Origin of the sequence: Vibrio sp. 2304, assembly GCF_033339475.1 — a bacterium.
Lineage (GTDB): Bacteria > Pseudomonadota > Gammaproteobacteria > Enterobacterales > Vibrionaceae > Vibrio > Vibrio alginolyticus.
This window is the reverse complement of sequence record NZ_JAWOUQ010000003.1, coordinates 57,672-288,357: the sequence shown is the minus strand read 5'-3', so window position 1 is coordinate 288,357 and position 230,686 is coordinate 57,672. Positions and strand designations below refer to the sequence as shown.

General features: G+C 44.1%; 184 protein-coding genes, 2 pseudogenes and 1 riboswitch (1 of these 187 running past the window's edge). Of the genes and pseudogenes, 106 read left to right on the top strand and 80 right to left on the bottom strand.

Annotated features, from left to right (window positions below):
• Positions 1-533 precede the first annotated feature (533 nt).
• From R7P64_RS08470 to R7P64_RS08435, 8 genes are all read right to left on the bottom strand, one after another.
• Complete coding sequence (locus R7P64_RS08470; RefSeq protein ID WP_005373685.1) at positions 534-965, bottom strand: YccF domain-containing protein; 432 nt, start codon at positions 963-965, stop codon at positions 534-536.
• Between the two features lie 218 nt (positions 966-1,183).
• Positions 1,184-2,116: a Gfo/Idh/MocA family protein gene (locus R7P64_RS08465; RefSeq protein ID WP_115386524.1), complete on the bottom strand. Its 933-nt coding sequence runs from the start codon at positions 2,114-2,116 to the stop codon at positions 1,184-1,186.
• A 123-nt stretch (positions 2,117-2,239) separates the two neighbouring features.
• Positions 2,240-3,895 carry a phosphoethanolamine--lipid A transferase gene (locus R7P64_RS08460; RefSeq protein ID WP_318123376.1) on the bottom strand — a complete coding sequence of 552 codons (1,656 nt, stop codon included), beginning with the start codon at positions 3,893-3,895 and terminating at the stop codon, positions 2,240-2,242.
• Positions 3,896-3,916: 21 nt separating this feature from the next.
• On the bottom strand, positions 3,917-4,273 hold the full coding sequence (locus tag R7P64_RS08455; RefSeq protein WP_017635149.1) for a diacylglycerol kinase: 357 nt from the start codon (positions 4,271-4,273) through the stop codon (positions 3,917-3,919).
• A 127-nt stretch (positions 4,274-4,400) separates the two neighbouring features.
• Positions 4,401-4,793: a hypothetical protein gene (locus tag R7P64_RS08450; protein ID WP_005385575.1), complete on the bottom strand. Its 393-nt coding sequence runs from the start codon at positions 4,791-4,793 to the stop codon at positions 4,401-4,403.
• Between the two features lie 119 nt (positions 4,794-4,912).
• A complete protein-coding gene (locus tag R7P64_RS08445) occupies positions 4,913-6,211 on the bottom strand; it encodes an ATP-binding protein (RefSeq protein WP_005373675.1) in 1,299 nt (432 codons plus the stop codon).
• Positions 6,211-6,924: a response regulator gene (locus R7P64_RS08440; protein ID WP_318072332.1), complete on the bottom strand. Its 714-nt coding sequence runs from the start codon at positions 6,922-6,924 to the stop codon at positions 6,211-6,213. Before R7P64_RS08440 ends, R7P64_RS08445 begins: the two co-directional genes overlap by 1 nt.
• 213 nt (positions 6,925-7,137) lie before the next feature.
• The gene (locus R7P64_RS08435; RefSeq protein WP_005373671.1) at positions 7,138-7,434 is read right to left on the bottom strand and encodes an isoamylase early set domain-containing protein; all 297 of its coding nucleotides are present in this window, start codon (positions 7,432-7,434) and stop codon (positions 7,138-7,140) included.
• Between the two features lie 278 nt (positions 7,435-7,712).
• Here R7P64_RS08435 and R7P64_RS08430 point away from each other — a divergent pair, with 278 nt between their 5' ends.
• Both R7P64_RS08430 and R7P64_RS08425 read left to right on the top strand, forming a co-directional pair.
• Positions 7,713-8,093 (top strand): hypothetical protein, encoded by a 381-nt coding sequence (locus tag R7P64_RS08430; protein ID WP_318072331.1) that lies wholly within the window; start codon positions 7,713-7,715, stop codon positions 8,091-8,093.
• 83 nt (positions 8,094-8,176) lie between these two features.
• Positions 8,177-8,776 (top strand): thiol:disulfide interchange protein DsbA/DsbL, encoded by a 600-nt coding sequence (locus R7P64_RS08425; RefSeq protein ID WP_005373667.1) that lies wholly within the window; start codon positions 8,177-8,179, stop codon positions 8,774-8,776.
• 70 nt (positions 8,777-8,846) lie between these two features.
• Here R7P64_RS08425 and R7P64_RS08420 read toward each other — a convergent pair whose 3' ends face one another.
• The 14 genes from R7P64_RS08420 to R7P64_RS08355 all read right to left on the bottom strand — a co-directional run bounded on the left by R7P64_RS08420 (position 8,847) and on the right by R7P64_RS08355 (position 23,508).
• Positions 8,847-9,092 carry a hypothetical protein gene (locus R7P64_RS08420; RefSeq protein ID WP_005373664.1) on the bottom strand — a complete coding sequence of 82 codons (246 nt, stop codon included), beginning with the start codon at positions 9,090-9,092 and terminating at the stop codon, positions 8,847-8,849.
• Positions 9,093-9,244: 152 nt separating this feature from the next.
• Positions 9,245-9,691, bottom strand: a complete 447-nt coding sequence (locus R7P64_RS08415; protein WP_237305918.1) for a DUF3429 domain-containing protein — start codon at positions 9,689-9,691, stop codon at positions 9,245-9,247.
• A gap of 7 nt (positions 9,692-9,698) precedes the next feature.
• Positions 9,699-10,244 carry a glutathione peroxidase gene (locus R7P64_RS08410; protein ID WP_005373657.1) on the bottom strand — a complete coding sequence of 182 codons (546 nt, stop codon included), beginning with the start codon at positions 10,242-10,244 and terminating at the stop codon, positions 9,699-9,701.
• Between the two features lie 105 nt (positions 10,245-10,349).
• Entirely contained in the window at positions 10,350-11,006 is a 657-nt protein-coding gene (gene ribB / locus R7P64_RS08405) for a 3,4-dihydroxy-2-butanone-4-phosphate synthase (RefSeq protein WP_005373655.1), read from the bottom strand.
• Positions 11,007-11,119: 113 nt separating this feature from the next.
• Positions 11,120-11,259: riboswitch (FMN riboswitch) on the bottom strand.
• A gap of 104 nt (positions 11,260-11,363) precedes the next feature.
• A complete protein-coding gene (locus R7P64_RS08400) occupies positions 11,364-11,981 on the bottom strand; it encodes a triacylglycerol lipase (protein WP_318072330.1) in 618 nt (205 codons plus the stop codon).
• Between the two features lie 117 nt (positions 11,982-12,098).
• Positions 12,099-13,952 (bottom strand): MFS transporter, encoded by a 1,854-nt coding sequence (locus tag R7P64_RS08395; RefSeq protein WP_318123374.1) that lies wholly within the window; start codon positions 13,950-13,952, stop codon positions 12,099-12,101.
• A gap of 146 nt (positions 13,953-14,098) precedes the next feature.
• Positions 14,099-14,857 (bottom strand): helix-turn-helix transcriptional regulator, encoded by a 759-nt coding sequence (locus tag R7P64_RS08390; RefSeq protein WP_318123372.1) that lies wholly within the window; start codon positions 14,855-14,857, stop codon positions 14,099-14,101.
• Positions 14,858-15,496 carry an HD domain-containing protein gene (locus R7P64_RS08385; protein ID WP_318123371.1) on the bottom strand — a complete coding sequence of 213 codons (639 nt, stop codon included), beginning with the start codon at positions 15,494-15,496 and terminating at the stop codon, positions 14,858-14,860.
• Between the two features lie 248 nt (positions 15,497-15,744).
• Entirely contained in the window at positions 15,745-17,022 is a 1,278-nt protein-coding gene (locus R7P64_RS08380) for a cytosine deaminase (protein WP_025767946.1), read from the bottom strand.
• A 9-nt stretch (positions 17,023-17,031) separates the two neighbouring features.
• Positions 17,032-18,270, bottom strand: a complete 1,239-nt coding sequence (codB, locus tag R7P64_RS08375) for a cytosine permease (RefSeq protein WP_318123369.1) — start codon at positions 18,268-18,270, stop codon at positions 17,032-17,034.
• Between the two features lie 805 nt (positions 18,271-19,075).
• Positions 19,076-20,422: a magnesium transporter gene (locus R7P64_RS08370; protein ID WP_005385592.1), complete on the bottom strand. Its 1,347-nt coding sequence runs from the start codon at positions 20,420-20,422 to the stop codon at positions 19,076-19,078.
• 112 nt (positions 20,423-20,534) lie between these two features.
• Positions 20,535-21,857, bottom strand: a complete 1,323-nt coding sequence (locus R7P64_RS08365) for an AarF/ABC1/UbiB kinase family protein (protein WP_318123367.1) — start codon at positions 21,855-21,857, stop codon at positions 20,535-20,537.
• A 101-nt stretch (positions 21,858-21,958) separates the two neighbouring features.
• Entirely contained in the window at positions 21,959-23,182 is a 1,224-nt protein-coding gene (locus R7P64_RS08360) for an HlyD family secretion protein (RefSeq protein WP_086047511.1), read from the bottom strand.
• Complete coding sequence (locus tag R7P64_RS08355; RefSeq protein ID WP_017635162.1) at positions 23,182-23,508, bottom strand: MFS transporter; 327 nt, start codon at positions 23,506-23,508, stop codon at positions 23,182-23,184. Before R7P64_RS08355 ends, R7P64_RS08360 begins: the two co-directional genes overlap by 1 nt.
• A gap of 107 nt (positions 23,509-23,615) precedes the next feature.
• Here R7P64_RS08355 and R7P64_RS08350 point away from each other — a divergent pair, with 107 nt between their 5' ends.
• The gene (locus R7P64_RS08350; RefSeq protein WP_005373633.1) at positions 23,616-24,617 is read left to right on the top strand and encodes an AraC family transcriptional regulator; all 1,002 of its coding nucleotides are present in this window, start codon (positions 23,616-23,618) and stop codon (positions 24,615-24,617) included.
• A gap of 86 nt (positions 24,618-24,703) precedes the next feature.
• Here the strand turns inward: R7P64_RS08350 and R7P64_RS08345 are convergent, their stop codons facing one another.
• Both R7P64_RS08345 and R7P64_RS08340 read right to left on the bottom strand, forming a co-directional pair.
• Positions 24,704-25,393, bottom strand: a complete 690-nt coding sequence (locus R7P64_RS08345; protein ID WP_031778833.1) for a hypothetical protein — start codon at positions 25,391-25,393, stop codon at positions 24,704-24,706.
• Positions 25,394-25,405: 12 nt separating this feature from the next.
• Positions 25,406-26,944 (bottom strand): hypothetical protein, encoded by a 1,539-nt coding sequence (locus R7P64_RS08340; protein ID WP_318123365.1) that lies wholly within the window; start codon positions 26,942-26,944, stop codon positions 25,406-25,408.
• 366 nt (positions 26,945-27,310) lie between these two features.
• Here R7P64_RS08340 and R7P64_RS08335 point away from each other — a divergent pair, with 366 nt between their 5' ends.
• Entirely contained in the window at positions 27,311-28,003 is a 693-nt protein-coding gene (locus R7P64_RS08335) for a response regulator transcription factor (protein ID WP_005373624.1), read from the top strand.
• 3 nt (positions 28,004-28,006) lie between these two features.
• The gene (locus R7P64_RS08330) at positions 28,007-29,329 is read left to right on the top strand and encodes an ATP-binding protein (RefSeq protein ID WP_262592086.1); all 1,323 of its coding nucleotides are present in this window, start codon (positions 28,007-28,009) and stop codon (positions 29,327-29,329) included.
• On the opposite strand, the gene R7P64_RS08325 is transcribed toward R7P64_RS08330, so the two are convergent.
• The gene (locus R7P64_RS08325) at positions 29,310-29,966 is read right to left on the bottom strand and encodes a pyridoxamine 5'-phosphate oxidase family protein (protein ID WP_170896917.1); all 657 of its coding nucleotides are present in this window, start codon (positions 29,964-29,966) and stop codon (positions 29,310-29,312) included. The two genes, R7P64_RS08330 and R7P64_RS08325, sit on opposite strands and share 20 nt — an antisense overlap.
• A 100-nt stretch (positions 29,967-30,066) precedes the next feature.
• Here R7P64_RS08325 and R7P64_RS08320 point away from each other — a divergent pair, with 100 nt between their 5' ends.
• On the top strand, positions 30,067-31,512 hold the full coding sequence (locus R7P64_RS08320) for a PLP-dependent aminotransferase family protein (protein ID WP_318123362.1): 1,446 nt from the start codon (positions 30,067-30,069) through the stop codon (positions 31,510-31,512).
• Here R7P64_RS08320 and yjeH read toward each other — a convergent pair whose 3' ends face one another.
• Complete coding sequence (gene yjeH, locus R7P64_RS08315; protein WP_005373616.1) at positions 31,513-32,775, bottom strand: L-methionine/branched-chain amino acid transporter; 1,263 nt, start codon at positions 32,773-32,775, stop codon at positions 31,513-31,515.
• 327 nt (positions 32,776-33,102) lie between these two features.
• Between yjeH and R7P64_RS08310 the strand changes: the two genes are divergently transcribed.
• The 4 genes from R7P64_RS08310 (at position 33,103) to R7P64_RS08295 (ending at position 35,896) form a co-directional block, all read left to right on the top strand.
• Positions 33,103-33,558 carry an Lrp/AsnC family transcriptional regulator gene (locus tag R7P64_RS08310; protein ID WP_005373615.1) on the top strand — a complete coding sequence of 152 codons (456 nt, stop codon included), beginning with the start codon at positions 33,103-33,105 and terminating at the stop codon, positions 33,556-33,558.
• 40 nt (positions 33,559-33,598) lie between these two features.
• Entirely contained in the window at positions 33,599-34,513 is a 915-nt protein-coding gene (locus R7P64_RS08305) for a LysR family transcriptional regulator (RefSeq protein WP_017819875.1), read from the top strand.
• A 109-nt stretch (positions 34,514-34,622) separates the two neighbouring features.
• Positions 34,623-35,237, top strand: coding sequence for a LysE family translocator (locus R7P64_RS08300; RefSeq protein ID WP_005373611.1), 615 nt, complete (start codon positions 34,623-34,625; stop codon positions 35,235-35,237).
• Between the two features lie 329 nt (positions 35,238-35,566).
• Positions 35,567-35,896: a hypothetical protein gene (locus R7P64_RS08295; protein WP_005373609.1), complete on the top strand. Its 330-nt coding sequence runs from the start codon at positions 35,567-35,569 to the stop codon at positions 35,894-35,896.
• Positions 35,897-36,021: 125 nt separating this feature from the next.
• On the opposite strand, the gene R7P64_RS08290 is transcribed toward R7P64_RS08295, so the two are convergent.
• On the bottom strand, positions 36,022-36,243 hold the full coding sequence (locus R7P64_RS08290; RefSeq protein WP_005373607.1) for a hypothetical protein: 222 nt from the start codon (positions 36,241-36,243) through the stop codon (positions 36,022-36,024).
• A 240-nt stretch (positions 36,244-36,483) separates the two neighbouring features.
• Complete coding sequence (locus R7P64_RS08285; RefSeq protein ID WP_025767937.1) at positions 36,484-37,917, bottom strand: glyceraldehyde-3-phosphate dehydrogenase; 1,434 nt, start codon at positions 37,915-37,917, stop codon at positions 36,484-36,486.
• Between the two features lie 615 nt (positions 37,918-38,532).
• Between R7P64_RS08285 and R7P64_RS08280 the strand changes: the two genes are divergently transcribed.
• Positions 38,533-41,169 (top strand): ATP-binding protein, encoded by a 2,637-nt coding sequence (locus R7P64_RS08280; protein ID WP_167416150.1) that lies wholly within the window; start codon positions 38,533-38,535, stop codon positions 41,167-41,169.
• 68 nt (positions 41,170-41,237) lie between these two features.
• Here the strand turns inward: R7P64_RS08280 and R7P64_RS08275 are convergent, their stop codons facing one another.
• On the bottom strand, positions 41,238-42,581 hold the full coding sequence (locus tag R7P64_RS08275) for an MATE family efflux transporter (RefSeq protein WP_017635172.1): 1,344 nt from the start codon (positions 42,579-42,581) through the stop codon (positions 41,238-41,240).
• A gap of 121 nt (positions 42,582-42,702) precedes the next feature.
• On the bottom strand, positions 42,703-43,017 hold the full coding sequence (locus R7P64_RS08270; protein WP_005373603.1) for a DUF496 family protein: 315 nt from the start codon (positions 43,015-43,017) through the stop codon (positions 42,703-42,705).
• A 220-nt stretch (positions 43,018-43,237) separates the two neighbouring features.
• Between R7P64_RS08270 and R7P64_RS08265 the strand changes: the two genes are divergently transcribed.
• From R7P64_RS08265 to R7P64_RS08230, 8 genes are all read left to right on the top strand, one after another.
• On the top strand, positions 43,238-43,462 hold the full coding sequence (locus R7P64_RS08265; RefSeq protein ID WP_005385630.1) for a hypothetical protein: 225 nt from the start codon (positions 43,238-43,240) through the stop codon (positions 43,460-43,462).
• Between the two features lie 165 nt (positions 43,463-43,627).
• Positions 43,628-44,278, top strand: a complete 651-nt coding sequence (locus R7P64_RS08260; protein WP_005373594.1) for a YceH family protein — start codon at positions 43,628-43,630, stop codon at positions 44,276-44,278.
• Positions 44,275-44,592, top strand: a complete 318-nt coding sequence (locus tag R7P64_RS08255; RefSeq protein ID WP_053304534.1) for a GIY-YIG nuclease family protein — start codon at positions 44,275-44,277, stop codon at positions 44,590-44,592. The genes R7P64_RS08260 and R7P64_RS08255 overlap by 4 nt, the downstream gene beginning before the upstream one ends.
• Positions 44,593-44,922: 330 nt before the next feature.
• Positions 44,923-46,020: an autoinducer 2-binding periplasmic protein LuxP gene (locus tag R7P64_RS08250; protein ID WP_005385634.1), complete on the top strand. Its 1,098-nt coding sequence runs from the start codon at positions 44,923-44,925 to the stop codon at positions 46,018-46,020.
• On the top strand, positions 46,020-48,596 hold the full coding sequence (gene luxQ, locus R7P64_RS08245) for a quorum-sensing autoinducer 2 sensor kinase/phosphatase LuxQ (RefSeq protein WP_005385636.1): 2,577 nt from the start codon (positions 46,020-46,022) through the stop codon (positions 48,594-48,596). Before R7P64_RS08250 ends, luxQ begins: the two co-directional genes overlap by 1 nt.
• 295 nt (positions 48,597-48,891) lie before the next feature.
• On the top strand, positions 48,892-49,347 hold the full coding sequence (slyA, locus tag R7P64_RS08240; RefSeq protein ID WP_017635177.1) for a transcriptional regulator SlyA: 456 nt from the start codon (positions 48,892-48,894) through the stop codon (positions 49,345-49,347).
• 35 nt (positions 49,348-49,382) lie between these two features.
• Complete coding sequence (locus tag R7P64_RS08235) at positions 49,383-50,441, top strand: HlyD family secretion protein (RefSeq protein ID WP_005373588.1); 1,059 nt, start codon at positions 49,383-49,385, stop codon at positions 50,439-50,441.
• Between the two features lie 12 nt (positions 50,442-50,453).
• Positions 50,454-51,491: a DUF2955 domain-containing protein gene (locus R7P64_RS08230; RefSeq protein WP_017635179.1), complete on the top strand. Its 1,038-nt coding sequence runs from the start codon at positions 50,454-50,456 to the stop codon at positions 51,489-51,491.
• Positions 51,492-51,493: 2 nt separating this feature from the next.
• Here the strand turns inward: R7P64_RS08230 and R7P64_RS08225 are convergent, their stop codons facing one another.
• Both R7P64_RS08225 and R7P64_RS08220 read right to left on the bottom strand, forming a co-directional pair.
• Positions 51,494-52,156, bottom strand: a complete 663-nt coding sequence (locus R7P64_RS08225) for a flagellar brake protein (protein ID WP_017635180.1) — start codon at positions 52,154-52,156, stop codon at positions 51,494-51,496.
• A 95-nt stretch (positions 52,157-52,251) separates the two neighbouring features.
• The gene (locus R7P64_RS08220; protein ID WP_025767932.1) at positions 52,252-53,178 is read right to left on the bottom strand and encodes a DMT family transporter; all 927 of its coding nucleotides are present in this window, start codon (positions 53,176-53,178) and stop codon (positions 52,252-52,254) included.
• 148 nt (positions 53,179-53,326) lie between these two features.
• On the opposite strand from R7P64_RS08220, the gene R7P64_RS08215 reads away from it, so the two are divergent.
• Both R7P64_RS08215 and R7P64_RS08210 read left to right on the top strand, forming a co-directional pair.
• The gene (locus R7P64_RS08215) at positions 53,327-53,782 is read left to right on the top strand and encodes an Lrp/AsnC family transcriptional regulator (protein WP_005373581.1); all 456 of its coding nucleotides are present in this window, start codon (positions 53,327-53,329) and stop codon (positions 53,780-53,782) included.
• 5 nt (positions 53,783-53,787) lie between these two features.
• A pseudogene (locus tag R7P64_RS08210) lies at positions 53,788-54,410 on the top strand (class I SAM-dependent methyltransferase).
• A gap of 526 nt (positions 54,411-54,936) precedes the next feature.
• On the opposite strand, the gene R7P64_RS08200 reads toward R7P64_RS08210, so the two are convergent.
• Positions 54,937-55,485 (bottom strand): ATPase, encoded by a 549-nt coding sequence (locus tag R7P64_RS08200; RefSeq protein WP_213972677.1) that lies wholly within the window; start codon positions 55,483-55,485, stop codon positions 54,937-54,939.
• A gap of 103 nt (positions 55,486-55,588) precedes the next feature.
• Here R7P64_RS08200 and R7P64_RS08195 point away from each other — a divergent pair, with 103 nt between their 5' ends.
• The 4 genes from R7P64_RS08195 to secF all read left to right on the top strand — a co-directional run bounded on the left by R7P64_RS08195 (position 55,589) and on the right by secF (position 59,813).
• The gene (locus R7P64_RS08195; RefSeq protein WP_005385650.1) at positions 55,589-56,257 is read left to right on the top strand and encodes an SH3 domain-containing protein; all 669 of its coding nucleotides are present in this window, start codon (positions 55,589-55,591) and stop codon (positions 56,255-56,257) included.
• Between the two features lie 168 nt (positions 56,258-56,425).
• The gene (locus R7P64_RS08190) at positions 56,426-56,905 is read left to right on the top strand and encodes a hypothetical protein (protein WP_005373572.1); all 480 of its coding nucleotides are present in this window, start codon (positions 56,426-56,428) and stop codon (positions 56,903-56,905) included.
• Positions 56,906-57,069: 164 nt separating this feature from the next.
• Positions 57,070-58,908, top strand: coding sequence for a protein translocase subunit SecD (gene secD, locus R7P64_RS08185; protein WP_213972678.1), 1,839 nt, complete (start codon positions 57,070-57,072; stop codon positions 58,906-58,908).
• 2 nt (positions 58,909-58,910) lie between these two features.
• Positions 58,911-59,813: a protein translocase subunit SecF gene (secF, locus tag R7P64_RS08180; RefSeq protein WP_005373567.1), complete on the top strand. Its 903-nt coding sequence runs from the start codon at positions 58,911-58,913 to the stop codon at positions 59,811-59,813.
• A 58-nt stretch (positions 59,814-59,871) separates the two neighbouring features.
• Here secF and R7P64_RS08175 read toward each other — a convergent pair whose 3' ends face one another.
• Entirely contained in the window at positions 59,872-60,138 is a 267-nt protein-coding gene (locus R7P64_RS08175; protein WP_167416147.1) for a hypothetical protein, read from the bottom strand.
• 15 nt (positions 60,139-60,153) lie between these two features.
• On the bottom strand, positions 60,154-60,774 hold the full coding sequence (locus tag R7P64_RS08170; protein ID WP_021035942.1) for a LysE family translocator: 621 nt from the start codon (positions 60,772-60,774) through the stop codon (positions 60,154-60,156).
• 739 nt (positions 60,775-61,513) lie between these two features.
• Between R7P64_RS08170 and R7P64_RS08165 the strand changes: the two genes are divergently transcribed.
• From R7P64_RS08165 to phaC, 4 genes are all read left to right on the top strand, one after another.
• Positions 61,514-62,254 (top strand): SDR family oxidoreductase, encoded by a 741-nt coding sequence (locus tag R7P64_RS08165; protein WP_005373555.1) that lies wholly within the window; start codon positions 61,514-61,516, stop codon positions 62,252-62,254.
• Positions 62,255-62,266: 12 nt separating this feature from the next.
• On the top strand, positions 62,267-63,475 hold the full coding sequence (locus R7P64_RS08160) for an acetyl-CoA C-acetyltransferase (RefSeq protein WP_031777157.1): 1,209 nt from the start codon (positions 62,267-62,269) through the stop codon (positions 63,473-63,475).
• Positions 63,476-63,520: 45 nt separating this feature from the next.
• A complete protein-coding gene (locus R7P64_RS08155) occupies positions 63,521-63,868 on the top strand; it encodes a phasin family protein (RefSeq protein WP_005373550.1) in 348 nt (115 codons plus the stop codon).
• Positions 63,869-63,933: 65 nt separating this feature from the next.
• Complete coding sequence (gene phaC / locus R7P64_RS08150; RefSeq protein WP_064354855.1) at positions 63,934-65,709, top strand: class I poly(R)-hydroxyalkanoic acid synthase; 1,776 nt, start codon at positions 63,934-63,936, stop codon at positions 65,707-65,709.
• Between the two features lie 173 nt (positions 65,710-65,882).
• Here the strand turns inward: phaC and R7P64_RS08145 are convergent, their stop codons facing one another.
• From R7P64_RS08145 to napF, 6 genes are all read right to left on the bottom strand, one after another.
• Positions 65,883-66,017 (bottom strand): TIGR02808 family protein, encoded by a 135-nt coding sequence (locus tag R7P64_RS08145; RefSeq protein ID WP_005373546.1) that lies wholly within the window; start codon positions 66,015-66,017, stop codon positions 65,883-65,885.
• 11 nt (positions 66,018-66,028) lie between these two features.
• Positions 66,029-66,607: a NapC/NirT family cytochrome c gene (locus tag R7P64_RS08140; RefSeq protein ID WP_005373542.1), complete on the bottom strand. Its 579-nt coding sequence runs from the start codon at positions 66,605-66,607 to the stop codon at positions 66,029-66,031.
• A gap of 28 nt (positions 66,608-66,635) precedes the next feature.
• Positions 66,636-67,091 carry a nitrate reductase cytochrome c-type subunit gene (locus tag R7P64_RS08135; protein ID WP_005389061.1) on the bottom strand — a complete coding sequence of 152 codons (456 nt, stop codon included), beginning with the start codon at positions 67,089-67,091 and terminating at the stop codon, positions 66,636-66,638.
• 78 nt (positions 67,092-67,169) lie between these two features.
• Positions 67,170-69,659 (bottom strand): periplasmic nitrate reductase subunit alpha, encoded by a 2,490-nt coding sequence (gene napA / locus R7P64_RS08130; protein ID WP_005389060.1) that lies wholly within the window; start codon positions 69,657-69,659, stop codon positions 67,170-67,172.
• Entirely contained in the window at positions 69,656-69,964 is a 309-nt protein-coding gene (locus tag R7P64_RS08125; RefSeq protein ID WP_005373535.1) for a chaperone NapD, read from the bottom strand. Before R7P64_RS08125 ends, napA begins: the two co-directional genes overlap by 4 nt.
• A gap of 47 nt (positions 69,965-70,011) precedes the next feature.
• Positions 70,012-70,497: a ferredoxin-type protein NapF gene (gene napF, locus R7P64_RS08120; RefSeq protein WP_213972679.1), complete on the bottom strand. Its 486-nt coding sequence runs from the start codon at positions 70,495-70,497 to the stop codon at positions 70,012-70,014.
• Positions 70,498-70,744: 247 nt separating this feature from the next.
• Here napF and narQ point away from each other — a divergent pair, with 247 nt between their 5' ends.
• On the top strand, positions 70,745-72,481 hold the full coding sequence (narQ, locus tag R7P64_RS08115) for a nitrate/nitrite two-component system sensor histidine kinase NarQ (protein WP_025767926.1): 1,737 nt from the start codon (positions 70,745-70,747) through the stop codon (positions 72,479-72,481).
• A 4-nt stretch (positions 72,482-72,485) separates the two neighbouring features.
• Positions 72,486-73,100, top strand: coding sequence for a response regulator (locus R7P64_RS08110; RefSeq protein WP_031777156.1), 615 nt, complete (start codon positions 72,486-72,488; stop codon positions 73,098-73,100).
• A 90-nt stretch (positions 73,101-73,190) separates the two neighbouring features.
• Here R7P64_RS08110 and R7P64_RS08105 read toward each other — a convergent pair whose 3' ends face one another.
• Entirely contained in the window at positions 73,191-73,364 is a 174-nt protein-coding gene (locus tag R7P64_RS08105) for a hypothetical protein (protein WP_005373524.1), read from the bottom strand.
• Positions 73,365-73,625: 261 nt separating this feature from the next.
• Here R7P64_RS08105 and R7P64_RS08100 point away from each other — a divergent pair, with 261 nt between their 5' ends.
• Both R7P64_RS08100 and pepT read left to right on the top strand, forming a co-directional pair.
• Positions 73,626-74,489, top strand: a complete 864-nt coding sequence (locus tag R7P64_RS08100) for a DUF6279 family lipoprotein (protein ID WP_171342612.1) — start codon at positions 73,626-73,628, stop codon at positions 74,487-74,489.
• Positions 74,490-74,658: 169 nt separating this feature from the next.
• Positions 74,659-75,888, top strand: coding sequence for a peptidase T (gene pepT, locus R7P64_RS08095; RefSeq protein ID WP_213903245.1), 1,230 nt, complete (start codon positions 74,659-74,661; stop codon positions 75,886-75,888).
• 82 nt (positions 75,889-75,970) lie between these two features.
• On the opposite strand, the gene R7P64_RS08090 is transcribed toward pepT, so the two are convergent.
• Positions 75,971-76,435 carry a dCMP deaminase family protein gene (locus tag R7P64_RS08090; RefSeq protein WP_005373515.1) on the bottom strand — a complete coding sequence of 155 codons (465 nt, stop codon included), beginning with the start codon at positions 76,433-76,435 and terminating at the stop codon, positions 75,971-75,973.
• A 419-nt stretch (positions 76,436-76,854) separates the two neighbouring features.
• On the opposite strand from R7P64_RS08090, the gene vmeY reads away from it, so the two are divergent.
• Both vmeY and vmeZ read left to right on the top strand, forming a co-directional pair.
• Positions 76,855-77,982, top strand: a complete 1,128-nt coding sequence (gene vmeY, locus R7P64_RS08085) for a multidrug efflux RND transporter periplasmic adaptor subunit VmeY (RefSeq protein WP_017635193.1) — start codon at positions 76,855-76,857, stop codon at positions 77,980-77,982.
• A gap of 8 nt (positions 77,983-77,990) precedes the next feature.
• Entirely contained in the window at positions 77,991-81,143 is a 3,153-nt protein-coding gene (gene vmeZ, locus R7P64_RS08080) for a multidrug efflux RND transporter permease subunit VmeZ (RefSeq protein WP_017635194.1), read from the top strand.
• A gap of 89 nt (positions 81,144-81,232) precedes the next feature.
• On the opposite strand, the gene R7P64_RS08075 is transcribed toward vmeZ, so the two are convergent.
• Positions 81,233-83,002, bottom strand: coding sequence for a methyl-accepting chemotaxis protein (locus R7P64_RS08075; RefSeq protein ID WP_025767924.1), 1,770 nt, complete (start codon positions 83,000-83,002; stop codon positions 81,233-81,235).
• Between the two features lie 100 nt (positions 83,003-83,102).
• Positions 83,103-83,516, bottom strand: a complete 414-nt coding sequence (arfB, locus tag R7P64_RS08070) for an alternative ribosome rescue aminoacyl-tRNA hydrolase ArfB (protein WP_017635196.1) — start codon at positions 83,514-83,516, stop codon at positions 83,103-83,105.
• A 76-nt stretch (positions 83,517-83,592) separates the two neighbouring features.
• On the opposite strand from arfB, the gene R7P64_RS08065 reads away from it, so the two are divergent.
• Complete coding sequence (locus R7P64_RS08065; RefSeq protein ID WP_017819896.1) at positions 83,593-84,195, top strand: beta-phosphoglucomutase family hydrolase; 603 nt, start codon at positions 83,593-83,595, stop codon at positions 84,193-84,195.
• An 89-nt stretch (positions 84,196-84,284) separates the two neighbouring features.
• On the opposite strand, the gene R7P64_RS08060 is transcribed toward R7P64_RS08065, so the two are convergent.
• Entirely contained in the window at positions 84,285-85,277 is a 993-nt protein-coding gene (locus R7P64_RS08060; protein WP_318119111.1) for an OmpA family protein, read from the bottom strand.
• Between the two features lie 202 nt (positions 85,278-85,479).
• On the opposite strand from R7P64_RS08060, the gene R7P64_RS08055 reads away from it, so the two are divergent.
• The 4 genes from R7P64_RS08055 to R7P64_RS08040 all read left to right on the top strand — a co-directional run bounded on the left by R7P64_RS08055 (position 85,480) and on the right by R7P64_RS08040 (position 89,893).
• Complete coding sequence (locus tag R7P64_RS08055; RefSeq protein WP_151515721.1) at positions 85,480-85,731, top strand: hypothetical protein; 252 nt, start codon at positions 85,480-85,482, stop codon at positions 85,729-85,731.
• 5 nt (positions 85,732-85,736) lie between these two features.
• Positions 85,737-86,789, top strand: coding sequence for a 3-deoxy-7-phosphoheptulonate synthase AroG (gene aroG, locus R7P64_RS08050; RefSeq protein ID WP_017635200.1), 1,053 nt, complete (start codon positions 85,737-85,739; stop codon positions 86,787-86,789).
• Between the two features lie 159 nt (positions 86,790-86,948).
• Positions 86,949-88,121 (top strand): MFS transporter, encoded by a 1,173-nt coding sequence (locus tag R7P64_RS08045; protein ID WP_318119110.1) that lies wholly within the window; start codon positions 86,949-86,951, stop codon positions 88,119-88,121.
• Positions 88,122-88,330: 209 nt separating this feature from the next.
• Entirely contained in the window at positions 88,331-89,893 is a 1,563-nt protein-coding gene (locus tag R7P64_RS08040; protein WP_017819900.1) for a methyl-accepting chemotaxis protein, read from the top strand.
• Between the two features lie 141 nt (positions 89,894-90,034).
• On the opposite strand, the gene tkt is transcribed toward R7P64_RS08040, so the two are convergent.
• Together tkt and tal are read right to left on the bottom strand one after the other, a co-directional pair.
• A complete protein-coding gene (gene tkt, locus R7P64_RS08035; protein WP_318119109.1) occupies positions 90,035-92,026 on the bottom strand; it encodes a transketolase in 1,992 nt (663 codons plus the stop codon).
• A gap of 125 nt (positions 92,027-92,151) precedes the next feature.
• Positions 92,152-93,102, bottom strand: coding sequence for a transaldolase (gene tal, locus R7P64_RS08030; RefSeq protein WP_005373488.1), 951 nt, complete (start codon positions 93,100-93,102; stop codon positions 92,152-92,154).
• Positions 93,103-93,568: 466 nt separating this feature from the next.
• Between tal and R7P64_RS08025 the strand changes: the two genes are divergently transcribed.
• Positions 93,569-94,570 carry a sugar-binding transcriptional regulator gene (locus tag R7P64_RS08025; protein ID WP_005387670.1) on the top strand — a complete coding sequence of 334 codons (1,002 nt, stop codon included), beginning with the start codon at positions 93,569-93,571 and terminating at the stop codon, positions 94,568-94,570.
• Positions 94,571-94,735: 165 nt separating this feature from the next.
• Here the strand turns inward: R7P64_RS08025 and R7P64_RS08020 are convergent, their stop codons facing one another.
• The 5 genes from R7P64_RS08020 to moeA all read right to left on the bottom strand — a co-directional run bounded on the left by R7P64_RS08020 (position 94,736) and on the right by moeA (position 100,484).
• Positions 94,736-95,566: a sulfurtransferase gene (locus R7P64_RS08020; protein WP_042522665.1), complete on the bottom strand. Its 831-nt coding sequence runs from the start codon at positions 95,564-95,566 to the stop codon at positions 94,736-94,738.
• Between the two features lie 129 nt (positions 95,567-95,695).
• Complete coding sequence (locus R7P64_RS08015) at positions 95,696-96,196, bottom strand: hypothetical protein (protein ID WP_318119108.1); 501 nt, start codon at positions 96,194-96,196, stop codon at positions 95,696-95,698.
• A gap of 12 nt (positions 96,197-96,208) precedes the next feature.
• A complete protein-coding gene (locus R7P64_RS08010; RefSeq protein WP_318119107.1) occupies positions 96,209-98,314 on the bottom strand; it encodes an LruC domain-containing protein in 2,106 nt (701 codons plus the stop codon).
• 175 nt (positions 98,315-98,489) lie between these two features.
• Positions 98,490-99,239, bottom strand: a complete 750-nt coding sequence (gene moeB / locus R7P64_RS08005; RefSeq protein WP_318119106.1) for a molybdopterin-synthase adenylyltransferase MoeB — start codon at positions 99,237-99,239, stop codon at positions 98,490-98,492.
• Positions 99,240-99,248: 9 nt separating this feature from the next.
• The gene (moeA, locus tag R7P64_RS08000) at positions 99,249-100,484 is read right to left on the bottom strand and encodes a molybdopterin molybdotransferase MoeA (protein WP_033906385.1); all 1,236 of its coding nucleotides are present in this window, start codon (positions 100,482-100,484) and stop codon (positions 99,249-99,251) included.
• 287 nt (positions 100,485-100,771) lie between these two features.
• Here moeA and folE point away from each other — a divergent pair, with 287 nt between their 5' ends.
• Complete coding sequence (folE, locus tag R7P64_RS07995; RefSeq protein WP_005373478.1) at positions 100,772-101,425, top strand: GTP cyclohydrolase I FolE; 654 nt, start codon at positions 100,772-100,774, stop codon at positions 101,423-101,425.
• A 45-nt stretch (positions 101,426-101,470) separates the two neighbouring features.
• Here the strand turns inward: folE and R7P64_RS07990 are convergent, their stop codons facing one another.
• A complete protein-coding gene (locus tag R7P64_RS07990; RefSeq protein ID WP_005373475.1) occupies positions 101,471-102,418 on the bottom strand; it encodes a TDT family transporter in 948 nt (315 codons plus the stop codon).
• A gap of 261 nt (positions 102,419-102,679) precedes the next feature.
• Positions 102,680-104,083 (bottom strand): H(+)/Cl(-) exchange transporter ClcA, encoded by a 1,404-nt coding sequence (gene clcA / locus R7P64_RS07985; protein WP_005373473.1) that lies wholly within the window; start codon positions 104,081-104,083, stop codon positions 102,680-102,682.
• Positions 104,084-104,538: 455 nt separating this feature from the next.
• On the opposite strand from clcA, the gene R7P64_RS07980 reads away from it, so the two are divergent.
• The gene (locus tag R7P64_RS07980) at positions 104,539-105,153 is read left to right on the top strand and encodes a hypothetical protein (protein ID WP_246542898.1); all 615 of its coding nucleotides are present in this window, start codon (positions 104,539-104,541) and stop codon (positions 105,151-105,153) included.
• Here the strand turns inward: R7P64_RS07980 and R7P64_RS07975 are convergent.
• Positions 105,134-105,547, bottom strand: a complete 414-nt coding sequence (locus R7P64_RS07975; RefSeq protein WP_005387686.1) for a helix-turn-helix domain-containing protein — start codon at positions 105,545-105,547, stop codon at positions 105,134-105,136. The genes R7P64_RS07980 and R7P64_RS07975 overlap by 20 nt on opposite strands.
• Positions 105,548-105,642: 95 nt before the next feature.
• Here R7P64_RS07975 and R7P64_RS07970 point away from each other — a divergent pair, with 95 nt between their 5' ends.
• From R7P64_RS07970 to R7P64_RS07950, 5 genes are all read left to right on the top strand, one after another.
• A complete protein-coding gene (locus R7P64_RS07970; RefSeq protein ID WP_213886149.1) occupies positions 105,643-106,551 on the top strand; it encodes an aldo/keto reductase family oxidoreductase in 909 nt (302 codons plus the stop codon).
• Between the two features lie 367 nt (positions 106,552-106,918).
• Entirely contained in the window at positions 106,919-107,923 is a 1,005-nt protein-coding gene (locus R7P64_RS07965; RefSeq protein WP_213886148.1) for a response regulator, read from the top strand.
• Entirely contained in the window at positions 107,923-108,360 is a 438-nt protein-coding gene (locus R7P64_RS07960; RefSeq protein ID WP_005373463.1) for a PAS domain-containing protein, read from the top strand. The genes R7P64_RS07965 and R7P64_RS07960 overlap by 1 nt, the downstream gene beginning before the upstream one ends.
• Before the next feature lie 86 nt (positions 108,361-108,446).
• Complete coding sequence (locus R7P64_RS07955) at positions 108,447-109,988, top strand: NAD(P)H-hydrate dehydratase (RefSeq protein WP_318123354.1); 1,542 nt, start codon at positions 108,447-108,449, stop codon at positions 109,986-109,988.
• Positions 109,989-110,424: 436 nt separating this feature from the next.
• Positions 110,425-111,468: a GMP reductase gene (locus R7P64_RS07950; RefSeq protein ID WP_005373458.1), complete on the top strand. Its 1,044-nt coding sequence runs from the start codon at positions 110,425-110,427 to the stop codon at positions 111,466-111,468.
• A 146-nt stretch (positions 111,469-111,614) separates the two neighbouring features.
• Here R7P64_RS07950 and R7P64_RS07945 read toward each other — a convergent pair whose 3' ends face one another.
• The 4 genes from R7P64_RS07945 to R7P64_RS07930 form a co-directional block, all read right to left on the bottom strand.
• The gene (locus tag R7P64_RS07945) at positions 111,615-112,028 is read right to left on the bottom strand and encodes a hypothetical protein (RefSeq protein WP_233059819.1); all 414 of its coding nucleotides are present in this window, start codon (positions 112,026-112,028) and stop codon (positions 111,615-111,617) included.
• Entirely contained in the window at positions 111,970-112,908 is a 939-nt protein-coding gene (locus R7P64_RS07940; protein ID WP_318119105.1) for a linear amide C-N hydrolase, read from the bottom strand. The genes R7P64_RS07945 and R7P64_RS07940 overlap by 59 nt, the downstream gene beginning before the upstream one ends.
• Positions 112,909-113,347: 439 nt before the next feature.
• A complete protein-coding gene (locus R7P64_RS07935; RefSeq protein ID WP_005373454.1) occupies positions 113,348-113,674 on the bottom strand; it encodes a hypothetical protein in 327 nt (108 codons plus the stop codon).
• An 87-nt stretch (positions 113,675-113,761) separates the two neighbouring features.
• On the bottom strand, positions 113,762-115,453 hold the full coding sequence (locus tag R7P64_RS07930; RefSeq protein WP_262579005.1) for an FAD-binding oxidoreductase: 1,692 nt from the start codon (positions 115,451-115,453) through the stop codon (positions 113,762-113,764).
• 282 nt (positions 115,454-115,735) lie between these two features.
• Between R7P64_RS07930 and R7P64_RS07925 the strand changes: the two genes are divergently transcribed.
• Entirely contained in the window at positions 115,736-116,209 is a 474-nt protein-coding gene (locus R7P64_RS07925) for a DUF1842 domain-containing protein (RefSeq protein WP_005373450.1), read from the top strand.
• 134 nt (positions 116,210-116,343) lie between these two features.
• On the opposite strand, the gene R7P64_RS07920 is transcribed toward R7P64_RS07925, so the two are convergent.
• Complete coding sequence (locus R7P64_RS07920) at positions 116,344-119,517, bottom strand: AAA family ATPase (RefSeq protein WP_017819913.1); 3,174 nt, start codon at positions 119,515-119,517, stop codon at positions 116,344-116,346.
• 868 nt (positions 119,518-120,385) lie between these two features.
• Between R7P64_RS07920 and R7P64_RS07915 the strand changes: the two genes are divergently transcribed.
• From R7P64_RS07915 to R7P64_RS07895, 5 genes are all read left to right on the top strand, one after another.
• Positions 120,386-121,684: a hypothetical protein gene (locus tag R7P64_RS07915; protein ID WP_053307255.1), complete on the top strand. Its 1,299-nt coding sequence runs from the start codon at positions 120,386-120,388 to the stop codon at positions 121,682-121,684.
• A gap of 7 nt (positions 121,685-121,691) precedes the next feature.
• The gene (locus R7P64_RS07910; protein WP_318119104.1) at positions 121,692-122,639 is read left to right on the top strand and encodes a formyltransferase family protein; all 948 of its coding nucleotides are present in this window, start codon (positions 121,692-121,694) and stop codon (positions 122,637-122,639) included.
• A gap of 146 nt (positions 122,640-122,785) precedes the next feature.
• Entirely contained in the window at positions 122,786-123,400 is a 615-nt protein-coding gene (locus tag R7P64_RS07905) for a phage tail protein (protein ID WP_005373442.1), read from the top strand.
• Positions 123,401-123,520: 120 nt separating this feature from the next.
• Positions 123,521-133,153, top strand: coding sequence for an Ig-like domain-containing protein (locus tag R7P64_RS07900; protein ID WP_318119103.1), 9,633 nt, complete (start codon positions 123,521-123,523; stop codon positions 133,151-133,153).
• A gap of 233 nt (positions 133,154-133,386) precedes the next feature.
• Positions 133,387-133,560, top strand: coding sequence for a hypothetical protein (locus R7P64_RS07895; RefSeq protein WP_262635580.1), 174 nt, complete (start codon positions 133,387-133,389; stop codon positions 133,558-133,560).
• Positions 133,561-133,662: 102 nt separating this feature from the next.
• Here the strand turns inward: R7P64_RS07895 and R7P64_RS07890 are convergent, their stop codons facing one another.
• Positions 133,663-135,066 (bottom strand): PLP-dependent aminotransferase family protein, encoded by a 1,404-nt coding sequence (locus R7P64_RS07890; RefSeq protein ID WP_167416134.1) that lies wholly within the window; start codon positions 135,064-135,066, stop codon positions 133,663-133,665.
• Positions 135,067-135,425: 359 nt separating this feature from the next.
• Here R7P64_RS07890 and ampC point away from each other — a divergent pair, with 359 nt between their 5' ends.
• Both ampC and R7P64_RS07880 read left to right on the top strand, forming a co-directional pair.
• Positions 135,426-136,577 carry a class C beta-lactamase gene (ampC, locus tag R7P64_RS07885; RefSeq protein ID WP_318119102.1) on the top strand — a complete coding sequence of 384 codons (1,152 nt, stop codon included), beginning with the start codon at positions 135,426-135,428 and terminating at the stop codon, positions 136,575-136,577.
• A 94-nt stretch (positions 136,578-136,671) separates the two neighbouring features.
• Positions 136,672-137,310 (top strand): annotated as a pseudogene (locus R7P64_RS07880) (CatB-related O-acetyltransferase).
• 339 nt (positions 137,311-137,649) lie between these two features.
• Here the strand turns inward: R7P64_RS07880 and R7P64_RS07875 are convergent.
• Positions 137,650-138,624, bottom strand: coding sequence for a peptidoglycan DD-metalloendopeptidase family protein (locus R7P64_RS07875; protein WP_025998710.1), 975 nt, complete (start codon positions 138,622-138,624; stop codon positions 137,650-137,652).
• Between the two features lie 253 nt (positions 138,625-138,877).
• On the opposite strand from R7P64_RS07875, the gene R7P64_RS07870 reads away from it, so the two are divergent.
• From R7P64_RS07870 to R7P64_RS07855, 4 genes are all read left to right on the top strand, one after another.
• Positions 138,878-149,419, top strand: coding sequence for a tandem large repeat (locus R7P64_RS07870; RefSeq protein WP_318123351.1), 10,542 nt, complete (start codon positions 138,878-138,880; stop codon positions 149,417-149,419).
• 767 nt (positions 149,420-150,186) lie between these two features.
• Complete coding sequence (locus R7P64_RS07865; RefSeq protein WP_318119100.1) at positions 150,187-151,938, top strand: hypothetical protein; 1,752 nt, start codon at positions 150,187-150,189, stop codon at positions 151,936-151,938.
• 72 nt (positions 151,939-152,010) lie between these two features.
• Positions 152,011-153,135 carry a hypothetical protein gene (locus R7P64_RS07860; RefSeq protein WP_005383355.1) on the top strand — a complete coding sequence of 375 codons (1,125 nt, stop codon included), beginning with the start codon at positions 152,011-152,013 and terminating at the stop codon, positions 153,133-153,135.
• Entirely contained in the window at positions 153,132-157,874 is a 4,743-nt protein-coding gene (locus R7P64_RS07855; protein ID WP_318123349.1) for an OmpA family protein, read from the top strand. The genes R7P64_RS07860 and R7P64_RS07855 overlap by 4 nt, the downstream gene beginning before the upstream one ends.
• Positions 157,875-157,954: 80 nt before the next feature.
• On the opposite strand, the gene R7P64_RS07850 is transcribed toward R7P64_RS07855, so the two are convergent.
• Both R7P64_RS07850 and tssH read right to left on the bottom strand, forming a co-directional pair.
• Entirely contained in the window at positions 157,955-159,586 is a 1,632-nt protein-coding gene (locus tag R7P64_RS07850; protein WP_318123347.1) for a sigma-54-dependent Fis family transcriptional regulator, read from the bottom strand.
• A complete protein-coding gene (gene tssH / locus R7P64_RS07845; protein WP_064369684.1) occupies positions 159,573-162,251 on the bottom strand; it encodes a type VI secretion system ATPase TssH in 2,679 nt (892 codons plus the stop codon). Before tssH ends, R7P64_RS07850 begins: the two co-directional genes overlap by 14 nt.
• A gap of 456 nt (positions 162,252-162,707) precedes the next feature.
• Here tssH and R7P64_RS07840 point away from each other — a divergent pair, with 456 nt between their 5' ends.
• The 13 genes from R7P64_RS07840 (at position 162,708) to tssG (ending at position 178,234) form a co-directional block, all read left to right on the top strand.
• Positions 162,708-163,226 (top strand): Hcp family type VI secretion system effector, encoded by a 519-nt coding sequence (locus R7P64_RS07840; protein WP_005373415.1) that lies wholly within the window; start codon positions 162,708-162,710, stop codon positions 163,224-163,226.
• A gap of 72 nt (positions 163,227-163,298) precedes the next feature.
• The gene (gene tssI, locus R7P64_RS07835) at positions 163,299-165,377 is read left to right on the top strand and encodes a type VI secretion system tip protein VgrG (protein ID WP_042523523.1); all 2,079 of its coding nucleotides are present in this window, start codon (positions 163,299-163,301) and stop codon (positions 165,375-165,377) included.
• A gap of 2 nt (positions 165,378-165,379) precedes the next feature.
• Complete coding sequence (locus tag R7P64_RS07830; RefSeq protein ID WP_064354671.1) at positions 165,380-165,862, top strand: hypothetical protein; 483 nt, start codon at positions 165,380-165,382, stop codon at positions 165,860-165,862.
• 94 nt (positions 165,863-165,956) lie between these two features.
• Complete coding sequence (locus R7P64_RS07825) at positions 165,957-167,282, top strand: hypothetical protein (protein WP_318123345.1); 1,326 nt, start codon at positions 165,957-165,959, stop codon at positions 167,280-167,282.
• A complete protein-coding gene (locus R7P64_RS07820; RefSeq protein WP_005386096.1) occupies positions 167,263-168,255 on the top strand; it encodes a DUF2169 domain-containing protein in 993 nt (330 codons plus the stop codon). Before R7P64_RS07825 ends, R7P64_RS07820 begins: the two co-directional genes overlap by 20 nt.
• Positions 168,248-169,192 (top strand): hypothetical protein, encoded by a 945-nt coding sequence (locus R7P64_RS07815; protein ID WP_318119095.1) that lies wholly within the window; start codon positions 168,248-168,250, stop codon positions 169,190-169,192. The genes R7P64_RS07820 and R7P64_RS07815 overlap by 8 nt, the downstream gene beginning before the upstream one ends.
• A 237-nt stretch (positions 169,193-169,429) precedes the next feature.
• A complete protein-coding gene (locus R7P64_RS07810) occupies positions 169,430-171,430 on the top strand; it encodes a serine/threonine protein kinase (RefSeq protein WP_318119094.1) in 2,001 nt (666 codons plus the stop codon).
• On the top strand, positions 171,417-172,991 hold the full coding sequence (gene tssA, locus R7P64_RS07805; RefSeq protein WP_318119093.1) for a type VI secretion system protein TssA: 1,575 nt from the start codon (positions 171,417-171,419) through the stop codon (positions 172,989-172,991). Before R7P64_RS07810 ends, tssA begins: the two co-directional genes overlap by 14 nt.
• A 26-nt stretch (positions 172,992-173,017) precedes the next feature.
• On the top strand, positions 173,018-173,524 hold the full coding sequence (gene tssB / locus R7P64_RS07800; protein ID WP_318119092.1) for a type VI secretion system contractile sheath small subunit: 507 nt from the start codon (positions 173,018-173,020) through the stop codon (positions 173,522-173,524).
• An 8-nt stretch (positions 173,525-173,532) separates the two neighbouring features.
• Positions 173,533-175,008, top strand: coding sequence for a type VI secretion system contractile sheath large subunit (gene tssC, locus R7P64_RS07795; RefSeq protein WP_005373378.1), 1,476 nt, complete (start codon positions 173,533-173,535; stop codon positions 175,006-175,008).
• Between the two features lie 61 nt (positions 175,009-175,069).
• A complete protein-coding gene (tssE, locus tag R7P64_RS07790) occupies positions 175,070-175,480 on the top strand; it encodes a type VI secretion system baseplate subunit TssE (RefSeq protein ID WP_318119091.1) in 411 nt (136 codons plus the stop codon).
• A gap of 10 nt (positions 175,481-175,490) precedes the next feature.
• Positions 175,491-177,239, top strand: coding sequence for a type VI secretion system baseplate subunit TssF (gene tssF / locus R7P64_RS07785; RefSeq protein ID WP_042523535.1), 1,749 nt, complete (start codon positions 175,491-175,493; stop codon positions 177,237-177,239).
• Positions 177,236-178,234 carry a type VI secretion system baseplate subunit TssG gene (gene tssG, locus R7P64_RS07780; RefSeq protein WP_318119090.1) on the top strand — a complete coding sequence of 333 codons (999 nt, stop codon included), beginning with the start codon at positions 177,236-177,238 and terminating at the stop codon, positions 178,232-178,234. Before tssF ends, tssG begins: the two co-directional genes overlap by 4 nt.
• 54 nt (positions 178,235-178,288) lie before the next feature.
• On the opposite strand, the gene R7P64_RS07775 is transcribed toward tssG, so the two are convergent.
• Genes R7P64_RS07775 through R7P64_RS07765 form a run of 3 tightly spaced genes read right to left on the bottom strand, consistent with a single transcriptional unit; the run spans position 178,289 to position 183,503 of the window.
• Entirely contained in the window at positions 178,289-178,741 is a 453-nt protein-coding gene (locus tag R7P64_RS07775) for an Lrp/AsnC family transcriptional regulator (protein ID WP_005373369.1), read from the bottom strand.
• A 31-nt stretch (positions 178,742-178,772) separates the two neighbouring features.
• The gene (gene tssM, locus R7P64_RS07770) at positions 178,773-182,162 is read right to left on the bottom strand and encodes a type VI secretion system membrane subunit TssM (RefSeq protein WP_318123342.1); all 3,390 of its coding nucleotides are present in this window, start codon (positions 182,160-182,162) and stop codon (positions 178,773-178,775) included.
• A gap of 27 nt (positions 182,163-182,189) precedes the next feature.
• Positions 182,190-183,503 carry a type VI secretion system ImpA family N-terminal domain-containing protein gene (locus R7P64_RS07765; protein ID WP_213897868.1) on the bottom strand — a complete coding sequence of 438 codons (1,314 nt, stop codon included), beginning with the start codon at positions 183,501-183,503 and terminating at the stop codon, positions 182,190-182,192.
• Between the two features lie 503 nt (positions 183,504-184,006).
• On the opposite strand from R7P64_RS07765, the gene R7P64_RS07760 reads away from it, so the two are divergent.
• The 10 genes from R7P64_RS07760 to R7P64_RS07715 all read left to right on the top strand — a co-directional run bounded on the left by R7P64_RS07760 (position 184,007) and on the right by R7P64_RS07715 (position 192,738).
• Positions 184,007-184,606, top strand: a complete 600-nt coding sequence (locus R7P64_RS07760; protein ID WP_017633753.1) for a hypothetical protein — start codon at positions 184,007-184,009, stop codon at positions 184,604-184,606.
• 9 nt (positions 184,607-184,615) lie between these two features.
• Complete coding sequence (locus R7P64_RS07755; RefSeq protein ID WP_262658262.1) at positions 184,616-186,109, top strand: type VI secretion system-associated FHA domain protein; 1,494 nt, start codon at positions 184,616-184,618, stop codon at positions 186,107-186,109.
• Positions 186,102-186,602, top strand: coding sequence for a type VI secretion system lipoprotein TssJ (gene tssJ, locus R7P64_RS07750; protein ID WP_005386118.1), 501 nt, complete (start codon positions 186,102-186,104; stop codon positions 186,600-186,602). Before R7P64_RS07755 ends, tssJ begins: the two co-directional genes overlap by 8 nt.
• Before the next feature lie 11 nt (positions 186,603-186,613).
• Positions 186,614-187,939 (top strand): type VI secretion system baseplate subunit TssK, encoded by a 1,326-nt coding sequence (gene tssK / locus R7P64_RS07745; RefSeq protein ID WP_005373357.1) that lies wholly within the window; start codon positions 186,614-186,616, stop codon positions 187,937-187,939.
• Positions 187,936-188,727 carry a type IVB secretion system protein IcmH/DotU gene (gene icmH / locus R7P64_RS07740; RefSeq protein WP_025767903.1) on the top strand — a complete coding sequence of 264 codons (792 nt, stop codon included), beginning with the start codon at positions 187,936-187,938 and terminating at the stop codon, positions 188,725-188,727. The genes tssK and icmH overlap by 4 nt, the downstream gene beginning before the upstream one ends.
• 148 nt (positions 188,728-188,875) lie before the next feature.
• Positions 188,876-190,393, top strand: coding sequence for a PAAR-like domain-containing protein (locus R7P64_RS07735; protein ID WP_318123340.1), 1,518 nt, complete (start codon positions 188,876-188,878; stop codon positions 190,391-190,393).
• Positions 190,394-190,395: 2 nt separating this feature from the next.
• The gene (locus tag R7P64_RS07730; RefSeq protein ID WP_226083226.1) at positions 190,396-191,142 is read left to right on the top strand and encodes an AHH domain-containing protein; all 747 of its coding nucleotides are present in this window, start codon (positions 190,396-190,398) and stop codon (positions 191,140-191,142) included.
• Positions 191,143-191,149: 7 nt separating this feature from the next.
• The gene (locus R7P64_RS07725; RefSeq protein WP_047008198.1) at positions 191,150-191,716 is read left to right on the top strand and encodes an imm11 family protein; all 567 of its coding nucleotides are present in this window, start codon (positions 191,150-191,152) and stop codon (positions 191,714-191,716) included.
• Positions 191,717-191,737: 21 nt separating this feature from the next.
• Positions 191,738-192,226, top strand: coding sequence for a hypothetical protein (locus R7P64_RS07720; protein ID WP_033906419.1), 489 nt, complete (start codon positions 191,738-191,740; stop codon positions 192,224-192,226).
• Positions 192,227-192,327: 101 nt separating this feature from the next.
• A complete protein-coding gene (locus R7P64_RS07715; protein WP_033906420.1) occupies positions 192,328-192,738 on the top strand; it encodes a hypothetical protein in 411 nt (136 codons plus the stop codon).
• Positions 192,739-192,852: 114 nt separating this feature from the next.
• On the opposite strand, the gene R7P64_RS07710 is transcribed toward R7P64_RS07715, so the two are convergent.
• Entirely contained in the window at positions 192,853-193,989 is a 1,137-nt protein-coding gene (locus R7P64_RS07710; protein WP_176311478.1) for a multidrug effflux MFS transporter, read from the bottom strand.
• A 99-nt stretch (positions 193,990-194,088) separates the two neighbouring features.
• Here R7P64_RS07710 and R7P64_RS07705 point away from each other — a divergent pair, with 99 nt between their 5' ends.
• The gene (locus tag R7P64_RS07705; protein ID WP_176311479.1) at positions 194,089-194,862 is read left to right on the top strand and encodes an AraC family transcriptional regulator; all 774 of its coding nucleotides are present in this window, start codon (positions 194,089-194,091) and stop codon (positions 194,860-194,862) included.
• A 90-nt stretch (positions 194,863-194,952) separates the two neighbouring features.
• Here the strand turns inward: R7P64_RS07705 and R7P64_RS07700 are convergent, their stop codons facing one another.
• The gene (locus R7P64_RS07700) at positions 194,953-195,861 is read right to left on the bottom strand and encodes a LysR family transcriptional regulator (RefSeq protein ID WP_005373334.1); all 909 of its coding nucleotides are present in this window, start codon (positions 195,859-195,861) and stop codon (positions 194,953-194,955) included.
• A gap of 135 nt (positions 195,862-195,996) precedes the next feature.
• Between R7P64_RS07700 and R7P64_RS07695 the strand changes: the two genes are divergently transcribed.
• From R7P64_RS07695 to mnhG, 9 genes are all read left to right on the top strand, one after another.
• On the top strand, positions 195,997-196,716 hold the full coding sequence (locus R7P64_RS07695) for an SDR family oxidoreductase (RefSeq protein ID WP_318119086.1): 720 nt from the start codon (positions 195,997-195,999) through the stop codon (positions 196,714-196,716).
• A 394-nt stretch (positions 196,717-197,110) separates the two neighbouring features.
• Entirely contained in the window at positions 197,111-198,046 is a 936-nt protein-coding gene (locus tag R7P64_RS07690; RefSeq protein ID WP_213972702.1) for a universal stress protein, read from the top strand.
• 109 nt (positions 198,047-198,155) lie between these two features.
• Positions 198,156-198,347 carry a hypothetical protein gene (locus R7P64_RS07685; protein WP_005373328.1) on the top strand — a complete coding sequence of 64 codons (192 nt, stop codon included), beginning with the start codon at positions 198,156-198,158 and terminating at the stop codon, positions 198,345-198,347.
• A gap of 164 nt (positions 198,348-198,511) precedes the next feature.
• The gene (mbhE, locus tag R7P64_RS07680; RefSeq protein WP_104980549.1) at positions 198,512-201,181 is read left to right on the top strand and encodes a hydrogen gas-evolving membrane-bound hydrogenase subunit E; all 2,670 of its coding nucleotides are present in this window, start codon (positions 198,512-198,514) and stop codon (positions 201,179-201,181) included.
• Positions 201,181-201,534, top strand: a complete 354-nt coding sequence (locus R7P64_RS07675) for a Na+/H+ antiporter subunit C (protein WP_017633704.1) — start codon at positions 201,181-201,183, stop codon at positions 201,532-201,534. The genes mbhE and R7P64_RS07675 overlap by 1 nt, the downstream gene beginning before the upstream one ends.
• Positions 201,531-203,027 carry a Na+/H+ antiporter subunit D gene (locus R7P64_RS07670; RefSeq protein WP_213972703.1) on the top strand — a complete coding sequence of 499 codons (1,497 nt, stop codon included), beginning with the start codon at positions 201,531-201,533 and terminating at the stop codon, positions 203,025-203,027. Before R7P64_RS07675 ends, R7P64_RS07670 begins: the two co-directional genes overlap by 4 nt.
• A complete protein-coding gene (locus R7P64_RS07665) occupies positions 203,024-203,500 on the top strand; it encodes a Na+/H+ antiporter subunit E (protein WP_005373320.1) in 477 nt (158 codons plus the stop codon). Before R7P64_RS07670 ends, R7P64_RS07665 begins: the two co-directional genes overlap by 4 nt.
• Positions 203,493-203,771, top strand: a complete 279-nt coding sequence (locus tag R7P64_RS07660) for a cation:proton antiporter (protein WP_005373317.1) — start codon at positions 203,493-203,495, stop codon at positions 203,769-203,771. Before R7P64_RS07665 ends, R7P64_RS07660 begins: the two co-directional genes overlap by 8 nt.
• On the top strand, positions 203,771-204,064 hold the full coding sequence (mnhG, locus tag R7P64_RS07655) for a monovalent cation/H(+) antiporter subunit G (protein ID WP_005373314.1): 294 nt from the start codon (positions 203,771-203,773) through the stop codon (positions 204,062-204,064). Before R7P64_RS07660 ends, mnhG begins: the two co-directional genes overlap by 1 nt.
• A 19-nt stretch (positions 204,065-204,083) precedes the next feature.
• On the opposite strand, the gene R7P64_RS07650 is transcribed toward mnhG, so the two are convergent.
• On the bottom strand, positions 204,084-204,791 hold the full coding sequence (locus R7P64_RS07650; protein ID WP_053307578.1) for a GntR family transcriptional regulator: 708 nt from the start codon (positions 204,789-204,791) through the stop codon (positions 204,084-204,086).
• A 180-nt stretch (positions 204,792-204,971) separates the two neighbouring features.
• Here R7P64_RS07650 and R7P64_RS07645 point away from each other — a divergent pair, with 180 nt between their 5' ends.
• Complete coding sequence (locus R7P64_RS07645) at positions 204,972-206,300, top strand: 6-phospho-alpha-glucosidase (protein ID WP_005373308.1); 1,329 nt, start codon at positions 204,972-204,974, stop codon at positions 206,298-206,300.
• 55 nt (positions 206,301-206,355) lie between these two features.
• On the top strand, positions 206,356-207,906 hold the full coding sequence (locus tag R7P64_RS07640; protein ID WP_053308067.1) for an alpha-glucoside-specific PTS transporter subunit IIBC: 1,551 nt from the start codon (positions 206,356-206,358) through the stop codon (positions 207,904-207,906).
• Between the two features lie 178 nt (positions 207,907-208,084).
• On the opposite strand, the gene R7P64_RS07635 is transcribed toward R7P64_RS07640, so the two are convergent.
• The 3 genes from R7P64_RS07635 to R7P64_RS07625 form a co-directional block, all read right to left on the bottom strand.
• A complete protein-coding gene (locus R7P64_RS07635) occupies positions 208,085-210,115 on the bottom strand; it encodes an acetoacetate--CoA ligase (protein ID WP_213874279.1) in 2,031 nt (676 codons plus the stop codon).
• Between the two features lie 87 nt (positions 210,116-210,202).
• Positions 210,203-211,129: an electron transfer flavoprotein subunit alpha/FixB family protein gene (locus R7P64_RS07630; RefSeq protein WP_213972704.1), complete on the bottom strand. Its 927-nt coding sequence runs from the start codon at positions 211,127-211,129 to the stop codon at positions 210,203-210,205.
• On the bottom strand, positions 211,126-211,878 hold the full coding sequence (locus R7P64_RS07625) for an electron transfer flavoprotein subunit beta/FixA family protein (RefSeq protein ID WP_042523555.1): 753 nt from the start codon (positions 211,876-211,878) through the stop codon (positions 211,126-211,128). The genes R7P64_RS07630 and R7P64_RS07625 overlap by 4 nt, the downstream gene beginning before the upstream one ends.
• A 155-nt stretch (positions 211,879-212,033) precedes the next feature.
• On the opposite strand from R7P64_RS07625, the gene R7P64_RS07620 reads away from it, so the two are divergent.
• The 9 genes from R7P64_RS07620 (at position 212,034) to R7P64_RS07580 (ending at position 222,775) form a co-directional block, all read left to right on the top strand.
• Positions 212,034-213,671, top strand: coding sequence for an electron transfer flavoprotein-ubiquinone oxidoreductase (locus tag R7P64_RS07620; protein ID WP_318119085.1), 1,638 nt, complete (start codon positions 212,034-212,036; stop codon positions 213,669-213,671).
• Positions 213,672-213,913: 242 nt separating this feature from the next.
• Positions 213,914-214,714 (top strand): ABC transporter ATP-binding protein, encoded by an 801-nt coding sequence (locus R7P64_RS07615; protein WP_005373297.1) that lies wholly within the window; start codon positions 213,914-213,916, stop codon positions 214,712-214,714.
• The gene (locus R7P64_RS07610; RefSeq protein WP_213972705.1) at positions 214,714-216,666 is read left to right on the top strand and encodes a long-chain fatty acid--CoA ligase; all 1,953 of its coding nucleotides are present in this window, start codon (positions 214,714-214,716) and stop codon (positions 216,664-216,666) included. The genes R7P64_RS07615 and R7P64_RS07610 overlap by 1 nt, the downstream gene beginning before the upstream one ends.
• Complete coding sequence (locus R7P64_RS07605) at positions 216,666-217,559, top strand: branched-chain amino acid ABC transporter permease (protein WP_005373295.1); 894 nt, start codon at positions 216,666-216,668, stop codon at positions 217,557-217,559. The genes R7P64_RS07610 and R7P64_RS07605 overlap by 1 nt, the downstream gene beginning before the upstream one ends.
• 11 nt (positions 217,560-217,570) lie before the next feature.
• The gene (locus R7P64_RS07600) at positions 217,571-218,638 is read left to right on the top strand and encodes a branched-chain amino acid ABC transporter permease (RefSeq protein ID WP_005382737.1); all 1,068 of its coding nucleotides are present in this window, start codon (positions 217,571-217,573) and stop codon (positions 218,636-218,638) included.
• Between the two features lie 45 nt (positions 218,639-218,683).
• Positions 218,684-219,928 carry an ABC transporter substrate-binding protein gene (locus R7P64_RS07595; RefSeq protein ID WP_005373285.1) on the top strand — a complete coding sequence of 415 codons (1,245 nt, stop codon included), beginning with the start codon at positions 218,684-218,686 and terminating at the stop codon, positions 219,926-219,928.
• A gap of 80 nt (positions 219,929-220,008) precedes the next feature.
• The gene (locus R7P64_RS07590; protein WP_005373283.1) at positions 220,009-220,830 is read left to right on the top strand and encodes an ABC transporter ATP-binding protein; all 822 of its coding nucleotides are present in this window, start codon (positions 220,009-220,011) and stop codon (positions 220,828-220,830) included.
• Between the two features lie 9 nt (positions 220,831-220,839).
• Positions 220,840-222,042 carry a phenylacetate--CoA ligase family protein gene (locus tag R7P64_RS07585; protein ID WP_137282724.1) on the top strand — a complete coding sequence of 401 codons (1,203 nt, stop codon included), beginning with the start codon at positions 220,840-220,842 and terminating at the stop codon, positions 222,040-222,042.
• A 136-nt stretch (positions 222,043-222,178) separates the two neighbouring features.
• Positions 222,179-222,775, top strand: a complete 597-nt coding sequence (locus R7P64_RS07580) for a methyltransferase domain-containing protein (RefSeq protein WP_213972706.1) — start codon at positions 222,179-222,181, stop codon at positions 222,773-222,775.
• Positions 222,776-223,072: 297 nt separating this feature from the next.
• On the opposite strand, the gene R7P64_RS07575 is transcribed toward R7P64_RS07580, so the two are convergent.
• From R7P64_RS07575 to budA, 3 genes are read right to left on the bottom strand one after another with little or no spacing between them, the layout of a single operon-like run.
• Positions 223,073-223,831 (bottom strand): SDR family oxidoreductase, encoded by a 759-nt coding sequence (locus R7P64_RS07575; RefSeq protein ID WP_318119084.1) that lies wholly within the window; start codon positions 223,829-223,831, stop codon positions 223,073-223,075.
• Positions 223,828-225,531: an acetolactate synthase AlsS gene (gene alsS, locus R7P64_RS07570; RefSeq protein WP_053349211.1), complete on the bottom strand. Its 1,704-nt coding sequence runs from the start codon at positions 225,529-225,531 to the stop codon at positions 223,828-223,830. The genes R7P64_RS07575 and alsS overlap by 4 nt, the downstream gene beginning before the upstream one ends.
• 29 nt (positions 225,532-225,560) lie before the next feature.
• Positions 225,561-226,346 (bottom strand): acetolactate decarboxylase, encoded by a 786-nt coding sequence (gene budA, locus R7P64_RS07565; RefSeq protein WP_137282721.1) that lies wholly within the window; start codon positions 226,344-226,346, stop codon positions 225,561-225,563.
• Between the two features lie 97 nt (positions 226,347-226,443).
• Between budA and R7P64_RS07560 the strand changes: the two genes are divergently transcribed.
• Entirely contained in the window at positions 226,444-227,325 is an 882-nt protein-coding gene (locus R7P64_RS07560) for a LysR family transcriptional regulator (RefSeq protein WP_213901161.1), read from the top strand.
• A 178-nt stretch (positions 227,326-227,503) separates the two neighbouring features.
• The gene (locus R7P64_RS07555) at positions 227,504-228,259 is read left to right on the top strand and encodes a PhzF family phenazine biosynthesis protein (RefSeq protein WP_222712091.1); all 756 of its coding nucleotides are present in this window, start codon (positions 227,504-227,506) and stop codon (positions 228,257-228,259) included.
• Between the two features lie 69 nt (positions 228,260-228,328).
• Here R7P64_RS07555 and R7P64_RS07550 read toward each other — a convergent pair whose 3' ends face one another.
• The 3 genes in view from R7P64_RS07550 to R7P64_RS07540 are tightly spaced (at most 28 nt apart) and all read right to left on the bottom strand, a layout consistent with a single transcriptional unit that may run on beyond the window.
• A complete protein-coding gene (locus R7P64_RS07550) occupies positions 228,329-228,457 on the bottom strand; it encodes a DUF2474 domain-containing protein (RefSeq protein ID WP_074190543.1) in 129 nt (42 codons plus the stop codon).
• Positions 228,458-228,477: 20 nt separating this feature from the next.
• Entirely contained in the window at positions 228,478-229,485 is a 1,008-nt protein-coding gene (gene cydB, locus R7P64_RS07545) for a cytochrome d ubiquinol oxidase subunit II (protein WP_318123335.1), read from the bottom strand.
• 28 nt (positions 229,486-229,513) lie between these two features.
• A protein-coding gene (locus tag R7P64_RS07540) for a cytochrome ubiquinol oxidase subunit I (protein WP_318123333.1) crosses the window boundary here: on the bottom strand, positions 229,514-230,686 show its 3' portion. It continues 192 nt past the right edge of the window; the window shows 1,173 of its 1,365 coding nt (coding positions 193-1,365); its start codon lies off the right edge, out of view — the gene reads right to left on this strand; the stop codon is at positions 229,514-229,516.

The following is a 230,686-nucleotide window of genomic DNA, read 5'->3' as shown; positions in this document are numbered from 1 at the left end:
GACAAATAAAATAATTACTCTAGATAACAACGAATTTTTGTTGTTTTTTAAAAAAACTGATCATGAGATTGAGTGGGGAGTTTTACCGAGAAGAATTTCGCTACTGTAACTCTCTATATTTACTCAAAAAGAGAAAATCTTAGAAGCTTTCTTTGATTGATGTGAGATATTTTAGGTCGAAAAGCATTAATTTTGGCTATGATTATAGTTCGTCTTTTTGTTGTTGAACTCTACTTCGAGGGGGAAAGAATCCATATTTCGAGCATAGGATAGCTCGCTTTTTCGTTACGTCGTTCTTGGAGTTTGAGTCAGTGACGACGCTATGAGTCTAGCATCTTGAACTCGATTGGGCGTATTAATTAATTATAAAAGTAAAGCAGTGCTGAGCTAGGATAAACTTCAACGTAAAGGTGACGGTATGAATATACAATCAGCCATTATTGAATATGCGATAGCGATTATAGGCTTACTTTTGACGGGCGTTACCCTCTGAGCATGACTGCCCAGAGGATAGAAAGCGCATTAGCTTTTTGCTAACGATTGATGTTGTATCGAGCCATTGCAGCTTCTTCTGACGATACAACCGTTTTACCAATTGGTGCGAGTGAAATAACCGCTAGCTTGAGGTGTTGGAGCGCAAACGGAATGCCGATTATGGTGACAAAGCATGCTGCGGCAGAAAGTACGTGACCGATAGCTAACCAAAGGCCTGCAAATACAAACCAAAGGACGTTACCAATAACGCCGAGCGGACTCGTGCCAATGTCCATTTCATTGGTCAATTCATCGCGTGAGATGGCCTCTTTACCGAATGGGAAAAAGGAAAAATTACCCATAACGATACACGCACGCCCCCAAGGTATTCCGATGATGCTAATAAAGGCCAAAATACCAAAAAACCACCATAGCAACCCCATAAATACGCCACCAAATACAAACCAAATGATGTTACCAAGTGTTCTCATTCTATTTCCTTTATTCTTGAATGTGATGATTCAGATACCTGAGAGCACCGTAAAACAAATCTAAACCGTCTGTTTTGTCGATGTGTGCTTTTGTGCCCTCATTCACCTGATTGATAGAATAATCGCCGTAGTCTTAACAGAGAATGAATGCCTTCCTTAAGGCAAGTCTTTTTAGTATAGAGCGTAATACTCAATCAAGCATATAGCCAAGAATCGCATTATCTAGAGACAACTTTCTCGAGATATTGACAAATTTGCTCTGCCAATCGATGGCTAGCAATGTTGCGTGTTACTACTTCATCAGCAATATTTCCAGACTCAACGACGCCAAACCAATCGAGCAACATCGAATGGAAACCTTTACTCGTTAGCATTGGCGTCCAGTCTTTCAAATTGATTTTTTGCTCTTGGTTAGCTTGCCATAGTTTGCCTTCAACGAAGGAGTCGAACTCAACTGCCTTGTTTGCATAACAAGCTTGAACGCGCTCTGTAGTGATACCGAAGTGGCGATTCATCGAGGCGTGGAGCAAAGTATCTCCATGTTGCCACTGAATATCTAAACGCGCCAACTGACCACCTTCAAGTTGATGAGTTACATAAGCATCTTTTAGATCGGCTTTGGCTGTGACGTTAACGCTGTCTAATGGGTGAATAAAATCATCAAATATAAAGGTACGAACATCCCCCGGTAGTTGGTGACGGTTCTTTTCCCAGCGTAGCGACTTTAAGTCAGATATGTTGCCTTGCTGCACTTGTGGCATATGTTGGTTGTAAAGTGGAATGTGACGACGGTTAAAGCCCACATAGAGTGGCTGTCTCTCTTTTTCGGCAATGTCGTACAGCTTTTCCACGTCATCAGCACTATTCGCTAATGGTTTGTCGACAAAGGTTGGAATTCCATGCTGCAGAAAAAATGCCGCTATTTGAGGGTGTACGCTTGTTGCCGCATGAATCATGACGGCATCGACGCCAAAGTGCAGAAGTTGCTGGTAGTCTTGGCAGATCTCTGAGATTCGATACTGCTTAGCCAGGCTCTCAAGTGTGTTTGGGTTGCGGGTACAAAATACAAGTTCGATATTTGGAAGCTGAGTGATAACAGGAAGGTATGCTTTCTGAGCGATATCCCCTAGACCAATAATACCAATTTTCATCCTAGTCCTTATCTCGATGTATGGATCGCGGACTGCCAGTATAACGCTTGGCGCGGCGATGAGTTTAAATACCTTGTTAGAAAAAGCCTGATTCACACTTTGAGCCAGGCTTTATTGAATGATTTAGGAAACGGCTCGGCAGGCTTTGAATATATCTAACTTGCTATCGTAGGCTTGAGTTTGTACATCCATAATGCCTAATAAAGAGTGGAACACGTTATCATGTGAGTATTGGCCTGCATTCTGTGCTTGTTTATACAAACAGTCGGTATTGATCTGCTTCGCTTGTTTAAAGCCCGAAGACAGCCACATAATCAAAGGAACGCGTTTTTGGAAATCTGGTGCAAGGCCATAAGGCATACCATGTAAGAACAATCCGTTTTCGCCTAGTGACTCACCGTGATCCGATATGTAAATTAGCGCGGTATTATACTCAGACTCTAACGCTTTAAGTTTTTTGATGGTTTCTGCTAATACAAGATCGGTGTAGCGTATTGTATTGTCATATGTGTTCACTATTTGTTCGATGCTACAGTTTTCGATATCTGCACGTGGACAGTCTGGTTTAAAGAAGGCGTTGTCTCTTGGGTAACGCTGAAAGTAGGTCGGACCGTGGCTTCCTATAAGGTGCATGGCGACCACTCGGTTACCGTGCATATCCGCGACTTCCTGATCAAAATGATCTAATAGCGCCATGTCGTAACAAGTTTGGCCATTACACATAGGGCTTACTTGCTTTCGATCCACTTCAATTTTCTTGATCTTGTGGGCTACTTCTTTATCCCCACCGTCATTTTCTTTCCAAATGAGGTCAACCCCGGCGCGCTGCATTATATCGAGAGCATTGTCCTGGTTATCCGCTGTGGCGCGTTCAAACTCGTTTCGCGTGAGCTGTGAAAACATACAAGGCACAGATACAGCAGTCGCGGTGCCACAAGATGCGACGTCTTGAAATGAGATAACATCCAATTTACTAGTATAAGGGTTTGTCTCTCGTGTATAGCCATTGAGTTGGTAGTTCTGCGTTCGAGCGGTTTCTCCTACGACAAAAACCAGTAGTGTTGGTTTGCGCTGTGCTTGCTGTACGGCGCTATCTGACTGCTTTGCATCTGTGCCGATTTCTCGATATGGCTCTGGCGTGGTGAAATATTTCTCCTTCACATACCCGGTCGCGCTGTAAACGAACTGGGTGGGTATGATGATTTTTTTTAGGTGGCTATTGTTGCGCCCTACAGATGCGTAGTCTTGATAGTACACGCTGGCAATGACGGCGATGACAGCTAGCGACGACAGCATCGATACTAATTTGGTAACAGAGAAGTACAGTAATTGGTGGCGTTGAGATTGCAGCTTTACCTTAAAGACAATAATAGCAGGGATAACTCCCATAATCAGCGTCCAAACTACAGAGTGAGCACTCAGGTAAGAACTCGCCTCGCTCGAATCGGTTTCAACAATATTGGCAATCATTCCAGAATCGAAAAGTGTGCCATAGTTATAGCTTGCGTAGCTCACCATACTTGAAACAATGATTAAAATTATAAAGAACGGCTTGCCGATCCAAGGCCAACTAAATAAATTAAAAAGGAAATTGAGCGCGGCAAGAAAGAAAATTGGTATTGTGATAATAAATCCAATCTTGACATTATCTAAGTGTGTAAAGATGCCGATCAGTTCTTTATAAATAGGGATATTTACGACGAGAGCGAAATACAGCGCCAACAGGAAAGTAAAGGTAACGTAAGAGATACCTCTCTGTTGTAAATCATGTGTCTTCATAATGAGTGTCTTGAATAAAAATTAGAGCAAGAACGAAGCCCAAATAAAAAGGGCAAGAGTTAACGCAACAAATACTGCTGCTGAACCAATATCTTTGGCTCTACCACTGAGCTCGTGCCAGTCATCGCTAACACGGTCGACAACCGCTTCTACGGCGGAATTAATGAGTTCGACGATCAATACCAAGAACAGGCTACTGATCATCAGCACTCTTTCGTATGTGGTGACAGGAAGGAAAAAAGCACAGACGGAAAGCACCAAGGCGAGAATCAATTCTTGTCTAAAAGCGGCTTCGTGTGTCCATGCGGCTTTCAATCCTTGAAATGAATAGCCGGTCGCATCCATGACACGGCGTATACCTGTTTTACCTGGCTTCAAAATATGACCTTACTATTTAAGTATTGGGATGGAACACATATCCCAGAGAGGTAACGAGATTAATCGTTACAGCGTGAAACATTTGTGAATAGAATCCATCGCGTGATAATTTAAGAAAAGTGCTTATTTAATCAAGATCGTAGACGGTATAGCCTTTGTGCTGGAGGCATTTACGCAATACGAGAGATTGAGTTTTGGTTGAATCATTTGTTCCACTCAAAGCACCAGCTCCAGCTCCTACAGCACCGCCGGCAGCAGCACCGACAGCCGCTCCACCTAATCCGTCTTCTAGCGCACCAGCAGCTGCGCCGATCAATGCGCCTGTAACTGCCCCATTAGTGGCTTCAGATTTCGCTGCCTCTGATTTGTCGACATTTTCTGCATAGCCTTGGCAGTAAAGAAAGTCTTGTTCATATGTACTAGGGTCGACATTGGTCATGTCGACGACAGGTTTTTGGTTGTAGGCGCAAGCTGTAAGCGTAGAAGTAAGCGCCATAATCAGGATAAAAGATTTATACATGAGTACTATCCATTTAGTGTGTGAATCTTATGGATTAAATGTACACTGTTTTATTGTTGGGCTCTGTCTCTTGAGTGTATTGAAGTGTCGTCTTCTGTAAACGGGGTAGGAAGGTTAAGTTAACTGTCTGATTTTTTGAGGCTAAGTGTGAAGCAAGCTCCTCCAAGTGGGCTATGGCAAATCGAAACTTCTCCACGTTGAAGCTCCATTATCTGTCTGACAATCGCCAAACCGAGCCCAAACCCGCTCGTCTTTTTGTTGCGAGATTCATCCGCGCTGTAAAATGGTTCGAATAGATGAGGCCAATGCTTTTCTTCAATACCTATGCCATCATCATGAACATTGATGAAGCAGCGGTGCTGATCGTGTTTTATCTCTACTAAAATCTGCTTATCTGCGTACCGCATTGCATTGCGCAGCAAGTTATCTAAGGCTCGCTTTAACAATTTTGGGTCAGCAAACGCAAGAACGTTTTCTGAGTTTACTTCTTGAAGCGAGATAGCGAGCGTAGTCTCTTTTTGCCATCTCTGTCGTAACTCTTTGACTAAGTTGAATAGGACGACTTCTTCTTGAGTTTGTAATGCTGTGTCAGGACGCTCCATCTTTGCGTAGTAAAGCAATTCTTCAACCATTTCTTCCATCTCGTCAATGTCTTCGACGATACTGTAAACATACTTTTTCTGTTGTTCAGTTAAGGTTGAATCCGATAACAAATCTGCTTGCCATTGTAAGCGGAAGATTGGGGTACGCAATTCATGTGCAACGGCGTTAGTTAGCATTTTATTGCTAGTGATCAAGCGAGATACTTTATCGGCCATCGTGTTAAAGCTTTTGTTTAACGTCCCAACAGACTTAGCGCTTGAGGTACTAGCTCGAGCCTTGAAGTTACCTGAGGCAAACTCAACGGTCACTCTCTCTAGCTCTCGAATCCGACGGCTTAAGAACCAGATCAACAATATGCAATACAGAGCAAATCCAGCTAAAAAGAACAACCAAACGATATTGTCATCAAAGTTGGCAGCTTTAACCACAGGACTATTCGGATTATCGCTCATTTTAAAGATAGGCGTGCTCGCATCTAGGCGGAACCAGATATCCCTTTCTTCATCGTAAGCGACGTTAACGGAGGTATCACTTTCAAACGCCTTTTTGATGTCTGTTGGAAGCTCTTCAAGCGTATGAGGCACCAACAAACGATGGCTTGATGTGGCAAATTGTTCCAACTGTTGTTGAGTATATTCTAATCCGTGTTCTTTATAGATAGGGTAGATCAGATCGTGAAAAGCTTGACCCTCATGCTCTTGTAATAGGTAGTCATAATCTGTGTTGATCTCATAAACTAAGAACTCGTATCCCCACAAGCTAGCCATAAACAGAATGATAAGGCCAACAAAGCTTTCCAGATAAATCCGTCTCATTATTCATTCCATGCATCAGGCATAAATAGGTAGCCTTTGCCGCGAACGGTAATGATTTTTTGTGGTGAGCAAGAAGCATCGCCTAGCTTCTTTCTCAGTGTCACTATGCGATTATCAATGGTGCGGTCTGTTCCATCGTATTCAATACCACGTAGTGTTTTGGTCAGCCACTCACGTGATAGTGTTTTTTCAGCATGCGTAGCAAGAACCCACAACAAATCGAACTCGCCGTCTGTCAGCGCAATTTCTTCTTGGTTCATTACGCACGATTTACGCAACCGGTTTAAACACAGAACACCAATTTGTAGGTCGTTTTCGGACTCGGTAGGCGCCGCCTCTTTTCTTCTTAATAGCATGCGAATACGAGCTAGCAATACGCGAGGTTTGATGGGTTTAGTAACAAAGTCATCTGCGCCTATTTCTAATGCGGCGACATGATCGAAGTCATCATCACTTGCTGTCAGCATCAACACTTTGCCTTTGTAGCATTCTCGGATTTGACGACATACACTCAGACCATCTTGCCCGGGTAGCATCAAATCTAACAGCACCACGTCTGGTTGTGTGTCAATAATCGCATTAGGTGCGTCCGTCCCATTGTCGATACATTTGACCTGAAAACCTTGTTCAACAAAATACTCACCCAACATAGTTTGTAATTTGGGATCGTCTTCCACAATGATTAGAGATGGTTTGATTTGTTGTGCGTTCATTTAAGTGATGTATACAATATTTAATATCAATGGAACTTAAACAAATTTACGAATTATTTCAAATAAAGCTTTCTCAGAATAAGGTTATCGGATGAGTTAATTGGATAAAATTGCCAATTAATGATTTAAATCTAATCACCTATCACATTTAGAGAGATGCAAAAAGGCGCAACGTTTGCGCCTAGGTATGGAATCTTAAAGCGAAATTACCGCTTATTCGGTGGTACACACGACGCTGTTGTCGCTGCCAAATGCATTTGGAACGTAAGCATCAGCTTGTGGGTCATTTTCCCACTTCGCGTCATCGAGCAAGTAACGGAACTGAACGTTCTGCGCTTTAGGTAAGCGGGTTTTAAATTTAAACTGACGACTTTTCTTCACTAATTTCATCGGTTCTGGCTGCCAGTTGTTGAAGTCTCCAGCAATTTGGACAGAGTCCCACTGATCTTTATCTAGCTCGAACGTGACTTCGACTTCATCTTTTGTCTTAAAGAATCTCTTTTTAAGCATTGATCTTTCCTTGTTCGTACAAAAACTGTTCTAACTATTACTCGTGTTTCATAATGATTTCAAGTTTTATCGAATTGTTGCTGGTATCTGATGAGGGGAGTATCCGAACGGTGAATAGCTCGTTGTGCTGGTTTCGTGTACTGAGGGAGCGTTAGAGAGAAAATTCACTAGCCTAAAATAGTCAAAGAACAGAGTTTGTTAGCGAGCCGAGAGTCCGTATCTTGAAGTCAAACCGTTATCATGTATTATCTTAAATCACCATTTTCCTTGATGTAGCTATGTTGAAGTTTAACCGTACATTGTTCACTGCGATAGTTTGCTTAGTTGCTATGCTTTTGAGTAGTGTCGCTCCTGTGGCGCAGGCTTCCGCTCCGATGAAAACAATTGAAGTACGCGATCTTATTGTTCAACAGGCTGCTCTGCACAAACAACTTGGCGTCAATGACGACTGCGTAGAATCACATCACGATGAGTCAGCCATCAATAAGGCACAACAATCTCACACGAGTTGTAGCTCTTCCTGCATGGTCAAAATTCCCGCCAACTTATCTCAAAACGACTTACTGCTTCTTCCTTATAGCCTTGCATTGATTGATAGGCCTCTAGTCGAAAAAGTAGTGACTGTGAGCACCAAGCTTTATCGTCCTCCGATTGTTTAATTCCTCATCTCAAATTACTTGGGGTTTACCCCTTTTTACCAAATGAAATGATTTGGCATTTGAATGCCACAAGGAAATAAACAATGAAAAAACTACTTGCCTTATGTAGTGCACTTTTACTGACTTTTACCGCTCATGCAGCGCAATTTGAAGAAGGGAAGCACTACAAAGTTCTGGATGTTAAGAAAGCATCGAAACCTGTTGTGACGGAATTCTTTTCTTTTTATTGCCCACATTGCTACAAGTTTGAGTCGCTTATTGAGCGTTTAAAACCTGCTCTGCCAAAAGAGGCAAAGTTTGAAAAGGTGCATGTGGGGTTCATGGGCGGAGATATGGCGATTCCGATGGCCAAGTCCTACGCGACGATGGTGTCGCTAGGAGTTGAAGATACAATGATTCCTGCCATGTTTGCCCAAATTCATCAAAAGCGACAAGCGCCAAAAGACGAAGCTGAGCTGAAACAACTCTTCGTTGATAATGGCGTAGAAGGTAAGAAGTTTGATGCGGCTTACAACAGTTTCGCCGTAAACTCAATGCAGAAAGGTTTTGATAAGCAATTCTCTGCCAGCACGTTAAGAGGGGTTCCGGGTGTGGTTGTGAACAATAAATACATTGTTTTGGCCAACGAAATTCGTACTTACGACGAGTACAATCAATTAGTTAATTACTTATTGACGCTGTAACTATAAATAGCATTGAAGCTTAAAAATGGCGACAGTAGAGTCGCCATTTTTTATGCTTATCACACTCGTATTATCTAAGAACGCTTGTACATGCTTGAGTCGGAACACTAGTCATAAATATGGCATGCGGATAAAACAAGCTAGCAGCAGTGATTGCAACATTACATGGCTGAGCAATCGTAGTTTTAATCACATTGGTAAGCACAGCACCTGTATTATTTACTGTTTGAGCGGCGGCTTGTTGTGCCTGGTAAGACACGCAACCTGTCGTTGCATTGATCATCGCAGTGCTAAACAAAAGTTTGCGAAAAAACATATTCATATCCTTTGTGAATGCTTTGAATTACTTATATGTGGATTGATTCATAAATGAAACAAAACAGTGTTCAAAATATGTGTGCATTCACGAAATGAACATTGTTTTATAAAAAGACGTTTTTTTGTGATCTTAGTACTGGACAGACCAGGTTATGAAACTAAAGCCAATCCGTGCATTACGATTACGCCGAAGGTCAGTTTGCTCCTCATTCCTTGATATCCCTTGGGCTCGGCGTCTTGTTCGACTTTCCTCACGAGCTTTTCTGCATACCAAACAGCAAGGTACCCAATTGCTAAGAGTAGGGTTGCGACTGCGTAATGTTTGTGGCCCTGCAGTAATGCGCCCCAAGCCAGTAAGACAAAAAGGTTGCTGAGAATTAATATATTTCGGCTAAGGCGATGGTAGTAATGCTCAATGCCATTACCCCAAAGGATGCCGGATAAAAAACTTAATATAACGGCGCTATATGCGATGAAAAATTGCTGACCACTTAAATTGAAGAGTGAGATGTCAGTGAAAATCAGCCCTAAACTAAACACAAATGGAACCAGGCCTAAGTAACCGAGTTGTAGCATGGTTGAGCGTGTTGTCATGATCGTCACCTTATAATTGTTGCTCTATCATATTGGTAAGCGTAGTACTTGTCGGTGATGTGGAGCTTGGAAAAGTCGCAATAACTTTACCTTCAGAGCTAATTAGAAACTTGTAGAAGTTCCATTTTGGTTTTATGCCTGCTTGGTTGGTAATTTGGTTGAAGACTGGGTTCGCATCTACACCTAATACTGAAGAGCGAGCCATCATTGGAAAGGTGACCCCGTAATCGAGATAACAGACTTTCGCTGTGTTTGTTTCGCTTCCTCTATCTTGTCGAAAGTCATTGCTCGGGAAACCGATAACGGTGAAGTTTTGGTCTTTGTAAGTTTGATAGAGGGTTTCTAACTGTTCGAACTGAGGAGTGAAGCCGCACTGGCTTGCTGTATTGACGATTAGTAGTGTCTTTCCCTTAAAGCTTTCGCATAGATCGACTTCTTCCGTTGAGTTTAACAACCTTTGCTTACCTTGAAGAATATCAGGGCACTCAGATGCAAGAGCAAGCGAATTCATGGAGAGAAAGCTAACGAGAGCGGCGAAGTTCAGTAATCCTTTCATGGTGTTGTTCCCCTTGTTTTCAATAAGTATAACTACTTAAGTGCAAAGAGGATCGATCAAAAAAGCCGCACAAATGCGCGGCTTTTTTCAAGAGCTGAGATCTGACTATGCCAGTTTCAACTCGAACTGGTTCAGGTACATTACCATGTCTTCAATCGTCAGTACCGGCATGTTGTGCAGGCGACCGAATGCTACGATCTCCGGTGCCTTTGCCATCGTGCCATCTGGATTGGTCACTTCACACAGTACGCCAGCGGGTTGAAGCCCTGCCATTTGCATCAGATCAATCGTACCTTCTGTGTGACCACGGCGAGTCATTACACCACCTGGACGTGCGCGCAGAGGGAATACGTGACCCGGGCGAGCAAGATCTTCCGGTTTTGCGTGCGGGTTTGCCGCCGTTTTAATGGTCGTTACGCGGTCTGCTGCTGAAACACCCGTTGTTACACCAACTTTCGCTTCAATAGAAACCGTAAATGCGGTTTGGTTTGCGCTGTTGTTGTTTACCACCATTGGAGGCAGTTCCAGTTTGTCTGCTTGAGCATCTGTTAAGCACAAACAAACGATGCCGCTACATTCGCGGATCATCAATGCCATTTGCTCGTTAGTGAGGTGCTCGACTGAATAAATGATATCGCCTTCGTTTTCGCGATCTTCATCATCAAGAAGCAGTACGCCACGGCCTTCTTTTAAAGCGATAAGTGCGTTTTCAACGCGAGTAATTGGGTCGCCGAATTCGGCAAGTAGTGATGACTGATTCATGGTTAACTCCTAAATTTCACCAGAATCAGGGCGGTATGAGAGATCGCCGTAAAATACGATCAAAAAGAAGTGCACCAGCATTCTTAGCGATCTGACTCGCTATGCTGGTGTATTCTTATTCTCTTTCATCCGGACTATAACCGTCGGCTCTGGCATCTCACCAGATCTGCTGACCTCGACGAATCGAGCGCTCGCGGGCTCACTTGAAAAGTATACCGCCGGTGGGGAATTTCGCCCCGCCCTGAGAACAATTAAAAATGTACCACTTCATCCAAGTTGTGAAGAAGTGGAGCTAGGATAGTACTGCGAACTGAATAGCTTGGAAAGTCGATTCCATCTGTATGATGGAAAAGTGTGCTATCGACGGAAATAATCTGTGCGAATAAAGTGATCAATTTGCTGCGGCACGAAGGTGTTGTAAATCAGGCTCGTATGCGTTTGCTTCACTTCGATATGATCTTGCATACCGTCCAGTCTTGTCTCTTCTACGGTAACGGTACCGTCCGACATGGTGTTGTCATTACGGATCAACAATGGGCGAGCGCCAATCGGCATCGTTCCTGCGATACTACCGAGTTTTTGAGGGAAATCCCAAGCGTCATCATGTTTGTTTAATCCGTGGTGTGGCGAATTGCCTAAAATTGCACCCAATCCGAGATCTTGAATTCGACCTACAATGGACGCGCCTTTAAGAGGCGAACCGATAGCGACAATATGAGAGATTAAGTTAGTGCTCGGTTTTCTGTTGGCGAGATAGCGCTTAATCATCAAGCCTCCCAAGCTGTGTCCCACGAGGACGTTTGTGGTCAGTGGATTCAGCGAATGATCAATAGAATCAAACAGTGAAGACTCATCGATAGCAACAGTGTTATAGCTGAGTACTTGCGTTTCGTATCCGAGTTTTCTCAGCTTTTGGCTAAGAGGCTGCATGACCAGCCCATGCATATAAAGACCATGTAAGATGATGATTTTCATAATACCTCCTAGATTTATGACGTCGTAGATATCCTACTCTAATTAACAAAGAACTACTTGTGCTTTGTGGTGCATATTTACGTTTTGCTGCAAAGTTTGACTGCTGTAGCAAGCGACTCAGCCCAGTAAATCCTGTACTTGTTGTTGCAATTGATGACGATTTAAAGACGCAGGACTTAACACTTCACCGATAACAACATCCACTTTTGACCAAAAACGAGTCGGTCGTTTTGTGAGAGCATGTCCGCCTTTGTGGCTGAAAAAAGAACCCCAAAGCCCTTTTAACGCCATAGGGATCACAGGAACAGGGTTACGTTCAAGGATTTTCTCTACACCAGGGCGAAACTCACCCAATTGACCGTTAGACGTTAAACGACCCTCAGGGAAGATACAGACAACCTCACCGTCGTTAAGTGCTTGTTCAATCTGCTCAAATGCTCGTCGGTAAGTGTCGGCACACTTACGTGGAGAACAGATCGGGATAACATCGGCATGACGGAATACATATTTAAGAACAGGTATCTCGCTGATGGACTTGTCCATCACAAAACGAACCGGGCGAGTAGAGGTTCCCATCAAAATCAATGCATCGACATAGCTAACATGGTTAGCCACGATTAACGCAGCACCTTGTTCAGGAATATGTTGGCGCCCCTTTACTGACACACGATACATACAATGGCTGAGTAAATAACTGATAAAGCGTTGTGTAAATTCCGGTACTTGGCGATAGACATAGATCGCCACGAAAAAGTTACCTATTGCCATCATGGTAAACAGTTCCACAATAGAAAGCTCTAGTACGCTGAGTACAACGATCGAAACCAAAGCAGACACCACCATAAACAACGCATTCATGATGTTGTTAGCAGCAATGGCACGTGCACATTCCCCTTTGTTTGAACGCGATTGGATGAACGCATAAAGAGGAACAATAAAGACACCGCCGCTTACACCAACAAGGAACAGGTCAATCATGACGCGTAGATGTTTTGATTCAGCAACGAAGCTTTGCACATCATAAAAGTGCACCGGAAGTGATGGATAACTTGGGACTGCCCATAGCAAGTCGACGCCAAAGACTGTCAGACCAAGGATACCGAATGGCAAAATACCAAGCTCAACGTGGTTGAAAGAAAGTTTTTCACACAACCAAGAGCCTGTCGCGATACCAATGGAAAACAATGCCAACAGTAAAGAAACGACAGTGCTATCTGCGAACAAATGTTCGCGTGCGAAGTTAGGGAATTGAGTTAGGTAAGTCGCACCCATGAACCAGAACCAACTAATGGCAAGAATAGACATCCAGATGCCTCTCTGTTTTTTTGCCACTTTTAACGTGTCCTTTAAACCAGAAATCGGTTCAAATTTCGCTTTGTCATTCGATTGGCTAGGCATCGCTGGAATATTCACGCTGCTCATGAACCCAAGCAAAGACAAGGCAATCACAACACAAGAAGCAATCAAGGTACCATTAGGAGTGGCTAGCAGCAGACCTGCGCTAAGTGTACCTATAAGAATCGAAAGAAACGTGCCCATTTCAACCCAAGCATTTCCTTTAACAAGCTCATTTGGTTTGAGCGCTTGTGGTAGTAAGGCGTATTTCACGGGGCCAAAATAGGCCGATTGAGTGCCTGTCATAAACAGCAGAACCAGCATCAGCATGGCACTTTGGGTGGCAATAGCGGTTGCTGCGCAAGACATGATAGCTAGCTCGATGAGCTTTAGACGTCGGATTAATTTGGCTTTGTCCATGCTGTCAGCGACGGCACCAGCATGCGCTGAGAATAGAAAGAAAGGTAGGATGAATAAGCCTGCCGCCAAATTAACGAATAGATTGACGGATATTGGTAGGTTATCAATTTGGCTGTATGTCACCATCAATAACAGAACGTTTTTGTAGATGTTGTCATTGAGTGCGCCAAGGCATTGCGTCACAAAGTAAGGAAAAAAGCGTTTTGAGAAAAACATACGGGCCCCGATTAAACAAAGTCGAATGAGATGGGAGCACTTTATGCTCAATGAACGATTAAACCAGCTTTCTCTTTCAAGTGACGTTGCATGCCACCAAAAGTAACGAAATTCGTTACTTTTATTTCCATTTGTTTATTGAGTTACTAATTGCGAGACTTATTGGTGAGTTTTCTTTCCCATGGTTCAAATAAAGGGAACGTCCAGCGACGCATCGCAATAATCAGAGAGGTGCCGTGTTTTTCGTCCATATCGAGAGAGCTATCACTTTGGCAAGCCTGATAAAACTCATCGATGACCTTTTGCAGTTTCAGTTGTAGCTTCTTGTTGGTTGGTACACTCATCAATCCTGTTGCCATGGAGAACTTTTCATCTTCACCAGAAAAGTAGCTTTGGAAAAAGGCGTCTTGAACTTGCTGTTGGAAGAACCGTTGAATAGGGCCGCCCATCTGCCACTTAAATGTCGGAGATATAAGCAAACGAATTTTGTTATTTGGCTGCAAGTCGATGATGTTCAGCCGATCCAAATGAGCAAGCTTTTGCACCAGTTCCAACTCATTGAAGGTATATTGCTGAACGATTTGTTCAAACTGATAGCCATTTACAACACAGATCGCCACGAGCAGCAGGGCTTTATCGTCAACCAGCTGCTTTTCTTGCTCTAACGTTAGCGACTCTAGACCTTTATTGTGCGCAGCCGCGAGCTTAAATAGTTCCGCCATTTCTAAACCAATCAATTGGCAAATTCGTTCTAAGCGCTCAAGGCTAATGTGCTGACCTTCAGCGAGTAAACGTTTGACGCTTCCTTCACTTAAATCAAGGTGTTGTGCAACATCGGCATAATGCAGCCCAGTTAACTTTAGTTGGCGTTTAAGCTCTTTAATTAACGTATAGCTTTCTGACATTTACGCTGTTACCTCGTCGTGTAACTGCTCTAGGTACGTTTGCATAAAGGTTTTGCGTTTTTGCGCTTCGCGTCTTGCTGACTCTGTGTTCATGGTTTCAGCGATTTTGAATAACTTGGTCTGAAAGTGATCCAGAGTGAATTGTTTATCGTCAAGTTCACGTTCTTCGGCAAATATATCGCTGTCGTTGTAAAGTTGCGCGTTAAATTGAGTGCTGACTTGAATGCATCGCGTCACGCCAATTGCGCCTAAAGCGTCCAGACGGTCGGCATCTTGGACGATTTTGGCTTCCAACGTATTTGGCCTGATGTTTGCGCTAAAGCTGTGTGCCTCTATCGCATGAGCAATGGCATCATGATATTGCTGCGGATAATCGATACTCTCTAAAAATGCGACCGCTTTTTTGGCTGCGATGATTGAGCTCTCTTTGCGATTTGGGTGATCTTTCGGGTAAGTAAAGCAATCATGCAAATAGGCAGCCGGTAATACAATCGCGATGTCTGCATTTTCTTCTTTGCAGAGCTGTTTCGCTGTTTTGACCACGCGTTTTACGTGTTTAAGATCATGAGCTGCATCTACTTGCATCTCTTTCTGCATAAATTCCAAAAATTGCGGTTCTATCTGGCTTAATGACGTCATGGTTCATATCTACAACTAAAATGAAGTCAGAAGTATGCCCAACGCTTAGAATAATTTCCAAGTGCGATGGTGTAATTGAGATTCAGCCACCAGAACCTTGTGCAACGTTTGGTACTGAGCCGTTTTATATGGCCTTTCAATGTGTTCAGTGGTTTATGAGACAAGAATAGACAGAGCGAGCAGTGATGTTTACCAGTAGAAAAAAGGCCTGACGATGTCGTCAGGCCTTTTTCGTTTCGCCGATCTTTTTAGCGTTTGAACGTTACTTGCTCTGCTTGTTCAAGATGAATATGAGTTGTCGCAGGCTGTGTTTCTGCAATCACTTTACCGTGACGAACAGAGTAGCGAACCGGCACTTGGCGACGTACTGCGTCAAAACCATTTTCTGCGGGAAGAATCAGTAAACTACCTGGTTTGCCTTCTTCAATACCGTGCTTGTCTTGAATGTTCAGTGTACGTGCTGAATTGGTGCTGATCAGATCCAGTGAGTTGTTGATTTGGTCGTAACCCATCACCTGACACACGTGCAGACCCATATGCAGCACTTGCAGCATGTTTGCAGTGCCTAGTGGGTACCAAGGGTCAAATACATCATCGTGTCCAAAGCAGACGTTGATGTTGGCATTCAGCATCTCTTTCACTCGTGTTACGCCGCGACGTTTTGGGTAATCATCAAAACGGCCTTGTAAGTGAATGTTCACCAATGGATTTGCCACGAAGTTGATACCGGACATGCGTAATAAACGGAACAGGCGAGATGCGTATGCACCGTTGTAGGAACCCATCGCTGTGGTGTGACTGGCCGTGACTTTATTCCCCATATCAAACTTGTGCGCTAATGCTGCCAGTGTTTCAACGAAGCGAGATTGCTCGTCATCGATTTCATCACAATGCACGTCGATCAGGCGGTCGTATTTTTGCGCTAACTCGAATACGTAGTGCAGCGATTCAATGCCATATTCGCGTGTGAATTCAAAGTGTGGAATCGCGCCAATCACGTCCGCACCTAATTTGACGGCTTCTTCTAGCAGCTCTTTGCCATTTGGGTAAGAGAGAATTCCTTCCTGCGGGAAGGCGACGATTTGGATATCTACCCATTCTTTCATCTCTTCACGCACTTCTACCATCGCTTTTAGGGCAATTAGGGTAGGGTCTGAAACATCGACGTGGGTACGAACGTGTTGTACGCCGTTTGCTATCTGCCATTTTAAGGTTTGTTTTGCGCGCGCTTTCACGTCTTCAATCGACAGCATTTCTTTGCGCTCAGCCCAACGTTCAATACCCTCAAACAATGTGCCAGAGATGTTCCAGCTAGGCTCGCCTGCGGTTTGAGTTGTATCTAAGTGAATGTGTGGCTCGCAGAAAGGCGCAACCGCCATACCGCCTTCAGCATCGATGATGTCACCGTTATGACTAAGCTCCACATCGTTGCTTTCAATGCGCTTGAATTGACCATCTTCAATCAAAATTTGCTGCAGACCTTCTTGTCCTTTTAGCGTTACGTTTTTGATCAGTAGTGTTGTCATGATGGTTCCTTACGCTGGCTGTGTAGCCAGTGCTTTTTTGTTAAGAATAGGATTAAGAATCAGGAAGCTAATTGCGCCGCCAAGTACAGCGTTAATCGGCACTACGCCAGGCAGGAAGTGTCCCGCACCAACGCCAATCACGACAGCGATAATGCCAGCCCAGTTAACGTTTTGGAATTGGGCGGCTTCAAAGTTTGCGTAGCGTTTACGGTTCGTGAAGAAGTCAGCGATGATCACACCGCCAATCGGTGGAATTGCCAAAGATAAGAAGGTCAGCCAGCCAACAAAGTTATTGTAGAGCCAGAGAGCGCAAAGTGTGCCAACAAGACCGTTCGCCATCGAGATGTATTTACTTGGTAAGCCTGTGATGTTGGAAAATCCAAGACCTGATGCGTAGAGCGCGTTGTCGTTGGTCGTCCAAATGTTTAACCCAAGTACGATGATGGCAGGAATCAATAAACCTTGCGCAATCATCACTTCAGAGATGTCTGATTGACCAGTCACCGACGCACCTGCTGCGCCAAAGATAAACATTAACGAGTTACCGATGAAAAATGCCACCATGGTGATCATCACGGCGCTGCGTGGCTTTTTGCCAAAGCGTACGAAATCTGCCGTTAATGTGCCTGCACTGACAAAAGAGCCTACAACCATCGCGAGAGCCATTGAAAAGTCGAGTGGTTCGGTTGGTTGAACTTGTTGTAGTTCGCGAATACCGCCAACGCTATTTACTGCTTCTACGACAGAGTAACCGCCAAGTAGCGCAATGGCAGGAACGGCGATTGCTGACAGCACCATCAGCGCTGAGATTCCAAAGTAAACGGTCGCGGTCATGAGCAAACCGGAGACAAGGATCAAAGTATTGGTATCGATGCCCGTTGCTTTATGCACCGGAATCGCAAACATCGCGACACCAACTCCAAACCACCCAACTTGAGTACCGCCAAGAAGAGCAGAAGGAAGCCAAGAGCCTTTAGAACCAAAAGAGAAACGAGCAAGAAGGTGGGTAGAGAGACCAGTAGAAGCGCCGATGTAACCGAGGAAAGAAGTGTAAATACCGAGGATTAGGTTACCGATGAGAACAGCGAGGAAAAAATCATTAAAGGAGAGCCCAGTACCGAGAGAACCACCTGTCCACATACTTGCGGAGAAAAAAGTGAGTCCTAACATCACCATGGTTAGTGACGCCACGCCTTTTCTGGCTGTGTTGGGAACTGGTCCAAGACTGTAGTTATTGTCTCCAGCCATTATTACCTCCGCAAAGTAAAAGATTAAATTATAGCACCTGATTTTCAGGTAAACGGCGCGTATTATCGTGATGTAAATTTAATAGTCAATGATAAAATTGCAATTTAAACGTTTGCTTTGTTTTTGATGTGTATTTTTTCTTTTAATAACAATGGTTTGATTTTTAAATTCTAAAGGTGGAAATTTTGATTTTACGTATTTTCTATGATTTATAGACCGGTTTTCTATGTGAAATGAATGTTTTGAATTGCTATTTGTTTTTATGGATTAAATTTATCTATAACTCTGGATTGTTCAGTCGATTTCTATGAAAAGAAAACGATTTCATGATGAGGTTTTTGGTTTGGACGTTATTTGTTCTTTTCTTGGGTGTGTTTTCTTGGTTTTATTTTATGTAGGTGATTTATTTTTGTTGAAGCTGGCATTTCTAATGGTTTAGTGGGCGAATATTTGAATTTTATAAACAGTAAACAATCTGTTGTGGGTAAGAAAAGTACAACCGAGCTCGGTCAGAGGATAAGAGGGCAATAGCCACATAAAAAAATAGCCAACCGCAAAGAGTGCGATTGGCTTATATACATGTGAACAAAATCAAGTTCACTAACAACGTCAGTTGGCTAGGTGACCCTCGGCTTAAGAAGGGTCGATTTATATAATGCAGTTACTGTGCCAACTTTAATATGCCCTAAAATACGTAGTTTCTGTGACATGCGTTGCTTAAAGTTTGAGTGCGTTTGCAATTTGCAACTGCGTTATGCAATTTGACTCTATTATGCTAATGATTGATTAATAAACAATGAACCTTTTAAAGCATGACTAAACTCGCCGTTCCTAAAAAGGCGAAAAAACCAACTACATCTGTCACTGTTGTTAGAATCACCGAGCCAGCCAAAGCGGGGTCCAATTTAAACTTATCCAGAATAATGGGAATCAGCACACCAAATAAAGCTGCGGTAATAATATTGACGATAATGGCGAGCGCGATGGTTCCCCCTAGAACCGGAGATTGAAACCACAATCCAGCGAGCCCGCCGATGATTAACGCCCAAGCAATGCCGTTCAGAGAGCCAATACCCAACTCATTTTTCAAAAGCTTGAAGCGGTTACCTGGGGTGATCTGATTAAGCGCCATCGCACGAATCATTAGAGTGAGCGTTTGGCTGCCAGCAATGCCCCCCATGGATGCAACAATTGGCATTAGCACCGCCAAAGCCACTACCTGAGCAATTACATCTTCAAATAGTCCGATAGTGACAGACGCCAAAATCGCAGTAAGCAAATTGATGCCTAACCAAACACCGCGCTTTTGCGAGCTTTTTAATACTGGCGCAAACAAGTCATCGCCTTCATCCATACCTGTACCGGCCATCAAACGTGCTTCGTAGATTTCACGCTGTGTACTCAATGCAAACTGCCAATCGACTTCACCGATCAGTGTTTGGTCTGCATCAGTTACAGGGAGAGCGGGCAGTGTGCTGTGTTCTAATGCCTCTACCGCTTCAGGAAGCATCATTTTACTGTCTAGCACCGTCGCAGCCTCAATAACGAGTGTTTTTAAGCGAGTATCGGGGTCACCACGTAAGATATCGAAGTAGTTGACCGTTCCACGATACTGTTTATTACGATTAATCAGATACACCTGTTGAGGCGTGTCGTAGCTATAGCGCTCCATTAACTGCTTAGCTGTCCCAATCGTAATATTGAAGGGCAGGGTGATGATCTTACGTTCAGCCCAGTGGCCGAGTTCTTCATCAGCATACTCGTTTGCTTGATCGTAAAGTTCCAACTCATCTTTTTCTATCAACGAGAGCGCTTCGTTGATGATCGACTCTGGTAACGAATCGGCCCATTCGATGAGCGATAAGTTATCGAGTTTAGCGAGAGTGAGTTTTAGCTCGACTTCAGATAACGCGTTGATGATCGAGAAACGTACGTCCGCACGCATTTCCGTTAACACGTCGATATGTAGCTCTAGTGGTAAAGCTCGCCATAAGCGAACACGATCGTCGATTGGAAAGGCTTCTAGAATCAGGGCAACCGCGCCGGGCTCGAGGCCCGCTTCAATAGATTCATTGAGCGTTGCGACTTGATCCGCTTCTTCGGCTTGGCCAATTTGCTGGATTAGAGTGGAGAGATCTTGAAACTTGCTCACCGAGTACCCCGATAGTTAATTCGTTTTATGGAAGTATGGCATGTTATTGAGATGCACGACTATGCATCTTAACCTTGCTCAAGGTACTTGAAAGTAACAGAAAAACAATAGGCTATTCGCTGTTGATGGTGAGATATGGCAGTACCAATTGGCGAATGTTCACTTTTGCGCCAATACGGGCTGCTAGCAAATACATGCCACCAATTTTACGATGTAAAAATAGGGCATCGGCAGGTGGGGTATGCCAGTACTCTTGTTCCATGCTCAAAATAGTGCCAGCTTCGCGAAGTTTTTGCGCTAAGCCACTGGCTTTAAAATCATATGGCTCATCAACTAACATGGGTTCACATGCCATTTTTACTAAATCGAGAATCGCTTGGCGCTGATCAGGTAAGATGGTTTGGCTGAAGAAGCCAATTTGTTCAAGCGCGTCATTCAAGCCTTGTTCGTCATTATTCATGACGGACGCAAAGGCTTGGCGATAGCCGGCACTGAATCGTTCGCTGTATTCGCGAGTTGCACCGAAATCTAACAAGCCGATTTGGCGAGTACTTTCAATGTACAAGTAATTGGCGAAGTTAGGGTCGGTTTGCACCATCTTAAATTCGAACAGCTCTCGAAACAGTAATTCGAGTAGGCTGTGCATGACAAAATCTCGCGTACTCTGATCATAATGTTCGATTTGCTCAATCGGACTGCCATCAATGAATTCCATCGCGAGAACGGAGTCTGAGCAACTTTCAGTATGAATCTTCGGCAGCACAAAATGAGGGTGCTCCTTCAAAGCGTCATGATAACGAATGGCAAATTGTGCCTCTCGTGCGTAATCGGCCTCGTCATGTAGCTGCTTTTTCGCTTCTTCGAGCAATCCTTTGTAGTCGACAGACTCGGGAATCAACCCAACGACCTTGAGCAGTGTACCGACATTATCGACGTCGCTATCGATACTTTTCCGTATGCCCGGATATTGCACTTTGACGGCTAGGTTATCGCCCGCATCGCTGTAAGCTTGGTGCACTTGTCCTATTGATGCACTGGCGATTGGTTTGAAGTTAAATGACAGAAACTCAGCTTTCCAATTCGTTCCTAGCGAACTTTCCATTACTGCGTTGAGTTGTTTTGCAGGCATTGGGTCTGCGTTGGAACGAAGACGGGAAAGAATATCGGCAAGTTCAGGTTCTAAAACATCACCAGCATCCATTGATAGCATTTGACCAAGCTTCATTGCAGCGCCACGCAGGTGAGCAAGTTGGTCAGTTAAGCGCGCGATGTTCTGTGGCGTCAGCAAGAGGTCTTTCGCTTTTGGTTTGTTGCCTTTGGCTATCTGCTTCGTGCCTTCTGCAATCACATTGCCTGCGACACGGGTAGCAAGTGAAGCGAACTTGCTGAATCTTGAGATGCGATGGGTAGGTAGGCTTCTTTCCTTTACCGACATGAATCTTCTCCGCTATTTACTAACTAATTGTTATACGGGAAAAGGATATGTTTGGATACAAATGAAAAGAAAACCGCCAGCGTAACTGGCGGTTTGCGAGTTTAGATAGAGTAGAAGAAGTACAGTTGAGACTTCATTCGGATGATGATCCCGCGAATCACATCTAAGAAGGCCATGAAGCCTATCGGTTTTTCACCGCTGACCCATGCGAGGCCAACAGAGCCAACAGGGATGTCGTAGCCTTCTGGCTCATCAATCTTAAGACGAACAAAGTGGTGTTTGTTCTGTAAGTTCTTTCCAGTGGTGACACGTACGGAATCATCGAAACCCAGTAGATTACCTTGTGACTCACCTGTTGCTTCAACAATGCCTTCGACGGTCGCTGAGAAGATCTTACCTGGGTAAACGGACGAAGAGAATTCCGCTGGCTGACCCGGTTTGATGTTACGAATCGCCTGGTGGTTCACTCGCATTAGTACGTACTTTTCGTTGGTGTACATGTTGATACGCGGCATCATTGATACACGCTGACCTTCACGCAGGATAAAGTTGGTGACAAAGCCATCTGTTGGGGCATGAACTTTTGTGCTATTCAAATCCCATTGCGCTTTTGCAATTTGCTCTTTCGCTTGGCGCAGTTCGGCTTGTTTGGTTTCAACTGCAAGTTCCGCTTTATGAATCGCCAGTTTTGCACGGGAAATATCGACTTGTTTCTTCTTGATTTGAGACTCAAGGGTCAACACGTTGTGACGTGCCATATCAACCGCACTCGATTGTTTGTCGATATCGCTTTCCGTGATGGTGTTGTGCACCACTCGGTTTTGCTCAACATAACGATCTAGCATTTTTTTCTGCAATTTGTAGTCAACTTTCGCCGCTTCCAACTGGCTCTTTGATGTTTCTAGATCTTGCACTAGCGCTTCGTGGTTAGCTTCTTCAATCTCGATGTCGCCTTTTGCTGTAGCTAATGCAACGCGAGCAGAATCAGCGGATACGTTCGCTTGATTTAATGCGATTTTGTATTGCGTTGGGTCAAGTTCATAAATGAGCTGACCTTCTTTAACTTGCTGATTCGGCTCAATGTAAATGTGGTCAACTTTACCTTTTACATTGGTTGAATCTGGACGCAATTGGATGTGTGGTGACTGCACGACAGAACCGCCGGATAAATCCATCGGGGTGAAGTTAATCAAACCTACCCAGACGAACATCAGCCAACTCAAACCGCCAAGATAAGCGAACGATTTGGTTGCTTTGTTCCAAGGCATGCCAACCAAACGCAGCAGATAGATGAAGAGAGCCCATACCGCTAAACCTTCTAACATTATGCTTCCTCTTTTGGCTGTGTTTCTGTTTGCGGTTTACTTTTCCATGTATCACGCAGATTGATGATGGCTTTTTCCATATCAACAAATGCAAAGATCACGGCTAGCACCCAAACCCAGTGCCAGACAAACCCTATCCAGGTCAGCGCAGTGATGAGCCCTATCTGATGATGGTCTTTGCTGTGTGCTTTATTGATAGGCAATTCATGGATTTTCCAAAAGCCGTAACACGCGCCCGCGACACTCGCAATTAAAACGACAGCAGCGACAACATGTAACGCCGTATCTGCGCCTGTACCGACAAATGGGACACTCAGTAAACTCATTAAACACTCCTCTATCAAACTGTTGGCGTATTGTGATCTGAATTTGATTTGCGGCTTTCTTTGTGACAGATTCAATCACTATAGGATTAAATTTGATGTAATTGGTTATGAAAACGGTTCGGTTTATTCGCGCGATGGGCATTCTAAACATGCATAACCTCGCGTTATCTAAATACAATTTGGACTCGGATGAGTTAGGAATCCCAGTATCGGTGTTTCGTAACCCAATGACACTGATCCCGCTAAAAGCCGTTGCGGAATGGTATCGTTGTGTTGAACAAGCCAGTGCTGACCCGGATGTGGTGTTGAGTCTCAGCCGGGGTATTGAACTGCAAAAGCTAGGGCCAGTGGGACGCTGGTTATTCTCCGGCAATGATTTAGCCAGTACCATTCGGCGAGTGAATTATGGTGTGAGCAATCTACAATCAGGGGCGTTTTTTGCTGGCGAACAGTCGGGTAAAATCATCAAATGGACTTACCACAACCCGTTTATAGAAACGTCAGTAAAGGTGCACGATAGTATCCGCTGTGCGGTATTTATGATTAAGGTGTTACGCGAATTTCTTGGCAAAGATTACCAGCCTTTACGTGTCAAGGTTTCAGGCTCGAGAAAAAATACTGAGCGATACCGGGAATATTTCGGCTGCGAGGTGGAATGGAGTCAGCCAAAAACAGAGATATGGATCCCGGGAGATGACCGATTAGCCTCCCGCCAAGTGAGCCATCGAGAAGACAGCCGTCTAGCGATGAGTTTTTCCGACTTGGATGATTTGCTTAATATGCCCGATCCAGAAGACGAGTTGAAAGTGATTTATGAAGTGGTGAACTACAGCAGCCATTATGGATTGCCAACGTTAGAGCGCGTGTCTTCTCTGCTTGATTTATCTGAACAGCAGTTTCAACGTCGTTTGCATAAATTAGGGCTCAATTTTTCGACGGTTTCTGGCTATGTATTGAGTAATATTGCAGCTGGTTTGTTGAGTAAGCGCGTGAGTATTGATGACATTGCCACGCGCCTTGGTTACACCAATGTGGCGAGCTTCAATCGTATGTTTAAGAAACATCGTGGATTAACGCCCAAGCAGTATACGGGAAGATTAGAGAAGTAGTGCTCCACTTATCTCTATGAGTACAAGCAATAAAAGCCCTCAAAGTTGAGGGCTTTGTTATTTTTTTGTGTCGTTTTATGTGGTGGCTATTTCTTAGGACGCCAACTTAGTGCACTTGCAACAGCGCCGATGGCAATTACATCCTTTTTTTGTTCGCTAAGTTCAGGGAGCATCTGTACCGCAATGGTACCGTTCGTCTGCACTGCGGCAATTTCTTGTGTGCCCTCCTTAAAGCTATAACCCAATGGAATGTCTACCGCCATCATGGCGTCAGGACTAGTATGTACAGTTTCTACATTAAAGTGGGTGCTACCAATACGCACTACGCCTGTCTCTTTTTTTTCAAAGCTGATGTCGATGAGAGCCGATTTTGGCTCCATCGCAAACTCACCGACTTTTTTACCATCTTGAGTAATGTCACAGGTGTAAGGATCATTCCCACCAAAATCGACGCCCATGTAGTTAACCGACATACCGCCTCCGGTGCAGTTCAAAAGCCAAGTTTCTCCGCTGTCGATACGAGTCACTTCTGCGCCCATTGAACCTTCTTTGAAAGAGATACGGTTAAACCAACTTGAGTTAGAAGCACTGCGTGAATACTTGCCTTTGTACTTACCAGCAAAATCAAAATGGCCATCTGCACCGAATCCCCAAAAATCACCGTCGGTTTTGATCAGCATTTCTGGTTGTGCTTTTACGGCATCAGTACGATCCATGACGGCTAGGCCACCACAACCAGCAAGGAGCAAGGGAGCGAATAGAATAAGTTTCTTCATGTTTTTCATTGTTTATAGCTTGGTTACATCTAGGGTTTGGTCGGTGAATTGGATGTTCTGAATGTCGTACAACTCGTCAGTGCCTGTATTTGGGCACTCAACAGAAACGCTCTTTGCTTTGATAACAGTACATTCCGCCAGTTTGTGTGGCACGATATAGGTGTTGATACCGCCTTCACCATAAATGCTGTTGTCTTTGCTGTTGCCTTCAAAAGTATTGTTTTGATCATTACCGATCACATTCATCGCGTCGTCGCCAATGATCTTCACTTTTGTTAACCACTGAGATTTGTAGGTGTACGCTTCTATCAAACCGTCTTTGTTGGGAGCCATACGGAAGGTAGGTACTGTGCCTGGATTTGTCTTTTCTGTGTAGAGCTTGACGCCCGCAGAGTCGATATTCGCGGTATATTGCAAGTAACCGTGGAATAAGCCACTGATCCAATCAACGGCTTGTGGATCTTGGGTTTGCATTTCTTCACGCGTTAACGCTTGGTAGCCATCTAAACCATGTCCGTTTGCTTTTGCTACACCCATGTAAGCTTCAAAAGCGGCAGCAAAATATTCGTGAGAATATGAAGGGCCCGTTTGTTTAACACTTTCAGGATCGAAGTCGTCTGATTTCCAATCGTCCCAGTCATACTGAGTAGGGCGCCACACCGTCGGTTTGCCCGATTGAATATCGTTATAGATGCTTAACGCATGAGCTTGAATGTCATTTTGCAGTGCCGCAGTCGCCGTGTTAGGTGCAATACCTTGCGCTTGGACCAAGTGTAAAATTTCTTCAAAAGCGGCGTCTCGTTCGGCTTTTTTGCCAAGATTGGCGCAGTAATCGGCAAAATTACTCATGTAATGGCAATCGCCTTCAACTGTCAGTTCTCGATACATTAAAGATTGGCTATTCTTTAGCCAGTTTGGTGTTTCTTTACTAGTTACTAATGTTGACGCGATAGATGTGACAAGTGTATCCATATCATCTTCGTTAAGTACCATCATGCTTACAACAAACTTTTCTAGAGAACTCGTATCAAAAGAGTGTGCTAAGCCCGAGCTTGTAACTGCATCGTTCAATTTGCCTTGGCGAATCAGTTCGTTGATAAAGATTTTGGTTAGCATCTCATCATTCTGTTCGTCGTTTTCGGTCAGCATTAGTGTGGCATCACGCTCGGCTAATGTCTTAGCGATACGAGACTTGTCAGCACCGTACTTAGAGTCTGGTTGGTTTGTGAGAAGGTGTTGGATGATTTTGGCTGCACGAAAGATTTTTTCATTATTCGCACCGTCATCAACAGCCACAATGTGAAATGTATCGTTGTTGTTTGCTTCGGAAAGGGAGATTTTCACATAGTGGGTGAAGCCAGCATCAGCAGCCACTTTTAACTTGGCTGGAAACTCTGTAGAAACGACAGTTGGGATTGTGACAGTGCTCAATGTTGGCATTGGTGGTGGAGGTGTTGTTTTCGATGGTTTCGGATTAGATTCACTGCCGCCACAAGCAGTTAGACTTATCGCGCAAAATATGGCTAAAGGTGTTAATTTGGAATATCTCATTTCATGTTACTCGTAGACTTTATTAGAGCAAGAAACTTAGAAGCAACATAAAGTCCTGTCTATATAAGCAAACTAAGTCATATATGTTGATATTGTTTTTTGGTAAGACCTATTATTCGATACATTTAAAAATATAGTGGATTTTTATTCCGAATTTTATTTTCTATGTGAAGCTATATTCTGGTAATGAATAAAACCTCAGGTTATTGCATGGTTTTAGGGGTATAGAATGATTAGGATTATCGTATATGTATGGTTTGTAAGCGTATGTAAGCCTGCGTTTTATTAAAATTATCATTTAAGTAGGTTGCGCAGTATAGGACGAGCGATATACTCCCTCCATCATATTGGTGGAGTAAATGATTCATGGTGGGTAATACAATCTTACTGGTAGAAGACGACTCTGAGATTGCTCGATTAACCAAAATGTACCTCGAAGCCGAAGGATATACGGTAACTGTCATCGATAACGGTCAAAATGCATTAGAAACGATTAAGGGGCTCAAGCCGGACCTAGTGCTGTTAGATTTGATGTTACCAGGAAAAAATGGCGCAGAAATATGCCAAGAGGCGCGTAAGTTTTATCATGGTATTATCATTGTTTTGACTGCGACCGATGATGAAATGAGCGAGGTGAGCTTATTTAAGTTTGGTGCTGATGATTACCTTACCAAACCGATAAAAGGCAATATCCTTCTCGCCCGTATTGAAGCAGCGTTGCGTCGCTATTGTCGTCAAGTTGATATCGTTGAAGAAGAAAAGCTGAGCCGATATGGCATTAGTCTTTGTCTTCGTCGCTCCCAGGCATTTTATTTGCAAAAAGATATTGGTTTAACGAGTTCTGAGTTTGAAATTTTAGAGCTCCTGATGCTGAATGTCGATAAGCCAGTATCTCGTGAATCATGTTGCCGTCTTGCCCGAGGCATTGAATACTGTATTACTGATCGTTCGATTGATATGCGTATATCCTCACTAAGGAAGAAATTCTCTAAGGCTCATATCCATACGGCTACCATTAAAACCATACGCCACCACGGCTACATGCTGACAGGTAAATGACGCATGTTTTCCCTGTTTACTCGTCTATATGTGGGGTTAGTAACTGGCCTTGCGCTGACTGTTGCTTTGTTTCTCTTTATGGGGGAAGAGTACATGCGCAAAACAGAAGTCGGTGTTTTTTTGAGTGACGGTGCTTATTTTGTCGATCAATACATTGAGCAACGAGGTACTCCGGATTCTCTCTACAAGAAGTTAACCGAAAACGGCAAGCAAGATTTCTTTATCTTTGATTTAACATTGGTTGAAAACTGGGACGGATCACCGCCTTGTCGAGATTGTAATCTGTTGTACCGAATGCAAGGGATACCTGTTTATCTTATTGACGGCAGTACCTATGCTGCGGTATTCCCTTTGCCTAACACTTCGAAGAGTTTAGTTTTCAAAGAAAAAACGGACTTCTTTAGCCCACACGTTGATTGGAATGAAGATTCTGAGATTGTATTTATACTTACTCTGCTTTTGGTTGTTGTATGCAGTTTAGGCATTATGGTTTACATACCTGTACGACGTCTTGACCGCCAAATTCGGCAATTAACGGCTGCGCAACAACAATTTGGTTCTGGTGAGTTGAATACGCGAGTCGATCTAAAGCAATTTTCGCAACCCGTGAAAGAGCTCGCCCAAGGCTTCAACTGCATGTCTGAAGAGATTGAGAGACGAGTGCGCCAAACACACATCTTTACTCAAGCTATTCCTCATGAAGTGCGCACTCCGCTGAGTCGTATTCAGCTAGCGACGGATTTAGCTCGACGCACGAGTGGTGAAATGCAGGCAGAGTTACATGACGATATTGAACGATACGTTGATGTAGTGACGGATTTAACATCCGACATCGTCATGCTGTCTCGCTTGAGTGTGAAAAACCACTCATGGATCGATTCTGTTGAAACCATGGAACTGCCACTTTGGTGTAAAAGCCGCATGAATTACCTAAGCTTAGAGTCCGCCATGTTGAGAGCAGAGAATGAACTCGCGAACCAATTGATTCACTTTCAGCCTACTTTGGGTAACCTCGTCCTCGATAATTTACTGCAAAACGCCAAGCGTTACGGTGAATCCTGCGTTGAGGTGACGATTCGAACGGTAGCGGATTGCTGGAGCATCGATATTGAGGACGATGGCCCGGGCATCCCTGAAGCGATGCGAGAAGAAGTATTTATGCCATTTTCGCGCTTAGACAAAAGCCGCAACGCCGACATGAAAGGCTTTGGTTTAGGGCTTGCCATCGCTACCAGTGCAGCGCGGCAACTGGGGTGGGAGCTTTCTGTCGGCGAGAGTCACTTAGGCGGCGCACGTTTTACGGTGCTTATTCCTGCCAACGATTAGAGTAGGCTCTGCGGTAGTCTGGCTCAGCGATACCTGCATACAAATCGTCACAAGCTTGCAGTGGACCTACGACGGTTCGGTAGGGTAGGACACCTGCCCAAACAGGAATGTCCATGTCTTCCGCATCGTCGTTGACGCCAAAATTGCTGATTTTCACCGATGCTTCTGTGAGTGGAATACGCAGCAGCATGGTGGCTTTGAGTTCTTTTTCATTACTCAAACGGACTTGTTCTGTTCTCCCCGGAGCGATCTGTTCAATAAAGTGATTCAGCAACCTGTCTTTCTCTTGGTTATCTTCCACCACCTCAAACTGGCCAAAGACCACAGCACTGCGATAATGCGCACTGTGGTGAAACGCACTTCGAGCCAATACCCAACCATCAAACAAAGTAAAGGTTAAGCACGTTTGCACTCCTTGTTTGAGTGAGCGTAACAGTCGACTGTTGTTGGCACCATGGATATACACGTAATCATCGACACGCCATGCCAGCATAGGGATGACCACAGGGCCTGACTCGTTGGTTATCGCAATATGAGCGATTAGGCTTTCATCTATGATGGCGTGCAGTTTGCTAACATCAGAGACGGCTTTATGTGCGCCTTTCTTAATTTCCGTTCTATTGGTGTTGGATAGCATTTTCTCTCCTTGCTTGCTCACGATTACGAGCGATTTATCCTCATTCTTTGATTGCAATGTAGCGTTTAACTGGTAGCTTAAAGAGAGCCAGTTTTAACTAATGGATGGATCCAGTTTGTCTTTGATTGATATCGGTGACCTACATTTAAAAGACAGTGAAGGAACGCGTCAGCAAGCGTTGTTTTTGGCTATTCGCAAGAAAATTGTTCAAGGACTGTGGGTGAAGAATGGGAAGCTGCCTTCTACGCGGAAGCTTTCACAAGAGCTTAATCTAAGTAGGAATACCGTGATTTCTGCCTACGAACAGTTAGTGGCGGAAGGGTACTTGAACAGCCAAAAAGGTTCTGGCTTTTATGTTGCCGTAGAACTGCCAGAGCAGTACTTGCCTGAACCTAGTTCAGTTCAGAGAGACTCATCACCGAAAGCTCACTTTGATATCAACCGCGCATTTGCACCGGGTGTACCGGATTTGGACGCATTTCCGATGGCGCAATGGCAAAAGTTACTCACTCGCCATATGTCTCGTACTTGCTTGCTGGGTAATCAAGATATTCAGGGTAGTTGGGCATTGCGCTGTGCTTTAGCTGACTACCTCGCATCAAGCCGTTCAGTGAATTGTTCTCCAGAGCGCATTATTATTACCTCTGGGGCGCAGCAAGCGTTGTCAATTGCGACGATGGTAGTGCTCAAACAAGGTGATAAGGTTCTGATGGAGCAACCAGGTTACGCGCAAATGCGGAAGTTGATTCAGTTCCAAAACTATCAATTTGAGCCTTTGTTCGTAAGAGAGAAATTAGGTTTTGATGTGGAAGCGGTGACCTCAAGCGATGCCGATGCGCTGTATATTACACCAAGTAATCAATATCCGATGGGCACCACACTCAATACCGAGCAAAGAGGAAAGATCATCAACTGGGCGGTCGAACAATCAAGTTGGATCATCGAGGATGATTATGACAGCGAATTTCAGTTTGCTCATCGTCCCTATACCAGCTTACAGGGGCTAGCAGCTCAAATGGGTCGAGATGATCGTGTGTTGTATGTGGGCTCCTTCAGTAAAGTGATGTTTAACGGATTGCGGCTTGGCTACCTTGTAGTTCCTGAACGTTTAGTAGAGCAATGTTTAGTGGTTAAGGATGCGTTAAGTGGTGATTCGCCGACGCATACACAAGAAGCATTGGCAGACTTTATTACTGAAGGTGGGTTATTACGTCATATTCGAAAAATGCGTCGACTGTACAAAACTAAGCATGAACAGATGCATGTATCCATTCAACAGCATTTTGGCGACCGTGTTTGCGTCGTTAGCCAAGCGGCGGGGCTTCATATTACGTTGAAATGGCAAGATGGTATGGATGAGCAGCGTTTTACGAAACTAGCAGAGCATGAAGGGATCATCTTGCGACCTTTGAGCTATTATGAACACCCAGATTTTCAAGCACGTCACTGGCATGGTGCCGTGCTTGGTTACGGCAATATCGCGTTAGAGAACATAGACGCTGGTATCCAACGTTTAGCTCACATATTTCGAAATGGGAAGCGATGACTATTCAACTACACGTGTTTGTCGCTTATGTCGCCACTGTTTCCAAGGCAGTAAAAGTAGAGTAAAAATGCCAAGTGCATAAAACATTGACCAGCCTAAACATATAAAAACACCGGTACAAAGCAGTAGGGACAGTCCCGCAAGTGTTTTACCAAATCCTCGAAGCAATTTAAAAGCGGCTAACATCGCCAACATGTAAACCAGAACGAATACACTGTTTGCGAGTTTTAGGAAAAACTCCAGATCGAGCTGTGATAGGGTTCCTATCACACAAGATATCAATAATATACCGCCAACTAATATGGTGGCTGAGAAAGGGACACCACGACGCGAAATCTTGGCTAGTGGACTAGAAGGACGATGTTCACGAGCTTGAGCCCAGACCATTCGCGCTAGGCTCTGTGTGTATAAGTTAACGCTCGCGAAACAAGCGGAGAAACCTATCAAGCTGATTATCCATTTGGCTCCATCGCCTAGTAGTTGGGCACTAAGCCAGGGGATGGATGCGTTATCAAATTGAGCGTTACCATACGCGCCAAATTTTAAAATAACGACAGAGCATGCCCAATAGGTAGCCCCTGCTACAAAACAACCGACCACAATGGCAATAGGGAAATCTCTTTGAGGGTTTTTGAACTCTTCCCCCATATGGGCAAAAGCCTCTATGCCAACAAAACACCAGAACATCACGCCTAACGCTGCGGTAATAGGCCAAATTGACTCTTGTGTGATGGCGGGCATCACAAGATCGGCGTTGTTAACGTCGCCTTTCCATAAAAATGCGCCAACAAGTGCGAAGACACTCAAAGCAATAAGAGTTTGTAAATGACCTGATGATTTTGTGCCCATCAAGTTGACGAACACAAGAAGTACTACCGTGAGAACTTGTGCAAACAGATTGTTGCTAATAGGCTCTGGCAATATTTGTTGTAGAAAGCCTGCGGCGAGTGCAATCGCGGCCGGAACCCCTACCGGAATGACACTAACAAATAGCCAAGCGACACTACTTTCCAGCTTGGCGTTAAAGGCTTTGCGTACAAAAAAGGCTGTTCCGCCCGCGTTGGGGTATCGTTTACCCAGTTGAGCAAAAGTCAGCGCAATAGGACAAATCGCGATGAACAATAAAATCCAAGCCCATAGTGAAAAATGGCCAGCTATACCTGCTGCGATAGCCGGGATCATAAACAGCCCCGTTCCCATTAATGTGGTGGATAACTGTGCGATACCTGATGTGAGTGAAATGTCTTTTTTGAGCTCTTCCATGCGAATTGATTCATCCAATGTTATGAGGCTTATTACGAAAAAGCTTGTGGCTTCTGGTTATTTCGTTTTATGTGTTTAAGCGATGCTATTTATGTGCTGAGTACTTAAGTTGGGAATTTGATTTCAATGTGTTATCTATTTTCTGTTGAAATGGATAACAGCACTCATCTCATGCCCGCCAAATAGCATATCCAAAATGTTAATAACAAAATGATTTACTAAACCGTCAATATGACGGTTGTTTTAAATAATTCCAACAAAATGTTGGTTTCTTATGCAGTTAGAATCGGTATAGAATGAGAAAAATAAGGAAAGCTTGGTAACGGTATGGACAAGTTTGATCATAAGATTGTGGATCTGCTCAGGCACAACGCTCGGCTGTCGGTGACTGAAATTGCGGATAAAGTAAACCTTTCTCGTTCTGCGGTAACGGCCCGTATTCGTAAGCTAGAGCATGACAAAGTGATTCTAGGGTATCACGCTGAAATTGCGCCTTCGGGTGGGGATTCGATTTGCGCCTATTTTGCCTTAAAGTTCGATAAATCAACCTCTACGTATTATTGCGAATCATACGCGGACGAGTTATACAAAATTGATGGCGTAAAATGGTGTCATGCGATCAGCGGTGAGACGGACATGATGGTTTTTGTCGAAGTGCCTACGATGGCTCGCTTGAACGAAATCAGAGATCAAATTCAACGATATCCAGAGCTTCGAAACCTGATGACTCATACCGTCTTAGCTGAATTCTTTAACACGACTGGGAACCTGTTTGTGAAGTGACCATGAATGGATGCCATGTTGAAAATCCTTCTGAGCGAATATGTTAAACAACATTAATTTGAATCTACTTAGATCCTTGCATGTACTTTTAGAGGAGTGTCATGTCAGCCGGACCGCAGACCGTTTGCACATTACGCAGTCTGCCGTCAGTCGACAGCTTGCACAATTGCGCGATCTGTGTGGTGACCCACTGCTTATTCGTCAAGGTAATCAACTGATACCAACGCCACGAGCAATAGCGTTAAAATCAAAGCTTGATGCATTACTGGCTGAGTTTGACCATTTACTCGATGACCAACCTTTTGAGCCGCGGCAGTGGCAAGGTGAGCTTGTTATTGCTTCTAGTGACTACGTGGCGCAATACGTATTGCCCGATATTGCCTCTCACTTGGGTGAACAAGCGCCACAGCTAGATATGGCGTACCGACTGTGGCAACCCAACTTTCTTGATAAACTTCATGAGACGGGCATCCATATCGCGTCTTCTATGTATCCAGAAAAACCACAGAGTGTGTCGAGCGTTAAAATTGGTGAGGATTCATCAGTTTGTTTGATGAAATCTTCTCATCCGTTAGCAAAGCAGGACCAGATCAGTATTGAAGACTTGATTTCATATTCACACATCAAAGTGACTGGCGGCGGAGACAAAGATTCCTACACTGATTTAGCATTGAAAGAGCTAGGGCACACCCGCCACGTTACCTTTAAGGTTCCATTCTTCTCTGCTGCGATCAATCGCTTAGTTGCAAGTGAGCACCTGATGGTGGCTCCTGAACATATTGCCGTTAACCTCGCTAAGCATTGGGACTTAACCCATAAAGCATTACCACTCGAAACACCTATTCATCAATATTGGTTAATGTGGCATCCCAAATACGACACGGATCCTGCGCATAAATGGGTGCGAGAAGAGATTCGCTCAGTAATGCAAATCTCTGAATATTCCATTCGCTAATACGTACACCGTTTAGCTATGACTTGAAGTCATGATTAGTATGAATAACTTTGATTTCTAATTATACCTCTTCCGTTGATAGAGTGAGCGTCAAAGAGGGGAGATTCTTATGACACTAACAGTTTGGTTATCACTTTTTACCGTGTGTTTATTAGGGGCTATGTCACCAGGTCCCAGCTTAGCTATTGTCGCTAAGCACTCGTTGGCTGGTGGACGCATCAATGGATTAGCTACGGCTTGGGCTCATGCGTTTGGCATTGGTATATATGCGTTTATTACCTTGATTGGTCTCGCTGTTGTTTTGCAGCAAAGCCCGATGCTTTTCAAGACGATTAGCCTTGTGGGTGCGGCATATCTTGCGTATTTAGGTTTTAATGCTTTGCGTTCAAAAGGTGGTGTGGCTGCGAAGTTGGAGTCAGGTGAGGAAACAACGGTAATCCAGTCTGCGCGAGAAGGCTTTTTTATCTCGATTTTAAGTCCCAAAATTGCTTTGTTTTTTATCGCATTATTCAGTCAGTTTGTCGCGCTCGGTAATGATTTGAGTAATCAGATGATCATTGTTGCCACGCCGTTTGTTGTGGATGGGCTTTGGTACACCTTTATTACCCTAGTGCTATCGAGCTCTAAAGTCGTTGACAGAATTCGCTCTAAGGCAGTGTTGATTGATCGTTTGTCAGGGGTAGTACTCATGCTGCTGGCTCTTAGAGTGGTCGTAACGGTATAGACAAGCTCGCAAGACAGAAATACTAAAAGCAGCCCGTGTGGCTGCTTTTTTGTCTACTCTCAGTAACCCTTACACAATTTACGTAATTCTGACGCTAAACGTTGCTAAAATTAATATTATCAATAGTGTCACTTTGGTTCATATTCTCATTTGCTGTGAAAGCTACTTTCCAACGCATTGTTATAATGAGAACGATAGCCACTTAACGTTAATACTAACAGTGTCGCATATTAAGTCGAGAGTGCTTTATTGGATAAAAACGGACTTTCCTCTTACTTACCCTATGAAAGGGGTAGAGACTCCATGACCGTTTAGAAGGTGAGAGCAATATGCAAAGAATAGTAGATTTAGCTCCAGTAGTAATTTTGACCAGTGTTTGCAGCGTTGCTTGGATATTCTTTTCAACAAAGAGCATTTGGGTGTTTTTTGAACTGTTTGTATTTACGATGCTTGGCTTTGGCCTTTTGTACGGGTTACTACAAAAGGCTGATCCTAAACACTTTGACTTTGTTTTAAATCACATCGATGAAATTAAGAAGGAAGGCAAAGATGCTTGCCTAAGCGGCGCTCCGAAAGAATCCAACCCATACTCTGGTGTCGATGGTGATTTATGGGAGGCTGGTTACACAGCCTCCTACAACAAAAAGATAAAGCAATAAACCGCTAGGTGCTTATTCAATATTGTGCTTTTCAAAAAAGCACCCTGCCATTTTAAGGACAGGGTGAAAGCAAGAAGTTTCTCAGGAGCTGTCGGGGGAGAGAAACTCATCTAAATCTTATTTACTTACCGGCGAACCTCTTCAAATTCACCTTCAATCGCATCTGCTTTACCTGTATTAAACTCATATTCTTCGTGCATTTCTCTCTGCATTTTCTTGACGCGCTTTTCAATACGCTTGCCGGTAATTAATGCTGCGATGGTCAACGGAATCGCAATAATCAAGCTAAATACTAATGTAAAAAAGCCGGTAATCAGTGCTAGTGCAGTTACAATAATCCGATTCATAATCATGACCTCTCTGTAATTTATGTGCTCAGATTAATGCTGTGAACATGAACAAAACATGAATGCTGACGTTCACTTTGTCCGGAGAGTGTCAAATGAATGAAACGAAAAAACGCCTGAGGGTGATCAGGCGTATAAACGGGGAAAAATATTAGTAATGCGCATGGCGCTTATTATTTAGAACAAATATGAGATATTGTCCGCTACGCTATGTGGTTAACGTTGTGGAGCAAAGTTCACCTATCGAGGGAATGTTTGGTAACGAACACCCATCATTTGTTCCATACAGTGCACAACTTGGCAGCTGTAACCGAATTCGTTGTCGTACCAGATGTAAAGTACACAACGCTTGTCTTGTGCGATAGTCGCTTGACCATCTACGACGCCTGCATGACGAGAACCAACTAAGTCAGTTGATACAATTTCTGTTGAATCGGTGTAGTCAATCTGTGCCGAAAGCTCAGAGTTCAACGCCATTTCACGCAAGTAATCGTTCAGTGAATCACGGTCTACGTCTTCACCTAAGTTTAGATTAGCGACTGCCATAGATACGTTTGGTGTCGGTACGCGAATCGCGTTGCCTGTTAGCTTGCCTGCAAGCTCTGGCAATGCTTTAGCAACTGCTTTTGCCGCACCTGTTGAAGTCAGAACCATGTTTAGTGAAGCACTACGTCCGCGACGGTCACCAGAGTGGAAGTTGTCGATCAAATTTTGGTCGTTTGTGTATGAGTGCACGGTTTCAATATGGCCAGAAAGAACACCATATTTATCGTTCAGAGCCTTAAGGACTGGCGTGATTGCATTTGTTGTACAGCTTGCCGCAGAGATGATGGTGTCATCTTCTTTAATTACCGACTCATTTACACCGAATACAACGTTTTTGATGTCACCTTTACCTGGTGCTGTTAGCAGTACTTTCTCTGCGCCTTTACACGCTAAGTGTTGGCTCAGGCCTTCAGAATCACGCCAAACACCTGTGTTATCAACAACTAGCGCGTTATTGATACCGAAAGCTGAGTAATCCACTTCGCTTGGGTTATTTGCGTAGATGATTTGGATGTAGTTGCCGTTAACGATCAGTGCTTTACGCTCTTCATCGATAACAATGCTACCGTTGAACTGACCGTGAACTGAGTCACGACGCAACAAGCTAGCACGCTTCTCCAAATCGCCTTTTTTACCGCCACGAACCACAATCGCACGTAGTCTTAGTGGGTAACCTGGACCACTTTTCTCAATGAGAAGGCGAGTAAGTAGTCGACCAATGCGACCGAACCCGTAAAGAACCACATCACGCGCTTTCAATGAAGAATCTGCGTCGCGAGCGCCATCAAGTGCAGTGATAAGGAAATCGTTTAGAGAGCTTGTATCGTCATGTTCATTCCAGTACATAGTTGCCAATTGGCCAACATCGACACGGCATGAAGAAATGCTCATTTCACAAAGCGCTTGAATAATAGGCATCGTGTGCTCAAGCGAAAGTGGGTTACCGGTATAACGTCTTGCAACGCGATGAGTTTTGAGAATGTCTATAGTAGTAGCATTAATAAGCGTTTTACCAAACAGAACCACTTCGATTCCTTTTTGACGATATAGCTTACCAATTAGAGGGGAAATAGATTCAGCAATCGTTTGGCTAGTTTGCCAGTCTTGGAGATATTTCTCTGGACTCATTGTTGTATTAGACCTTTCACGTTTTGGGGGCTAACCATACTCTCTGCTGTTGCCTCTTCGGCAGCGTGCAAGAGTGTGGTGGGTTATGTAATCGGGTTGTAATAGTTATGTGTGCGGATTCTAAGGTCGGAGTCCTTATTCTGCTAGGAAAATTAAATCCAGTGTAAAACACTACTTAAGGGGACGTTAGTGGTGGATTAATGTGACTAAAGCAGTGGTTTTCACGTATTGACATTTAGAAAGTAACTTACTTTTTTTGCGATGATAACGTTTGCTTTCAAATTATTTTTGTTGACAAAAATTGATATTTTGCATTTTTGTGTGATTTAACTCGATAAGGCAACTCAATAGGTAAACATACAATAGATGATTTCCTGAAAAGTGATGCGACTCTTAGTTGTGAGTGAAACTTTATTGTTTGCATCCAACTTTAAGATCAAAAAATATGACTTGAATCACAATTGCCACTTCATTAGCCGATGATAAAACACTCACAATAACCATAATCTAGGTAGGTGAATGTTGTTTGAAAGTAACAATGTCGTATATGCCTTTCAATGCAAGAAACTAGTCTAATATTAAATAAACGGATGAAATCAACCATTAGGCTGATGGATGTTGAGATTATCAATAAAAACACGCTTAGCACTCCTCGCACTATTACCCGCTGTGGTAATAGTGGTGTTTGCAGTTCAGCAGTTTTCTGATAATGCGTTGCGCGTGAGCCGTCTCAATCAAACGGTTAGCAATATTCAAGGTTTCCAATTGATATCCAAGGCCTCCCACTTTATTTACTCCATAGAGAAAGTACGCCGACAGCCTGATCTTCAAGTCTCTGCAGCCATTAATATTGAAGAACAAGGTGAAGTTATTTCTTCTTTGCATCAAAAGTTTGTGAGTAACCCTAATACTGCTGAGTATGCTGATGAACTGAAAGAAGCCATGCTGGGGGTATTGTCAGGTAGATTGAGTGAGATGGACGACCTGGGTGATTGGGCATTTCAACAGCTCCAAAATATGTCGCGCTCTTTGTTGCAAAATCATCAATGGTATGGCAGTGACGATGGCATTCGCATGCAAAATTTTATTGCCTACCTTGCTCAGCTCTCTTTTTGGACACAGAAAGAAGCTTGGCTGACGAACCGTTTAGTCCAAGACCCTAAGAGTCGGCTAAGTCAAAGTATGTTTTATCAGGCGATTGACAGACAGCAGCAAAATTTGGATGCGTTTTTAAACTTAGGTGGGTCATACGAGCAAGTGGATAAATTGCTTGGCTTGTTTACTTCGCCGAGATATCAGAGAAACTTGGCGTCTCGCGGACAATTAATGTCAGGAGACATGTCACAAAGTGACTACGCCGCGTATTTAAAAGAACTCGATTTTCGTGTGCAGCGCTTACAAGTGCTCATTGATGGGTTCACCAAACAAACTGAGCAGTCGCTTCTCACGCAGGTTCATGAACAAAAGGCCAATATAGCGATGATCAGTTTTGGCGTCGCCTTAGTGGTTATCCTGCTTTGTTGGCTCGGATTTAGTACTTGGTTCCGAGTTAACAGCAAACTCGATGCGATCATTCATACTTTAAACGCGTTGATCAACTCCGAAGAGAAGCAAACAAAAGTCAAAGTTGATGGAAGTGATGAACTGACCATTTTTGCTCAGCAAGTGAATCGAGTGGTTGAAGAAATGCAGAGACAAACTGAAGAAATACTGCATGCAAAAGAGTCAGCAGTATCGGCTAATCGTGCAAAATCTGTGTTTCTTGCCAACATGTCACATGAAATACGCACGCCCCTTAACGGGATCATGGGCATGACAGAAATACTCTCTCAAAGTGAGTTGTCTTCGCATCAACAAGAAGTTGTTGATGACATTGACTCCTCATCTCAAACACTGCTTACTTTACTTAACGATATATTGGATCTCTCTAAAATCGAGTCTGGACGATTGGAGCTGTCACTAATAGAAGCGGATATCCGAGAAGTCGTGTATCAGTCGATGATTTTATTCCAATCCAAAGCAACATCTAAACAGCTAAAGTTAGGTATTAATTTAGCTGAAAATATCCCCATTCGCGTGATGGTCGATGATCATCGTGTCAAACAGGTAGTTACGAATCTGGTATCGAATGCGGTTAAGTTTACCGAAAGTGGGCATGTATGCGTTGATGTTAGTTATGAAGAGTTACTTGAGAAAGAACGTGGAGTGCTGACGTTTAAAGTAGAAGATACCGGAATAGGCATTGATCAAGATAAGTTAACCACGATTTTTGAACCCTTTACTCAGGAAGATGAAGGAGTGTCGAGGCAATTTGGCGGTACAGGGTTGGGTTTGGCAATTTGTTGTCAGCTTGTGTCGATGATGGGGGGCAAGCTCGTAGCAACATCTACAAAAGGAGTGGGCACATGCTTTGAATTCTCGATTGAGGTTGAAGCAATTCCGGTGTTTGGCTGGCGTTCGGAGGTGATTAATAAAGGGCTTTTGATCTGCTCAAATTACGACTACGCCGACCAAATATTAAAAGAGTGTCGCTTAGCGAAAATCAATCTCTTTGGCGTTAATAATGTGAATGAAGTGCAAGCGATAAATGATGACTTTGATGTCATATTTCTGTGCCACAGTAACGACGCTAATACCGATGAAGTCTTGGATAATCTATCATTTAATTACGATCTTCGCCGTGTGATTATTTGCCAGCATCATTTATCCACTCCCTACGAAAATGCAGAAAAAGTACATGCCGTACTCACATTACCTTTCCTTGGCAATCGATTTAAGCATGTCATTGATGATTTAGCTAAGGTTGAAAAGACTATATCAAGTGACAATGTCACCAATAATGTTGTCAGCTCTGAATATCGAGCGTCGCGCTCTCATCGGAGGATCTTAATTGCGGAGGATAATTTGATGAACCAGAAAATAGCGAGTTTTTTTCTGGATAAAGCAGGTTATGACTATTTGATAACAAGCAACGGCCAAGAAGCGTTAGAAGCCATCACAAAGGGAGAAGAATTCGATGCAATTTTAATGGACTGCATGATGCCCGTGATGGATGGACTGACCGCGACGAAAGAAATTCGTCGTTGGGAAAAGAAAGCAGGACGTGAAAAAACGATGATTATCGCACTCACTGCGAGTGTTTTGGAAGAAGACATCCACAACTGTTTTGCGGCAGGCATGGATGCTTATTTACCTAAGCCGTATAAATCGAACCAGTTATTTGAGCTCTTTAGTGAATTAAAACTCGCCTAGCTAACATTTCAACTTAGACAAGGCGTCAAAACGATAAAGCCCCACTTCAGGGGCTTAGTTCTGATTATTCATTGTTGTGCGTTGGCTTGAGCGCCTGCGAGTTTGCGTATGGTTTGGCGATAGGTTAGGTATGCGGAAACACCAGCTAACAGGTTGCCGATACAAGCGCCTAAGAGTAAACCTCGGATTCCATCCATTTGAGCGCCAACCCACAAGCACGGTAGGAAAAAGACAAACAAGCGCAGCGCTGAAATAGTGAGCGCGGTGTAAGATTTGCCTAATGCATTACAAAGAGAAACCATTAGCATACAAACCCCTAATGAACCCAAACTGATCGGCACTATCAGTAAATGCATTTCCAAGACTTGCTCCACTTGCACATCACTTGTCATCAATAATGCGAGTGGGTTTGCGACGGCAAATGTAATGGCAGCAATCAAAAGTTGGAAACCTAGAATGAATTTTACGGCAATACTGACGAGCCTTTGGATATCTTCATAGTTCTTTGCTCCAAGTAAGCGTCCAACCATTGGAGGCATAGACATTGTCAGCGCCAAGACCGAAACGATAGCAAAGAACTCATAGCGTGAACCAAGCGCCCAAGCGGCGACTGCTGCGGTTCCAAAGCTCGCCAATAATTTTGTTGCTAGCATGGAAGACAACGGTGGCAGCAGTTGGCTAATCATCGCGGGGCCCATAATGTTACCGATAGATGCAACACTTTTGGCTACGTTAAGATCTTGCCATTGTGTCGTTGCCCAGTGGTTCTTCTTCACGCGAGGAGCGACGACTAAAATACCAAACCCAAAAGCGACGATGGTTGCTATTGCCGCTCCGTTAATACCCAAGTCAAACGTGAAAATAAATAGCGGATCGAGTACAAGGTTCACGCCGCTGGTTATCATCATCATTGTGCCAGGTAACATTGTATTGCCATTAGCTCGGCAGATACTGTAATAAAAATACAAAACCGCACCAGTCCATGAGCTTAATAACCACCAAGGCCAGTAACTGTCGATTATCGGCATAACAGATTCTGGAGCGCTTAATAGAGCTAAAATGGGGTAGCGCAAAAGCCAAATTAGCCCGCCAAAAATAGCGACACCAATTGAGCCGATCATCAATACTAATCCGCCAAGTTGTTTGGCATACTGGCTTTCATTCGCCCCAAGAGCTTTAGAAATGACCGCTGTCGTTGCGATCCCTAGACCGACTTGAATGCCGATAATGACCATTTGCAAAGGCAGAGTGAAACCTTGAGCGGCTAACGGTAAAACGCCGAGCTGACCGATAAACGCGCTATCCACAAGCTGAAAGCTCATTAAAGACAGAACGCCAAAAAGCATTGGCCAGGTCATCGTAAATAATTGTTTTGCAAGCGTTGGTTGTGTACTTGTCGTAGTTGAAGACATAGAAAGCTGAATGCGTTAGGAATAAGAGTTAGATTGATTGTACACGGCGGTTAGTTTAGAGACAAAAATAAACCCCGAGGAAGATATTCTTGCTCGGGGTTCGAAAATCTAGCTCACGCGTTTATTTTTTGCCGCTAGTTTGCTTGTCTTCTTCAGTCAGCTCACGAATGCGACGGCTGATGTCACGACGTGCTTTAGAGATCTCAGCGCTTTTAATGATGTGGTCATCAACACGATCTTCATAGTCTGCTTTCATATTTTTGATGATTGCGACGATTTCATCGTGAGTCATTTCTGGTTTGATGTAGTCTAGAAGGTTTTCTAGAAGATCAACACGTTTACGGTTATCACGAACTTTCTTCTCGTTATCAAGAAGCTCACGTTTTAGTTTGTTTTTACGACGAGCTTGGTTAACGATTTCAAATACGCTACTCATAGTTCTCTTTCCTAATTTTATGAATATCTTCCTCGATTAAAGCACAACATCCAGTGGCATAACAGTCTTTAGATCAATAGCAATGCAGAGTTGAACATTTCTCAACCAATTGCGCTGTGTCCATATAATCGTGCTGCTTTCTTCGAGTTTTGGCCAACATCGTAGAATCCATCGATTAATTGTCATAACGTGGCCTTCACTATATTATCAACACCATTGAATGCAAAATGATGAACTTGATATGGACTCTGGTAACACTGCGGAGCAAGTAAATAGTCAAGATAATGAGCAAGTCACTCGCTCTGTGGCTGAAAAGTTAAAAACGGCGTATATCAACGCCCGTGAGCAACTCGAAATCATCGAAGTTGAGCTTAATCGTTCAAAAATAATGATGGTCGACCAAGATGGCAATTTGACGAGAGTGCCGATTCTCTCGGAGCATTGATACCTGACCCTATTCGTAAGGGGTGTCAGGTCTTACGCTATGCTTTAGCCTGACACCAACACCTGAACCGCTAACGCTTCTTGCACTGCTGTGTGAATTTATGGAGTATGATTTCGAAGCGATTTAGGTACAAAGTCAAATGCAAAAATAATAAGGAAATGCATTATGAAAGTTGAGCTAACGGCAATTGAAGCACGAGTTATTGGTTGCTTGATCGAAAAAGAAGTCACTACCCCAGATCTTTACCCCCTCAGCCTAAACGCATTAACCAACGCGTGTAATCAAAAAAGCAACCGTGATCCCGTGATGTCACTCTCTGAGTCAGACGTTCTCGATGCCGTTGATGCTCTTATTGAGCGCAGGCTCGTCAGTGACGAAAGTGCGTTCAACAGCCGCGTCAGCAAGTATCAACACCGTTTCTGTAATACGGAATTTGGTGATTTAAAGCTGACAGAGCAGGAGAAGGGCATTGTATGCTGTATGCTTTTGCGCGGTGCTCAAACACCTGGGGAAATTCGTACTCGTACTAATCGTCTCGCGACATTTCATGATGTAAAAGAAGTGGAAACGGTCCTTGAGCATTTAGCAAGCGAAGAGAAAGGACCATTAGTGGTCAAATTACCACGTGAGGCTGGTAAGCGGGAGTCGCGTTATATGCATTTGTTCTGTGGTGATGTTGATGCGTCCGAACTTGCAGCGCCTGTGTCTGCTGCAAGCTCGAGCTCCGATCGAGTAAGTCAGCTAGAGCTCGAAGTCGCTCAGCTGAAAGAAGAGCTGGATGAATTAAAAGCTAAGGTTGAGTCACTGCTTTCATGATGGAAAATACAACGCAGCGTTGGAGTGTCTACCTGATACGAAATAACCGCAACGCGTTGTATTGTGGTGTTACCAATGATGTTGAACGAAGATTCAATCAGCACCAAACCGGAAAAGGAGCGAAAGCTTTGAAGGGAAAAGGCCCTTTGGTATTGGAATGGTCATCGGATTTTGAGTCAAAGACGCTTGCCATGCGAGCAGAGTACTATATTAAGCAACTAACTAAAGCGAAAAAAGAGCTGCTCGTTATGTCAAAAGCAAATATTGTCGTCGACGAACATCAACAAATGATGTTAGAGATAGTGGCACTCTGATAAGCCCTTGCTACGCAAAGATACACGGAAACCGCCTATGTCACATTGGCGGTTTCTTTTTGTTTTTGGAGTACCATGTAGGAATAAACTGACGCATAATGGGCTGGTGTTCTGTTTAAAGGGCCTGAATATGAAAAGCGCGAAATGTCTCTACGTTATCGAGACAAAGGAAGCGACTCAATGTACTTTATTTGCATCCACTCAGACCAAGAACCAATTTACTATTGAAACAGGCACTAAGAGGAAGGTAGATTACAAGAGTATAGGATGACTCGGCTAGGTAATGAATAGAGCTGAATTAGGCTCATAAAAAAGCTAAAAGAGCAGTAGATGAAAAAAGCGTTAGTATTCTCCCTGATTTCAATGGCCGCTTTTGCGCCGAATGTGCAGGCCACCCAAGTTCTTAATGGGTATTGGGCATATCAAGAGTTTTTAGACCAGTTTCCACAACAGAAGCAGTTAACTAGTGCGTTGGCTGAAGTGGTAAGAGAAACCCCTGTACCCGTAGCAAAAGACAAAAAGCGTCCACTGAAAATTTCTGTTGTTTATCCAGGGCAGCAGATCTCTGATTATTGGATTCGAAACATCGATGCGTTTGAAAAACGCCTAGATAAGCTTGATATCGACTATCAACTAAATCAAGTGTTTACTCGTCCTAATGCAGATATAAAGCAGCAAAGTTTGTCTTTAATGGAGGCGCTGAAAAGCAACTCCGATTACTTGATCTTTACTCTAGATACCACAAGACATCGTAAGTTTGTTGAGCATGTCTTAGATTCAAAGAAAACCAAGTTAATTTTACAAAATATCACCACACCTGTTAGGGATTGGGAACATCATCAGCCGTTTCTTTATGTTGGTTTCGACCACGCAGAAGGAAGTCGTGAATTGGCCGTTGAGTTTGGCAAGCGTTTCCCTAAACATAGCCACTATAGTGTTCTCTACTTCTCAGAGGGCTACATTAGTGACATCAGAGGCAACACTTTTATCAACCAAGTGAACCGCGATAATCAATTTGAACTACAATCTGCTTACTACACCAAAGCAACAAAGCAATCTGGGTATGAAGCTGCAAAAGCCAGTTTGGAGAAGTATCCGGACGTTGACTTCATTTACGCGTGTTCTACCGATGTAGCATTAGGTGCTGTTGACGCTCTTAAAGAGTTAGGTCGTGATGATGTCATGATCAATGGTTGGGGCGGCGGTTCAGCAGAGTTAGAGGCGCTTTCTAAAGGGGAGTTAGACGTTACCGTTATGCGTATGAACGATGATACAGGTATTGCAATGGCTGAGGCCATTAAGTGGGATTTAGAAGGAAAGCCAGTTCCCACCGTTTACTCTGGTGATTTTGAAGTCGTTACCAAATCGGACTCTCCAGAAAGAATTGAAGCATTAAGAAAACGTGCATTTAGATACTCAGATAATTGATGACAACTACATCAAAAACAAGAAAGCGTCGCTCACTGTCGACGCTTATTACCAAAATAATTATTCTCGTACTTGCTCCGATCATTCTAGGCATCTTTGTTCAGAGTTATTACTTCTCGAAGCAGATTATTTGGCAGGAAGTCGACCGAACCAAGCAGCAGACCTCTGCCCTGATCCTGAACATTTTTGATAGCCATTTTGCAGCGATTCAGATTCATCACAACAGCAATTCGAAAAGTGATGTTGTATTGGATTTTTATACAGAACGTGATGAAGAGGCACTCAATTACTTTTTCATGAGTATTGACCAGAGTGATCCTTCCCATACACCAGAGTTTCGTTTCCTAACCGATCATCAAGGTATTATTTGGGACGATGGCAACGCGCATTTCTATGGCATCAACAACCTGATACTTAGCCGACTTGCCAGTCAAGTGACCTTTAGCAACAACTGGTATTATCTACCCTCACAGACCCCGATGGGAACTCGCCATCTTTTACTTCGTCGTGTACCCGTTTTACAACCTAAAACCGGTGAAGTGATGGGGTACTCTTACAATGTTGTTGTTTTAGATAATAACTTTGGGTTGATGGAAAGGTTAAAAAATGAAGGCAACGTCGACAATGTTGTGTTGGTCGCTAACAACACACCATTGGCAAGCTCATTAGTAGGAGATGAGGCTTATCAAATATTTGACGTACTCAAACGACGAGAGTCCCAGCACAAGCTTGACCAATTATTGATCATCAAAACCCCTATTGAGGTAAATGCCGCCGAGACTGACTTGTGCTTGCTTACTGTGCAAGACAATCAGAGCGTGGTGACATTGCAAATCCAACACCTGCTAGCAATGCTAGCCTCAGTTATCGGTATGGTCATGATTGCGCTAATGACTAAAGAATGGATCGAGAATCGAGTAGTTGAAGAGTTAGGATCCCTGATGGCATATACCCGATCGGCTCGTGAAGAAAAAGGATTTGAGCGTTTTGAGGGGTCAGATATTGAGGAATTCGATCATATTGGTTCGACACTAGAAAACACTTTTGAAGAGCTTGAAGCACAAAAGCGGTCTTTCCGCGACCTGTTTAACTTTGCGTTATCACCTATTATGGTGTGGTCTGAATCGGGTGTACTTGTCCAAATCAATCCGGCAGCACGCAAAGAGTTAGTCATGGAAAACGATGTTGAAACCATGCACCCAGTGTTCAAAGGTTTCAAAGAAAAGTTGATGCCACACCTTCGCATGGCGGCTCAGGGAGCTACGTTGACAGGCGTTAATGTGCCAATTGGAGACAAAGTATATCGCTGGAACTTATCGCCGATTCGAGTTGATGGAGATATTAGCGGTATTATTGTTCAAGGTCAGGATATAACCACGCTTATTGAGGCGGAAAAACAGAGTAACTTGGCGCGCAAAGAAGCAGAAAAATCTGCTCAAGCCCGTGCCGACTTTCTGGCTAAAATGAGCCATGAGATCCGAACGCCAATCAATGGAATTTTAGGGGTTGCTCAATTGCTAAAAGACTCTGTGGAAACAGAAGAGCAGAATAACCAAATTGACGTACTTCGACATAGTGGTGAGCACTTACTTGCTGTTTTGAATGATATTTTGGACTTTTCGAAGATTGAGCAGGGTAAGTTTAATATCCAAAAGCACCCGTTTTCTTTCACTGATACAATTCGAACGTTAGAAAACATTTATCGTCCTATTTGTGAAAGTAAAGGCGTCAACCTTGTCATTGAAAACAAAATAGATCCCAATGTTGAAATCTTTACTGACCAAGTTCGTCTGAACCAAATTTTATTCAACCTAGTCAGTAACTCAGTAAAGTTTACGCCCTCGGGTAGCGTGCGCTTGCATGCTGAACTTGAGCAGTTCTATGGCGCTGACAATAGCGTGCTGGTCGTGGAAATTACGGATACAGGTATCGGCATCGAGTCTGACAAACTCGACCAAATGTTCGAACCTTTTGTTCAAGAAGAAGCAACAACGACTCGAGAATACGGTGGCAGTGGCTTAGGGCTGACCATTGTGAAGAGCCTTGTCGACATGCTGGAAGGTGATGTTCAAGTCCGCAGTCAGAAAGGCTTAGGAACGACTTTTGTCATTACAATGCCAGTGAAAGATCGTGAGCGAGTACTCACCCCTCTTGATTCGAGTTTGCGAGTTAAGCCAGGTGAACTATTTACAGAGAGTCTCAAAGTGTTGTTGGTAGAGGATAACCATACTAACGCATTCATTCTAAAAGCGTTTTGTAACAAGTACAAAATGCAGGTTGATTGGGCGAAAGATGGGTTAGAAGCAATGGAATTCTTAAAAGATCATACTTACGATTTGATACTGATGGACAACCAACTTCCGCATCTTGGTGGAATTGAAACGACCAAAGAGATCCGACAAAAGCTGAAACTAGGCACGCCAATTTATGCGTGTACTGCTGACACCGCGAAAGAAACCAGTGACGCCTTTATGGAATCGGGTGCAAATTACGTGCTTCTCAAGCCGATTAAAGAAAATGCGCTCCATGAAGCATTTGTGGATTTTAAACAGCGGTTCTTAGTCGAGCGAACATGAATAATTGGCTCACTACGAAATAACCCAATTATTTATTATCTGGAAAGCACAACACCATGACTGTGGGTTGTGCTTTTTTGTATCTGACCCTTTTACTCTTATACAAATCAGACTTTATTGGTCTCGACGTTTGTTGTGTACATCGCTGCATTTCAAGTTCAAACATAGTGTTGTGTTACTTAGATTTCTGCTCCTTCACTGACACACCCAACGTGATTTCAATCACAAAAAGATATTTACTTAGCGTGCTAACTATTTTATATTACTTAGCACGCTAAGTAATTGAGTAGATCTTATGATTCAAGACATCAACAGTTTGCGAGACCTTTCTCTGGCTGAAAAATTATCTCGTGTTGCTCGTTTGTGGAAAATGGTTGCAGATCGCGAGTTAGAGCCTTTAAACCTAACGTATCCGCGTTGGACTGCGTTATGGAAGCTTTATCGAATGGGTGACAACATCAGTCAGAAGCATTTGGCTGAAGCGCTTGAGATCGAGTTAGCGTCGTTGATGCGAACATTAAAATTATTAGAAGAGCAATCTCTGATCGTTCGCCATTGCTGTGAACACGATAAGCGAGCACGTATTGTTAGCCTCACAGAAGAGGGGAAAACCCTACTAAAGCAAATGGAGGCTCGAATTCTTCAAGTTCGAAGCAAGCTCCTAACGGACATCAACGACCAGGAACTTCAGCAGCTTTCATTGATTCTTGATCAGATTGCTCACAATGCGCTTGATTCACTTAGCGAATAAGTCAGAAAACCGAATAAAAAGAGAAGTAAACGCTTATGACTCCAGATCAAAAATTCGCACGTTGGATCAAATATTCTTGCGTCGCGTTTGTCCTTGTCTTTGCCTATTTTCTAGTTGCAGATCTCGCCATGCCGTTGACGCCTCAGGCAATGGCAACGCGTGTGGTAACTAAAGTGGCCCCCCGTGTGAGTGGGCAGATTACGCATCTTTATGTTGCCAACAACCAAGAAATAAGCCAAGGCGATCTACTATTTCAGATTGATCCCCAGCCTTATCAGCTCGCCGTAGAAAAGGCTCAACTTAACCTTGAGCGTGTGATTCAAAACAACGAACAACTTGATGCTTCTATTGCTGCGGCAAAAGCAGACGTTGAAGCGAGCAAAATCGTGGCGGAACAAAAAGTTCGCGAAGCAAAACGTCTTAATACTCTGTTTCACCGTAATGGTACTTCGCAACAGCAGCGCGATGACGCACAGAGCAGTGCAACGGCAGCTAAAGCGAACTTACTGGCCGCACGTGCTCGTTTAAAAGAGTTGGAAGTAAACCGCGGTGATTTAGGCGCGACGAATGTGAATATCCGCGTAGCGCAAAACCAGCTAAAACAAGCGGAACTTAATCTGTCTTACACTCAAGTCTCGGCGGAACATGATGGCGTTGTCGCTAACTTGCAGCTGGAGACGGGGGCCTATGCGGCAGCTGGTACACCTCTTGTCGCTTTAGTCTCCGATGACGTGGATATCATTGCCGACTTTCGTGAAAAGAGTTTACGACACTTTAATCAGAACAGCCGTGCGTTAGTGGCTTTTGATAGCTTGCCTGGTGATGTATTTGAAGCTCGTATTACGAGTGTGGATGCCGGGGTCAGCTCGGGTCAATTCGATGCGGATGGTCGCTTAGCAACACCAACTGACTCAAACCGTTGGGTGAGAGACGCGCAGCGCTTACGTTTACATTTAGCTATCGATGAACCTCAGCAGCGCGCATTTCCAGCAGGGGCACGAGCAACCGTGCAGTTGTTGCCAGAAAACGCATTATCTGGCTGGTTAGCGAGGTGCCAGATCCAATTCTTGAGTCTTCTTCATTATATTTATTAACGAGGAGGCGATATGAAGTTATGGGACCACCCCATGTCGGAAAACGACTTCCGTCAGTGTTTGCGCATTGCAACTGGTGCGACCATTGGTTTCACTTTATGTAAAGTATTTGGTTGGAACTATGGCGTATTCTTTACTGTAACCCCGATGCTGTTACTTGGAATGGTGCCAGTCATGAGTCTACATGCCGCACGACAACTGATTTTTTCAGCGGTTGTGTGTGGATTAGAAGTTGGTGTTCTTGGTGGGTTATTTGGTGGGCACCCTGGCATGATGACAATCATTGCATTCGGGTTGTTTCTGTATAAATTCGCCTGTATGTCAAAAGGGAGCTTGTTCTTATTTGGAGCGAACAGCGTACTGAGCTTAAGCATCATGCTGCATTTTGCGAGTTATCCAACCACTGACTTAAATGACCTAATATTTAGCAATCTGCAAGCGAATGTTATTTCAGTGATCGTTGCTTATGTGGTGACATTTTTGATTCCCGATGCGGAACCTCGTCAGCCACCAGCGAAACCGTCGCAGCCTAAACAGAGTCATCGAATGCGTCATGAAGCCCTTATGGGGGCGAGTATCGCTACAATGTCTTTCCTTGTATTCCAGCTATTTGACCTCAGTGACTCTATGTCTGCTCAGGCGACAACCTTACTTTTATTGTTTCCTATGCATTGGAACGGTGCTTTAGGGTATGCGCGAAAAAGAGCAATGGGAACCTTGATGGGGGTGACCTTTGGTATCGTCGGACAACTTGTATTATACGATTGGTCGGATACCTTATTGTTTATCGTCCCATTGCTTTGGATTGGTGCGATGATGTTCAGTTATATGCACGTGAAAGAGTCTAGCGGTTCGGGAGCCGGATTTGGCGGTTTAACCACATTAGGCATTTTGTTCGGCCAATATCTTACTCCGGATGGTGACTTAATGTTCAGTGCGCTGTATCGCGTGAGCAGTATTTTGTTTGCTATTGTTGCGACGCTGCTTGTTACCTATACGGTTCACAGAATACTCAACAGCTTTGAGGCGACGCGCTTTAGCGAGCAGTAAGTTCAGACGTTACTGGTTAGAAAGGATTGCTCCAGTAACTCTGTTTTTAGTTCGTGAGTCATCTCAATGGGACTGGCAAACTTAATTCCAACTACCCATCCCTTCACCAATTTCTTAATGTTGGCAATGACACATCGATTTTCTTCTCCGATATAGTGGCTTAACGGGCATTCGATGGTAACACTCTCACCCACGTTGAATTCGGGCTCAATCAAGGTTGATATACCAACACCTGCTAGAGAGAAATCGATAAGGCTACCGTCGTAGACATTCCCTGCATGAATAACGTTACAGTCCATTTGCAACTTGTAACGCTCATGTTCCCGAACTGGTTTGGTTGCAAATGTTCCTGGAATGCGGATAAACAAAAGGGGGGATGGTCGAACGGTCGTCGTCAGCACGCTGGACTTAAACGCAATGACATGGCCTAACTCCGTATCTGATACACCACGCACGATGACATCGGCGTTGGGGAGTTTTCTCATCACTTGCTCTTCAAGCAAACGCATTGGTATATCAAGAATCAAATAAGCATTTTCTTTCATCCCCAGATAGGTGGTGGAATACGTATATTGATCCTTAGGCCCAAATTCGAAATTAGTAGAAAGCTTCATTCCCGGTTTGAGAAACCTATGCAGTTCATCTTTAGTATGAGTGGCTGGCATCACATTGGCGTTTTAATTTTTTAGTTAAGCTGAGGCTATCAAAACGCCATTTTGTTATTCAAGATAGTAAGGCATAAGTTTTTGTAAAATCATCGCTATCTGTGAAGTGGTGGGCGATAAGTTTGGTTCATTCCATCTTTCATAAAGATTTGGCTTGCCACAATACTGCCGCATGTGACCAACATCAGCGCTAACCAAGTGAGAGAATCTGGTTGTTCACCAAAAATTGGAACGGCAAGAAGTGTCGCGACGACTGGAGTTAATGAACCAAAAGCTGCGCTGGCTTCGGCACCGATGATCCTAATTGCATAAATGAAAGTGAAAGAAGCGATTAAACCTGCGCCAACACCTTGTAGCATCGCGTGGCCAAACAACTCCTCCCATGGCCACTGGCTGAACGGTGTTACCACCAAATAACTGTCTACCCACCCGAAACCAACGGCGATGATGAGCAGAGCCAAAGACGCGATTGCAACGAATCCTGCACAGACGTGTGCATTAAGATTGGCGACACGAGCGCTGATGGTGAAAGCAGCCCACATGATGCTGCCAGTTAGAAACAGGATATGCCCTTGTAATTGAGACCAGTTGTACTCTGCGCCGCTATTAGAAAGAAGGAATACGAAAATCCCTAACAACACCGTAGAAAGCCCGATTAAGCGGTGAGCACTCAGCGACTGTTGATAACAAAGTACCGCGATAGCAGAAACAAACAATGGCAAAGTGCCGGGTACTAATGCACTGCCGTGCGCCACGGGAGCGAAATGCATAGCCGTTCCGACGACCAGAAGATAGGGAAGGCCGCTTCCAACCACAACACCAACCAGGTAGCGTTTAGGCACTACGCGCAGCGACTGTTTATGCTTAATCACAAATGGTAATAAAATTATACTTGGGATGAGAAAGCGAACTAACGCGATATCGGCTGGCTGCAAGGCAGAAATTGCGCCCCCTTTTAAAGAAATAAAGAAACCAGACCAAAGCAGTAAGGTCGTTAATATAGCTGCGTATCCCAAGATCATTATCGACATGTCCATTTGTAAATGATGTGTTAATTGTTGAATAAAACTCTTGCCAAAGGGAGGCAAAGTTTGACGTAATTAGGCTTGATGTTGGTGATAAATTGCGTATAAATGTTAATTATTAGTGATTAAAGGCACGGAAGAATAAATGGATAAAATTGACAGGCAACTTATCAACCTAATGCAGAAGGATGCCACTTTGACAACTGCAGAACTTGCTGACCAAGTAGGGCTATCGGCATCACCTTGTGCAAGGCGCATTAAGCGTTTGGAGCAGGAAGGTGTAATTAGTGGTTATCGAGCTATTGTGTCCAGAGACACCGTAGGCATCGCGATGACTGTATTTGTTGAAGTGAGTTTAAATAACCACCAAGCTTCTTCGATTGATGAGTTTGAACATGCCGTTGTTGAGATGGATGAAGTGATCTCATGCCATGTCGTATCAGGGGCCTATGATTACCTGTTAGAGGTGGTCAGTAAAGATCTCGCTGGTTATGAAACATTTACTAGAAAGTTACAGCGATTAGAAAATGTGAAAGATATTCATACCCACCTGGCGATTAGACAAGTGAAAGGAAATGGCAGTTTGCCGATTTATGCATAAGAAAGATGAAATTTTTCGATAGACTTAAGATTGCCCACTATCATCGAAAGCGATATAGACAGTTTGGTAAAGACAGAGCCCGAACTCTGGGATGGGCAGATAAGTATAGTCAGATCAGCCGTTTGAGGCGTTGTGCCGAGGGTTAACGTTAGACGGTTCAAGTATTTTAGATATTGGGTGCGGCTACGGAGACTTGTTAGCGTTTATCGAACTTATGGGGGGGCTTCCTCAAAGCTATATTGGCATTGATCAGCAAAAACAGTTTATCTCTGAAGCCAGAAAACGAGATTTTCGTACGCAAAGTAAGTTTATATGTGGCGACTTTTCAACGTTGGTATTGCCTCGTTGCGACTTTGTTTTTGCTTCCGGATCATTGAACTATCAATCCACCAACCCAAATCACACCATTGAAATGATTGAGAAAATGTACCGAGCGACAGAGAAAGGTTGTGTGTTTAACTTGTTGGATGAATCCAAACTACCCAGCATGAAAATGTTAGCGTCGCACAATAAAGAAGGTGTCTTTCGCTATTGTCGGTTGCTGTGTCCGAATACACGATTGATTGAGGGGTACTCCGAGCACGACTTTACGATTGCCATGATCAAAAAAGCGGAGTCCGTTTCCTGACTCCGCCTTATAAATTCTTAAGCCTTATTGGTTTTTGTATTGTGAGATTTCACAGTTACCTGTGTATCTATCAACCTTGAATGAGAAAGCGGCTGAATGGTATTCCCTCCCATCACTCCATATTGTTTCTCCGAAGATTTTACACAGATCCAAATCACTGATTGAACCGAACTCTTTTACGTGCCTAACTACTGACAAAAACTTGGCTTTGGTAGCATTAGGACATTCCCTGTTACTTAATCGATTGATAACCATGTTTGTAGCATCATCTCCAGCCAAATGTGACTTTTTATTAAATTTTATTAATGGCTAAACTAACCAAAAAATGTCCATAAGTAAAGCATTAATGTGACGTATGTCTCTATAAATTGATTGTCTTGGTCATGGTTTAGTCAAGTTTGTCAAAGGGAACAATCCCATTATTTACATTTGATATCATTCACGACTAAGGAAAGATAAAAAGCACGAATAACGTCCAATATTGGAGTGAAAAACCAACATCGTCTATTCAAAACTGGCTCTGTTTTTACTTCGAAACATCTTGAGCGTATTGAAGCGCTCGGGCTTCTTTATCATAGACTTGTGACAGAGTTTGATATTGTGAAGAGAGGCGCTTGTAATCTTCAGCAAGTTCCAAAGCGTTGGTGTTATACCATTCCGCAGTTATTTGATTGGCTGTTTTGTTTGACTCGCGGCACTTCTGGGCCAGTATCTCCCACCCATTTGCTGACCATCGGGATTGTGTGCTCAATTTAAGCAGCTGATTCGCTTTAGTTGTGAGCTCTTCTTTGTATTGAATCGATGCTTTTAATTGCGCTTTGAACACATTTTGGTTCGAATTGGCACGCCAAAGTAGCACGAGCTCATGCAGTGAAAAGGTGTCGGACAATAACTGACGCTGTTTATGTTCGGTTAAAAGTGTATTGAATACCTCAACATGCTGATTGTAATTGGACTCTAAACGATTGAATTGGGTAAGATTGTCATTCCACGACGATGGGTTACATTGAATATTGGCGTGCCCCGTTATCGGGAACAGAAGAAATAGTAGTATCCAATTGAGTCTGTTGATCATTATTGCTCGCGTTAGTTGACTTGCTCTTTTGAGTATATACCCAAATTTCTACGACATGCGTGCTGCTGGTGGGATAAGAATAAAGAATGAAAAGGAAAAGGGCATGAAGAAAATTCTCGTCGCATTGATTGTCATGCTGTTGCTCGGCGGAGCGGGGGCTGGATACTATTTCTTCTTTATGCAGAAAGATGAACCTGAAGCACCAAAGGCTACACAAGTCGAGCAATCGTCACTGCAAAAAGAAACATCCAAACCGATTCTGGATTTAGAAGCCGTTCCCCCGGAAGTTACCGAGTACTACGTTATTGAGCGTCGTGTCAATGTTTACAACAAGCCTAACCCTAATGCTTTAGTTGTCGATACGCTCTATAAGGGAGAAAAAGTATCGGTGTTAGAAAAAGTAGATGGGTGGTACCGAATCTCCGGCTATCTTGTCTATGAAGAGGGTGGAGAAGAAAAAGCCGAATGGTTGAATGCTGAAGGGTTATCGGATGCAGAGCCAGTTATTAAAGAGCAAGAGCGCTTAGAGATATTGGATGAATACCTACAGAAGTCGGATGATTTAAAAGTTCACTTGGATATTTTCCGTAAGAAAACACAGCAATTGTTAGACGATGAAACCTGTGATCCGAGTGATTTTGAGGAGCTCGGAGGCTGGGTTCGTTCTGTGACGTTCAAAAAGCGCAACGTTTACTTCATCTATTGTGGCGGTTTGGAGCAAGAGAACAAGATCTACTTAGATGTTGATAAGGGCGATATTTTTTATCGATAACTCACCACCAATTACACTCGTTTTCTAAAGACGTTTTTATAAATGCAATAACGATGCAAACCTGAAATCAGAGATTTATAACTTTTTAGTTGTGAACCATAATCAATAGGAATACTATCAACGAGTCAAGTGACCTAACTTGGCTCTTTGTGTTTTTAGTGAGTTCCTATGCCTTGGATTTACCTTAGAAAGTTGATTTTGCTGCTATTTGCAATGGTATTGCTACCAGTGCATGTATCTGCTGCGCAAATCGACCACAAGGCTCACGTACCGCACTTTTCTAAGCTACAACCTTTTGTAGCCGTAAGTGTATCGCCAAACTCTTCCGTCGATTTTTCTGAAGTTTCAGAAGAAAGCTCTCAATCTCCAGTATCTGAAGGCCATGCAAGTCTCGATTCCGTTGCTTTGTTTAACTCTCAGCGCTGGACGTCTTACTTACGGGAAGGGCTTGATGACGAGCACGTAGATTTTGTCGGCGATCTCACTACTCCGTTTTACGCTGATGCGGGTTACGCATACAGCTTGATGGACATTAACTGGCGTCACAACCAGTCCACATTTTATCATTTCACAAGCGATCATCGCATTTCTGGTTGGAAAGAGACCAATGCCATGTACGTCGCACTCAATAGTCAGTTTTCTGCCTAAACACCATCTATTTGCACCATTGTGCACTCTTAACACGACGATTGTATTCGACAGGACGTGAGCGTTCTGAGCATTTCATACCCTGAATTTATTCTGGGCGCATCTGTCGTGTGTTAAGCCTTGTTATTAAAAGCTTCACTTCATCGTGAAGGGATGATGTTTACATGAAAAAAACACCAAAGCAGCAAAAGAACAGAAAGCTGATGAATCACTACTCAGCTTGGAAATATGTAGTATTAATCACGACGGTCATTATTTTAACCCTAAGTGCTATACCAACTTGGTTTGGCGAACAGCCTTCTATCCAGTTGACGTTTGCGGATCAAAACAACAGTGAAATGTCGGTTGTTCATCTGAATCAACTGCTAAAAAACAACCATATTTCAGCCGACAAAATCATCGAAAAAGACGGCAAAACAACCATTGTATTCGATGGTGAAGATGCGCAAAGTAAAGCTCGTGCGTTGTTAAACAAAGAGCTAAATAAAGACGACAGCATCACTTTCTCATACGTATCGGTTGCGCCAGAATGGTTGAATGAGATGGGCTTTAGCCCAATTAAGCTCGGTCTTGACCTTCGTGGTGGCGTTCAGTTCTTGTTGAATGTTGATGTGAATAAAGCGTTTGAAGAGCAACGTGATGCGTTGATTGATGAAATCAAAGCGAATTTACGTGATCAACGTGTTCGTGGTGTGCAAGTTCGAGCAGAAAGCGGCAACCGAATTACGGTAAACAGTGACAGCGAGCAAGCATTGTCGGAAGTGAACAAGTTCTTGCGTCAAAATTACCCTGGCTGGATTTCAAAAAGTTCATCTCGTGGCTTTGTGCTTGAACCGAGTGAACAAAATATCCAAGAATTTCAATCCTCGACTCTTCAACAAAACCTGAAGATCATGCGTGGCCGTATTGAAGAACTTGGTATCACAGAAGCACTAGTGCAACGCCAAGGTAAAGAGAGCATTCGAATTGAACTCCCTGGTGTACAAGATCCTGCTCAAGCGAAAAACGTTATTGGTGCAACAGCAAGCTTGGCGTTTTATGAAGTGAAAGATGCGAGCCAAGCACACAGCAGCCAAGATCTTGTTCTTCAAGACAATGACGGCCGTACGGTGATTTTGTCAAAACGACCAGTTCTAACGGGCGAGCACATCGTGAACGCTCGTGCTGGTGTCGACAAAATGGGCATGTCAGAAGTCAATATTTCTCTTGACCACGCTGGTGGTAAGAAAATGAGTGACTTCTCAGCAACTCACATCGGCAAGCCAATGGCGACCGTTTACCGTGAATACAAAACAAACGATCGCGGTGTAACTGAGCGTAGTGAGCGCGTTATCAGCGTCGCGACTATTCAATCTCAGCTTGGTAGCCAGTTCCGTATTACTGGGGCAGGTAGCATGGACGATGCGCAGCAGTTGGCGCTATTGCTTCGCGCGGGGTCACTGACCGCGCCGGTTACTATTGTGGAAGAGCGAACAATCGGTGCTTCTCTGGGTGCAGAAAACATTGAAAACGGTTTTGCAGCACTGGCTTTAGGTATGGGACTAACACTGACCTTTATGGCACTTTGGTACCGCCGCTTAGGTTGGGTAGCAAACGTGGCGCTTTGTGCCAACATGCTTTGTTTGCTTGGCTTAATCGCCTTGTTACCAGGAGCGGTTCTAACGCTTCCGGGTATTGCCGGTTTAGTGTTAACCGTCGGTATGGCAGTGGACACCAACGTTATTATTTTCGAACGTATTAAGGACAAAATGCGTGAAGGCCGCAGCTTCGCTCAAGCGATTGATCTTGGCTTTGACAGCGCATTCTCGACCATCCTTGATGCCAACATTACTACCATGATCACCGCCGTGATTTTGTACGCCATCGGTAATGGCCCAATCCAAGGCTTTGCCTTAACACTCGGATTAGGTTTGTTAACCAGTATGTTTACAGGCGTATTTGCCTCTCGAGCAATGATCAATTTAATTTGGGGCCGCGATGCCCGTCGTGATGTGAGGGTTTAATCATGGTCGAAATGCTAAAACAAAATATTCGTAAAATTCGCTACTTTACTACGCTAGTTTCCATCATTTTAACGGTGATCGCCATCGTCGCTCTAGGCTTTAAAGGGTTGAACCTAGGTTTGGATTTCACTGGCGGTATGGTGACAGAAGTAAAGGTAGATAAGCAGCTAACTAACCATGATCTGCTTGACGTTCTGCAACCAAAGCTTGGTGAATCTGCGTCAGTGACACGCTCTGGTGAAGATGGCCGTTGGGTGATTCGTTACTCTGCGCCGGAAGATGGGCAAACGTTGCCAAGTGTAGAAGAGGTGTTGAAGCCAATCTCTCACCAAGTTGATGTTGTCAGCAACAGTATAGTTGGCGCTCAAGTTGGCCAAGACTTGTTTGAGCAAGGTGGCTTAGCATTGTTGATTTGTGTGTTGAGTATTCTCGGTTACTTGTGTTTCCGTTTTGAGTGGCGTTTAGCGAGTGGTTCACTGTTTGCTTTGGCCCATGATGTGATCTTAGTGCTTGGCTTCTTTGCAATTACTCAAATGGAGTTCAACTTAACCGTTTTTGCTGCTGTGCTGGCGATTTTAGGTTACTCATTGAATGACTCGATCATCATTGCAGACCGAATCCGTGAGCTGTTGATTGCGAAGCAGAGTTGGAAAACAGAAGACATCAATGACCAAGCTGTTATCGCGACGTTTTCACGCACTATGGTGACATCTGGTACGACATTGATCACTGTTGGTGCATTATGGATTATGGGAGGAGCGCCTTTGGCTGGTTTCTCAACCGCCATGTTTATTGGCGTTCTGTCGGGTACATGGTCTTCGATTTCGATTGGTACTGTGCTGCCTGAGTGGTTGAAACTGGAGCCGAAACATTATCTTCCAGTTGAGATCGACGCTGCGCCGTAGCATTATTTTTAAGGTAAAAGTGCTTGCGCCACTCATCTTGAGTGGCGCTTTTTTGTGCTTATTTCACGCGCATCAAGCGATGTTTCACAAGTCCCAAATCGAACTCTAAGACTTGTGAGCGCTTCATTGCTTCGACTTTATTCAACATTGGCTCTTGGTAGCCTTTCTTCTTCATCCACTGAAGAGGTACAGAGAAAGCATCTTCATTAACGACATAAGACTCGCCTTTATGCTCACCGGTATAGACGTTCACAACCCAAACTCGGGCTTGAAAGTCCAATACTTCACCCATGACTTTAGCGATTTTATTCAGAATATTTTTCATTGTTTCCAGTTTGCCTTAGCTTAGTAGCAACCAGACACCAACTCCCATCATTAAAGTGCCTGCGATACGGTTCATTAGACGTACATTCTTAGACTGACCTAATACGTGTTTCAATCCTTTACCACCAGTAGCGTACAGAGACATGCAAATGAACTCAAACAGTAAAATAATGGAGACAAGTATGATCAGTTGCGGTGCAAGCGCTGCGTTTTGGTCTATAAAAGGCGGTAAAAGAGAAATCATAAATGCCCAGCCTTTTGGGTTTGCGATTGCGGTAACGAAGCCTTGCATGATCAGTGCGATATTGTCACTCTTTGGTGTTTCTAAGTTGTCGACATTAATCGCAAGTTTCCCTCGCGATCGCCACATTTCAACACCAAGATAGAGTAAATAACCGCCACCAATGAACTTTAACGCGATAAACATCCAAGGATAATTGAGCATAATCGCAGCGATGCCTAACACCGCAGAGACTGACACCAGCGCAACACCGAGAAGCTCTCCTATCATCATCCATAACGTGCGACGATAACCGATACTCATACCTAACGTTAGGGCGAGAGTCATGCACATACCAGGCGTGATTGAGACAAAAAAGAAAGTAGGGATGAACATACTGAGCAATGCAAGATTCATATCTGTTGATGATTTAGTGATTAAAGAGAAGCCACAAAGATAGTGCAAAGTGGAAAAGGATGCTACTACAAAGCGAACGATTACTTTCACTAGTAGCTAGTTGATGTTCTTCGAATATATAAATTTAAAATGAAATTATATTTTAATCTATGCGTCATAATAGTGCGTATTGCACCAGTATGAGACAAGCTCTTATATCATTTTTAGATTAAATATATTTAATTTATTATATTTTATCGGTATTAATCATCACTGTATTAAAATAATCGAATTGATAACTAAATTATCATTAAATGCAGTAATTAAATGATATGTTTGATAATTATTTTTACTGATAATTGAATTATTATTCTAATCTCAAGTTTGTTGTAATCATATAGGCTTAAAATTCAGATCTTAAATCATGACATAATGTAACGTCTACCATTCTGTATGTAAGTGCATGATATTTAATAATTATGCTTCTATTTCTGTTGGTGTGGCTTTTGTGGAAGTGTGATTTAAAACAATGACTTATGTAAAATTAACCATTTTATAACATTTCACGGGTAATGAGATCTAAATCAATCTTATGCAATTGGGTGAGTTTTTTATTTGAAATGTAATATTTCTAGGTTAACTTAAAATAAAGGCAGAACGGGATTGGTTGTCAAAAGAATAAATAAACACGTCAGTTGGTGAACTATTTCATCAGTGTATTAAGTTTGCTTTTTAAATGCCGTTAAGAATGGAGTCTTCAATGAAGAAAGTCGCTTTGATCACTGGATCAAAAGGCGGAATTGGTTCTGCTATTTCCTCTCAATTAGTTAATGACGGTTACCGTGTAATTGCTACATATTTCACAGGTAACTACGAATGTGCGCTGGAGTGGTTCAACAGCAAAGGGTTTACCAAAGATCAGGTTCGCCTTTTTGAGTTGGATGTAACAAACACGACAGAGTGTGCAGAGAAATTGGCGCAATTGCTTGGGGAGGAAGGAACCATTGATGTTGTTGTCAACAACGCAGGAATCACACGTGATGGCGTGTTTAAAAAGATGACTGCGCAAGCTTGGAATGATGTCATCAATACCAACCTCAATAGTTTATTCAACGTTACGCAACCCCTCTTTGCTGCAATGTGCGAAAAAGGCGGTGGTCGTGTCATCAATATCTCTTCAGTCAATGGTCTTAAAGGGCAGTTTGGTCAAGCAAACTACTCGGCGGCGAAAGCTGGGATGATCGGTTTCTCTAAAGCCTTAGCATACGAAGGTGCTCGCTCGGGTGTGACAGTTAATGTTATCGCTCCGGGTTACACGGGTACGCCAATGGTTGAGCAAATGAAGCCAGAAGTGCTGGAATCCATCACGAACCAAATTCCAATGAAACGTCTTGCGACACCAGAAGAAATTGCAGCATCAGTGAGCTTCTTGGTCAGCGATGCGGGCGCCTACATCACCGGAGAGACTTTGTCGGTGAACGGCGGCCTATACATGCACTAAGGAGAGAAGATGATGGAAAAAGTATTTATCGTAGCGGCGAAGCGTACTCCAATTGGTGCTTTTGGTGGCAGCCTGAAAAATACTTCTGCTGGCGATCTGGCAGCAGTAGCGATTAAAGGCGCGTTGGAAGCGGCAAAGTTGCCTGGCGACAAGGTTGACGAAGTGATTGTTGGCAACGTTGTTGGTGCAGGTCAAGGAATGGGTGTTGGCCGCCAAGCGGCACTGTTTGCGGGGATTCCTGAATCTGTTCCTGCATATGGCGTAAACATGGTTTGCGGTAGTGGCATGAAAACGGTCATGGATGCCGTGTCCCATATCCGTAGTGGCGATGCTGAGATCGTTGTTGCAGCGGGTGTTGAAGTCATGTCTCAGATTCCGTTTGCCGCACCAAGCAGCATTCGTGATGGCAACAAAATGGGCAATCTGGAGCTAAAAGATCTGCTCGTAGCGGACGGTTTAACCGATGTTTACAACCAATATCACATGGGTGTGACGGCAGAAAACGTAGCAAAACAAATCGGCTTAACTCGCCAGCAGCAAGACGAATACGCGCTGTCTAGCCAACAGAAAGCGGTAGCCGCTATCGAAGCTGGCAAATTTCAAGACGAAATTGTGCCAGTGGAAGTAAAGCAACGCCGTGAAACCGTGATGTTTGATACGGATGAATACCCAAAAGCGAACGCGACAATGGAAGCCTTAAGCAAGCTACGTCCTGCTTTTGACCGCGAAGGCACTGTGACTGCGGGTAATGCATCAGGCATTAACGATGGCGCGAGTGCGATTATCGTGGCGTCTGAAAGCGCAGTTAAAGCGCATGGATTAACGCCGCTTGCTGAGATCGTAAGCTATGCGCAATCGGGTCTTGATCCGAAGATCATGGGCCTAGGTCCTGTAGAGTCGGTCAATAAAGCACTCGAAAAAGCGGAACTCACAGTAAATGACATTGACGTTTACGAGTTAAACGAAGCATTTGCAGCGCAAGCACTTGGCGTGATTCATCAGTTGGCGGAAACAAACCAAGTTCCAGTTAACGCGATTCAAGATAAAGCGAACTTTAACGGTGGTGCTATCGCGCTAGGACACCCGCTTGGTGCATCTGGCAACCGAATCTTAGTCACGCTGGTTCACGAGCTTCATAAGCAAAATGGTCAATATGGCGTTGCTTCACTTTGTGTGGGCGGCGGCATGGGCACGGCTGTGGTTGTAAAGACAGTTAAGTAATTATTTAAACGGACATTTTTTAATTCTTTCTCTAGGAGACAAACCATGTACACAGATTTCTTCAAAACATTTAGCGATCAAACTGAAAAAAATCTAGAACCTTACTTGAAGTTCAACAAGCTAGTGACAAAAAACGTAGAAGTGTTGACCGAGCTTCAATTGAACGCCATTCGCACATACAGTGAAGTGGGTCTAAACCAGATGAAAGCAGCGACAGAAATCAAAGACGTAACGTCATTGACTGCTTTCAACAGTCAGCAACTAAGCGTACTTACTAAACTTTCTCAACAAATGATGGATGACAGCAACAAGCTTCAAGCGATTGCAAAAGAGTTCAAAGAAGACGTTGAGAAAATGACTTCGGAAAATCTAAAGACTGTTACTCCAGCGTAATTTGTCCGATTCTCGCCGCCCCTAGATTTGGGCGGCGTTGTTTTTCCGAATATAGGAGTAAGACTATGTTTCAACACTTCTTTTCGGACTATCTTGTGAAGCTTCAGGAAACCAATCATCAGTGGTGGCATGATTTCGAAGTGAACAAGGCAGTCGTGAACTCTCCTTTAAACAAGGCCATGCAAGAAGTGAACTTTGAGGATACTGCCAAACTGTTCGAACAAGCTGCGAATCAGCCTGCTGCGATTTTAAAGCTGCAAGCACAGTGGTGGGAACAGCAGCTGCAAATTTGGCAGAATGTTGCATTGGCAGGGAACCAAGCACAAATCGTCGAAGCTGAAAAAGGGGATAAGCGTTTCTCAAACGAAGCGTGGCAAAATGAAGCCATGTATAGCTTCATCAAACAATCCTACCTTTTATTTAGTAAGACCTATCTGGACACCATCGAGTCTTTGGAAGGCTTAGATGAAAAGACGAAAGAACGTATTATTTTTTTCTCTCGCCAAGCCATTAACGCCCTTTCTCCTTCCAACTTCATCGCCACTAACCCAGAGCTTTTGAAGCTGACACTTGAGCAAAACGGTCAAAACTTACTGGCAGGCTTAGAGCAGTTGAAAGAAGACGTTGAGTCGAGCGCAGACATTTTAAAAATTCGTATGACGAATAACAATGCATTCCGCGTGGGCGATGACGTTGCGACGACACAGGGTAATGTGGTTTTTCAAAACGAATTGTTTGAGTTGATTCAATATCGACCTCTAACAGAGAAAGTGAATGCGACGCCGCTGCTCATCGTCCCACCTTTCATCAACAAATACTACATCCTTGATTTAACGGCAAAGAACTCAATGGTTCGATGGTTGTTAGAGCAGGGGCACAGTGTATTTATGATGTCTTGGCGCAATCCAGGCAAGGCACAAGCGCACATAGAGTTTGGTGACTACGTGACAGAAGGCGCAGTGAAAGCCGTCGCTGCAATTGAAGATATAACAGGACAAGAGCAAATCAATGCGGCTGGTTATTGTATTGGTGGTACTGTTTTAGCAAGCACGGTTGCGTACTACGCTGCAAAACGTATGAAGAAGCGCATTAAGTCTGCTACTTTCTTCACCACGTTGCTCGACTTCTCTCAACCAGGTGAAGTCGGCGCGTATATCAATGACACCATTGTTAGTGCAATTGAAGCGCAAAATAACGCAAAAGGGTATATGGACGGCCGTTCCTTAAGCGTGACGTTTAGTTTACTGCGTGAAAACAGCTTGTACTGGAACTACTACGTCGACAATTACTTGAAGGGTAACAGTCCGGTTGATTTCGACTTGTTGTACTGGAATAGCGATAGCACCAACGTCAGCGCTGCATCTCACAATTTCTTGCTTCGCGAGCTCTATTTAGAGAACAAGCTGGTGCAAGATAAAGGCGTCAAAATTGGTGGAGTATGGATTGATCTAAATAAGATCAAAATTCCTAGCTATTTTGTGTCAACGAAAGAAGACCACATTGCGTTATGGCAGGGAACTTACCGTGGTGCGCTGAACACGGGTGGTAACAAAACGTTTGTCCTCGGTGAGTCTGGTCATATTGCGGGCATCGTGAACCCTCCAGCTAAAAATAAGTATGGTTATTGGTTGAACGATAATTTGGATGACTCTGCTGATGAGTGGTTGAATAACGCGGAACACAAAGAGGGATCGTGGTGGACACACTGGAACGAGTGGTTACTCCAATTCAACCCTAAAGAGCAAGTTGAGCCTTTCCCTATTGGCTCAGAAAACCATCCGGTTATTGATGAAGCGCCAGGACAATACGTCAAACAGGTTCTGCCAGTAAAAGAATCTTAAACAACTCCCTATAGCAGTAAATCTTAGCGGCCTTTATGGTCGCTTTTTTTATGTATGATTGCTTGTTTATTTATTGTTGGCAGTACCATTGAGCAATAAATAAAAAGCGCCGAGCATTTGCTCGGCGCTCAGTGTCAACAAATAGGCTAGTTGACGAGTAGAGATGCGTTACGTTACACCTCTTTATCCTTACCAAATGACAGCAGCCAGAGAGAGATTGCTGCTACCGCCACAAAGCCGGAAAGAATAATCACTGGCATAGCACTGTAGCCAAGGATATGCCAAATTACAGATTCTAATGTACTCATGGTAAGTCTCCTTAGTGCCAGCCTTCAACGCCGCTCATGTCTGGTAGTTTGTGCGCAATACCTTTGTGACAGTCTACACATGTTTTCTCGCCTGAAGCTAGAGCGGTGGAGTGTTGTTCTGCCGCACGTGATCCTTGCTGAGAGTAATCCATGAAATCAAACTCATGACAGTTACGACATTCAAGAGAGTCATTCTTCTTCATACGTGCCCACTCTCGCTCTGCGAGGTGTCCACGACGCTCTTGGAACTTCTCTGGCGTATCGATCGTCTTCGTTACGAAGTGTGCAAATAGCTCTTTAGATGCCTGTACTTTACGAACGATCTTATCCGTCCATTCATGAGGAACGTGACAGTCTGAACAAATCGCACGAACACCAGAGCGGTTGGAGTAGTGAATTGTTTCTTGAATTTCAGCAACGATCGGCGCGTGACAGCCAGAACAGAATTCTTCTGTGTTGGTTGCTTCCATACCTGTGTTGAATGCGCCCCAAAATAGAAGGCCACCAGCGAAGCCTAGAAATAAAACCACACCAGCGGCAGCTTTACTCGGGCTCGACAGTCTCTTCCAAAACGCTTTAAGTATTTTCATAAGTAACCTCTTAGTACTCGCGTTTCAATTACTGAAGCGAATCGACTGCCTTAAACTCGTTTTCCACTAGTGGTTTTGCATCCGTTTGCGGAACGTGACATTGCAAACAGAAGTAACGACGAGGAGACATATCTGCCAGTACCGCATCTTCTCTGTTTACATAGTGCGTTACGCTAATTTTAGTCGCACCTGACTCTTTTGCATTTTTCCAACTATGGCATGCAAGACACTTGTTAGCATTTAACGAAATTTCGTAGTGACGAATGCTGTGTGGGATCAACGGTGGTTGATAAACATAGCTGTCTTCAACAATTTGATCTTTAGGGAAGTCTTTGAACTCGTCTGCTGGACGCGTATCTTCCAATTGAGACATTCCACGTAAAGATTCTAGACCACCAATACCACCTGGATTATCCAACTCAGCTTGCGCAATGCCTGTCACTAACGCACCTACAGATAAAACTGCGACAAGTAATTTTTTCATCATTTCATCTCCGCCTTTATGGCTTAAATTCTTTATTAGGCCGCCATAATGACGGCCGTAGCATTCAGTATCTGAAGGTTAAGCAATCTTAGTGATTTTGACTGGGCACTTCTTAAAGTCTGTCTGTTTAGACAGTGGATCAGTCGCATCTAGGATAAGCTTGTTAATCAAAATACGTGCATCAAAGAACGGTACGAATACCAAGCCTTTTGGCGGACGGTTACGACCGCGAGTTTCAACACGAACGCGTACTTCACCGCGTTTGTTTGCCATGAGTACTTCTTCACCACGACGAACATTGCGTGCTTTTGCGTCTTCTGGGTGCATGTAACACACTGCGTCTGGTACTGCTTTGTATAATTCAGGTACACGACGAGTCATGGTGCCTGTGTGCCAATGCTCAAGAACACGACCAGTACATAACCACATATCAAATTCATCGTTCGGTACTTCTGGTGGCGCTTCGTATGGCGCGGAAATGATCTTCGCTTTGCCATCAGCATTGCCGTAGAAGTCCCAACCAGAACCTTCTTTCGCGTATGGGTCTGAACCTTCTTTAAAGCGCCACTGTGTTTCCTTACCATCAACAACAGGCCAACGTAGACCACGTACTTGGTGGTAGCGGTCGTATGGAGCCAAATCATGACCGTGACCACGGCCAAATGTTGCGTATTCCTCAAACAGACCTTTTTGAACATAGAAACCGAAGTGGTGAGCATCGTCATTCAGTTCACGAGCTTCTTCGATAGGGAATTTGTCGACGTTACCATTGCGGTAAAGTACGTCGTACATTGTTTTACCACGGTATTGAGGCGCTTTCGCTAGAAGCTCTTCAGGCCACACTTCTTCCATTTTGAAGCGTTTCGAGAACTCCATTAGCTGCCACAGGTCGGATTTTGCTTGACCGACTGTGCCCACTTGTTGGTACCAAGCTTGGGTACGACGCTCTGCGTTACCGTAAGCACCTTCTTTTTCAATCCACATTGCGGTAGGAAGAATAAGGTCTGCTGCTTGTGCTGTTGCTGTCGGGTATGGGTCAGACACAACGATGAAGTTTTCTGGGTTGCGGTAACCTGGAAGACGCTCTGTGTTGATGTTTGGACCGGCTTGCATGTTGTTGTTACATTGAACCCAGTAACAGTTCAAAACGCCGTCATTCAGCATACGGTCTTGCAATACGGCGTGGAAGCCAGGTTTTGGTGGAATCGTACCTTCTGGCAGTTTCCAGATGTCTTCTGCAATCTTACGGTGTTTAGGGTTAGCAACCACCATGTCCGCTGGTAGGCGGTGAGCAAACGTACCAACCTCACGAGCGGTACCACATGCTGATGGTTGGCCCGTTAGTGAGAATGGGCTGTTCCCCGGAGTCGAGATCTTACCGGTTAGTAGGTGGATGTTGTAAACCAAGTTATTCATCCATACACCACGAGTATGCTGGTTCATACCCATCGTCCATAGAGACATCACTTTCGTGTTTGGATCCGCGTATTGCTTCGCAAGCTCGATAAGCTTCTCTTTCTCAACACCAGAGATTTCAGATGCTTTCTCTACTGTGTATGGCGCTACTGATTTCTTGTACTCTTCGAATGAGATAGAAGTGAGTTTGCCAGAGTTCGGGTTCTTCGCTGCTTTTTGTAGCGGATCATCGTCACGTAGACCGTAGCCGATGTCAGTGTCTGCTTGAGTGAAGTTCGTGTGTTTGTTCACGAAGTCCCAGTTTACTGCATCGTTTTCGATGATGTAGTTTGCGATGAAGTTAGCAATTGCAAGGTCAGACTGAGGATTGAAAATGTAGCCGTGGTCTGCCAACTCAAATGAACGATGGTAGTAAGTAGAAAGCACGTTCACTTTAACGTGAGGGTGGCTTAGGCGGCGGTCAGTAATGCGAGTCCATAGAACCGGGTGCATCTCTGCCATGTTTGAGCCCCAAAGAACGAAAGCGTCAGCGTTCTCGAAGTCATCGTAACAACCCATTGGCTCATCGATACCGAATGCGCGCATGAAACCTACAACGGCAGAAGCCATACAGTGACGAGCGTTTGGATCAATGTTGTTTGATCGGAAGCCTGCTTTCATTAACTTTGATGCAGCGTAGCCTTCCATTACTGTCCATTGGCCTGAGCCAAACATACCTACGCTTGTTGGGCCTTTTTTCTCGAGGGAAGCTTTCCATTTCTCAGCCATGATGTCGAAAGCGTCATCCCAAGAGATAGGTGTAAATTCACCATCTTTGTGGAATTTGCCATCTTTCATTCGTAGCATCGGTTGAGTTAGACGGTCTTGACCGTACATGATCTTAGAAAGGAAGTAACCTTTGATGCAGTTCAGACCTTTGTTTACTGGTGCTTCTGGGTCACCCTGTGTTGCTACCACTTTGCCGTTTTGAGTGCCAACAAGAACAGAACAGCCTGTACCACAGAAACGACAAGGTGCTTTGTCCCATGTGATTTTGGTTTGATCAGAGCTTGCAATCAGGTTGGCTGCAGATGCTGGTAGTGTCACACCTGCGACAGCAGCAGCTGATGCAGCCGCGTTTGCTTTCACAAACGCACGTCTTGTCATTTTCATACTTCACCCTCGATTTGGGAATGTTGTGTTCCAGTGTCTTCTTCATCCGTTTCTTCAAGCCCAGTTTCGATTTGGTGATAAACCAATACCGTGCTTAAGACGTTCGGTAAATTGTTAATGGCATCGATAGTGTCTGTGATGAAACCTTGGTTCTCAGTTTCAAGTACGACGATAATCTTGCCTTCAGGACTGTCACCATAGATTTCCGCATTTTCGTGTGCTTCTATCTTTTGTTTGATTTCGTCCAAATGTTCCGGCAGCACATGTACTACCAAACTTGAAATATGCACTTCATTTAGTGACATATAGCTCTCTCATTTATTTTTATTGCCTTTGGCCGACGACATTCGGCTTAGGCTGTTGTATTGCTCACATTGATGGATGAAGTCGGGCACACTGAAACACAGGCGCCGCAGCCGTTACACTCATCAAGGTCTAAATTGGGTTGTGCTACTTTCCCCAGTTCTAATTTGAACTGAATTGCCATCGGGTCGCACATATCCCCACAGCTTCGGCATTCGACATTTTGTTTTGCTAAGCAGTTATCGTTGATACTTGCTTTTGCTTGCCAAGGTTGTTCTGTTTCTGGCAAGAAAAGGGGCTCAGGACAGGCGTTTGCACATTGATAGCAAAATGTGCATTCATCGATGGAAAAATCGACCGAGGGGAATCCGCCATCACTTTTGGTTATAATCTTTGTTTCACAGGCCTCAATGCATTTACCGCAGCGAGTGCAATCGTCCGTAAACTGTTGCGGTTTAGTTAACCAAGGCAAACGTACGGAGTTGTCGGGGTGCGCTTTTCTTGCAAAGAGTCTTCTTCTGGAAAGGTCTACCACTTAGTCACCTCGAAACTTGGAACCCAAACTAAGCATAGTCCACAATTTTCATTAATAAACTGTCATTTAAGCTAACGAAATTGTAGTTTTTGACATATTTGTATAAATACCTCTTAGGGGGTAAATGGTATGCAATATTGTTTTGGATCAATAAATTCCGTCGCAGGTGATCACATATTGATAAAGTTGAAAGGTAATGGGTTCATTGCACGTACAAATAGGATTGTTAATGGGCGAGGAACTCAGATTGTTTAAAAATGTGAAAAAGTCAGTGACGCGCACGATTGCGTCCGCGATGCTTCTTATTTTGCTGCTCTCAGTCGCTACGACTGGTTTTGCGATTTTTACGTTAGCGTCCAGTTTGAACGATGCTGAAGCCGTCAATGTTGCTGGCTCGATGCGAATGCAAAGCTATCGTCTGGCGAATGATATTCAGGTTAAATCTGTTGACTATTCTTCACATATTGACGCATTTGAACATTCGATATATTCACCTTCAATGAAAGCGCTTCAGCATTGGTCTGTGCCAGAAGACATCACTCACGATTACTACCGTCTTATTATCAGATGGCATGAACTCAAGGCGGTGCTGAGAGGAGACAACCCGGCAGAATATCAACTCCTAGTGGCCGGTTTTGTTGAACAAATCGATGAGTTTGTATTTAAGCTGCAGAGCTTTTCGGAGCAAAAACTGATTAACTTAGCCTGGATTGGTGGGTTAGGGTTGGGTGGCATTCTTTGTGTCAGTATGTTTGTCGTTCATTTTGTGCGCCTCGAAGTTGTTCGGCCTCTGCGTGCTTTAGTTTTTGCTAGCGAGCAAATTAAAAATCGCTCATTCAATATATCGCTCAATGTATCCAGCGATAATGAAATGGGAATACTGACTCGAACCTTTAACCGGATGGCGACAGACCTTGGTAAGTTGTACCGAGGATTAGAGCAAGCGGTTGATGAGAAAACACGTAAATTGCAGCATGCCAACCAGTCTTTAGAGGTGCTGTATGACTCGTCAAAAGAACTCACGGCGTCGCGTATTAATCAAGATAATTTCCAGGCGATTTTGCAGCATATCGTCAGTCTTGAGGGCATTAAAGCGGTCAAACTTGAAATCGAGCAGCTGGGAGAACCGAGCTGGATATTGATGGAAGGAGAAGAATGCTGCCAAGATTGTGATGAAGATTGCCACGGTAAAGCCCTGATGCTAGATGGTGAGCACTTGGGTTATTTATATTGGAAAGCAGGGTTACCTTGTCCGAACGAGGCTCTTATTGACAACTTCGTGCAGATTTTATCACGCGCCGTGTATTACAATCGGGCGCAGCGCCAAGCAGAACAAATTCTGCTGATGGAAGAGCGAGCCACTATTGCTCGGGAGTTGCATGATTCATTGGCTCAAGCACTCTCTTACTTAAAAATTCAGGTCGCTTTGTTAAAGAGAAGCGTAAAGAACTTGCCTGACGAAAAGGCGATCGCGCAGGCTAATCAAGTTATTGCTGAGCTAGATACGGGCTTATCTGCGGCTTATACGCAGTTACGCGAGTTACTGACGACGTTTCGTCTTACGATTAAAGAGGGCAGTTTTGGCCAAGCATTGCAAGACATGGTTGAAACGCTCAGTGAACAAACTGCTGCGGACATTACGCTAAAAAATAGACTTTCATCAACTGAACTGGATGCACATCAGCAGGTTCATTTACTACAGTTGATAAGAGAAGCGGCAATTAATGCTATCAAACATGCGCAAGCAGATAATATTCACATTCAATGTCTCGATAATGATGGAAAAGTCACAGTAACCGTTAGCGACGATGGAATAGGCTTTGAACATCAAGACGAAAAATTAAATCATTACGGTATGAGTATCATGCAAGAGCGGGCCGCTAGACTGCATGCCGATCTTCACATCGAAGCATCGATAAACAAAGGTTGTACCGTAAAATTAGAATTCCAACATAGTAAGGAAGTAAACAGTGACAGTGTGTAAAGTAATGCTGGTGGATGATCATCCACTCATGCGAAGAGGTATCCACCAGCTTTTAAGCTTTGAGCCTGAGTTTGAGGTTATTGCAGAAGCAAGTAATGGCGCGGATGCAGTAGCGAAAGCGCATGAGCTGGAACTGGATCTTGTACTTCTTGATCTTAATATGAAAGGCATGTCTGGCCTTGATACTTTGCAAGCACTGCGTGCAGATGGCTGTGAAGCCAGAATTGTCATTCTAACCGTTTCAGATAGCCCAGCAGATATCGAAGCAATAGTTCGAAGTGGTGCCGATGGCTATTTATTGAAAGACACTGAGCCCGATGAGTTGGTTGAGTTGCTAAAACAAGCGCACCAAGGGGACAAGGCATACAGCCAAGAAGTTTCTAAGTATTTGAGTGAACGTTCAGAGCAAGAGGACGTGTTTGATACACTGACCGATCGTGAATCGCAGATCTTAAGAGAGGTGGCAAGAGGTTTCCGCAACAAGCAAATTGCCGATCGTCTTTTTATCTCTGAGTCTACGGTTAAAGTACATATGAAGAGTTTACTTAAAAAGCTTCAAGTTCCTTCTCGTACTGCAGCAACCGTCCTTTATCTTGAGCGCTTTGGAGACATCAAATAACATTGTTGGATTTGAATCTGTAATAATAAATAAAATCAAACAGTTATATTGATTCTGACGAATAAAAAAACCGCCTGTTAGGCGGTTTTTTTACTTGTCTGGGCGAATAGAGTACAAGTCACTGTTGTGCTTACCACACTCCAAATAGTACTGATAAGCCACTTTTTTGCTTTCAGCAATGACTCTCATGCAGTGCATTTTCCCCTGTTCAAAATATCGAATCTCATATTCTACACTGGTATCAAGTTGCTCAGCGGCTGCCATACTTCGCCTCCATAAACCATCCAAAAAACATCCATGCAAATTATATGCCGTTATAGGGAGCGTCGTTCGGTACGTTTTTTAGCCGATAATTGCGCTCTAACTCACTTTTTTGCGGATAGCTGTGATCAAAAAGTTAATTTCAAACTCTATATATTATTAAGGTGGCAATCAATATTTGTCACACTGGTGTAAGTTTGCCGCAATACTAAGTGATACAGGTTGAGTATAGAACTTAATCAACAGAAAAGGGAATACGAATAAGTGACTAAATTAAAGGATGTATCTAATAAGGCGCTTCGTTATGGCCTTCTATTTTGTTTCGTATTTCTGCTTGCCGGTTGTGCGAAAAAGTTTTTATACAGCAATATCGATTGGTTCGTGCTCGATTACTTAGAGGACTATGTCTCGTTGCAAGGGGAACAAGAAGTCCTAGTGGAAGAGCGTTTATTATTGTTGGCAGACTGGCACAAGAAAGAGGAGTTACCAATATATATCGAACATTTAAAAGACCTTGAGAGATTAAAAGCGAGCGATATCACCTTAAATTACTTACAAAAAAATCGAGATAGAATGCGAGCGCATTACGATAGAGTGGTCAGCAAAGCAGCACCAGATCTTTTTGCGTTAAGTTTGCAATTAACGAAAGAGCAAGAACGCGAGTTTTTGAGTAATGTACAAGAACATTATCAAGAGCGAAACGCAAAATATGCCGATAAGACAGAAGACGAAGTGCGTGAAATTATTCTGGATAACACTGAAGAGTGGATGGAAGAATGGCTGGGGAATCTATCAGGAAATCAGCGTCAATTAGCTCAAAGATTTTCTCAGCAAGTTATTTTAAACAGCCCTTTATGGAGAGATTATCGAGCCACGGTATATCAAGAGCTCGAATACTTGTTCGACAACAAATCTAATGTTGTGACTTATCAAGATATATTTATGCGACTCTTGTTCGAGCCAGAGAGTTATTATAGTGAGCAGCTTTCTCTGAATATTGACTCTAACTTTGCATTGGTTGATCAACTGACATTAGATGTTTCTCGTTCGATGACCGATAAGCAATGGCGTCATTTTCGTGAAAAGGTTAAAGAGTGGCGAGTACTGGCAGAGGAACTTTTAGATTAAATTCATGCTTCAATGAGCGGAAGCAAAGCGCAAAAGCCTTTCTTATCAAAAAATGATTCAAAGCAAATTCTTATTGAACTAAGAGCGTAACATAGCGTGAGGTTTGATGAGGCAACGTCAGCTTATAATGCGTGATAAGGCCTCATCGTACAAAACAATGAGAATAAATATGAAACATTTAGTTGAAAGATTTCTTCGATACGTCACGTTTGATACCCAATCCAATCCACATGTGACGCTTTGCCCAAGTTCACCTGGTCAGCTTGTGTTTGCTGAGTTACTTAAAAAAGAGATGATCGAGCTTGGTTTAAGTGACGTGACTTTGGATAAAAATGGCTATTTGATGGCTAAACTGCCAGCCAATATTGATTATGAGGTTCCTCCTATCGGCTTCATTGCCCATATGGATACCGCGCCGGATGCATCTGGCAAAAACGTAAAGCCGCAATTCATCGAAGATTACCAAGGTGGCGATATTGCATTAGGGTTGGGGGATGAAGTGTTATCTCCCGTGCAATACCCAGATTTACATCACCTACATGGCCACAATCTTATTACTACCGATGGCACTACATTACTTGGCGCGGATAACAAAGCCGGTATCGCAGAGATTCTTTCCGCGGTAGCTCTGCTACTGGAAAACCCAGACATTCCACACGGCGACATTTGTATCGGCTTTACTCCGGATGAAGAAATCGGTCGTGGTGCAGATTTGTTTGATGTTAAAAAATTTGGCGCGAAATGGGCATACACTATAGATGGTGGCCCGCAAGGTGAATTGGAATACGAAAACTTTAATGCAGCAAACGCTGATGTAATTTTTCATGGTGTTAGCGTTCATCCAGGTACTGCAAAAGGCAAAATGGTCAATGCGATGAACTTGGCTGCGAAATTTCAAGTTCAAATGCCCCAAGATCAAACTCCGGAAACAACCGAAGGTTACGAAGGGTTCTTCCATCTAAAATCGGCAGAAATGGGCGTTGCACGAAGCGAGCTCGGTTACATTATTAGAGACTTTGACCGTCAAAGGCTTGAGGAGCGAAAAGCCTTTATGCAGAAACTCGTCGATGAAATGAACACGGGTTTACGCCATGGTTCTGTAGAGCTAAAAATAAAAGACAGCTATTACAATATGAGAGAAATGGTTGAGCCTTACCCTCATATCATTGAGTTGGCGAAGCAAGCGATGGAAGCGTGTGATGTGGAACCGATTATAAAACCTATTCGTGGTGGTACAGATGGCGCTCGTTTATCTTTTATGGGTTTGCCGTGCCCGAATATCTTCACCGGTGGTTTTAACTTCCACGGAATTCATGAGTTTATTTCTGTTGAAATGATGGAAAAATCAGTACTCGTTATTGTCAAAATTGCTGAGCTCACAGCGAAAAAACACAGTTAAAAGACTACGTCGAGACCTCTTGCAGATTTAATAACAAAATAGCCCAGATCTCTCTGGGCTATTTAAATCTTAAGATGGAATACTAGCGCACGTCTTTGTCTTCAATTTCAATGTCTTCTAGCGGTAACCAGTCGACTTTCACACCCGCTTGGTCGAACATATCTTGACTGACTTGGATTTTATCTCCCCAGCGAGATAAAAAGTCTTCAGACTGCTCAGGGCAGTGTACGTGTGAGATCCCTGTTTGAATGATCTTTGCCGCGCAGTTAGGGCAAGGAAAATGCGTTACCCAAATATCACATCCGTCTAAGTCACGTTTTGAGAACAAAATTGCGTTCTCTTCCGCGTGCAGTGTTTTAAGGTATTTCAACTCGCGCTCATCGGTGTCGACACTGTCAGAAACACCATGCGGATAGCCATTAAATCCAACAGATACAATGCGATTCTGTTTAGTAATAACGGCACCGACTTGTGTTGATGGGTCCTTACTCCAAGACGCCACTAGTTCTGCCATCTGGTAAAAGCGTTTCGCCCATTTAGAAATCATAGTCATCCTCTCTGTCGAAGGCGTTGAATTAATTGAATGATAACCCATTTATATTAAAAAAATAGTCAAAATCGGGGTCTTGAGTATGAAGGCGTCACTTTTTACCTTTTTAGCCACAAAACGTTCTTATCTTGAGCACTGAATCTCACTTTACGCCCGAATACAATACTCCCGTTAGTGTTTCCAAGCACACGCTAAAATTCGCGATCTCCTAAGGCGTATATTAAATAGTTATGATTGAGTTGTATGTATATTGCTCATTGAATACCACTGTTAACTAAATTACTTTATTTTCCTTTTGTTTCTCATGTTTACATTTAGAAACACCTTGGGCGCTTTTCAGTGAAGTTTTCAGTGGCAGCAAGGAGTAAGGTTGATAGGAATTCAACAATATCCTGTTCTATAAAGACGGTAAATACATGCAAAAGAAACCACTTGTCGCACTAATGGCGGCTACAGCAATCCTCGCTGGATGCGGGGAAGCTAATAATGCCCAAACGAAAGGTCAAGCGCCTCTCGTAGTGACTCAGGATGTCACGGTTATCGACTACCAACCGAGCAAGTCTTATATCGGTCGCATTGAAGCAGTAGAAGATACCAATATTACCGCGCAGATTTCTGGCTACTTAAAAGCTCGTCACTTTGAAGAGGGGCAAATGGTAGAAAAAGGGCAGCTCCTTTACTCTATCGAGCCATCTTCTTTTGAAGCCCAAGTCGCGAGTGCTAAAGCCGCACTTGCACAAGCTAAAGCGGCGCTAAAAAAAGCCGAATTAGATCATACTCGAGGTAAAAACTTGTTGCCTCGCGGTAGTATCTCTCAATCTGAGTTTGATGCTTTAACTGCGGCACTTCTTGGTGCGAGAGCAGAGCTAGAAGCGGCAAATGCTCAACTTAAACTTGCTGAAGTTAACCTTTCCTATACTCAAATCCGAGCACCTTTTAGCGGACGTATTAGTGATACCAAAGTGAGTACGGGTGATCTGGTTTCTCCATCATCTGGCGTGCTGACAACTCTGGTGAGTTTAGATCCAGTTCATACCTCATTTAGTGTGAGTGAGCGTGAGCGTTTAGCTATGGGTATGGATCAAGTAAAAGGTGATGGCTCGGCTGAATCAAACCGCGTTGAAGTTCAGCTTGAACTGGAAAATGGACAGTTTTTTGAGCATCTTGGTAAGCTTGATTTCTTAGGTAATCGTATTGACACCAAAACGGGTACGATTGCTATGCGCGCGCTAGTGCCAAACCCAGAGCAGAAGTTACTTCCGGGTCAACACATCAAAGTGAACTTGAGAGATAAGAACACGAAAGACGTTATTGTTATCCCACGACGTGCCGTACAGACTGACTTAGAAGGTGACTTTGTGATGGTGATGGCTGAGGGAAGTGTGGCAGAGCGTCGTAACGTCGAGCTTGGCCCTCAGGTTGAACAAGGCATTATCATTCGAGAAGGGCTCGATCAGGAAGATACGGTTATTACACAAGGCCTACAACGTGTGCGTAATGGTGTAGAAGTGCGCCTTCAAGCACCTGCTGAAGATAAGCAGTAGGGGGCACTATGTTAAGTCGTTTCTTTATTCAGAGACCTAAATTCGCGCTGGTTATTTCGATCATATTAACGCTAGCCGGCGCGATCTCACTGGCGATTTTGCCAGTGGCTGAGTACCCACAGATAAGCCCGCCATCAGTAAGCGTTTCGGCTTACTACACTGGCGCGAGTGCGGAAGTTGTCGAGCAGGCCATTGCGGACCCCATAGAGACCTCAGTCAACGGCGTTGAGGATATGATATACATGTCTTCAAAGAGCGCGAACGATGGCTCTTACAGCCTAAACGTCACGTTCGATGTTGGCACCGATCCAGATATGGCGCAAGTTAACGTGCAAAACCGCGTGTCACAGATTGAGTCAAAACTGCCTCAAGAAGTTCGCATGGTTGGTGTGACGGTGAAAAAGCGTTCACCTGACTTGCTGATGGTACTTAACTTCTATTCACCTGATGGCAAATACGATGATCAGTTCTTGATTAACTACATTAACTTGAATGTAAAAGATCAGTTGGCTCGTGCGAAAGGTATCAGTGAAGTTAACGTGATTGGTGGTGGCGAATACGCAATGCGTGTTTGGTTAGATCCTGAAAAAATGGCCAACCTTAAGCTAACCACGTCAGACGTATACGCCGCTTTGGCTGAACAGAACGTTCAAGTTGCGGCAGGGCGTGTAGGTGCAGCACCATACAACAATCCGCAAGAAGTTCAGTTTAACCTTGTGACCAAAGGTCGCTTGGAAAGCGTGAGTGAGTTTGAGAACGTAGTCCTTCGAGCTAATCCCAATGGCTCTACGGTTTATCTGAAAGATGTTGCTCGCGTTGAACTAGGCAAAAAGTTCTACGATGGTAACGGTAAGTTCCGTGGCCAGGACGCGTCAATCGTTGCGTTGTCTCTTCAATCGGATGCGAATGCGTTAGAAAGTGGTCAGGCCGTCATGGAGCTCCTTGAGGGCTTGAGCAAAAACTTCCCAGAGGGAATGGAATACGAGACCAGCTACGATACAACCGTGTTCGTATCTGAATCGATCAAAGGGGTAGTAAAAACACTGATTGAAGCGATTCTATTGGTGATCGCTGTAACTTACTTGTTCTTGGGTAGTGCGCGTGCAACGTTGATTCCTGTTGTCGCGATCCCCGTTTCTCTGATTGGTACGTTTGCCATCATGCAGGCAACGGGCTTCACCATTAATACGGTTACTTTGTTTGGCTTGATCCTTGCGATTGGTATCGTGGTGGACGATGCGATTCTGGTTATCGAAAACGTCGATACTACCATGGCGAAAGACCCAACCATTTCACCGCGTAAAGCGACGTTGCTAGCGATGAAAGAAGTAACGGGACCAATCATCACGTCGACCTTGGTTCTACTTGCGGTATTCATACCCGTCGCCATGCTGCCAGGTATCACCGGTATCATGTATCGCCAGTTCGCTTTGACCATCTGTATTTCGGTTGTTATTTCATCCATCAATGCATTGACGCTGTCTCCAGCACTTTGTTCTCTGGTATTGAAGCAGGGTGGGGGCAATACCGCTAACTGGTTCCAGGCTTTCAACCGAGGCTTAGAGCGCATCACTACGCGTTATGGCCAGATCGCTGGTTTCTTGGTGAAGAAGTCTTTACTGCTCGTGACGTTCTTTATAGTTGCTATCGCAGCGGTCACTTTCTTTGCGAAAACCACCTCTACAGCGTTTGTTCCTCAAGAAGATAAAGGCATTTTGCTGGTTAACGTACAGCTACCAGATTCAGCCTCTTTATCACGTACTGAAGAAGTCACCAATGATTTAATGAAAATGATCGGTGAAGAGCCTGGTGTGGATGGTGTGACGGTTGCGAACGGTTACTCGTTTATGACAGGCGCAGCAGCATCAAACGGTGCTTCTGTATTTATCAAATTGCATGACTGGGATACTCGTAACTCGCTGCAAGGAGAGCACTCTGCTAATGCTATCGCGGCACGTATTAACGGGCGAGCGGCGACAGAGTTACCTCAAGCGGTTGTTTTTGCGATGGGACCACCGGCGGTTCCAGGTATGGGCGCTGCGTCTGGTTTTGAGTTTGTGCTTGAAGACACGCTAGGGCGAAGTCGTACCGACTTGTCGATGGTCATGGGAGAAATGATCCAAGCGGCTAACCAAGCGCCTGAAATTGCCTACACGTTTAGCACGTTCCGCGCGAATGTTCCGCACTACTACGTTGATATCGATCGTGAGAAAGCGCAGCAATTAGGTATTTCGCTGTCGTCTATTTTCCAAACCTTGCAAGGCAACTTAGGTTCGCTTTATGTGAATGACTTCACCATGTTTGGTAAGAACTTCCGCGTAACCATGCAAGCTGATAGCCAGCACCGTAGCAGCATGGAAGATCTAGAGCGTTTCCATGTTCGTTCTTCGAACGGTGATATGGTTCCGTTAAGTACGCTAGTGAGCTACGAGCAAGTGTTTGAGCCTGATGTGGCGTGGCGTTACAACATGTACCGCAGTGCTATCATTCAAGGCCAACCAGCACCGGGTTACTCTAGTGGTGATGCGATTGCCGCAATGGAACGCGTTGCTGCTGAAGTTCTTCCACAAGGGTATACGTATGAATGGACAGGTATGGCTTATCAGGAAGTGCTTGCGGGCAACCAAGCCATTTATGCGTTTGCGCTGGCTTTGATATTCATTTACTTGTTTATGGTGGCTCAGTATGAGAGTTGGAGTATTCCACTGGCTATTATTTTGGTGGTCCCAGTAGCAACGTTAGGTTCCTTCCTTGCGTTGAATCTAACTGGCACGCCGCTTAACTTGTATGCCCAAATTGGTCTTGTCTTGCTCATAGCCTTGGCGGCGAAAAACGCAATTTTGATTGTGGAGTTCGCCAAGCAAGAGCGTGAAGAAAAAGATGCTGATATCGATAGTGCAGCGGTTAAAGGAGGCACGTTACGTTTCCGCGCTGTGAATATGACATCTTGGTCATTTATCCTGGGTATCTTCCCGCTTATCTTTGCCGCTGGCGCGGGGCACGTGAGTCAAAACTCACTCGGCGTGTCGCTGATTGGTGGTCTATTGTGTGTGCTTCTAGCAGGTACATTCTTGATCCCAGGCTTCTACGCTCTGGTGCAAAGACAGCGTGAGAAAGTTCATGGCGGCAACACCAAGCTGGTTCCTCTTGATGATGAATAATCACATCCGAAGTGCGCAGTAAGCACGAAGTGACAATTGAAAAAAAGCCCGAAGCAATGACTGCCTCGGGCTTTCTATTTTGAAAAGGGTTATTTTAGCGCAGTTTTGAATTGTGCAACGGCTTCATCCATATCATGAGCTTGAGCAGAGACAGAGTTCACTTCATGCAAGCATTCCTGAGCGGATTGCATGTTATTCTCAGATATTGCGTTTAGCTCGGTGATTGAACCGCTAACTTGGTTCATCACGATACCTTGTTCTTCAATTGCTGAAGCTATGCGCTCCGAATTACCTTGAATTGAATGCATGTCAGTAATGATCTGTTGCAGGCTAGAATCCAGTTTTTCAGAAGCATTAAGTGTTTGTTGCCCTTGATCGTTACATTGATCAATATCAGCAACAACTGTAGACATTTGAGTTTGAATGTCTGCAACGACCCGCGTGATTTCCTCTGTGGATTGATGAGTTCGGCTAGCTAGGGCGCGTACTTCATCGGCGACAACTGCAAACCCGCGGCCTTGTTCGCCTGCTCGCGCGGCTTCAATTGCTGCGTTGAGAGCTAGTAGGTTGGTTTGCTCTGCAATTTCTTGGATGATGTTCACGGCACCACCAATTTTATCTACATGCTGATTCAGCGAGCCAATCGACTGCTGGCTGTTTGATAAAATCGTGGTTAGTTGACCGATGTTGGTTACCGTCGCCTCAACAACTCCTCGACCTTGTTCGGCATTATTCGCTGCCTGATGTACGCCTTCTACCGCAACTGATGTGCTTTCAGAGATTTCACCTATTGTGGCAACCATTTGCTGAACTGCCGTCGCCATTGATGCTGTGTGGTCAGTTTGCGTGTGGAATTGCTCCATAACGCCTTCTAACTCACGATGCATATTATCGGTACTTGCAGTGAGTTGCGCCGATTTTTCTTGGGTACTACTAATTAGATGCTCAAGCTTATCCAATAGGTCATTGAGGTGATGACTGATATCAAATAGCTCGTCTTGACCTTTCAAATCAGATCGAAGTCCCATGTTGTTCGTTTCGCTGATACTTCGAATGGTGCCAAGTAAGCTATTCACTCGCGTATTGATTGAACGTGAAATTTGCCAAATCAATGCGAAAATAACGACTAAGATCAGAGCTGTAATGACCTGCTTGATGGTCGACATTTGTTCATCACGTTGTGCGGCAGCAGAGCTAAGGGCTGTGGAAAAGGTTTCAAATTGCTCTTCTACGGCATGGGATAATGCGCGAGTTTCACCGAGTAGGCCTTTGTCATAAGCAACCCCAACAACTTGCTTTTGGGCCGCCAATTGCTTACCTGTTTTGATAAGCTCCGGAGCATATTGCCCCTCAAGCAAGTCACTATTGAATAGTCCTGCTTTTACCGCAGAGTCAAAACGGACTAATGCCAACAACTGCTGGTGGTCTGAACGTTGTTTAGCTTCTAATAGTGCTTGTTCGTAACCGGCGAGAAGCCCACTCTTTGAATCAAGCCCGTATCGTTGGTAAGCGCTGACCAGATTCTGAAAGCCCCTTTGGTATGCGAGCAAGTCTTGCTTAAATTGTTGACTGGAAGGTAATTCATTACTCTTGAGTATGTTCGCAAGCTCTTTTTCTGTGTCTATAAACTTGTCAACATTGGCGTCAAACTTATTTAGATATTTGTCATTACTACGCAGTAGGAAATCTTTTTCATTTCTGCGTAAGTTGAGTAAGCGTATTTCTAGATCACCAACGAGTTTGATGGCGTGATTAAGATCATTGCTCTTATTTTCAAAATGGGATGACGTACCCAAAAGGGCCACGATGCCTAAAATGGCGATAACTCCGAGGAAGTAGAGTTTTTGCCTAATAGTCATATTGTTGTTTCCTGAATAAGTAACTAAAAAGAGAAATCCAATGAGATTTCCAAGGGCTAGCAAACGTTGTTCAACTAACATGTCGAGAAAACGACATGCACTAATACAGCACTTTTTTACGTTGCTGTTTTTTCGCTCCGTGCTTGTTTTTTGTATCAAGTCGTCGGCGTTGAGAAGCGCGGGTTGGTTTCGTTTTAATACGCTTCTTCTCCTGTAAAGCGGCAGCTTTTATCAATGCTTGAAGCCGATTTAGGGCGTCTTCCTTATTTTGTTCTTGTGTCCGAAATTGTTGCGCTTTGATGATGATCACGCCATCTTTACTTATACGACTATCAGAAAGTGCAAGTAATCGCTCTTTGTAAAAGTCAGGTAAGCTTGAATGCCGGATATCAAAGCGCAGGTGTATAGCGGACGCTACCTTGTTAACGTTCTGGCCACCATTTCCTTGAGCTCTAATTGGGGATAATTGAATTTCCCACTCTTGAATTGTGACGGAGTTCGAAATTTTGAGCATGATAAGTAAATGCCGGTAAGGACGATTGAAAGAGCTGATAAATTAACATTACAGATGCACAAATAGAAGAAAAGACATGAGCACGATTGATTTTAGACCCTATGAGGGATTCATATTTGATATGGATGGTACTCTAATCGATACCATGCCAGCCCATTTGGCAGCTTGGCAAGCAACTGCTGAGCGTTTTGATTTTCCGTTTTGCCAGGAATGGTTTCACAGTTTGGGAGGGATGCCGAGCTTTAAAATTGTTGAGGAACTAAATCGTGTGCATGAGCTTTCATTAGATCCTAAAACTGTCGCGACATTTAAAATGGAAACATTCGCTGCTATGGAGCTTCATGGTGACGTTATTCCTTGCACGAACATCGTGTTAGAGGAATATTTAGGCCATAAGAAAATCGCAGTCGGGACTGGCAGCCAACGAGAAAGTGCCATGCGCTTATTAAGCCATGCAGGTTTATTAGACAAGTTGGATGTTGTAGTAACCGCGAGTGATGTAGAGAACCATAAACCCTTTCCAGATACCTTTTTGGTGGCCGCGGAACAACTCGACTTGGAGGCGTCACAGTGTCTTGTGTTCGAGGATACTGAGTTGGGGAAGCGAGCGGCGCATGCAGCTGGTATGGATTGCGTTATGGTGCAAGATAATGAGTTGATCTTTTTCCCAAAACCATAGTGGCAATATCCCTTAATATGAGATCAAAATGGGGTGCAAATGCACCCCATTAATTTTTTACCACATCATCGATCATGAATCATAGATGCTTATTCTGGTTGAACTAGCTCTTGGTATTCAAATGAAGGTACCACAACTTCTACGCGACGGTTTTTCTCACGACCTTCGCGAGTGCTGTTGTCAGCAACTGGGTTTTCTTCACCCATACCTTTAACTGTCAAACGTTCTGAACCAATGCCAGCTGCGGTTAGGTAATCAGCAACAGATTGAGCACGACGCTCAGACAGTTTTTGGTTGTATGCCGCAGGGCCTGAGCTATCCGTGTAACCAGTAATCTCTACTTGAGCTTGAGGATATTCGTTCAAGAATGAAACAAAGTTGTCCAGACGTTCAGAAACGGACTCTGTTAACTTAGCACTATCGAATTCAAACGTACCTGTACCGTACTCTTCTTTGTGCACCTTGCTCATCATCACTGGTTCTGGATCTGGCTCGATCACTTCTTCCGTTACAACTGCTGCAACAACTGGAGCTGCTGCGAATTTGTAGTTAACACCGATACCAAAGAAGTTAGCATCCATGTCGTCCCACACGTCGTCAGACATATCTTGGTAGCGTTGGTATTCAGCGCGAACACTCCAGTTTCTATCGATCGAGTATTCAGCACCCAAAGAACCTGTTGGGACAAAGTCTGTTTCGTCATCAGACATCATGTAAGCACCACCGATCTTAGCAAATAGATTCCAAGAGTCGTTTAAGTGCCAGTTGAATTTAGGTGCAAGTGTTAAAGCCGTTAGATTGCCGTCAATCGTATTAATCGTATTAGCCCCTGACCTAGAGTTTCCTTCATAGTCGCCTAAGAAGTCTACGCCGTACTCTAGCCCGATGATATCGGTAAAGTCATAACCGATATGTAGTCCTGCACCGAACGCTTCATCATCACAAGGGCTATTTAGATAGCAAGCGTCGTCAAGTGTAGTCATGCCCACTTTGCCCCCGATGTACATTTCAGCTTGAGCAGAGTTTAAAAGCGCGCTACTACCAGCTACCACTGCTGCTACTGCAATTGCTACTTTGTTCATAATGTTTCCTTGTATTGATTGCATATTAACTTCTACTTCGTTTTATCAAAAAATTAGAAAAAACCAGCGTTTATAAGAAATTAGTTTAATATTCTAATCATTTCATATCAAGCAACAATATATTTGAACTTGATCAACATTTACTACCCAAAAATACCTCACAAACTTCTGATATTTCTTACATTGTAGTAAAGATTTTTTGGTGCATAAGAAAATTGATGATTATTTTGAACTTTTTTTCGTAAACTTTACTTTACATTGTGCGCAGTGGTTAACAGGTGGTTTTTATTTGCATTTATTTGCAAAAACTGATTGCAAGTCTACGCCTAAGCCGATAAGTTACTTAAACGCTAGACAGAAAATGACCACAGCCCTTGATGCTGCTCGCTTTGTGAACAATGTTGCAATGAGTTCAGTTGGTAAAAATGGGGTCGGAAATAAAACCAGGAAGTAGAAGTAATGTTTCAAACTGATGATGTAAGAATAAATAGAGTAAAAGAGTTATTGCCACCTGTTGCAGTATTAGAGAAGTTCCCAGCGACTGAAACCGCTTCTTCGACCACTTTTGATTGCCGTAACGCCATTCACAATATTCTTGAAGGAAAAGACGATCGATTACTCGTGATCGTTGGCCCGTGTTCTATTCACGATCCGGCTGCCGCGGTTGAGTACGGCAAAAAGCTAAAAGTACTACGTGATGAACTGGGCGAGCAGCTTGAGGTTGTTATGCGAGTTTATTTTGAAAAGCCGCGTACGACCGTTGGTTGGAAAGGCCTTATCAATGACCCTTACTTAAATGACACCTATAAGCTAAATGATGGTCTACGTATCGGACGTAAACTTCTTCTTGATCTAACCGATATGGGCTTGCCAACGGCAAGTGAATTCTTAGATATGATCACACCTCAGTACGTGGCGGATTTGATCAGTTGGGGCGCTATCGGTGCTCGTACGACAGAATCTCAGGTTCACCGCGAGCTAGCTTCTGGTCTTTCTTGTCCTGTAGGTTTCAAAAACGGTACAGACGGGAATATTAAAATAGCGAGCGACGCGATTCGTTCTGCAAGCGCTTCCCATCACTTCCTTTCAGTAACAAAATACGGTCATTCCGCGATCGTAGAAACCGCTGGTAATCCAGACTGCCATATTATTCTACGTGGCGGTAAAGAACCAAACTACAGTGCAGCACATGTAGCTCAAATTAAAGATGAGCTGGACACCGCAGGTCTGCCGAAAAAAGTGATGATTGATTTTAGCCATGCTAACAGCTCGAAGCAGTTCAAGCGTCAAATGCTGGTGTCTGATGATGTATCCGAGCAAATCTCTGCTGGCGAAGAAGCCATTTTTGGTGTGATGATCGAGTCTCATTTAGTTGAAGGTCGCCAAGACTTAGTGGATGGCAAAGCAGCCACTTATGGTCAGTCGATTACTGATGCATGTATTGGTTGGGAAGATACGGAAACGGTACTTCGTCAGCTTTCTGATGCAGTAAAAGCGCGCCGCAACAAGTAAGCTCAACAGAAAAACTTTTTAAAAGCGAAAAGTGAATAGTGAAGAGCCAGAGGTACTATGCCTCTGGCTCTTTTTGTTGAGAATTACTCTCATATCTTTCTATTGTTTCTGCTTTCCTATATGTTATCTGTATACGTCGTAACCAAAAGGAATTTGGAATTGAATCGTAATGTATGGCTTCTATCCCTCTGCCAAGCCTTATTAATGACAGGGAATATTTTACTCATATCTGTTATTGCCCTTATTGGCAAAACACTTGCGCCGTCATCAAGTTTTATCACATTACCAGTTGCACTGCAGTTTTTGGGACTGATGGCCGCGACAATTCCTGCGTCGCTAATTATGGGCAAGTTAGGGCGTCGCCTTGGTTTTAGCCTTGGTAATGTCATTGGCATTTTGGGTGCTAGTCTAGCGACGTATGCATTAAGTCAACAAAACTTCTATCTGTTCTGCATGTCTACGTTTTTGCTTGGTGTTGGTATAGGTTTCGGTACTCTATACAGGTTTGCTGCCATTGAAGTGTGTGAAGAGTCGGCAAGGCATAGGGCGATTTCGATATCTATGGCGGGTGGGGTGTTAGCGGCGATCCTTGGGCCTAATCTGGCCGTGTACTCGCAGCAGTGGTCAGATGATGGCTTATACATTAGTGCATTTGCTGTGCTTGTCGTGCTTTATATAACCGCGTTGGTTGTGCTGCAAACCATTCGTTTTCCACCTGCACACACGCAGGCGCTACACGCTAAGGCGGATAAGCTGAGACTGATTATTCGTCGACCTAATTTCATGCTGGCCGTTATCGCGGCAATGGTTGCGTACGCGGTGATGAACATTTTAATGACAGCAACTCCTTTAGCGATGATTGGTTGTGGCTTTGATTTTGATAAAGCGGCGGGAGTGATCGAATGGCACGTGTTGGGTATGTTTGCACCTGCGTTTGTCACGGGCCGTCTGATAGAGCGGTTTGGCGCTAAGAATATGATTTTAGCGGGTGGATTGCTATTTGTTGCTTGTATTGGAATTAATATACATGGAGTGTCTATCTGGCATTTTAGTCTTGCTTTAATCCTGTTAGGAATAGGGTGGAACTTTATGTTTATCGCAGCAACTGGGCTGTTTAGTCAAAGCTATGAAGCGAAAAACAGAAGCAAGGCTCAAGCGTTTAATGAATTCTTCGTGTTCAGTTGTGTCACCATCACCGCATTACTATCTGGTTGGCTTGAGTCTACCGTAGGTTGGCAGAATTTTAATTTGTATGTTCTTCCATTTGTGTTACTCGTTATCGCGATGTTTGCGTTAAAAACGAATAAAAAGCCAGAATCACAAACCGCTTAATTAAGTCTTAATATATAACCCGGCCTATCGTGTCGGGTTTGTTTATTAGCTCAAATCAACAATCTCTTCTTTATGTTTTTATCGATAATGTGAATTCCCACAATAAAAATGTCGATTTGATAAGACTTTTTATCTAACTTTTTGTAATAAAAATAAAAATCCTGTATATATCTTGCCGAAAATCAATAAAAACTAAAGAAGTTTCGTCTATGTCAGCCAATATTTCTCATAAAGCTCAAGAAACTCTCGTGAGGGAGTCTGAGGAACTCGTCTCAACAACGAACTTACAAGGTGTTATTACATATTGTAATGAAGCCTTTTGCCGCGTTGCTGAATACACTCACGAAGAACTTGTCGGTCAGAACCATAATATAGTTCGTCATAATGATATGCCTAAAGCCGCTTTCGGTGACATGTGGGCACGCCTTAAACAAGGTAAAGCCTGGCGTGGAATGGTTAAGAATGCCACTAAGTCTGGCGGTTACTATTGGGTTGATGCTTATGTCACCCCTATCTACGAAGACAACCATGTTGTTGGGTATCAATCAGTGCGCGTGAAACCAAAGCGAGAGTGGGTTGATATTGCGACAAAAGCCTACAAAAGCATGCGTGCTGCAGAGAAGTCTGGCCGAACTTGGTCGTTGAAAATCAATGAAACCATTCGCTATGCGATTCTACTTGGTGCACTAACCGCACCTGCAACCGCATATGCGTTGTCTGTTGAAGGGCCGTTGGCTTGGCTTGCAAGTGCGTTACCTGCAAGTGTTCTGGCTCTGTTATTCCGCCAAGAGTTAATTGATACACCTCAGCAACTTAAAAAGTTACAAAAGCAATATGACAGCGTAAGTCGCTTGATCTATTCCGGTAACACGGCATTTTCGATTGCCGATTTCCATATCAAAATGCTATCCGCAAGAATTCGAACCGTGTTAGGAAGAATGACTGACTCCGCATTGCCTTTGCAGCATTGCGCCGAAGAGCTTAGTCAAACAACGGCAGAAGTCTCGGCTGCATTAAATCAGCAAAATACCGATATTCATCGTGTGCGAGATGCTACCCAAGAGGTGGAGTCGTCGGCAAATTCGGTTTCTTCGAGTACCAATGATGCCCATATGTTGATTGATGATACATTGAAGTCATGCTTGATGGCGAAGGAGACCATCGATCAAACGCACACCAATCTAGCGAAGTTAAGCCTTCAAGCTGAAAAAGCGACGGAAACGACGTATCAACTGAGTGATCAGGCACAGAAGGTGAACCATTTGATGGAAGAGATTGGTGGGATCGCAGAGCAAACCAATTTACTGGCACTCAACGCGGCGATTGAAGCGGCAAGAGCAGGGGAGCAAGGTCGTGGTTTTGCTGTTGTAGCTGATGAGGTCCGCGCGCTTTCTGGGCGAACATCCAATGCAACTGAACAAATCCAAGCCTCTATCTCCACTATGTTGGCAACGATTCAAAGTTGGCAGAAAGATATTCTGGCAAACAAAGAGCAAACCGATGCCTGTTCTCAAGTAGCAGAACAAAGTGCGTTGCGTTTGTCTGAAGTTGAACAGATGATGCAAACCATGAGTGGGCTGATGGTTGATGTAGCAGAAGCGGCGAATAACCAGTTAAAGCTATCTAGTGATGTAAACCAGCACATTCATTCTATCGCTTCGACCGCAGAACAAAACTTGGCAGCAACACATTCAGTTGAACAAAACAGCCGACAGTTGAAAGACCAAGTACAAGATTTCTATCAGCTCGCACTTCGATTTGAAGACAAATAGTCGTAACGAAAGTTGTGATGTTTATGTCCTGGCTGCGTTTATACGAATAGGAGCCAGATAAAAGAAAGCCCCGCCATTGCTGGTGGGGCTTTTCAGTTTTCACATTCGCAATAGAGAAAACTGACTATCTTTTTACTGCAATTACGCGAGCAGCTCTTTTGCTGTGTTCACTACGTTTTCAGTCGTGAAACCAAACATTTTGAATAGTTCGCCAGCTGGTGCAGATTCACCGAATGAAGTCATACCGATGATGCGACCGTCGAAGCCTACGTACTTGTACCAGAAGTCAGCAATACCTGCTTCAATTGCGATACGTGCTGTTACGTCTGATGGCAGTACAGCTTCACGGTAAGCGGCGTCTTGTTTGTCGAATGCGTCTGTTGATGGCATTGAAACAACGCGTACTTTCTTACCTTCAGCAGTTAGCTGTGCTGCTGCTTCTACTGCTAGTTCAACTTCAGAACCTGTTGCGATAAGGATTAGCTCTGGCTTGCCTTCGCAATCTTTCAGAATGTAAGCACCTTTCGCGATGTCTGCTACTTGTTCTACTGTGCGCTCTTGTTGCGCAAGGTTTTGACGAGAGAAGATAAGTGCTGTCGGTGCATCTTTACGTTCAATCGCTAGTTTCCAAGCTACAGCGGACTCAACTTGGTCACATGGACGCCATGTGCTCATGTTTGGTGTTAGGCGTAGCGATGCCATTTGCTCAACTGGTTGGTGAGTTGGACCATCTTCGCCAAGACCGATAGAGTCATGCGTGTACACTTGGATGTTCTGAATTTTCATCAGTGCAGCCATACGCATTGCGTTACGTGCATACTCCATGAACATTAGGAATGTTGCGCCGTAAGGAACGAAACCACCGTGTAGCGCGATACCGTTCATGATCGCTGTCATACCGAATTCACGTACGCCGTAGTGGATGTAGTTACCAGAGAAGTCGCTTGCTTCTAGAGACTTAGAACCAGACCACATTGTTAGGTTAGAAGGTGCTAGGTCAGCAGAACCACCCATGAACTCTGGTAGTAGAGCACCAAATGCTTCTAGAGCATTTTGAGACGCTTTACGTGATGCAATGTTTGCTGGGTTAGCTTGAAGATCAGCAATGATTTGGCTTGCTTTCTCTTCCCACTGTGCAGGAAGCTCACCGTTTACGCGGCGTTTAAATTCAGCTGCCAGCTCAGGGTACGCTGCTTCATAAGCTGCAAATTTCTCGTTCCACGCTGCTTCCTTAGCTGCGCCTGTTTCTTTCGCTGACCATTCTGCGTAGACTTCTTGCGGAATTTCAAAAGGACCGTGCTCCCAACCTAGTTCTTTGCGTGTTGCTGCGATTTCTTCTGCACCTAGTGGCGCACCGTGACAATCGTGTGAACCAGATTTGTTTGGTGAACCAAAACCGATGATAGTCTTAGTACAGATAAGTGTAGGACGTGGATCCGCTTTCGCTGCTTCAATTGCTGCGTTGATTGCGTCAGCATCGTGACCATCGACTGCAGGAATTACGTGCCAACCGTAAGCTTCGAAACGCTTAGGTGTGTCGTCAGAGAACCAACCTTCAACGTGACCGTCGATAGAGATGCCGTTGTCATCCCAGAACGCGATCAGCTTGCCTAGACCTAGAGTACCTGCAAGAGAGCATGCCTCGTGCGAAATACCTTCCATCAGACAGCCGTCGCCCATGAACACGTAAGTGAAGTGGTCAACGATGTCGTGGCCTTCTTTGTTGAATTGCGCTGCTAGCGCTTTTTCAGCTAGAGCCATACCAACCGCGTTAGTGATGCCTTGACCTAGCGGACCCGTTGTGGTCTCGATACCTGGCGCGTAACCATACTCTGGGTGACCAGGAGTTTTAGAGTGAAGCTGACGGAAGTTTTTCAGATCGTCAATAGATAGCTCGTAACCGCTTAAGTGCAGTAGAGAGTAAATAAGCATTGACCCATGACCGTTTGACAGCACAAAGCGATCGCGGTCGGCCCACTCTGGGTTTGAAGGGTTATGGTTTAGATGAGAGCGCCAAAGAACTTCAGCGATGTCAGCCATACCCATAGGTGCACCTGGGTGACCAGAGTTAGCTTGTTGAACACCATCCATGCTTAGCGCACGGATTGCATTTGCTAGATGTTTACGATCCATAGTGATTACTTCTCGATATTTGATTTAAATAGAGGGAACTCGCCGAAACAAGTTCAAATAGAATTTTTTGAAAATAGTGCTGATGGTAAAAGCGAGTAGACGGGCTACTCGCTTTTGGTAAGCAATTAAAGCTTAGCTTCGATCATCGCTTCTAGTTTGCCTTGGTCAACGGCGAAGTTGCGGATACCTTCAGCCAGCTTCTCAACAGCCATTGGGTCTTGGTTATGTTCCCATAGGAACTCAGCGTGAGTCATTGGTGCTGGACGCTCAGCTGCGCCCTTAGAATCAACTAGTTTCTCAACTACTTCACCTTCAGCTGCTTCTAGTTCTGCAAGTAGAGCAGGAGCGATAGTTAGACGGTCACAACCAGCTAGTTCTAAGATCTCACCGATGTTACGGAAGCTTGCGCCCATAACTACAGTTTTGTAGCCGTATTCTTTGTAGTAGTTGTAGATCTTAGTTACAGATAGTACGCCTGGATCTTCTTGAGCTTCGAAGTCACGGCCTTCTTTCGCTTTGTACCAGTCCATGATACGACCAACGAATGGCGAGATTAGGAATACACCCGCTTCTGCACAAGCACGTGCTTGAGCGAACGAGAATAGAAGCGTTAGGTTACAGTTGATGCCTTCTTTTTCTAGGATCTCAGCTGCGCGAATGCCTTCCCAAGTTGAAGCCAGTTTGATAAGGATACGGTCGTTAGTGATGCCAGCATCGTTGTACATTTTCACTAGTTGACGAGCTTTCGCTACGCTGCCTTCCATATCGTAAGATAGACGAGCGTCTACTTCTGTAGAGATACGACCTGGGATAGTTTTTAGGATTTCTTTACCGATGTTTACTGCAAGCATGTCACAAGTATCTTGAACTTGTTGAGCTTTGTCGTTGCTCTGTGCTTTAGCGTATTCGATTGAAGCATCGATTAGAGGTGCGTACTCTGCGATTTGAGCGGCTTTAAGGATAAGAGAAGGGTTAGTTGTTGCGTCTTCTGGCTGATACTTTTTAATTGCATCAATCTCGCCAGTGTCTGCTACTACAGTCGTTAGTTTACGAAGTTGCTCTAACTTGTTGCTCATAATCGATCATCCTATTTAAATGGGCTTAAGCGTGATTTTTGTTATCACAGCTTGTGCATTTGCAAGCGAGTTAGCTAACCGTCTCATCGCATTTAATGAGACATCTGCTCAGCCAACTACGGAAAATTTCGTTACCGAACAAATGCTATGAACATTTGATCGATAGCTGAGTAAATGATGTGTCCATATTTATCCTATCTATGCTGAAAGTCAATCGCTGAAATGGACTTATAGTGAACTTCATCAACGTTTTTTTACTGTGTGTTTAGTGGTTAACCCAAATAAACGTTTGCCCTTATTGTTCAAAGCTTGAGCGTTGTCCAAGAGGGTAAAAAATTGTAGTGAGAAAATGTTATTGCGATGAGCAAATGTAGCGTTTAAATTGATAAAGAACATATGCTAAGTCAATGAGCATATGTTCACTTATTGCATACAATATCGATCCTCTTAAAGGGCGAGAGAAACCATGAGCAGTTCTAATCAAGATATTTCCATTGAAAACACGGATTTGTTGACAGAGATTTCCGTCGCGTATTATCAAGACGGTGCGACTCAGGAAGAGATATCGAGAAAATTTGCCATATCACGCGCAAAGGTCGGGCGAATGCTCAAGCAGGCGCGTGATGAAGGCATTGTTGAAATTACCGTTAAATACCATCCGGTGTTCAGCGCCAAGATTGAACAACGTTTGATCGAGCGATTCGGCGTTAAGCGCGCGCTTGTTGCTCTTGATCAACCGAATGAAGAAGCGCAACGACTACAGGTATCGGGATTGGTGTCCAATTATCTCACTAGCACGCTCAAAAACGGCATGGTGGTGACGGTCGGACAAGGGCGCAACGTGTCGTCTGTCGCTCACCATATTGGTGTTATTACGCCGCGTGATTGTAAATTTGTGTGTGGCATTGGTGGTATTCATCCGCGTGGCGGTATGTATAACGCCGACCATATTTGTCGTCAGTTGGCGAAGAAATATGGGGGGACCTCTGAAACACTTTATGCGCCGGCTTACGCAGAAAACAGAGAACAGAAGTTGGCCTTTATGCAAAATGCAACCGTGAAACAAACGCTCGACCTAGCACGTAAAGCCGATGTCGCTTTGGTTGGTATTGGTGACATGAGCGAAAACAGTTACATGGTCGACTTAGGTTGGTTTACGCCTGATGAAGTGGTTCAGTCGAGACTTCAACAAGGTGTGGTAGGGGATTTTGCAGGTTATGACTTCTTTGATATTCACGGTAATGTAGCGAACACGGTAATGAGTGACCGAGTAATTGGACTTGGTATTGAAGAGTTTCGGCCGATCTCGGAAGTCATTGCGATCGCAGCTGAGAACAGCAAGCCACTCGCTCTACTCGGAGCATTAAGAACTGGAGCGATAGACGTGATCGCCACGAGCGTTAGCAACGCATTAACCGTGCTCAACTTAGATGAGCAAATGCACGGCAACGCGACATCTGAACGCTAACGGAAATAGTCGGCTTTTGATGTAGTCAGGCTATGAGGGGTGACAAATCACTCATAGCCAGTTTCTATTTCGAAATGACAAGTTTGGTTTAGAAGCTGCGTTTAGTATATTGGAACACATCATCTTTAGATAAACGTAAGATACTTTGTTAAACAGACACTTGTCTTAACGCTCGATAGGTAGAGAGTGGTCTGCACCCCATTCGGTCCAAGAACCGTCGTACACCGACAGATTGTCCAGACCAATTTGATACGCCGCGAGTAATAAAATGCATGCGGTCACACCGGAGCCGCAACTAAAAATAATTGAAGTGTCACTATCTATCGTTAGTGCGCTAAATATCTGTTGCAACTCTGAATTTGGTTTAATGTGACCGTTGGTTAAGAGTTCTTGAAACGGTAAGCAAACCGAATTTGGAATGTGCCCACTACGTAGACCTTCTCGTGGCTCAGGCACTTCACCAAGGAAGCGTGCTTTGGCTCTGGCATCGATGATATTTGCACTTTTATTGGTGGAATGAGCAAGAACATCTTGTGCACTCAAAAAGGCATTTTGATTGAGCTTACCCGCAAAGTTACCTTTTTCGCTTGGTTGCGATAGGGCACTTTCGACAGGAAATCCGGCTTCAATCCAAGCAGGAAGACCGCCGTTTAAGACTCGAACATTATCATGTCCCATAGCTTTGAACATCCACCAAGCTCTTGGCGCGGCTAAAGTGCCAGAGTTGTCGTAAACCACAATCAAATCTTCGTTGTTCAAACCGAGTTGTTTCGCACTTTGGTTGAAGCCTTCTTCTGTTGGCATCATATGCGGCAGAGAAGAACCGGGTAAGCAAAAGTCATTGTCGTAATCAAAGCGTAAAGTATTTGGAATCCACTTATCTTGAATCTTTTTGCCTTCAGAAGGGATTTGAAACGCAATACTAGCGTCGAGGAGCTTGACGTTAGGTTGGCCGAGAAGGCTATTGAGTTCATCAGTACTAATCAGTGCTTGCATTGTCTTTAGTTTGCTAGGTGGATAATCTTACTGTTTTACAACAAAAAAATCGCATGTTCAAAAGAACGATGCGATTTTTAAGTTAAAGATTGAAGATTTGTTCTGAAAGACAGCTTTCGATTTACCCAGTTACATGGTCCAAGTGTTGTCTCCAGAAGTAATCACTTGCTGAATTGGGTCACTACCGTCATAGAACCAAATTTCAACAAGTAGGCTACCTTGGCTATCAGAAACATTAAAGTCGACATTTGCTGTACCATTGTTGAGTGGAACCGATGCGACTTTGCTTGGGTATTTTGCATCGTAGTTACCTGAACTGTTCTCGACAAACTCTTTGTACACGCTTAGGTGTGCTCGTTGTGAAGAGAAACCACTGATGTCTACATTGAGCGTACCTTCCGTCACTGGGTTGTAGCTAAAGCCATCTGGTACTACTAGATCCTGCATGGTTGCATCTTCCACTGTTACCGTTGTCTCTTCTTCAGTTGTTTCTTCCTGTTGGGTAGTCTCTTCCTCTGCAATGGTGGTTTGGGTTGGTGAAGGTGGTGTACTGTTACCACCTCCGCCGCCACCGCCTCCGCCACAAGCTGTTAGTGCTAATCCCATGATGATTGTGATAAGTGCTTTCATAATGTTATCTCCCTATGGAATGTAGCATTTGTTAGGTGTTGGAGCGGTGTGCCAATCTGTGCTTAGTTCGCCACCAGACTCAGCCCAAGTTTGGAATTGAGGGTATGCATCGACCATGTCTACACGCTCTAGCGGCCAATCCCAATCTTCTACTATCAACAGTGCCCAAGGTAAGTTGTTTGCTGTTTTGAAGTACACACCTTGTGCTGGGTCACTTGCATCGACGCCGACACCGAAGAGGTTTTGGTCATCAAACTGTTCAGTTGGTGCTTGGTCTGCTAAGTGAACTTCCCATTTACGACCTGGCTGGAAGGTAATACCATCGCCATGGTAAGTGCCCGGTGTTGCAAAGATGAACGGGTCGTATGGCATGGCTTGAATGGCTGAACGGTCAGATCCTTCAGTGAAGTACACATTCAAGGTAAAGGTGAGTGAAACGTTATCATCACAGCCAGACTCGGTACGGAAGTAGCTACAGCTGCTCGCCGCGTGTGTGCTTAAGTCTTCACTGATGATGAAAATGGCTTCATCAGAAATGCTTTCCAAGCCATTGGATGCTTGCTCTACACCATTGAAGGATAGCGTCGTTAATCCGTTTTCAATCGAGCTTCTCAATACACCCGGTAGTCGGATTGCGAAGCCATTTTTGTAACTTGCGCCGTAAGCCGCTAGGTCGCCAGTAATCTGAATATTCTCAACATGACCAGCAAGACTGGTTTCAGTGATGCGGAATTTCACGACCACATCGTTCATGTCGTAGTCTGCGGTGTATGGCCAATTATCTTCATAAGCCACGGTGGCGTAATCTTCTGCACTCGGGAAATATTCCACTGAGTAGCCATTACCAGTGATGGTAATTGGGTAATCTTCCACCTCACCAGATGTCGAACCACCATCGTAGTTTAATCCGGTTTGTTGGCTAAAGCGGAATCGACTCCAGCTTGAACCTTCCGTTGCAGCGGTTGAAACGACAAACGGTAGGGGATTATTACCCGCAGACAGTAATTGGTCAGTAAAGACCTGTTCGCCTTCATCATCAAAGTCACCATCGCGGTTCCAGTCAAACCATGCTGATAGGTAGCCAGAAGTAGAAGCTGTCACATTCACAATTGAGCTTAAGCCTGGATCAAGTGCGGATACAAAACCAACACCATCTTCATCGGCTGTGCCCACAGAGTTGTCGTTTGCTTGACCGTCGGCATCACCATCTGGAGCGACGGAACCAAGCCAAGTTACACCGTCCACTTCGTGACGAGGACCGTTTGACGCAAGTGTTGTGTGGTAGCTGTCTGGAGCATCACCGAAATCAATTGGCTCGTCTTCGTTAATCACCGGAGCATTTGCACAACGTGCACCGTCATTTTGGCTTGAGCTTGGACCGTTGGATACAAACTCAACCGCAGGAACGATACCTGCTGCGATATTGGCTGCGTTACCTTCCGAAAGGTCAACGCGATAGATTTTGCCATCTTGGTTACGTGACACATAGTAGTTGCCGTTTACATCGAAGTAGCCAGCACCAAATGTGCCTTTCTCACCTGTGTCACCTATCGCAGTTGCGCTACCATTTGATGGGTTGAACTGATATAGCAAACCAGAGTTGTTGTCGATGCCGTAAAGGGAGCCATCACCTGGATGGAATGCAAAGTCGGTTAGGTTCACAGTCGCTGTTGAGCTGATTTTCACGATGCTCAATGTCGCATTTGGATCAGAATCGAGCGGAGAAAGGTCAATGGAGAAAAGTCCTTTGCCTTTGCGGTACAAGTAGTAGACGTGGTTGTAAACGTCACCTACGTAAAACGTGTGGTCGGTAGGAAGACCCGAAACATTAAGTGTCTCTGCTTGGAAGTCTTGACCAAGACGAACAATCTTTTTGTTTGTGGTGTCGTAGCCGTAGATATAACGGTCAGTGAAGTTAAAGCCTACACCGTTGATGCCCGAAGCCAAACCTGTGTCGTCCTCTAAAAGAGTCGTAGAGCCTGTAACCAAATTGACGCCATAGATTTGAACCGGGGTTGATTGGAATAGGTATGCTTGGCTTGGGCACGTATCAAATGGCGCCGCTTGTGCGTAAGCGCTCGCTATTAGAGACCCAAGTAGTAGTGATGTCCTTTTCATAATTCGCCCTCTCATTGGTTCGTGATATATGCAATGAAAGGAATGTGCCAACTTTTAAGTTGTTGAATTTTATAGAGCTAAGATTTGTAAGAAGAAGGGTTGTAAATCTGATTGTCAAAATGAGAAAAAGCCCAACATCGAGTTGGGCTTTTTGGGAATGATTAGAGGTATAGAACTAACTACAAACCGGACAGGAGGGCATTTTCATCAGATTCATTTCTCGCCAAGACATGCTGAGCGCATCCAAAATCAGAATTTTTCCTTTCTTTGGTTGGCCGTAATCAGCAATCACTTTAATCGCTTCCATCGCTTGCACTGCGCCAACAATACCCACAACAGGCGCCATGACTCCGGCTTCGACACAGCTTAACGCGCCATTGCCAAAAAGGGCACTCAAGCACTGGTAACATGGTTGTGTTGGGTCGTCGTAAGTAAACACACTCACTTGGCCTTCCATACGAATGGCCGCGCCTGAAATTAGCGGTGTTTTGGTCGCAAAACATAGGCGGTTAAGTTGATTGCGCGTATCGACGTTATCTGATGCATCGACAACAATAGTGTGCTGCTTAATCAGGCTCTCTAACGCTGTATCATCAAGACGTTTTGCGATGGTATCTACGATAATGTGCGGGTTAAGCTCGCGTAGCGCATCGGCCGCCGACTCTACCTTCTTACGACCAATATCCGCATCGTGGTGCAGCACTTGGCGCTGAAGGTTAGACAGCTCGACGATATCATCATCAATCAGCGTGATTTTACCGACACCAGCCGTCGCCAAATATTGGCTCGATGCACAGCCTAAACCGCCAGCACCAAGCATCAATACCGATGCTTGTTTGAGTGCTTCTTGTCCTTCAAAGTCAAACTGACGAAGAATGATTTGGCGGTTGTAACGCAACATTTCCTGATCGGAAAGAATATCCACAACGTCTTCCTAGTAAAGGGTTGAGTTGAATAGTTGAATCTGAACCGTTTCGCCCACTTCAACTCGGCCGCGTTCACGTTCCAATACAACAAAACAGTTCGCTAGGCTCATTGAGCGGAATGCGCCAGAGCTTTGGTTACCGGTTGTTTCAACGACAAACTTGCCATCTTCCAATGTATAGATACCACGTTGGTAATCGGTACGACCTGGCGCTTTCTTAAAGGCGGTTTTGGTTGTTGCTGGAATAGATTCGGGTGCTTTCCATTCTGTATGGCCTGCAAGTTTTGCCAGCATTGGTTGAACAAGCACGTACATAGTAAGAACTGCAGAAACCGGGTTACCTGGTAGACCACAGAACCAAGCTGTACTTAGCTTACCAAACGCGAAAGGTTTACCCGGCTTGATTGCTAGCTTCCAGAAACCGATTTCACCAAGTTCTTCAAGAATGTCTTTGGTGTAATCCGCTTCGCCGACGCTAACTCCACCAGATGTAACAACCACATCAGCCAATGTTTGCGCTTGTTCAAAGGTCGCTTTCAGAGTCTCTGGGCAATCTGGAATAATGCCAAGATCAACGGCTTCACAACCGAAGTTTTCAATAAGCGGTTTAATACCGTAACGGTTGCTGTCGTAGATCTGACCTTCGTCTAATGATTCGCCCAGTGGTTTAAGCTCATCGCCAGTAGAGAAGAAAGCAACTTTTGGCTTACGTACTACTGTCACATGGCTCACACCAAGAGACGCAATCATCGGAATATCGCGAGGTGTTAAACGTGCACCTTTTGCCAATACGATGTCGCCTTGCTTGATGTCGTCACCTGTTGGGCGGATGTTGTTTTGCGGCTTCACGTCAGTTTGATTGAACTGAATGCCAGCATCCGTCACTTCTGTGTTTTCTTGCATGATAACGGTATCACAACCCTGTGGGATTTTTGCGCCAGTCATGATGCGAACACAGGTACCTTGAGGCCATTCACCTTCAAAAGGTTGTCCTGCAAATGATTTACCTGCCAGAGGCAATACAGAAGATGACTCAAGATCTTGAATGCGAATAGCGTAGCCATCCATTGCTGAGTTATCGAATGGCGGTACGTGGATAGGAGACAAGATATCTTCTGCCAGTACAAAACCGAGTGCTTCAGCAAGTGGAAGAGAAAGCGTTGTTTGGATAGGTTTGATTCGCGATAACATTTTGTCCATCGCTTCTTCAATTGGCATCAAGCCAGGTGCGTCGCAGCAGCCCATTGAGAAAATCCTGTGTTCTTTTGTTTTGTGGCAACTTTACCATAAAAGGGGACTGAGTAAGAATGTCCACCTATAAAATATGGGTGTAATTATTCAAAAATCCGAGTATCCTTGTCAGCCATCCAAAAGGGGTAAAAAACCTGCGGAGCTCAAGAAAATCAGCTCAGTACCTTCATCTGATGTGACTTGGTGTAAAGACACGAACTGAGCAACTCAAAGCGAAAAGTATGAATGCAATTTTGATTGGGTTTGTACGAAGGCTGAAGTAAAACAAAAGAGGAAGTGGAATGTCAGGTCTTAGCGAGTCAGCGAAGTTAGTAAAAGAAGCGCTAGAGCAACGCGGTTTGGAAACGCCAATGCGTCCAAACAACGTAAGTCGTGAAGAGAAGAAAGAGAAGATCGAACACCACATGCGTGAGATCTTAGGTCTACTTCAACTTGACCTCACTGACGATAGCCTAGAAGAAACCCCTCACCGCATTGCTAAGATGTACGTTGACGAAATCTTCTCTGGTCTGGATTACTCCAACTTTCCTAAAATCACGGTGATTGAGAACAAGATGAACGTGAGCGAGATGGTTCGCGTGAAGGACATCACGGTGACCAGCACTTGTGAACACCACCTTGTGACCATTGATGGCAAGGCTGCAGTGGCTTACATTCCACGTGGCAAGATCATTGGCCTATCAAAGATCAACCGTATCGTTCGCTTCTTTGCCCAGCGTCCACAAGTTCAAGAGCGTATGACTCAGCAGATTCTTGTTGCACTTCAAACGTTGCTTGAGTCCGATGATGTGGCAGTGACGATTGACGCAACACACTACTGTGTGAAATCTCGCGGTGTGATGGATGCAACCAGCGAAACGACGACAACAGCATTGGGCGGTATCTTCAAAAGCAACCCAGCAACGCGTGCCGAATTTCTGCACGGTTTACGCTAGGTAACCAAGTACTATTCTAAGAGGATGGCAAACGCCATCCTTTTTTTATGCTTGTTTAGAAAATGACTTCATGATTTCTGGCCAATACATTTTGACGTAACCTGCCGATACCCAAACAACCAATACAGTCGCGATACTGAGCTCTAGAAAACCAAAGTCGTGTAGCCAGTGCCAGTGAGGGTGCGATTCGGCAAAAAAAGAGGTTAAGCGATGCATTGCGATAGCGCTGATCACGGAAGGAAAGGTTACTGCCGCGATAGAAGGTTGAAACTTCAAGCGAAGTAAGCGGAAGTAACATAAGTAGATCAATAAAGTCATAGTGATGGCGATCCCGGCCAATGCGCCTGTCAGTATCGGATCAGGTAAGGGAAAGTTCACCAAGTATGCTGCTAATGACAAGTTTACCGGCGCGGCCATAATCGCGAGGGTTGGTCTTGCTCGCCTTGGTAGAGAGCCGAAAAACACCAAACGATACAACACGAGTGGCAGCATGAAGAAATAAATGCCGATGCACATCATCGCTAGCGTTTCGGAGAATAAGTTGTGACCTAGTTGAGAACCGGCTAGTGAACTACTGATCAGCCCCACCGGATAAAGAAACCAACTCGGTACGATATTGGACATTTTGAAGTTCATTAGCTGAAAGCTAAAAAACAGCACCATCATAGTAAAATGCAGCAAAAGCGCCATAAACCAAAGTGGATAAGCGATGATAGGCGCTACAGCGGCAAGATAATCTGCAAGGATCAGTAACGCCATACTCATTGGTGCCATTAAACTACCACTCAGCGGGTGACGAATGTCGACCATGAATAATCGTGGATTCGCGGCATATTTTATGAGTACAGGGGCGAGTAAAAGTGCGCCGAGTGACGCCAAAAATGGGCGTATCGGTTCACCAATCTCAGGAACATAGAGTGCCCAAGCTTGCCCTAAACCTATCATACCTAGTGCCAACGCGGCTTGAGACGGCGGGACACTATAAAACTGCACAAGTCTTCTCCAGTTCAAATCTACTCCATTTGATTTTTGCCTGAATGAAACGAAACATGACGATTTGGATGAAATGCTCTATTTAAGTAGCGAATACTAACAAGTATGGAGAGGGGTTTCTCATGAAAGGTGGTGAGCAAATATCAGGGAATGATAATTTTGTGAGTTTGGTATCGAATATTTGGGAAAAGATGTAAAAATGCAGAGTTTATCGCTCCAAACCCTTCGATAGTCTGGAGCGAAGTGATAACAAAGAGAATGTTATGTTGATTGATTCTCCGGTAGATCCTGCTGGCGTAACTTTTCGTTTTTGATTGTGCGATGCAGCAACTGGCTGTAAATAGGTTGTCCACCCAACAATTGAGCAATAATCACAGCGCCCAAACAAGTAATGATCAATGGCAGGATTAAGTAGTAGTTATTCGTCATTTCAATCACTAACAGAATACCTGTAATCGGTGCACGTACCGTCGCAGCAAACAGGGCACCCATGCCCGCAATCGCAAATACACCAGGCTCGATATCAAGCGCAGGGAGCAAGACATCAGCACTTGCTCCGAACGCATAGCCAAATAAGGTTCCCAGAGCAAGCATAGGTGCAAAGATGCCTCCCGGCGCACCAGAACCAAAACAGAGCAGGGTTGTAATTACACGACCAAAGAAAAGCAAAACTAAAATGGATACCGAGTAGTTACCGTTAGTAATGTCAGGAATAAGGCCGATACCACCACCAGTTAGTTGGGGTACGTACAAAAGAAGCAAACCAAACACGCCTCCCAGTAGCGAACCCACAATCAAGTAGCGCTTACGATCGTTTTTGTGAATTGCGACAAAACTGTCTTGTGCCACGGTAATCAGTTTATTGAAGATCACGCCAAACACGCCAAACAATGCGCCAAGCAATAAAAACAGCCATAGGGTTTGAAGCTCTGGCGACTGGTATTGCGGCATAGTGATAACGGCGTCTTGCCCGTTGATGGCGCGAAACACTATGTTCGCCATAATGGCAGAAATGATCACTGCGCGAATTGAGATCAAAGAGTAGCGAAACTGAGGTCGCATTTCCTCCACAACGAACATAATGCCTGCGAGTGGGGCATTAAAGGCCGCAGCCAAACCGCCCGCAGCACCAGAAGCGAGCAGGGAGTGGCGGGTATCGTCATCCTTTACGCGGAATATATCGGTCACCATTCGACCTACAGCACCACCCATTTGAACGGTTGGGCCTTCACGACCAAGCACCATACCAGAGCCAAGTGCGCCCATGCCGCCGAAGAATTTTACTGGTAGCACGCGCCACCAGCGCACTGGACGAATATTATCCATTGCCCCTTCGATTTCAGGAATACCAGAACCTGCCGCTTCTGGCGCAAAGCGGTGCACAAGAAAATAGCCAATAAAAGCTAAAAGTGCGCTAATGAGAACCGCTGCCAGCCACAACGGTAGAACATTACCAATTTCGCTTCTTAACCATTCTGTTCGTGTTTCAGAAACGAAATGAACGGCAAGCTCGAAATACGTACCGACAAAACCAGCCAACGTACCCACAATGGCGGCCATAATGAGAACAGAAAATGGTGTTGACCCTCGAGAGACAAACTGGTTAATCGCATCTTTCGGTACGTGCGCCAACACAGATTTCACAATTCTCTCGCGTTTGGTCATTAACAAGCTCTCCTGTTGCTGGGGGAAGGGACGAAAGAAAGTATACGCTTCGCAGAGTCTAGACCTAATCAATAAAGATGCAATTTAGCTTTTCACTATTGAGTGTTTGAAGTGTCGCGATATTATTCATTCACTCAGATTGTGCTATTGCTCTCATAATTTAGGATAAAAAACTTGTTTTTTGAGAAAAATGAACCATGCTTTAAATGTAAAGCAACATGACTGCTTCAGAAGGAGGGATGTGAGGTTTTACACACAATTTGGATGGATTCAAACCCTACGGTAAGTCCTCGTTTTATGTTCGGGATGCATCAATAGACATCGCCGATTCGCACACTCACGATTGAGTAACGAGGTAGAGGCGCACGCACATGTGCGCCTTCTTAATTTCTGCGTTATAACTTTCATCACCACCTGCCACTATTTTTCTCTTGAACATTTTCTTGCAGTTAGTAATGTCTTGGTTCGATGTCAACCAACTAGAGCAGTGCATGCGCTTTTATCTTCGACTCTTACTTTCTTTATGTTGTTGTTCGGTAACGTTTCCGGCACTTTCAACGCCGAACTGGTGGCAAGACACGTTGTCAGCAATGCCATATTCCAATCTAAAAGAACGTATAGAAAAAAGTGGAAGCTGGTATGGTTGCGAAGTGCAGTTGCGGGACAACTCAACGTTTATCAGCGCATTTTGTTTGGATGATTTTTCGTACTACCAGCAGCACTTGTATGGCGAAGTGATTTTGAGAAGAGAAAGAGCTCAGTTCTCGTTTCTCACTGAATACGAGTGGCAGCGTCTGAATGACTTACTCCTCAACTTAAGAAAGGATGGGTTAGTTTTACGCAGAGTTACTATCGGACAAGAACACTATGATGTCGTTGAAGCTCTGGAAAAGAAATCTTCCGAACTTGTCGATAAAGAAGTTATTTTGTTGATGAACCGCTATCCGCAAGAAGCGATTCGAAGTTTGCTTTGGGTAAAACCGGACGAGTTTCTGACGCCATCACCGTCCTTAAATGTGGACTTGCGCAGTGATGGCGAAATTATCGAGGTCAAAGTGACTCGTTTTTAGATTCTTTATGGAGAGATAGGAAGGTCGCCATTGCTGATTCATCCAAAAAACCATCCGATTTTTTGTGAGCGCGCAGGTATTGATATCCTGCAATTAGCTTGCGGTGTAGCTCTTCTGCATCGTCTGACAACGGCTGATTCATAACGTGTTGAAAGGCAAGTTTGTACGCATCCATATCCACGACTTCAGCACGGCGATATAAATAACCGCATCCCGTTGCTAACCATTCGAGAGAGCAATTGGCGCGCATTGCAATTTGATTTGCTTTAGTTAGGCTAGGTTCACTGCCTTTAAGGTATTTGCGTATTAAAGCTTCAGACACATCGACGCGTCGTGCGAACCCGCTGATGCTTTCTTCTCCGATCAGGGTGGCTAGGCGTTGGGCAAAAGACATATTTCGTACTCCAGTTCGAATTGCGAAAGTTTACCCGTTGAGCCGGTACGAAAACAAGACTACGATGAATGCAGATCAATTGAAGGAGAAAATCCATGGTTGCAAAAGTAGTAACTGCACCAAAAGGCCCAGAGTTCTCAGAGCTGGTTCAAGGATATTGGCGTGCAGTTGAGTGGGGAATGACGGCTCAAGAGCGTTTGTCATTTCTTAAGCAACATATTGAGTTAGGCATTACCACGGTCGATCACGCCGACATATACGGTAATTACGAGTGTGAGAAGTTGTTTGGTGAAGCGCTAGCTTTAGACAAGAGTGTTCGTGAGCAAATTCAGATCGTGACGAAATGCGACATCAATTTGTGTGGCGATAAAACGCCAGAGCGTAAGATCAATCACTACGACACGAGCTCAGCACATATCTACCAATCGGTGAATAACTCGCTAGAACGTTTGAATGTGGATGAAATCGACGTACTTTTAATTCATCGTCCTGACGTGTTAATGGATGCAGACGAGGTTGCAGAAGCATTTTCTGAGCTTCACAAAGTCGGCAAAGTGAAGCACTTTGGCGTGTCTAACTTCACTCCACGCCAGTTTGAACTGCTGCAATCTCGCTTAGGTAAGCCGTTGGTTACTAACCAAGTGGAAATCAACCCACTTAACTTTGAGGTTGCACACGATGGAACGCTTGATCAAATGCAAATGTTGCGCACGCGACCAATGGCTTGGTCTTGCCTCGGTGGTGGTTCAATTTTTAGTGGTGACAGTGAGCAAGCTGTTCGTGTCCGTAACGAATTAGAAGCAATTCGTGAAGAAGTGGGCGCAGCGAGTATTGACCAAGTAATTTATGCCTGGGTACGTCGTTTGCCATCTAACCCTATTCCAATCATTGGCTCTGGTAAAATCGAGCGTGTGCAAACTGCAGTTAATGCATTGAATATCGAACTTACTCGAGAGCAATGGTATCGCGTATGGGTGGCTTCTAAAGGTCATGGTGTGCCATAGAATTGATATCTGATCGATGAAATTATTATTAAAGGCATCCTCTAGCAGGGTGCCTTTTTAGTTTTCGCGCGTTACAGTTTACCCATTATGGAAATGGAAAGAATGAAATTCGAGCAAAAATGGGCTTTGGATGTTAGATGCAACTTTTTGCTTACTTTGGGTGGAGGAGTTTTACCCATGTTTGTTTTATGTCACTAAACAGCGAATGTGATGCTTGCTTTTTAGTCATTTTGTTCACTCATTCATTCATATTGCGTATGCTTATTGAATAATAAAGAAATAAAAAACTCGTCAGTTTTCTCGTATTACATGCTGTAACAATCTGTTAGACTCCGGCGCAGATTGTGGAATATAAAAAGGTGATTGAATGTCTTTTCCCGTACTCATCTGTGATGATTCAGCGTTAGCACGCAAACAGATGGCGAGATCACTACCAGCCACATTGAATGCCGATATTACGTTTGCTATCCACGGAAAAAACGCGCTAGAAGAACTCGAAAAAAACGAGTTTAAATTGATGTTTCTTGATTTGACCATGCCAGAAATGGATGGCTTTGAAACACTAGAGCACATGCAACGGTTGGGGGATAAAACTCCGGTGGTTGTTGTGTCGGGGGATATCCAACCTAAAGCGAAAGAGCGTGTGTTCGCACTGGGTGCAAAAGCGTTTATTCAAAAACCGATCGCCAAAGATGAACTCAAGAAGGCGCTTAAAGAGTTGGTCGAGCCAGAACCTTGCCCTCAAATTATCACGCCTGTCTCTATTGAGTTACCGATTTTACGTCGTCGCGATATTTACATGGAAGTGGCTAACGTTTCAATTGGTCGAGCAGCCGATGCGTTGGCGCGTCACTTTGACGTGTTTGTGCAACTACCTCTGCCGAACGTCAATATCTTTGAAGTGAGCGAACTTCACATGGCGCTACGCGACTTGGCGTCGCATGACAACGTATCGGGCGTTTGTCAGGGATTTTGTGGCGAAGGTATTGCTGGCGAAGCGCTAGTGATTTTGAGTGATTCGAGCGTATCTGATCTCAAAAAGTTGATGAAAGTACCAGCAGACAGCGAAGAGCTAGAAGAGCTTGAGCTGCTAATGGATATTTCTAATATTTTGGTGGGGTCGTTCTTAAATGGTTTAGGCGAGCAGTCTGAAGTCCGATTCTTCCAAAGTCCACCAGTACTCCTTGGTCAGCATATCTCAATTGACTCGATCATTGAATCTACAACTGGAGCATTCAGCCGCACGATGACATTCGAAGTGAGCTACAACATTGAAGGAACGTCGATTCGTTGTGACTTGTTGTTTATGTTTGTGGATGAATCCTTGCCGTTGCTTGATAACAAACTGTCTTATCTAATGGAGGAGTTCTAATGTTGAATATGCCAGCAGAGTTTGAACAATTCCATTGGATGGTGGATATGGTACAAAACGTCGATATGGGCTTAGTGGTCATTGATCGAGATTACAATGTACAGGTCTGGAATGGGTTTATGACTCATCACAGTGGTTTGCAGTCTCATGATGCGATTGGTCGTTCTATATTTGATATCTTCCCTGAAATCCCACAGGAGTGGTTTAAATTAAAAACAAAACCAGTGTATGACCTAGGCTGCCGCAGCTTCATCACATGGCGACAACGACCTTACTTATTCTGCTGTCGCAATGTTCGACCAGTCACGCAGCAAGCGGAGTTTATGTACCAGAATGTTACGTTGAACCCAATGCGCACACCGACTGGAAAAATCAACTCGTTGTTTTTGTCTATACAAGACGCGACGGCTGAAGCTCTGATGTCTCAGAATCAATAGCGATAAAAAACTTTCTCAAAAGCCAAGGTCCGCCTTGGCTTTTTTGTATACTTATAACTGTGTTTCCCAATGCGTAGAACGTGAACATGGACTTTAATCTCGCCCTAAAACTCTACACCGCAGAGCAAGTAAAAAACGGTGAAACACTGGCTGCGCAAATGGCTGGTGTTTCTATGTATAGCTTAATGCAACGCGCTGGTATGGCCGTGTATGAGCGCTTTTTACATTTGTATCCTAAATCAAAAAATATCCTAGTGATTTGCGGTAAAGGGAATAACGGTGGCGATGGTTACGTATTTGCATCTCTTGCGAAACAAGCTCAACTCAATGTACATGTTTTCCAAATTGGTGATGTATCTGTGCTAAAAGGTGATGCTTTGCGCGCATGCCAAGATTGGCAGTCAATCGACGGTGTTAACAATGATTGGGATGAATGGAATACCGCATTGCTAGAAGCAGATGTGATCATTGATGCCATGTTAGGCACTGGTTTAAGCGGTGAGGTTCGTTCGGAGTATCGTCGCTATATTGACCAAATTAATCAAATTCATACCCCTGTGATTGCAGTCGACGTTCCTTCTGGGCTTTGTGCAAATACAGGTGCAGTTTTAGGTGATGCTATTCGTGCCGAGCATACTGTAACCTTCATTGGGGTTAAGCAAGGCTTATGCACTGGACAAGCGAGAGATCGAGTCGGTGAGCTCTACTTTTGCGGTTTAGGCGTCAATACCGAGTTTGATACTATCGAAGTAGAAAGTGCATTAGGTATTGATCATCAGGTTGTTTCAAGATTAATGCCTAAGCCAAATCCAACGGTCCATAAAGGTGACAACGGGAAGTTGCTTTGTGTTGGTGGCAACCAAGGGATGTCTGGGGCGATTCGTTTATGTTCCTCCGCAGCGATTAGAGCCGGAGCGGGTTTAACTGCCGCAATTACTCACACGAGTAGCCTTATTCCATTGCAGGTTGGTTGCCCAGAAGTAATGAGCCAGAGCATCACCGCTGACTTGCTCAGGGATACTGAGAACGACTTAACTAAACGCATTCGCTGGGCTGACGTATTAGTGTTTGGTCCTGGCTTTGGAGATGATGAGTGGGCTTATCAAGCCTATCAATATCTGGCTCAAGAGCAGAAACCTAAAGTTGTTGATGCTGATGGCCTCAATATTCTAGCGATGCTGAGCCAGCGATGCGATGGCACTCTGGTGTGCGACAACCATCGAGTGATCACGCCGCATCCTGGAGAGGCAGCTCGACTACTAAATGTAACCATTCAACAAGTAGAAAGTGACCGATACTCTGCTGCAAGACAACTGCAAGAGCGTTATGGCGGTGTAGTGGTTTTAAAAGGCGCGGGGACGCTTATTTACGATGGAACGAGAATGTACGTCTGTCTAGCGGGTAACGCCGGAATGGCGACGGGGGGAATGGGAGATGTGTTATCTGGAGTCATTGGTGCATTACTAGCCAAAGGTTTACCAATTTCTGTTGCCGCACGTTTAGGTGTGGTACTTCACAGTCATGCTGCTGATATAAACGTGAGTCAGAATGGTCAAATTGGTCTTTTGGCAAGTGATGTCGTTAGCACTCTTCGTACCGCTATCACCCAAGAGCTCTATCGAAATTAATTAGATTTCATGCATTGCTGAGAAAATTGGTCGATTTTTTTGAGTACTTTTTTACGAATTAGCAGGGCATCTTAGTATTAGGTGATTGAGTTTTAGGCAGATTTGAGAGGTGATGCGTTTTAATTTTTAAGATATGACGCAAAGGTTTGCGCAATGGGTTAACTTAGGTGCTTTCTCAAGTTGTTGATAGTTATAAATAATAAGAGGTTTTGGTGACTTGGGGAGCGTTTTTGATATGCGATTTTCAAGATGGTATCACAAAAAAAATTCAAATATCAGACTTGTAGGAAATAAATCACAGCCTATAATGCTGAAAACCGGAGCGTCTGCCAACGCTCCGGTTTTTTTGTGTCCGAAGAACAGTGAACTCGTCTGCCAACGAAATCACTACGCACTCTGAAATGACACATATACATATGAATCAAGGAATTACACAATGCGTATCGAACAAGAACTTAAGTTAGGTTTTAAAGATGTACTGTTTCGCCCGAAACGTTCTACCCTTAAGAGCCGTTCTCAAGTAAATTTAACCCGCGATTTTACATTCAAGCATAGTGGTCGTCAATGGTCTGGTGTGCCAGTAATCGCAGCAAACATGGATTCGGTTGGTAGCTTTGCAATGGCTAAAGCCCTAGCTGAGCATGGTGTAATGACCGCTGTTCACAAACATTACACGGTAGAAGATTGGGCTGAGTTTGCTAAATCAGCAGATAAAGTAACCATGAATAACGTTATGGTGTCTACGGGAACATCTGACGCAGACTTCCAAAAAACCAAAGACATCATGGCGCTTTCAGATGAATTTATTTTCATTTGTATCGACATTGCAAATGGTTACTCAGAGCATTTGGTCGAGTATGTTGAACGCGTGCGAGCTGAGTTCCCAGACAAGGTCATTTCTGCAGGCAACGTGGTTACTGGTGATATGTGTGAAGAGCTAATCCTAGCTGGTGCAGACATCGTTAAAGTGGGTATCGGCCCAGGCTCTGTATGTACAACTCGTGTAAAAACGGGTGTTGGTTACCCGCAGCTTTCTGCAATCATCGAGTGTGGTGATGCAGCGCACGGCCTTGGTGGCATGATCGTCGGTGACGGTGGCTGTTCTTGTGCGGGTGACGTAGCGAAAGCATTCGGTGGTGGCGCGGACTTCGTAATGCTAGGTGGGATGCTAGCGGGTCACGAAGAGTCAGGCGGCGAAGTGATCGAGAAAGACGGCGAGAAGTTCATGAAATTCTATGGCATGTCGTCGAAGAGCGCGATGGATAAGCACTCAGGTGGTGTCGCTGGCTACCGTGCCGCTGAAGGTAAAACCGTATTATTGCCATACCGTGGTAGCGTTCACGGCACTATTCAAGACATCCTTGGAGGCGTTCGCTCAACATGTACATACGTAGGTGCAGCAAAGCTTAAAGAGCTAACCAAGCGTACTACATTCATCCGCGTTCAAGAACAAGAGAACAACGTGTTCGGTAAAGAGTAAATCGACTGAATGTAACAAGTGTAAAAGCAACCATACGTTATATCTATAGCAGATAAAACTATACTATATGCAGCTATGAGCCAGAGTGAGATTGATTTCTTACTCTGGCTTTTTGCTTCCCATTTGTTTGCGCTTCAAAATTAACTCTAAGCGATTTTAATAGTTGGTCGAGATTCGACTTGTTCAAACGGTAATGATGTTGTAACTGGCATGAGCTGTAAAACGCTTGAAATCTGACAGTCTCTATTTAACCCAATATAGTCTTTGACATTAGCGACTCGCCAAGTCATGTCTCCGTAAGTACGCAGATAGAACGCGGGTGATTGATGACTGTTATGTCTAATAACGCTCCATTGGGTAATATCACTAAAAAAGACTTCAGGGTTATCGGATGTCTCAAACTCATTCGCCATGATGCCCAAAGGTATATCAACGCGATTAAGTAGCTTTTGTCCGAGTGAGAAGGCTTCGTCGAAGTTAGTTGGTTGTTCGCTTAACTGCTTAATTGCATAGGTTTGTACAAATCGAGACGGCGGTGTTGGGTCGGCGGGTAGACCCATCAAGCCAGCGCCATTGATTGATTGATTGAAGTGGGCCAGGCACTTGGACATGACGTTGCATGGTTGCTTCATTGTTCGGTTCTGGGTTGTAGTTGCGCAAATTGGAAAAATAAGAGAGGTGATTGACATGCCAATGGTAATTTGGGCAGTTAGTCATTACTCCAACGTAGGAGTGGTCCACAACCACTTTATAATCATCAAAGTCGTATTCGGTACATTGATAGCGTGCTTGCTGATTTTCCTCTTTGCTGAACATATCGCTTTCTTTGAATGCTCGATAGATATGCATATTACCGTTAAGAAACTCAATGACGGCACTGTCATTATTTGCATCGTGAATCACGAAATGCTGGTCCAAAGCCATGTTGTCACTCTCTGTTTCACCAGTTGAAATAGTCGAGTTAAACACGTAAACGGGGTGGGTGGTGAAGTAGGTCACCATCTCGTCCACAGTATTAAACGTAGACAAGATAAAAGTACCAAACAGGCCGCTGCCTAATGCAAAGGCATCATCAGGGATGTGAGAGGTCGATACATTTTGATTGAGAATGGGCAAGTACAGTGACCCAACAGAAAGGCCAGATTCATTAATGCCATCAGCTGTTAAAAGAGGGTTATTATACCGGGTAATGGCATTGCAGTGTATGAAGCTCAACTCTCCCTGCCAATTTGCTCGAAACTCACATTCTTTACTGTGAAGTTTTGGCGGCTGACCATTGAAAACACGGTCGGCTTTTCCGTCGGAAGTAAAGGTCGTAATTTGGTAAGTTTGTTGGGCTCTAAACCAAATCTCGGTCTGAAGGTTAACTGCAAACTCCATGGTTCTAGCGGATAAGGTTTGGTTGTTGCAACCATAATTGATATTAACATCTGTACACATAGCCATGCTTTCCGTTGTTTATCTTGAATGATGAATATCCAAGAAACCCTCTGAATCAAATGCTTAGAGATTACGTGGATATAGATGAATTGCGCTTTAATAATGGTTTTAGCCATTGAGATAAGCGCATGCTATTAAGTTAAGCATTCAATCAAAAAACGTCAGTAGCAGTTTAGTATCAGTTAAAATTGATATAAAAGAGATGAACTAAAGATATTACTTTACCTTATAATCACATGATACATATTGTTAATATCATTTTGTCTGATTTTATATTGAAATTATTATATATCTTGATGATTTAACGTGAAGGAATAAAAATTACAATATTTAGAATATGATTGAAAATGAAGGTAATTTGCAATTTAAATGCTGAGAAGTGAAACTGCCCGAGAAGTTGTGCAACTGTCTCGGGCGAAGTGATGAATCAGGTGAGCAGCTATAAAGTTTTCTCACAAGAACCGCTAAGTGGTGGAGATATTTTTAAATTATCATTAAAGATTTCTACAACGACGGGGCCTTTATTTTCATCTTTTGCATAGTATGCACAGGACTTGTCCCCAGTATAGGTTTTACCTGCCTTTTTGAAACTGTAATACCAGGAGTCATGGGTAGCGGCACCGGATTCAAAACTAGCAGATTCAGATTGTTCGCCAATATTCAAGTCGAAATGAACCTCCATTTCCGGAGAGTCTTTAAATCTCACATATCCGGTGATTTTATCGTTGGAGTTATTTTTAACGTAAAATGAACCCTTAGTTGTCATAATTTTTCCTCTTTTTTAATTTCTATACGTGATAGAACGGCCAAATGACGTTCTGTTAATATATGCTTTTTAAGATGCATATTGATGTTAAATGATGGTCTTATTAGTTCTAAGGTGATTAAACTTATCCTTAGCGTATTTTTCTTTTATACCGATTAAGTCGCGGTAGCTTCGATCAAAATAAACGCTTGTCGGAATTGCCGGATCTTTAAAGCTGATGAAGGCACCATAGGTTCCCGGTATATCAGCTTCTCTGGCTTTATCAATCCAGTCCATGGCTCTGTTTACATCAACAAGTACTGGGTTATTTTGTAGTTCTAGTTTTTGCTTTATCTCTTCATTCCACCAGGTTTGGTATTGGACTGTATATTGACACTGGCGGTAGGGGAAAGATATGTCTTCAAGGTCGTCTGAGTGATGATAAAAACCGCCAGTGATCGCCCCTAAGGTTACGTAACTAAATAGCCCTTGATCGCGGTTTTCTGGCTTTATCAAAGGTGAAGTTAAGCTTTGCAAAAGTGCAGTATAGCCTTCTGGTTTAAGACCTCGCTCTGACACCAATCGCGAAGTGATTTTGTGAGGTGCTGGGGCGTCATAATCGGGAGGGAAAGGAGAACCGTTTTGACACAAAGAATCGCGCCCCCATGTGCTCATCAGGGAGTGATCGTATTTCTTCCCGTCAAAGTCAGTGCCATGTGCTTCATAGACTTGAACTAAATCAGGGAAGCAAGCGCCAAATTGAACGGCTATAAATTGGTGAAGATCTTGTTCTGTTCCTTCCCAGTAGCCATACATGGTGCAGTGATGGCTGATGGTTTCAATATCACAGTGGTTAGATGATTCAGGCAGAGCATCAATTTGCAAGTTGGTGCCAAGAAGTTTAGGCGTATCGAGGCTTTTTATAGCCTGCTCCCAATTTTTTAGCACATCTATGGTAGGGTGCGTTGGTATTGGCTGAAGCATACCGTTGATTTTTGGATAGAGGTTCCACTGAAGCTCGAAGCGGTGGATCTCTTTGGGTAAAGGGAATGTTTTTACGCGTAGCTCGGTAACAATGCCATAGCTCATGCCTCCGCCGCCTCTTAGTGCCCAAAATAGGTGAGGGTTGGACTCTGCTGAGACTTCTGTGATCGTACCATCACCCAATACCACGGTTGCACTCACTAGGTGCTCACAACACATGCCGTATTTTCGCGTCCAAGGGCCCCATCCTCCGCCTTGAATATAGCCAGTGAACCCAACTGTGGCACAGGTTCCATGTGCAATCATTCGATCATGCTCTGCAAGTTTTGGTGTCAGTTGATAGAAGCGATAGCCAGCACCAATGGTGGCAATATTGTCACACAATTGGAAGGTCTTAATTCTGCTCACGTCAATCAAAATGACGTTGTCACCACTGCATTCACCTGCGTGATCATGCCCTCCTGAGCGAACACGAATCGGGAGATTGAATTGAGTTGCTGTTAGATAGGCTTGCTGAACTTCTTGCGTACTTTCGCACATGACAATGACAAAGGGTTGGTGTTGATAGCGAGTATTGAAGATGAGTGACTCGACTTGATATTGGTTCAAACCGGGAACCGGTGAAACCGTGTTTTCAAGAGGTGTCAGTAATCGTTCTTTAGGAAAACCGCACTTATCCATTTTCTGAATAAACAGTTTGGCATTATTGACTGAGATTGAGTACGCGCTAAGTACAGCGAGGCGTTGTATTTGAGGGTTAGGGTGCTGTTCTACCACTTGGTTTTCTTTAGTTCCCTGCATCCATTCATGTTCCATTATTTTTCCATTTGGCTTATGTATTGAATAGTTGTTCAAATATTAAACCAAATGCATACATTCACCATATCAGTTTGGTATCAGTTGTTCTGTACAAATCGCCAAAAGCATCAGCGAGAGAGCAACAATATCTGGTTGATGAAAAGAACGATCGGCATCTGCGTGACCGTGGATAATTTATGTAGTCAAGTAGATCTGAGCCTAAATTGATACTGAACCAGAATGACGTGTTATCTACATTGAATGGGTCACTAACGACAATAAATTCAGTTGGAGAACACAATGAAAATGGACTCAAAAGAATCACAAGCAATTTTTACTGCTCATTATCAAATTGGTAACGGCTTACCTGGAGGAGTGAGCTTCGATGTTAATCTACTCGTGGCCAGCGAAGACAAATCAATAGTGGGTAAAGGACATATCTTTCAGGCCGTTAACCCACCGTTAAATGTGGTGTCTGATCTCAATGGTAGTTTCAACTATCAATGCACGATGCGTGATTGTCATATCATGGTGACGTTGCAGGGCTACCAGCCTTATCTAGGCATTGCTCCTTTAGGAGCTGATCTTCATAACGTAACGCTCAACCTCCTACTTAATGATGATTGGAAGTCAGGCGTGGCATTCTATCGATATAAAAATAGTTCAGGTAAATGGATTGAAGCAGCAAATCAACGCGTTACTCTACTTTTGCCTGAGCATGTTCCTAGCATCGAGAACTTTAAGGTGGAGCAAAATGATCTTGCGCCAGCATAAATCTCATCAGCGATGACACTGTGCCAAAACACAGATATTCGATGGTTTCGAATATCTGTGTTTGACGAGGTAAATCGAGTAAACACGATGACTTGACGGTGCAATTAATCGACTTTCTTCGTTTATTGAATATTTCATGGTTGAGTAGATGTGGAGAGCCAATGGTCGAGCTCATCAACACTTATTTGAGCCTGATTCAGTTGATGCTTACGCGCGGCCTGATTGAAGTTTAACAACTCAGAGACGGAGCTGGACTGGTCGAGTAAGGCAAGCATCAGATTCGCTTGTTCAATATAAAAATCACCCCATGGATGCGGATCTTCTTGGGTGAAGTTAGACAGCTTATCGCGATATTTTCGAAGTAGCGTAGGCTGCTTATACTGCCACGCTACTTGGATTCCTTGTTGGTAAAAGCGTAAATAGTTATGACCAACACAGGTAGATTCTAGCCAAGCCTCACCAGTGCGCAAAGCGGAGAGGGCCGTTGATTCATCGCCACAAATAAGTGCCTTGGTAGATACGAGCCAAGGACCAATAAAATTGTGTAGCTTATTGATATGAACAAGATCTAGAGCCGTGTCGATGTCCGAAAGGGCTTTCTCCTCTTTTCCCTGATACCAGTGCAATCTTGCACTGGACTCCAAAAGAAAAGCGACAAATCGATGAGCATTAAGCTGTTTTGAAAGTTGTAGAGCGGTCGAGATTTCGTTTTCAGCTTGCACCAAGACATTACGGTCGAGAAAGATCCATGCAGCCGTAAGCCTAGAAACAATTTCTGCTCGGCGGTTTGCCGTGAGATAGGCAAGATTCGAGGCATGCTGAGCCTGTTTTAGTGCTTCGTCAGATTGCAGTTGATAGATCATCACTGTTGCCAGCATGTAGCGATTGGCAGTTTCAATCGAAAGCAACTGATGCTCTTCACACAGTTGCAAACACTCGGTTAAGTGCTCGTATGAGCGAGCCATTTTTCCTTGTGCGTAGGCACAATCACCGAGGCCGCCAAGCGATTTTGCTTTCGCGCGAAAACAGTTTGCTCGTTGACTGTAATCTAATGCAAGTAAATGTTCTTTCTCACATTCGTCTAGCTGCCCAGTGGGGAACAGCATATTACCTCTCATCGAGTGAATTTCACACAAAGATTTATTTAACGTCAGCTTTTCGCACAGGGCTTGGGCTTGGTCTAAAATCGACATCGCTTGTACAAAGTTGTCGGTTAAACGGTAGGGGTTAATGAGGTCTAAATAGTATTGAACACGTTCAGAATCATTTTCTGTGTGATGAATCGCTTGCTCAAGAACCTCAATACTCTCTTTGATGCGTCCCATCGAATACAGGCAGTTTCCTTTCATATTTAGTGCATACGCCATCTGTGCTTTAGGTGACTCTTTAATAGCGTATTCAATAAGAGTCAGTGCTTTTTCAAATTGATAATTGCTCAGGTAATGTTTGGCGGTCTGGTCAAGAACAGTAAATACACCTTCGCCCTTGGCATGATTGATATGGACTGCATATAAGAACCGATCTCGGTTCTCATACCATTTTGCGCAGGCCATGTGTATTTTTGAACACTGTGACTTGTCTATTTGACGGAAAACAGCATTACAAATCAAATCATGATGGAAAAGGTATTGATCGCCATTGAGTTTTACTAAGCCAGCGTCGACTAACTTATCTGGTACGTAGCCGGGAATTCGAGTGATTTCACGCAGTTGCTCCAGTTGAAAGTACTGCCCCAACACAGATGCAGTACAGAGTGCTTGGCGATCTTGGGCTGGAAGTTGAGCTAATTGTATCGAAACTAAATGTTCCAATGACTCCGGAACGTCTTTATCAAACTGAGAACAAAGTAGTGTTTGGCGTAAGTATAGAGGATGGCCTTTCGCAAGCTTTATACAGTCATTGATATGTTTATTCTGTTGGCATGTGATTGAGCAAGCTAACTCGTAAGACTCTTCAGATGATAACTCCCTAAGTTCGATTAGATTCACGTTGGCAAACCAAGATTGTTTGGAACTAAGTCGTTTTTGCTGCCTAAACGTCAGAAAGAGTAAAATATTGGTGTTTGTAATATAAGGTAGCAGTGTCTCAAGAAATGCCAACATTACCTCGTCGGCCCAATGGACATCTTCAACAATAATCAAATGCGGTTTGCTGGTCTGCCGTTGTTGAATTAAGAAAGGGATAGATTGCTCTATCGTTTGTTTCAGCGTTTGGAACTCCATTAAGTTCAGCAGCTGTTTTTCTGATTCGTTGAGTGTTACCCCCATTAACCAATAAAGGCAGAGATGGAAAGAAGAGGGAATTGATGACTCGACAGTCTGCTGACGAATAGAATCATCGGTATCTTCACGAGTAAATGAACAAATTGCCCGAGTGAATATATTTTGAGGGGACAAGAGATCAGCACTGCCATGATTCAGGATTTGAATCTCTGTGGTTAAACACGAAGAACGACTCAAAGACGAAATGACCTGGTTGAGTAGGCTGGTCTTTCCTATCCCTGCGGTACCAGTAATACAATACGTTTGGCCTGCTTCTTGTTTTTGCCATCGCTTGATTCCGCTATTCAATGTTTCTAGTTCAAGTTTACGCCCTACGAAACAGTCAGTATGGTTTTGGTGTAAGGATACAAAATGCCAGTTGTTGAAGTCTGGCTCTCCTGTTAGAAAAGGTTTTATTGGTCTGGCACAATTGGACGAGATAAAGCAAGGACAAGCAGCTATTTCTCCCCAAGGGATTTTAACTAGGATTTCATTGATTGGGGTTATCGCATTCGGATGTTCCGATAGCTCAGTGATTCGATGCATGTATTTCACATTGATAAAAGACCGAATCGAAGCCGAAAGAGCAACCTTTAATTGAAGGGCTAGTTGTCGAATTCGCTCAAAAATATATTCGTCCGATTCCTGTAAAGACCAAGTAAGAACAAACGTTCGGTTTTGTATTATGGGTGTAGTGTTTTGGCTGAGAAGTAAGGTTTGCAGAGCCTTTGCGGTCAAATCACACTTTGCTTCGATTGCAAAAATAAAAAAATATGGTGGTGATGAAGATACATTTGTAAATAATGGTTCTGAGGCCCGATCTATTAAAAGGTCCTCTACGGGGACAGAAAAGTATTCCGCGAGATTGGATGCGGTACGATACAGCACATTCGCCCCAGACTCTGCTCGCTTTATAGAAGCAATAGATACGACAAAACCCTGTTGAAAGCATTCTTCCGCCAGTTTTTCTTGGCTCAGTCCTAATTTCTTTCTCAGTTCTTTGAGTCGTAATACGTTGAGTGGAATTCTTCCATCCCTATTTGCCATATTTCACTCCGTTGTAACGTATAGCTTTTCCCAGTAAACCTGAATCGATTGGATATGTTGAGTGAATAAATTTATCTTATTTCACCACATATATAATACTAGTAGTTAAAATGTTATATACGAAAATGAAATGGGCATTTTAATCTTCAAACCACCTTAATTCATTGTTATATTAGTGGTGTTTTTTTATTAATAATTTTGATATTTATTTTTGTGAGTTCATGTTTTTCTTAATAAGTTTTTTGAAATATCTTTAAACTTATATCTTTTAAAAGATTGCACACCTTAAACTTATATTGGACTTCATTAAACTTTAAAAATTAAATTCTTTAATTTTAGAGATATAAATTGACAATCTTATTTTTAGTGTTTTTTTTGATCTCTATTCTGGCTAACTGATTTTTTCTAGTCTATAAATCAAATATCGGCAATTTCAAAATAACTGCCGAAAAAATTATTTTAATTTCAATATTATAAATAGTTGGCTTTATACTATGGATATTGGCTTTTTCTGCCTGTTAAAAGGCTTTCATATTACACCACACTTGAGTGCCGCGCTTACCTCTATTAAGGAGACTGCGTGGCTGCCATATGTCAAACGATCTTGCCATCGAGGGGATTGGCAAGCGCTTGCTTTAGAAGAATCACATCGAAAGGCCTATTACCCTAACTATTTACTACTCTCTGAATTTACAGGATTAGAACTGTTTTTATCTCAATTTTTCTGCCCAATTTTGTCAGTACGGTTTATGAAGTTAGAGCCGGGAGCTGAGATATTGTAACGCGGACCTCTGGCATATGTTTTTCTCAAGTACAGGTGTGTTACATCATTAACTACTGCTACAGCGGCAAGTGAGGTTCATGAATTATGCAAAAAGGCTCATCTATAGAATTCTACCAGCAACGTCCTCAATCTCGTGAGACGGTCGGTGTTGAAGAAGTGCAGCAACAAACTCAACAGTTTGGTTTTGCTGAACCCGAAATGGATGAGCTGCTTAAGTACTCATTACGGACTCAACTTGAGGCTATGCTCCAAAACCAACTCAGCACGGCTGAACGCCAACGGCAACTGAAAGAGAGTTTCGCTGCGGCAGTTGAGCTCGTATTGAAGGAGACGAAAGTTGAGCACCGAACACTGGTGCAAGCCTTTCAGAGCATGTATGGCAACGCTTGCCAATCTCTTTCTCTGGCTAAACTCACTCAAGAGGAACTGACCCGACAGTACATTTCCACGTCTGGGCTGGTGATGTCCCCACTTAACTGTAAACACACCATCAAAGATGTGTACCGAATTAAAGGCTTTGCGTGTGGTATAAACAAAGCTATCCAACATATGCTTGCCAACAAGTCACAGGTTAAAGTGCTTTATCCAGCTTGCGGCCCCTTTGCACCATTGCTGCTGCCTTTACTTGCTCACTACAAACAAAGTGATCGAATTAGCGCAGAGCAGCTTCAGGTGACACTAGTAGATATTCACCCCGGAGCCATTAAAGCACTCAATCAATTGATCGCGGATCTCGATATCGCAGACTACATTGAAGCCTTAGTGGAAGAAGATGCTACCCAATTTTCGCCAACTCAAACGTTTGATCTCCTGATACTTGAAGCGATGCAGCATGGCTTTAGTCGGGAAGGGTTCCTCAGCATCGCGAAACATTTGGTTCAATATTTACATATTCAAGGCGAAATGATCCCCAATCAGGTATCTGTGCGCGCCATGATGGTCATCGGGGAGACGGAATTTAATCAACAATGGGAAAAAGCAGAGTATGCACATTCCAACCATTGCCAGCCGGAAGCGATCGATGATCGAATTGATCTGGGAGAAATTCTTAACGTCAATAAAGCCATGTTGCTCAGAAGCGAGATTTTTGAGCTAGATGGTGGAATAAAAATGCTGCAAGGCAACACCATTGAGCTGCCGAAAGATGTGCCAGATATGGCAAAACGTATCCTCGCCATTTACAGCCATATCGATACTTACGGAGATGCGATGGTCGGACAATACGACTCTGGTATTACCCATCCTAAACCCGACATGACTTTTTATGTGGATGCCAAGCCCAAAGCTGTTGAACACCATTACTTTGAAGCGAAGGGAGGGGATAAGGTCAGTTTCTATTATCAGTTAACCGGATTGCCAGGTTTTGTCGCCACCCATGGATGATTTCGATATGCAGCAAAAATACGTCGTTTTTACAGGAAGTTGTTACGCCTTGCCCATCATTCAGTTGTTGGCACAACAGCATAAATTGGCGGGCGTGGTAGTACCGGAAGGAGAACTAAATCCTGACTTACAGCAGCTACAGAGCTATCTGAGCGCTCAATCGATTCATATTGCTCAGTATACCGCCAATGACAGCAGTGCTTTGATAGCGCAACTCGATGTTTGGCGAGTCACGGATGGCGTTATCTATTTGTTCAGGCACATAGTTCATTCCTCGCTGTGTCAGTTTTTCAACGGAAACTTGTACAACATTCATCCGGGAAAGCTGCCCGAGTATCGAGGCCCGATGCCTCTCTATTGGCAACTAAGAGAGGGTTTAGACACCTTTAGCCTCACCCTGCATCGTCTTGAGGCATCGGCTGATTCCGGCGCTATAGGAATGGAGTTAGAGGTACCATTTCACCCGTTTGAGACCTTAACCAGTGCTCAGCAAAAAGCGTCACAAATGACGGCTAAGCTGATGTATGACTTCCTCATCGCGCAACAAAAGCAAGGGCTGGTTTGGCGTGAACAAGTATCAAACCCCAGCGAAGTGGCACGAGCAGTAAACCAACATGATCTGCACCTTCGTTGGAACGTGCAAACGAGTCGCGAAATCGTCAACTTAGTGCGAGCAGGCAATCATGACTTCGGTGGTGCGATGTTGAGCTTGCCAAGTGGTGTCGCCAATGTTTTGCAAGCAAGCGCAATGGAGACTTCTTTAGTCGGTGTTGAGGCGGGGAGCATTCTCGAGATCAGCCCACAACATGGGTTACAAGTGAAAACGTTAGATAGCGCCATATCAATAGATGTTATTGCTACACCGCAAGGCGTGTTTTCGGGTTATCGCTATGCGCAAATGGCTGGGCTAGATGCTGGGATGTCATTGCTCCAGCACGCTTCTGCTTGTGAGTAAATAAATATCTCAATACGGCTCTTTGCGGCAGTGATGAAGCCCGTAACGGTATTTAGTAATGCGAGATTGGAAAGTTTTAACCAACCACACCAATTTCGTTATGGGCTGGTTTTAACTTAAGTGTATACGTTGAAAGGAAGAACAGTATGGCTACAGAACCGTATCTTGGGACACTAACCGCATTTGGTGGCAATTTTGCAATTAGAAATTGGGCAATGTGCTCGGGGCAAATGCAGGCAATTGAAGATAATCCAGCGCTCTTCTCTCTAGTTAGCACTCTATACGGAGGTGACGCCCGAACTACCTTTGGTTTACCTGATTTGCGTGGCCGCAGTCCAGTTGGTGTAGGCACACGACCTGGGGGGATGGATTATCATCAGGGAGAAAGATTGGGTACTGAACTGGTAACTATTGATATAACTCAAATGCCAGCACACTTACATACGGCAATTTTTACCCCTCTTGGCACTTCTGCACCTGTAACAGGCAGGATGCAGGTTGCTACCAATGCTGCAAATACACAGGTACCCGATAGTAATTCGTATATAGCGCAAAACTCTACCCCCGGGTTCTATAAACCGACGTTTCAGCAACCAGATTTGACCGAGATCGAAGGCTTAAGTGTGTCTGGTAGTGGCTCGGGCGGAGGTACTGTAACTGTGACTGAAACAGGCGGTTCAATGCCACTTAATATTCTGAGCCCGGTATTGCCGATTAATTGGTTAATTGCCACTGCGGGAGTATACCCACCGCACAGCTAATCAACCAAGAAAGAATTGGCTGAATCTTTAGCTAATCCTTTCCTATAAAAAAATTAAATATTTAAGTTGATTATGATAACCCGGCCATGTTGATAAGGCCGTCATCTTCAGGAGAGGAAAATGAGATTACATCGTCAGGTTGCGATCGCAATTACAACAGCATGGGTGTTCTCAGCGTTTTTTTCCGGTGGAGCCTGGGCTGCACAGCAAACGATTAACTACTCTAATGGTTCAGGTTCCAATTTTAGTGAGGTGGAGACCGGCGTCACAGGGGGTATGCCCTCAGTCACTCTTACCAATGCAGGTACTGTATCTATGGTATTAGATGCGGGCACTAGCTCGGATGGCACTCCGTTTACTGGCCTAAATGACCTCGGATTTGTAGCTGGTGTTCTTTACTCAAATACCATGATTAATGAGTTCAACAATCGTGGCTTCCGCTTTTTTGAGAAATCAAGTACTAACTTCAGTTTCGACGAAATTACCTATATGCAGGGGTCGGCCCGAGACTCAGATAAAACGTATCAACTTGTGTTAACTGGCTTCTCTAATGATATTCAAACAGTGACCGAAACTGTCACCTTGCCAAAAGGTGGTGAAGCAAACTCAGGGTTACAGGACTTGTTTACCCTGACCCGTGGTACAGATTTTAATGATTCGGCATGGCAGGACGTTGATACAGTGACTATGGCGTTTACCCGAAGTCCGGGTGCTGACTCTCGTTATCTTATCAGAAGTATCAAGATTGATGACGCTGCGGTTTCAGACTCTACCGCGCCTACTTTTGTCAGTGCGAGCTCAACTCCCACTGATGATGCAACCAATGTTTCTGTTAGCAACAACATCGAGATTGCCTTCGATGAAAATATTGAGCTGAAGAGCGGCAATATTACCATTCGTAATGTTACCGACAGTCGCGACTTTGAAGTATTTAATGTTGCCACCGAAAGCGATGGCACAACAACATCACCAGGCGCTGGTCGCATCAGTGTTACCAACAATAAAGTTTACTTAAACCCAACCAGTGATCTGGCAGGGAACCGGACCTACGCCATTCATATTGAATCCAGTGCCGTGGCTGACAGCGCAAATAATAGCTTCGCTGGGATCAGCGATGATGCCACATTTAACTTTACGACAGTCGATACCACGCCAAATGCGCCATCTACACCCGATTTAGATGCTAGTTCGGATACCGGGCCATTAAATACTGATAATATTACCAGTGACACTACACCAACGTTTAGTGGGACTTCTGAGAGTGGATCGATCGTTACTTTATACAGTGATCAAGTCGGTGGAGGTGCAACGGTTATTGGCACAGGCACTGCTACTGGAGGAAACTGGCAGATAACAACCAATGAGTTGGCGTCTGGTATTACACATGCAATAAGTGCTAAAGCGTCTGATAGCGATGATAATGTTAGCTCGGCATCCAACGCGTTAAGTGTCACCATTGATACAATAGCACCATCCGTAGTGAGCATTACCACGCCGATTGAGGCTGACAGTATCGTCAACGCTGCAGAAGACAACGATGTGTTGATCGCTGGCTCCGGCGCGGAAGCAGGCAACAGCGTGACCGTGACTATCACAGACAATAACAGCTCTGTCAGTCGTACGGTGACGGCCGACAACTCAGGCAACTGGACGCTGAGCGGCAGCGAGCTGGATGTCAGTGGCCTGAACAATGGCACCCTGACGGTGTCTGCAACCCAAGCAGATATAGCAGGTAATATCTCCACCGCAGCTAGCCAGAGTGTTACCCTAGACAATGCAGCCCCATCAGCAGTGACCATCACCACGCCGATTGAAACCGATGGTATTGTCAATGCGGCAGAAGACAACGACGTACTGATTGCTGGCTCCGGCGCGGAAGTAGGCAACAGCGTGACCGTGACTATCACGGACAATAACAGTTCTGTCAGTCGTACGGTGACGGCCGATAACTCAGGCAACTGGACGTTGAGCGGCAGTGAGCTTGATGTAAGTGCGTTTAACAACGGCACCCTGACTGTGTCTGCAACCCAAGCAGATATAGCAGGTAATACTTCTACCGCAGCCACCCAGAGTATTACTCTGGACAATGCAGACCCATCTGCTGTAATCATCAATACGCCGATTGAAACTGATGGGGTCGTCAATGCGGCAGAAGACAACGACGTACTGATCGCTGGCTTCAGTGCGGAAGCAGGCAATAGCGTGACCGTGACTATCACGGACAATAACAGCTCTGTCAGCCGTACGGTGACGGCCGACAATTCAGGCAGCTGGACGTTGAGCGGCAGTGAGCTTGATGTCAGTGGCCTGAACAACGGCACACTCATAGTTGCTGTGACGCAATCGGATACGGCGGGTAATACCTCCAGAGTGACCACCCAGAGCATTACCTTAGATAACGCCGCACCATCAGCTGTGACCATCACTACACCGATTGAAACCGATGGTATTGTTAATGCAGTGGAAGATAACGATGTGTTGATTGCTGGCTCCGGCGCGGAAGCAGGCAACAGCGTGACCGTGACTATCACGGATAACAACAGCTCTGTCAGTCGTACGGTGACGACCGACAACTCAGGCAACTGGACGTTGAGCGGCAGCGAGCTGGATATCAGTGGCTTGAGCAATGGCACCCTGACTGTGTCTGCAACCCAAGCTGATATAGCAGGTAATATCTCCACCGTAGCCACCCAGAGCGTAACCCTAGATAACGCAGCGCCATCCGCTGTTACCATTTCCACGCCGATTGCAATCGACGGTATCGTCAATGCGGCAGAAGACAATGATGTGCTGATTGCTGGCTCCGGCGCGGAGGCTGGCAATAGTGTGACCGTGACCATCACGGACAATAACAACTCAGTCAGTCGTACGGTGACGGCCGACAATACCGGGGCTTGGACGACTATTGGCAGTGAGTTTGATGTAAGTGCGTTTAACAACGGCACCCTGACGGTCGCGGCGAGCCAGAGCGATGCGGCGGGCAACACCTCCAGTATAGATAGCACAACAATTACGTTAGATAACGTGAGGCCAACTGTTTCTTTGAGCAGCTCAGACCTTGATTTGATCTCTGGCGAAACGGCGAGTATCACGTTCACCTTAAGTGAGTCCTCAAGTGACTTTACTGAGTCAGATGTCACCGTCACTGGCGGCAGTTTGTCTAACTTTGCGGGCAGCGGTGACAATTACACGGCCACCTTTACGCCGGATAGAGACAGTACAAGTACAGCGACGATTAACGTGGCGGCAGATTTCTTTACCGATGCTGCCGGGAATAGCAACACTGCTGCGCCTCAACTGTCTATAACCGTTGATAGTTTAGTGCCGAGTGTGACTATCTCCAGTGATAAATTGGCGCTGAAAGCGGACGAAACGGCGACCATTACCTTTACCTTAAGTGAAGCGTCGAGCGATTTTACCGAGGCGGATATCACGGTTAGTGGCGGTACTTTGTCTGGTTTTGCTGGCAGTGGTAGCAGCTACACTGCGACCTTTACACCAACGGAAGAGAGTGCGACGAGCGGTACTATTGAAGTTGCCACAGGCACATTTACCGATGCCTCTGGTAACACCAATAGTGCAGCTACACCACTTTCCATCAGCGTCGATACTGTGCTTCCAACCGTTAGTATCACTAGCTCCAGCGCTGCGTTGAAAGCGGGTGAAACGGCAACACTCACGTTTACCTTGAGTGAAGCCGCAACTGATTTTTCCGAAGCCGATGTGACCGTGGCTGGAGGAACTCTTTCTAACTTTGCGGGCAGTAGCGCCAGTTACACGGCTACCTTTACACCTGCAGAAGAAAGCACTGAGGATGCAACTATTGATGTTGCAGCCGAGAAATTTAGCGACGCAGCTGGCAACCTCAATACAGCAGCGACTCAGTTGTTGATCTCAGTGGATACGGGGATCCCGACTGGACATAGCATCAGCATTGATCAGGAGAGCATTAACAAAACCAACGAACAGGCGATGAGCTTTACCTTCGCAGCAGCTGAAGTGAACGCGATGTTCACTTATAGCGTGACCGACGGTACCACGACCATTGACGGCGCTAGTCAAACAATTTCTTCGGAGACCATGCAAGTAACGGGCATTGACGTCACTATTTTGCAAGAGGGGACGTTGACAGTAAGCGTGGTGGTAACCGATGCCGCAGGCAACGCATCTGATGCAGTGACGGATACTGTGACCAAACGCTACGATGTCGCGCCAACGGTAGTTGATGATAGCTTCTCGACTGAGGAAGATACGGCGAAACAGTTTAATCTGTTAGCCAACGATTCCGATGTTAATGATGACATGGTCGCTTCTTCTACAACGATTAAAACGCAACCAATTAAAGGTCAGGTGTCGATCAGCAACGGCGTTGTTACCTATACGCCAAATAATAATGAGACAGGCACAGATAGCTTTACCTATACCGTGAAAGATGCCCTGCTGCAGGAGTCGCAAGAGGCGACAGTGACCGTCACTATCATGGCTATAAATGATGCGCCAGTCGCTAAAGCGCTGACCATCAACACCGACGAAGATACCGCAAGCGCAGCAGTCAGCGCGCGTAGTCAAGCGGAGGATGTTGAAGATGGCATCCCAACGGGTGATTTATCGTTAGTTAGTTTGCCTCAAAAAGGGCAAGTAGCCATTGATCAAACTGTAGGCACTTTTGTATATACGCCGAATCCGAATGAAAATGGTAGCGATAGCTTTACTTACACGATCGCAGACAGTGAAGGCGGCGTTTCTCTTGCGGCCACGGTCAGCGTCAATATCGGTTCCGTCAATGACTCACCAGTAGCGGAGGAAGACAGTTTTACTTTTGATGAAGATATCACATCGACACTCGATATTTTAAGTAACGACAGTGATATTGAAGATGGGTCATTCACCCCGAGTAGTATTACCCTGCAAGATCTTGGTCAAGGAGAGGGGGTATACAGTTTTGCCACGGTCAGTGTCAATGTCGATGGGACCTTAAAGATTGTGCCAACAGCGAACGTTAATGGTCAACATAGCTTTACCTACATGCTAACCGATAGTGGTCAAGCAGTCTCAGTGCCTGCAACCGTCACGCTCAATATTACGCCAGTGAATGATGCCCCCGTTGCTGTTGATAACAGTGCACAACTACTAGAGGGAGGCTCCTTCGAGGTCAATGTATTAGGCAATGATAGTGATGCCGATGTTGGAGACAGTTTTGAACTCACTAGTGTCACAGTCGTCGATACGCCAGCACATGGCAGTGTGAACGTGACGGCGTCAGGAGCGATTGTTTACAACCCCAATGAGAACTACTTCGGTGAAGATAGCTTCACCTATACGGTGGCAGACTTAGCAGGTGCTGTATCTAACGCCGCAACAGTGACCATGACAGTAACACCAGTCAACGACGCACCAATGGCGCAAGCACAGTCACAAACGCTTGATGAAGACAATAGTTTGGTGATCACGCTGGTTGGTTCAGATATTGATAACGATGATGACACTCTGCAGTATCTTATCACTGAGCAAGTCAGTCATGGCGTGCTAGAGCAGTTGACCAATAATAGTTGGCGCTATACACCAGAAGCGGACTTCAATGGCTCCGACTTCTTCTTGTTCAAGGTCAACGACGGTGATCTCGACTCGACAGAGGTTCGTGTCGATTTGACGGTTAATGCAGTCAACGATACACCAACCGCGACCGATATCAGTGCTACGGGAGAGGAAGAAATACCGCTGACCATTACTTTAAATGGTAACGATGCAGAAGGCTCATCTTTGAGCTATCAAATTGTAAAATCGCCAGTCAACGGTAATGTTACCGTCACAGGCAATCACGCGGTTTATACGGGTAACAGTAACTTCTTTGGTCAGGACAGTTTCACTTACAGCGTAAGTGACGGAGAACTTACCTCTGGAGTGGCGTTAGTGACCATCACGGTGAATAACGTTAATGACGCGCCAGTGATTACGGGTACCCCATCGGCGCAAGTTGATGAAGATAGTGTGTATCAGTTTGTGCCCGCGGCATTGGACAATGACCCAGCGGATACTCTGACCTACTTGATAGCTAACAAGCCACCTTGGGCTACATTTGACAAGACAACAGGAGCGCTTTATGGCACGCCAAGTAACCGTTATGTGGGGACTTATCCAGGTATCGTGATTAGCGTATCCGATGGCACTATTTCTTCCTCATTGTCAGCTTTTTCGATTACTGTGAATAACGTTAACGATGCACCCGTTATCTCTGGTTCACCAGCAACACAAGTGAATGAAGACAGCACCTATCTGTTCACGCCACAAGTGTCAGATGTTGACAGCCAAGCCTTCACCTTCAGTATCGTGAACAAGCCATCTTGGGCTAGCTTTGATGCATCAACAGGCACGCTTAGTGGTACACCAGATAATGGTGATGTTGGCAAATATCAGGGCATTGTTATCTCGGTTTCTGATGGTCTCACGACCACAATGCTCAATAGATTCAGTATTGTGGTTAACAATGTCAATGACGCGCCAGTGATCAGTGGCACTCCTGCTCTTACCGTCAACGAAGGCAGTACGTACCGCTTTGCGCTGCAGGCATCGGATGTTGATAGTAGTAGCTTGAGCTTTTCAATCCGCAATAAACCATCATGGGCAACCTTTGATAGAGCAACTGGGTTGCTAAGTGGTACGCCGGAAAATGAGCATGTTGGCAGCACCAATAATATTGTTATTAGTGTCTCAGACGGTGAGCTAAGCACATCTTTAGCAGCGTTTAGCATCACGGTAATCAACGTTAATGATGAGCCAGTGGCGGTTAATGATACCTATGTCTTTACCGAGAGTAACGATGGTAGCTACTTATTGGATGTACTCAGCAACGACAGCGATGTTGATCTAGATACATTACAACTGGAATGGGTTAAACCTACATCTGGAACGGCAACGATTGTGGGCAGTCAAATCCAATTGGTAACGACCTCAATTGGTACAGTGGCAGTGCAATACAGTGTGAAAGATGGTAACGGTGGAAAGGCCACCGCGAAAGCAATCGTGACAATTAAAAGTGCGAAATTGGACGCACCAACAATAGCCGCACCTTCAGATATCGAAGTGAACGCAACTTCGCTCTTTACTAAAGTTGCATTAGGCTCTGCTGTGGCACGAGATAGTACAGGCAAGCTATTACCTGTTTCATTGGTCGACAGCACGACCTTTTTCCGACCTGGAACTAATACGGTCTATTGGCGCACTCAAGACTCTGATGGAAACGTCGCTGAAGCTAGTCAAACGGTAACAGTGTATCCACTGATAAGTATCTCCAAAGATGCGCAAACCACGGAAGGCACCAATCATAGCGTATCGATACACCTTAACGGTCCTTCGCCGAGCTACCCAGTAATCATACCTTATACGGTTTCAGGAAGCACGGACAGTGATGACCACACGCTCACCTCTGGTGAAGTGGTGATACCTAGTGGTACCGAAGGCAAACTTTCGTTCGAACTACTTAATGATGGACAAAATGAGGGCGTTGAAACCTTAGTGATTGATCTGGACAGCACCCTTAATCTAGGTAGTAAGCGTCGTTACACCTTGACAATCTTTGAAGAGAATGTGGCTCCGAAGGTCACGGTAAGTGTATCTCAGGCGGGGGAGCAGCGGAGCCAAATTGAAAATGGTGTTGAACCGGTCACAATCACGAGCAGTGTTAGTGATGCCAATATGTCCGATATACACAGTTTCAGATGGAGTAGTGATAGCGATGTACTTAACCAAGCGATTGCGGGGCAGATGTACAGCGAAACATTGACTTTCTCTCCGCAATTACTGAGTTCAGCGATTTACAATTTGCAATTGACAGTAACTGACAATGGCACTCCACCATTATCAGTGACACGGAATGTCTATTTAGAAGTGGTACAAACATTGGCGGAGCTCGGGAGTGAAGACAGTGATGGCGACTTAATCCCGGATGATCAAGAAGGTCATAATGATAGTGATGGTGATGGTATCCCTGATTATCTTGATGCAATTTCTGACTGTAACGTAATTCAACAGGTTGTGTCAGAAAAAGATCGCTTCCTCATTGAGGGGCAGCCAGGTGTCTGTTTACGCAAAGGAATAACCATTCTGACTAACGCAACAGGAGGAGCTTTATTGCTGGATGAGGAGCTTCCTAAAGATATCAACATGAAGAGCATAGGGGGAATCTTTGATTTTGTAGTAACTAATTTGCCGCTGCCCGGCCAAAGCTATCAATTAGTTTTGCCTCAGCGTTTACCTGTTCCAGCAAATGCAGTGTACCGAAAGTATAACGCTGAACAGGGGTGGATAGACTTTATTGAGGATGCTCAAAACACGGTTTCTTCTAGTGCTGGCGAGGCTGGTTATTGTCCGCCACCAGGGCACAGTTCATGGTCACAGGGTCTGACTGAAGGTGACTGGTGTGTACAACTTACCATTGAAGACGGTGGTCCGAACGATGATGACGGATTGGCTAATGGCAGTGTCGTTGACCCTGGCGTCGTTGCCGCTCGTGTAAGCAATAATACACTCCCTCAAGCGATTGACGACAATGCGTTTGTTAGTCTCAATGGTACGGTTACGATCGATGTATTGAGCAATGATGCTGATGCTGATGGTGATGGGCTGAAGGTAAGTCGCGCTTCTGTAGATATTGGTAGTGTTAGTGTGGTTGATAACAAACTAAGTTATGTCACTCAACCACAGTACTACGGGGAGGCTTTGATCACTTATAGCGTAACGGATGGTAATGGTGGAACGGGATCGGCGAAGGTGACGGTAAATGTGGTAAACAGTCAGAATCCGAATGCGGTGGACGATAATATTACCACCGATGATCGTACCCCTGTCACGGTTTATGTCCTTGCTAACGATACCGATCCGGATAACGACACATTGAAGTTGGTTTCAGTCCAAGCGCAGTATGGGCAGGCGGTCATGAATGCAGATCAGAGCGTGACCTATACCCCTACCTCAGGGTTTGAAGGCAATGATGTGTTGACATATATCATTCAGGATAGCCAAGGCCTGCAAGACGCGGGGAAAGTTATAGTGACCGTTAAGTTGGTAAGAGATGTAAAGGTTGAAAATACTTCAGCAGGATCATTGGGTGGCATGGTGTTGATGCTTTTGATTTTGTTAGGAGCCATGCAACGTTATGGAAGAAACAGTGCTCTAGCACTAATTGCTGTGTTTAGTTTTAGTAGTCAAGCGGGCTGGTATGTTGATGTTCAAATGGGGTCAAGCCATGCAGATGAGCGTGATGCTGTTAAAGGTGATAACGTAATCTCTACTGACAACACCGGGTTCTATCGCTCTGTCGGGTTGGGATATACTTTTTCTGATCAATGGTCTGGAACTATTCGTTATATTGATATGGGTGAAGGTAGTGCTACATTGCGTAGTGCTACTACTTCACCAGAAGACTATCACGCCAATGTCGCATCTATAGCCCCACTCCTTGTTAAGGGCATGGGCTTCGACATCGGTTATAAGTTCTGGCAATACAATTCATGGTCCGCAAAACTGAGTTTGGGGGGCTTGTTCTGGGATACCGATATTGAAAGTACGTATCAAGGCAGCAAGATAACGACGGAAGTGGATGGTTTTGATGGATATATTGGTGCAGAAGTTGGCTACAACCTCTCAGATAATTGGGAGATCGGTATCCAAGGCGCTCGTTATTTTTTACATGAAAATGATGTTGATATAATTGCGGTACAACTTCGTTATTTTTTTGAGCCGTTAACAGCGTATTAACCTAGGGTTTGGTATTTTTCGATAATTTGTATCCTAAGCGATCATGAAGCGATATGGTAAATTACTGGAGATTAATGTCGTGATTGTGATCTTTATTATATAGGTCAATACTCTATAACAAATCCTTAATTACCTTGAAGTCTTTTCTTCTTTAACATCTAGCGAAAGATAGTGTTTTGATAGAGTGTTAAGCAGAACTTACTGTTCGATATTAGAAAAATAAGGTTCATTGAATGCTCGATGTGAACTTAAAAGAAGATGATTTACGCAATAGGGTTGCTGGTGGCGCTGAAAGTGTCAGCGTGATACGTCGCTTTACTTTGAACCTAGTACGTTTACAGTCGAAGAAATATAGTGTTGGGGCTGAAGCCAAACCAAGCGTGTCAGAGCGACACAGTTCGTATTGAACCCTTATTGGGTTGAAAAGCGTTCCACGCTGGCTGTCGCCCTGATGCTGATAACTGCGACGATAAATTGATACCGAGCAAAACGATAATTTTATATCTGCTTTAATCCAATATTGATTGAATAATATCAAATGCTTTTTCTATTTTTTGGGTAGGAATAATGCCAAATCCAAATAAGAGGGCATTAGAATGATTGTTGATAGAAAAATGCGATGATGGGTAAACCGCTACATTTGATGAAGCAAATTTATTCATCATTTGTGTCGCGCATCCCGATACTTCAGCTGCTATATGCAATCCACCTTGGCTTGGAATACGTTGTAAGCAATCTATGTTGTCAATTAATTGAGTTAGCTTATTATACCTTTCGCTGTAGATTTTATTCATATTGAGTAAATGGTGAGAGAAATGACCGTCACGCATGAATTCGTCAAGTAGGATTTGAGACACTACAGATGTACTTCTTCCCAAGTGCCATAACATATTTGAAATTGGCTCTATTAAAGACTTTGGCGGAATCATATAGCCAATGCGTATGCCGGGAAATAGTATTTTAGAGAAACTGCCTATCATAGCGACGCAGTCATTTTTGTCTTGTGACTTGAGACCTTGCTTACTGGTATTGAGGTAGTGATATTCCGCATCATAATCATCTTCGATAATGATTGCGTTATTAACTTCTGCCCATCTCAGCAGTTCTAACTTCCTTTCAACTGAGTAGCTAAAGCCTAAAGGGAACTGATGACTAGGCGTTGTATAAATAATTTTGGTATTAGAAGGGATTGATTCAACGATAACACCTTGGTCGTCCATCGGCACGGAGCCTATTTGCGCGCCAAGTAATCGAGCTTGATTTCGAAAAACAGGATATCCTGGATCTTCCGTCGACACGAGATCCCCGGGAGAGAGTAATGTAAGGAGAGTCGTCATTATTGCCTGCTGGCACCCTTGCGTAATGATGATGTCTTCAGGGTCACAGATTACGCCTCTCGAGTGTCTCACATACTCGCAGATAGACTCTCGTAAACAAGCTAACCCTTGCAAATCACCACCATGTGCAAACTCTGGAGTTAATGCATTGAGCCTACTCAGTCTTGAGTGTCGCCAAATATGCTTTGCTATTCTCTGATGATCAGGAACGCCTAAAGTGAAGTCATAGTCTAGATTCTTTGGTGCGATGATCTCTGGCTTCTTCGCTGCGTTAGTGCCAAACACCCCTAGTTGGTAGTGTTTTATTGGTCTCTTATCTTGATTCATCGTTTGTTCTAGAGCATTACTTACGTACGTGCCAGACCCTGCCTTTTTTACTATCCACCCCTCGAACTGAAGTCGCTCATACACCGAAATGACAGTGTTTCTTGCTATGCCTAACTTTTTCGACAGCATGCGGGTTGACGGTAATCTCTCATTTGATCGTAATCTGCCTTCTAATATCCCTTGGTATATCTCGGAATAAAGCTGTTGGCTGGTGACTTTTCCAGTTTCGAAGTGTAGTGAAAATGGCATCGTTTTCTCTGTAGACGTTGAAAAGTGGTTCTAAAGCGTTGTGAGGATGTGGATCTGTATATACCAAGTATATCTACCTAGTATACCGTTATCGTGATATGGAGAAAGCGTAATGAGTACACTATTTCCCCATTTTGGAAACGGATGTTACTTACATTCGTATCTAACCGGCCTACCTATCAACGGTGATCAGGTTTAGACCTGTTTATATCGCACTAAAAATTTGAAGACACAGTGTTATTCATCGAGGGTTAACGATTGGAGTTCTTCAAGTCAGGATTACTTTTATATAAAAAGTTAAAAGCCTTGGAATAAACTAGAAATTAATTATAAGTTAAAATTAAAAAATTGAGGGTTCAATGAAGTTAAACAATGCCTTGCTGGCCATTTTATCGCTCACTTCTTTCGTCACGTTTGCGAAAACGGAGTTAACGGTTAGCAGTCAATTAAAGAGCGTAGTTGATGATTGCGCTAAAGGATTAATAAACGAATACGACATTCCGGGGTTGGCTGTTGCAGTAACGATTGATGGCAAGCGTTATTTTTACAATTACGGTTTTGCTGACGAAAGTAAGGGGAGTTTAGTCACCAACGACACAATTTTTGAACTCGGTTCTATCAGTAAAACTTTTGCCGCTACTTTGACTGGGTATGCCCAAGAAAAAGGTAAGCTAGACATGGATGACAAGGTCAAAGATTATATTCCAGAATTAGAGAATAGTGCTCTGGGTAATACCAAGCTAGTTCATGTCGCCACCTACACTGCGGGTGGTCTACCACTGCAATTTCCTAGCGAAGTAACGAACGACGCTGAAATGATGCAGTACTACAAAACGTGGCAACCGGAGTACGAAGCCGGTACTAAGAGGAAGTACTCAAACCCTAGTATTGGTCTATTTGGCTACATCGGTGCCTTGAGTATGAAGTCAGATTATACGGAAATGATGGAAACCGTCATTCTGCCTGGGCTCGGTATGACCAATACGTTTGTCGATGTACCAAAGGATAAGCTTAACAACTATGCTTTTGGTTATAGTTCTGAGGGAAACCCAGTTAGAGTTAATCCAGGTATTCTTGATGCACAAGCCTATGGTATTAAATCAACAAGCTCAGATATGCTTCAATATATCGAAGCAAATATGGGGCAAGCGCAACTGAATAATGATATTGAGAATGCGCTAGAGCGAACTCACATTAAGTATTTTAATACCGATACATTTGCGCAAGCAGTAGGGTGGGAAGGTTATGATTATCCCGTCTCACTTTCACAATTATTGAAAGGTAACTCCAGCGACGTAATTCTCAACGCTAAACTGGTTCAAGCAAGTGAATCCGGTACTCTCGGTCGTGACATTTGGTATAACAAAACGGGTTCAACAGGTGGCTTTGGGGCATATGTCGCGTATGTACCCTCTGAAAAAATAGGCATAGTGATTCTAGCGAATAAAAACTACCCTAATGCCGAAAGAGTAGAGGCTGCTTACCATATTATTAGCTCAGTGGTGAAGTGAATTTTAGTGGTAATAGGAACTACGTAATTATTAGAGTTTATTTAGATACATACTATCTACAGTGTTTTATTAGATAGTATTTATAGGAGTATTCATGAAAACTAAGCATTGGTCTAAGGTGACTTTGCTACATGAAGTTGTTACGAACCCAAATATAACGATTAAAGGTAAACATAGTTATTACAGTGATTGTTGGGACGCCGGTTTTGAAGAGTCTGTTGTAAGATATCTACAAGGCGATGAGTTCAGCCGAGATTGGGAACCAAAATGGAAGATTGATAAGTTACATATAGGTGACTTTGTCTGTATTGCAGCGGAAGTTGTCATTGTTATGGGGGGAAACAGTACACATAGAGCTGATTGGTTCTCCTTGTACCCATTTATGGACTTTATTGAAGAAGCGTAGGTCGGGAAAGGAGATACTCATATTGGCGATGGCGCCTGGCTCGGTATGCGATCCATGATAATGCCGGGTGTGACTATCGGAGAAGGAGCAATCGTTGCGGCAAACAGTGTGGTGACGAAAGATGTTGAGCCTTACAGCATGGTTGCGGGGTCACCAGCTAAGCATGTCAAATATCGCTTTTCTCGAGAGACGATAGACGAACTGCTTGCTCTTAGGATATATGATTGGCCTGATAAGAAAATCGACAGCCTGAAGAGATTTTTATGTTCAGACGATTTAGAAGGGCTGAGAAAGGCAAGCGCTGAATATGATAGAAACCACTCATAATCGTGACAGTGTCACTGTTTAGAAAGTAAGAAAGAGGTATTGTTGGGCCTCTTTGTATTAGATATCTAGCCAATACAATGAGTAATCATTTTATTCTTTTATTGATCTTTTACGTGAACATGATAGGGCGCGTACCATTTGCGTTCAAGAACAAGAGGACAACGTGTTTGGTAAAGGGGAAACCGATGGAATATCGGGAAATTATAATCATTAAGAGCCGCATGTAGCGGCTCTTTTTGATCCTGAAATTGGTTAGTGGCGACAGACTACGAAGCGCTCAGAAGGTTACGAGGACTCGCTTCAGATAAATGAAGAAAGAGCGAATCGAAGTGGCTGTTGTTACCTATTTGACTGCTCATACCGTTGCCATTCCGCTGTTAACTCTGCTTTTTCTTTTCTCGCTGCAATCAGCATTTCTATATTTACGTCAGTGTTTGGGTGCCTTTGAATGTATCGCTCGTAATCAACCGGAACACCATTGATGTGCAGTTCAAGATGTAAATGCGGCCCTGTTGTTCTTCCTGTGTTACCCGTTTTCCCTATCACTTGTCCTCGGCTGATCTTCTCACCAACATGGACGTTGCGCTGAGATAAGTGTAGGTAGCGTGATACAGAGCCATTTGTGTGGCGGATATTAATATAGTTGCCAGCAAAACGGTTGTAGCGGGACTTTAAAACGATGCCATCAGCAATACTACGAATCGGTGTACCTACAGGTGTGGCATAATCAGTGCCTAAGTGCGGAGTGGTTATATTGGTCACTGGATGTGTTCGCTTTAAGTCATAGTCAGAGCTCACTCTGTAGTTTTTATCAAAGGGTGAAGAAAACATGAACTGATTATTTATCGACACACCATGCTCATCAAATACGTTACCGTGACCATCATTGATAATAAATAAATCAGTTTTACTGCCTAAATAGTAAAAAGAACTAATGTAAGTTTCATTTTTACTATTTAATTTAGTTCTTAAGATAAAGTTATCACCTCTTTTAATAGAGTCAATAATATTAAACTTGCTTTTGATAAGTGCTAATAGCAAGTTGATCTCTTTTTGACTCACTCCTGATTTTAATAATGAAGCGACAAAAGAGTATTCAACAACACCGATAGTGATTTTTTGCCTACGAGTCTTCTTTTTAATTGATGGCTGCACATTCTCACTTTCGAATTCTAAAGGCTTGATGGTAGGTAGCCTATCCACAGGAGTGAGGAAGTAGTGAGAAAGCGATACGCTAATCAATATGATTAACGCAGTAGTGATAAGGGCTACGGTAGGAGCTTGCACACTCCTTTTTATTATTAAAATAGTCATTAGTTTTGTTGGTTTATCAATACTGACAGTTGTGCGTAGAGTATAATATTTTAAATAAAAACTAGCATTAAAGCATGAGTAATTCCTCTGTTTTAACTAAGTTAATAATTATAGGATGTAAAAATAATTTTAATAATTCAGTCAAAGTGACGGTTGGCTTGGTGTTTATACCTATTTTGTTGGTGTTAATGTCACGTTGAGAAAATATTTTTCAATAATATAATCTCGGGAAAATATATTTTGCCAAATTACTATGTTCGCTAAAAATACGCTGAAATTAACATTAGGTCTTACGCTTACATCTCTTTTATTGAGTGCATGTGGTGGTGGTGATGGAGGAGACAACACACCTCCAGCTAGAAGCAAAGGAAGCATTTCCGGTATGGTGTTTGACGCCCCAGTCAATGGCGCCAAGATTGAGGTTTTCGAGTTCAAAAATGGAAACTTAGGTCGGAAGTTGGCTAACACGACGTCTGATGCCTTCGGAAACTATCTGCTAGAGTTTGAATCGTCGTCAATGCCTCTTTTTGTTGTCGCAAAAGAGGGGAGTTATACCGATCCGTTTACAAATGAAACGGTATCTGTGAGTAATGCGAAGACACTTAAATTTGAAGGTGTTGTGAACTTTAAAGAGGGGAGTGAGCAAAAGTTAATGCTTACTCCGCTGTCGAACTTGGCAGCTGGCTTGGCAAAGTACAAAATTTCTCAGGGGGCCACAGATGAAAGTGCCTTTTCAATCGCTTTGGATAGTATCAATAGCATGTATGGTTTTGACGTAAATGAGACCAAACCTATTGATATTACCAAAGGTGGGCAAAGCAGTTTTGCTAGTACTGGGCATCAATACGGTGCTTTATTAACAGCATACTCGTCTTACTCTTACGATCTTATAAAAAAATACGGCAACAGCGATAACGTCTACACTTCGATGCACTTCGCTGACATCCAATATCGGGATGTTATTGCAGATGGTGTTCTTGATGGTCTTGAAGTGAGCAAGACTTCAGGAGCAGTGACTCCCCTCAGCTTTGGACAGAAAAAGATAAACAGCGACGTTTACACACGTGACTTATCTCAGCACGTTTTGATCGTGGTAAACGACCCAAGTATCAATATTTCTGGTACTGATGCTGCCGACTATGTCGACTTTAGTAAGAAGCTTAATGACTTAGGTACATATGGCAGTACAGATGGCGTCATTCCACCGCGAGATGGGACGGAGATTGATACCACAGCGCCTATCGTGACACGCATTGACCGTGATGTACTTGCTGGCACCGATAAAGTTGATCTAAAAATTGTTGATGATATCGGTGTAGAAGACGTATCCGCCTTTATTCAGTATCAGATTAATGGCTCTTGGTCTGGTGAATTTCAATGTAACGACATACAAGATTTTGGAAGCACATTCTGTTCGGTTGAATTTGATGATTTTGAAGTTGGCCTTCGAGAGACCAACGTTAAAGTTAACATTAATACCAAAGAGATCGATAGTGTAGATATGAACCCTGCCACAGGGCTCTCAAACGTAACAGCAGCACGGTTAGTCTTGTATACAGCGGATGTACTGGGTAATGAGTTAATTCCAGGCAGCCATTCGGGTCTTCATATCAACTTTGAATGGGATAACGATGCGCCTGTTATCGATATTACATCGGCGAGTGCAATTAATAACCAACTTAAAGAATACGTTCTGAAAGGCGTTGTAAAAGAAAGCTCGCAGGAGATTAGTTCGGTCAGTATTTCATTTAAAGATGGCTTACATGAGGGCGTCACATGTTCTCCTGTCACTGTAGAGTCTGGAAATGCTTGTGAGTTTAGTAAGGCTTACCCAACTGATGAATTCCTATCTACGACGGTCTTTGAGGTTCGAGCGAAGGATAGCAAAGGCAATACGGGCTCTGCGCAGCATGCAGTAAGTCGTGACGATCAAGCGCCAGCACAGACGATAACCTATCCTGAAGGTACGTCAATGACGTACGTAAATGTGGGTTTAGATGGTGAACGAACCACTTACGATGGTATCTACTCTCAAGATACGTACACCCCAGACAATGTTCAAGCAAGCCGCGATTTCCTGAAGATTGATTATGCGTACGCAAGTTTAGGGATTCAGAACTCATTAAAAGGGATAGATTTTAGTAACTTCAACGCTAATTTATTGAAAGAGAATAAAATCCCTTATGTTCGTGTGAAAGTTTCAGACGTAAACACCGATACGGTTTTAGGCTCCAACGCTAATAAGCTTAAGCTCGTCGTCAAGTACTACGTAAGCCAAAACAACGATAACAACTACTCACTTCAGCAAGTTATTGACACAACCGCATCCGATGACGATTACATCGCAAAAATTCCGCACGAAACGCTGTTAGATAGCAATGGGCGAGTAGAGGATGTCATCTATTACATTCCTTTTGTAAGAGATATTTTGGGTGACAGCTTTAAATCGGTATCAGAAAACAGTAGTCAAAAGTTAGTCATTCAAACCATCGATGAGTCTGATAACGAAAGCACTCCAAGAGAAGTATATTTTAGAAGTAGCTTTGACCTACCAACCATAAAAGTGGTGACACCATTTATTGGTGCGCGAGCTCAACTTGAAGGGTTGAGCCCAAGTGGTGAATTCACTTCACTTGCAAGTTGTACCACTATCCAGCAACTGGAAAGTGACCAGTCCATGGCTCTTGACGTAGCGAGTTGTGAAACCACAACTGACGTAGTGAATTATGATTTCATGCGTGTTCGTTTAATTGGTATCGAAGGCAGTGAGCCATACTATTACCAATGGAAAAGAGATCCAGGGACCAAGAAAGTAACGGTTGACTTAAACAAGGCCAATATTGGTGTGTATTTTAAGCTCAAAGGTTCTCAAACTTACTATATTACTGAACTATCGACATATCAGACTGGTTTGTTTGATTTCCAGTGGGATCAAGTGACAGCGGGAGAGAAAACTTCAGAACGTGCGATTCAAATTCTTGATGAGGTGCGCTACGCGTTATCAGGTACGAATAACAACTCATTCTTTGGGTTTGACCCAACGGTTGTGTCTTATGCAACCAATGAAATGTTTACGACTAAAGCGATTCCAGACAAGCCATCAAATGACTATCTACACCGATTCCTTGTTGAAGCAATTGATAGTATTGCCGAGAGAATGCCAAGAAATAACTCATTAGATTTTGCATCTGCTATTTACGATGATTTTAGCTACGATGGAAAAGCAAATGGTGTAGGGGCAGGAGGAAGTCAAGTTACGCTCGATTCTTACACGTTTGGCGCTGAAACTTACCGAAAAGACCTGGCGCAATCGTATTATGAAATCATGGCGAGCAAATACGGTATTGAGACCAATATCGCGCAGCTCTATGCTGATGATATTTCGATGGCTAATCCTGACTTAAATGGTAAGAACATTTTTGATACAGAGGGTAGCAGTATCGATACCTTGCCTCCGCAGCCAAAATTAACCATTGAAAGCGGTAGAGAGACGATGGTTGGTAATAGGCTTTATATCGCTGGCGAGGTTGTTTCTAAAATTGTCCTAGACGATCCTTCTGGTATTGTAGGAACCGACGCTCACGGCCCGAAGTTTAGCACGATGTGGTATCAAGCCAATGAGCCAAATATTGAAATACCACTGGACATCAACATCGTAGAAAACTCAGACAGCAGCAATGCTTATCGAAAAGAGTACTTCTTCACCCTTAACTCCCAGTCTAGTGAACTAAAAGATATTATAGAGTTTGCCGTGGAGACCAGTGCTATGGACCCACATGGCAATGCGTATGGTTACAATGGTAAATCTCCGTTTATAGAATCGGTGTTTATTGATAACGACTTCCCTAAGGCCAGTTACCTTCCACCCAATGATGTCGATGGTAAACCTGTAGAAAACGGTATTTATTTAAATGCGAACAATACTCATGAATTAACCTTCAAGGTTGAGGATATTGTTGGTGATAAGCTTGCCTCGAGGGGCCTTGTTTTCTACCAGCAAACCGGTGAAAAAGTAACATACACACCAGAAAACTTTGCAAGTAACTCGAAAGACGCGTTTAAAGTCAAACTATGTACGGGCGAGATATGTTCAAATCAAGGCTCTACGATTTATCCTGGTGATGGAGATTGGTTAGTTGTTGCAGCAGCAGAGGACAACTTAGGTAACTCCGTTTCAGAGTTAACTAGCACCGCTCCGAGATTCAATATTCGTATCGACTCTGAAGCCCCTATTGTAAAAAGTGAGCAGGTTCAAAGCCGTTTAGGTGGTAATAACCAATGGACACCTGTCATTGATTGGGGGACGTTAAGCTCTGGCAATAACGTAAAAATAGATTTGCGCCGCGGATCTGGTCAGGCTCTGACATTAGAAAGCTGTGACCCTCTAACAGAGGCGTGTGACGTACCATACCTAGTTGGTGAACAGCCTGACGTCAAAGTCCAACTGGTTTCAAAAGCATTTGATTACGATGAATGGAATGAATTTTACGTCACTGCGACGGACAACGCTTACCCTGCCAATGTTAGTACAACAGGGAAATTTACCTTCCAAGTCGATAACAAAGGCCCTGAAATCATCCTAAATACGCCTTGGGTTGAAGACACATTGTCCAAAGAGAACTATGTTATAGGGCGTGAGTTCAACGTGCGATTTAAATCCGTAATAGACGATTCAGACCTTGAGCAAGTCTCGCTGTATCAAAGTGGTAAAGATTCGCCAATTAAGACAATTGTGCCAACGGATTCATCTAAAGAGTTTGTCATGTCTCTTATCAAGAGTGACACAGATAAAATAGACATTTCTGAAGATGAAAAAACAACGTCATTGTATGTAAAAGCAACCGATATTTATGGTTTTGAGTCTAGTTCTAACACGCACAAGGTTATTCTTGATCGTGATGGGCCAACATTAGGCTTAAGTGGTTTCAATGCGAATGACTACTACTTAGGTAACTATGTCTTTGACCTAACGGCGCTAGACCTAAATGCAAACGGTGATGTTTCAATTAATGGCGTAAATCGAGAAAGCCTAGAGTATTGGACGTTTAGCGATCTGGAACCATTACCTGGCTCTCCCGGTACAAAAATCAATGAGGATCTCAAAGTGAGCCTTGGTGATTTAGGTACGGGTACACACAAGGTTCGTTTAAAAGGGTCTGATGTTCGTGGCAACACAACCTTAACCAGTGATGAGCAAGATTTTACCGTCAAAGTGTACAACTCAATCCCGCAGGTGACGCTGGCGATGAGTTACACGGATGGAACGCCAATTACAAACAACACCATCTATCAAGATGGAAATATCGTACTGACGCTTGATATTGTTGATGATAGTGGCGTTGATCGAATTGACTCAACTTATAGATTCTCTGGAGAGCAAAACGGGACTAACTTTACGTTCTCAGAAACCGCAGATGGCACTTGGACTGCAACGTTGCTTTCTACACAAATTGCCAAAGATGGTAATTATGAACTTGATATCAAAGTTTATAACAAAGTTCGTTACCTTGATGAAAAAGACCGAAAGGTTGGAAAAGTAAACCAAACCTTTAGCGTACAGCGTGAAGGCGTGGTTCTAATAGTTGAAAGCCCGCTGGACTTCCAAAATTACTTATCTGATGGTGTTCTTGATGTCACCTTTACTACATTGAGTGCGGTCAAAGCCAAAACGTTAGAGTGTTGGGTTCGTGAAGAATACAACTCTCTAGATGCGCCACCAACTAATGAGCAACCAACTTCTGGTGTTATCAACGTATCGCAAGAACCTTACAGTTGTAGTGTCAATGTTGGGCAAAACATGACCAAAGCACCTGTTACTTTGATCACTAAAACCTTGGGTACAAATGGGCGTGAAACGATCAACAAGTTCAATTTCTCGATGGTGGATATTGATGCACCGACAGTCGTCGATGGTAACTCATACAGTTTTAAAGGAAGTGATGTTTGGTTTGATGAAGCTTTGAAGAAGAAGATGCTCACATTTGAGCTCTCTTTTAATGATGCTTTATCAGGCGTGAATACCGAAAGTTCAGATGAATATCCAAAGTTGGTTCGTAATCTTGGCAACAAAGCTTATACACCAACGACTTGTGCCAAAGGTGTTGGAAATATCAAGTGTACGTATTCTGCATCCTATGCCGATATTATTGATGGCCTGAGTACAACTCAAGAATACAAAATCAAGAACTTATCTGATTTAGCAGGAAACTTGACGCCAGAGCACGATCTACTGCTTGAATTACCTAAAGGTTCGGTAGTCGTTGAAATTACTGATCCGGTTGGAAACACAACCATTAATGGTCAGCAGCTTGTCGCCAAATTCAGAATTAAGCTGTATGAAAACTCTAGACTAGACAATGTGATGGCCAGGTTTGGAACGGAATCCTACAACTATAAAGATAATCCGGAGAAGTTTGCACAATTAGAGGTGTGTGCAGATGATCCAACCTACAAGTGTTCAACATTTACAAGTGAACTTCCTAGCGATGCGGATGGAAAAACGATCAGGACAACGATTACAGCAACGGATGTTTGGTCGAGAGTCGGTGAAGCGACCGTTGATATTAAAGTTGACAACACACCTCCAAGTGTTGGCGATGAGATTATCGTAACTGAATCGCCAACAAATCCAGATAATGTTCGTTTTCGTTTCGACATAACGGACACTGGTAGCAGCCTGGCAAAAGTAAACTATTCGGTTTTAAACCCAAGCTATCAAGAAGAAAGAGTAGAGGATGGGAACGGTTCATCTACGTACTTTGAACTATCAAAATCTCAGTTAGAGGGGCGTGGTTCAATCACAGTTGATATCAAAGCAACAGATAGTGTTGGGCTATATTCAGACATCAGAAAAGTCATTGATATTAGTGTTCCTAAAGTCACGATTGATTTCGATGGAATTACGAGTTTGCAGGGTGGGAAACTGTTTTTAACCAAGGCGAGCCAGCCGTTTACGGTATCTACGGTGGAAGGAGAAAGAGTGAAAGCTTCACAATATTCTGTGGAGCTTATTCCAAGCCTCGGTGATTCCTTGCGTTACTCAGGTGATGTTATCTCATCTAGTGGTAATGGAATGATGAACTTTGCCGTCGATAACCAAGGGTCATATACCCTTAAGGTGACGGTGACGGACTCAGTTGGAAGAGAGAATACAAGCTTTGAATTACTAGGCAAAAGTTATGATGGAAAGGTTATCGAATCTATTGTTGATTATGACGCTCCAAGTATTTCGGGCTTAAGTGCTAATCAAACCTCTAAGGTGCCGACAAACGATAAGTATCAACTAGAAATTAGTGCATACATTACAGATAAAAATTTAAATCTCGTCACGTCAAAAGCGGTGAGTGGTGGCAGCACTGTGGCTCCTCAAGCGATTACTGAGCCGACAACCGAAGCGGGGCCTTATGTCATAAGCTATTTGTTACCGAAAGGCGATCATACGATCACGGTGGCAGCAACAGACAAGGTGGATAACAAGAGTGAAAGTTCTATTGACGCGCATGTGGAAGCGGCAACCGTTCCCGGGCTAAGTATCTCTACCGCCTCAAGCGCCCCTCTTTTTGGAGGCGAAGAGATTACGCTTGCGTTTAACTTTACAGAAGAAGTTACGAACTTTGATATCTCAGATGTCCATCTTGTCGCTAGTGATAGCGGTGCAACAGGAACGTTAAAACAAGATACTTGGTCGACTTCAGACAATATTACGTGGACGGTTAACTATGTCAGCCCAGAAAAACAAGATAAAAATATCACTATTCAGGTAGAAGACAATAGCTATCAAAGTACCAACACAATTCCTGGAAAAGGAAGCAGCTTAAGTATCGCGGTTGAAGGAATCTTACCAAAACTAACCAATGTGACATTTAACCCCGAGCATCAGAGTGTGGGTCAAAGCGTGAATGTATCGCTTGAGTTTGATAAAGAGCTCCAAGAGGCGACCGCTACGCTTGGCGGCAATCGCATTAGTTCTCTGTCAGCAACGGCAGATAAAAAGGTCTGGGTTGGTGATGTACAAGTTCCGAGCACCGCGCTGTTAAGTGTCGACTTGGTTGTTAGTCAATTTAAAGATTTGACTGGCAACATAGGTGAGGATAACACCGCTCACGAATTACCGATCACGCCAACCTTAGCTATTACGCCAGTGGGTAATGTGGATGAAACGCAAGCCGCCACGCTACAATTCGAAGGTACGTCGACACGTTTTGACGGTCAGTCCTTGCGTCTTGAAGTGAAAGCTCAAGGCAGCGTGACGGTACTAAAAAGCGGCAGTGCAACAGTACAAGCCGGTGGCACTTGGATCAGTGACGCAATGGACATGAGTCACCAAACCAATGGTACTTATACCGTGATGGTGACGGGGACGAACTCAGCCGGCATTGAAGTAAGTGAAAGTCAGAGCTTTACACTGGCGCAGTCTTTGCCAACGCTGACTAACGTGACGTTTACGCCTGAGCACCAAGCCATCGGCCAAAGCGTGACGGTAACGCTAGAATTCGATAAAGATCTGCAGTCCGCCGCGGCGGAGTTAGGTGGCACGACGATCACCTCGTTAGTGGCAACCGCGGACCCAAGTGTTTGGACTGGTGATGTGGTGGTACCAAGCACGTCAGAGCTCAATGTGGCGTTACTAGTTCGTGACTACCAAGACTTATCAGGGAATACCGGTAGCCAGAACACGGCTTACTCCATGCCGATCACGCCGACCTTAGCTATTACGCCAGTGGGCAATGTGGATGAAACGCATGCCGCCACGCTACAATTCGAAGGCACGTCGACACGTTTTGACGGTCAGTCCTTGCGTCTTGAAGTGAAAGCCCAAGGCAGCGCGACGGTACTAAAAAGCGGCAGCGCGACAGTACAAGCCGGTGGCACTTGGATCAGTGACGCAATGGACATGAGTCACCAAACCAATGGTACTTATACTGTGATGGTGACGGGGACGAACTCTGCGGGCATTGAAGTGAGTGAAAGCCAGAGCTTTACACTGGCGCAGTCTCTGCCAACGCTGACTAACGCGATGTTTACGCCTGAGCACCAAGCCATCGGCCAAAGCGTGACGGTGACGCTGGAATTCGATAAAGATCTGCAATCCGCCGCAGCAGAGTTAGGTGGTACGACGCTCACCTCCTTAGTGGCAACCGCGGACCCAAGTGTTTGGACTGGTGATGTAGTGGTACCAGACTCGTCAGAGCTGAATGTGGCGTTACTAGTTCGTGACTACCAAGACTTATCAGGGAATACCGGTAGCCAGAACACGGCTTACTCCATGCCGATCACGCCGACCTTAGCTATTACGCCAGTGGGCAATGTGGATGAAACGCATGCCGCCACGCTACAATTTGAAGGTACGTCGACACGCTTTGACGGTCAGTCCCTGCGTCTTGAAGTGAAAGCCCAAGGCAGCGCGACGGTACTAAAAAGCGGCAGTGCAACGGTACAAGCCGGTGGCACTTGGACCAGTGACGCAATGGACATGAGTCACCAAACCAATGGCACTTATACCGTGATGGTGACGGGGACGAACTCAGCCGGCATTGAAGTGAGTGAAAGCCAGAGCTTTACACTGGCGCAGTCTCTGCCAACGCTGACTAACGTGACGTTTACGCCTGAGCACCAAGCCATCGGCCAAAGCGTGACGGTAACGCTGGAATTCGATAAAGATCTGCAATCCGCAGCAGCAGAGTTAGGTGGTACAACGATCACTTCATTAATGGCAACCGCAGACCCAAGTGTTTGGACTGGTGATGTGGTGGTACCAAGCACGTCGGAGCTCAATGTGGCGTTGCTTGTTCGTGACTACCAAGACTTATCAGGGAATACCGGTAGCCAGAGCACGGCTTACTCCATGCCGATCACGCCGACCTTAGCCATCACGCCAGTGGGCAATGTGGATGAAACGCATGCCGCCACGCTACAATTCGAAGGCACGTCGACACGCTTTGATGGTCAGTCCCTGCGTCTTGAAGTAAAGGCCCAAGGCAGCGCAACGGTATTGAAAAGCAGCAGTGCGACGGTACAAGCCGGTGGCAATTGGACCAGTGACGCGATTGATATGAGTCACCAAACCAACGGCACTTATACCGTGATGGTGACGGGGACGAACTCAGCCGGCATTGAAGTGAGTGAAAGCCAGAGCTTTACACTGGCGCAGTCTCTGCCAACGCTGACTAACGTGACGTTTACGCCTGAGCACCAAGCCATCGGCCAAAGCGTGACGGTGACGCTGGAATTCGATAAAGATCTGCAATCCGCTGCGGCGGAGTTAGGTGGCACGACGATCACTTCATTAGTGGCAACCGCGGACCCAAGTGTTTGGACTGGTGATGTGGTGGTACCAAGCACGTCGGAGCTCAATGTGGGGTTGGTTGTTCGTGACTACCAAGACTTATCAGGAAATACCGGTAGTCAGAACACGGCTTACTCCATGCCAATTACACCGACAATACACCTAGACGTTATCAACGATGTTACTGGAGTGGAAAGCGTGACAGTAAGTGGTAGCAGTGAACGATTTGAAGATGGTGAGTTCATAGATATCAAAGCAGTCGACGCTGATGGTACAGAAGCCACAGGCATGGCAACCGTGCTTTCAGACTCATGGACAACTGATTTAGATCTTTCAGGACTGAAGGAAGGGGTAGTGACGATTTATGTAAATGGTACCAACAAGCTTTCCGCCTCTGCCGAAGAGGCTCAAGCAACATTTAACTATGATCGTTTCGCAAGTACAGCCTCCTTAGGTGCTGTTTACAACCGATATTTTAGTGATAACAAAACTTTAAAAAATGCGGCATAAATAAAGCGAGCGTTTAGCTCGCTTTATTTCTTTGGGACTTTTTGTGATATTTATCAAAATAATTGCCTTTATTGATAAGTTACTCGAATTAATGAATCGTCTTAATACAAGGCTGAATAACTATAATAACTAGGCCAATGTTGCTTTTAGGTGTGTATGACGTGATTGTGATGGTCGCTCGGCAGGTGCTGTGGTGAATGTGTCGCGTTGAAAATCTTTTTAAATATTATATATTTACGCTCGTTTCTATACTCTGAGTATAGTGTTCTGCATGAGGTCGATGGGTAATACCTCGCCTCTTTAACTCGCGATGAAGCAAATTTAATCCTAGCAAGCTTCAGAGCAGTTACTTTTGTGAGTGCGTAATGCGCTCACCTTTTTATTTAAACTTCCTCAGTAACAGTCAATTTGTTGTTTGTTGCTGAGGAAGGCACCTCATAAACTTCTGAATTTCCTCGTGCTTACCTGAAGCGCACGTGACTACAATTTTTGTTAACTTCAGTCCATAAATTAAATTTTTTTAGATAGTAAGATTTTACCATTTTGACAGAGTGGGTGATGTTACTGGCTTTTATTGTGGTCAAATCGCATGTTTTGATAGCAAAAATCACCATTTTTTTAGTGTTTTTGATTTCGGGCGATTTTTCTATCTCGTTGAAAATAAATGGCTAAGTAAGTAGGATACGCAGACCAAATCGTACTTGTAAGCCTTATCAGCTTAATTGTCACCGCAGCCATATTTACGATGTTGGTTGTGGAGAATTCAAATGCATTTAGTTTGCAAATTTATACTTAGCTCGAAGCTATCCTCCAACGAGCTATCTTATGTTCTTACACCGGACGAGTGTATAGGACAGCTTTCGCGTTTGCGAAATTCAGATGACATCCTTAGAAACCTCCCTAAAGAATTGGCGCAAAAGATTTCCATCTCTGCCAAAAAAACGACCAGCGCATTGCTAGCTGCGATAAGAATCGAATTGGGGAAAGGCAATTGGGTGTCATTATCTACCGTTGCTCGTCGTTCGCCATTGACGGACTCTCAGCTGCAAAGCTTCCCTAGACTTAAATCACTCGTTGACTTTGTATCAGCTTCGAATGAAAGCAAAGCTTTTAAAGCAGGATACAAGCAGGTTACCGACGATGTTGCTTTAGTTCGTAGTTACACGCATGTCCCCTCTGAGCCAAGCCCAGATCAAAAAATCGTTGTCGAGTTTGCAGGGCAGTGGTCTAGCAACGCGGCATGTTTGATGTTGGGAAAAACCGAAGCTCAAAAAGAAAAAGTGACTGTAGGCAAGGCTGATACAGAAAGCAAACACCGCAGCCTCGCGATATTTAAAGATCTCGAAGCTGAGGGCAAAACGCTCTATATCAAAATCCCTTGCACTGACCAGCCTCAGCCAATTTTGCTTAAACTCGCCGAAGACCTGCAACCCGTTGATAAAGAAACTCAGATGGATGAGTGGGATAACGTGTTAGTGCCAGTGGTTCCGCTGCACTTCCCTGGTAGCGATAAATCAGATGAAGCTGCAGAAGTGTTTAAATCAGGCTACGTGTATGTTGTTTGGAACAATAAAATTTGGCGCGAAGTGGCAATTACGGAAAATGGTTACTTTTCAGATACGGACATTAATAGTGTTCGTGAAGGCTCTAGACCCAAAAGGCACGCCGATATCTATATGACCAATCCTGAAACAGGCGGTGTTTTCGCTTATGAGCCTTTCCAAATCGTGCAGAACGGCAAGGTGGTAAGTGAAGGCTCTTTGAATGGCTCTGGAGAGGCTCGAGTGTTCAACTTAGTTGAGGAAGAAGTTGAGATAGTCATGACAGGCTATGAGCCACAAATCAAAGAAAAGATTGAAACAAATTTGAGCCCTATTAATGCTTCTAGCCCAGTGGAGCGGAGCGCGCAAGGTTACCCTCTCCCGCATATATGGCTTCCTTACAAGATTAAAGGTGAGCCTCAAGAAGTATATTTGGCTTATAACAGTAAACGATTGAGCGAGAGTGAACTATCTGAACTAGAAAGTGATCCCGGAACCAAGGCCATAAAGGTCACTGATCTTAACCATTATAGCAGTGAGAAAAGCTTTAAAATTGGAGACGGTTCTGTTCGCCTGCTCTCAGTATTACCAAGTGCTGCGACCTCAAAACCTGAAAAATACGCAATGTTACGAAGCCAGGTAAATAAAAATGTAGCGGTCGTGTATTTACTTAAATCTGTCGAGATAGTTTTCGAATATCCGGGTTATACGACGCTGGACGAGTCAGATGATTACTTTGAGTTAAGGCAAAGCGATGGTGATTGGTCGCAGCGAGTGTGCTTGCGCCAATGTATAAAAAAAGAGAATGGTTCTAGGTTGATTCGTTTTACTGGTTGGCCTGCAGAGGTTAAAGAAGTGGATCTTCTCCGAGGTTATCAGGGCAATAGTCATCACGGAAGAGATAATAAAACGGTCATTTTTGCTCAAACACCCATTGCGGATTTACTGGCTTATAAGAAAAAAGATCAGACAAGTTAACAAAACAACTTATTCGGGTTGCGTTGTCACACCATTAAACGCGATCGAGAAAGATAACGAAGAGAATATAAGATGAACCTACGTCATACATTATGCTTGATTACCTTAGCGGTCTTATCTGGTTGTAATCAAGAATCAGCCAAGGAACCAGAACAACACGCGCCAAAACCTCAGACGGTTCAAGACCGAATCGCAGAAAAAAATGCTCAACAGTGGGAAGATGGTCGTGTTTATATTACAGAAAACAATTACGTTATTTATGACAAAGAGACTGGTAAACCTAAACACTTTATTTTTAAAGCTAAAGAATGGCCACGTGAAGATCTCACCAATGAAAGCTCTTATGATTTGCCACGTGTAGTGTTTCGTTGGGATAACGCCCGAAATGAAGCGAAAGACCACTATGATCAAAGGGATAAAGTGTGGAGTATCAAAACGGATGGGACGGACTTGCGTCTGGTCGCAGATGAGTTTGTTGGCAAAGTTCGTCTAATGCGTGTCTCTCCAAATAATCGCTACTTGGCTTTGGCCTATTCGGCCTCAGAAGGGATGTTTAAAGTAATTAAAGATCTTAAGACGGGTGAGTATATTGAACTAGGTCGTTCACGTGGCTACCCAGAGTTTCTATGGGCAGAAGACAGCAGCTACCTTTACTACGTAGACAAGTTTAAAGACTGGAAGTACACCTTATCGACAGGCGAAAAACAGCAAGTAGACACAGAGTTTAATGAGTACTCCGTGATTTATGATGGCAAGCGTTATATGGTCGATGAATATGGGGTTGGTGTCTTTGATGAGCGCACGGGAAAGGAGCTTTACTCGATAGTGCCGGATAGTTCACGTTCTGCAGATGAAGCCCGTTTTCGTAAGAAATCAATTAGCCCAACGGGGCGCTATTCTTGGGCCGAAACTAGAACGCACCGTTATCTTATTGATACCCAAAGTAGAACCTTCCAATCAGAAGAAATCGTACCGCGAGCGGTAGGTAAACTGCGCTATTTTGAGATTTTGAGTAAAGATGCGAATTATGCTCGGGATGGAGCGGCACGGGCCATCCTCAGTAAGCTAAAAGAAAATAAAGAATTTGGTTCTTATTTAAAATGGGAGCAAATAGGGACGGGCCATAGTGCCAGTAACTCTTCTCTTTACAACGCCTTTGCCAACAATGGTGATTTTGTTAAAGGGGATGAACTGTGAGCACTCATGATACCAGTAACGCGATACCTTTGTGTGCAAATTACTATTTGTTTGGTGCTTATTTTCCTGCTACTCAGGAGGGTAGAAAAAACGTCTATCCAACTTGGCACGAAGAGCCTAGCTTGCTTAAAAATAAAGACGTGACTAATCTTCGCCCTTTAGCAAAAGTGCCGATGCTTAACGTAACCGATGGCGATAGCCCTAAGCTTTGGGCTACCGACCATAAATTTAAGTTATGTTCACTGGGTAACGGAAAGCCCGATCAATATGGGGCTTTTGAGGTCCTGACACCAGAGCACACAATTCATGCTTTAGGTAGGGACCTACCCAAAGAGGGTGAGCAAACCTTCACTTTCCGCTTTCCGCCCTTGCCTTTAATAGCTTCACTTTCTGAGTTAAACCCCAAAGAGTTAGCTACAAAAGTTGCAGATTTGAGTAGCCAGTTGGAAAACAGCGAAGCAAAACTCACCTTGACAGAGGTCAGCATTGAACAATTGGCTAAGCCTTACGAACCAGCTGCGAACGGGGGGCTCAGCGAAGAACAGGCAGAATATAACAAGTGGTATGAAGATGTAAGTGAATCGGGAGAGACACTAAAAGGCTTCGTTTTACCTGTTGTGGCGAGTTGCGCTGTGGTTTTTTCTGATCAAGGCTATGAAAGTGCGACGGTTACTTTGCAAAAATTTGACTCAACCAAAGAAGGTGGGGAATACAAAACGATAGGCTCTTCAGTACAAGCGTCATTACCTGAAGATGAGCATTCAGAAGAAAATGCTAAGCAATATCCATGCGCGATGTTTCACGTTGATCCTGCTGATTTTAAAGAAGGCTTATACAGTATCCGTGTCGAATTTATTCCAAGCCAGATGAAAAATGGTGTTCCACAGTTCATTAAAGACGCTCATATTCAGCAATTTTCTGAAGGCTTAGATACAGTCTACACTTACGAGCTACGTGAACAGATTACCTTTTCTTCAAGCACTCCGTTAGGGAAATTTGCCATTGTCAGTGGCGATATGATCTCCCTTGAGGAATCCTTGATTTATCAATACCCTCAGTACTTTGGAAATATGAAACATTACCTTCACGGTAATGTACAAGGTGTAACAGCCAATACGCCAGCTTCAAGGAGTATTGCGTTACTCAAGAATATCCGAGATGTGTCTGCTCAGCTAGGAGCAGGGCTGCTGAGCGGTAGCTTGCAAGACACTTTAGACCGTGATGGCCGCCAAGCGGTGTTTAATAACGTCTCGAAACTGTATTGGGATGCAGTTAAGTCCGAGATGCCGCCTGCGATGAAAGCGGCAGGCGAATTGTATTACGGTATTTACAGTACGAAAGAAGCGCTTGATAAGTTGCAGGAACTCCACACTCCAGCTATCGCGGGTGTTGGTTGGAAGGCGCTATTTCACGATAAGGTTTTTAACACCAATGAAGCTCGGTCAAGCGCACTAGCACTTTCTTTAGAATCACGTCTGGGTAACCGACGTGTGGTTGCCGGGCGAGTTGCGGAAGCTTGGCTTTCTGGTGGTAAAACCGTTGGTTTTAATGGCTTCGGAACGGGATTGACAGCACTTAGTTTGTATAAAAAAGCTAAACAGCTGGTTAATCAAAATAAAAAGGTTGATAAAGCAGAGCAAGGAACAGAAGAAGTTACAAAAGACTACCTTGCTCAAATTCCAGTTTGGAAGACAGCTAACCATATCCAAGAAGAAAAACTAGAACAGGCTTTAAAAGATGCGCGTGATCAATCTGGCAATCAGATTGACGCCATTCTCGTAAATAGCTCTAGAGGCGCAGGAATAAAAATAGAATTTGCCTTTAACTCGCGTGAAAAAGAGTTAAAGGATCATGCACCTATATTTAAACAGCTTGCTGCTTCTCTTGCCAACGTTTTAGAGAATGAGCCAAACCTTAGAGTAGAGATAGAAGGGCATGCTTGCCAAGTCGGTACCGAGAAAGCAAATATGCAGGTCTCGGCAGAGCGCGCAGAATATGCGAAAAAACTGCTCATGAAGGAGTTCCCTGTTTTTGAAGGTCGTGTTTCGGTAGCCGCTTTTGGTGAAAGTAAACCTGTCTATGTTCCCAAACAAGGTGAAAAAGTCGACCGCAACAACCCTAATCTAAGACAAAACCGTCGGGTTGTAATCCGTATTTACCTGCAATCCCTGAACATATTCTTTCATCCCAGTCGCTATGGCTCGCATGCAATGGAACGCTCTAGGCTTGCTCTAGAAGCTGAGATGGTTGCGCAAGATAAAGCAGAAGTCGCACTGCGAATGGCGATTTTTGACAGTGTCGTTGACGTCGCTTCCTATATTCCTGCTATAGCTCCTGCGGCAAGAGGGTTTATGCTTGCCATAGAGGGGTCAAAGACAGCAATATCTGCGGTGAAAGTGATTGATAGTTTAATGTTGGACTCCTTCCTAGAAGAGTTAAAGCAAAGCCATGAAGTTGTCAGTGAGCTTGAAAGGCTGGCAAAAATACATATCGAGTTACTTAACGATTTGCGACGCAGTAAGGTAGATGTAGGTATTGAATGTAGGTCTTATCAGGAACTCATTACTCACCTTGAGAGCGAAGAAGTTCGTAAGGAGGTGTTAAAACGCTACCAACTACGAGCGCTTGCTATTAATGGCTTAGTGTTATTACTCGCTGACCTAGGATCTCAAACCAAACGGAATTCTAACATCTCGTTTAGGTTTTTGGTTGAGCGTTACAAGGTGAAGGAATACATTGAGAACTACATTTTGAGCGATGATTGGTCTGTACATACGATCAAAGGAAACACCTTAGCGGCTAACTGGAAGAACCGTTGTGATAACGAGTACTACACCGAATTATCGACAAAGATGCCACAAGGTGCGCAGCATTGGCCTGCTCCAATAACAACTAATAGCAAAGTTTCTCATCTCTCTATAACCGAAAACAGGGATAGCTTTAAAGCGTCAGGTTCATTTAATCAAATCTTCCCGATACAAACCATGTTGTTTGAACACCCAAATGAAACGATGTTTGATAACTTTACCGAGTCATTTAACCTGCAAGGAAGTGAGTTAAAGAAAGATGAAATCGGCTATTGTCGAATACTAGTTCAGTCAGCTCGCTATGCTGAAAGTGATGAACCGGAATGGATGTCATATGATAGTTGGATTCAGCAATCTAGCAGCAGTCGCCTAGGTCCATACGATAAAGTGAAAGTGCAGTTGATACTTAAAAAAGAACACAAGTATGCGAAGCCAGTTACTATTGGCTATGATCGCGTCGACGGGCTCGAAAATATTAAAGGTCCAGCTTTCAGTGACTGGATGCTGCCAATGAAGGTTAGTGACTTCAAAGCAGATCCTGATGGGCGAATAAGTGCTTTTTACAAGCAACAGGGGATTGATGACGGCGCTACGTTGATTGCTATTGAGCATATTCCCTCATTCCGCTTCGGTGATGTGATGATCGACGGTATGAAACCAATGACCTCTAAAGCAAAGCTAATGTTCTCTGATGCAATGTTCAGTATGGCAGTTTCCGGAGCAGCGATATCGGGTCAGCCAAGCGACTATTTTGCAGAAGCGGATTCCTTTAAGCGCTATGTAAAAGGCGGAGGCTTCCAAAATATGCGTTACTGCTTGGGAATTAGAACGAATCAAGGGCAACATAGTTTTTACTTACCACAAGAGTACAGTCTGGGGCAGAAGTTTGATGATGCTGAAGATGAGTTGCAGATTGGCGCTTTAAGTACAGAAACTAGACTGGTTTTGCTTGATACCTACTTGGGAGAGCAGCAACTGCGTCTACGTGAACAGGACCTTATGGTAGAGAGCTTTACCTTAATGGCAGGTGAGGGAGACAAAAATACCATCCCTATACTTCATGGCATTAAACAGCAATTGGTGGCTATAGACACCAAAGCGTCTGGTTTGAACTTTTTCAGTGAAAGAAAGTGGTACCAATCGGCTGATAATATCTGGCGTGATGGTTTCTCATGGGGAAACAAAAAGAAAGACGATCCTGCCAGTATTTATGTACTGATTTTGGGTGAGAGTCATGAAAAAGCACTTTATGAACGTTTGGGTATGCCGTGGGAAGCAGTGAATATGTGTATTCAACTGGCGCTCGACGGAAATGATGGCAAGCCAGTTAAAGGTCCTCTTTACTTCACCGATATGTACCATATTGGTGAGTTTGCCTATAAAAACGAAGAATGGATGTTTACTGAATCTATTTCAGAAAACCATCGAGAACAAGTTGATGCCATGAGTGAGTTTATAGGTGAAGCTGTAGGTAGTCTCACTAAAGAGAATGAACTATCTAAGAGCAAAAACTATACGATGTACTGCATGAGGTTTAACTTGGAATATGTTGCACCAACGGGAGTTAGGTTAAAAGGCCTAAGACCGTTTGGTGGTGTAATTGGTGGTAAAGCGAACTTGGAGCTTTCGGTTGCTCATCTAAAACAAGTCGGATTAAATGGAGTTGATGACTATGATATTGGTCGTGATGCTGTAATTTCTATTCCTTCTTTAAATGCGGATAGTGCTTTGGCTGGTAATTTCTTTAGTGATATGCCTTGGTTAATTGAGAAAGAGTCGACAGAGGAAGGCGTAGACAAGTCTGCGGCTGAAACTTGGAAGCAGTATAACGAATCTCAACGCAAGAAATGGCTGAAAGATTGGATTGAGAAACAACCTGCGGTAACTCAAGCACCCAAGCCCTTGGAAAAGTCACTTGATAACCCTTCCTAGATGCAAAAAAAACCGCCTTCGGGCGGTTTTTCTTTTCTTATGACTTCATACTGAATTTAGAATTTTCTTTTTAAGCCCCATCAACCCGCTGCAGAAATATCGTATTTCTTCATCTTATGGTTGAGAGTGCTCATTGGAAGTGCCAATTGCTCGGCGGCCTTCTTGGTGTGCCAATTGCAGGCATTTAAGCAATCGATGATTACTGTACGCTCGTATTGGCTGACAACGTCCTTAAGGCTCTTTGAAACGTCTTCTAAATCTGCTTGTGCTTGCTGCTCGTAAGCAGGTTGCTCTGGGGTAGGTGAAGCTGCTTTCATGTCGATACTTGGTACATCTTCTGGGATTTGTTCGCCAAACTCAATGTGAGTAATGGTTTCAAAATCGGACAGTAGCACCGAGCGCTCAATGATGTTCTTAAGCTCACGCACGTTCCCTGGGTATTGGTAGGCAAGGAGCTGTTTACGTACGTTGGCACTTAACCCTGGCGCTTGCGGCAGACCTAGCGTGTTGGTTGTGTGTTGCACGAAATGTTCGGCAAGGGGAATAATATCCGACTTGCGTGCTCTCAATGGTGGTAATGTAATAGGGAACACATTCAAACGATAGAACAAATCGGCACGGAATCCGCCATCTTTGATTTGCTGCATAAGATTACAGTGGGTTGCGGCGATAACGCGAACGTCCACTTCAATCTCTTTGCTAGTGCCGATTGGGCGAACTTTACGCTCTTGCAGTACACGCAGTAACTTGGCTTGTAGTAGCATTGGCATATCGCCAATCTCATCCAGGAATAGCGTGCCGCCGTTGGCTGCTTCAAACAGGCCGACTTTGTCTTTGTCCGCGCCAGTGAATGAGCCTTTTTTATGGCCAAAGAGTTCCGACTCTAATAACTGCTCTGGGATTGCGGCACAGTTCTGTACGATCAAAGGCTGTTCTGAACGGTTAGAGTTTTCGTGAATGTATTTCGCGATCACTTCTTTACCGGCTCCCGTTTCACCACGCAATAGAACGTCGACAGGGAGAGATAACACCTTATCAAGACGATTCAAAACATTGAGCATTTCTTCGCTCTCTGCAATAGGACCCTGATAGGTTTTTTGGGTACGCTTTTTGAGTTGAGTGTTCTCACGCATTAGGGCGTGATTGTCTGCATTGAGATTTTTAATCACTTGCCCGTATTGCTCTAACCACACAGCTTGGCGAATATTACTCGCGGCCATACGACAAAACTCAGTCAATGCAGTTTCATTGTCGATAACACTTAAATCGAGTAAGACTAACAGCCCAATGGTTTTGCTTTCGCTATCAATCAAAGGCCAAGCCAGTAAGTTCTCGCTTTTTAATCCCAGTGTCTGCTCAGTTTGATAGATGCTTTCGCAGTCATAGCCGTTGTACTTATACAACTCGTTAATCAACACCACTTCACCATTACGAATGGCAAAGTTAAATGGATCGTTCTCACTGGCTGAGTCTAACTGTAATGCATCCCAAGGATGGGAAACGATAGTTTTATCGTTATGGTGAGCGGTACTTGGAATCAACGCCTGCCCAGTCTGGTCCAAAACATAAATGATGCCGTGCTTTGCGAGGGTCATTTGTCTCGCAGCGGTCAACACGGCATCCAAGGTTTGGGTAAGCTGGCTGCGATCAGCCAAAGACTGACTGATCGCAAGTAGGGCGTTACTAAGTTCGCTATGGTTAGCTGAACGCATAGGTTAGTGTTCCTTGCTCATCGACAGACACTTCGATTTGCGTATGTGAATCATCCTTGTCATGCACTAATAGCTGAGTCGATAGTTGCGGCAGCAACTGACGGTTGATGACCGCGTCGATGTTACGCGCGCCCGTTTCAGCAAGGCGACAGTTACCTAGTACGAACTCAACCAAGCTGTCTTCGTAGCTTAGCGACAACTTGTGATGGCTCTGTAGACGCTGAGAAACTTTGTTCAGCTTGTGGTGAATAATTTCTGTCATTGCTTCATCAGACAGCGGAACAAATGGTAGTACTGACATACGTGCCAACAGCGCCGGCTTGAAGTGTTGGTTCAAAGTAGGGCGAATAGCTTCTGCGATGATGTTCGCATCGATGTCTTTGGATTGATGAACCAAAGATTCAATCTCGTGCGTCGCAAGGTTACTGGTCATGATGATCAGCGTGTTCTTGAAGTCGATTGTGCGGCCTTCGCCGTCGTTCAGCGTGCCTTTGTCGAACACTTGGTAGAACAGGTTCAACACTTCAGGGTCGGCTTTTTCCACTTCATCAAGAAGAACAACAGAATATGGACGTTGACGAACCGCTTCTGTCAGCATGCCGCCTTCACCGTAACCTACGTAACCCGGAGGTGAACCAATTAGGCGTGATACCGTGTGCTTCTCTTGGAACTCAGACATGTTAATGGTCGTCATAAAGCGCTCACCACCAAACATTTGATCAGCGATCGCACGAGCCGTTTCGGTTTTACCCACACCACTTGGGCCAACCAGCAGGAATACGCCTGTTGGTGCGTCTGGGTTACCTAGACCAGCTTTCGCAGTTTGAATGCCTTCAGACAGTGCATCGATAGCGTATTCTTGGCCTTTGATGCTTTGTGTTAGGCTGTCTTTCAGTTTTAGCGTGGTTTCTGCTTCGTCTTGAAGCATCTTACCCATTGGAATACCAGTCCAGTCCGAGATCACATGGCTGACTTCATCTGGGCCCACTTCAAAGTGAACCAGTGGGTTGCCATTGCGGATTACATCTAGCTGTTCTTGGCAGCCCGAAATTGCAATGCGAACGGCTTCTTCATCCATTTCTGCATATGGAGAAACGTCTTGCTCTTGTTCTGAATCTTCGTCTGCAACAAGCTCTTCTTCGTTTGTTTCGCCAAAGACCAGTTCATGTAAGCGAGAGCGTAGAGCAATCATCTCTTGGATCTGCTCTTTTTCTTTGTGCCATTGCGCTTCTTGTTCTGCTAGCTCTTCTTTCGTTGTTTCCATTGCCAGTTTTAGGTCTGGAATGTTAGCAAGGCTGTGCTTGTCGCCAGTTTGCTGCAGAGCATCACGCTCAAGTGCTTCAAGCTCGCGCTGTTGAGCTGCAAGTTCTTGCTGCAGAGTCTCAACAGAAGCAGGAATGGCATTAAGGCTGATGTTCACTCGTGCACACGCCGTATCTAGTACATCGATCGCTTTGTCTGGCAGTTGACGGCCAGAGATGTAACGAGCAGAAAGTGCTGCCGCAGCAGTGATAGCATCGTCACGCACGTAAACGTTATGTGACTTCTCGTATGCTGGGCGCAGACCACGAATGATCAATGCTGCTTGCTCAGGAGACGGTTCGTCGAGTTTCACCAATTGGAAACGACGCGCAAGAGCAGGATCTTTCTCGAAGTACTTCTTGTATTCCGACCATGTTGTCGCAGCGATGGTTTTCACTTCACCACGCGCTAGGGCTGGTTTTAGCAAGTTTGCCGCGTCGCTGCCGCCCGCTTGGTTACCACCGCCAACAAGGGTGTGTGCTTCATCGATGAAAAGAATGATAGGGGTTGGCGAGTTTTTCACTTCATCCAATACTGCGTTTAGGCGTTTTTCGAATTCGCCTTTTACGCTTGCACCAGCTTGCAGAAGACCCATGTCCAGGCCGTAAAGCTCAACACCTTTGAGGTTGTCTGGTACGTCACCTTGTACAATCTTAAGTGCCAAGCCTTCTACTACTGCGGTTTTACCAACGCCCGGTTCACCAACAGCAATAGGGTTGTTTTTACGGCGACGAGCAAGAATGTCCACGATTTGGCGGATTTCTTGGTCGCGGCAGAAAACAGGGTCGATTTCGCCTTTGCGTGCTTTACCAGTGAAGTCGGTTGTGAACTTGCTCAGTGCTGAACCATCTTCACGAGCTTGTGTTTTTTCTGAAGTAGCAACTTGCGCCTCAATAGAGTGGCTTGTTAGCTCTGCAAAGTTACGCTTAAGGCTGTCAGGGTTTACCGCTTCAAGGATAGAGGCGTAACCATGTTGGCCGTAACGGAGAGGGTTGCTAACAAGAGTAAGGAGCAGGGCACCAGAGCGGATTTGTGTTTCGGATAGATCTAAAGAAGAAACCAGCCAACTTTCTTGCAACCATTCGATTAATAAAGCAGAAAAAACAGGTTTGCTGCCATTTCCTTTGGCGTTGGTGTCGAGTGTGGATCGAACCGATTGTCTTAATAAGTTCTCAGAACAATCAAAATGACTCAATAAGACGTCAAAATCACTATTTGGCCTTTCTAATAGACTCAGTAAATAATGCTCAATTTGAACTTCGTTTGCTTTTTCAGAGACTGCAAGTGCAGCGGCGTCTTCTAATGCTACTTTTGCAATCGGGTGTAGACGCTGAATTAATGAAGAAAGGTTTATATTTATCATAGCCATTTTATTCTTTAGAGGAAAAGAGGTAGCGGCTATTATACTAAAAGTAATTGCGCTCTTTTTTTATCAAGATATTTTGACTATCGTTTGTTGGTTATTTTTAATGATTATTGTGACATTAATGTTTGTGGTTATTTTAATGGCGTTGTTATTCTAAATTAATTGATAGTAAAAGTGTCGGATTTATTAGTTTTAATGACTTTATTTACACGGTTTTATATGGTTATTTTCACTTTTTAAAGTTAGAACAATTTATTATTATCTTAATCCAACTTTTTGGTTTTTTATCCAATAAATTGTACTCAATATATTAGTGAACAATGCCTGGTATTACTTAAATTGTTGTTTTTGTTTGATTTTTAAAGTTGGCACGGACTTTGATTATACCAACTAGTCGCGGTGATAAGCGATTTGGTGATTTAAAAAAAACAGATTTTAGAAAAGGAAATAGCGATGCCAACTCCAGCATATATGTCTATCCAAGGTGAGACTCAAGGCCATATTACTAAAGATACTTACTCTGCAGATTCAGTAGGTAACACATGGCAAGAAGCTCACGTTGATGAGTTCCTAGTACAAGAACTTGATCACGTGCTAACAGTTCCACGTGATCCACAAAGTGGTCAGCCAACTGGTCAACGTGTACACCGTCCACTTGTTGTAACTAAAGTTCAAGATCGCTCATCTCCACTACTATTCAACGCACTAGTATCTGGCGAAAAACTTCCTGAGTGTGTGATCCGCTTCTACCGCACTTCAGTTCAAGGTAAACAAGAGCACTACTACTCAATCAAATTGATTGATGCGCTACTTGTCGATATCCAAACTCGTATGAACCACTGTCAAGACGCAGCAACAGCTGACCGCGTGACAGAAGAAGTGCTTAAGTTCACTTACCGTGCGATCGAAGTAACTCACGAAAACTGTGGTACTGCGGGTAACGACGACTGGCGTGCTCCACGCGAAGCTTAATTGCTCGTCGCGTAAAGATTCAGGGCCAACGATTGTTGGCCCTAATTCGATTATTTGTATCAGGTAAAAGATATGGTGAATGACGTAGAATTTAAATTTGAAGTGCCTGGATGTGGGCATGAATTTCGGGTCGAGAGCTTTCATGTTCATGAAGAGTTATCTAAGCCTTTCCACATCAATCTCTCATTACTTTCACTTGATCCAGATATCTCGTTCGATGAGTTAATACGTAAAGCAGGAACATTGACACTTTACGGACAAGGTGTTGGGGCTGCGCGTGTGTTCAACGGCGTGGTGAATGAAGTGCGTTACTTAGGAACTGGACGTCGTTTTTCTCGTTATCAATTAGTCTTGGTTCCTCAAGCTTGGTTCTTATCTCAGCGCCAAGATTGTCGTATTTTCCAGCAAAAGTCAGCGCAAGACATCATCACAGAAGTACTCGATGATGGGGCAGTCACCGATTACCGATTTGAAGTGTCGGGTACTTATCCTCCAAAAGAATACGTTCTGCAATACCGTGAGTCTGACTTGCACTTCGTGCAGCGTATGATGGCTGAACACGGTATGTGGTATTACTTTGACCATAGCGATTCAAATCATACGATGGTCATTGTCGACAGTAATGACGCGATTGCACCTTTGATAAGCTCGCCACTAAATGCTTCTTACATTGGGCCGATTGTTTATCATGCCGATGGTGGCGGTGTTGCCGATCGCGAACATATCTCTGATCTCGAGTTAGTTAACCGCGTTAGAACAGGACAGGTTACGTACACAGATTACAACTACGAACACCCTAAAATTCCACAAGAGATGACACAGGCTGGCGAGCTAGACCAAGATCTCAAGCAGTTTGATTATCCTGGACGATACGTTGACCCGCTGATGGGTCAGGTGAGAACCACGGAGTGGATGTCGGAACACATAGTCGATAATCAACAAGTGGAAGCAACGAGTGACGTAATGCGCTTAGCATCTGGTTACAGCTTTAACGTCAGTGACCACCCGCGTTCTGAGATTAACCGCGATTACCTTATGTTGTCTGTAATGCACACAGGTCAAGATCCGCAAGTGCATGAAGATGAAGCGAGTGGTATGCCAACCACTTACTACAACCAGTTCTCGTGTATTCCACGTGATGTGGTGTTTAAAGCGCCTAAACTAGCAGCACCAGTGGTTGATGGCCCTCAAACGGCGGTTGTTGTAGGACCAGAAGGTGAAGAGATTTACACCGACAAGCTTGGTCGAGTGAAAGTACAGTTCCATTGGGATCGCTACGGTGATAACAACGAACATTCAAGCTGTTGGATTCGTGTAAGCCAATCCATGGCGGCGCCAACATGGGGCGCAGTTTATTTGCCGCGTATTGGCCATGAAGTCGTAGTGACTTTCCTTGAGGGGGATCCAGATCGTCCGTTAGTTACGGGCGCAGTTTACAACGGTTTGCATTTCCCACCGTACTCTTTGCCAGAAAACAAAACTCGTACCACGTTCCGCACGCAAACGCACAAAGGAACAGGTTACAACGAGTTGAGTTTTGAAGACGAAGCGAACCAAGAAGAAGTCTATATTCACGCTCAAAAAGACATGTCGACCAAGGTGCTCAACAACCGTTACCGTGATATCGGTCAAGATGAATTCTTGAAGGTTGCACGTCACCAAACGAATGAAGTTCATGGTGACCATAAAGAAACCATTCATGGACATAAAACGACACAAGTAAACAGTACGTTTACCGAGACAGTCGAGCAAGACGTTACCGTCACATACAACGCGAACGAAGCCCAGTATGTGAAAAACAATTCTGACTTAGAAATTGGTGATAACCGTACGACTAAGATCGGTAAAAATGATGACTTAGATATTGGCGAAAACAGTAACCTTACTATCGGTGCGTCTAAGAGTTCAGATATTGGTGCGGATGATAACCAGACGATTGGTGGCAACTTAACGGTATCAGTGAAAGGGAACACCGCTTATAAAGCCGATGGTGCAACGCAAATTATCAGTGGCGACAAGATTGTATTGAAAACGGGTGGTTCCTCTTTAGTGATGAACAGTGATGGTTCAATAAAGTTATCAGGCTCGGCTATTACGATCGAAGGCAGTGACAAAGTCGTCGTGAAAGGTGGCAACGTAGTGGTTAACTAACAATGGAAAAACAACCTCTTACAACAGAAGTAATATCAGAGCAGCAAGCCGAATCAACGGCTTGCTTTTCGCGTTTTGGAAGAATAGTGGCTATCAATGAGTCTACGGGCAGTGTGCGAGTTGATTTTGATGGTAACCCATTTAAGCAGCCACTCACTGCGAGACTAGGACGTGGCTTTCGTCGTTCTGAGCTGCAAATAGCTATCGATAATCGATTAAGTTGTCGAGTTGAATTTTTGAACGACGACTTAAGCTTGCCTCTTGTGACGGACATTTTCTTCTCCATTCTGGATGACTCTGACGAGTTTGTATTGCGAGCGAAGAAGATGGTTATCGAGACAGAACAAGAGTTGGTAGTCAAAAGTGGTGAGACAGAAACTCGCTATAGCGGGCGCGATGGACGAATTACCACTAAAGCGAAGTACGTCACCTCTCAAGCAGAAAAAGCACAAAAAATTCAAGGCGGAACGATCGCAATTAACTAATTACCTAGCATTAGCTAATTTACGTCGAGTTAGCTAATTACTTTGTATTAACTAATTGCAATCGCGTTATGGCACGCTAATAACGGATAACTAGATGCGACAAAGAATCGGTGTCGAGCACCTAAAGGCACCCATAACCAATCAAGAAGTCGAAGGCGCGTTAGCAAAAGCTGAGCGCGCTGTGAACGACCTTTCCCAATTGCCAGTAACATGGCTGGATTTCTGTAATGAAAAGCTGTCCATTGCTTCTGAAAGTATCGGTTTTTTAATCAGGCAGCGAGTTCAAATTCACAAAAGGGGTTATCCAAGTCGTGAGTTGGCGTATCTCAAGCTGATTGAACGCCAAATTGAAGAACTGAAGCAGGTGTACTTGTCGTTTTATCGGTTAGCACCGGGGTTGATTCATCAGTTAAGAGGCCAGGAGCCAGAAATCTACAGCTGGCTGATGCTACAAGGCGAGTTGGGCTCAGCGTTGGATAACCTTTTGTGCGGCTTGAGTTTACTCGAAGATATTGACGCTAAAACCGCAATGGTCATTGCCGTACAATCTCCGGTTGAATCTATGGATAGCACGCTTTCGGAGCTTATTGAGGGTAATGCGACATCCAGTGCGTTTTACTTTGAATGCTTACGTGTACGTCAAACATTAAGTGTTTCTCTCATCAAGCGCTGGCACAAAGCCAGCATCATTAGCTCTCATGTTGCTTTGCCACTGCTCGCTTTACAAGACGTGAAAGAGGGGATTGATTGGCTCAATGACAATGCAGGCAGCGAACAATATCTATTTGAACGTTTGATTACCAAACGTGACAGAGGCACTTGGCTCCGTCAGTGCTTTGGCATCGAACCAAATGGATTACCATCAGCGCAAGTGCTCACTTACGCCAAGTTACTTGAGTTAAAAGAGTTTGAGGCGTTTGATATCTCTTCTTCATTAGCACCTGTTGATTTTGCGCTGGGTGGTGATTGGAAACTGGTACCCCAAATCATCGAGCACTTGGAAAGTCTGGAGGAAGGTGAAGCTGAGGGTGAAATTTGGCTTCAAGCCTTGTATGTCGTCTACGGAAAGCTTCTTCCTCTGAATCCGCAAGATGTTGGTGTCGAGTATGAATGGGAAGAGATTGTCGATCTGCTCAATGAGTGGGTGGAAGATGAAAAATATATCCAAAATCTACCAAGCCGCTTGGGTTACGCATTGAGCTTCGAGTCTACGTTAGCTGCGATGCAAGATTCTAACGTTGATGTGCTGTTCCGCGACTGGCTATGGCGCCAAATCTGCATTCAATCCAGAGCCTACGTGCCTTGGGATATGGCGATGCCGATACATCAGCAAGACTGGAACTTCAACAATTTAAAGGCCGCACCTTCTGCGAGCGAACGATTCAACTTAAGGAATAGCAATGCAGTTATGGGATATTGAAGCGCACCCTGAGCTATCACTTAAAGGTCGTTTTCAACGTGACGAAAACGGCGATGAAGTGTGGGTTGTGGTCGCTAAACGTACTTGGCAATTCGATGGTGTGGTTTGGCACGAATTAGGTGAAAGTGAAATCTTCGATGATCCCCAATATTTGGGCGAAGAAGGTTTCTCTGCGATGAAAGTTGACCACGAGTTCGCGTATACCAAAGACAACACAGATGTACTTGTTTACGGCAAAGCGCGCAGCTACGCGAAAAAGCCAGTGACATACCAAGAGTGTCGTGTGCTGATTGATGGTCATATCGATAAGACTCTCGCTATTCACGGGGAACGCGTATGGGTTGAGCATGCTGGCAGTATCACGCTGAGCAATCCGGTCCCATTTATTGAAAAAGACATTGATTACACTTGCGCGGTAGGCGGTGATTTACGTAACCGAATAGGTGGTGGGGTTGCCGACTCCAACAAAGAATTGCTTGAACAGAAAGTACCCTCGATTTTTTATCCCCGAGAGGACTGGAGTGCCGCCGCGAAAAAACTACGCGTTGCGGGGTTCGGGCCAGTGCCTCCGTTCTTTGAGTCGCGCCAGAAGCTGGCCGGCACGTTCGATGACGATTGGATTGAGAATCGCAAGCCAATGTTGCCACTCGATTTTGATAAGCGGTTCTTCCAAAGCGCGCCTATTGATCAACAGTGCAAAGGCTTCCTTCGTGGGGGGGAGCGTTTGATGATGAGTGGCTTTTGTCATGATGACACGCTTTCATTTCGAATTCCTAAAGAAAAATACCGTGCGATCGCGACGTTCAAAGATCAAAGTTATCAAGCTGATATGGCGATGTACACCTTATTCGTTGATGCGGAAAAGAAAACTATATCAATCAGTTACACCGCTGCGTTTCCTTGTCAGGGCAAGGAGCATTTGTTGGTGTCGACATCCATCACTAAGTTGGAAGAGGTAAGCGAGCATGCATAATTCAACAGGCCGTTACGTGCTAGGGATGGAAGTGATGACGCCAACCGGTATGAATTTAGATATTGCTAGTGCAGTTTCGTATGCTGACTTAGGAAGATTCGACCAATGTGTAGGGGATGATGGTATCGAGCGTTTTACTTACGCCAAAATCGAATACACCAAAGAAAGTGAGCAGTTTGAGAAAACGTGTGAGTTAATCACCCACTTGCTTAATTCATTGTTAGCACAGTTACCACGTTCATTGAGACCAATACCTTTGCTTATAGCGGTGCCTGCGTCTGTTTCACTAGTAAAGGTGCAAGAATGGCTTGGTGAAAGTAACTATGCTGAATTTCTCTCTGTGGTGAATGCTGTTCATGCCAGTGGGCCTAGTTTCGTTCTCCAGGCCATGAAATCATTGGATAAATATGATGCTATGATGTGTATCAGTGTCGATTCCTTGGTGAGTTCGATGCAAACACTCATCGACGATGCGATGGTAATGAGTACCAATAATCCATGGGGCGTTATTCCGAGTGAGGGTGGGGCGGGTTTAATTCTTTGTCGAAGAAATACCGTAGAAACATTGAAACTTAAGCCTCAAGCGCAGCTTGGCTACATTGATACGGAATTAAACACTTCAGACCGAAGAGGCATGTTTCGACTTGTTCAACGTGCGAGTAAAAAGCTCGATTTATTTGGTGAAGTGTATTCCGATATGACGAACCTGCGCATGCATTCGGAAGATTACGGTTTTGCTCTGGGGGCTAAAGCAGAACGATTCACGAACCCAGAACAACCGCAGCTTATCAATGAGTTGTGGGGCACAATGGGCAGTTGTTCTTCTCTCGCTTTAATTGCCTTTGCGGTCAGAGAGCACCACTTTAAGCAACCAACTACGTTGTTAATGTTCGACTTTCATGGTGACAAAGGAGTTCTCCAATTACTGCAATGTTAGTGGGCACTCATCGATCAAATGGCAATGAAAATATACTCATATTATTAGGTTGAAGTTTGTAACACGAAAAAGCGTATAACTCATGCAGTGAAAGCGTAAGTAAAAAGGTCTAATAAGTTAGTAATAATGACTAAAATAATAGGCTTACTGTTTGTTTTAAATACCAACCTTGATACAAGTACGTTCAAGAAAATATTATTCAACTCTAATAATATTTATTCTATGAAAGAGTACTAAGTGTCTAATAATCAGAGTACAGCCAAAGGATATATCGATCAGTTGGTTGTTAAAGCTATTGAGAAAAAGAAACTGAATGAGCAAAGGCTAGCAGAAAAAAATAAGCCGAAGCTTGAGTACGTGCTTTTTTCACAGTTTGATGTATTAGACAAGCTTCCTTCTAAAAATGGTAAGACAACGGTTTACCATCTTGCAAAAAAAGGGCAGCCAGAGAAGCAAATCTGTTGCAAAGTTATCAATGATGACTCGCCAGAATTTGCGAGCAAAATGTTGATTAACGAAGCGAGCAGGCTGGAGCTTTCTCAACACCCTAGTGTTGCTAACTTTGTAAAAATCGGCAACGAATTCGAACGCCCATATTTGATGTACGAGTGGATCCAAGGTGAATCACTGGCAGAAAAAATGGAGCGTCATTCTTCTAAAGGCTTCCGCCACGACCACATCGCTTGGTTGGTGTATCAACTCGCTGGCGCTCTAGAGTTTATGCATACAAGAGGTATCTGCCATCTTGATATTAAACCATCTAACGTATTAGTGAGTGAAGGCGATTACGTTAAGCTCATTGATTTCGGCGCTGCTCGTTACATTGGAGAGACAGAACCTTACGCAGAAGCAAGCTTGAGCTACGCTTCCCCTCTTTATATAGAAACTGGCATCGCGGAACCGCAAGATGATGTTTACTCTCTCGCTTTGCTCGCTGGACATCTATTTTTAGGCTCAATATTTGGTGATGCTTGGAATAAGCAGTTAAAAGACCGAAAGCGTCCGGCTTTGATCCCGGCTCATATTTGGAAATTGCTGAAAGAAGTCATCAACAAACCAAGAGGGCATGGCTATACCGCTATTTCTTTTGCTCAACAGTTAGCGCGAATCGATACGCAATCAATTAGCTCAAATTCTAACGCACCAATTTTCAGTAGCTTGCGTAACGCAGACTTGCTGCTTACACACTGTAAGCCAAATGATAAAACGGCGTATGGTCGCTTTAAAATATTAGAGGCGAGCTTAGTGTTGAGTGTGCTGGCAACAGCAGGAAGTTATTTATATCAACAGAATAAAGATCAATTGGATGCCATTTTTTCCCGAGGTGTCGCTCCTGTAACTCACGTTATTACGCCCTCTGAAACGGCTTCTTTTTTAGCTCAGCCTCCATGGGAAATCAAAGAAGAGTTGTCTCAAGCTACTCAGAGTATTGATATGACAGAAGCTTATCGAACAGCATATCAAGCTCAGCAGTTAAGCCTCTCGAATTTATATGAAGAAAAGCAGGCTCAGTTAACGTCGTATCAATCGTTAGCGGATGGCTTACCAATGGCATTAGTCGAATTACGTAAGGAGCTTGTCACCTTGCGAGAAACCCTTGTTCGTGACGGTGCTCTGTTTCCATATGCGGATGAGGCGTTGACTAAAGTGATGTCTGGGTTAAATGTCGCTTCTATCGATTCCATGAAAGTATCTGCCATAGTTGGCAGTCGAGATAAGCAGATTGCTCGCTTAATTTTAGATGGTGAAGCTAAGCTCGCAGAAAATGAAATGAAAGAGGCATGGTTATTAAACCAGTCACAAGCCTATTTCTACAACCAAATCTTACCAAAGGCTGTGATGGAAAATATTAATGACTCCATCGATAAACATGCAGAGGCCCACTTTTACACTAAAGCAATTGAAGAAGCTGAATTAGCCAAAGTCTACTTCGGTAATACGCCAGAACTAGACAAAAAAATAAAGGATTTAATCGTCGCAAGAAGCGAATTTATTTTGTTTAGCACCGTGATGGAGCAATCCGTTTACGACAAACAAAAGCTACATGAATCCCTTGCCGATTTAGAACGGAATGCACCAAGTAAATTTACAGAAATCACGAAAATTCTAGATAGCATGGCGTCGGATGCGATTGAGCAGAGCCATCGATTATCTAAGCCAGCAAATGGCGCAATTGCGGTAGCACGTGCGTTGAGAGATTACTTGACTGAAGGAGACGTGAATTTTGTCCAACATTGATATCGATCGTCTGCTTAATCCTATTTCTGATGAATCTCCAGTGGGTAACGATGCCCGTTACGAGTTTTGCTATGAAATGATGGAATCCGAAGTGAAGAAATTCGGTTCCTTGTTTGGCGAAACAGTAGATTGGAGCGTAGTAAAAACGCACGCGACTGAAGTTCTAGAGCACCACAGTAAAGACTTAAAAGCCATTTGTTACCTCGTTCGCGCGCTAACAGAAGAGTTTGGTCTGCAAGGCTTTGAACAAGGTCTAAAGCTGCTTAGTGAGGCGTTAAGTCGCTTTGGCGTTGAATTGTATCCTTCCCGAAAGCGGGGTCGAGATGGCGCGGTCGAATGGCTGAACCATCAGTTTAAACTGGTCAGCAGCAAGTTAGCGGAAAGCGCTCAGTCATGGGATTTGGTATCAAACTGCATTTCGACTATTGAAGAAGTGCAGCGTCAATACGACGAGGTTTATCAAGACTCAGAAGCGGATTTCTTTGAGATTCGCACTCAACTCAATGTTTTATCTCAACAAGCGGCGGCTGATGAGCAGAGCGATGAAGCAGTCGTTAACGTCGAACAAGCGGCGCCTGCACCAGCTACGCAGCCTGCCGCCGCAGAAACGCCAGCACAGAGCGAAGTGCAAACCGCTCCAACGAAGACGGTTACGCCGGCCCCTAAACCTGCACCAGTTAAGAAAGCGGTGGCAAAAGAAGTGGATGTCGATACGGACTTCTCTTCGCCGACAGCTTCTAAGCGCACCTTGAAGAAGGTTGCAGAAGTCATGCTTCATGCGAACCCAAGTGATCCGCTGGCTTACCGGATTTATCGTCATCTGACTTGGGATGACATTGATGGTCTACCCGACCACCAAAACAATCAAACGCCTTTGAGCTTGGCAGTGTCGTCCGATCAACAAGCGGAATACCGAGATAAAGCTGACCAAGAAAGCGACATCGACACCATTAAGCGTTTGGAGCGCACATTAACGGATGCGCCGTTTTGGCTGACAGGCCATTACTTCGTGTATTCGATGCTTAATAACTTGGGCTTTGATGATGCAGCGCTTGCTGTGAAGCAAGAAGTGACGCGTTTTGTTGAATCGCTAGAGGGCATCGAGCACCTCTCATTTAAGAATTCTATACCATTTGCAGATGAAGCGACCTTGAGCTGGTTATCGACTCAAGATACCACTTCTTCGACTTCTCAACCCGTTGTTCAAACGGTTGTGATTTCGCAGGAAGACTCGCTGCCAATGGAGGATATCACTCTAGAAAATCTAGGGGAATGTGCCGCAGAGCTTGCCCACAAACTTGAGCTGGATAGCTCGGGACGAGGGCAGTTCATGCTGTATTTACAATTGATAGCAGCTTACCAGTCTGTTGGATTATACCCGTTGTGTTTGCCGTATCTTGAGAAGGGGTGGGAAGTACAAAAAGCGTTTAATCTCGCGAGCTGGGAACCCCACTTATCGTCACAGTTAGAAGACCTAATTCGAAAAACACTCCATCGGTTATTTGGAAGCAAGGATCTTCTACCTGAGAAGTATGAAGAGTGGAAAGCAATTTACGACTAATTAAAGAGTTAGATAAGGAACGAATTATGTCACGTGACGGCTCGGTGGCTCCTAAAGAGCGAATTAATATCCGTTATGTTCCAGCAACTGGCGATACGCAAGAAGACGTAGAGCTGCCGCTAAGCATGATGGTAGTTGGCGACTTTACTGCGCGTGCAGATGAGACACCAATTGAAGAACGTACTCCAATTAACATCGACAAAGACAACTTTAACGAAGTGCTAGAGGGCATGTCTCCAAACGTTAAAGTCAATGTTGAAAACCGTCTTTCTGATGAAGATGGCGGCCAGATTGGTGTTGATCTGACGTTCCAAAACATGAAGGACTTCTCTCCTGAAGCGATCGCGAAAAGTGTACCTGAACTAAACAGCCTACTTGAGCTTCGCGAAGCTTTGGTTGCACTTAAAGGTCCTCTAGGAAACGTTCCTGCGTTCCGTAAGAAGATCGCATCGGTTCTTCAAGATGAAGAAGCGAGAAAGAAACTGTTGGATGAACTAAGCATTGGCAACGACCAAGACGCGAAAGAAGAGTAAGGGATATCATGTCTGCAGAAGCACAAGCGCCAGAACAAGAAGCAGCCTTAGTTGAATCAGGCTCACTTCTGGATAGCATTCTTAACGAAACACGTTTAAAGCCAAGTGATGAAGGTTTTGACGTTGCAAAACGCGGCGTAGAAGCATTCATCAGTGAGCTACTAAGCAGTTCGAACACAGAGAAAGTCGACCAATCTCTGGTTGATCTGATGATCTCTGAAATCGACCAAAAATTGTCTAAGCAAGTTGATGCAATTCTTCACAACGAAGAAGTTCAAGCGATTGAATCAACGTGGCGTGGCCTTAAGTACCTGGTTGATCACACTGACTTCCGCGAGAACATTCAAATTGAACTGATCTCTGCGAAGAAAGACGAAGTTCTTGATGACTTCGAAGACGCTCCAGAGGTGGTGAAGTCTGGCCTGTACAAGCAAATCTACACACGTGAATACGGCCAGTTCGGTGGTAAACCTGTTGGCGCAGTCATTTGTGATTACGCTATGTCAGCTTCGTCGCCTGACATCAAACTGATGGAATATATGGCGAACGTAGGTGCAATGTCTCACGCACCATTCATCACGTCGGCATCGGCTAAATTCTTTGGTCTAGACAGCTACGAAGAGCTGCCAAACCTAAAAGATCTTAAGTCTGTATTCGAAGGTCCACAGTACGCGAAATGGCGTGGTCTGCGTGAGCACGAAGATGCACGCTATTTAGGTCTATGTACGTCTCGCTTTATGTTACGTACGCCTTACTCTGTTGAAGATAACCCAATCAAGGCGTTTGACTACGATGAGCAAGTGACAGACAGCCATGATAACTACCTATGGGGCAACTCAGCGTACGCGATGGCGTCCAAGATCAGTGAATCATTTGCTAAGTACCGTTGGTGTCCGAACATTATTGGTCCTCAAAGCGGTGGTACTGTACAAGATCTACCGGTTTACAACTTTGAAGCTATGGGTCAAATCGAGACTAAGATCCCAACCGAGATCCTGGTTTCTGACCGTCGTGAGTATGAGCTAGCAGAAGAAGGTTTCATTGCGCTAACCATGCGTAAAGGTTCTGACAACGCGGCGTTCTTCTCTGCAAACTCTGTTCAAAAACCAAAAGTGTTTGCGAACACGCCTGAAGGCAAACAAGCCGAGATGAACTACAAGCTAGGTACTCAGCTTCCTTACATGTTCATTATCAACCGTTTAGCGCACTACATAAAAGTGCTACAGCGTGAGCAAATTGGTTCTTGGAAAGAGCGTTCTGACCTAGAAATCGAATTGAACAAGTGGATTCGTCAATACGTTTCTGACCAAGAGAACCCGCCAGCGGAAGTTCGTGGTCGCCGCCCACTTCGCGCTGCGAAGGTTGAAGTATCAGACGTAGAAGGCGATCCAGGCTGGTACAAAGTATCGATGTCTGTACGTCCTCACTTCAAGTACATGGGCGCAAGCTTCGACTTGTCTCTAGTTGGTAAGCTAGACCAATAACCCATTACTGAAACCATCAAGCAGCCAGTGAAGACTGGCTGCTTTTTTCGTAGGATCGCATATGGAAAAAGGTTACCGTCTTTTAGAGCGGATCGAGCTAGGAGAACCAAAAAACTGCTACGAGAAAGTGGTGTCTCATAAGCATTTGATTGAATCCATTCACTCGCATCTCGCTGACTTGTTGAATACGCATTCCGGCAACGCAATGATCGACAATGAGTATGGTCTGCCAGATTTTAACGACGTACTTTCTAACAACACGAACCTCGTTCGCCATATTCAAAAAAACATCACGTCAACCATAGAACGCTTTGAGCCCCGACTGCTGAATGTCGAGGTTCATTACCGTGAAGACCACCATAATCCATTACAACTCGGCTTTGGTATTCGCGGCGAAGTTTCCCATAACGGCGGTAAAGTCCCAATGTCGATCGATGTCTACCTGGGAACCGACGGCCAATTTAACGTTTAGTAGGTGCCACTTGAGTAACAGTAAATACTTTCAAGATGAACTCACGTATTTACGCGAGTCGGGTAGTGAGTTTGCCAAATATCATCCGAAGTTAACTCACTTTCTCTCTGAAGGAACTTTTGATCCAGATGTCGAACGACTGCTGGAAGGTTTTGCTTTTTTGACCGGACGCATCCGCGAAAAGATTGACGATGAACTTCCTGAGCTAACGCAATCTCTGATGACTTTGCTGTGGCCACATTACATGCGTTCGATTCCGTCTTTGTGTATTAGCGAACTAAAACCGCATACCGGAAGTGTTACTGAGAAAACCGTGGTGAAACGTGGTGCGGAAATGGCCAGCGAACAGGTAGAAGGCACGCAGTGTTTGTTCCGTACTTGTTATGACGTCAATCTATACCCAGTTACGATTACTAACATCGAACAAACTAACAGCCGCACCAGCTCGATGATTGATGTGACGTTATCGACGGAGCATGGCCTTGAGCTGTCTCGTATCGGTTTAGATACGTTGCGTTTGCACCTGCATGGTGAGATTCATATTACTCGCACTGTCTTCTTATGGCTGTTCCGTTATCTAGATTACGTCGAGTTGGATGTTGGTGGTGGCTACAAACATCGTTTAGGGCCAGAGTACGTTAAGCCAGTCGGGCATGAAGAGGACGAGGCGCTGCTGCCTTACAGCAAAAACTCCTTTGCAGGCTACCGTTTGCTGCAAGAATTCTTCTCTTTGCCAGATAAGTTCATGTTCTTCGACATTAAAGGCTTAGAGTGGCTAAAAGGCATTCCGCAACGCAGCACGGTCAAAATCAAATTCCACTTTAAGCGTGCTTTGCCTTCAGAAGTGGTACTTAAAGATAAACACTTAAGGTTGCACTGCACACCTGCCGTTAACTTGTTTGAAAAAGACGGCGACCCAATCCGTTTAGAGCATCGACGAAACGAGTACAAGGTGCGTCCACAAAGTAACACTCAGGAGCATTACGAGGTTTATTCCATTGAGCAAGTGGAGAGCTGGAGTAAAGACGAGCGTCGCCGAAAACCACTGATTGAATTTGAATCGTTTGAGCACCAAATCAACCAGCGTGATAAGCGAGAGTTCTACAAATCCAAAGTGGGCGAGCGAGTAAGCGGAAGAGGGTTAGAGCGCTATATCTCATTCCATACTCACAATGGCGACATCGCGGATTTAGGGACTGAAACAGTATTGATGAAACTGCAATGCAGTAACGCGGACTTAGCGGAGCGCCTGTCAGTAGGAGACATCACGTACGCGACGCACAAATCGCCAACGTATGCGACGTTTAAAAACATTACTAAGCCAACACAGTCAGTAAGTCCTCAGGTTAATGGTGAGCTTCAATGGCAGTTGATTGCCAACATGTCGCTCAACTACTTGTCTTTGGCCAATATCGATGTGTTGAAAGTGTTGCTCTCGACTTATGATTTCCACTCTCGAGTCGATAGACAAGCCCACCGCGCGTCGATTCATCGACTTGATGGCATTATTTCTTCAGAGATGAAACCAATCGATCGCGTATTTCGTGGTGTATCTGTGCGTGGTAACCAATTCAAGCTCGTGACGGACTCTAAGTTCTTCGTAAATGAAGGCGATATGTTCCTTATGGCCACGGTATTGAATGAATTTATCCGTTTGTATTCGAGTGTGAACTCCTTTACCGAACTAGAGGTGTTCGATGAAGCGACGGGCGAGGTTTACAACTGGGCAAGCCTAATCGGGCAGCAGACGATACTATGATTAACACACTTTCTGATAAGTCGAATGAGTTTAGTTTCTACCAAGCGGTGTTGCTGTTAGAGAAACACTACCAGCTGGAGCCAAACTCAAATTTTGTTGCCGTGGGCGAGAACAAATACTTTCACCAAGAGCGAATTGAGTTCAGCGTGTCGCCAAACCTGTGCTTTCCAAAGAGTGATATGGACTTTATTACTCATATGGAAAGAAACGGACAGCAATATTCACGTATTGAGACGAACTTTCTTGGCTTGCATGGTTCAAGCTCGCCCCTGCCTGCGTCTTACACTGAGAAACTCGTCGGTCGTGATCCCGATGATAACCCAGTGAAGGATTTCTTCGACTTTTTCCACAACCGCTATACAAGCTTACTGTATCGTGTTTGGAAGAAATACCGATATCACGTGCAGTACAAAAGCGGGGCAAGCGATGCTTTTTCTGGGCGCATACTGCATTTGGCTGGTCTTTCTAGCGTTATGCAAGATTGTGAAGTAGCGGAGTTAGATCGAGCGAAAGTTCTGTCTTACGTGAACCAGTTATCTACGCGTACACGCTCACCCAAGCTTATTTCCGGTATTGTTTCGCACTACTTTTCACTGCCGAATGTGCGAATCGAAGAATGGGTTTATAGACGCGTAGAAATCGCTGAAAGCCAGCGTAACAAACTCAATCGTTCCAATTGTGTATTGGGGCAAAGCTTACACTTGGGACAAAGCATTGCGGATTTGAACGGCAAGTTTAACTTGTGTATCGACAACATTGATTTTGAAACGTTTAAGCAGTTTTCCTACGATGGTGAGTTACATAAGACGCTGGTGGGCTTGATGCGCTTTATTCTGCGTGACCCAATGTCGTGGGACCTAAAGTTGACAGTTAACCTCGACAGTATTCCAGAAAACAAACTGGGTAGTGGAGAAGGGAACCAACTAGGTCAAACGTTCTGGCTTGGCAACCCAGGTGATAAAGACGCCAAAATTCGACTTATCGGAAGCATATAAGAAAGCCGCTCAACGAGCGGCCCTTTATGTTTTCCTCAAAGAGGTCAGAAAAGCTTAACGACTGATCGGCTGGTGCAGTACAACGGTAGTATCAAGCCTTTGAATGCCGTTAAATGATTCAATTTCATTACAAAGATGATGAATAGACTGCAGGTCGGGCGCTTCAATTAGGGCAATAATATCAAAGTTGCCACCAACAACGCTCGTTAAGCGAACCTCAGGGATTTCTTTAAGTGCATTCGTTACATCATTCTTCTTACCCTTTTCACAAGAGATCAGTAGATAACTAGCGGCTTTTCGCCCTTCATTTTCTACACGAATCTGTGCGGTATAGCCTTTGATAATACCGGTCTTTTCTAAACGATTAATTCTTTCTGCTACTGCTGTTCGAGACAAACCAATGTTTCGGGATAGATTCGCAATTGACTCTCGCCCATTCGACAAAAGACTTGAAAGTATTTTTCGATCTAATTTATCTAAACCTTGTAAAGTCATGTTTGAAATCATGTGTTCTGCCTATTTTGTTTTTATATTGTTATTAAATCGACTCAGGGAGCGTAAAGTTATACAGCTCAGCAAGAGTGAATGGGTTTTTCTGTGTCAACGGAGTGATGCGTAAGCTCAAGTCCCTCCCTGACACTTTTATGTCACTGACAAAGCTGCCGTTATGAGTGTTTGTCAAGGTCGAGTCACCTAGCAATCTGTATATCGCCCATTGACCACTCTTATTTAAAACGTGCTGTCTGCCTTCATCGGTTACATCCTGGAGTGTGATACTAATATTGAAGTCACCATTTTGCGGTGGCCATGCCATTTCACGAATGCGGCTTGGACCGTGGTAGTAACTTACATTGGTATCTGCAATTTTTAAGCTCGCTCTAATCGCACTAGAATCAAGATCGAGGACTCTTGCACTAAACGGAATATGAACGCGGTTAGTGCTTTTATTAATTAATGTGTCTCGAATAACGTTATAGTTACGCAGTTGCACTAACAGAGCCGGAGAGATTGGCATCGTCTCGCCATCCACCTGTTTTGGCGTCCACAAATTGGTATCGTAGAACGGTGCAAAATTTTTCTGAATAAATGTGTCTAACAAGCCACCTGAAGCAAACAGTAATTCAAAATCTTCAATTGAGATTTCCTCGGTCGCTGTTAGATCAAATGGGTATCGTCCTAGCCCTATCTCTTTAAACTTGGTGTAAATCTCGCTGTACCATTGGGTTTGAATGCCTTTAGCGGACTCTTTAATCATGACTGACCAGCTTTGTTGAACCACATCTAACAACCAGCTACGAACGGGTTCCGGTGATTTTTGGGCAATCTGTTTAAGTTTTATTAATGGGTCAGCTTCACTGCTGTTCATTCGATGCTGAGCTGCCGCTAGCGCCGCCATTTGCGGGTCAGGTGCATCAGCTATGTCTTTCATATATGTGCGAACACGGCTTAACGCAGCTACGGTCTCATCCCAAGGAGTAGGGGAGTTTGGTGTTTCACTGACCTGAAGTTGGTTTAATAAGTGAAAAGCTTGTTCAACACGTTTCATCAACAAGTAATCAGGCTTAACTACTTCCTCTACTGCGTCTGATGCGGAGTCTGCCGCTGCCACGAGTTTCGGGTCTAGCTTTGAAATCAGAGAATTTTTTTCACCAACGGGTGAAAATTGTGTGTTGGCATAGACCTGTTTCAGTACGGTTGTCATTGGTGAAGAAGGGCCCGAGATTAAGTCTATCGCGTTCGTTAGATCGCCGACATTGTCATAGTTCTGGACTTTTAGTTCACTCAGCGCATTGCGCCAATTACTGATGTAGTCGTCAGTATATTTTTTACGTACTTCCTCTTTGAAGGCTTCTTGTTCTTCACTAGTAGGAATAACGTGTTGTGACAGACCTAAAACCCAGTTGTCACTGATGACTTGTTGTGACATTAGGTCCACGCGTGGTCGATAAAAAGTGCTAAAGCCAGTGGAGGTATAGATCTTATCTACGATCAAGCGTTCACTATCTATTGGTGTGTTGAATACATTGCTAAACTCAAAACCCACAGCTCGTTGCAGATCTAGGGTTCCTAAATCAATCGAATTTGCTTCGTTTAAAATGCCTGCATAAACGAGATCAACATTCGAATTTGCTAGCAATGAGCGACGTGTTGCGCGAACAAGATCCATATTGATATCAATTGGATCAAACTGCGTGCGAAAGTAAGCGTCCAAATAGCGCATCGCCTGATTGACGACGTCACTTTGGTTGCTTAAATCGTTCATCATTTGGAGAGTTTGATGACGCAAAAAACGGATATCACGCTTTGTTGGATCGTTTAGCATTAGATACCCCTTCAATAGAGGTAAAGCGCGTGTAAAAGTGTTTTGATTTTGTGTCAGTTGTAGACGGTAACCTTTCTCAATGAGAGGTATCAACTGTTGAGCAACGTCCTTAAGTAATGCTTCGTAAGCGATGCGAGTGCTTTGATCCAAACGGCTAATGTTGAGTGGTAATATCTCTTCATCCAAAGCCTTAGAACCTTTAAGCCACGCCCCATAAGAAGGCTCTATTGCTTTCGTCGCCTTCGCTAAAAGCTCATCGAATCTTGCATCTTGCTCCACTTGTGATTTGTCATCGATACTCAAGAGTTGATTCATCACATGTAAGTTACTGTCTAATGTCGTGAAAAAGAAGTAACTGCCCCCAGTAAGCAGGATAATAGAGCCGAGTATTGCCAAACGGCTTTGTCTCTGAATTAGACGAAGATACGTCTTGTTTTCGCCCGCAAAGTCGCTTTCCGGCAATATTTGTGAATCAATCAGAAAGCGAGAGAAATAAGGCGTTTCTGTTAACTGAGTATGCTCTGACGCGATAATAGGTAAGTTGAAGTAATTACTACAACTTTTTGCAAGTAAATTGTACTTGCGACCGCCTTGCAGACTCGAACTAAAGAAAATCTCACGGATGTCTAGTGAATAGACACCGTTGTTAACATCACATAGACGCTCAAGCACATAGCTGACTTCAGACTGACATAGCTCAAACTGCTTAGGGAAAGCGAGTATTGCTTGTTTCTCATCAATGTCCGTTGAATTAGCGGATGCATCTAGCGCATTACTTTCAAGCACTCTCACTAGATTTCGATAGCTATCGCGGTAGTACTCTGCAAATACACCTTTGGCTTCTTTTAGTGGGATAGAGAGGAACTCAACACGTGTCTTGAGAGAGCTAAAGTGCATGTATTCTTTAAAGCCATCTAACTTGTCTAGCTTTGACATAATCAAATAGATTGGCAATGCTGAAGACGTTTTAGAGTTGATGGTACTCAAGCGCGCCAATAACGACGAAATGGTGTACTCTTTTTGTTCTGGTTCAGAGACGATCATGAACTCGAAATCGGTGAAGAATAGACACCCAGAAAATGGCTTTCTAGGTCGATGATGAATAACTTCTTCAATGAACGTATTCCATAAAGAAGCATCACTGCTTGATACTTCCTGGAACACTAAGCGTTGGTCTGGTTTGATGTATACAGCGCTGTCAGATTCGTACCATTCAAAAAAGTCATTCTTAGCGGTTCTAGTGCGATCCATCGGTTTAATTGCACTAGAATTAAATAAAAATTGACGTCGCCCTGACCCTTTATTACCAAGCATCAGGTAAATTGGTTTCTTGCCTGAGTTAGCAAGAAGAGGCTGGATAACCATAGAAAGTGCTTCTTCCTCGGTTTCCAAATGTTGAGCTTTAGCGTTGTTCTTTTTCTTCAACCATAATGTGAATTGAAAAGTGACGTAAACAATGGCGATAGCACCAAGGGTCAGCCAAAGATAAAGTTGGTCGATTTCGTCAAGAAAAAGCAGATAAATAGTGGTGATAATTGCAGCCACTAAAAACATCAATATAGTAGAAATCACCACTGGATTTCTAAACAGTTTTTGTTTGAACATAAGCCTAAAACTTCTTTAATTGTATTGTTATTTATTGTCAGTTTTTTCAGCTTGTAGCTGACTCAATTTATATAGGTAGATGTTCAGTAAAAGGGTTGCGCGGTCAATTTCCTTTTGCTGTGAATACTTTTCAGCGTATTCAATACGACCTAAAAGCGGGAATAACGAGTTACTGTATTCGTACGCCTTTTCAGAGTTCTTATCTACATTCTGTCTAGCTACGTTGGCAAACACCGTTCTTGCGTCTGAGAATCGCTTATAAACATCCATAAATTGGTCTTCTAAATGGGCGCTCTGTGTCAAAAAGTTTTGACGTAGCTGCTGTGCAGAAGACGAATCCGGATAGATTGCGATTAATTCATTGGTCAAGCTATCGAGCTCGCTGACGTTACTTACTTTTGCCGAGTCTAAAAACCAGTTATTCATCATAATATCGACACGATTAATGGTCTGCGTTTTCAATGACTGAGCATATTTTTTATTTTCGTAATCTAACGAGGCGACCAAATTTACAAGTTCATTAAGTGAAGCTTGATTAATTTTTTGCTCCAATGTTCGATAACGTTGTTGCTCGTACATGAAATGTGAACATATCGCAGTAACAATCAAACCAATAACGAAGTAGATCATAAATCGACCAGACTTTGCCGGTGATGCTTTCTCTTGGCTATTTAGGTTGGGTGATGACACCGGTGCCGGAGAGGGAGACACATTCACTTTAATTTCAGGTGCCTTCTGCGTTGCTGCAGGAGCGCTAGTGTTGGCTTGTTTTTTCTCGCGTAACTCAGCCGCAATTTGTTGTTCTTTTATCTGCTCAATCCATTGATTCAAAATACGGCGAATGCGACCTAATGACGGCGCTTCAATACCGTAATGAAGACGAAGCTCTTCCTCAATCCTCAAGCATAATTGGTGTGCTGCCTCTATCAATGGAAGCTCTTCTGGTAACGCTCGATGCTTATTAATTCGTTTTTCAGTATGCTCTACCATCCATTCAATAGCGCTCATTCGTGCCTTTGACTTTGAATGCTCTGGATACGCGTTGAACCAATATACGACACACACATCAAGTATTGAGTTTAACCCTTCAACAAGGCCTCTTAAGCCGTCGTTATAGGTTGACGCAACGGTAAAGTAACAGCAACAACGTAGGTCTTTCGCTTGGGTACTCAAGATCTTTTTTGAGAGTGTTTGAACCGTTTTCCACGAGACTCTCCCTGTGACTTTATTCAGGTTGTTTATTTGACGTTTAATTTCGTCAAAATCCTCAGAACCATTAGGATTAGAGCCGCTTGGGTTATTTTCATCGATTGGTCTTCGAGCGAAGTCGGTAAAAAACATAAGGAAAGTTCCAACTGATCATATAGAAGTATTAAGTTATATAGGGTTTCACTACTGTTATATTAAATTATAAGCAGTGCACATCTGTCGCAATTCTATAGACAAAATAAGCGGATTAGATAATAAAAATTCATTAAAAGAAATTAAATTACTTTTAGTGTGATCTTTGTTCATAATATTAATATCAATAGTTAAGTCTATTTATAAGAAGAAACTTATATATGAAGATGAGAACGTTGATTAAAAAGTAACTAAATTGTTATCGGAGATTACGTTTTGTCCAATTAGCAATCAAATTCTGTTACTTCTATTTAAATAGAAAGATTTACTGTCTCGTCACTTAATCTGTAGTCGGTTCTTTAGTTTTTGTTTGTAGGTAAAACAACCAACCTGATAGTTGAAATGTATTAAATTATAGGTGTTTTTTTAGGCTTATTGAAAAAGAGAATATAATTGATATCTTTCGCCTCTAAGTAGAATATCGGTTTTCCTAGAGGGACGAAATGCTAAAACCAAGTCAAATTGGGCTGATTTCAGCCATGTGTCTATTTTCTTCTGTTGCAATGGCAAAAGGGGAGCGATATGGACTCTCTACCAGTATGTTGACTATCGATAGCATTAAATACGATGAAGGTAAAAGTGGTGAGCAGGATACGCTTAGGTTCGGCTTGGTTCATACTCGTCCTATTGATGAAAACAATAACCGTTGGCGTTGGTGGTTAGGGCTAAACTATCTAGCAGAAGATATTGAAGCGCCAGCAAACGGCTTATATCAAGAAGCGACGAACTATGAACTTCGTGTTGTTCCTCAATATGCGTTGACTTCTTGGAGTGTTTTCACGCCATATGTTGGTGCGGGCTTGTCTGTCGGTTACTCGCAATATTCTAATCGCTGGCAAGTAGACCAAGAGGGCTATCGTTATGAGAGTGTTGAAGACATCGACCAGTTTGAGTTAGGTGCGGTTGTGACCCTTGGTACTGCTATAAAGTTAGGCAGTAATCCTGACGCCCATATACAAATTATCCCGCAGGCCTCTTATATCCTTCCGGTTGTAAATGATGGAATTGGTGGGCTTGAACTATCAGTTTCTTTGCTCTTTTGAGGTTCGTAAATGTACTCAAATCAGCTAGTTTTATTTATCTCAAAGTGTCCAGAGGAATACACCGGTACAAAGCATATTGAAATGCCTGAAAGTGGTGGTTCGATAGGTCGTTCCCCAAGCTGTAGCGTGTCTTTAGCCGATCACAACCGCTTTATATCGGGCACTCATTGTTTGCTCAGCGTGTATGGAGATACCTACTATATAAGTGACGTATCAACTAACGGCACAATGGTAAATGGGAATAAAATACTAAAAAATCAACCCGTTGCGATAGTTGATGGCGACATCATTTCTTTAGGGCAATATGAGATTGGTGTTTCTCTTGAGCACGTTACCTCAACACTAGACATCGCCGCTGATATTGCTCCTGAGCGAGTATCTAGCGATCCTCTGGTTAGTCTAGGAGATGCGGTTGTCGAAGAGGAAGAAAAAGTCGGTGCCTTAGAAGATTTGTTTATGGAGACTAAACAGGATGACATTGATTGTCATGATCCTGTTGCTCACCTTAACTTTTCGATGCAGCGAGATGACGATTACTTAATTCGTGATAATGAGCGTACAGAATCTGAACAACCTAGAACCGTGGAAAGCACGCGTCAGGTGGTCGATGACAGTTTCAGCATATATTCCGAATTCGATCAGCCAAGCCTCATCCCTGAAGACTGGATGGCTGCGGAAACCAAGAGTAACGCATCAGTCAATGATGCATTAGCGCCAGAAAGCGGTAAGGCACATAGAGCCGATATTGCCTCAGCTGAGGTGATGCAACCTGGCACGGTAGCCCCAGATAGCACGATTCAAAGACAACATCGTACGCATAATGTTACTGAGATGGTCGTAGAACAGGCTAATACAGGGTCAAAATGGGAAGAGATGACCCAATCTTTTACGCCTTCTCCTAACACTAATCAGCAACTTCAAATACCTACGGCAGAGCATGCGATAAACACTACGACGAAAGCACAAGTCGATACTGATGCGGCCGTTTGCTCTCAAGATATAGCGCAAGCGTTTTTTGATGGTTTGGGTATTCGAAATCCAGAGTTGATGACAAACGAGGCGCAGTTATTCAAGCAAATGGGCACTTGCTTGCGTTTATGTATTGATAACCTACAGAAAGAGTTGCACGAAGTGGAATCGTTAAAAGATGAGCAGAGTGCGAGTGAGGCTAACTCGAACATTGCAGAGCTAATGCTCACTTTGAATAGTCAGCAATTACTGGCTCCAAATGAACTGGTTGAACAAATGCTCGATGAGCTGAACGATCACCAAGTTATGTTTAACAAAGCACTGAATGAGCTCGTTTTAGAACAGTCAGAAACGAACGATCCCGTAGCATTTGCTAACAGGGTCGCTAGCCAGTCTTTGTTCTCAACTAAGTCAAAGCTGTGGGCCGAATACCTAGATTTCTACACTAATAATCGTCGCCTGCTTAATGAAACATCCTTAAAAGGGCTGATTAAGAAAAACTATAACAAAGTGATTAAGGGAAACCATGCGTAGTATCGCCGTATTACTCGGATTTGCCATGTTGTCCGGTTGTTCCATGTGGGATCAATTTAAAGAGTCCACGGGTATCACACCAGAAACTTCGTCGATTGAATTGGTTATTGAGGCATCACCTGTACTCAATGTGAGAAATGGGGGCCAGTCATCTCCAGTTATTCTCCGTCTTCACGAATTAAGTTCGCCAGTATTGTTCCGAAGCTTAGATTTCTTTGCCTTGTTTGAGAGCGATAAAGCGTCGTTGGGTGATGAGTACATCAAACGTTACGAATATCAAATACAGCCAGGTGGAAAAGTTCATGAAATGCTAACGCTAGACCCTGACACTCGTGCCGTCGGTTTTTCAGTGGCTTTTCGTGATATTGATGGTTCGTCATGGCGAAAAGTGGAAGTTATTGAAGAGAAGAGCGAGTACTACATCAAGCTCAAGTTAGAGGGCAGTGAGTTAATTTCTGATAACACTCGCGGCATTGAACAGGTTTACTTTTAAGGGATAGAAACATGTCTTTATACAATCCAGTTGTTTGGCAAGATGGAATGTTCATGAAGCCGCAGCATTTTCAACAACTCGATCGTTCGCAAAGTAAACTATCGAGCCTACTGAGTGCCAATGCATCGCCTTTGCATTGGGGAATTAAACGTTTAGAAATCAACTCTCAGTTACTAGCACTGGGTAAAATCGGTATTACTCGTGCTGAAGGTATTTTACAAGACCGGACACCATTTGAGCTTCCGTTGCTTGCTGAGCTGCCTGAAGTGAAAGATGTAGATCCTTCGATTGCCGATAAAGTCGTTTATTTGTGCTGTCCGTTACCATCGGAACGTTCTGAGTTATTTGGTACCAAAAAAGACGGTGCGCGCTATACGATGGAATCTCAAGAAGCGGTTGACGCTTGTTATGATTCGGAAGACATGGCAAATATCGTCGTCGGTAAGCTTAACTTTTGCTTAATGTACGATCATGAAGATAAGAGTGCTTACACGTCTATTCCGATCTTAAAGATCTCAGAAGTGAAGCCTGATGGCAGCGTGATCTTAGATGATAGTTTCATTCCTACCTGTATCGATATTCATGCGTCGACAGTACTGAGTAAATTTGCGACCGAGTTTGCTTCTATGTTGAAGCATCGCGCGGAATCGATAGTCCAGCGATTAGGGGTGGTGGATCAACAAGGCGTATCATCGGTTTCTGACTTTATGCTATTACAAGCGCTCAACCGATACGAACCCTTGTTTTGGCATTTCGCAAGCACAGAAGCTGTGCATCCTGAGTCTTTGTATCGAATTCTTCTTCAGGCAGAAGGTGAGCTTTCGACGCTGTGCTCAACGACACGCCGACCTATTGAGTTTACGAAGTACAATCATGGTGATCTTACTAGCTGTCTTTCTCGCGTCCTAGACAGTGCGAAAATGACATTGAGCGTGATGTCTGAGCAAAGAGCAATTCCACTGACCTTAAAAGATCAGAACTATGGCATCAGAACGGCAGCAATCCCTGACAATAAGATCATTGATACGACAACCTTTATCCTCGCAGTTAAAGCCGACGTGACCTTGGATGTTCTGCATACCCAGTTTGTCAGCCAAACGAAGATCGGTTCTATCGATAACATACGTGACTTGATTAACCTTCAACTGCCTGGGATTGAGATCAAACCAATGCCAGTTGTGCCACGCGCGCTGCCGTATCACGCTGGCTACACCTATTTCGAGCTCGATAAAACGGGCGAAGAGTGGATGGCATTGAAGAACACTGCTGCGATTGCGATTCACGTTGCGGGCGATTTCGCTAACTTATCATTGCAACTTTGGGCCGTTCGTCTATGAGTTACGCAGAAACCGACGTCACCGTAGTCTTATTCCAACCAGAGCCTGGCAAACCAATGGAGGTAATGCCAGCGCCTGACTTGTCGAGAAACATCGCAGTACAAGATCTATCTATCGACAACATGGGTATTAACCCGCTAGTGGACCAGTTCTCATGGTTGATCGCCAGTCTGTCTTGTATGTCTTCGATCCCTTGGCTTGATGACCCGATGCCATTTCGTGAACAAGTGGCACGTGAGATTCGAAAAGGTGAACGAAAACTTAATGAAATGGAGCTCGATCGTGCTTCGGTTCTTGTTATTCGTTACTGCTTGTGTGCAGCGATTGATGAATCTGTTTGTCGACAAGAGTGGGGGGCAAATAGTCACTGGAGCCAGAACAGCTTACTGTCTGAATTCCACAACGAAACATCTGGTGGTGACAAGTTTTTCGTTATTCTCGACCGCTTAAAAGCCGACCCTCGCAAATACCGTCACGTTATAGAGTTTCTCTATTTATTGCTTCAACTTGGTTTCCAAGGCAAGTACGGCCGTGAAGAGCGTGGCAACGAAAAGTTAGCGGAAATTGGCAGCACCATTTATCGATTAGTGCGAGATGACCGCCTAGCAGAACAAGAAAAAGTTTCTTTAATCAACCTTAAAGCTAAATATCTAAAGAAGCCGTTGAAAAGGGTAATTTCACCCAAGCTGATCTTGAGTCTTAGTGCGATGACGTTTGCGCTTATGTATGCGGCAACCTACATCGTCATAGACTTAAAATTTCAGCAACTGCTTGAAGTGTATAGATAACCAGAAATCTAAAAATGAGATCTTCTGCCAGTTTTAGGGCTTATTGTGAATATCACTGGTCTTTTAGTGAAATTCACTAGTTATTTAGAGAGATTGCAGCTTGCGATCTCTTTTATCATTCAATCAATAAAATTCAAATGGATTGGTTATGGGCGTAACAGTTGGTGCGAATGGACTTTCGATAGTTCATAAAGGCTCAGGTGGTGAAGCGAATGCAACGCTCCCAGATGTTTGTTTAACTAAGGTCGGCAAGCCAGTCGTCCCTATCCCTTATGGCAACAATGCTAAATCAGCAGACCTTGCTGGTGGGACTACGACAGTCTCTATGGATGGCGGTAACAGTGTCGCTATCAAGGGCAGTACGTTCTCAAAAAGTACCGGCGATGCGGGCGGTGACAGAAAAGGCGTTGCCTCTGGCACGATAGAAGCCGAAGCAAAATTCATTTCAGCCTCACCAACAGTCAAGTTTGAAGGCAAGGGCGTATGTCGCCTGTCCGATCAAATGACCATGAACAAAGCCAACACTATGTGTTTGGGTGGGGCACAAAACCCATCGGTTTCTGTGACTGAAGAGCAGGAAGGGACGTATACGGTTGATTTGTATCTCTCATACTCAGATGGTGAACCCGTTCAAGGCGCAACATACACTCTCACAGATCAATCTGGCGCGGTGTTTGAAGGAACACTAGACAACAACGGTAAAGCATCGGTTGGTGGCGTTGCTCCGGGGGAGTTTGCTATAGAGTACGGCGAGGACAGCCGTGATTTTATGCCAAATGTCCCAACCGAGACCAATCCCAACTTTAATCCGAGTGCGAACGCGCAGCTAATTATTGAAGAAGCTAAGCGTGGAGAAGTCGGTTTCTGGGAGAATGCGTGGAAGAGAATGTCTGGTGCTGCAAGCTGGGTTTGGGGCGTCATTATTGGTGACTTTAACGATGATGCCTCCGTAGAACAGATCATTGCCAATACGGCCCTGACCATGATCCCTGTTGTCGATCAAGCAGCAGATGTCCGCGATTTATCAGCGAACATTATGACGTTGTTGAATGAAGAAGAACGTGAAAAATCGGAAAACTGGTTGGCTCTTTCATTAACGCTTATCGGTTGTGTCCCGACATTTGGTAGTGCAGTCAAAGGCACTTGTAAAATTGCGTTAAAAGGCGGTAAAGGAACATCAAAAGATACTTTGCTTGCTGTTTTAAGAGGCATGGGTAAAGGCGATCCAGAAAAATTCCTACGCACGTTAGATTGGATGGATTATGCAAAACAGACCAGCCAGATTGTTAGCGATGTTCTAAAACCTTGCATTGAAGTGGCAACGGAGTTGGCTTCATACGCAAACAGAATGGGTGCAGATGAGCTCGGTACGTATTTCTTGAAGTTAGCGGATGAGGTAAAAATCATCGATAAGATGGTACCGGATAAGCTTAAAGAAGCGATGGGCGAGTTTGATGACCTTTTTGCTCGAATTTTAGGTAAGAGTGAGAAAACTTACCCAGCAAAAGTAAAACATAATACTGGCGAGTCTGCACAGTCAGGAAAGAGTTCTGCGAAGGCAAATGAGGATAAAGGGACTAAAACAGTTCGTTGTAGAGTGTGTAAGCGGGCAATCGCCGATAAACGACATAAGAAAAAATGTGTCCTTCCAGGAAGGAAAAAATGAGTATGAGCAATAACGGTTTTTCTCGACATGTTTCTGGTGAAGCATTACTAAAGGCCAATCATATATTAGCTGAAAAATGTGATTGTCCTCTTACTGGACATCATCTGATTAGCTTTAATTTGTTCGAAAAGCTATCAACTCAGCGAACAGAACAGATGCGAAACAAAGAATACAGTTGGAACAGTTTAGACAATATAGTAATACTTCCCAGCAGTGACAAAGGTACGGCTAAAAAGGTTGCGTGCAAGTATCGATTGCCTTGGCATTCTAGCGGTCATACGGGTAGAAATACAGTAAGTAAACTTAATCTTAAGAGTGATGAACAAGTGTACTCTAATGCAGAGCCTACCTCGATGTTAAATGGAGGGAATCCAATGAAGAGGGCTAGTATGCTGAACAAAGACAAAAATAAGATTAAAGCATATCCTTCTAAAGCCTATCATAAGTTTGTAAAGCAAGAATTGCTAGAGACGTTGGAAAAGCTACACTGTGAAATGCCACCTCCTGTATATCGAAAAGAACTGAATGATCTTTCGGAAAGAATTTGTGACATGATAAGTGAATTTACGATATTGCTTCACAATACAGGAGGTGACTTTTCTCCAAAAGGAAATGGTTGTAGAAGCTCAGATTGTCAGCAAAGAACACACAAAAATACAACTTGGCCGGAGATAGAAGAAATATGGAGTGGACTTTTTTATAAGAAAGCCCTTAAGTTCAATTATCTAAAGGTTGCTAGTAAATTATAGGTTTGAGATGGAAATAGCATACATAAATGAAGACTTTAACGAGGGTGAATCATTATTTACAGCCGTTGATAGTCGGTCGTCTTTCTATGATGATAATGATTTCACTCCCACTTCTTGTATAAGTGAGATTGTGTGGAAAGATGATGATATCTATGAAATGGAAGCGTTAGATTTAATCAGAGGCGGTGCTTTTAATGTCACTAAGCCTATTGCTGAACTAATTATGAGTTTCGACCCATACGGTGTTGAAGTTTATCCCGCAAAATTAACCTGTTCCGGAGACGGAGTGTTAACTGAGCGCTACATAATAGCAGTAGATAACTTAGTAGATGTCGTTGATTATGATAAAAGCATAAAAGTGACTGACGTAACTACTCGTTTTTACTTATCTGATGAAAAGATCAAGGAACTTCCGGATAGCAAGAGGCATGTTTTTAAACCTGTCGGAATGACAAAAACGTTCTTCTCAATCGAGTTGTTTGAAGCGCTTGTCCGTTTAGATGAGGAGGGTAAAATAAACACTAGTATCGTTGCCTTTTCATTTGATACATCCGAAGAGACGCCCCGAGTCTAGTGTAAGTAGGTAAATATAATAATGACTAACTACATAGTTTTATCTAAACAATCTTTGACTGACTTCCCATTCCAGCAAAGCCCTAAGCCAATAGTGCCAATTGAGCCTGATTTACTGCTTGAAATGACCTTTTCTCCAAAGTTATTTATCATCAGCGATATTGCGTCAAAAGTGGAGAAACTGGTCGTACACGGAGTAGAGTGGTTAGACGCTCGTGTCGATTGTTCTCCAAGCCAACCAACAGATGATCAAATTAAAGTTTACGAAGATTATCGAATGCCTTACATCCATCAAACTTATAAATTGACGGACAAAGAAAAACAATACGGCAAGTTAAACTGGTTAGACATCGAGTCAACGGAGTTTGATTTCTCTAAATTAGAAAATATTCCCTTAGAAGAACGATTAATATTTAAACTAGAAGAAGACTTTGGATTAGTTTTTATTCACCAGAGTGTGATTGACCTTCTTAAGAAAGACGTCAAAGACGTTTGGGTAAGGGATGTATAATTAATAGCGCCGAAAGGCGCTTTTTATTTTCTTTAAAATAAAGTATGGTCTCCCTCCTTTTAAAGTGGTAAGTGTTGAATAATTCAACAGTGGTTAGGTAAATGAATAAAATAACTAAACTCGCTTTGGCTTTGTCCGTATTGACATCTATTGTTGGGTGTCAACTGGTGTCAAATACGCCGATGCAATCGACAGCAACGAAGGAAATAATTGAAAAAGCAAAGGCAGAGTTTGATGGACAACGTTTTTATAAGTTGAATGAATATGATGAAGAAATCAACGTTTCAGATGACGGGGTCATTACCTTCAAGTCTTACTTACCACGCAGCGGCGGCTATGAATGGGTACCAATTGTGATACGCGATACTAGTTTTCGTGTTTCTTGCGATTATTTCAGTGAATATGTTGAAGCTGGAATGGTTGTTCAGGTTCAGTTTGTAGGTAAACGCGGGCGCATTGAAAATTACGACAAGCAACGTTGTGAAGAGTTTGGCGAGCCAACATGGCAATAAGATCTATGGATAATTAAAGCGCCGACAGGCGCTTTTTATTTACGTTTTAGTTAACCGTTAGAAAAGATGTAGACCAATCTTCGGAAGATTAGGCAAGCAATGCGTAGTATCTGGTCACAAGTTGGTATGAACTTGCCTTTTAGAAAACGCTAATAAAATCGCTAAACAGCTACATGATAATAGAACGACACCTAAGTTTTGTACTGTTCCAGCCATCGCTAATCCCGTCCCGATCATGATGTAGTACATGAGCCCAAATAAAGCGCCTGCGCTGCCAACCTGTTGTTTATAATTAACGAGTGCATCACTGAGTATGTTGGGTATCGCAATCCCATAAGACATGACGACTAACACCATTGGAGCAACAAACCAGATTGATTGGTTCAGAATCAACACACCGACTGATCCAACGCTAATCAATATTGCTGAGAACCAAAGTAGCTGGCTTTTTCGAACATTTTTGGACACTAGGGATTTGTTTAAATAACTTCCAAGCAGAGTGCCTAACCCCAGTACCATGCCACTGTATCCAAATTGTTCGGAGTTATACCCAAGTGCTGAGAAAGTAAATGCGCCAAGCTGGTAATAAGAAAATAGAGCAATGTTATACAAAGCAACCAGTAATCCTGAGCGCCAAATTCGAGTGTCTCTTAGCATTTTCAAGCTAAGTTGATGCAACCGCACTGGTGTCTGTTCCTTCTGTGTTTCAGGAAGCTTAATAACGTTATAAGCGAGTAATACTAACGCGATTAAAAACAAGGCAAAAAACACATAACGGTATCCACCGAACGCTGTAAGCTGCCCACCTAATAGCATGCCAACTACCGGGCTGATTGATATGCCCATCCCCACTAAGCTGAAGACTTTACTCAGTTCTTGGCCGTCAAACGCGTCACGAAGCATGGTCTGTGTGACAACGGATCCTACCGCGATACCAAATGCGCTTAGGGCTCGCGCGGTCATGACAACAGCAAAGCTTTCGGTTTGAGTTGCGAGTAAAGATGCGCAGCCATAGATAAAGAGCCCAATAAGCATGGTGGGCCTTCTTCCCAGTTTATCTGCGAGAACTCCCCAAACTACAACGCCAATGGCAAAAGCTAGGAAGTAAATCGACAATGTTTGGGCTGCTTGTGCGTGGTTTACATCAAATGAAAGAGCGATTGAGCTCAGCGCTGGGCTATAAATAGTTTCTACAATTTGCGGAAACATCAACATAACCAGCATGAGCCATAAAGAGGGCTTAGTATTCATATTGTTACCCATCGTTAATGAAGTTGGCGGGCAGTATAAATGAGGCTATGATTGATCTAATAACAACATAAAAACCAAATACATCAACATTCGGACAAAATGGCGCTTATTAACGAAAAAACACAATTTGATGCAGACAAAATTTCTAATTGTGTAGTGGGAATTGCTGCGGATATTGGCAAGCACGACTCAGGTATGCATATGCACAAGAAAGGGCAGTTATTGTACGCACCTCAAGGTTGTATGAGTTTTGCTCTGGAAGACTCGATTTGTATTTTGCCACCGACAAAGGCGGTTTGGATCCCACCTAATACGCCGCATCGCGCACTAATGACGAATGTGGTGGCGTACCGATCTTTGTATTTTGATTGTGAGGAGTTTGCCTGTCCGAGTAAGATCACGATGATAGAAGTGAATAATTTACTCCAAGCTCTTATTGATAAAATGTCATTTTGGGAGTGGGATAAGCCTAGCAGCGAGATGGTAAATACGACGGCGCTTTTTTGGGAGGAGTTTTATGCTACGAAACGTTATTCGTTTCAGTTGCCTTTGCCATCGCATCGGCTCTTAACAACGTTTCGTCGAGAGTTGGTTGAACCTTCATTTCTAGCTCCTTCGCTTACTACTCTTGCAAGCAAAGTTGGGGCAAGCACCAAGACGGTAACACGATTATTTAAGTCGGAAACGGGAATGAATTATCAAGATTGGCGGCAACAGTGGAGGCTTTTAAAAGCAGTTGAATTGTTATCAACGGGCATGCCAGTCAGCGCAGCTGCCGATTGGCTGGAGTTTTCGTCAGACAGTGCTTTTATTGCATTTTTCAAAAAGCAAACTGGACAAACACCTCTGACGTTTATGAAAACCAAACCTTAAGCGTCAAAATGCTCACACTCTTTCTAGAACAAACCCCAGGTTCACAGGCTCAGCCTATAAAGCATACATAGACAGGTACCAACGTGCAGGTTACTTGTCTTTACTCTGCAGTTTGCGAAAGTATTGCGTAGTAAAATCAACAAAGGCTCGGATGCGTTTTGGTTGATGTCGGTCGTGATGATAAAGGAGTGAAAATTCCACACTCGGAATGCTCCAATTGGTAAACACTTCTTTTAGCTTGCCTGTCTGGAGTTCTTGTTGACAATAAAGTGCTGGCACACGGATGATGCCATTTCCCGCCAAGGCTGCTTTTATCATTACTCTGCCACTCTTACATCGTAACTGTCCACGTATCTGGTGTTCCGTTGACTGCTTTGTATTCGTGTTCTCAAATGCCCACCGTGTCACACTACCTGTCAAACAAACGTGTTTTTCTAAGTCCTTTGGATGCGAAGGATAGCCATATGTTTCTAAATAGTTTGGGCTTGCGTATGTCCCCATTTCCACATCGATCAGTTTGCGAGCGATAAAGTTGGAGTCGTCTAACTTTCCCATTCGAAAAGCGATATCGAATTCATCTGCGATTAAATCGACACGATGGCTACTAAAATCTAAGTTAATGCTCACTTGTGGGTGTTGGATTAGAAATTGAGCAACGATATCTGCGACAACGTCTTCTCCTAAATAGCCCCCCACACAGTTGATACGAATGTCACCTCTTAAGTCTTCTACATCATCAACCACTGCCATAACAGCTTGATCAATATTGTGAAGGGCAGTTTCACACTGTTTATACAGAACCTTGCCTGCTTCGGTGAGGTTCAGTGTTCGAGTGGTCCTTTGTAGCAAAGTGACACCAATCTGTTGCTCCAGATTTGTTATTTGACGTGAAACGTGTGAGCGAGAAACGCCAAGTTGCTCTGCTGCTTTCGTGAAGTTTCCTAGTTGAGCGATTAGGACGAAGGAGCGAATATCCGCAAGGTTGATGTGTGTTTGCATGATGACTTCTTCATAATTCAAAAAAGTATTGTTGCAGTATAACAACAGTGTTTCAACTAGGTCGGTATATATCAACAAACAAAGTTTTCATAAACTTACCGCCACTGATGTAAACCGTTCGATTAAGGATTCAAAATGAAAAAGTTAATTGTTATTACAGGCGCTAGTTCAGGCATTGGTGAAGCGATTGCACGTCACTTCAGTGACCAGGGCCATGCTCTTCTTTTGTTAGCAAGACGTGTAGAACGTTTGGAAGCATTAAACTTACCAAATACGCTTTGTGAAAAGGTAGATGTGACCGACAAAGCTTCTTTTGCGGCTGCAATTGAGAAAGCTGAAGCGTTGTATGGTCCGGTAGATGCACTTGTAAATAACGCAGGCGTTATGCTTCTAGGTCAGATAGATACTCAGGAAGCATCGGAGTGGAAGCGCATGTTTGATGTGAACGTAATTGGCTTACTCAATGGCATGCAGTCCGTCCTAGCACCGATGAAAGCACGTAACAGTGGTACGATCATTAACATCAGCTCTATTGCGGGCAAGAAAACATTCCCTGATCATGCTGCTTATTGCGGTACCAAATTTGCGGTTCATGCTATTTCTGAAAACGTACGTGAAGAAGTTGCGTCATCGAATGTTCGCGTTACGACGATTGCACCTGGTGCAGTGGAAACGGAATTACTTTCACATACAACGTCTCAAGATATTAAAGATGGCTATGACGCTTGGAAGGTGGATATGGGCGGCGTGTTGGCAGCAGACGACATTGCACGAGCAGTGCTGTTTGCTTATCAGCAACCGCAAGGTGTATGTGTTCGTGAAATTGCTTTGGCACCGACAAAACAACAACCTTAACATTGAGTTACGGCGATTTTAGGTCACTAAAGCCGTAAAACTTTGCATACCGATTCGTGATTGAGATGGCATCTTTAAACTAAGTTGCGTGAAAATTTAGGCCATCCATTTAAATCCGGACACTAAGTGTGTTATTGCTTATACCCAAGTTACTCAAGGTGAGAAAAAACTTTGAGTAATTTGGGTTTTTATTTGGTCTCAATTTTAGGTAGCGGAATTTATTTAGGTCAGAAGGCGGCAGTTGTGATGAAAGGAGAGTGTGACGTAAAACCAAGTGAAGCAATACCCGTCTCTTAATGAGAATTGATTTCATCAACGTCACAAGCCGTTACAATTATCCGTTAGGTATTATACTTTGTGGGTGGTTAATATTTAACCAAACAAGGAGGTGTGTATGAAACGATTCGCAAACATACTTTTTGCAACACAAGGATTGCCAGGCCATAGTGACGCCCTCGAACAAGCGATGAGGATTGCATCTAGCAACAAAGTGCCTGTCTCAGGGCTAATAGCGTGTCCTGATTTCCCAACAGACATGATCCAGTATCAGCAAAGTTATGAGCAATCGCTGCAAGACTCCCTCAAACAAAGTATTCACGAATACAGACAGAAGCTGGGACTCTCTGAAGAGGATCTCGCATTTCCTCTTACTGTGAAAAGCAGTGAAAAGCCCGCTGTCTGTATTATTCAAGAAGCATTAGCTGATAACAAAGATCTCATCATCAAAGAAGCTGAACCGCTCGGTGAAGGTGCTGAGGGTTTCAAAGCTATTGATATGACTCTGTTACGAAAATGTCCTTGTCCGCTTTGGTTGCACCGACCAATTGATAAGCCAAGAGATAAACGCCGTGTTGCTGTGGCTATCGACCCATTAACGGCAAGCGATGAACAGCACTCATTAGCCGTGCGGTTACTCGAATTATCGCGTTCGATTGCCGACACCTGCGATAGTCGTTTACACGTGATTTCTTGCTGGGAGTATTACTTAGAAAACTACCTAAATGGTAACGCTTGGATTCAAGTCGATGATACTGAGTTGAAACATGAACTCGACAAAGCAAAAGCCGATCATAAACAAGCTCTGCAACAGCTGTTGGAGGAGTCTGGGATTACAGGTGAAATTGTGATTCACCACCTGCATGGAAAACCTGACGAAAAGATTCCAGATTACGTAGAAAGTATTGAGGTAGACGTGTTGGTCATGGGTACCTTAGCGAGGACTGGTATATCTGGTTATGTCATTGGTAATACGGCTGAAAATATTTTGCAATCGATTAACTGTAGTTTGGTCGCTCTTAAGCCCGATGGTTTTGTCTCACCGATTCAGTAATTGGGGTGTAACAAAGTTGGGTTTAAGTGATGTTTTAGGTAAAGGAGGGAGATGGATCTCTAGAACATGGAATTATTAATGTATCAATAAGTTATCAGAGGAGAGTGACATGAAAAACCTATGCCCGAAATGCCACACAGAAATGATAGAACGTTCGAATGTTTATGTTTGTCCGAGAAATGATATCGGTGACTGCACCTACGATGCATTCGAGTTAGCTGATGACGATAATCCATATACATTCAGCCAAGAACACGTAAGTAGTGACCTACGTTCTTATGCCGTAGCAGACAGCAAATAGCGGTTTGTATCGGCGTTCCTCTAAGTAGCACTCAGTGATTACTGTTTGCTACTTTTCCCTTGGTTTCATGATCGTTTTTGAAGCGCTTGGGCTAAAACAATACAGTGGAGTTTGTCATTTGCGCCGAATAGCGCGTACCTTCTTATAATAACGAATGGGCTGCGATGTTGAATAACATAACGGGTAAAGAAAACCTGCCGAAAAACCTAGATAATCAGTTGGTCTTACTGATTTTCCCTGCGCTGCCAGTTTTAATCTTCTCTTTTCTCTTCTACATCTATACTCCTGCAGGCGTGAGCTGGAATGCGGAATGGATACCAAGCCTCGATATCAACCTTAGCTTTAGACTAGATGGCCTTTCATTCCTTTTTGCGGGACTGATCAGTGGGATTGGCGCACTGATTCAAATCTACGCTTTGGCTTATTTACGAGAAAGTGATAGCCGGTTTTCCTTTCATTTGTATCTAACCCTATTCATGCTTGCCATGCTAGGGATTGTGATGAGCGATAACATTCTGTTGTTATTTGTTTTCTGGGAACTCACCACCATCACTTCTTACTTACTGATCGGGTTTAATCACGAAAATAAAACGTCTCGGAAAAACGCCTTGCAGTCGCTGATTGTTACCGGTGCTGGTGGACTAGCGTTGCTAGCTGGTCTTATCTTGCTGGGAGCAATGGCAGGGAGTTATGAGCTAAATACCATCATCGAGCAGGCAGACACTATTGCGCAGCATGAATGGTTTATCCCATCTCTAGTGCTCATACTACTCGGTGCATTTACTAAATCTGCGCAATTCCCGTTTCATTTTTGGCTACCTAACGCGATGGCAGCTCCCACTCCGGTCAGTGCGTATTTACACTCGGCAACAATGGTAAAGGCAGGCATTTACCTATTAGCACGTTTATCGCCAGTTTATGCCCACAGCGAGATCTGGTTTTATGCTTTAGTCATCACTGGGAGTATCACGGCCATTTGGTGCACATTTGTCGCATTAAAACAAACTGACTTGAAGCTGATGCTAGCCTACAGCACGAATGTTGCTTTGGGTAAATTAACATTATTACTAGGTATGGGCACAGATTTGGCCGTTAGTGCAGTATTGATGTTTATTCTCGCTCACTCTTTCTATAAAGCTGCGCTGTTTATGGTGGTGGGTAATATCGACAAAGCGACAGGAACACGAGATATTGATCAATTGTACGGCCTGAAGTCAGTTCTCGTCATCAGCATGGTTGCCGGGAGTTTGGCTGCATTGTCTAAAGCGGGGTTCCCGCCGTTGTTAGGCTTTTTGAGCAAAGAATACATGTACAAGTCCGCAGTAGAGCTCAATAACTGGATCGCCTTTGTACTTTTAATCGTGAATATACTGATGGTCGCGCTAACCATTATGCTTATTGCGAGACCATTCTTTGCTCGCCGTGATCTCGTGCCGATTGAAACTAAGCCAGTTGAGACAAAAAAAGCCATGTGGATCTCGCCTTTGCTCTTGGCAGTTGGCAGCCTCCTAGTTCCGTTATTCGGTTTGAATTGGTTAGATCGCAATATTATTTTTCCGGGCTCTGCTGACATTCTGCCCACAGCAACTCTTAAAGAGACATCACTATGGCATGGCGTGAATGTACCGTTAGTGTTAAGCGTTATTACGCTAGCGTTGGGGTATGTGGTGTACCGTGTTTATCCTACTGTGTCTGCATTTTTTCAGCGGCTACATCTATTCGTCCCCAAAGCGGAGAATATTTTTGAACGACTATTAGATGGCATGATGACAGTGGCGAAGTGGCAAACGGCGCGGTTACAGCAAAAGAAATTGAGTCGCTATGTCCTATTATTTTTCACGGTACTTGCCGTTGCGTTACTGAGTCAGGTAGCGCTTATTCCTCTGCCTTTGGTTGGCGAACTTTCAAGTGTCACTTTCTATGAGATTGGTATTGCCTTATTGTTGATTGGTGCTGCGCTCGTATGTACGTTGTCCCACGCAAGACTTCTTGCGATTTCTGCGCTTGGTATGATTGGCTTCATGACCACGCTTGTTTTTATGATTTATAGCGCCCCGGACGTTGCGAAGACTTTACTGTTAGTGGAAACATTAATGGTGGTCTTTCTTGCATTGTTAATGCGTCATATGCCACGTCTAACCACCGTGCCCAAGCATTCAATAAGACGTAAAGTAGCGAATATTTGCATAGCAGGTGTGATAGGAGTTTCGGTTACTTTACTTTTGTTAGGAATCACGTCTCAGCCGATGGACTCTTCGGTGTCAGATTTCTTTGCAGAAAACAGTGTCCCGGGTGGACATGGGCGAAACATTGTTAACGTTATTCTGGTCGACTTTCGCGCATTTGATACATTGGGAGAAGTTGTCGTCGTTGTTATTGCTGGGATTGCGGCAGTGAGTTTGCTTAAGACAAGAGCGAAAAAGCAAAATCGTATCCAATCATTAATTTTTGCAACCACGGCACACATCGTTTCGGCACTCATGCTCGTATTTTCAGTGTATCTGTTGTTACGTGGTCATAATGAACCGGGTGGTGGCTTTATTGGTGCGTTGATTGCCGTTATTGGTTTATCACTTCTCATGTTCGCGGAATCACCGAAATACGTTCGTTCTAGGTTGTATTTCAAACCGTTTCTCATTGCGTTATCTGGCATCGCATTGAGCTTAGTTTCTGGTGCTTTGAGCTTTGCGTTTGATAAACCGTTTTTGACCGGACTGTGGTGGAAAGACGTGATACCACTAGGGACGCCATTGGTTTTTGATGTTGGTGTTTACCTTGCCGTTATAGGTGGCGTGATGGGTATGCTGCTTCGTATTAATGAGGAGCTAGAGTGATGGAAATAGTCTGGAGTGTTGTCGTTGGAGTATTTGTCGCAGCAGGTGTTTATTTAATGCTTGAAAAGCATATCTTGCGCCTTTTGTTCGGCATCATGTTACTCAGTAGTGCGGTTAACCTTGCTATTTTTACAGCTGGGAGGCTGACGCCCGGAGAACCGCCATTGATTGGCGATAATGCTCTTTTACCACCAGATAGCGCGGCAAATCCTTTACCTCAAGCGCTTATCTTAACTGCGATAGTCATCGGTTTTGGACTACTTATTTTTGCTTTAATGCTGTTCTATCGAGCTTATAAAGACACTGGAACTGCAAACGTCGATGAAATGCAACGTTCTGAGGAGGGTCAATGAGTTCGATTTTGCTTACGTTACCGGTAGTTCTCTCGCTGAGTACGGCGTTGATTATCTTCTTCGTCCGTCGCTCAACAAAAAGTGTTGAGTGGTTGAGCGGTGTAAGTGCGATTTCGAACCTTTTCGTTGCGGGCTTTCTCACAGAAAACATCATAAATAATGGTATTCAAGCCGTTGCTTTTGGTCAGTGGAGTGCGCCATTTGGTATCGTGTTTGTCGCAGATTATCTCAGCGTTGCTATGGTGATGATCACGGCGGTGATTGGTGCGATATGTGTTTTCTACGCGATGGCGGACCTTCACCGAAAGCCCTCCTATAGCAATTACCATGCGTTAATGCACATGTTGCTTGCTGGCGTTTATGGCGCTTTCCTGACTGGAGATATTTTTAATCTGTACGTTTGGTTTGAGGTCATGCTCATTTCATCATTTGGTTTAATGGTGTTAGATGCAACGAAAACTCAAGTTGATGGTGCAGTAAAGTACGTGATGTTGAACCTGATTTCGACGCTGGTATTTTTGCTTGCTATCGGCTTGTTGTATGGCGCAACGGGCACCTTGAACCTGGCCGATCTCTACACCAAAGTAGGGGAAAATGAATTGAGCATCAACATGATGCTGTCCGCGCTGTTTTTGTTTGCCTTCTCTATTAAAGCGGCACTCTTTCCTTTATTTGCTTGGTTGCCCGCTTCTTATCACACGTTGCCAAGCGGTGTGGTGGCACTGTTTGCCGCGTTGCTTACTAAAGTCGGTGTATACGCGTTGATAAGAGTCTTCACCTTAGTATTTCCGCTCGCCGAGAGTGGCTGGCAACCGACGTTAATTTGGGTCGCAGGGCTAACCATGTTAACGGGCGTTTTAGGAGCGGCTAGCCAATTCGACATTAAGAAAATTCTTTCTTTTCATATTATTAGCCAAATAGGCTATATGATCATGGGGTTGGCTATTTACACTCCCTTAGCTTTAGCCGGTGCCATTTTCTACATTGTTCATCACATCATTGTAAAAGCGAATTTGTTCTTAATAGGTGGATTCATCGAGCGCAAATATGGCTCTAGTCAACTTGAACATTTGGGTGGGGTATACAAAGCTATGCCTTGGTTGGCGTTCTTGTTTCTTGTCCCTGCGTTTTCTCTGGCCGGTTTTCCACCGCTATCGGGTTTCTGGGGAAAGCTATTGGTCATCAAGTCGAGCATACAGGCTGAATATTACTGGTTAGCAGGTACCGCGTTATTGGTGGGGTTGCTTACCGTCTACTCGATGACGAAAATTTGGAGTGAGGCATTTTGGAAAAAGCCATTTAGAGAGAAGCCAGAACAGACTCTGCAGGCCAAAGTACATTGGTTGTACTGCGTTCCAATTATTTTATTGACAACGTTGACGCTAATCATTGGCTTAGTGGCGGAGCCTTTTTATCAATTTTCCGTTCAAGCTGCAGAACAACTGTTAAATCCGACTGAATACATCAGAGTGGTGTTAGGAGGAAATACATGATCTATCTATTCCTCAATTTTTTCTTAGCGTTAGCGTGGATGATGCTTAATGGCAGCTATTCGAGTCTGAATTTTGTTGTCGGATTTACGGTCGGTTTTTTTGCTTTAAGGTTGAGTCAACCATTTGGATTGAAAACGAGCTATTTTCAACGTTTTGCATCTGCATTGAAGTTATTGGTGTACTTCGCTTATGAAATGGTTATATCGGTTGCGAAAGTGGTGTGGGACGTCGTGACACCTACTCATTTGAGTCAGCCTGATATCGTTTATGTCCCTCTGGAGGTCGATTCTGATCTAGAAATCACATTACTGGCGAACATGGTTTCTTTAACACCGGGCACGCTTAGTTTGGATGTTACGGCTGATAAAAAGTATCTTATCGTTCATGCCATGTTTGCACCTGAACATGAAGAGGTTATTCGCGGAATTAAAGATGGGTTAGAGCATCGAATTTTGGAGGTGACGCGTGGATAGTTGGCTGCAAATAACGGTCACTTTTGCCTATTCTGGGCTACTACTCAGCTTTGTTATGGCTTTTGCTCGTTTAATTCTAGGACCAACGCTAGCTGATCGAGTTGTGGCGTTAGATCTGATTTCATTTATCACTATCGGATTTATTACGGTTTACACCTTAGACAGCGGTGAGGACGCTCTGTTAGACATCGCCATTACATTAGGTTTGGTCGCATTTCTCGGCACGATCGCATTTGCACGTTTGATCGTTAAAAGAAAGGAGAAAGAATAATGGACGTGTTGATTGGACTATTTTTATGCTTAGGAACATTGTTGACCTTGGTTGCAAGTCTAGGTGTCCTGAGGCTTCCTGATTTGTATACCCGAATGCATGCAGCGACCAAAGCTGGAACTGTCGGAGTGAGCTGCTTGTTATTAGCGGTCGCTTTCTCACTCCCTGAAGTTACCGTGATCTCTCGGGTTATCGGTACGATGTTGTTTATCGTTCTCACTGCGCCAGTCGCCTCCCACCTGCTCGGCAGAGCAATGCGAGAGGTCGGATATAAGATTTGGCGCAATGATTAACCATTAGCGTCGAATAGTACTACGTCCTAGTTGAAATAAACTCGAAGCTGTATTGATGAAGTCGGAAGTAATTGACGGTATATTCAAATGCACGACCATCTTCTAGGTAACCAGTGGACTCAACTTTTAGAATAGGGGAAGCTTCTGATTCATTCAGGTATGAGGCCGTCTCTGCATCTAACAAATACGGTTTGACAGACTGACTGCTTTTCGCAATTTTCAATCCTTTGCTATTTTCAATGTACTCATATTTAGAACCATTCATTATGGCTATGCTCAAGTCTGGAAATAACATTGCTGGCATATGAGTGACTTCGTAAATTTCAGGCTCATCATTAATACACCTGAGTCTATGTATTTCATATGTATCATCATTGGGCGAGAGATTTAACTGCTTAGCAACCTGCTCATTCGGCTTTTTAAGTTCGAACTTTATGACTTGAGAGCTAGGTGTTTTCCCTTGTTTACTGACTTCCTCGATAAAACCCAGCAAATGTAAGGCATCATGTTGGGCTTTTAGATCGTTTACATAAGTTCCACTACCTCTTGTCCGACTAATTAAATTATTGTCGACCAGAATTTGTAAGCTTTTTCTGATGGTTACGCGGCTTACGGAAAACTCTTCTTGCAAATCACTCTCTTTTGGAAGCATCGATTTAGGTTGTAGTTCCCCATCTTTGATCTTTTTTTCTAATCGTTCCGCAATGTCTATGTATTTGGGTTTCATAATACCTCGCTAAGTCTTGGATCATGATAGCAAGAATGTGATCTGAGATGTAGTTAATACTTTTCCTTAGGATCTTTGTGTGATTTTTATCTCGTATCTATGTGCTTACACTTTAAATGTATCATAAAAGTATTAATACTTATTTTATACATTTGCAGGATAAACATTTGAGGTAGCGAAATGAAACGTCAAAAATTAACGATTGTTGGTGCTGGCAGTACATACACACTTGGTATGATGAACAGCCTTATTGCCGAAAAAGATAACTTTCCACTCGCAAAAGTCGTGTTTTACGACATAGATGAGAAACGCCAAGAATCGAATGCATTAGCTACTGAAATTCTATTGCGAGAACACTATCCAGAAGTTGAAGAGTTTGTTTATACAACGGATAAATCTGTCGCATTCGCAGATTCGGACTTTTTCTTTATCCAGATCCGCACTGGTGGGTTGGCCATGCGCGAGCGCGATGAACAAATCCCGCTATCCAACTCTTGTGTTGGGCAAGAGACATGTGGCGCGGGAGGAATGGCATATGGACTTCGCTCTATCGGCGATATGATCCAGCTAGTGAACGAGATCCGACAAACGTGTCCAGATGCGTGGATTCTTAATTACACCAACCCGGCGGCAATTGTCGCTGAAGCTTTAAATCGTGAATTTCCGCATGATAAGCGAATTCTAAATATTTGTGATATGCCAGCAGCGATTATGGTCAGCTATGCGCAATTGTTAGGGTGTGAAATTTGGGACTTTGTTCCTGAATATTTTGGGCTTAATCACTATGGCTGGTTTACCAAAATTCGTAATAAACAGGGTGAAGACTTAACGGATAAAATTAAAAATATCATCCTAAAAGAAGGGATCAGTGCGGTTGATGCGGAAATAGCGGATGACCCATCGTGGCAAGCCACATTCAAAAACATGAGAACAATGCTTGCTGATAATCCAGAGTTTTTGCCGAATACGTATCTTCAATACTATTTGTACCCTGAAAAAATGGTAGCGAAAGAGGATATCAATAATACTCGCGCAAGGCAGGTAATTAACGGCCGTGAGAAACGAGTGTTTGAATTGAACGCAAGAATAATTGAAGCGGGCACCACGAAGCACGAAACACTGCATGCCGATATCCATGGTCGATACATGGTGAGAGTCGCGGCTTCGCTAGCCTACAACTTGAGCGATGTGTATCTCGTCATCGTACCGAATAATGGTGCTATTACAAATTTACAAAATGACGCCATGGTAGAAGTTCCAGCTGCGCTAACTAGTGATGGACCGAAAGCTTTTACTGTAGGAAAAATCCCAACCTTCCAAAAAGCCATGATTGAGAGCCAACTTGGTTACGAGAAATTAGTTGTGGATGCTTGGTACGAAGGAAGTCAGCAAAAGCTGATTAATGCACTCACACTTAACCGTACCGTGGTTAATGTGCCAAAAGCTAAAGAAATAACAAAACAATTACTAGAAGAAAATAAAGCCTACCTTCCTCAATTTTTTCAATAACAACTGGACGTTCGGGGCCTACTTGTAGGCTCCGTGAATGAAACAAGAGGTTTATATGAAAGACATTATTCAAAGGTTCGGAGCCGCGATGTTTGTTCCCGTTCTATTATTTCCAGCAGCGGGCATGTTATTGGGTTTCTCTGTTGTGCTGTTAAATCAAGAAGTGTTTCCTTGGGCACTAGAGGGGAGTGCTTGGGTTAAAGTCTCGACGATCATTTTACAGGCATCTCTCGCTGTATTTAAAAATATGGCACTTATTTTTGCCGTTGGGTTACCTATCGCTTTAGCTAAAAAAGCATCTGGTCGCGCTGTACTTGCAACACTCGTTTCCTACATTACGTTTAACTACGTTATTGGTGGAATCCTTCAATTTTGGGGACCAGAACTGGGCGTGAACTATACGGAAGGTGAGCGAGGTTTGACTGAAGTTGGTGGCATTCTAACGCTTGATACCAACTTACTAGGTGCCATTTTAATTGCAAGTCTCTCTGTTTGGGTTCACAACCGATTCTTTGATAAAAAGCTACCGGATTGGGCGGCTGTATTTGGCGGAACGCCATTGGTTGTGATCATTAGTTTCCCCATTATGGTCGTGATGGCAATTCTAACTTGTTTGACCTGGCCAAGTATTCAGCATGGTATTAACAATCTGCAATCATTTTTGGTTTCTGCTGGATCGTTAGGGGTATGGCTATTTACGTTTTTAGAGCGAATCATGATACCAACGGGGTTGCATCATTTCGTATATGGTCCCGTTTTTTATGGGCCAGTTGCAGTCGATGGCGGAACGGTTGCCTATTGGATTCAAAATATACAGACATTCGCCCAGAGCTCGGAAAGTTTAACGACACAATTTCCTCAGGGTGGTTTGATGTTGACGGGAATGGGTAAAGTGTTTGGTTGTACGGGTATCGCACTAGCACTCTATTCAGTTGCGAAAAAAGAAAATAAAAAGATGGTGATGGGGTTAGTGCTCGGAGCCGCAATCACAGCAATTCTTACAGGGATCACCGAACCAATAGAGTTTACATTCTTATTTATCGCACCTGCGCTGTTTGCTTTGCATGCGTTGTTATCTGCGACAATGGCAACGATCGCCTTTATGTTTGGTGTTTCCGGTAACTTTCAGACTGGCTTGATAGACTTCATTTTCCAAAACTGGTTGCCTTTGGCTGGTAACCATGCAGGAACATACGTGATTCAGATTATTATTGGTCTCATGTTTACTGGTGTTTACTTTGTTACATTTCGCGCGCTTATTTTAAAATACAACATACTTACTCCGGGACGTGAAGGTGCAGATAGTAAGTTGTATTCCAAAGCTGACTACAAAGAAGCGAAAGCGGTCCATAACAGTAGCGCAAGTCCGTCACAAGCTAGTGCCTTTATTGAAGGTTTGGGTGGAAAAGAAAACATTGACTTGTTAACTAATTGCGCGACGCGTCTGCGTGTTAAAGTTAAAGATGTCTCTCTTGTAAAGGAGAACGCATTTTTCACACAGCACGGAGCGGTGAATATTGTTAGAAATCAAGAGAGCCTTCAAATCATCGTTGGTTTAACGGTGCCACAAGTTCGCGAAGATATGAGCCAACTGATAAAAGCTTAACCCCCAAACTAATGCTCCAGCTCATATGGCTCAAAGGTGAGATAGAATTATCTCACCTTTTTTGTGTACATGAAGCATATTTCGCGCAGTTTCCACGAAAGTGGGGAGGAGTTATCGAGCGAGCTAAAAATACAGTTAGGTTATACCCGTCTGTATTGTTGGAAGACTTGTTGAGTCTCTAAGTGACAGTGGCGCCACTTTCTATGTTGAAAAGCGTTTTAATTTCTTCCAGCACTTCTGGGTTAGCAATAGCACCAATGTTTTTTACAGCTTGTCCGTTTACCAATTGTTTCACTGCTAGCTCAACCAATTTGCCTGAGCGCGTTTTAGGAATATCACTGATAGCAAAAATTTGTCGTGGGACATGGCGCGGTGAACATTTTGTTTTCAATGTTTGGCGAATTGAATCGGTGAGTTGTTGGGTTAACTCGACGTTGTGAGCGAGTTTTACTAGTAACCAGATTTCTTCAGACTGCTGGTTTAACTTGCCGACAGCGATGGAGTCTTCAACCTCGGGTAACGCGTTCACTTGCTGGTAGATTTCAGCGGTACCGATTCGTACGCCGCCTGGATTTAAGGTTGCGTCACTACGGCCATAAAAAATAAAGCCGCCATGTTCGGTTTGCATCACATCGTCGCCATGGTGCCAGATATCGGTAAACTTGCTCCAATAAGCATTGTGATAACGTTCGCCGTTGTCGTGCCAGAAGCCAATAGGGAAGTTAGGTAGCGAGTTATTACAAGTCAGTTCGCCGCGTTTTTGCGTAATAGTATGTCCATCATCCTCTAGAACACGTGCGTCGATTCCCAGCCCTGAGCCTTGGCATTCACCTTTGTAAACTGGTGAAATAGGGTTTCCAAGTACAAAGCATCCGCAAATATCTGTGCCGCCAGCGATAGAAGCGAGATGCAAGTCGTGCTTGATGTGCTGATAGACATAATTAAATTGTTCTGGGTAAAGCACCGAACCAGTTGAGCACAGAGTTTTGAGTGACTTCAAGTTATGTTCTAGTTTTGGAGAGCAGTTCGCATGCTCCAGTGCCTCTAAGTATTTCGCTGAAGTACCAAACAGCGACACGTTATGTTCTTCTGCTAATCGCCATAAGACGGAGTGATCAGGATAAACCGGACTACCGTCGTAAATCACTAAGGTTGCTCCACTCGCAAGAGCGGAAACATGCCAGTTCCACATCATCCAACCACATGTTGTGTAGTAGAAAACCTTGTCTTGCGATTTGATGTCGCAATGCAGTTGATGTTCTTTGAGGTGATTGAGCAAGGTACCGCCTGCGGAATGGACAATACACTTAGGTTGACCTGTTGTACCAGAAGAATACAAAATGAATAACGGGTCATTAAACAGCGTTGGTTGATATTGAATTGATTGTGGAGAAAAGTGGTGAGTAATATCGGACCAAGAAACAAACTCAGAAGTGCTAGCACTCTCAGCGTTTTGTAAATATTCGATTTGGCATACGCTAATAGTAGTCTCTTCGGAGGCACTGCTTAACTTACTACTAAGAGTGGTGTTCTTGTCCGTCATATCGAAAGCTTTGCCTCCGAACTGGTAGCCATCACAGCAAAAAAGAACTTTCGGCTTGACCTGACCAAAACGCTCTACGACGCTATCGATACCAAAATCAGGAGAGGTTGAAGTCCAAATGGCACCAAGACTGGTGGTGGCCAGCATGGCAATAACGGTTTCAGGAAGGTAGGGCAAATAACCCGCAACGACATCGCCTTTACCGACACCACAATTGAGTAGCCATTGTTGAATGGCAGAAACTTGTTCAAGCAACTGTTTACCGGTGAGTTGTCGGTGTTCACCGCTTTCATTGCTAAAAACAATAAACTCACGCTCTGGTGATTGTCCAGCCTGAGATAGGAGGTTCTCTGCGTAGTTCAGCGTGGCGTCAGCAAACCATACTGTGTCTCTATTTACATGATGATGATTAGAACCTGTTAGTGTCCATTTTGGACTGCCAAGGCTCTTGATTTGCGAACCCATATCTCCGATTACGTTGCAAAACTGCCAAGTATGCCGCCAAAATTCATCATTGTGCTCAATGGACCACTGGTGTAGAGACGTGTAATTGTTGATTACGGTACCTTCGGCTTTGTCTTTATTAACCTTTTCGATGAACCGTAATAAGTTGCTATTGCTGACGCGCTCAGCAGATGGTGACCAAATAGGTGCAGATTTTGGCATAGGTCCCTCTAATTTCAATTCTTTTGAATATGACCAAAAACAAAATAAAGGGGCGAACATAGCAGTGTTCGCCCCTTATCTGATCGTTTAAAGTTGTTCGGCAAGCTGAGGTAGTACCTCAAATAAATCACCAACCAATCCATAGTCGGCAACTTCAAAGATAGGAGATTCTGGATCTTTGTTGATCGCGACAATCACTTTGGATTCCTTCATTCCTGCAAGATGCTGGATGGCACCGGAAATCCCAACCGCTATATAAAGCTTAGGTGCAACGATTTTACCGGTTTGACCCACTTGTAAGTCGTTGGCAACAAACCCGGCATCAACCGCCGCGCGAGAAGCGCCAATGGCAGCACCTAGTTTATCGGCAACTTGTTCGATCAACGCGAAGTTCTCTTTGCTACCGACCCCGCGTCCACCTGACACAACCACCTCTGCCGCGCTTAATTCAGGACGTTCTGACACGGTTTTATCGACAGAAACCAATTCAACCATTGGAGCTGAGATAGTGACCTGCTGATGCTTAATATCAGCTTGGTTGTGACAAGTAACCGGCTCAAACGCAGACGTGCGCACGGTGACGACGCGAACCTTGTCGCTGGTAGTCACTTTGGCAAATGCGTTTCCTGCGTAAATAGGGCGGATAAAAGTGTTTTCATCGATAACTTGGACAATATCGGAAATTTGCCCAACGCCGAACTTCGCTGCTACTCGAGGTGCAAGGTCTTTCCCTTTTGATGATGAGCTAGCCCAGATTGCGTCAAAACCTTCAGCAATACTCACTACAATAGGTGCGATACTCTCGGCAAATTGATGCTTAAGTTGCTCATCATCGACACAAATTACGTTTGATATACCATCAACGCGACAAGCTTGCTGAGCGACTTCTTCACACTGGTGGCCCACTACGATCAAAACATTGTCTTGGCTGACTTGTTTTGCTGCATTAACCACTTTGAGTGTGTCCGCATGCAATTGGTTATTGTCATGCTCTGCTATGATTAAGTTCTTCATGAAATCACCTTCGCTTCGTTACGCAGCTTATCGAGAAGCTCTGAGACAGATTCAACCTTGATGCCACCTTTTCTTTGCGCTGGCGGTGTGATTTCTTGAATGGTTTGGCTAAATACCACTTCAACACCCAGACTGTCAGGTGTGATGGTATCTAACGGCTTGCGCTTAGCTTTCATGATATTAGGCAAAGAGGCAAAACGCGGTTCATTCAGGCGTAAGTCAGTACTGATCACCGCAGGTAAGTTCATCGCGACCGTCATCAAGCCGCCGTCCACTTCTCTCACGACCTGAACTTTTTGATCTTCAATCTTCACGTCGGAAGCGAAAGTTGCTTGAGGCCAGTCAAGTAGGGCGGCCAGCATCTGAGCCACTTGGTTGTTGTCCGTATCAATGGATTGTTTACCCGTAATCACAAGCTGTGCTTGTTCTTGCTCAACTAGAGCTTTGAGCAGCTTAGCAACAACTAATGGCTCTATTTTGTCTTCAGTATCGACATGAATAGCGCGATCGGCGCCTAATGCAAGCGCGGTACGCAGTTGCTCCTGACACTGGCTACCGCCAGCACTGACAACGATGACTTCATCTGCAATACCTTGCTCCTTTAGTCGTACGGCTTCTTCAACGGCTATTTCGCAAAATGGATTAATCGTCATCTTGACGTTATTGGTTTCAACATCGCTATGGTCCGCTTTCACGCGAACTTTAACGTAGGGATCAATGACCCTTTTGATTGGCACTAGTATTTTCACGTTAGATTCCTTTTACAGTGAAGACTATGTGTTTACAGTGAAGACGATGTGATGACGTCTTTAAAATGATGTTAATTTACCTTTACGTTTGCGTCAACTTTAAATATATTGTTGATTAACAAGTTGGCAACATGCAAAGAAAAAGGAATGCAATCATGGAAAGAGACTGCATGGAATTTGATGTTCTGATTGTAGGCGCTGGTCCCGCAGGTTTGTCTGCGGCATGCCGAATCAAACAATTAGCAGCAGAAAAAAAACAAGACCTCTCTGTTTGCGTGGTAGAAAAAGGTTCTGAAGTTGGAGCGCATATTTTATCGGGTGCGGTGTTTGAAACGCGGAGTTTGGATGAGCTTTTTCCCGACTGGGAAGAGAAAGGCGCTCCGCTCAATACCAAAGTAAACCAAGATAAAACCTACTATCTAGGCAATGACATCAATGGTCATGAACTGCCGTCTTGGGCGGTGCCTAATACGTTACATAACAAAGGTAATTACATCATAAGTTTGGGCAGTCTATGCCGATGGATGGCGTTGCAGGCTGAGAACTTGGGGGTGGAGGTCTACCCAGGTTTTACCGCCAGTCAAGCGATCATCGATGAAGATAGTCGTGTTTGTGGCGTGATCACGGGCGATATGGGATTAGATAAAAATGGTGAACAAAAAGGAAATTTCGAACCTGGTATTGAACTGCGAGCGAAGTTTACTTTATTTGCTGAAGGCGCACGGGGGCATATTGGTAAGCAGTTGATTAACCGATTTAATCTTGCTGAAGAGAAAACGCCTCAACACTACGCTATCGGTTTTAAAGAGCTGTGGGAAATCCCATCAGAGCAGCATCAGCAAGGTTTAGTAGTGCACGGATTAGGTTGGCCGTTATCAAATGAAGCTACAGGTGGCAGTTATCTCTACCATTTAGAGGGAAACCAAGTTGCCGTCGGGTTGATTGTTGACTTGAATTATAAGAATCCGCACTTGAGTCCATTTGATGAGTTTCAACGTTTTAAACACCACCCGTTGATTGAGCAATACCTCAAAAATGGGAAGCGTATTAGCTATGGCGCGAGAGCGATTACCAAGGGCGGCTTTCATTCGCTTCCCACGCAGCAGTTTGCTGGTGGCTTGTTAATTGGCTGTGATGCAGGAACACTTAACGGCGCTAAAATCAAAGGCACACACACCGCAATAAAATCTGGAATGCTTGCCGCTGAAGCAGTATGTGAAGCCCTTGAGAGTCAGTCAGTTACTGCTGATTATCAAAAGCATTTCAAACAGTCTTGGCTGTATGAAGAGCTTTATCAAGCACGTAACTTCTCAAGTGGAATCCACCGCTTTGGATCGTGGCTGGGCGGTGGTTTAGCGCTGCTGGAACATAACGTGTTAAAAGGTAAAGCTAAGTGGCATATCCGCTGTGATAAGCCTGATCATCAGTCTCTGTTATTGGCGGAAAACAGCAATGAAATTGTCTATCCGAAGCCTGATGGCGTGTTAAGTTTCGATCGCCTCTCTTCCGTTTATCTATCCAATATCTTCCATGAGGAAGATCAACCATGCCACTTACGACTGGAGAACCAGCGGATCCTTATTGAGCAGAACCTTGAATTATATGCAGAGCCAGCACAGCGCTATTGTCCGGCTGGCGTGTATGAAATCGTACAGGGGGAGCAGCAGCCAGAGCTGCAAATAAATGCGGCCAACTGTATCCACTGTAAGACCTGCGACATCAAAGATCCAAGTCAAAATATTACCTGGACTCCGCCAGAAGGTGGTGGTGGTCCGAACTATCCAAATATGTAAGCGTTTGAGAATAATTTTTATTAACAATTTATTTACTTAAAGTTTGCGTTAGTTCAAATCTTTCTCGATGAACTCGATTGCAACTTAATCTTTCAGGCACTATCCTGATTTTAAATTGACGTTTACGTAAACTGAATACAAAGTTGATGCATAGGTGTAAAAGCGGTTACCAGTATCAAAGTTAGGTTTGATCAAATAGTGCTCAATGGAACGCACTTAAAATAACGAAAGGGAGATCAACTATGGTATCGGAATCGCCTCTGTTGCAGGTAAACGATATTTCATTGGCTTTTGGTGGGGTGAAAGCTTTAACTGACGTGAGCTTCCATGTGAATGAAAAGGAAATTTTTTCAATCATTGGTCCAAACGGTGCAGGTAAAACCTCAATGCTCAATTGCATCTCTGGTCGATACACACCAAACAAAGGCTCTGTAATCTTCGCTGGAGATGACGTAACTAAACGTACACCAAGCCAACGAGCTGAGTTAGGGCTGGGAAGAACCTTCCAAAACTTAGCGCTCTTTTCTCATATGTCGGTACTGGACAACATCATGGTTGGCCGACACCACCTACTGAAAAATAACTTCGTCACGGGGCCACTCTATTGGTTCTCCAATGCGCAGAAAGAAGAGATGGCGCACCGCAAATATGTGGAAGACGTGATCGATTTTCTAGAAATCCAGCACATCCGAAAAGCGACTGCAGGCACGCTATCTTACGGCTTACGTAAGCGTGTAGAGCTTGCTCGTGCCATTGCCTTAAAACCTAAGTTACTGCTGCTTGATGAACCAATGGCAGGTATGAACTTGGAAGAAAAGGAAGACATGGCACGTTACATCATGGATCTGAATGAAGAATTAGATATCACGATCATCATGATTGAGCACGACATGGGCGTGGTCATGGACATCTCTAATCGCGTTTTGGTTTTGGATTTCGGGAAACACATTGCTACAGGTGAGCCTGAAGAAGTGATGGCCAACCCACATGTGAAACAAGCGTACTTAGGCGAAGAGCTACCGACATTAGAGGAGAGTGCATAATGGCACAGCAACATAATGATTGGGCAGATATAACCCGCTTAGATACCTTTCCAAAAGTGTTGCAACACAATGCCAAGAACTGGCCCGAGCAAGTCGCAATGCGTGAAAAGGAGTTTGGTATATGGCGAGAGTTCACTTGGAAGGACTATGAAAACCGCGTCAAGTGGATGGCACTGGCACTACAAGATTTAGGTATTGGTGAGCAAGATGTCGTTGGTTTGCTAGGTGATAACCGTCCTGAATGGGTATGGGGCGAGTTAGCGGCACATGCGATCAAAGGTTTCTCGCTGGGCATCTATCAAGATTCTATGCACGAAGAGGTGGCGTACCTTATCAACTATGCAAAAGCAAAAGTCGTGATTGCCGAAGATGAAGAGCAATGCGACAAGCTGCTTGAGCTTGGTGATGAAATTCCTAGCGTTGAATACATTATTTACTGCGATCCTCGTGGAATGCGTAAATACGATGATCCAAGATTAATTGATGTTGAACAGGTCTACAAAAAAGGTCAGCTGATTGATAATGCGGACCCAGACAAATATCTCAATATGGTTGTTGAAACCAAAGGCAGCGATCTTTCAATTCTTTGTACTACGTCGGGTACGACTTCTAAACCAAAATTGGCTCAGCTACACAGTGGCACGTTCTTGGATCACTGTGCGGCTTACTTGCGTGCAGACCCTCGTTCCCCAGGCGACAACTACGTTTCTGTTCTGCCTTTGCCTTGGATTATGGAGCAGGTTTACGTGGTTGGTCAGGCGTTGATTTCTCGTCAAATCGTTAACTTTGTGGAAGAACAAGAAACCATGATGTCCGACTTGCGTGAAATCGGTCCAAACTTTGTGCTGTTAGCGCCACGTGTGTGGGAAAACATTGTGGCAGACGTGTCTGCACGAATGATGGATTCGACACCGTTTAAGCAAAAGATGTACAAACTGGGCATGAGCTTAGCCAACAAAGCGTTAGAGCAGGGCAAACGTTCTAAACTCGCCGAATGGATTCTTTTGCGTGCTTTGCGAGACCGTTTAGGCTTTTCGAACCTAACATCTGCTGCAACGGGCGGCGCGGCGATGGGGCCTGACACTTTCCGTTACCTACAAGCTATTGGTGTGCCACTTAAGCAGCTTTATGGTCAGACCGAAATGTGTGGCGCATACACCGTGCACCAAGCGGATGATGTGGATTACGATTCCGTTGGTGTTGCGTTTGATAATGCAGAAGTGAAAGTCATCAACCCAGACAGCAATGGCGTTGGTGAAATCATCGCGAAAAGTACAGGCATGTTTACTGGCTACTTAAACAACCAAGCAGCATATGATGAAGATGTTCAAGATGGTTGGATGCACACAGGCGATGCGGGCTATTTTAAAGATTCCGGTCACTTGGTCGTGATTGATCGTCTGAAAGATATGTCGGAAACCAGCCATGGCGACCGTTATTCGCCACAGTTTATCGAAAACAAACTCAAGTTCTCGCCGTTTATTGCAGAAGCCGTGGTGGTAGGTAAAGGTCGACCTTGGCTGTCTGCCATCATCTGTATTCGCTATGCGATCGTCGCGAAGTGGGCAGAGCAACGCGGCTTGGCATTTACCAACTACACCAACTTATCTGCTCAACCAGAAGTGTACCAAGCGATTCGTGAAGAAGTTCAAAAAGTGAACGAATCCCTACCGGATGCACAGAAGATCAGCAAATTCATTCTACTTTACAAAGAGTTGGATGCCGACGATGGAGAGCTAACTCGCACACGTAAAGTACGCCGTGGTGTGGTTGCAGAGAAATACGGAGACATCATCGAAACCATCTACAGCGACGATCCAAAAGTCGATGTCGATACAGTGATCACTTATCAAGATGGCACCAAAACACGCATTCAAACGTCGCTAGTTATTGAAACGCTTATTGAGCATGAGCCAACACTAGTGGATAGCGAACAACGGAGGATCGCATAGTGAATACGGATTTATTACTGCAACTCGTCATTAATGGCGTGATCGTTGGCATGTTGTATGGCGTTGTCGCCATGTGCTTTGTATTGATTTACAAATCGACCCAGGTGGTCAACTTTGCTCAGGGTGAGTTTTTGTTGATTGGCGCGTGGGTATGTTGGGCGGCATTGGTGCACCTACAGTTACCGTTTTTTATTGGCTTTTTACTCACGCTCGCGTTCATGATGATTTTTGGTATCGCCGTGCAAACCATTGTGCTCAGACCGTTGATTGGTGAACCGATTATCTCTGTGATCATGGTGACCATTGGTCTATCGATGTTTTTCCAAGCGCTGATGAAGTGGATATTCGGTGTCTCGGCGGTGTCGTACCCGCAAGTGTTCGAAACCAACGTGGTGAATATCGGAGGTTTGAATGTTGAGTTTGCTTACATTCTGAGCTTGATCTTCTCAATGCTCATCATGGGCGCGTTCTACTGGTTCTTCAAATTCAGCAAAATGGGTCTGGCAATGCGCGCAACGGCATTCAACCAGCAAGTAGCCCAGAGTCTTGGCATTTCCATCAAGAAAGTGTTCGCCATCAGTTGGGCCATTTCGGCAATGGTATCTGCAACAGCAGGGATTGTTATCGGTATCGTTAACGGCGTATCTGACGCGCTATCCATTATTGGTATCAAAGTTTTCCCAGCCGTTATTTTAGGTGGCTTAGATTCGGTAGTCGGCGCAATTGTCGGTGGTATCACCATCGGGGTGCTAGAAAACTTGGCTGAGTTTTTTGATAGCCAATACCTGCAAGTGGGTAACCTGTACAACATCGCACCATTCTATGTGCTGTTAATCATTCTTGCCTTCAAGCCATATGGCCTGTTTGGTACCAAAGATATTGAGCGTATTTAAGGAGAAATAACATGGCTCAACTTAGCATGCGCCCATGTGGGGATTTTCGAACCACATACAAAAGCGATACGCCAATTTTTGAAACCAAAACCATCAGAAGCCTTGCGATTGCTGGTGTCATCGCCATGCTGGCAGCACCGCTGGTCTTGGATATTTACTTCCTAAACCTGTTTATTCAGATTGCATACCTCGGTATCGCGGCATTGGGCTTAAACATTTTGGTTGGTTTTACCGGACAAATCTCGCTAGGTCACGGTGCGTTCTTTGGCTTTGGCGCCTTTGCATCGGCTTGGCTAAATAACCAGTTTAACATTCCAGTCGTGTTTGCGATTCCGCTTGCGGGTTACTTAACCATGATTGTGGGGATGCTGTTTGGTCTGCCAGCGGCTCGAATTAAAGGTTTATATCTAGCTATCGCAACGTTGGCGGCGCAGTTTATTCTAGAGGACTTCTTTGCTCGCGCAGATTGGTTCAGTGGCGGCTCATACGGTGCAAGCGCGAACCCAATTAATTTGTTTGGCTTTGAGTTTACGACTGACGAAAGCTTCTTCTACATCGCTCTGTTTGCGCTGATCTTCATGTATATGTGGGCATCAAACTTAATCCGTTCTCGTGACGGTCGCGCGTTTGTCTCAGTACGAGATCACTATCTGTCAGCAGAGATCATGGGCATCAACCTAACCAAGTATCGTCTGCTCTCATTTGGAGTGTGTGCATTCTATGCAGGCATCGGGGGCGCACTCTACGGACATTATCTAGGGTTTGTATCAGCAGAAGGCTTCACCATCATGATGTCTATCCAGTTCTTGGCAATGATCATCATTGGTGGCTTGGGTTCAGTCAAAGGCACATTGATGGGGACGATATTTATCGTATTGCTGCCTGAAGTTTTGGAGTTTGGCGTAACGGGGCTTTCAGCGTTTGGTGATACCACCGCTTTCACTGATGGTCTGGCTTACTTCAAAGAGATGGCGATTGGTTTAGTCATCATGCTGTTCCTCATTTTCGAACCTCAAGGATTATCGCATCGCTGGCAACAGATTCGAGCATATTGGAAACACTATCCGTTTTCATATTAACGTGGAATTAAGTGGAATATACCTCAATAACAAGGACAACGAGTTATGAACAAAGGACATTTAGCGACAACGTTGGTGCTGTCATCTGCACTGTTTACTACTGCAACTTGGGCAAAAGATTCTGTGTTTGTCGGGCAATTAGTCGACTTTTCTGGACCAACTGCCTATGTAAGCAAGCCTTATGGTTCTGGCGTGCGAGACGCATTGCGTTGGATTAACCAAAACGGTGGCATTAACGGTACCGAGCTCGAATTTGAAACAGTAGACATGGCGTACAAAGTACCAGTGGCGATTTCTAACTATAAACGTTGGGTGGCGCGTAAAGACATGGTTGCACTGCAAGGCTGGGGTACGGCGGATACCGAAGCACTTATTTCGTTTGTTACCAAAGACAAAGTGCCGGTGTTCTCTGCTTCTTACTCTGGTCACTTAACTGACCCAACTGGCAAAAACCCAAAAACCGCGAAACCAGCGCCTTATAATTTCTTTTATGGTGCGTCGTACTCAGATGCGTGCCGTGCGCTAGTTAAGTGGGCGAAAGAAGATTGGGAATCTAAGGGCAATCAAGGTGCGCCGAAATTTACGCACATTGGCGATAACCATCCATTCCCGAATGCGCCAAAAGAAGCGTGTGCAGAGTACGCCAAAGAACTTGGTTTTGATGTGCAAAACCCAGTCGTTGTGTCACTAAAACCAGGGGACTTCAAAGCGCAATGTTTGTCGCTGAAAGAGTCAGGCACCAACTACGGTTACATTGCTAATATCGGTAGCTCGGTTATCTCACTAGTGAAGTCTTGTAACACGGTTGGGACAGAGTTCCAGTACATGGCAAACATTTGGGGCGGCGATAAGCCAGTGCTGGAAGCAGCAGGCGATGGCCTTAAAGATTACGTTTTCCCAGGTATGACAGCGTTTTGGGGAGATGATAATGAAGGCATGAAACTGGTCCGTGAGATTTCTAAGCAGTCTGAATCAGAGCCGGGCGAATTCAGAACTCACCATTACATTCGCGGTATTTGTTCTGCGTTCTATATGAAAGAAGCAATGGAGTGGGCGAAAGACAACGGTGGTATCACAGGTGAAAACATCAAGAAGGGCATGTATGTCCATGACAACTGGGTACCACAAGGCTTAGAAGGTGTTTGTGTCCCTGCGAACTGGAAACCGGAAGATCACCGAGGCACAACAACCGTGAACGTCTTTATGGGCAACAACGATGGCGGCGCAGTTGATATTAAGAAAGTATCTCAGGTGACATTGTCACGTCGTGACGATTGGCTAGGTTACTAATCTACGACTTATTAATAACAAAGCTTACTGAAAATAAGGATGGGTGAGAGAACACTCTCACCCTAGCAAGGAGTAGCTTGATGGCTGAATTAGCAACGAATATCGAACCGGCAGAAATACTGCTTTCAGTGAACAACATTGAAGTCGTCTACGACGAAGTAATACTAGTACTTCGCGGTGTGAGTTTAGAAGTTCCAAAAGGGCAGATTGTGACCTTACTGGGCGCCAACGGTGCGGGTAAATCCACAACGTTGAAAGCCATTTCTGGTTTATTGAAAACCGAAGATGGTGAAGTGACGCGCGGCGAAATCAACTTCATGGGCGAGCGTATAGACAACAAAAGCCCGGAAGAGATCGTCCGTTCGGGCATCTTCCAAGTTATGGAAGGGCGCAGAATTGTTGAAGATATGACGGTAATAGAAAATCTTCGCTTAGGCGCTTATACACGCACTGACAACGAAGTTGAACAAGACATCGAAATGGTGTTTGACTACTTCCCGCGACTCAAAGAGCGCACTGGCCTGGCGGGCTATTTGTCTGGCGGCGAGCAACAAATGTTAGCGATTGGCCGAGCGTTAATGGCTCGACCGAAGATGATTTTGTTGGACGAACCGTCTATGGGGCTTTCTCCACTGCTAGTTAAAGAAGTATTCAGCATTATTAACAAGATCAACAAAGAGCAAGGTATTACCATGCTTTTGGTTGAACAGAATGCCAACTTCGCTCTTCAAGCGGCCGATTACGGTTACATCATGGAATCAGGCAAAATCGTACTAGATGGCAGCAAGCACGAATTGCTAAACAATGAAGACGTAAAAGAGTTCTACCTTGGCGGCGGCGATGAAGATCGCAAGAGCTTTAAGAATCTGAAATCTTACAAACGTCGTAAGCGTTGGTTGTAAGGAGCAAGGATGAACGAACTATTTGATGCGAAAGAATCGTTGTCTCTACAGGCGCGAGAAGAATCGCTGTTTCAACGTTTGCCAGCACTGATTGAAAATTCGAAAGCCAATAGCGAACATTACGCGGCGCATTTTTCTGAGTTAGAGCCTACATTGGCAAACAATCGTGAAGGGCTTGCTCAGTTCCCGATTACACGTAAGTTCAATGTACCTAATCAGCAGCAACTTAAACCGCCGTTTGGTGGCTTAAATAGCGTTGCCATTGGTCAAATGGCGCGCGTATTCCAATCTCCTGGGCCTTTGTATGAGGCTCAAACGGATGAGGCCGATTTCTGGCGTATGGGGCGCGCGTTTCACGCTGCTGGGTTCTGTGCGGGTGATTTAGTGCATAACACGCTCTCTTACCATTTCTCTCCTGGCGGATTTATTATGGATGGTGGCGCAAGGGCTTGTGGCTGTGCGGTATTTCCGGCTGGAGTAGGCAATACCGAAGCGCAAATAGAGGCAATTAAACAGCTTCAACCTAATGGTTACACTGGTACACCTTCGTATTTGCTGACGTTGCTACAAAAGTACCAAGAGAAATACGATGAGCAGCCTAGCTTTGAGAAAGCTCTGGTCTCTGGTGAAGCGGTTACAGCAGACATGCAACAGATGTTTGAGGAAAAAGGCATTGCAGTCTTTCAAGCCTACGCAAGTGCAGAGCTTGGTTTGATTGCTTATCAAGTGTCTGGTGAACAAGGATTAGTGATTGCCGAAGATATTATTGTTGAAATCGTTGATCCTGATGGTGTTCCTGTACAACCGGGAGAAGTCGGTGAAGTCGTTGTAACGTCGCTCGATGAGAAGTTCCCGCTGATTCGCTACGCAACGGGAGATTTATCGGCATATCTAGAGATTAGTTCTGATTCTTCACGCACGAATGCACGAATTAAGGGCTGGATGGGACGAGCAGACTCCGCGGTGAAAGTAAAAGGGCTGTTTGTTTATCCGCATCAGATCCAAGAAGTCTGTCGTCGCCACGATATTAAAGGCTCCTTGAAAATTGAGCGCGATGGCTTCAACGATGCCATTACTTTCTGTTGTCATGATGTGCATGTATCAGCAGAGGACATTCAAGCAACACTCCAGTCTGTCACTAAACTGAAAGGCAATGTCCAGTTTGTACCGAACCAAGCGGAGCAGCCGTTAATCAATGATCTTCGCAGTTAACTCATTGGTGGCATAAGTGCAGTAGAAAGTGGTTGTCATAAAAAACTAACAACGTCAGACAAAAGGCTAGAAAAGGGATACCACATTGCGCTGCGTATCCCTTTATTTTTTACTACCGCAATCAGGGAGCGGGTAAATGAAACAGGCACCAATGATTAACACACAATTCTGGGATGATTTGTTTATCCGAGGCACTATGCCTTGGGATGCCCAATCGACACCTCAAGAACTCAAGGACTATCTCGACAATTCACTTCATATAGGCCAGTCAGTGTTTATTCCTGGGTGTGGTGCCGCTTATGAACTGAGCACTTTTATTCAATATGGGCATGACGTGATCGCGATGGATTACAGCCAAGAAGCGGTAAAAATGGCGCAATCAACGTTAGGTAACTACAAAGATAAAGTCGTATTGGGTGATGTATTTAATGCCGATTTTTCTCAATCGTTTGATGTCATTTACGAGCGGGCCTTTCTCGCAGCACTACCGAGAAACATGTGGTCAGAATATTTCTCTATGGTGGATAAATTATTGCCAAGCGGAGGTTTTCTAATTGGTTTTTTCGTCATTGATGATAATTACCTATCACGCTTTCCTCCATTTTGTTTGCGAAGTGGGGAGTTGGCATCTTTTCTAGAGCCCACGTTTGAACTTGTGAAGTCCTCAGTGGTGGCAAACAGTGTTGAGGTTTTTAAAGGCAGAGAGCAATGGATGGTGTGGCAGAAACGTTAGTCGTCACTGAGACTTCTTTAGAAAGTATTCGCGGAAACTGTCTGGTTCTTTGTGAATCGCTGATACATAAGTCTTCACTCTATGCCTGATGGAGTGCGCACATAGTTTGTCGGTTTGTGTGAAACATTAACTGCTCGTTGCAGCTTTAAGTGTTCAATTTTGTTGAGATATCTCTGATAGCGGTCGAGTGGTTGAGTTTATTGCTAGCACGGGTAATGTGCTCAGAGCGTAAAGCGACAGATCAGCATCGATCCGAAAGGTAGTAGAACGTCTCTTACTGATCTGTCTATTTCATGCTTACATTATTTTAGGTTGACCATCTGATGCGGTGGCACCGCCGTCTACAGGTAGGTTTACGCCATTAATGAAAGATGCGTCATCACTTGCCAAGAAAGTCACGACAGACGCAATTTCTTCAGGTTCGGCTGCTCGGCCAAGCGCAATGCGCTCATTGAATTTATCGCGGATGTCCTGCGGCCAGCCGTTTGTCATGTTGGTTTTTACTAAACTTGGGCATACGGCGTTAATTCTTACCCCATCCGCACCATGGTCCAATGCCATCGCTCGGGTAAGGTTCACCACTGCACCTTTACTCGCGCAATAGAATGCGGCACCCCAGTCACCACCCAAACCGGAAACGGACGCGGTATTTACCATACAACCTTTCGTTTTTAAGAGTTCAGGCAAAGCAAACTTCGCGCAATAAACGACGCCGTCAATGTTTACACCAGAGATCTTCTTCCAGTCTTCCACACTACCTTCAATCACGGTACCAGGGACATGTACGCCAGCATTGTTTACTAAAATATCCAGTTTACCGAAACGGGTAACAACATCAGAAATCAGTGCTGCGACTTTGTCTGGATCAGAAACATCAATGGAATGCGCAGACACACGCTGTTTATCAAAGCCCTCAACGGCGTTTGCCAACTGCTCTTCATTCCAATCGGCAAGAGCGACGTTTGCGCCTTCTTCATACAAACGTTTTGCGATGGCCAAACCAATGCCATTGGCAGAGCCAGTCACGAGTGCGACTTTATTTTTTAATCCTCTCATGCGATTTCTCCTTCGAAACTTACAAAAACGGGATCTTGATTTTTCTCGGTGCGCGGCAACATCAGTTTGTCGTTGTCGCTGTAATCTACTGGGATAGCCACCACTGCTGGTCCTTCAACGTCCATGGCTTTATTCAATGTCGGTAGCAATTCGTGTTGACTAGTCACTGCGAAGCCTTTCGCGCCAAATGATTCGGCGTACGCCTTGAAATCAATTGGTCCAAATTTCACACCAGAGCAGCGCTGATATTTGTTGATCTCTTGCATTTCTACCATGTTGTAGGCGTTATCAACCCACACAATATGGACGATATTGCAGTTCAGTCTAACCGCGGTTTCTAACTCCATGCTCGATTGCATAAAACCGCCGTCTCCTGATATCGATACCACTTTGCTACCAGGTTTTAGTAGGCTGGCACCAATGGCCCATGGCAGTGCAACGCCCATCGTTTGTTGGCCGTTAGACACCAGCATTTGGCGAGCTCGAAAACAGCTTAAGTAACGAGCGATCCAGATGTGGAAGCTCCCCATATCAAGGCATAGCGTGGTATCTGGTGTGATGATAGATTGCATGGCTTTAATTAGCGCCAGTGGATGAAACCCTTGCTTGTGATAGACATTGGGATAGGTCTTGATCACTTGCCGTTGCAGTGCTACCTCTTCCAGTACTGAAAGTGCCGTTGGGGAAAGGCGAGCATATTCAGAGATATAGCTGCCCATCTTGTCTAATGACTGCGCAATGTTTCCGACGATTTCAACACAAGGTTGATAATTAAGTTGGTATTCTGCCGGTTCAATATCGAGGTGAATCACTGGGTTGCGGTGGCTGTTCCAAAGCTCAGGGTCATACTCTATTGGGCTAAAGCCGATGGTGAGAATTAAATCGGCATCACGCAGTAAAACATCGCCGGGTTGGTTGTTAAATAAACCGACACGCCCAGCAAAGTGATGATAGTAATTGATATCTACCGTGCCGGCGGCCTGGTAAGTGCCGACAACGGGTAGCTGCGTATTTTGAAGAAATCGGGCGATAGCAGCAGCGTTTTGACTGCGGCTCGCGTGAAGGCCAAGTAAAACCACACAGCGCTTTGCTTTACTGATTCGACTGACCGCATCTTCGATTGCTGCGATGTCAGCGCAACCAGGCTGTGTGTAAGGCGAGGGGACAATAATGTCCGTTTGGGTTTGCTCGGATAAAACATCTTGGGGGAGACTCAAAAAGCAAGCCCCAGGACGACCTGACTCTGCGATACGAAATGCGTTCGCCATGATCTCGCTTGCGGCGTCCACATGCTGCACTTCAGCACTGAACTTAGTAATAGAGCGAAAAATACTGACGGTATCCATGCTCTGGTGTGTTTGTTTTTGCTGGTCAGTTCGTTTCACCGCACCACCGATAGCAATCAGCGGATCGCCTTCGGAGTTTGCTGTTGCAACCCCCGTAACTAGATTTCCACAGCCAGGGCCTGACGTAACCATGGTGACGCCTGCTTTGCCGGTTAGTCTTCCCATAACGCCCGCCATAAATGCGCCGTTAGCCTCGTGACGTACAGGAATCATTTGGATGTTAGTGTCTTCAATCGCATCGAACAATCGATCGATTTTTGCACCGGGAATACCGAATATGTACTTAATGCCGAGAGACTCTAGCTGTTGAGCGATCAACTGAGCTCCATTTTTATTTGAAGGTTTGGATTGCATTTGTTGTCCTTATTATTTGCCTGACTTTGTTACTTTTCCGCCTTTTCTATGGCGGTATTTATATCTTCCGGAGCCAAATTGGCGCTGAGAAAGTCTGTCGATACCGGGGTATCAATCACTAGCCGCGAGACTTTGCCAATCTGGAGGAACCCTGACGAAATGCTGTAATCCTGAATATGACCACCTCCTTGGCGGTCATCGGTAATAAAGTGTTCGTGATAGCCGGGCACATTGATGCCAGTCGTATATTTAGGACTGCGAAAGCCGGCGACCACTCCTTGCTTATGTGTGAAGCGGAACGTTGGTTGTTCTTTGACCACTTCAAGCATTGGCCGATAAGGGCGTGTTTGTTTAGGTACGGTGCGAGTACGAACTGAATCGAAAACGCCATCAATGCGCACTGCGCAAAATAGGTTATCGCTTGGAACCAGGTCGTCTATGAGGCTATGGACTTCATGACGTGACATGCGCGATGTCAGTGGCAGCTCGATATCAGGCTTAAAAAAAGTCATGACAGCAAAGGGCGTTTTTTGCGCCAGGTCTGCCGGGTTTGCGGAGCCATCCGACTTGAGTTGAAAAACTTCCTTATCAAACGCAATCAACTCACCATCCAATTCATTGAACGTACCTAAACCAAAATCCCCATGTTTCAGCAGTTCTTCTATGGTTGTTGAGCCTTCGTAAACACCAGCGATCAAAGCACTCATTAACGAAGTCTGATAAATCTCACCATCTCCGGTAACGTGATGGTATTCAGAAAATTCTTTCGCTACTTCAAGCGAACAAGCACATAGAGGGTTATAAAATCCACGCATGAGTAAGACCAGTTATGCAATGAAGAGTATATTTAGATTGACTTCTACACGGTGCTAAATCCAATATAAAAAAGATTTATTTTGATATGGAAAATATATGGAATTTCGCTACCTGAAGTATTTTGTCGCGGTCGCCGAGACTCGTCACTTTACCCGAGCAGCTGAACAGTTAGGGATTGCGCAACCTCCTTTGAGTCAACAAATCAAAAAGCTAGAGCACGAGCTTGGCGTGGACTTATTTAAGCGCTTGTCTAGAGGAGTAGAACTGACCCATGCAGGGCAAGTCTTTTATACGGATGCGGTAAATATTCTTGCTGATGTGGAACGCGCTAAAGCAAAAGCTCGTCAGATTGCTCGTGGTGAAAATACGCAGGTTAAAATTGGGTTCGCGACGTCAACATCAACCTGCATTAAGGTATTGGAGAGGATTGGGCGTATTCAAGAGAATGGGGTTCATTTACAGACGGCGGAACTATCAATGCCAGAGCTTGCCACTCAGTTAAAAAGCAAACAACTTGATCTCGCAATCATGCGGCTACCCTGTTACGCCAGTGAGCCTTTTGAGCACAAGGTGTTGTTTAACGACCCGTTTGTCGCGGTGATTCCGGCGGGGCACGAACTGGCAAAATATCCCTGTATCCAGATGAAACAGTTGAGAGGCCATAAAATTTTACTGTTTCCACGAGAGACTGGACCCGCACTGTTTGATGGCATGAGTACACTTTTTGCCGACGCAGGAGTAAGGCTCGAACCACAGTTCGCAGCACCGCAACTTCGTACGACGATTGCCATGGCGCAGGCTGGGTTAGGTATTGCTCTCGTTCCGCGCTCACTGGCTGAACATCTCGATGATTCCGCGACAGTCGCCGAGATTGAGGATATCCCTCTCACTAGTCGTGTTGTTGTTGCTTGGGAGGCATCTAATCTCAATAAACAAGCGTTAAAAGTAGCCACGAACATCGGTCATGTTGAGGCTTAAAGCTTTGTCATATAACCTGTCGATTGTACCCAACGAACAAAACTTACTGAAGATTGCGACTCTGTTGTCGTATATATTACCTACATCAAGTTGACTTGATAGCTGAACTCTCGTTTTTATCGAGATGATAATGACGAGGACCTTGATTTAATGCATGGTTAAACCGCAAGGATGATGGATGATTAAAGCGCAAATATTTGATGTATTTTGTGATGAGTTAGCTCAAGGTAATCCATGTGGCGTTGTCGAACTAAATCACTGGCTGAGTGATTCTGAATTACTTCAAATCACTCATCAGGTCGCTCAACCTGTCACATCATTTGTGGTTCAGTCTGGCAGTGACTACCACATTCGCTGGTTTAGCCTAGAAGGAGAGATCAACCTATGTGGACACGGAAGTTTGGGCGCAGGCGCTGCAATCATTTCCAACTATCATCAGAATGAGGTCATTCTAAAAAGCCAGTATGGCCATATTACCGTTACTGAACTGGATGGAATGTACAGGATCGTGATGCCAAGTTGGCAAGCCAAGCCTCATGCCATCCCCTTGGATATTTTAGGCTTTTCCAATCGCCCCGTAGATGCTTTTACAACGCGTGATTTGGTTGTTGTTCTTGAATCAGAAGATGATGTTGTTCGCTATCAACCTAACTTTGATGAGCTGATTAAAATTGATGAGTTTCATGCTGTCATCGTGACGGCTCAAAGTTCTGATAGTGGCTATGTGCTGCGTTACTTTGCACCTAAAATCGGTATTTCAGAAGATCTTGCCACAGGTTCGGCTCAGTGCTCATTAGCGCCTTATTGGTTTGAAAGGCTGGGCAAACAAAAATTGACGGCTCGTCAGCTATCTCGTGCTGGTGGTTATTTTGAAGTGGCTCGTGGTTCAGAATCTACTATCGTATTGTATGCACACGTAAAAAGTCGCACTTAACTTTAAACGCCTCTAGCTCTTACACAAGATCTAGAGGCATCCATTTTTTATTGACTTAAAAGTGCCGAGCTAAGATTTTAACCCTGCAGCGGTCATCATGACGCGAAATAACATAGACACTAACCCTAATGCAGCGACGCTAACGACCCATATTCCAATCATCCAAGCCCATTGGCGGCACCAATTTTTGATTTTCATACTCACTCCTTATCAACTCGTTAATGGTACGCTTCGCCTTCTTTTACTTTTCCGGAGAAGACGTAGTAACTCCAAAAGGTGTAAGCCAGAATGATCGGGATGATGATCACTGCTCCAACGAGCATAAAGCGCTGACTGCTTGCAGGAGCGGCTGCTTCCCATATTGATATTCTAGGAGGAATGATATTTGGCCAGATACTGATGCCAAGCCCAGCGAACCCGAGAATCACGATCACTAACGCCATCACGAAAGGGCTGCGCTCTTTACGCTTTTTAACGGAGTCGGCAATCTTCAAACATACCAGCCCAGTAATGACAGGTACGGGCAGTAAGTAGAACAAATTAGGCAGAGAAAACCATCTTTCCGCAATGGCAGGGTAAGCAAGTGGAGTCCAAGCGCTCACAATGATTAATGCGGAGATCATCGCCAGTAGTGTTTTGTTAGTGAAGCGGTACATCGTGTTTTGCAGTTCACCTTCCGTCTTCATGATGAGCCATGTGCTACCAAGCAGCGCGTACGTTGCGACTAAACCCAAACCACAAAAGATGGGAAAAGGGCTGAGCCAGTCGAGTTGACTACCTACGAAGACGCGGTTTTCCACCGCAAAGCCTTGAATTACCGCGCCAACAACGATGCCTTGGAAAAACGTGGTTAAAATCGAGCCGACCATAAAAGAGCGATCCCAGAACTTTAAGTGATTTTCCAATGCTTTAAAGCGAAACTCAAATGCTACGCCACGAAAGATCAAAGCAATCAACATCAACGTTAAAGGGATGGTTAGCGCTTCAATAATTACCGCGTAAGCCATCGGAAAAGCGCCAAATAGAGATGCGCCTCCAAGCACAATCCAAGTTTCGTTGCCGTCCCAAACTGGCGCGACACTGTTGACCATGACGTCTTTTTGTTTTTCATCCTTGATGAAGGGCATCAGTATTCCAATACCCAAATCGAAGCCGTCCATGATGATGTACATCAAAGTGGCAAAAACGATGATCGCGAACCAAATCACGGATAAATCAAAATGCATATTCTCTACCTTAACTTTGTGACAAATTCTAGATGCGGCCTGAAACGGTCGTCATGTCGTGCTCATCGTGCTCGATTGCATCGGGGCCTTTCTTGATTTGGTGGATCATGTAGTAATAACCAAAACCAAATACCAAGCTGTATACAACAAGGAAACACAGCAGGCTGATGCTCATTTGTAGGTCTCCGTGTGCAGAAACCGCATCACGCGTTTTTTGTACGCCATAAACGACCCAAGGTTGCCGACCAACCTCTGTCGTAAACCAGCCAGCGAGTATTGCGATAAGACCAGATGGCCCCATAAACAATGAAAACTTGAGGAACCAACGCGAGGTATAAAGCGTGTTCTTTTTTCGTAACCATATGCTGTAGAAGCTCTGTAAAATCATCAGAAGTCCTAGCCCGACCATGATTCGAAATGACCAAAAGACGATAGGTGAGTTCGGTCGTTCCTCTTTCGGGAAGTCTTTCAGCGCCGGGATTGGCTCAGTTAAACTGTGGCGTAGGATCAAACTTCCTAGAACAGGAATTTCTAAGGCATAGTCTGTGCGTTCTTGTTCCATGTTTGGCATGCCGAACAATATCAATGGGGTTGGTTTGCCATCACTGTTATCCCAATGTCCTTCGATGGCAGCGATTTTGGCGGGCTGGTGTTCCAGAGTGTTTAGCCCGTGCACATCGCCAATCACGGCTTGGAGTGGCGCAAGGAACACTAAGATCCCGAGCGACATCGAAAACATGGTTTTTACCGCAGTCGATTGATTGCCTCTCAATAAATGCCAAGCGGCTGACGCGCCTACAAAGAGTGCCGAACTGACGAAAGCCGCGACGCTCATGTGCGCCAAACGATAAGGAAATGAAGGATTGAAAACGATAGCAAACCAGTCGGTTGGCACCACACGTCCGTCGACAATTTCATAGCCTTGTGGCGTTTGCATCCAACTGTTGGAGGCGAGAATCCAGAACGTCGAAATGATCGTTCCTAACGCCACCATCGAGGTTGCAAAAAAGTGCAGCTTTTCGCCGACGCGACGCCACCCAAACAGCATTACGCCAAGAAATCCGGCTTCGAGAAAGAAAGCCGTTAACACTTCATAAGTCAGTAATGGGCCTGTGATAGAACCAGCGAAGTCGGAGAAACCACTCCAGTTGGTGCCGAATTGATAGGCTATGACAAGACCAGATACAACACCCATTCCAAA

What these genes read in the sequence shown, in the direction of transcription:
- R7P64_RS07950 (WP_005373458.1), top strand. Translation starts at nt 110,425, where the DNA reads ATGCGTATCGAACAAGAACTTAAGTTAGGTTTTAAAGATGTACTGTTT.
- alsS (WP_053349211.1), bottom strand. Translation starts at nt 225,531, where the DNA reads ATGCAATCCAAACCTTCAAATAAAAATGGAGCTCAGTTGATCGCTCAA.
- secF (WP_005373567.1), top strand. Translation starts at nt 58,911, where the DNA reads ATGGTCGAAATGCTAAAACAAAATATTCGTAAAATTCGCTACTTTACT.
- R7P64_RS07675 (WP_017633704.1), top strand. Translation starts at nt 201,181, where the DNA reads ATGGAAATAGTCTGGAGTGTTGTCGTTGGAGTATTTGTCGCAGCAGGT.
- aroG (WP_017635200.1), top strand. Translation starts at nt 85,737, where the DNA reads ATGTTTCAAACTGATGATGTAAGAATAAATAGAGTAAAAGAGTTATTG.
- R7P64_RS07775 (WP_005373369.1), bottom strand. Translation starts at nt 178,741, where the DNA reads ATGATTTCAAACATGACTTTACAAGGTTTAGATAAATTAGATCGAAAA.
- R7P64_RS07685 (WP_005373328.1), top strand. Translation starts at nt 198,156, where the DNA reads ATGAAAAACCTATGCCCGAAATGCCACACAGAAATGATAGAACGTTCG.
- R7P64_RS07700 (WP_005373334.1), bottom strand. Translation starts at nt 195,861, where the DNA reads ATGCAAACACACATCAACCTTGCGGATATTCGCTCCTTCGTCCTAATC.
- tssC (WP_005373378.1), top strand. Translation starts at nt 173,533, where the DNA reads ATGTCTGCAGAAGCACAAGCGCCAGAACAAGAAGCAGCCTTAGTTGAA.
- R7P64_RS07930 (WP_262579005.1), bottom strand. Translation starts at nt 115,453, where the DNA reads ATGGAACATGAATGGATGCAGGGAACTAAAGAAAACCAAGTGGTAGAA.
- R7P64_RS07920 (WP_017819913.1), bottom strand. Translation starts at nt 119,517, where the DNA reads ATGGCAAATAGGGATGGAAGAATTCCACTCAACGTATTACGACTCAAA.
- R7P64_RS07830 (WP_064354671.1), top strand. Translation starts at nt 165,380, where the DNA reads ATGGAAAAACAACCTCTTACAACAGAAGTAATATCAGAGCAGCAAGCC.
- R7P64_RS07975 (WP_005387686.1), bottom strand. Translation starts at nt 105,547, where the DNA reads ATGTCTTTTGCCCAACGCCTAGCCACCCTGATCGGAGAAGAAAGCATC.
- R7P64_RS08255 (WP_053304534.1), top strand. Translation starts at nt 44,275, where the DNA reads ATGATGGAAAATACAACGCAGCGTTGGAGTGTCTACCTGATACGAAAT.
- R7P64_RS07890 (WP_167416134.1), bottom strand. Translation starts at nt 135,066, where the DNA reads ATGCCATTTTCACTACACTTCGAAACTGGAAAAGTCACCAGCCAACAG.
- R7P64_RS07960 (WP_005373463.1), top strand. Translation starts at nt 107,923, where the DNA reads ATGTTGAATATGCCAGCAGAGTTTGAACAATTCCATTGGATGGTGGAT.
- R7P64_RS07705 (WP_176311479.1), top strand. Translation starts at nt 194,089, where the DNA reads ATGGCGCTTATTAACGAAAAAACACAATTTGATGCAGACAAAATTTCT.
- R7P64_RS07945 (WP_233059819.1), bottom strand. Translation starts at nt 112,028, where the DNA reads ATGGGTCTACCCGCCGACCCAACACCGCCGTCTCGATTTGTACAAACC.
- R7P64_RS08325 (WP_170896917.1), bottom strand. Translation starts at nt 29,966, where the DNA reads ATGCTATCCAACACCAATAGAACGGAAATTAAGAAAGGCGCACATAAA.
- R7P64_RS07915 (WP_053307255.1), top strand. Translation starts at nt 120,386, where the DNA reads ATGCAAAAAGGCTCATCTATAGAATTCTACCAGCAACGTCCTCAATCT.
- R7P64_RS07730 (WP_226083226.1), top strand. Translation starts at nt 190,396, where the DNA reads ATGAGCAATAACGGTTTTTCTCGACATGTTTCTGGTGAAGCATTACTA.
- R7P64_RS07635 (WP_213874279.1), bottom strand. Translation starts at nt 210,115, where the DNA reads ATGCCAAAATCTGCACCTATTTGGTCACCATCTGCTGAGCGCGTCAGC.
- slyA (WP_017635177.1), top strand. Translation starts at nt 48,892, where the DNA reads ATGATTCAAGACATCAACAGTTTGCGAGACCTTTCTCTGGCTGAAAAA.
- R7P64_RS07580 (WP_213972706.1), top strand. Translation starts at nt 222,179, where the DNA reads ATGAAACAGGCACCAATGATTAACACACAATTCTGGGATGATTTGTTT.
- R7P64_RS08260 (WP_005373594.1), top strand. Translation starts at nt 43,628, where the DNA reads ATGAAAGTTGAGCTAACGGCAATTGAAGCACGAGTTATTGGTTGCTTG.
- R7P64_RS08335 (WP_005373624.1), top strand. Translation starts at nt 27,311, where the DNA reads ATGGTGGGTAATACAATCTTACTGGTAGAAGACGACTCTGAGATTGCT.
- R7P64_RS08440 (WP_318072332.1), bottom strand. Translation starts at nt 6,924, where the DNA reads ATGAACGCACAACAAATCAAACCATCTCTAATCATTGTGGAAGACGAT.
- secD (WP_213972678.1), top strand. Translation starts at nt 57,070, where the DNA reads ATGAAAAAAACACCAAAGCAGCAAAAGAACAGAAAGCTGATGAATCAC.
- R7P64_RS07895 (WP_262635580.1), top strand. Translation starts at nt 133,387, where the DNA reads ATGCTCGATGTGAACTTAAAAGAAGATGATTTACGCAATAGGGTTGCT.
- R7P64_RS07970 (WP_213886149.1), top strand. Translation starts at nt 105,643, where the DNA reads ATGGTTGCAAAAGTAGTAACTGCACCAAAAGGCCCAGAGTTCTCAGAG.
- R7P64_RS08125 (WP_005373535.1), bottom strand. Translation starts at nt 69,964, where the DNA reads ATGTCACTAAATGAAGTGCATATTTCAAGTTTGGTAGTACATGTGCTG.
- R7P64_RS08010 (WP_318119107.1), bottom strand. Translation starts at nt 98,314, where the DNA reads ATGAAAAGGACATCACTACTACTTGGGTCTCTAATAGCGAGCGCTTAC.
- R7P64_RS08075 (WP_025767924.1), bottom strand. Translation starts at nt 83,002, where the DNA reads ATGACTATTAGGCAAAAACTCTACTTCCTCGGAGTTATCGCCATTTTA.
- R7P64_RS08200 (WP_213972677.1), bottom strand. Translation starts at nt 55,485, where the DNA reads ATGATCAACAGACTCAATTGGATACTACTATTTCTTCTGTTCCCGATA.
- R7P64_RS07965 (WP_213886148.1), top strand. Translation starts at nt 106,919, where the DNA reads ATGTCTTTTCCCGTACTCATCTGTGATGATTCAGCGTTAGCACGCAAA.
- R7P64_RS08470 (WP_005373685.1), bottom strand. Translation starts at nt 965, where the DNA reads ATGAGAACACTTGGTAACATCATTTGGTTTGTATTTGGTGGCGTATTT.
- R7P64_RS07760 (WP_017633753.1), top strand. Translation starts at nt 184,007, where the DNA reads ATGCTAAAACCAAGTCAAATTGGGCTGATTTCAGCCATGTGTCTATTT.
- R7P64_RS08350 (WP_005373633.1), top strand. Translation starts at nt 23,616, where the DNA reads ATGAAAACGGTTCGGTTTATTCGCGCGATGGGCATTCTAAACATGCAT.
- R7P64_RS07900 (WP_318119103.1), top strand. Translation starts at nt 123,521, where the DNA reads ATGAGATTACATCGTCAGGTTGCGATCGCAATTACAACAGCATGGGTG.
- R7P64_RS07925 (WP_005373450.1), top strand. Translation starts at nt 115,736, where the DNA reads ATGAAAATGGACTCAAAAGAATCACAAGCAATTTTTACTGCTCATTAT.
- R7P64_RS08460 (WP_318123376.1), bottom strand. Translation starts at nt 3,895, where the DNA reads ATGAAGACACATGATTTACAACAGAGAGGTATCTCTTACGTTACCTTT.
- R7P64_RS08275 (WP_017635172.1), bottom strand. Translation starts at nt 42,581, where the DNA reads ATGTCTTCAACTACGACAAGTACACAACCAACGCTTGCAAAACAATTA.
- R7P64_RS08165 (WP_005373555.1), top strand. Translation starts at nt 61,514, where the DNA reads ATGAAGAAAGTCGCTTTGATCACTGGATCAAAAGGCGGAATTGGTTCT.
- tssK (WP_005373357.1), top strand. Translation starts at nt 186,614, where the DNA reads ATGTCTTTATACAATCCAGTTGTTTGGCAAGATGGAATGTTCATGAAG.
- R7P64_RS08430 (WP_318072331.1), top strand. Translation starts at nt 7,713, where the DNA reads ATGTTGAAGTTTAACCGTACATTGTTCACTGCGATAGTTTGCTTAGTT.
- R7P64_RS08270 (WP_005373603.1), bottom strand. Translation starts at nt 43,017, where the DNA reads ATGAGTAGCGTATTTGAAATCGTTAACCAAGCTCGTCGTAAAAACAAA.
- R7P64_RS07850 (WP_318123347.1), bottom strand. Translation starts at nt 159,586, where the DNA reads ATGCGTTCAGCTAACCATAGCGAACTTAGTAACGCCCTACTTGCGATC.
- R7P64_RS07870 (WP_318123351.1), top strand. Translation starts at nt 138,878, where the DNA reads ATGTTCGCTAAAAATACGCTGAAATTAACATTAGGTCTTACGCTTACA.
- R7P64_RS07935 (WP_005373454.1), bottom strand. Translation starts at nt 113,674, where the DNA reads ATGACAACTAAGGGTTCATTTTACGTTAAAAATAACTCCAACGATAAA.
- tssG (WP_318119090.1), top strand. Translation starts at nt 177,236, where the DNA reads ATGATTAACACACTTTCTGATAAGTCGAATGAGTTTAGTTTCTACCAA.
- R7P64_RS07590 (WP_005373283.1), top strand. Translation starts at nt 220,009, where the DNA reads ATGGCTGAATTAGCAACGAATATCGAACCGGCAGAAATACTGCTTTCA.
- R7P64_RS08065 (WP_017819896.1), top strand. Translation starts at nt 83,593, where the DNA reads ATGAGCACGATTGATTTTAGACCCTATGAGGGATTCATATTTGATATG.
- R7P64_RS08105 (WP_005373524.1), bottom strand. Translation starts at nt 73,364, where the DNA reads ATGGCAGCCGCTGAGCAACTTGATACCAGTGTAGAATATGAGATTCGA.
- tssM (WP_318123342.1), bottom strand. Translation starts at nt 182,162, where the DNA reads ATGTTCAAACAAAAACTGTTTAGAAATCCAGTGGTGATTTCTACTATA.
- R7P64_RS08445 (WP_005373675.1), bottom strand. Translation starts at nt 6,211, where the DNA reads ATGAGACGGATTTATCTGGAAAGCTTTGTTGGCCTTATCATTCTGTTT.
- R7P64_RS08300 (WP_005373611.1), top strand. Translation starts at nt 34,623, where the DNA reads ATGACACTAACAGTTTGGTTATCACTTTTTACCGTGTGTTTATTAGGG.
- R7P64_RS08395 (WP_318123374.1), bottom strand. Translation starts at nt 13,952, where the DNA reads ATGTTTTTCTCAAAACGCTTTTTTCCTTACTTTGTGACGCAATGCCTT.
- R7P64_RS08410 (WP_005373657.1), bottom strand. Translation starts at nt 10,244, where the DNA reads ATGAAAGGATTACTGAACTTCGCCGCTCTCGTTAGCTTTCTCTCCATG.
- tkt (WP_318119109.1), bottom strand. Translation starts at nt 92,026, where the DNA reads ATGGATCGTAAACATCTAGCAAATGCAATCCGTGCGCTAAGCATGGAT.
- tal (WP_005373488.1), bottom strand. Translation starts at nt 93,102, where the DNA reads ATGAGCAACAAGTTAGAGCAACTTCGTAAACTAACGACTGTAGTAGCA.
- R7P64_RS07610 (WP_213972705.1), top strand. Translation starts at nt 214,714, where the DNA reads ATGGCACAGCAACATAATGATTGGGCAGATATAACCCGCTTAGATACC.
- ribB (WP_005373655.1), bottom strand. Translation starts at nt 11,006, where the DNA reads ATGAATCAGTCATCACTACTTGCCGAATTCGGCGACCCAATTACTCGC.
- R7P64_RS08230 (WP_017635179.1), top strand. Translation starts at nt 50,454, where the DNA reads ATGAAGTTATGGGACCACCCCATGTCGGAAAACGACTTCCGTCAGTGT.
- R7P64_RS07585 (WP_137282724.1), top strand. Translation starts at nt 220,840, where the DNA reads ATGAACGAACTATTTGATGCGAAAGAATCGTTGTCTCTACAGGCGCGA.
- moeA (WP_033906385.1), bottom strand. Translation starts at nt 100,484, where the DNA reads ATGGGCTGCTGCGACGCACCTGGCTTGATGCCAATTGAAGAAGCGATG.
- R7P64_RS08170 (WP_021035942.1), bottom strand. Translation starts at nt 60,774, where the DNA reads ATGAATCTTGCATTGCTCAGTATGTTCATCCCTACTTTCTTTTTTGTC.
- R7P64_RS07640 (WP_053308067.1), top strand. Translation starts at nt 206,356, where the DNA reads ATGAAAGACATTATTCAAAGGTTCGGAGCCGCGATGTTTGTTCCCGTT.
- R7P64_RS07650 (WP_053307578.1), bottom strand. Translation starts at nt 204,791, where the DNA reads ATGAAACCCAAATACATAGACATTGCGGAACGATTAGAAAAAAAGATC.
- R7P64_RS07630 (WP_213972704.1), bottom strand. Translation starts at nt 211,129, where the DNA reads ATGAAGAACTTAATCATAGCAGAGCATGACAATAACCAATTGCATGCG.
- R7P64_RS08385 (WP_318123371.1), bottom strand. Translation starts at nt 15,496, where the DNA reads ATGACGTCATTAAGCCAGATAGAACCGCAATTTTTGGAATTTATGCAG.
- arfB (WP_017635196.1), bottom strand. Translation starts at nt 83,516, where the DNA reads ATGCTCAAAATTTCGAACTCCGTCACAATTCAAGAGTGGGAAATTCAA.
- R7P64_RS08465 (WP_115386524.1), bottom strand. Translation starts at nt 2,116, where the DNA reads ATGAAAATTGGTATTATTGGTCTAGGGGATATCGCTCAGAAAGCATAC.
- luxQ (WP_005385636.1), top strand. Translation starts at nt 46,020, where the DNA reads ATGACAACTACATCAAAAACAAGAAAGCGTCGCTCACTGTCGACGCTT.
- R7P64_RS07550 (WP_074190543.1), bottom strand. Translation starts at nt 228,457, where the DNA reads ATGAAAATCAAAAATTGGTGCCGCCAATGGGCTTGGATGATTGGAATA.
- budA (WP_137282721.1), bottom strand. Translation starts at nt 226,346, where the DNA reads ATGCGTGGATTTTATAACCCTCTATGTGCTTGTTCGCTTGAAGTAGCG.
- R7P64_RS07765 (WP_213897868.1), bottom strand. Translation starts at nt 183,503, where the DNA reads ATGTTTTTTACCGACTTCGCTCGAAGACCAATCGATGAAAATAACCCA.
- R7P64_RS08015 (WP_318119108.1), bottom strand. Translation starts at nt 96,196, where the DNA reads ATGAAAGCACTTATCACAATCATCATGGGATTAGCACTAACAGCTTGT.
- R7P64_RS07875 (WP_025998710.1), bottom strand. Translation starts at nt 138,624, where the DNA reads ATGACTATTTTAATAATAAAAAGGAGTGTGCAAGCTCCTACCGTAGCC.
- R7P64_RS08235 (WP_005373588.1), top strand. Translation starts at nt 49,383, where the DNA reads ATGACTCCAGATCAAAAATTCGCACGTTGGATCAAATATTCTTGCGTC.
- R7P64_RS07715 (WP_033906420.1), top strand. Translation starts at nt 192,328, where the DNA reads ATGAATAAAATAACTAAACTCGCTTTGGCTTTGTCCGTATTGACATCT.
- R7P64_RS08290 (WP_005373607.1), bottom strand. Translation starts at nt 36,243, where the DNA reads ATGAATCGGATTATTGTAACTGCACTAGCACTGATTACCGGCTTTTTT.
- R7P64_RS07600 (WP_005382737.1), top strand. Translation starts at nt 217,571, where the DNA reads ATGGCTCAACTTAGCATGCGCCCATGTGGGGATTTTCGAACCACATAC.
- R7P64_RS07615 (WP_005373297.1), top strand. Translation starts at nt 213,914, where the DNA reads ATGGTATCGGAATCGCCTCTGTTGCAGGTAAACGATATTTCATTGGCT.
- mnhG (WP_005373314.1), top strand. Translation starts at nt 203,771, where the DNA reads ATGGACGTGTTGATTGGACTATTTTTATGCTTAGGAACATTGTTGACC.
- R7P64_RS08295 (WP_005373609.1), top strand. Translation starts at nt 35,567, where the DNA reads ATGCAAAGAATAGTAGATTTAGCTCCAGTAGTAATTTTGACCAGTGTT.
- icmH (WP_025767903.1), top strand. Translation starts at nt 187,936, where the DNA reads ATGAGTTACGCAGAAACCGACGTCACCGTAGTCTTATTCCAACCAGAG.
- vmeZ (WP_017635194.1), top strand. Translation starts at nt 77,991, where the DNA reads ATGTTAAGTCGTTTCTTTATTCAGAGACCTAAATTCGCGCTGGTTATT.
- R7P64_RS07725 (WP_047008198.1), top strand. Translation starts at nt 191,150, where the DNA reads ATGGAAATAGCATACATAAATGAAGACTTTAACGAGGGTGAATCATTA.
- R7P64_RS08435 (WP_005373671.1), bottom strand. Translation starts at nt 7,434, where the DNA reads ATGCTTAAAAAGAGATTCTTTAAGACAAAAGATGAAGTCGAAGTCACG.
- R7P64_RS08040 (WP_017819900.1), top strand. Translation starts at nt 88,331, where the DNA reads ATGTCAGCCAATATTTCTCATAAAGCTCAAGAAACTCTCGTGAGGGAG.
- R7P64_RS08265 (WP_005385630.1), top strand. Translation starts at nt 43,238, where the DNA reads ATGCAAAATGATGAACTTGATATGGACTCTGGTAACACTGCGGAGCAA.
- R7P64_RS08360 (WP_086047511.1), bottom strand. Translation starts at nt 23,182, where the DNA reads ATGTTAGAAGGTTTAGCGGTATGGGCTCTCTTCATCTATCTGCTGCGT.
- R7P64_RS08355 (WP_017635162.1), bottom strand. Translation starts at nt 23,508, where the DNA reads ATGAGTTTACTGAGTGTCCCATTTGTCGGTACAGGCGCAGATACGGCG.
- R7P64_RS08220 (WP_025767932.1), bottom strand. Translation starts at nt 53,178, where the DNA reads ATGATCTTGGGATACGCAGCTATATTAACGACCTTACTGCTTTGGTCT.
- R7P64_RS08145 (WP_005373546.1), bottom strand. Translation starts at nt 66,017, where the DNA reads ATGAGTACATTAGAATCTGTAATTTGGCATATCCTTGGCTACAGTGCT.
- R7P64_RS07910 (WP_318119104.1), top strand. Translation starts at nt 121,692, where the DNA reads ATGCAGCAAAAATACGTCGTTTTTACAGGAAGTTGTTACGCCTTGCCC.
- R7P64_RS08305 (WP_017819875.1), top strand. Translation starts at nt 33,599, where the DNA reads ATGTTAAACAACATTAATTTGAATCTACTTAGATCCTTGCATGTACTT.
- R7P64_RS07735 (WP_318123340.1), top strand. Translation starts at nt 188,876, where the DNA reads ATGGGCGTAACAGTTGGTGCGAATGGACTTTCGATAGTTCATAAAGGC.
- R7P64_RS07665 (WP_005373320.1), top strand. Translation starts at nt 203,024, where the DNA reads ATGATCTATCTATTCCTCAATTTTTTCTTAGCGTTAGCGTGGATGATG.
- R7P64_RS07820 (WP_005386096.1), top strand. Translation starts at nt 167,263, where the DNA reads ATGCAGTTATGGGATATTGAAGCGCACCCTGAGCTATCACTTAAAGGT.
- R7P64_RS07670 (WP_213972703.1), top strand. Translation starts at nt 201,531, where the DNA reads ATGAGTTCGATTTTGCTTACGTTACCGGTAGTTCTCTCGCTGAGTACG.
- tssH (WP_064369684.1), bottom strand. Translation starts at nt 162,251, where the DNA reads ATGATAAATATAAACCTTTCTTCATTAATTCAGCGTCTACACCCGATT.
- R7P64_RS08135 (WP_005389061.1), bottom strand. Translation starts at nt 67,091, where the DNA reads ATGAAAAAATTACTTGTCGCAGTTTTATCTGTAGGTGCGTTAGTGACA.
- R7P64_RS07695 (WP_318119086.1), top strand. Translation starts at nt 195,997, where the DNA reads ATGAAAAAGTTAATTGTTATTACAGGCGCTAGTTCAGGCATTGGTGAA.
- R7P64_RS08285 (WP_025767937.1), bottom strand. Translation starts at nt 37,917, where the DNA reads ATGAGTCCAGAGAAATATCTCCAAGACTGGCAAACTAGCCAAACGATT.
- R7P64_RS08025 (WP_005387670.1), top strand. Translation starts at nt 93,569, where the DNA reads ATGAGCAGTTCTAATCAAGATATTTCCATTGAAAACACGGATTTGTTG.
- R7P64_RS08400 (WP_318072330.1), bottom strand. Translation starts at nt 11,981, where the DNA reads ATGAAAATCATCATCTTACATGGTCTTTATATGCATGGGCTGGTCATG.
- R7P64_RS08110 (WP_031777156.1), top strand. Translation starts at nt 72,486, where the DNA reads ATGCTGGTGGATGATCATCCACTCATGCGAAGAGGTATCCACCAGCTT.
- R7P64_RS08380 (WP_025767946.1), bottom strand. Translation starts at nt 17,022, where the DNA reads ATGACAACACTACTGATCAAAAACGTAACGCTAAAAGGACAAGAAGGT.
- R7P64_RS07955 (WP_318123354.1), top strand. Translation starts at nt 108,447, where the DNA reads ATGGACTTTAATCTCGCCCTAAAACTCTACACCGCAGAGCAAGTAAAA.
- R7P64_RS08140 (WP_005373542.1), bottom strand. Translation starts at nt 66,607, where the DNA reads ATGAAAATACTTAAAGCGTTTTGGAAGAGACTGTCGAGCCCGAGTAAA.
- R7P64_RS08090 (WP_005373515.1), bottom strand. Translation starts at nt 76,435, where the DNA reads ATGATTTCTAAATGGGCGAAACGCTTTTACCAGATGGCAGAACTAGTG.
- tssI (WP_042523523.1), top strand. Translation starts at nt 163,299, where the DNA reads ATGGTGAATGACGTAGAATTTAAATTTGAAGTGCCTGGATGTGGGCAT.
- R7P64_RS07840 (WP_005373415.1), top strand. Translation starts at nt 162,708, where the DNA reads ATGCCAACTCCAGCATATATGTCTATCCAAGGTGAGACTCAAGGCCAT.
- R7P64_RS07710 (WP_176311478.1), bottom strand. Translation starts at nt 193,989, where the DNA reads ATGAATACTAAGCCCTCTTTATGGCTCATGCTGGTTATGTTGATGTTT.
- R7P64_RS07595 (WP_005373285.1), top strand. Translation starts at nt 218,684, where the DNA reads ATGAACAAAGGACATTTAGCGACAACGTTGGTGCTGTCATCTGCACTG.
- R7P64_RS08420 (WP_005373664.1), bottom strand. Translation starts at nt 9,092, where the DNA reads ATGTTTTTTCGCAAACTTTTGTTTAGCACTGCGATGATCAATGCAACG.
- R7P64_RS08160 (WP_031777157.1), top strand. Translation starts at nt 62,267, where the DNA reads ATGGAAAAAGTATTTATCGTAGCGGCGAAGCGTACTCCAATTGGTGCT.
- yjeH (WP_005373616.1), bottom strand. Translation starts at nt 32,775, where the DNA reads ATGGAAGAGCTCAAAAAAGACATTTCACTCACATCAGGTATCGCACAG.
- ampC (WP_318119102.1), top strand. Translation starts at nt 135,426, where the DNA reads ATGAAGTTAAACAATGCCTTGCTGGCCATTTTATCGCTCACTTCTTTC.
- R7P64_RS08195 (WP_005385650.1), top strand. Translation starts at nt 55,589, where the DNA reads ATGAAGAAAATTCTCGTCGCATTGATTGTCATGCTGTTGCTCGGCGGA.
- R7P64_RS08425 (WP_005373667.1), top strand. Translation starts at nt 8,177, where the DNA reads ATGAAAAAACTACTTGCCTTATGTAGTGCACTTTTACTGACTTTTACC.
- R7P64_RS08340 (WP_318123365.1), bottom strand. Translation starts at nt 26,944, where the DNA reads ATGAGATATTCCAAATTAACACCTTTAGCCATATTTTGCGCGATAAGT.
- R7P64_RS08060 (WP_318119111.1), bottom strand. Translation starts at nt 85,277, where the DNA reads ATGAACAAAGTAGCAATTGCAGTAGCAGCAGTGGTAGCTGGTAGTAGC.
- R7P64_RS08020 (WP_042522665.1), bottom strand. Translation starts at nt 95,566, where the DNA reads ATGCAAGCACTGATTAGTACTGATGAACTCAATAGCCTTCTCGGCCAA.
- tssJ (WP_005386118.1), top strand. Translation starts at nt 186,102, where the DNA reads ATGCGTAGTATCGCCGTATTACTCGGATTTGCCATGTTGTCCGGTTGT.
- pepT (WP_213903245.1), top strand. Translation starts at nt 74,659, where the DNA reads ATGAAACATTTAGTTGAAAGATTTCTTCGATACGTCACGTTTGATACC.
- R7P64_RS08310 (WP_005373615.1), top strand. Translation starts at nt 33,103, where the DNA reads ATGGACAAGTTTGATCATAAGATTGTGGATCTGCTCAGGCACAACGCT.
- clcA (WP_005373473.1), bottom strand. Translation starts at nt 104,083, where the DNA reads ATGACCAAACGCGAGAGAATTGTGAAATCTGTGTTGGCGCACGTACCG.
- R7P64_RS07860 (WP_005383355.1), top strand. Translation starts at nt 152,011, where the DNA reads ATGAACCTACGTCATACATTATGCTTGATTACCTTAGCGGTCTTATCT.
- R7P64_RS07560 (WP_213901161.1), top strand. Translation starts at nt 226,444, where the DNA reads ATGGAATTTCGCTACCTGAAGTATTTTGTCGCGGTCGCCGAGACTCGT.
- R7P64_RS07555 (WP_222712091.1), top strand. Translation starts at nt 227,504, where the DNA reads ATGATTAAAGCGCAAATATTTGATGTATTTTGTGATGAGTTAGCTCAA.
- R7P64_RS08225 (WP_017635180.1), bottom strand. Translation starts at nt 52,156, where the DNA reads ATGCCAGCCACTCATACTAAAGATGAACTGCATAGGTTTCTCAAACCG.
- codB (WP_318123369.1), bottom strand. Translation starts at nt 18,270, where the DNA reads ATGGCTGGAGACAATAACTACAGTCTTGGACCAGTTCCCAACACAGCC.
- folE (WP_005373478.1), top strand. Translation starts at nt 100,772, where the DNA reads ATGTCAGGTCTTAGCGAGTCAGCGAAGTTAGTAAAAGAAGCGCTAGAG.
- R7P64_RS07825 (WP_318123345.1), top strand. Translation starts at nt 165,957, where the DNA reads ATGCGACAAAGAATCGGTGTCGAGCACCTAAAGGCACCCATAACCAAT.
- R7P64_RS08330 (WP_262592086.1), top strand. Translation starts at nt 28,007, where the DNA reads ATGTTTTCCCTGTTTACTCGTCTATATGTGGGGTTAGTAACTGGCCTT.
- R7P64_RS07645 (WP_005373308.1), top strand. Translation starts at nt 204,972, where the DNA reads ATGAAACGTCAAAAATTAACGATTGTTGGTGCTGGCAGTACATACACA.
- R7P64_RS07755 (WP_262658262.1), top strand. Translation starts at nt 184,616, where the DNA reads ATGTACTCAAATCAGCTAGTTTTATTTATCTCAAAGTGTCCAGAGGAA.
- mbhE (WP_104980549.1), top strand. Translation starts at nt 198,512, where the DNA reads ATGTTGAATAACATAACGGGTAAAGAAAACCTGCCGAAAAACCTAGAT.
- R7P64_RS08365 (WP_318123367.1), bottom strand. Translation starts at nt 21,857, where the DNA reads ATGTCGGTAAAGGAAAGAAGCCTACCTACCCATCGCATCTCAAGATTC.
- tssE (WP_318119091.1), top strand. Translation starts at nt 175,070, where the DNA reads ATGGAAAAAGGTTACCGTCTTTTAGAGCGGATCGAGCTAGGAGAACCA.
- cydB (WP_318123335.1), bottom strand. Translation starts at nt 229,485, where the DNA reads ATGCATTTTGATTTATCCGTGATTTGGTTCGCGATCATCGTTTTTGCC.
- R7P64_RS07690 (WP_213972702.1), top strand. Translation starts at nt 197,111, where the DNA reads ATGAAACGATTCGCAAACATACTTTTTGCAACACAAGGATTGCCAGGC.
- R7P64_RS08215 (WP_005373581.1), top strand. Translation starts at nt 53,327, where the DNA reads ATGGATAAAATTGACAGGCAACTTATCAACCTAATGCAGAAGGATGCC.
- R7P64_RS07980 (WP_246542898.1), top strand. Translation starts at nt 104,539, where the DNA reads ATGTCTTGGTTCGATGTCAACCAACTAGAGCAGTGCATGCGCTTTTAT.
- R7P64_RS07940 (WP_318119105.1), bottom strand. Translation starts at nt 112,908, where the DNA reads ATGTGTACAGATGTTAATATCAATTATGGTTGCAACAACCAAACCTTA.
- R7P64_RS08250 (WP_005385634.1), top strand. Translation starts at nt 44,923, where the DNA reads ATGAAAAAAGCGTTAGTATTCTCCCTGATTTCAATGGCCGCTTTTGCG.
- R7P64_RS07575 (WP_318119084.1), bottom strand. Translation starts at nt 223,831, where the DNA reads ATGAGAGGATTAAAAAATAAAGTCGCACTCGTGACTGGCTCTGCCAAT.
- phaC (WP_064354855.1), top strand. Translation starts at nt 63,934, where the DNA reads ATGTTTCAACACTTCTTTTCGGACTATCTTGTGAAGCTTCAGGAAACC.
- R7P64_RS08390 (WP_318123372.1), bottom strand. Translation starts at nt 14,857, where the DNA reads ATGTCAGAAAGCTATACGTTAATTAAAGAGCTTAAACGCCAACTAAAG.
- R7P64_RS08190 (WP_005373572.1), top strand. Translation starts at nt 56,426, where the DNA reads ATGCCTTGGATTTACCTTAGAAAGTTGATTTTGCTGCTATTTGCAATG.
- R7P64_RS08280 (WP_167416150.1), top strand. Translation starts at nt 38,533, where the DNA reads ATGTTGAGATTATCAATAAAAACACGCTTAGCACTCCTCGCACTATTA.
- R7P64_RS08450 (WP_005385575.1), bottom strand. Translation starts at nt 4,793, where the DNA reads ATGTATAAATCTTTTATCCTGATTATGGCGCTTACTTCTACGCTTACA.
- R7P64_RS07620 (WP_318119085.1), top strand. Translation starts at nt 212,034, where the DNA reads ATGGAAAGAGACTGCATGGAATTTGATGTTCTGATTGTAGGCGCTGGT.
- R7P64_RS07865 (WP_318119100.1), top strand. Translation starts at nt 150,187, where the DNA reads ATGCATTTAGTTTGCAAATTTATACTTAGCTCGAAGCTATCCTCCAAC.
- R7P64_RS07815 (WP_318119095.1), top strand. Translation starts at nt 168,248, where the DNA reads ATGCATAATTCAACAGGCCGTTACGTGCTAGGGATGGAAGTGATGACG.
- tssB (WP_318119092.1), top strand. Translation starts at nt 173,018, where the DNA reads ATGTCACGTGACGGCTCGGTGGCTCCTAAAGAGCGAATTAATATCCGT.
- vmeY (WP_017635193.1), top strand. Translation starts at nt 76,855, where the DNA reads ATGCAAAAGAAACCACTTGTCGCACTAATGGCGGCTACAGCAATCCTC.
- R7P64_RS07720 (WP_033906419.1), top strand. Translation starts at nt 191,738, where the DNA reads ATGACTAACTACATAGTTTTATCTAAACAATCTTTGACTGACTTCCCA.
- napA (WP_005389060.1), bottom strand. Translation starts at nt 69,659, where the DNA reads ATGAAAATGACAAGACGTGCGTTTGTGAAAGCAAACGCGGCTGCATCA.
- R7P64_RS08175 (WP_167416147.1), bottom strand. Translation starts at nt 60,138, where the DNA reads ATGAAAAATATTCTGAATAAAATCGCTAAAGTCATGGGTGAAGTATTG.
- R7P64_RS08155 (WP_005373550.1), top strand. Translation starts at nt 63,521, where the DNA reads ATGTACACAGATTTCTTCAAAACATTTAGCGATCAAACTGAAAAAAAT.
- R7P64_RS07905 (WP_005373442.1), top strand. Translation starts at nt 122,786, where the DNA reads ATGGCTACAGAACCGTATCTTGGGACACTAACCGCATTTGGTGGCAAT.
- R7P64_RS08345 (WP_031778833.1), bottom strand. Translation starts at nt 25,393, where the DNA reads ATGAAGAAACTTATTCTATTCGCTCCCTTGCTCCTTGCTGGTTGTGGT.
- R7P64_RS08320 (WP_318123362.1), top strand. Translation starts at nt 30,067, where the DNA reads ATGGATGGATCCAGTTTGTCTTTGATTGATATCGGTGACCTACATTTA.